We start from the raw sequence: 230,686 nt of genomic DNA, 5'->3' as shown, positions 1-230,686 counted from the left end.
CAGGCTGTGGGCCAGGCCAATGGCACAGGGGCGATCCCCCTTTGCCAGGCATTCGGCCAGGCGTTCGGTGTCTCCTCGATGCTGGACCGCGAAGAAGCGCAGCAGCCTGAGGTATTTCTGTTGATCCCCTTGCAGCGCCGCCAGGCCCTGCACCAGATCCCAGCCGGGCATCTCCTGCAGCCGGGCGAGGGGGGCGCACCAGCGCTCGGCGGGCCGCTGAGGCGAGGTTGCGGGGGTATCCGCTGGCAACCATTGCCGCAGCGCCTCGAACAGCCTGGCCGGGGTGACGGGTTTGGTGATGAAGTCGTTCATGCCGGCGGCCTCGCAGGCCTTCCTGTCCTCCTCGAACGCACTGGCGGTGAGCGCCAGTATGGGCACCTGATCCTGATCGGGCAGGGCCCGGATGGCGCGGGTGGCGCTGTAACCATCCATCAGCGGCATCTGTATGTCCATCAGGATGAGATCGAACGATTGGTGGCGGATCTTGTCCAGCGCATCCAGCCCGTTGACCGCCGTCTCTATGACGAGGCCGCTGCCGGTGAGCAGCTCGGTGATCACCTCCCGGTTGATGGCATTGTCCTCCACCAGCAGCAGGCGAGCCGGGTAGGAGGAGAAGAAGGGTTGCCTCGGCTGGCTCGGCAGTACCGGTGGCAGGGGAATGCTCTTGCCCGGGGCGAGCTGCGCGGTGAACCAGAAGCAGCTGCCCTTGCCGGGCGTGCTTTCGACCCCTACCTCGCCTCCCATCAGCTTGGCCAGACGGCTGGTGATGGCCAGCCCGAGACCGGTGCCGCCGTATTTGCGGGTGGTGGAGACATCGGCCTGCTCGAAGGCCTGGAACAGCCGCTCGCGCTGCACCGCCGTGATGCCGATGCCGCTGTCCTCCACCTCGAAGCGCAGTTGGTAGCCGCTGAGCAGCTTGCGCAGCATCCGCACCCGCAGGGTGATGGTGCCGGTCTCGGTGAACTTGATGGCATTGCCGGCGTAGTTGAGCAGCGCCTGGCGCAGGCGGGTGATGTCGCCGTTGAGCCAGACCGGGGCGCCATCGAGATCGATCTGGATGGCGAGCCCCTTGGCGCTGGCCTGCTCGTCCATCAGGGCGCAGACGTTGTCCAGCATGGCGACGAGAGAGAAGTCGTGGCACTCCAGCAGCATCTTGCCCGCATCGATCTTGGAGAGATCCAGGATGTCGTTGATGAGGGTGAGCAGGTGCTGGGCCGCGTTGTCTATCTTCTCCAGCCGATCGTGCTGGCCGGCTTCCTTGGCATCCCGCTTGAGCAGGTAGGTGAGCCCCAGAATGGCGTTCATGGGGGTGCGGATCTCGTGGCTCATGTTGGCGAGGAAGGCGCTCTTGGCCTGGTTGGCGCTCTCGGCGCGCTGGTGTGCCTGGGCCAGTTGCTGGGTGCGTTCGCTGACCATCTCCTCCAGGTGGAAGCGATACTGATCCAGCTCCTCCCCGAGCTGCTTCTTCTCGGTGATGTCCGCCTGCACCGTCACGAAGTGGGTCACCTGGTCGTTATCCCGGCGAATGGGGGAGATGGAGGCCAGCACCTGATAGTGGCTGCCATCCTTGCGCTGGTTGATGAACTCCCCGTGCCAGCGCTGGCCGCGTTTGAGGGCATCCTGCAGGGCGACATGGGTGGCGGGCGGGGTGAGGCCGGAGTCGAACAGCTGAGGACTTTGCCCCAGCACCTCTTCCTCCGTATAACCGCTGGCGGCCAGGAAGGCGGCATTGGCATATTCGATGCGCGATTCGGTATTGGTGATGAAGATCCCGTCCGGGCTCTGCTCCAGGGCCAGGGACAGCTGTCGCAATTGCTGCTCGGCCAGCTTGCGCTCCGTGATGTCCTGCACAGTGCCGTACAGCTCCACGATGGTACCGCTCTCGTCTCGCAGGGCAGTGCCACGGGCGATGATCCAGGCGGCCTCCCCGCTGGGGGTGATGACCTCGGCATCGCACTCGTAGGGGGCGCCATCCTGCAGGCAGCGATCCACGGCCTGGCTCAGGGTGTGCCAGGCCTGTGGGGTGAAGTAGTTCTGCACCTCGGGGTAGACGGCCGGGGGGAGCGAGGGATCCCGACCGTAGATGCGAAAGATCTCCGGGGACCAGTAGTGGGTGTCCTGAACCAGGTGCCAGCGCCAGTTGCCGATCTTGGCCAGGCGCTGGGATTCGCGCAGGATCACCTCGTTGCGACGCAGGGCGGCTTCGGTCTCCTTGCGCTGCTGGTTGTCCTCGATGATGGAGATGAAGTAATCCGGTTGCCCCTGCAGATCCTTGACCAGAGTCGTGGTCAGGGTGATCCAGAACGCCTCGCCCCCCTTGCGCAGGTAGCGCTTCTCCAAGGCATAGTGCTGGCGCTCGCCGGCCAGGACCTGATCGACATAGCTCTGATCGATGAAGAGATCGTCCGGGTGGGTGATCTGCTGGAAGGTCATCTCCATCAGCTCGTCGGCGCTATAGCCCACCATGTCGCACAGGCGCTGGTTGACCCGCAGCCAGGTGCCGTCGGGGGAGACCAGGGCGATACCGACGGCGGCCTGCTCGAAGGTGGCCTGAAAGCGATCCTCACTCTGTCGCAGCCGGGACTGGGTGTTCAGCAGCTCCTGCCAGCGCTGGCTCTCCCTGACGCGGGAGCGGTGCATGGCCGCGCTCAGCAGGGTGATCAGGACACCGTTGGCGACGAGCAGGCCCCACTGCACCTGGTCCTGGCCGGAGGCGATATAGAGCTCATGGCGCGGTGACAGAATGAAATAGGCGGTCATCAGGGCCACGCAGAGGGTGCTGATGAGGCCGGGCAACAGCCCCCCCAGCAGGGCGCAGACGATGATGGGCAACATGAACAGCACCAGCAGCGGCCGCTCCTCGACGGGAATGGGCAGCTGGAGCCGGATCAGCAGCACGAACAGGGGCATCAGTATGGCCAGCAGGCAGGCGCCTATCCATTGATGCCTGCTCAGGGGGAAAATCCATTTCATGCGGGACGCTCCTCGGGCGACGGTGGGATCCTGGGGCATTCAGCCGGTGTGGCCGGGGCCTTGGCGAGCGGTGGTAGCCTAGTCATGGGGCACCTCGTGATCGTCACGGTAGCGCTCGGCGATGGCGATGAACTGCTCGAACTGGGCATCGAAGACGGCCACCACGTCCGGATCGAAGTGCAGCCCGCTGCCCGCGAGGATAAGACTCCTCGCTTGTTGGTATGGCATGGGGGGCTTGTAGACCCGGACGGTGACGAGGGCATCGAACACATCGGCCAGCGCCATCAGCCGGGCGGAGACAGGGATGTCGTCGCCGTTCAACCCGTCGGGATAACCGCTGCCATCCCACTTCTCGTGGTGCCAGTGCGCTATCTCCTTGGCCAGGGTGAGGAAGGCCAGGGGCTGATCTATGTCCCGCTCCGCCTCCTCGATGGCGTCGCTGCCGAGCTTGGCGTGGGTGCGCATGATGGGCCACTCCTCATCGGTCAGCTTGCCCGGCTTGAGCAGGATCTGATCCGGGATCCCCACCTTGCCGATATCGTGCAGGGGGGCAGAGCGGCTGAGCAGCTCTATGTAGGCGGGGGTCAGGGTGTCGCTGAAACGGGGATGGCTCGCCAGACCGATGGCGAGATGGCGCACATAGAGCTGGGTGCGCAGTATGTGGTTGCCGGTCTCGGGATCCCGGATCTCCGCCAGATGGGCGAGGGCGCGGATGGAAACCTGCTGGATCAGGTCGTTCTCCGCCATGCGCCTCGATACCTCGGCCTCCAGCAGGGCATTCTGGCTCTGCAGCCCTTCTCTCGCCTGTTTGGCCTCCAGTTGGGTGCGTACCCTGGCCTGGACGATGGCGGGGTTGATGGGTTTGGTGATGTAGTCGGTGGCGCCGAGGGCCAGCCCCTGCGCCTCGCTGCGGGGATCAGAAAGAGCTGTGAGCAGCACCACGGGAATGTTGCTGGTGGCTGGATCGGCTTGCAGCCGGCGCAGCACCTCATAACCATCCATGTCCGGCATCATCACATCCAGCAGGATGAGATCCGGCCGGGGTGAGCCGGTGGCGATGCGCAGGCACTTCTCGCCCCCCTGGGCGGCCAGCACGCGATAGACAGGGGTGAGCAGATCCGTCAGCACCATCAGATTCTCGGGAGCATCGTCGACGATCAGGATGGTGGCGGCTTGGGCTGTGAACATGGCGCCTCCATGACGCAAAGGGGTCAGTCGAGTATAGAGTCGATTGTTACTAAAGGATAAATGATGGCTCAGACTCGACGATGCGCCAGTAGGGAGCCCGTAAACACGGGCTCACACAGCAATTCCGATCAGCGGCCCCAGCAGGCGATGGCGCCCTTGACGTCGAACTTGCCCTCCAGCAGGGCGCGGCCGAGGATGATCCCCTTGACCCCGGTGCCCTTGAGCGCCTCTATGTCGGCCAGGTTGCCTATGCCGCCCGAGGCCTGGAAGGCCACGCTTGGGAAGCGGGCGCAGAGATCCCGGTAGAGCTCGACGTTGCTCCCTTGCAATGTCCCGTCCCGGCTGATGTCGGTGCAGAGCACGTGTTTGAGGCCGGCGGGGAGGAAGCGCTCGATCAGCGCCTCTATGGTCACCCCGCTGTTCTCCTGCCAGCCAGCCACCGCGATCTGGCGATTGCCCTGTGCATCGATGTTGACGTCCAGCGCCAGCACGATGCGCTCCGGGCCGTATTTCTCCATCCAGCTCGCCACCAGCTCCGGAGATTTGACCGCGGTGGAGCCGATCACCACCCGACTGGCGCCAGCCGCCAACAGATCTGCCACGTCCTGTTCGCTGCGCACCCCGCCGCCCACCTGCACCGGGGCCCGGGTCGCGCTGAGCAGCTCGGTGATGAGCGCAAGCTGGCGCGCCTTGGCGTCCTTGGCGCCGTCCAGATCCACCAGGTGCAGTTGCTGCGCTCCCTGTGCCACGTAGTCGTCGAAGCGAGCCTGGGGGCTGCTGCTGTAGGCGGTCTTCTGGCCGTAGTCACCCTGATAGAGGCGCACCACCTGACCGTTGATGAGATCGATTGCCGGGATAATCATCCTTGTCATAGCTCCAAAAAGTTTTGCAGTAGGCGGGCGCCGGCCGGGCCGGAACGCTCCGGGTGGAATTGGGCGCCATAAAAGTTGTCGCGCGCGACGATGGCGGTAAAGGGGCTGCCGTAGTCGCAGCTGGCGAGAGTGGCCTCGGTCACTTCCAGAGCATAGGAGTGGACGAAGTAGAAGTAGCTGCCGCTCGGGATGCCGCGCAGCAGCGGGTGCGTCTCGTCATGCTCAATCTGGTTCCAGCCCATGTGGGGCAGGCGCAGATCACCTACCTCCATCAGCCGGATCTTGCCGGGCACTATGCCGAGGCAGTCGATCAGCGCGCCGCTGTTGTCATCCTCACCCGTCATCGTCTCCTCGGAGGCCTGCGCCAGCATCTGCATGCCGAGGCAGAAGCCCAGCAGCGGCTGCTTGGCGGCGCGAATGAGCGGCACCAGGTTGCGCTCATTGAGGTTGCGCATGGCGGCGACGGCGGTGCCGACCCCCGGCAGGATCAGCTTGTCGGCGCCCTCGATATCGGCGGCGTTGCGGGAGACCCGCGGCTGCACGCCGAGGCGCTCGAACGCCATCCGCACCGAGGCCAGGTTCGCGCAGCCGGTGTCGATGATGACCAGGTTTTGTTTACTCAACCCCATCACAACACCCCCTTGCTGGAGGGCAGCTCGCTCCCCTCGACCCGGATGGCCTGGCGCAGAGCTCGTCCGAAGCCCTTGAACAGCGCCTCCACCTGGTGATGGGTGTTGCCGCTGCCGACCTTCATCTGCAAGGTGATGGCCATGGCGTCCGACAGGGAACGGAAGAAGTGCGGCACCATTTCGGTGGCCATCTCCCCCACGCTGTCGCGGCCAAAGCCGCTCGGGCAGTCGAACACGAAGTAGGGGCGGCCGCTCAAGTCCAGCGCGGTGGCCACATCCAGCTCGGTGAGGGGGGCGGCGTCATCGCTGTGGCGAGGACGACCATCGATCACCGCCTGCACCTCATCCATCGCCAGCACGAAGCCGAAGCGACCGATGCCACGCTTGCTGCCGAGGGCCTGACGCAGGGCCTGACCCAGGGCGAGGCCGACGTCTTCCACCGTGTGGTGATCGTCGATGTGCAGATCGCCGCTCACCTTGAGCTTCAGTCTGAAACCCGCGTGGGTGGCTATCTGATCCAGCATGTGATCGAAGAAGCCGATGCCGGTGGCGATCTGGTTGCCGCCGCTCTTGTCGAGATCCACCGCCACCTGGATGCGGGTCTCCTTGGTGTAGCGCTCCACCTCGGCGACGCGTCCCTTGGACAGCAGCTGATCACGGATGGCGAGCCAGCCATGATCTTGTGGCTGATAGCGAATGCCACGGATGCCCATGTTGTCGGCGAGTTGCAGGTCGGTCTGCCGATCGCCAATCACGAAGGAGTTGGCAAAGTCGATGCGACCGGAGGCGAGGTACTCCTTCACCAGCCCGAGGTTGGGTTTGCGGCAACTGCAGCCGTCGGTGGGGAAGTGGGGGCAGATCAGCACCTGCTCCCAGTGCACACCCTGAGATTCGAACAGGTGCATCATCAGGTCGTGGGGGGGCTGGAAGTTCTCAAGGGGCAGGCTGGCAGTGCCGAGCCCGTCCTGATTGGTCACCATCACCAGCACGTAGCCGGCGGCCTGCAGCTCGCGCAGCACCGGGATCACCATGGGCTCGAAGCGCAGCTTGGCGAGGCTGTCCACCTGCTTGTCGGTCACCGGCTCCTCGATCAGGGTGCCGTCGCGGTCGATAAACAAAAATGGGGTCTTCATGGGTTACATCCTTATCAGCGAGTGGCAGACATCTTGTCGGCGGGTACGTTGTTGGCACCGAGGCCGCGCAGCACCTCGAGTACGGCATCCATCTCTCCCTGGTAGCCGATGGTGATGCGCAGGCTGTTGTCGAGCCCCGGCTTGCTGGAGAAGTCCCGCAGGACTATGCCGGCGGCCTTCATGGCGGCAAACACCGCGGCGCTGTCGTCGAAGCGCACCAGCACGAAGTTGCCCTTGTCCTCGAAGATCTCCTTCACGCAGGGGAGGCTCGCCAGCTCGCCCTTGATGATGGCCTTTTGCTTGTTGAGTTCGATAACCCGCTCCTGCATCAACTCCAGCCCCATGGGGGAGAGCGCCTGGGCCGCTATCTGGGCGATGGGCTCGGGAATGGGGTAGGGGGCAATTACCTTGGCCAGCATGGCGATGACCTCGGGATCCCCCAGAGTGAAGCCGCAGCGGATGCCCGCCAGTGCGAAGGCCTTGGAGAGGGTGCGGGTCACCACCAGGTTCGGGAAGCGGGCGAGCAGGTCCACCACCGAGCTTTCCGGGCAGAACTCGATGTAGGCCTCGTCCACCACGACGATGGCGCGATCCTGAGCCTTCTCCAGCAGCTTGATCAGGCCCTTGCGACCCACCAGATCCCCGGTCGGGTTGTTGGGGGAGCAGAGGAACACCAGCTTGACGTCGGAGAGGCGATCCTGGATGGCGGGCCAGTCTGGCTGACGGCTGGGGGTCAGCGGCTGCTCGACGATGCCGACCCCGCAGGTCTCGGCGCTGATGGCGTACATGCCGTAGGTCGGCGGGCAGATGAGGATCTGATCTTCTCCCGCCTCACAGAAGGTGCGGATCAGCAGCTCGATGGCCTCGTCGGCGCCCCGGCTCACCAGCACCTGATCCGGGTTCACCCCTGCATAGGCAGCATAGCCGTTCACCACGGCGGCCGGTTGGCACTGGGGGTAGCGGTTGAGGCGGCTGCCCTCGATGGTGAAGGGGTAGGCCAGCGGCGCCTCGTTGGCGTTGAGCCAGACGTGGCCATTGCCCCCGATGCGGCGGGCGGATTGATAAGGGGTGAGGGCCCGCACCACGCGGCGAGCCAGATTGGCGATGCTCATGACAGATCCTTTTGTTGCTGCTTGGCGGTGAGGGCGTTCAATCTCAGGGTGACGGCGTTGTTTAGGCGGGCATCGCGGCCCGCTGGGGCGGTGATCTTCATGACAGCCCCTTTTGCAGTGCTTTTAGCCTCAGGGTGACGGCGTTTTTATGGGCATCGAGCCCCTCGGCCTCGGCGATGCGCTGGACGATGGGACCCAGCCCCTGGATACCCTCGACGCTCAGCTCCTGCACCGTGTAGCGGCGCTGGTAATCCGCGAGCCCGAGGCTCGAGCAGGTGCGGGCATAGCCGTAGGTGGGCAGGGTGTGGTTGGTGCCGCTGGCGTAATCTCCCACGGATTCCGGCGTCCAGGCTCCCAAGAAGATGGAGCCGGCGTTCTCTAGCCTGTCGAGCAAGTCGCGCGGTGCCTCGGTCTGCACAATCAAGTGCTCGGGGGCATAGGCGTTGGAGATGGCGCAGGCCTCATCCAGGCTGTCGCACAGGATCACCAGGCTTGAGCCGAGCGCCTTGGCGGCGATGTCCCGGCGGCTGAGCCGGGTCAGCTGCGCCTTTATCTCCCCGCTGATGGCATCGGCCAGGCGCGGCGAGGTGGTGACCAGCACCACCTGGCTGTCCGGGCCGTGCTCGGCCTGGGAGAGCAGGTCCGCCGCCACGAAGGCCGCGTTGGCACTCTCGTCGGCTATCACCAGCACCTCGGAGGGGCCGGCCGGCATGTCGATGGCCGCGCCGCGCCAGTCGCGGGAGACCTGACCTTTGGCCTCGGTCACGTAGGCATTGCCCGGGCCAAAGATCTTGTCCACCTTGGGGATGGACTCGGTGCCATAGGCCATGGCAGCGATGGCCTGGGCGCCGCCGATGGCAAACACCTGGCGCACGCCGCAGGCGCGGGCGGCAAACAGGATCTCGTCGCTGGCGGGGGACGGGGTGCAGAGCACCACCTCACGGCAACCGGCGATGGCGGCCGGAATGGACAGCATCATTACGGTTGAAGGGAGCGGGGCGCTGCCCCCCGGCACATAGAGGCCGACCCGGCTGATGGGTTGGGTGCGCAGCTCACAAATGACGCCGGGTTGGGTTTCCACCCGCACAATCGGCTGCACTTGCGCTGCGTGGAAGGTGCGAATGTTGTTGATGGCGGCATTGATGGCATCTTTGATGTCATCCCCGAGGCGCGCGCAGGCGGCGTCCGTCTCGGCTTCGCTCACCCGCAACTGCTCGCGGGGGGCACGTTCGAAGCGCAGGCCGAGCTCGCGCAGGGCCTCATCTCCCCGGCCACGCACGGCGGCGATGATGTCCCGCACCACGGCGCCGATGTCGGCCTCGTCATTCAACGCCGGCCGGGTCAGCACGTCGGCCTGTTGGGCGGGGGAGAGGGTCTTCCAGATCAGGGTCTGCATGATGTCCCGTCCTTATTCCATCATTTTTTCGATGGGCAGTACCAGAATGGAGCTGGCACCCAGGGCCTTGAGCTGCTCCATGGTCTCCCAGAACAGTGTCTCGCTGGATACCACGTGCAGGGCGACCTGATTGGTGTCACCGGCCAGCTGCATGATGGTGGGGCGCTCGGCACCCGGCAGCAGGGAGGTGATGGCATCGAGCTTGTCTTTGGGGGCGTGCAGCATGATGTATTTGCTTTCGCGAGCCTGTTGCATGCCCTGGATGCGGGGCAACAGCTTGTCGATGATGGCCTGTTTGGCGGCGTTCAATGGATTGGGCGCCTGCACCAGCACCGCCTTGGAGCGGTAGATGACTTCCACCTCTTTGAGGCCGTTGGCCTCGAGGGTCGCACCGGTGGAGACCAGATCGCAGATGGCGTCGGCCAGACCTGCGCGCGGCGCCACTTCCACCGAGCCACCCAGCATCACGCTCTTGAAGCTCAGGCCCTGTTCATCGAAGAAGCGCTTGAGCAGACCAGGGTAGGAGGTGGCGATGCGCTTGCCGGCGAGGCTGGCGGGGCCTTGATACTCCACGTCGTCGGGAATGGCGAGGGAGAGACGGCAGCCGCCGAAGTCGAGCTGTTTGAGGGTCTTGACCGCGAAGGGTTGGCCCTGGGAAGCGCGGATGAGCTGCACTTCTTCCAGCACGTTCTCGCCGATGATGCCAAGGTCGACCACCCCTTCCATCACCAGGCCCGGGATATCGTCATCACGCACCCGCAGTATGTCGATGGGCATGTTTTCCACGTGGGCGATGAGACGCTGCTCGCGCAAGTTGATCTTGAGGCCGCAGCTCTTGAACAGAGCCTGGGAGTCCTGGCTCAGGCGACCGGATTTTTGCATGGCGATGCGCAGACGTTGTGTTTCCATTGCTCGATTTCCTTACTAGTCAAAAACGAAAAAACCCTCGGAAGTGTGTGCTTCCGAGGGTTTATGAATCTTGCGGTCCTTTTGGAAGTCACCAGTTAAGTGTCTTCCAGCAGTCAACCTCCTGAAAGACTATTCGGGATGATGATGGTGGTGATGAGTCTTCAGTTGGTTGAACTTCATGTAATGAATCCTTTACGAATAAGATGTCGTAGATGACGCCCGATTTACATTACCGACCTTGACGGAAATTGCAACCCGAGAATGTGACTTGATGGATTAAAATCAAGAAAACGATTGTTCGGTCGATAACTAATCAATCAGCTCAGCCGGAGTCGCATCATGCCCAGTCAGGACCTGTTATTCCCCATCTTGCCACGGGCGCCGGCGTCCCCGAGTCCCGATGACATCAAGCGGGAGGTGACCCAGATAAGCCAAAAGCACAAGCTGCGCAAGACCAGTGCCGACGGCGGTGGCGAGGGGTCGCAGCAGCCACCCCATCCACAGGCTAGGCGCGATCAGCCGGCGACCAAAGACGATGATCACAAGCCGGATCCCGAGCACAAGATCGATATCTTCGTCTGAGGTTTGTCCGCTTGCTCGCCTCCCATGCCGTCAACACCAGCACAGCGCGGATGCCCTGCACCTTGAGCGGCGTCGCGCGCACAAGAAGGTGCATTGCAACGCGATTTAGCGATCCCGCTTTGCCCGCGCTTTTGGCATAATGCCGCTTTTGCGCGGGACTCCCCTTTGACCATACAGACCCTGTTCAAGCCTGATGGCCCCCTGGCCAGCCACATCGATGGCTTTGTCGCCCGTGCGCCGCAACTGGCGATGGCCGAGGCGGTGGCGCACGCCATCAAGAGCGGGGGACGCCTGCTGGTGGAGGCGGGGACGGGCACCGGCAAGACCTATGCCTATCTGGTGCCAGCGCTGGAGTCCGGCAAGCGGGTGGTGATCAGCACCGGCTCCAAGAACCTGCAGGAGCAGCTGTTCTACCGGGATCTGCCGACCATCACGGGGGCGCTCTCCTACACCCCGCCGGTGGCCCTGCTCAAGGGGCGCAGCAACTATCTGTGCATCGAGCGCATGAATCGCCTGCTCGGCGAGTCCCATCTGCAAAAGCCCGAGGTGCTGACCGATCTGGTCAAGGTGAAGTCCTGGTCCACCGCCACCCTGACCGGCGATGTGGGAGACATTCCGGGGTTGCAGGAGAATGCCGAGATCCTGCCCCATATCACCAGCACCAACGAGAATTGCCTCGGCCGCGACTGTCCCTATTACGACGACTGCCACCTGGTGGTGGCGCGCCGCCGGGCCATGGATGCCCAGGTGGTGGTGATCAATCATCACCTCTTCTTCGCCGATATGGCGGTCAAAGACACGGGATTTGGCGAGCTGGTGCCAGAGGCCCAGGTCTATGTGTTCGACGAGGCGCACCAGCTGCCGGAGATCGCTACCAACTACTTCGGCAAGTCGGTGGGCAGCCGCACCATCCAGGATCTCGCCCAGGATATCCAGCTCGCCTATCGCGCCGAGGCCCACGACATGGGGCAGCTTGGCAAGGCGGCGGACAGGCTTGCCATCGCGAGTCAGGACCTGCGTCTGGCCTTCGGGGTGGACGGGGGCCGTGGCAATACCCGCGACATGTTGCGCCATCCCCTCTGGGCCCAGGCGCTGGCACGGCTGGGCGATGCGCTTGGCTTGTGCTACGAGGTGCTCAAACTCGCGCTCGGGCGCGGCGAGCAGCTCGATCACGCCTTCGAGCGGATCTGCGAGCTGCGTACCCGGCTCGGTGAGGTGCTCGCCATCAACCAGACCGGCTTCTCTTACTGGTACGACTGCTCACGGCTGCACTTTACCCTCAGCCTCACCCCGCTGTCGGTGGCCGATCGCTTCGGCGCCGAGGTGCTGCGCCCCGAGGTGGCCTGGGTATTCACCTCCGCCACCCTGACGGTGGACAATCGCTTCGATCACTTCAAGACCGAGCTCGGGCTCGCCGGCAGTGCCGAGCTTACCCTCGACAGCCCGTTCGACTACGCCGAGCAGGCCCGCTTGTGCGTGCCGCGCTTCCTGCCCGAGCCCAACGCCTTTGGCCGGGGGGAGCAGCTCGCGACCTTGATGATCCCGCTCATCAACAAGACGCCGGGAGGCTGCTTCTTCCTCTGTACCAGCCATCAGGTGATGCGCCAGGTGGCCGAGGTGCTGCGCCGGGAGATTGGCCGCACCGTCTTGCTGCAGGGGGAAGACAACAAGCAGCGGTTGCTCAAGACCTTCGTGGACAACGGCCGTGCCGTGCTGGTGGCCACCAGCAGTTTCTGGGAGGGGATAGACGTACGGGGGGCCGCATTGTCCTGTGTTATCATCGACAAGCTGCCGTTTGCCAGCCCCGACGACCCCCTGCTCAAGGCGCGGGTCGACGACTGCAAGCTCAAGGGCGGGGATCCCTTCGCCGACATCCAGCTGCCCAAGGCGGTGATCGCGCTCAAGCAGGGCGTAGGGCGGCTTATCCGTGATCGCAGAGATCACGGCGTGCTGGTGATATGTGATCCGCGCATGGTCAACAAACCCTACGGCGCCACCTTTATCAAGAGCCTGCCCGCTATCCCCAGAACCCGCGATCTGGACAGATTGGGGGATTTCTGGGGACGTAACGATTGAGCCTCCCAAAGGCATCCCCCAGAGCTCGCGCCCTGGGCAGATTGGAAGATTTCTGGGGACGTAACGAATAAGCCTTCCCAAGGTATCCCCAGCACCCGGGAGCTTGCCGCATTGGGCAATTTTTTCGAGCGTGGCGCGTCATCTGGGAATGGCTCGCCTCGTGCCTGAGCGTCGCCATAGGGCGATCTCATGAGGGGCCGAGAACCCCTTGAAACCTGATTTGCATAACCGGCGGGAACTGCACTGCCGATGATTTAACTGACTGATGTGAAGAGAATAAAGAGCATGAACGAGTTGAAGATCCTGGCCGTTGATACCGCCACCGAAGCCTGCTCCGCCGCCTTGCTGGTGGGGGACAAGGTGTTCTCCCGTTGGGAGGAAGCGCCGCGGGATCACACCCGTAAAATCCTGCCCATGGTTCAGGCTGTGTTAGAGGACGCCGGCATATCGTTGGACCAGCTCGACGCCATCGCCTTCGGCCGCGGCCCTGGCTCCTTCACCGGCGTGCGGATCGGCATCAGCGTGGCCCAGGGGCTGGCGTTCGGGGCTGGGGTGCCGCTCATCGGCATCTCCACCCTGGCAGCCATGGCGCAAGGGGTTCATCGCCTGGAAGGGGCTACCCGCGTGCTCAGCGCCATCGATGCGCGCATGAACGAGGTCTACTTCGGCCGCTATGAGTTGCAGGCAGAGTGCATGCAGCTGGTGGGGGAGGAAGTGGTGAGCGAGCCGTCTTTGCTGGTGGCGGAGTTGACCGCAGATGCGACCCTGACGGGATCCTGGTCGGCGGTGGGCACCGGCTTTGAAACCTATGGTGAAACCTTGGCCAATTTGGCCGAAGATCTGGTGAGGAGCCAGGCCGTGCGTTTCCCGGCGGCGCTCGACATGCTGCCCCTGGCCCGCGCCGCCTGGTTGGCGGGAGAGGCGGTCGCGGTGGAGCAGGCGACCCCTGTTTATTTGCGTGACAAGGTGACCTGGAAGAAACTGCCGGGTCGCGAATAACTGTGAACCGCGGGCTGTTGCCCGGCGAAGGAGTCAGAACGATGAAACGCATGATCATGCTGGGCCTGATGGGGCTGCTGCTCGGTGGCTGCAGTTCGGTGCCCAAGGAGCTGGCCTATGAGCCACAGAGTGCGCTGGTGGCCTATCAGCCAGCGCTGCAAGGCATGAACGGCAAGCCGGCGCGCTGGAGCGGGGTCATCGCGGCTGTGCACAACGAGCAGGATCAGAGCATCATCGAGGTGGTCTACCTGCCGCTGAAAAGCAACGGTGTACCGGAGCAGACCGAGCAGAGCCCGGGGCGCTTTCTCGCCATCATGAAGGGCTTCGCGGATCCCGGTCTCTATGCGAAGGGGCGCAGCCTGACGGTGCTCGGCACCCTGGAGGCGCCGGAAGAGAGCGCGATAGGCAAGCACAAGTACCGCTTCTCGGTGCTCAAGGTGACCGCCAGCAAGCTGTGGCCGCCGGTCAAAGAGGTGGAGATCCGCTACGCGGACCCTTACTTCTACGATCCCTTCTATGATCCCTACTGGCCGAGACGGTCGCTGCACCGCTACTGGTGATGACGGAGGGGCTGATGCAGGAACAGAGTCTGCAACTGGCGGACGGTCGCCGGATTGCCCTGCTTGACAACGGGCAGCGAGGCAAGCCCTTGCTCATCGCCCTGCACGGCTGGCTCGACAACGGCGCCAGCTTCCTGCCGCTCGCCCCTCATCTCGATGATTTCCACCTCATCTGCGTCGACTTGCCCGGCCACGGCCACTCGGATCACAAGGCGACGCCCTATGTCTTCGTCGACTGGCTGGACGATCTCCACCAGATAAGCCGGGCTGCCGGCTGGCAGCGCTTCATGCTGCTCGGCCACTCACTCGGTGCCTTGATTGCCAGCGCCTATGCCGGTGTCTTTCCCGAACAGGTCGAGCGCCTCATCATGCTGGAGGGGCTGGGGCCGCTGAGCCAACCCGACGAGGCGGTGGCGGAGCAACTGCGCCGCGCCATCTTGAATCGCAGCCGTACCCGGGAGCGGGCATCGGTGGGCTTTGGTTCCCTCGAGGAGGCGGTGGCGGCCCGTTGCAAGGTGGCGGACATCTCGCCCGCTGCGGCGCGCCTCATCTGCGAGCGACAGCTGAGGGTATTGGACGGGCGCTGGCACTGGCGCAGCGACCCGCGGCTGCGGGACCTGTCGCCGATGCGCATGAGCGAGGGGCAGGCCCAGGCGCTGATCCGGGCCATCGAATGCCCCGTGTTGTTTATCCGCGGGGAGCAGGGATTCCCGGCCCTGATCCAGCAGTGGCAGCAGCGGGCCGAGGCCTTTGGGCAGATAGAAATGGCAGTGGTGGAGGGAAATCATCATTTTCATATGGATAATTCATCGAAAACCGCCGTTTGTATCGAAAACTTCTGCCAGATCCGTTAGGATCGGCGGCTTTATATCATTTCAGGTTTGCTTTCTCCCTCACACTTTCTCGTTGTTAATTTGCTGTTAATCGATGTTGCCTTATGTAAATATGGCGGCATTAGAGCTTGAGCTTAAAACAACTGATTGAAATAGATGTGGACAGGGACGGAGGCAACACAGTGAGCGCACAGGTGCTAGTTATGCAGGAGAAGTTCGTGGAAAAAGTCTGGCTTAAGCGTTATCCGGAAGGAGTCCCCGCCGAGATCAATCCAGACCAATACGGCTCTCTGGTAGAGATGTTTGAGGAGTCGGTGACCCAGTTTGCCGATCAGCCCGCCTTCGTCAACATGGGGCAGACCATCACCTATCGCCGGCTGGAGGAGCAGTCCCGCGCCTTCGCCGCCTACCTGCAAAACGAGCTCAAGCTCGTCAAGGGTGACAGGGTGGCGGTGATGATGCCGAACCTGCTGCAATACCCCATCGCCGTGTTTGGCATCCTGCGCGCCGGCATGACGGTGGTGAACGTCAACCCACTCTATACCCCGCGCGAGCTGGAGCATCAGCTCAAGGACTCCGGCGCCAAGGCCATCGTCATCGTCTCCAACTTCGCCCATACCCTGGAAAAAGTGGTCTACGACACCCCGGTCAAGCACGTGATTTTGACCCGGATGGGGGACAACCTGGGGCTGGCCAAGGGCACCCTCGTCAACTTCGTGGTGAAATACGTCAAGAAGCTGGTGCCCAAATACAACCTGCCCCACGCCAGCACCATGCGCCAGGCCCTGGCCAAGGGCCGCTACCTGCAATACATCAAACCCGAGATCAGCAACCAGGATATCGCCTTCCTCCAATACACCGGCGGCACCACGGGCCTCTCCAAGGGCGCCATGCTGACCCACCGCAACATGATTGCCAACGTCGAGCAGTGCCTCGGCGTCTATGGCCCCGTGCTGGAGCGCGGCAAGGAGTTCGTGGTCACGGCGCTGCCGCTCTACCACGTGTTCGCCCTGACCGTGAACTGCCTGTTGTTCATGCGCCTGGGTGGCTACAACCTGCTCATCAGCAACCCCCGCGACATCCCGGGTTTCGTCAAAGAGATCAAGAAGTACCCCTTCACCTGCATCACCGGGGTCAACACCCTGTTCAATGCCCTGGTCAACAACGGCGAGTTCCAGAGCATGGACTTCACCGGTTTGAAACTGACCATAGGCGGCGGCATGGCGGTGCAGCGGGCGGTGGCCGAGCAATGGAAGGCGCTGACCGATACCCCGCTGCTGGAAGGCTATGGCCTGACTGAATGCTCGCCCCTGGTGAGCGTCTGTCCTTACGATCTGGTGGACTATAACGGCTCCATCGGTCTGCCGGTCTGCTCCACCGATATTCGTCTGGTGGACGACAAGGGCGCGGTGATCACCGAGCTCGGCGCCCCCGGCGAGATGCAGGTGCGCGGCCCACAGGTGATGACCGGCTACTGGCAGCGCCCGGAAGCCACCGCCGAGGTGATGCAGGATGGCTGGCTCTGCACCGGCGACATCGCGGTGTGCGATGAGCAGGGTTTCTTCAAGATCGTCGATCGCAAGAAGGACATGATCCTGGTCTCCGGCTTCAACGTCTATCCGAACGAGATCGAAGACGTGGTGGCGCTGCACCCCAAGGTGCTGGAAGTGGCCGCCGTGGGGGTGCCTCACAAGGTGTCCGGCGAGCTGGTGAAGATCTTCGTGGTCAAGAAAGATGCAACCTTGCAGGAGGGCGAGATTATTGCGCACTGCCGTAAACATCTGACTGCCTATAAGGTACCGAAACTGGTAGAATTTCGTGACGAACTTCCCAAGACCAATGTGGGCAAGATCCTGCGCCGCGTGCTGCGCGACGAGGAGATTGCGAAGCAATAGCGGGCAGACAGCTTGATGTCATGCAAAACCGTGGGTCAACCCACGGTTTTTTCTTTCCGGGTCCCGACTTCCGACCAAGGTGCAGGTAACGATGCAATATCAACTCATTTCTCAGCAAGCCGAACTGGAACAGTATCTCGCTTCCCTGGCCGACGTTCCCCTGGCCATCGATACCGAATTCGTTCGCACCCGTACCTACTATCCCCAGCTCGGTCTGTTTCAAATCTATGACGGCCACCAGCTGGCCCTGCTGGATCCCCTGACCCTGGACCTGTCCGGGCTCTGGCAGCGACTCGGCCGGGCAGGACAGATCGCCATACTGCACGCCTCCGGCGAGGATCTGGAGCTGATCCAGCACCAGGCGGGCCATCTGCCGAATTTGATGCACGATACCCAGCTGGCGACGGCCTTCCTGGGCCATGGCGTCTCGGTGGGCTTCGGTGCCCTGGTCAAGGAGTTCCTCGGCGTGGAGCTGGAGAAGGATCAGGCCCGCACCGACTGGCTGGCCCGCCCGCTCACCGATCGCCAGCTGGAATACGCGGCGGCCGATGTGTTCTATCTGATGCCGCTCTACGACAAGGTGATGGCGGCCCTGCGCGACAGCGGCAAAGAGGCCTGGTTCGAGCAGGAGTGCCAGAACCACTGCGCCCGCAAGACCCAGGGCAGCGATCCCCGTCAGGCCTACCTCGAGATCATCAACGCCTGGCAGCTGGGGCGCCGTGAACTCGCCATCCTGCGCGAGCTGGCCGCCTGGCGTCAGCAGGAGGCGGTGCGCCGGGATCTGGCCCTGAACTTCGTGGTCAAGGAGCTGCACCTGTTCAAGGTGGCGGAGCGCAAGCCGACCTCCCTGCGCGACCTCAACGAGTTGGGACTGGCGCCGATCGAAATAAAGATCCACGGCAAGCGGATGCTGGACATCGTCGCCTCTGCCCAGCAGAGCGCACCGGAGAGCTGGCCCGAGCCCATTCGCCGACTGGTGGACTACCCCCAGTACAAGGCCGAGCTCAAGCGCATCAAGGGCATGGTGGAAGAGAAGGCCAAGGCCCACAACATCCCGCCCGAGCTGGTAGCGAGCAAGAAGATCATTCACCAGTATTTCACCTGGAGCTGGCGGATGAGCGACGAGGAGCGCGCCCGCGCCGACAAGCCCATGCTGCTGCAAGGCTGGCGCAATGAACTGGTCGGTCACCTGCTGGCCCAGTAGTCGCTCCTCTGCAAGACTCGACCGCGCCGGTGCAACACTTTGCATCGAGAGATAGCACCGAGATTGGGCGAGTAACATAAATCATCGAAAGGGAAGCCAGTGGCTTCCCTTTTCTATTGCAAGAAGAGTCAGTGGCAGGTGAGTTAACTATAAAAGGAAAGTATATCCAGACAGAGTGCTGCTGCGGATGTGGCAACGGACGCTGGGGGAGGGAAGTCGGAGGGAAGGGGGCTGGTCATGAGGGGCACAGAAGGTGCCCCATCAGAGTTCGTGGGCGTGGAATCCCTTGCGATAGCGGGCGTCACAGCGTGGGCAGCGTTGCAGGGTCGGATCCTGCTCGAGCTGGGCGACGGCCAGCGGCTCTTCGCAATCGGAGCAGAGGCCATAGAGGCCCAGATCCATCTGGCAGAGGGCGGCATCGATCCGCTTGAGGCGCGCCACGCTCTGCTCCACCTTCGGCAGATCGAGGCGACTGGTCAGCTCCACCAGCTGATCACGCTCGCAATGATCCACCTTCTCGGCCCAGTCGTCTCGCCGACTGGCCTTGAGCTGATCGATCAGCTCTTCTCTTACTTGCGCCCAGTCAGTCAGCAGGCGCTCGCGCCATTCGGCCAACTGGGCTTGCGTCATCTCACACACAGGAGCCTCCATAGACGAATTATAAAACTCGGCCAGTATAGGGAAGCGATTGAATTATCAAGATGACATGAGTCAAGTAAAGGGCGGTTAGCTCACAGTTTTCGCGGCGTGCAGCAGTGCTTCCCGTATAGGTCCCGTCTCCTTGTGCAGACGAATATCCTGAAATAACTCGGCTGCCTGGGGATATTCTCGCTTGAGGTAGCTGAACCACTGCTTGATCCGGCTGGGATAGTAGTCGGCCTTCTCGCTCGCCAAGTCCTGCTCCGTGTAGCTTACCATCAGCTGCAGCACCTCGGCCCAACTCATGTGGTCGCAGCCGGTCTTCATCACGTTGGCCAGATTGGGCAGGGAGATGGCACCACGGCCCACCATGAGGGCGTCGCAGCCGGAGACCCGGGCGCAACTGAGCGCGTCGGCATGGTTCCAGATCTCGCCATTGGCGGTGATTGGAATGGGCAGGGCGCGGCGAATCGCGTCCACGTATTCCCAGTGGGCCGGTGCCTTGTAGCCTTCCCGCTTGGTGCGGGCGTGCACCGCCAGCTCGCAGGCCCCGGCCTGATAGACCGCCTGGGCGTTGTCGAGATAGAGCTCTTTGTCGTCGTAACCGAGGCGGATCTTGGCGCTGACCGGCAAGTGGGCGGGCACAGCCTCACGCACCGCCTTGACGATGCGATAGACGGTCTCGGGCTCCTTGAGCAGCACGGCGCCGCCCTTGCTCTTGTTGACCGTGGGGGCGGGGCAGCCAAAGTTGAGATCGACCCCGGGGGAGCCGAGCTCGATGGCGCGCACCGCGTTTTCGGCCAGCCATTCGGGGTGCTGACCCAGCAGTTGCACCCGCACCGGGGTGCCGGCGCGGGTCTTGCCATCCTGGCGCAGCTCGGGGCAGAGGCGATGGAACACCTTGGCGGGCAGCAACTGATCGACGACCCGGATAAATTCGCTGACGCAGAGGTCGTAATCGTTGACGGAGGTGAGTACCTCCCGCATCAGGTGATCCAGCACCCCCTGCATGGGGGCCAAAATAACGCGCATAACCTATTCCAACAGAAGTGGAGGGGAAAAAAGAGCGCCGATTGTAGTGGGAATAGACCTTGCTGTCAGCCTTGCCCTGCCTGATGAGCTCATCAGAGCCGGATGATATGAGGGGCGGGAAAGCGCAGAGTCGGGTTGTCGATACAAGGAACGGCCATATTTTTCCTGACAAAGGTTTGCGGCCACGGTGGCGCTGTCGGCGGTCGGGACAACTCTGTTAGGCTAGGGGTGGGTGCATTTTAGAGGAGTACAGATGAAGCGTTGGTGTTTGATGGCCCTTGGCTGGTTGGCCTTTGCCACGGGGATCGTCGGGATAGTGTTGCCACTGCTGCCGACCACGCCCTTCATGCTGCTGGCGGCGGCGCTGTTTGCCCGCTCGTCCCCCCGTTTTCATCGCTGGTTGCTGGCGCACCCCTGGTTCGGCCCCCCCATCGCCGACTGGCAGCAGTATCGCGGTATCCGTCGCCATGCCCGGCGCCGGGCCATCATCTTCATTCTGCTCTCCTTCTCGGTGTCGCTCTGGGTGGTGCCAATGCTCTGGGTGCGGTTGCTGCTCCTTGCCATAATGGTGATCCTGCTCACCTGGTTAATGCGTTTGCCGGTGCTGGAGCCAGTTGCAATGGAGAAGTGAAATCCCTAAGCTATTGCAGCAATAATGCTATGGAGTCGGCCCGTCATTTTTGCGTGACGGGCCTTTTTATTGCCCCCTGGCGGACATCACACAGACGCCACTGCAGGGCTCATAAAATAAGCGGTCAAACAATGAATCCGGATACCCTGAAGTTTATCGAAGCGAGCATCAAGACCATCCCCGACTATCCGAAGCCGGGCATCCTGTTTCGCGACATCACCAGCCTGATCGAGAATGCCGAGGCCTTCAAGGCCACCATCGATCTGCTGGCTGCGCATTACCGTGATCAAGGGATCACCAAGATCGTCGGCACCGAGGCCCGCGGTTTCATCTTTGGCGCCCCGGTTGCGTTCGCCATGGGCCTCGGCTTCGTGCCGGTGCGCAAGCCGGGCAAACTGCCCCGTGCCGTCATCGAGGAGTCCTATGCCCTCGAATACGGTACCGACACCCTGCAACTGCACACCGACGCCATAGTCCCGGGTGACAAGGTGCTGGTCGTTGACGATCTGCTGGCCACCGGCGGCACCGTCGATGCCACCGTCAAGCTCATCCGTCGCGCCGGCGGTGAAGTGGCCGATGCGGCCTTCATCATCTCCCTGCCGTCCCTCGGCGGTGATGCTCGCCTGACCGCCGCTGGCGTCAAGGTGGTCTCGCTGGTTGAACTCGCTGGCGAGTAAACCACAGGCGTGAGTGACAGGCAGGCCTCGTCAGCCTGCCTGTGTTGCCTTGTAGCCGATGCCTTGTTGGGCATCGGTTTGAAAATCCAGCGATCCCTCCCAAGACGACCCTTCGCCCATACAGCCCTCCCTGCATTTGTGTTAGCATCCGGCTCAATGCCTCGTTTTCCAGCATCGAGATCTATGAGCTATCAGGTTCTGGCGCGTAAATGGCGCCCCCATACATTTGAACAAGTGGTTGGCCAGCAACATGTGCTGACCGCCTTGACCAATGCCCTGGATCAGGGACGGCTGCATCACGCCTATCTGCTGAGCGGCACCCGCGGGGTGGGCAAGACCACCATAGCCCGCATCCTGGCCAAGAGTCTCAACTGCGAGCAGGGGATCAGCAGCCACCCGTGCGGCGTCTGCGACACCTGCCGCGAGATCGATCAGGGCAACTTCGTCGATCTGCTGGAGATCGATGCGGCGTCGCGCACCAAGGTGGAAGACACCCGCGAGCTCCTGGACAACGTGCAGTACCGTCCGGCCCGCGGCCGCTTCAAGGTGTACCTCATCGATGAGGTGCACATGTTGTCGCGTCACAGCTTCAACGCGCTGCTCAAAACCCTGGAAGAGCCGCCTCCCTATGTGAAGTTCCTGCTGGCCACCACGGATCCGCAGAAGCTGCCGATCACCATCCTCTCCCGCTGCCTGCAGTTCCACCTGAAGAGTTTGGATCAGAGCCAGATCGCCAAGCAGCTGGAATGGGTGCTGGATCAGGAAGGTCAGCCGTTCGAGCCCCGCGCCCTGCTGGCCCTGGCCAAGGCGGCGGATGGCAGCATGCGCGATGCCCTGAGCCTGACCGATCAGGCGCTGGCCCACGGCAATGGCAGCGTGCGGCTCGACAGTGTGCTGACCATGCTGGGGACCCTGGATCACCACCATCTGCACCAGCTGCTGGAGGCCATCTTGCGCCAGGACGCCCCGGCGACCATGGCCAAGATCACCGAAATCGCCACCCTGGGGCCGGATTTCGATCAGCTGCACGCCGAGCTCGAAGCCCTGCTCCATCGCGTCGCCATGGCGCAGCTGCTGCCCGCCAGCGTGCAGGAGCAGGGGGCCGATGCGGACGCCCTGTTGCAACTCGCCCAGGCCATGAGCCCGGAAGAAGTGCAGCTCTGCTACCAAATCGTGCTGGGGGGACGCAAAGACCTGCCCTGGGCACCGGATGGCCGTACCGCCCTTGAGATGACCTGCCTGCGGATGCTGGCGTTCTCGCCGCGCCGCGAGGTGCTGCACCCTGCCAGCCTCACCGCCTTGCCACCGTCCATGTCGGCACCTCTTGTGACAGGGGCGAGGGCCGCACTGGCATCGCCGGGAAAGCCCCTCGGGGCTGAGCCAGCCCCCGCCGCCGCGATAACTCCTGCGCCTGCCAAGCCGGTAGAACCGGTAATCCCATCTGCGGTGCCGGATACCGATGTGCTGGCCCATGTCAGCGCCGGGTTGGCGATGGGCGAGGACGGAGAGGATGCCGGTGATGGGCCGGTCAATCCGCTGTTTGCCGAGCAGGAGGAGTTGCTGCGCGAGGCGCAGCAGATGGGATACGAGGCGCCGCCTGTTGAGCCGGGCAGCGCTCTAGATGCTGCCCCCATGGTCCAGGCAGTGATTGCTCCTGCCGATGAGGCTGTGACGACCGCTTACGACGAGATAACGCAGGCTGAGGCAGCAGCCGAGCCGGTTGCAGCACCGACGTCGGCCTCGAACCTGCAGAGCCTGCTCGGCAAGCGCAACTTGCTGCGCAGCCGGCTGCGAAGCGATGCCGTTGCGACGACAACGCCCCCTCGGGTGGCACCCGTCAAGCCAGCCGTGGCGCCCGAGCCGAGATCCGCGGCCCCGCAGGCATCGCCACTGAGCGCACCGCCGGCGAGCACGCCTTGGCAGCCAGCCGCGCCATCGCCGGGTCAGCAGGAAGTCGCGCTGGGTTATGACGAGCTGCCGCCGTTCGATGCCTATGACGACAGCGGCAGCGACTACGAGGAGTACCTGAGCCAGGGCTTTGGAGACGGGCTCGTCAGTGTTCCTCCTATGGCGGCGCAGGCTGTGGCGTCAGCCCCGCGTCAGGCGGCTCCCCTCAAGGGGCACCCCGATCCCGATGATCTGCCGCCCTGGGATCTGGAAGGGGCGCCCGCCAAGGTCGCGGTCGCCCAACCTGCATCCACCGCAGTGCAGATGCCTGCATCCGTTGCCGCGCCCAGTGAAGCGCCTTCCGCCACGGCTCCGATGATGGAAACCATCGACTGGGATGAGCTGGAAGCCGAGGCCGAGCCGGAAGAAGGGGAGGAGGTCGCCCGCTTGATCCCATCCTCCCTGCTGATGAACTGCGGCGATCCCTGGGCCGAGCTGATTGCCCACACCGGGGTCGGAGGCAGGTTGCGGCAGCTCGCGATCAACTCGGTGATGACCCGGAACGGGGATCTGGTGTCCCTCGTCCTCAAACCCGAACAGCGCCATCTGGTCAGTGACAAGGCCTGCGCCGATCTGGCCGGGATCATAGGCCCTGAGCTCGGCCAGGCGGTGCGCGTGGAGGTGACCCTGGGCACGGATCCGGCGCGGGAGACGCCGCTCGAGATCGAGCATCGCCTCTACCTCGGGGTGCGTGAGCAGGTGGCCCGGGATCTGGCCGAAGATCCCCATGTACAATTTTTACAACAGCGGTTCGGCGCCGTGCTCCACCCCGAGAGCATAGAGCCCCTGAGTCGTTGACCTAGTTTCGTTAAAACCCATGCGGGGGGCTGGCTCCCCGCTTGAAAAACACGATGGCTGCCCCCATTTAGGGCAGAACAAGCCCACAGCCCGGCGCTGTATGCCGGATTTCAAGACGAGAGACGACCTATGTTTGGTAAAGGTGGAATGGGTAACCTGATGAAACAGGCCCAACAGATGCAAGAGCGCATGCAGAAGATGCAAGAGCAACTTGCCCAGATGGAAGTAGTCGGCGAAGCCGGTGCCGGCCTGGTCAAGGTCACCATGGCTGGCAGCCACAGCGTGCGCCGTATCGAGATCGACCAGAGTCTGATGGAAGATGACAAGGAGATGATCGAGGATCTGGTCGCCGCCGCCGTGAACGACGCCGTTCGCCGGGTGGAAGAGCAGAACAAGAGCAAGATGGGCGAGCTGACCGGCGGCATGCAACTGCCCCCGGGCATGAAGCTGCCATTCTAAGCTAGGGAAACCTCGGTGCCCGGCAGCCTGTTTGGCATGTCAGAGGTGGGGGGAAATCTTGCTAAAAAGGCCAGAGCAATGCTCTGGCCTTTTTGTTGCGCGCCTCACCATGTGCTGCGGAGCCATGGCGACGACAGCGGTCCCGGTACTACCGTTACGGCTGCCGGATCAGGTAATTGCGCTATGGACGGGGTGGCTCTTCCGCCAGGGGCGCGAAGCAGTGCACCAGATGATCGATCAGGGCGCGTACCGAAGGCAGCAACCCGCGGCGGGAGGGGAAGACCGCATGGATCACCTCCCGCCGCGGTGCCCAGTCAGGCAGCAGCCGCACCAGGCTGCCATCGGCCAGCGCCTCTTGCACCATCATGGCGGGCAGCTGGACCACCCCCATACCCGCTATGGCCGCCCGGCGCAGGGTCTGCATGTCGGTGGTGGCGAACCTGGGGCTGTGGTGTTGCTTCACGTGGGCGCCGTCCTTGGCCTGCAGGATCCAGTGATGCCCCTCGAGGGAGGGGCCGTGTCCCAGGCTGGGCCATGACAGCAGATCCAGCGGTGCCCCTGGCATGCCCTGTTGCGCGACCAAGCCTGGGCTGGCCACCAGGTACTGGCTCGCATAGCCCAGCACCCGCATGGCCAGATCGCTGTCTTCCAGCGGCAAGGGCCGCACCCTGATCGCCATGTCCAACCCTTCGGCGACCACGTCTACCGCCCGATTCACCCCGACAAGCTGAATGCTGACGCTTGGATACTGCAGGGCAAAACTCACCAGCATGTTGCCGACGTGGGCATGCTGCAAGTCGATGGGGCAGGCGAGCCGCAGCACGCCACAAGGCTCGCTCTGGGTCGATTCAATCACGGCCTGAGCGGCCTCGGCCTCCACCAGCATGGCCCGACAGCGGGCATAGTAGGCCTGTCCCAGCTCGGTGACCTGAAAGCTGCGGGTCGAGCGCTGGATAAGCCGCACCCCGAGCCGCTCCTCCAGCAGGGCGATGCGACGGCTGAGCTTGGACTTGGGCATGCCGAGCGCCCTGCCGGCCTGGGCAAAGCCGCCGTTATCCACCACCTGGACGTAGTAATAGAGATCGTTGAGGTCTTGATGCATCGCTTCATCGTTCACAAAATAGGACGCTGAGGTCAAATACTACGCCTACCGATGATGTCGTTCCATATGCACAATGTATCCAAGGCCACACAGGCTAATGACAACCTTGGAGATCATCATGAAAAAAGTCATCGGTATCTACAGTGCGCCACGCCAACACTGGGTGGGTGACGGCTTTCCGGTTCGTTCCCTGTTCTCGTATGACAGCCACGGCAAGGCGCTGAGCCCCTTCCTGCTGCTGGACAGGGCCGGACCCGCGGATTTTTCCCCCGGTGAGCAGCCTCGCGGCGTGGGTCAGCACCCGCATCGGGGATTCGAGACGGTCACCATCGTCTATCAGGGGGAGGTGGCCCATCGCGACTCCACCGGGCAGGGCGGCACCATAGGCCCGGGGGATGTGCAGTGGATGACGGCGGCAGCCGGCATCATGCACGAAGAGTTTCACTCCGAGGCGTTCACCCGCTCAGGGGGCACTCTCGACATGGTGCAGCTTTGGGTCAACTTGCCGGCCAAAGACAAGATGTCGCCCCCGGGCTATCAGGCCATCCGCAGCGACAGCATCCCGGTGCACAAGCTGGCCGACGAGGCGGGGCTGGTACGCATCATCGCGGGTGACTATGCGGGGCAGACAGGGCCGGCCCGCACCTTCTCGCCGATGAACGTGTGGGATCTGCGGCTACATGGCGGGGCCAGTGTCCAGCTGCCTGCCGTCGATGGCTGGAACACGGCCATAGTGGTGCTCAAGGGGAGGGCGCGAGTCAACGGCCAGGAGGAGGTGGGCGAGGCGCAGATGGTGTTGCTGGATCCCCGTGGTACTGGCATCGAGATCGAGACCCGTGAGGATGCCGTCTTGCTGCTGCTCAGTGGGGAGCCCATCGATGAACCCATCGTCGGCTATGGCCCCTTCGTCATGAACTCGCAGGTGGAAATAGCCCAGGCCATCGACGACTTCAATAACGGGCGCTTTGCACGGGTAGCCCATTAACCCCCAGCCTGATGCCAGCACGGCATCAGGCTTTTTTATTTGGGGCGCGGCGGCCGTCCGCTTTGCATCACCGCTGCCGGGGGATCGGCTCCCAGCTGCAGTTTATTGCACTCCTTCTGAACGATGCCTCACGCCTGCATGGCATCGATGCAGCGGCAAGGGATTTGATTGCCCAGCCTGCCGAGGCTCCCTATGTGGTGATTTTCCCATCCCATCATGCCTGCCAATACCGCTTCGGCGACACAGACGCTGGCCGTCAAAATAGATTGTCTGCCCTATTGTCACTGCGATTATTTTTTAGGCAACAAGCCTATCCCTTTGGTGTTATTTCCGAGGCATTTGGATAATTCTTCATGCTGAATTGGCGTTTATTTCCTGCTGGCTGGATGCGAGAAAGCCAGCCCGTACACGGCGTTGGTCAACGACATCGAGTGGGTATCCATATGAGAGGGAAATAATAATGGCGCCCTTAACTGTCTCTTAAGAATGCCTCTCTAGTCTCAGTATTGACGAAGAGTTCGTCTTACCATTGGAAGGTATCTCATGCTAACACCACGCGCAGACTCATTGAGTAAAGTACCCGAGATTACTCTGGTATTCTGGGTGACAAAAATTCTGGCGACGACTTTGGGGGAAACCGGCGGCGATGCGGTCACCATGTCGATGGATTTGGGTTATCTGGTCGGTACTGTTATTTTTTCAGTCATTTTCTTGTTAGCCGTTTATTTTCAGATTTCTGCCAAGAGTTACAATCCGACACTGTATTGGGGAACCATTATCGCGACGACGACAGTGGGCACCACTATGGCTGACTTTGCCGACAGATCGTTGGGGATGGGTTATGCCGGCGGTTCAACCTTGCTGTTTATTCTATTATTGGGTTCATTTGTTGTGTGGTATCGCGCCCAGGGGGAAATATCTACCAGCACTATTACTTCCCCCAGAACGGAGATGTTTTACTGGATCACCATCATGTTCTCGCAAACATTGGGGACAGCGTTGGGTGACTGGATGGCGGATGATGCCGGTTTTGGCTATGCAGGCAGCGCTGTTCTGTTCGGGGGCATGCTGCTGGCCATAGTCGCAGCCTATTTCTGGAGCCAGGTCTCCCGCACCTTGCTGTTCTGGGCTGCCTTCATCATTACTCGTCCCCTCGGGGCAGTAGTGGGGGATTTTCTGGACAAACCCATCAGCAAAGGAGGGCTGGAGTTGAGCCGCTATTCTGCCTCGGCGGCGTTATTGGTGGCCATCGCCACCCTAGTCTACCTGTCTACCCTCAATAATAAGCGCGTTGGCACAGTGGTGTTGGACTCTGATAGTTAAATAGGGGCAGGGCAAGCCATTAATGGCTTGCCCTGAATATGAATGCCGTGACCTTTTAGTGACGTATTTCACTCTCTGGAATTGTTCGGAGCATATGGCCCTAATCTCAGATAATTCATTGTCAGGTTATGATCGAGTCGTCACTATATTGTTATTAACTGAATGTATTAGCTTGCCTGTTCACAATAGGAGTGAGCTGAGGTTTTACATCGACCTGCTACATTGTTTTTAGTTAATGGGTTTAGTAAAAATTCTTGATATTAACGCATTTTATCTTGTTGCTATTTACAAGCTTTAAATAAAACGCGTATCCGTGTCTATTTTTAAATCGGCTCTTGGCTGGCTTCATTAAGTTAACGCGAAGAGATTAATCATTATTTTATATTTTCTCATCACCAATACATCTGTCGAACGACAAGGTGGCCATGACTGCCATTTCCACGTCATCGGTAGAGCATTAAATGGGGTTTATATGAGAAAGGAATTTCTCGGTCTTATAATATGCGGCCTCAGCGGTGCCGCAAATGCCACCAGTGCATTTGAAACCTACGGTGATATCGGTCAGTTTGCCATTCCCGCCGTTGCTGCTGGCATCTCCTGGTATCAAGGGGATTATGACGGACTGGAACAATTCGGATATTCCCTGTTGGCGACCACGGCAACCGTCGAAATTTTGAAAAACACGGTGGATGCAACCCGTCCGAATGGGGGGGACAAGAGTTTCCCATCCGGGCACACCGCCTGGGCATTCAGTGGTGCCAGCTACCTGCAGATGCGCTATGGCTGGAGTTATGGTCTGCCTGCCTATGTCGCCGCGGGCGCCGTCGGTTGGTCTCGGGTCGAGTCGGATAACCACTATTGGCGCGATGTGATCGCCGGTGCGGCCATTGCCACCGGTTTCAGTTACTTGTTTACCACCCCCAAGGGCCCACAACTGGCATTCTACCCCTTGCTGATGGATGGGGATGCCAGGGGGATTGGTGTCAGCCTGACCTATTGACTATCTGGGGCCGCTTTTTTGCCGCGAGATATGCCCTGTGGTGATTGGGGCCGGGAGCGGACATGGACAGGTTGTCGCACCGATTTATCTGGATGCAGAGTTATGCCGTGAAAGCCACCGACTTCTTGCAGGCTTCTTCCATATTGCGGGCAACCGGCTGTGGTCGAGCTGGGGGACCAGGCCGAGCGGTAGTGATGCCAGCATTACGCCAACGTTGCTCCGCCGGGACAGTCCATAAAGGCGCCCTGAGAGGTGGCTTGCTGATGGGAAGATAAAGGGGGAGACACCGGCGCTGCTGCGTACGAGGGAAGGAAACTCGGGCAAACCAGCTGTATAACGACAAAAGCAATATGAAACATTAACTTGGATTTAAACATTTCCCCTGCCTTCATCCATATGTACTTTTCTCATTACTATTTATGGATTGCTCATAAAACCTTTGTTCATTTGACTACTTCTCGAGGTTCCCATTGCAGAGTAAGATGCCTCTTCAATAAAAATAAGAATGTGGAGTTCGGGTGTGAAGGCATTAGAAAAAGAAAGGATATCGCCCTATATCAGCCAGTTATACGAGTGCGGTATTAATGATTCTGACATTAAGTTGGTCGTAGACCAATTTCGTTCCGACCTGTCCGGCAGTTCGTCCCTGTTTTTATTGCGGGACGATGACAAGAGCGACGGAATAAGGCTCTTCTCCAGCGGCCTCAGCGAGGCCCAGCAGCAGTTCTATGTCCAACACCATCGCCAGGATGTGTGGTTCAACCACTATTTGGACAAGGGCTGCCAGGGGATAGTCAACGCCAATGCCATCTCCAATTCGGCGGGGCTGCTGGCGAGTTTTGGCGCCCAGTTTGCCGCCGGCGGTGTCTGCCGGGTCAAGGGGCGTGGGCTTAGCAGCCTGTGCAGTTATCGCGGCGCGGCGCAGGATGATTTCAGCGCCGGGGATCTTGTGTCCCTGACCGAGATCTATTCCGGCCTGGCGGCCTGGAGCCAGCATTATTGGAATCTGCTGGCCCTGGAAACCCAGAACTATCAGCTGCAACAGCTGGTCAAAAACCATAATAAGCCCAGTGCCATCATCGATGACAAGGGGCATATTCATTATTCCAACGTGGCGTTCAACCGTATCTCAGATGAAAATGTGGAGCTGCGGGCCATCAATGGTATTTTCTCTCTGCAAAATAAGGAGCAACAACGCCAGCTCAAGGAAATATTGAATGGCTTTGCCTATTTGTTGCCGGGGGCGAGTGCCTATATGTCCATTCCCCGTCAGGCCAATTTAAGGCCGCTGCTGATCCAGTGCACCCTGATGAGTGGCCTCAACCGCTTCGAGCGTTATGTAGAGGTGGTGCTGCGCGACCCCGAGCACTCCTTCAATCCGGACATCGAAGCCCTGGCCAGCCTCTATCCCCTCACCATAGGGGAGAAGGAGCTGCTGGTGCTGATGAGCAAGGGCTACAGCAGCAACGACATCGCTGAGTTGCGAGGGGTCAAAGTGGAAACCGTGCGTTCCACCTTGAAGGGGGTGTTCAAGAAGACCGATTGCCACAGCCAGAACGAGTTGTTGCTGCTGTTGCAGTCCATTTCCTGATCCCCGGCAGGCTATGCTTGCAGTGAGCCGGACATCCTGTCCGGCTTTCGCCTCCCGCCCGGGAGGCAAGTTGGGGGGAAGCGTCATGGAATCACTCAAGGCGAAGGATTATATGCAGACCAAACCCATCACGTTCGGCGCGGACATGATGGTGCAAAGCGCGGTCACCAAGTTTCTCAACAGTCACCAGCTCGGTGGCCCCGTGGTGGATGCCAGGGGCCACCTGATCGGCTGGGTGTCGGAGCAGGATTGCATCGCCGTCATGTTGAAAGAGGCTTACCACTGCGAGCAGGTGGCCCAGATCAAGGATGTGATGCGCAAGGAGGTGCTGGCGGTGGGCCCCGACACCAGCATCCTGGACCTGGCGGAGATGATGATGGGTCAAAAACCCAAGATCTATCCGGTGGTGGAGGAGGGGAGACTGCTCGGGGTGATCAGTCGCCACAATGTGATGCAGGCGATCCACGCCCAGCTGGGCACCTGCTTCGTGCGCCAGGCGCGGGTCTGACCGCGGTTATTGCCGCTGTCATCAGGAGCAGGCCCGGTGCCTGCTCTTTTCATTTGGCGTAACCCCCTTATCCGGCGACGGTTTGCTTTAAGGCTTGCACCGCTCCCCCCCGCTCTTTAGGATCGGCTCCAGCTATCGAATGGCCCGCGCGGGCTTCATATTTAAGGAATCTCTACCTTGTCTCTCTCTCTCGAGGCGTTGCGCCGTCGCTTATCTGCCTGCATGAATCTCGACGCCCGTCGCCTTTCCAGTCGCCTGCACGGGGTCAAGAAGCTGCCCGAGGCCAAACAGACCGCCGTGCTGGAAACCATCGCCGCCGATCTGGATGTCGCCGAGGCGCGCTATCAGAGCCGCCTGGCCGGTGTGCCCAAGGTCACCTACCCGGACAACCTGCCGGTCAGCCAGAAGCAGGCGGAGATCGCTAAAGCCATCAGCGAACATCAGGTGGTGATCATCGCCGGCGAAACCGGCTCGGGCAAGACCACCCAGATCCCCAAGATCTGTCTGGCCCTCGGACGCGGGGTGAAGGGCTACATAGGCCACACCCAGCCGAGGCGTCTCGCGGCCCGCACTGTGGCGGCCCGCATCGCCGAGGAGATGGAGTCCGAGCTTGGCCAATACGTGGGTTACAAGGTGCGCTTCACAGATCAGGTGAGCGAGCAGACCCACATCAAGTTGATGACGGACGGTATCCTGCTGGCGGAGATCCAGCACGACAGGTTGCTGACTCAGTACGACACCATCATCATCGATGAGGCCCACGAGCGCAGCCTCAACATCGACTTCATCCTGGGCTACCTCAAGCAGCTGTTGCCGAGGCGCCCGGATCTCAAGGTGATCATCACCTCGGCCACCATCGACCCCCAACGCTTCTCCCGCCACTTCAACCAGGCGCCGGTCATCGAAGTGTCCGGCCGCACCTATCCGGTGGAGGTGCGCTATCGCCCCTTGTTTGAAGACAAAAAGAGCGATGGCAAGGAGAGCGGGGACGAGCGCGACGAGTTGCAGGGGATCTTCGATGCGGTTGAGGAGCTGGCCCGCGAAGGGCTGGGGGACATCCTTATCTTCATGAATGGCGAGCGGGAGATCCGCGACACCGCCGACGCCCTGCGCAAACTCAACCTGCGCGACACCGAGGTGCTGCCGCTCTACGCCCGCCTCTCCAACGCCGAACAGAACAAGGTGTTCCAGCAACACGCCGGGCGGCGCATCGTGCTGGCCACCAACGTGGCCGAGACTTCCCTGACGGTACCGGGCATTCGTTACGTGATCGATCCCGGTACCGCCCGCATCAGCCGCTACTCCTGGCGTACCAAGGTGCAGCGCCTGCCCATCGAGCCCGTCTCCCAGGCCAGCGCCAACCAGCGCAAGGGCCGTTGCGGCCGGGTGGCAGACGGTATCTGTATTCGCCTCTACAGCGAGGAGGATTTCAACAATAGGCCCGCCTTCACCGATCCCGAGATCCTACGCACCAACCTGGCCTCCGTCATCTTGCAGATGTTGGCACTGGGCCTTGGCAACATGGAGGCCTTCCCCTTCGTCGAGCCGCCGGAATCGCGCCACATCAAGGACGGCCTGACCCTGCTCAAGGAGCTGGAGGCGGTGCGTGAGTTGCCAAACCCCCATGGGAGCCAGGAGCAAGAGGCCCGCCTGCAGTTGACCGACACCGGTCGCCAGTTGTCGCGTATCCCCCTTGATCCCAGGCTGGCCAGGATGGTGATCAGTGCCGCCCAGACCGGCTGCCTCAGCGAGGTGCTGGTGATCACCGCGGGGCTGAGCATCCAGGATCCCCGCGAGCGGCCCATGGAGAAGAAGCAGGCCGCCGACGAGCAGCACAGACGCTTCGAAGACAAGGATTCCGACTTCCTCGCCTTCGTGAACCTCTGGAATTACCTGAAAGAGCAGCAGGATCTGCTGGGTAGCAACCCGTTCCGCCGCATGTGCCAGAAGGAGTTCCTCTCCTATCTGCGGGTGCGGGAATGGCAGGATATCCACTTCCAACTGCGCCAGAGCGTCAAGGAGTTGGGATTCAAGACCAATGCAGAGCCGGCGGACTTCAAGACGGTGCACTGCGCCCTGTTGACCGGTCTCTTGAGCCATATAGGTAACAAGGATCTGGAGAAGCCTGAGTTCCTCGGTGCCCGCAACGGCCGCTTCCACCTGTTCCCGGCCTCGGGCCTCTTCAAGAAGCCGCCCAAGTGGGTGATGGCCGCCGAACTGGTGGAGACCTCCCGCCTCTATGCCCGCATCAACGGCAAGATTGAGCCCGAGTGGGTGGAGCCCCTGGCGGGCCACCTCATCAAGCTGCACCACAGCGACCCCCACTGGTCGAAGAAAAATGGCGCCGTCATGGCCAAGGAGAAGGTGACCCTCTATGGCCTGACCCTGGTGAACGAGCGGCTCATCAACTTCAGCCGCATCGATCCCGCCCAGTGCCGCGAGCTGTTTATCCGCCGTGCCCTGGTAGAGGGGGATTTCGAGACCCGTCACCGTTTCTTCGGCGAGAACCGCAAACTGCTGGCCGAGGTGGAGGCGCTGGAGCACAAGTCCCGTCGCCGCGACATCCTGGTGGACGACGAGGATCTGTTCCGCTTCTACGATGCCCGCTTGCCGGAAGACGTCATCTCGGCCCGGCATTTTGACAAGTGGTGGAAGGAGGCGCAGAAACAGGATCCCGATCTGCTCAACTTCGAGAAAGAGATGCTGATGAAGGGGGATGCGGCCCACATCAGCGATCTCGACTACCCGAACTTCTGGCAACAGGGTCGGCTCAAACTGAAGTTGAGCTACCAGTTCGAGCCGGGGGAGGCGGCGGACGGCGTCACCCTGCATATCCCGCTGCCGCTGCTCAACCAGGTCGAAGTGAAAGGCTTCGAGTGGCTGATCCCGGGCCTGCGCCATGAGCTGCTGGTGGCCCTCATCAAGTCCATGCCAAAGCCCATGCGCAAGAACTTCGTGCCGGCGCCGAACTACGCCGATGCGCTGCTCGCCAGCATCAACCCCGAGCAGGGGCCGCTGCTCGACGAGATGGAGCGTCAGCTGCGTCGCATGACAGGGGTGACAGTGCCCCGTGAGGCCTGGGATTGGGCAGCGGTGCCCGATCACCTGAAACTCACCTTCCGGGTGGTGGACGATAAACACAAACCCATCGCCGAGGGCAAGGATCTGGAGGCGCTCAAAGGGTCCCTGCGCGGGCGCGTGCAGGAAACGCTGTCCCAGGTGGCGGATGACGACATAGAGCAGTCCGGCCTCACCCTGTGGAGCTTTGGCGAGTTGCCCAAGGAATACAGCCAGAAGCGGGCGGGCTTCGAGGTGAAAGCCTATCCGGCCCTGGTGGATCAGAAGGATTCGGTCGCCATCCAGCTGGTGGAGAGCCCGGTCGCCCAGCAGCAATTGATGTGGAGTGGCCAGCGCCGGTTGATCCTGCTCAACGTGCCGTCGCCCATCAAATACCTGCAGGAGAAGCTGCCGAACAAGGCCAAGCTCGGGCTCTATTTCAATCCCTTCGGCAAGGTGGCGGAGTTGATCGATGACTGCATCGCCTGTGGCTGCGACAAGCTCATCGAGCAGCACGGTGGCCTGGCCTGGGACGAGGCGGGTTTCGAGGCGCTCAAGGAGTTTGTGCGCGCCGAGCTCAACGATGCCGTGGTCGAGGTGGCGAGCCAGGTGGAGGCGGTATTGACCCTGTCCCATGAGATCAAGAAGCGGCTCAAGGGCAAGATGCAGCTCGACACCGCCTTTGCCATGTCGGACATCCAGCAGCAGCTTGGCAACCTCATCCACAAGGGCTTCGTCACCGAGACCGGCTGGCAGCGCCTGCCTGACTTGCTGCGCTACCTGCGCGCCATCGAGCGGCGCCTCGAGAAGCTGGCCATCGATCCAAACCGGGACAGGGTCTACATGCTCAAGGTGCAGAGCGTGGAGGCGGACTACAAGGCGCTGCTCGCCAAGATCCCCAAATCCCAGCTGATCCCGACCGAGGTGGCCAATATTCGCTGGATGATCGAGGAGCTGAGGGTGTCGTTCTTCGCCCAGCAACTGGGCACCCCCTATCCGGTTTCCGATAAACGGGTGCTCAATGCGATTGCTCAGTGCTAAGCTGCTATGTGTCTGTTTTCTGAACCATTGTGCGATGCGTCACACAATGGGGTCGGTGAACGAGGGGATCAGGAGGGCATAGGATGCTGGGGATCTGGTTAGGGGTGGCGCTGGTCAACATCAGCGGATATCAACCCATCGCGGAACAAACCTGGGTGCAGCTCAATCCGGAATATTATCCGGTACACAGCGCGGTGCCGCCCATCTTCGTGGCGTGGCGGGGCAATCAGTTTCCGCCGCTGGAGCAGAAGAAAAAGAACGGTCACTGGCTGGTGCTGTTCCCCGCGAGGCTGGTGCCGCCCTTCGACTTGTTCGAAGGGGAGGCGCAGCTCTCCAAGGCGTATCTGGCCAGGCTCAAGCGCATCGACGAGATGGCCTATGGCATGGCGCCCAATCAGCCGGTCAATCCGGCCGTCGGCATGGCGGCCTCCATCCCGTCACAGGAAGGGCTGAGTCAGCCCTTTATCGCCGAGTTCTCCCTGCCCGGTCTCGGTGAGGAAAGCCGTCGGCTGGCGTCGCCTGAGCCACTGTTGGCCCGCTTGGTGCGCCATCGAGCCTTGAATGTCTCCCCCTCTGAGCCTGCCCAGGTGCAGCTTGCCGCCGCCTCCGGACCGACGGAAGCGACGACCCTGACCCTGTCGGCGCCGGCGGCAGGAGAAGGAAACTCGCGGGTCTGTCACCAGGTCGCGGCGGGCGAGACCCTCTGGCGCATCGCGAGCCAGCTGGTGTCCCAGGGGGGCGGGGCCGATACCTACAGCTATCTGCTGGCCCTGGTGGAAGACAACCGCACCAGCATGGGCAAGGGGATCAGGGTCAAGACGGGCCAGAGCCTCTATTGCCCGCGGGCCGAGACCCTGGCCCAGTTCGATGCCATGAGCCCGGCCCAGCGCCAGCAGCAATTTGCCCGGCTGGATCAGGGGCGCTGAGGATATGTTCCCGGGCGCTTCGGTCAGTTGGTCTGAGGGGAAAAGTGGGGTGGCAGACAACCTCTGGTTGAGATCCGGCGTGGTCTCGACTGCAAAAATAGTCTGATTGGGCACAGGGGCCGATGAGCGCGGGGCGCCGGCTTGTATCCGCCTTGGGCCCATGCTAGTATTCGCGCTCGTTTTGCGAGGTGCTGACCGGTCGCAGTCAACACCATACATTCATCTTAAAAGAGATAAACACTATGTCTTTCGTATTCCAAGCTGAAGTCCGTTCTGACCTGGGGAAAGGTGCGAGCCGCCGCCTGCGTCACGCTGACCAAGTTCCTGCCATCGTTTACGGTGCTGGTAAAGAAGCCGTTTCCATCACTGTGGATCACAAGAAACTGATCCTGGCCCAAGAGAAGCCGGAGTTCTACTCCTCCGAGCTGACCCTGGTCATCAACGGTGAAGAAGTGAAAGTAAACGTCAAGGCGATCCAACGTCACCCTGTACGTTACAAGCTGGTTCACCTGGACTTCGTACGCATCTAATTGCGTCGGTTCGGTTGAATGAAGAGCCACTCCCCGGAGTGGCTTTTTGCATTCTGATGCTCTGGCATCGGCGATGACAAAGGGCGACCCATGGGGTCGCCCTTTGTCGTTTGCCGTGCTACCAGACCGGCTGGGTGAGGTAGGGGTTGCTGACCCGCTCGCGGCCGAAGGTGGAGCTGGGCCCGTGGCCCGGCACGAAGACGATGTCATCCCCGAGCGGCAACAGGGTCTCGGTGATCGAACGAATGAGGGTGGCGTGATCCCCGCGGGGGAAGTCGGTGCGACCTATGCCGCCGGCAAACAGCACGTCGCCGACCCAGGCGAGCTGCTCGGCCCGGCTCAGCAAGATCACATGCCCCGGGGTGTGACCCGGACAGAAATAGACCTCCAGCTCGCAGTTGCCGAGCGCCACCTTGTCTCCCTCTGCCAGCCAGGCATCTGGACTGAAGGCGGGGGTGTGGGGGAAACCGAACATCTGGCTCTGCTGAGGCAGCATGTCGAGCCAGAAGGCGTCTTCCTTGTGGGGGCCCGTGATGCGCACGCCGGTACGGGTGCGCAGCTCGGCGGCGGCACCCACGTGATCCAGGTGGCCGTGGGTCAGCAGGATCTTCGACAACACGAGGTCGTGTTTGGCGATGGCGGCCAACAGCTTGTCTGCCTCGCCACCGGGATCGATGAGCGCCGCCTGGCGGGTCTCGTCACACCAGATGAGGGAGCAGTTCTGGGCAAAGGGAGTGACCGGAATAATCTCAAATTTCAGCATATCGAACTCTTCTGATTAGCCTGGTTGGCGTGTTGTTCTGCAAAAAAGGCGAGACAGGCCTGCTTGTCGCCCCTGAAATGCACTCGCTCACGCTTGTTGTCCAGCTGATAGAGATACATGGGGTCGTAGTAGCGGGTCAGCAGGAGACGGATCCAGGCCAGATGCAGCTCGGTATTGCCGCTCCGGGCCTGCTCGGCGAGGGCCGCCTGCATCAGCGCATCCAGCTCTCTATGATCCTTGTCCCCCAGGCGACGTTTGAGGCGGGCCAGGGCATCGGTCAGGTAGGCGGCAAACAGCGGCCAGCCATCTTCTGCGCCATACATCTCCAGGTAACGCTGCCAGAGATCCTGTACGTAATCGATGCGGATCTGCTCGGCACGCTCTTCTTGCGGCACGTCCACCACCACCAGCGGGGCCTGGCACATGGCCTCATAGAGGTTCAGCGGCAGGGCGCAGCGACCGATGAGGCGGCTCTCGTCTTCCACCACGAAGGCATGTTCCCCAAGGTGGCGGCGCTTGAGCAGCTCGATGGCGAGCTTGTTCTCGAAGTTGATGTTGCTGGGCTGGCCCCCGGGGAGCTGGCCGAAGGAGGAGCCCCTGTGGTGGGCATGCCCCTCCAGATCCACCGCCTGGGCGACCTTTGCCAGCATGTGGGTCTTGCCGGAGCCGGTCATGCCGGTCAGCACTGTCCAGTGGCACTCGGCCGAAGCCTTGTCCTGAGTATCCATGAGGAAGCGGCGCAGCTCCTTGTAGCCGCCAGCCACCCGCGGACGGGTGACGCCGGCCTCATGGAGCCACTGTTGCACCGTCTGGGAGCGCAGGCCGCCGCGAAAGCAGTAGAGCAAGGCATCGGGCTGCTGGCGCAGCTGCGCCAGCCAGCTTTCCATGCGCTCAGCCCGCACGGCGCCGCCCACCAGTTGATGACCCAGCGCGATGGCGGCGGCCTGACCCTGCTGCTTGAAGCAGGTGCCGACCTGGGCGCGCTCCTCGTCCGTCATCAGCGGCAAGTTGATGGCGCTGGGGAAGGCGCCGTCCTTGAACTCGATGGGGGCGCGCAGGTCGATAAGCGGCACGTCTTCGAGGAAGATGCGGGCCAGATCCGTCGCCTGTGGCAACGCACTCATTGGATGACCTCGATGAAGCGCTCGCCATCCAGAGGCTTCATCAGCCCGACGGGGGAGAGGGAGAGTCCGGCCTCGCGGGCAATGGCCAGCAGCTCGGCCTCGCTCTCTTTGCCGACCGCCACCAACAGGCCACCGCTGGTCTGCGGATCGCAGAGGATGTTGCGGGTGCGATCGTCCATGGCATCGAGCTTGTGGCCGTAGGAGTCGTGGTTGCGTAGGGTGCCGCCCGGCACGCAGCCTTCGGCGAGGTAATGATCCACCTCGGGCAACAGCGGCAGGGCATTGAAATCGAGGCGGGCGCAGAGCCGGGAGCCTTCACACATCTCCAGCAGGTGGCCGGCCAGACCAAAGCCGGTGACGTCCGTCATGGCGTGCACACCCTTGAGCGCAGCGAAGCGCTGGCCAATCTTGTTGAGGGTGCACATGGCCTCGGGGGCCAGTTGCTCGTGCTCGGGTTTGAGCTTGCCCTTCTTCTGGGCGGTAGTCAGGATGCCGATGCCGAGGGGCTTGGTCAGGTAGAGCACGTCGCCGGCCTCGGCGGTGTCGTTCTGCTTGATGGCATCGAGCGGCACTATGCCGGTCACGGCGAGGCCGAAGATGGGCTCGGGGGCGTCGATGCTGTGACCACCGGCCAAGGAAATGCCCGCCTCGTGGCACACCTGGCGGCCGCCGTCTATCACCTGCTGTGCCACTTCCGGCGCCAGGGTATTGATGGGCCAGCCGAGGATGGCGATGGCGACGATGGGTTTGCCGCCCATGGCGTAGATGTCGCTGATGGCGTTGGTAGCGGCGATGCGGCCGAAGGTGAAGGGATCGTCGACGATGGGCATGAAGAAGTCGGTGGTGGAGACGATGCCCTGACCGTTGCCGATGTCCACTACGGCGGCGTCATCCTTGCTGCTGTTGCCAACGATCAGAGTCGGATCGTCAAAACCCGGGATCTGGCTCTTGAGAATGGTGTCGAGCACCTTGGGGGAGATTTTGCAGCCGCAGCCAGCGCCGTGGCTGTATTGGGTCAGACGAATGGAAGACATAGTTAGCCCTCTTGGTTCAAGCTCGCGTTGGCGCGCACGACGGGATAACGGCACGGCCTTCACGATGCGGATAGATCGCAGAAGATGGGTGGTCTTGGCAGGCATCGCGGGCAGAGCGGTGGATAGACCGCTGAGTCGGACGGGGTATCGGGGCCAGGGCCCATACCAGAGCCACCAAGGGCCACGGGACGCGGCATTATGCCACAAAGTGGGTGGGGGATCCGAACCGCAATTCACGGCAATGGCGCGAGAAGCTGTGTCTGCGCTGCCCAGACAGACTTCCCCACCGGCCGGCAGGGGCTCTGCTACAACTAAGGGCACTTCTCTTTGGCAAGGACTGCACACCATGACCTCTTCCCTCGGCTGGTTCTCCTGGGCCCTGTTGTCGGCCTTCTTCGCCGCCCTGACCGCCATCCTGGCCAAGTTGGGGGTTCAGCAGATCAATGCGGATCTGGCGACCCTGATCCGCACCGCCATCATCTTCATGCTGCTCTGCCTCTATGTCGCCCTCACCCGGCAGTGGAGCAACCCCTTGCAGATCTCCGGCCACAGCTGGCTGTTTCTCGGCCTCTCCGGGCTTGCCACCGGGGCGTCCTGGCTCTGCTATTTCCGGGCGCTGCAACTGGGGGACGTCTCCCAGGTGGCCCCCATCGACAAGCTCAGCCTGGTGCTGGTGGTGATATTCGCCTGCTTGTTTCTCGGAGAGCGACCCTCCTTGCGGGAGTGGTTCGGCATCGGCCTCATCGCCAGCGGCGTCATGGTGCTCGCCCTCAAGGAGCAGGGATAAGGGCTTAGCTTGCTACCTGCAAAATTTACATCTGCTTTGATGATATTTGGTGAAGTAAAAACGACCTGAATTTGGTCAATGCAACGGAATATAAGGAATCGGTGATATGAAACTCTATGCCCATCCCTTCTCGTCCTACAGCCAGAAGGTGTTGATCGCGCTCTACGAAAACGCCCTGGCGTTCGAGTACCACAATCTGGAATCCCCCACGGTCAAGGCCGAGCTAGCCGCCCTCTGGCCGCTCCAGCGCTTCCCCGTGCTGGTGGACAACGGCCATACCCTGCTCGAGAGCAGCACCATCATCGAGCATCTCCAGCAGTTGCATCCGGGCCCCAGCACGCTAGTGCCGACGGGGGAGGCGGGCATAGAGGTGCATATGCTGGATCGCCTGTTCGACAACTATGTGATGACCCCCATGCAGAAGGTGGTGCTGGACAGGCTGCGCCCGGCGGCCGAGCGCGACAGCTACGGGGTGGCCCAGGCCCGGGAGATCCTGGACAAGATTTATCCCTGGCTCGATGAGCGCCTGCGTGGACGCATCTGGGCGGCGGGGGAGACCTTCACCCTGGCCGATTGCGCCGCCGCGCCTTCTCTCTTCTACGCGGACTGGGCCCACGAGATCCCGCCTGCTTGCGCCCAGCTTAGGGCCTATCGCGCCCGCCTGCTGGCTCATCCCTCGGTCGTGCGGGTGGTGGACGAGGCGAGACCCTATCGCCACTACTTCCCCCTGGGGGCACCCCAGCGCGACTGATATCGGCGGAGCTCCAATAAAAAACAGGCCCGCATTGCGGGCCTGTTTTATGGTGGTGGAAAGCACCACGGCGCAGGTCTATTCCTCCTGCTTCGCTGGTCGCGGCCATAGTCCCTTGATGCCCTGCCAACGGCGCAGCCTGCGCTGTATCGGCCGCTCAAACCCGATGTAGCTCAGCCAGGAAATGCCGAGCAGCAGTGTCAGCATCAACAGGGTGGCGAGCCCTCCCAGCCATGGGTTGGTCTGGGCATACCACCAGTCGGTAAGACCGGGAGCCAGATGATGGATGAGCTCTACGCCTGTGAGCAGCACCAGGACGTGCCAGAGGTAGATGGAGTAGGAGAGATCCCCCAGCCAGTTGGTGAAGCGATTGTCGAGCAGGCGCAGCAGCGGGCTCTGGCGCGCGCCTTGCGCCGCGGCAATCCAGATCAGCAGCACATAGGCGCCAATCAGCAGCAGGGTCAGTGGCGCCGTCATGGGAAATTGCAGCAGCACCCAGGGTAGGGCAAAGGCCAGCAACAGCGGCAGATCCCGCCCCATCATGGGCAGCTGCCGACTCGCCTTGACCCTGGGCAGCAGCCAGAGGCCGAACACAAATTCACTTACCCCGCGTCCCACTGCCAGCACCCCGCTGGTGACATCCAGGGTGCCCTGGCAGTGAACGATGAACGCCAGCACCATAAATGCCAGCAGCGGGGCGAGGTGGCTCCAGCGACTGCGGGTGACCGCAAGCGGAATGAGCAGCGGGAACAGCAGGTAGCTTATCCACTCCACGCTCAGGGACCAGGCGGCGAAGTTCCAGGTCAAGCCATGATCCGTCACCACCTGCAGCAACAAGAGGGCACTCGGCAGCGCCTCCACCGGGGTGAAGGGGGAGCCGAAGGGCTGCATGCCCTCCCACTCCCACATCTTGAACAGGGGGCCGGCGAAGAAGCCTATCTGATGCTGGGCCTTGTAGAGCTCCCAGCCTACCAGCAGCAACAGGGTGACGAAATAGAGGGGGTAGACTCGGGTCAGCCGCAGCCAGAGAAAACGGCCATAGCCGATGGTGCGACGAGGGCCACAGCAGGCTTCCCCATAGACGTGGGCCAGCACCAGTCCGCTCAGGATGAAGAAGAGATCGACCCAGAGGTAGCCGTTCTCGATGAGTTGGGTCACCTCGGCGATCGGCTCCTTCCACTGGGGAAACAGCAGCAAGCGGGCGTGGAACAGCACCACCATCAGGGCAGCAATGCCCCGCAGCGGCGTCAACAGCGGCAATGATTGATTCATGACGGGATCCTTGTGATGTTCAGCTTGGCCTGACATCGTTTTTGTTGTTATGCAGGCACCTTGGACCCGCAGCCTCGACTCATGGCGGTCATAGGCGGGATCACAGTATGCGAACAAGAGTCATATGAGTGTGATTGTTGTCATGAATATGCACTTGCGAAGAAAAAACAGGCAGACGTATAGGGCGTGGTGCACGCCTGGGGGTGGGTTAGGGGTTGCGCATCAGGGGGTGAGCGCATAAAAAAACAGGCCCGCATTGCGGGCCTGTTTGATCAAGGTGTCTGTGTGTTGCAGATCAGCGGGCGCGAACCACCAGGCCCTTGAGGTAGAAGCCTTCAGGGTAGGCGGTGCCGATGGGGTGATCGGAAGCTTGGGACAGGAGCTCCAGGATCTGGGCATCACGACCGGCGTCGAGCGCGGCATCCGCCACGATCTTCTGGAACAGGCTCTGCTCCATCAGGCCGGAGCAGGAGTAGGTCAAGAGCACGCCGCCCGGCGCCAGCAGCTGGAAGGCCAGCATGTTGATGTCCTTGTAGCCGCGGCAGGCACCCAGCAGTTGGGCCTTGCTCTCGGCAAACTTCGGCGGATCCAGCACTATGACGTCGAACTTCTCGCCCTTCTCGCGGTATTCCCGCAGCAGTTTGAATACATCATGACGAATGAACTGGGTGTTGCTGATATCCAGACCGTTCAGCTCGGCGTTCTGGCGAGCGGTATCCAGCGCAGTCTGGGAGAGATCCACGTTGACCACTTCGCTGGCGCCGCCCTTGAGGGCATAGATGCCAAAACCACCGGTGTAGCTGAAGCAGTTGAGCACCCGCTTGCCTTCGGTGTACTTGGAGACCGCCTGACGGTTGTCACGCTGATCCAGATAGAAACCGGTCTTGTGACCGTTGCGGATGTCCACCAGGATCTTGACGCCGTTCTCTTCGATGACCACGGGCTCGGTCGGGGTCTCTCCATGGATGACGCCGGTGCGCTCTTTCAGGCCTTCCTTCTTGCGTACCGCCACGTCGGAGCGCTCATAGATGCTGCACTCGGGGTAGAGGGTACGCAGGGCTTGGGTGATCAGCTCGCGCTGGAACTCGACCCCGGCGGAGAGGATTTGGCACACCAGGAAGTCGGCATAACGGTCGATGGTCAGGCCCGGTAGACCGTCAGACTCGGCGGCGCACAGACGATAGCCAGTGAGACCCTGGCGCTTGATCAGCGGATCCCGGGACTCCTGGGCATATTTGAGGCGACGGAGGAAGAAGTCCAGATCGACGGTCTCGTCTTTGTCGAAGGTCCAGACCCGGGCGCGGATCTGGGAGCTGCCCGACCAGGCCCCACGGGCGAGCCACTTGCCGTCGTTGGCGTAAATCTCGACGGTATCGCCGTCGATGGGGTTGCCTTCAACCCGCTCAATCCCCTTGGAGAAGATCCAGGGGTGACGGCGCAGCAGGGATTTTTCGCGGCCTTTGACGAGGTAGATGTAAGCGCTCATGGGTGTTTACCGATGCCAGAAAGAAGAGGGGGCGTATTTTAGTGGCAACGCCGGGTTTAAGCCAGCTTTCATCCCGCTCGTCAGGCCGAGGAACGAGTGTTTCTCGGGGTAAAGAAGGGACCAAAAGCAGGGCTCCCCGTGGGGAGCCCTTTTATTGTTGCGAGACTGTGCCGACTAGATCCGCAGGCCGGTCATGGCCTGGCTGAGTTCGGTAGCGGTCGCCTTGAGGCCGGAGGTGCCGGCCACAGAGGCGCTGGCCGACTCTTCCACCCGGCTCGCCTCGTGGCGAACCTGATCCAGGTTGCGGGTGATCTCCTCGGCCACCGAGCTTTGCTCCTCGCTGGAGGTGGCGATCTGGGTGCTCATCTCCAGCACCGCATCGCTGTGGCTGCTCAGCTTGTCGATGTCCAGCCCCACCTCGGTGATGAGCTGCTGGCTGCTGGCGGCGCGCCCGACCGTCTTCTCCATGATGTCGTTGAGCGCCCCAGTGCCGCTTTGCAGCTCTTCGATCATCTGCTGGATCTCCACCGTGGCCTGCTGGGTGCGGCTGGCGAGGGTGCGTACCTCGTCGGCCACCACGGCGAAGCCACGGCCCTGCTCGCCGGCGCGGGCAGCTTCGATGGCGGCATTGAGTGCCAGCAGGTTGGTCTGCTGGGAGATAGCGTTGATGACGTTGACCACTTCGTTGATGCGGTTGGCATTGTGGGTCAGCCGCTCGACTGCGCCGGAGGCGTTGCCAATCTCGTCGGCCAGGGTGCTGATGGCGCTGATGGTGCGGGCCACCCGCTCGGCGCCGTTGGCGGCCTCTTCGCTGGACTGGCGAGTCTGCAACAGGGTGTCGTTGGCGTTGCGAGCCACTTCCCGGATGGCGGCAGACATCTGCTCCATGGCGGCGGCCAGGGAGTCCATGTGTTGGCGCTGAGAACGAGCCATGGTCTCGCCGTCGCTGGCATGTTCGCGAAACTCGTCGGCGGCCATGGTGAGCGCCTCGGCGGACTCTTCCACCAGCTTCACTATCTTGTGCTGACGATCGGTGAAGCTGTCGATGCTGCCCGCCAGGATGGAGAACTCGTCCCGCACCGGGAAGAAGTTGAGGCGGAAGGTGAGATCGCCGTTCGCCACCGTCTGCAGCGCCTTGTTGGTGGAGTAGAGCGCGCCGGAGACGAAGGTCATCAGGTAGTGGGTGATGAGGGCCAACAGGGCGGCCAGCACGGCGATGATGGTGAGGGTGGTTCCCTGTCCATCCCACATGGAGTAACGGCTGGTATCCAGGGTGCCGGTGACAAACCCGGCCTGACCTGCGCTCGCACTGACGCTGTAGTGATCCCCTTGCTGACTCAGACCTGTGCTGCCCGTCTGGGCGAGGGTGAGCTCGGCGGGCAGGCTGAGGCCGGGCTGCTGGCTCACCAGCTGGGCGACGGTCTCGACCCTTTGCTTGAGTTGATCCAGCCGAACCTGCATCTGCTGATCATGGCTGTCGGCCAGCAGATACCAGGTGAGGAAGGCGATGAACAGGAGCGGGCACCAGAAGGTGATGAGAAATTTTTCGCTGATCGTGAGGTGAATGAGATAGCGGTCAACCCAACGGAATTTTACTTCTTTCATAATGATATTGCGTCCTGCAAGGGGAGATGTGTCGCAGTCATTATCGCCTTGGAGGGAAATTTCTTAAGGAAAAGGTGCTGAAAATGGGAGAGCAATCGTTTGTCGTTCGGGTCTGGGGTCAGGTGCAGGGGGTCGGGTTTCGTTACTTCACCCGGGAGCGTGCGCTGCAGCTGGGGCTAAGAGGCCATGCCTACAACCTGGAGGATGGCTCGGTCGAGGTGCTGATCGCCGGCCCGGAACAGCAGGTACAGATGATGCTGGGCTGGCTGGAGCATGGGCCCCGCACGGCGACGGTGACCCGCATGGAGTGCACCAAGGCCGCGCCGCCCACGGGTGCGGGCTTTCATACCAACTAACAGGAGGCAGGGGCATGGAGATGATGGTACAGACGACATGGCAGGAGCAGGCACGCCGGCTCATCGATCAATATGGCGCCGCCACCCTGGCCCTGCGTCAACAGGCCGCGCCGGCCGAAGTGCATGCCTACCGGATCGCGGCCCGTCGCCTGTTGGCTTTGCTCGCTCTGTGGCGACCCCTCATCCATCAGCCGGGGTTGGAGCGACGGCTGATGCGGGCGGCGGGCAAGCTCTCGGCCCTGCGCGATGCCCAGGTGTATGAGGCGCGTTTTGGTGGCAAGCCCCACGGGATCTCGGCCCCTCGCGTCCCCATGCTGACGGTGCGACTTGAGCGCTGGCTGGATCGGCTGGCGCAGGTGCCCGCCGACTTCAATCCCTTGCCGCTGTTTCAGATGCAGCTGGCGCTCTCCCTTGCCGATGGACTGGCCGAGCCGGGGCTGGACGGTGTCTCTGCCAGTCATAAACGCCAGCTGCGCCATTGGCACAAGCTGCGGTTGATCCTCAAGCAAACCCGCTACGGGGTGGAGCTGCTGGTGGGGCAGGGGGAAGGGGATCCGGCCTGGCTGGTCATGCTGACCGCCTGGCAAGACAGGCTCGGTCAGTTGCAAGATGCCCGTCAATGGCTCAAACGGCTGAGCCGCAAGGGGGGCGGTGGCAAGAGACAACGCCAGCAGGCGCGTCTGAAGGCGGCGATGGGCTGTCAGCTGCAGCAGCTGGACTGCCAGCAGGCGGAACTGGTGGGGCTCAGGATGGCGATGCAGCCTGTGGTGTGAGAGTTATCCCCCAGGCTTGTCAAAACGGTGAAATGAAAAGAGAGGCCCTCGGGCCTCTCTTTTTGATCACTGCATCCTGGGCTGCGCTTACTTGACGCGCATGCCGGGCTGGGCGCCTTCTTGCGGCTCCAGGATCCAGAGATCCTTGCCGCCCGGGCCTGCGGCCAGCACCATGCCTTCTGACATGCCAAAGCGCATCTTGCGCGGTGCCAGGTTGGCCACCATCACGGTCAGCTTGCCTTCCAGATCTTCGGGGTTGTAGGCGGACTTGATGCCGGCGAACACCTGGCGGGTCTCACCACCGAGATCCAGCTGCAGTTTCAGCAGTTTTTCCGCTTCCGGCACGGCTTCGGCCTTCTTGATGAGCGCGACGCGCAAGTCCAGCTTGGCAAAATCCTCATAAGAGATGGTTTCGCTGATGGGGTCATCCGCGAGTGGGCCAACGGGCTTCTTGTTCTGCTCCTTGGCCAGATCGTCCTTGGAGGCTTCCACCATGGCTTCAATCTTGGCGGGCTCGATGCGGGCGAACAGCGCCTTGAACGGGGCCAGCTGGTGGTTGGTGAGCGGCAGGGCCACGGCATCCCAGCTGAGGGTCTCGCCGAGGAAGGCTTCGGCGCGCTCGGCCAAGAGCGGCATGACAGGCTTGAGGTAGGCCATCAGCACCCGGAACAGGTTGATGCCGACGGAGCAGACCGCTTGCAGCTCGGCGTCCGCGCCTTCCTGCTTGGCCAGCACCCAGGGCGCCTTGTCGTCGACGTAGCGGTTCGCCTTGTCGGCCAGGGCCATGATTTCGCGAATGGCACGGCTGAACTCGCGGGTTTCATAGGCTTCGCTGATGGAGGCGCTGGCGTTGGCAAATTCGGCGTAGAGCTCGGGTTCGGCGCAGGTCTCGGCCAGCTTGCCGTCGAAACGCTTGGCGATAAAGCCGGCATTACGGGAGGCCAGGTTGACCAGCTTGTTGACCACGTCGGCGTTGACCCGCTGCACGAAGTCTTCAAGGTTCAGATCCAGATCGTCGATGCGGCTGTTGAGCTTGGCGGCGTAGTAGTAACGCAGGCACTCGGGATCCAGGTGCTTGAGGTAGGTGCTCGCCTTGATGAAGGTGCCCTTGGACTTGGACATCTTGGCGCCGTTGACGGTCACATAGCCGTGTACGTTGACCTTGGTCGGCTGGCGGAAACCCGCGCCTTCCAGCATGGCTGGCCAGAACAGGCAGTGGAAGTATGCGATGTCCTTGCCGATGAAGTGATAGAGCTCGGCGGTGGAGTCCTTCTTCCAGTAGCTGTCGAAGTCGATGTCGCCGCGCTTGTTGCACAGGTTCTTGAACGACGCCATGTAGCCGATGGGGGCATCCAGCCAGACGTAGAAGTACTTGCCCGGCGCCCCGGGAATTTCGAAACCGAAGTAGGGGGCATCGCGGGTGATGTCCCACTGCTGCAGGCCGCTCTCGAACCACTCCTGCATCTTGTTGGCCATCTCTTCCTGGATGGCGCCGGAGCCGCGCACCCAGCCGGCGAGCCAGGTTTCAAACTGGGGCAGGTCGAAGAAGAAGTGCTCGGAGTCCTTCATCACCGGGGTCGCACCCGAGACGGCGGATTTCGGATCGATGAGCTCGGTCGGGCTGTAGGTGGCACCGCAAGCGTCGCAGTTGTCACCGTATTGCTCGGGGGACTTGCACTTGGGACAGGTGCCCTTGACGAAGCGGTCCGGCAGGAACATGGACTTTTCCGGATCGAACAGCTGGGTGATGGTACGGCCCTTGATGAAGTCGCCCTCTTTCAGGCGCCCGTAGATCAGCCCCGCCAGCTCGCGGTTCTCGTCGCTGTGGGTGGAGTGATAGTTGTCAAAGCTGATGTTGAAGCCGGCGAAATCCGTCTGATGTTCTTCGGACACGGCCGCGATCATCGCTTCCGGGGTGATCCCGAGCTGCTGCGCCTTGAGCATGATGGGGGTGCCGTGCGCATCGTCGGCACAGACGAAATGCACCTGATGGCCACGCATTCGCTGATAACGAACCCAGATATCGGCCTGGATGTGTTCCAGCATGTGACCGAGATGGATGGAGCCATTGGCATAGGGGAGGGCGCAGGTTACCAGCATTGTACGAGGATCAGTTGCCATAATACGTTCTTTATGTGCCTGTTGGGATGATACAGTGCCGTGCATGTTACCCGAATTGGGGGCGGCCTGCCTAGGGTTGTGGCCTTGCCTGGCGCGGCAGAGGGCATCCCGGATCCGCAGTCAAGCCACTGATTTGTGTGCGGTAACCGTTCACCTCAGCATAACGACAACATAATGGGGAGTTAATGGTGATTGATTCAGTAAAACAGATCCTTGCCGAATTTAAGCCGGCAGGGTGGGGCAAAGATCTGGTGGCGGCCGGTTTCGTGCGTGCCATCGAGCATCATGAGCAGCGCCTGACCATCAAGCTGGTGCTGCCGTTTGCCGGGCGCTCCCTGTTTGAGCAGATTAAGCAAGACTTCGATTCCCGCCTGCGTATCGCAACGGGAACCGCCGCCATCGACTGGCAATGCGACATCGAGGTGGCGAGCATGCCCCGTGCCCAGCAGCTGGCGGCGGTGCAGGGTATTCGCAACATCCTGGTGGTGGCCTCCGGCAAGGGCGGGGTGGGCAAGTCCACCACCGCCGTCAACCTGGCGCTGGCGCTGAGCAGGGAGGGGGCGCGGGTCGCCATCCTGGATGCGGACATCTATGGCCCCTCCATTCCGACCATGATGGGCACCCTCAAGGAGCGTCCCGGCAGCCGCGACGGCAAGACCATGGAGCCGGTGATGGCCTGTGGCCTCAAGAGCAACAGCATCGGTTACCTGGTGGCCGAGCAGGATGCCACCATCTGGCGCGGTCCCATGGCGAGCAAGGCGCTGGCGCAGATCCTGCACGAGACCCGCTGGGGCGAGGTAGATTACCTGGTGGTGGACATGCCGCCGGGCACAGGGGACATCCAGCTCACCCTGGCCCAGCAGGTACCCACCACGGCGGCGCTGATCATCACCACCCCGCAGGACGTGGCGCTGGCGGACGCACGCAAGGGCATCGCCATGTTCAACAAGGTGCATGTGCCGGTGCTCGGCATCATAGAGAACATGAGTTATCACGTCTGCAGCGCCTGCGGTCATCACGAGGCGCTGTTCGGGACCGGTGGCGGCCAGAAGATGGCAGAGCAGTATCAAGTGGCACTGCTTGGCCAGCTGCCGCTGCACATCGACATCCGTCAGCACATGGACAATGGGACTCCCACCATGTTCGGTGCGCCGGAAGGGGAGTTGGCTGAGGCTTACCTCAAGCTGGCCCGCCGGGTCAGTGCGGAGCTCTATTTCAGCGGTAAACCGATTGCGACCCCGCTCTACACGGTGGCGCTGGACGAATAATCGGCTGTTGGCCGATTGCAATGGATTTGGGGTGGGCATGGCCCACCCTTTTTTATATAATGGATCGGTTTAAACAATCCCCAGTGCTCTTCTCCTTAGGTATTTTCAATGTCTGATACTCAACATTCGTGTGTGATCATCGGTATTGCTGGTGCATCCGCATCCGGCAAGAGTCTTATCGCTCAAACCATTTATGAAGAGCTGGTGGCCGAACTGGGCGCAGGTCAGATTGGTGTGATCACCGAGGATTGCTACTACCGTGATCAGACCCACCTGACCATGGAAGAGCGGGTCAAGACCAACTATGACCATCCCAATGCCCTGGATCACGATCTGCTGGTGCAGCATCTGACTCAGCTGGTGAAAGGCGACGCGGTCAACATTCCCCAGTACTCCTATACCGAACACACCCGCATGAGCGAGGTCACTGCCTTCGCCCCGCGCCGGGTCATCATCCTGGAAGGGATCCTGCTGCTGACCGATAGCCGTCTGCGGGAGCTGATGGATGCCTCCATCTTCATGGATACGCCCCTCGACATCTGCCTGTTGCGCCGTCTGGTGCGCGACGTGCAGGAGCGCGGCCGTACCATGGATTCCGTGCTCAAGCAGTACCAGAAGACGGTACGCCCCATGTTCATGCAGTTCATCGATCCGTCCAAGCAGTACGCGGATGTGATCGTGCCTCGCGGAGGCAAGAATCGCATCGCCATCGACATGCTCAAGGCGCGTATCCGCCACATGTTGATCGGATAAGATGCTACAAGCCGGGCGATGCCCGGCTTTTTTAAATGAATCATTTATCAGGAGAGTCGCCCAATGCGTCTTTGTGATACCGATATCGAACGCCATCTGGATGAAGGCAAGATAGTGATTGAGCCGAGACCCGGCATTGAGCGGATCAGTGGCGTCAGCGTCGATGTGCTGCTTGGCAACGAGTTTAGGGTGTTTCGCGATCACACCGCCCCCTACATCGATCTCAGCGGCCCGAGCAGTGAGATGGCCGATGCCATCGATCGGGTGATGAGCGACGAGATCCATATCCCGGACGGGGAAGCCTTCTATCTGCACCCGGGTCAGCTGGCGTTGGCGGTGACCTATGAATCCGTGACCCTGCCGGCGGATATCGTTGGCTGGCTGGATGGTCGCTCCTCCCTGGCACGCCTGGGCTTGATGGTGCACGTCACCGCCCACCGCATCGATCCGGGCTGGTCCGGTCGCATCGTGCTGGAGTTCTACAATGGCGGCAAGCTGCCGCTGGCGCTGCGCCCCAAGATGAAGATAGGGGCGCTCAACTTCGAGATGCTCTCAGGGGTCGCTGCCCGCCCGTACAACAAGCGGGAAAACGCCAAGTACAAGAGTCAGCAAGGGGCCGTGGCCAGTCGGATGAGCCAGGACTGACGGTGTCTCTTTTGCTGTTCGTGTTGATGAAGGGTGCCAAGGCACCCTTGTTGTTTTTCCTGGTTACAGAGGGACGCGACACTGCTGGTTGTGGCGTATTCTTGCTCGATTGTGCTCCGGCGCATTGAGGGAAGTGCAGCGAAAAACAGTCGTTTATTGATTGAATAGGTCTGATTGAAGCCTTTCCATAATTGTCGAATGGGCTTTAATTAATCTTCGACAAGGCGCATTCCTACAGGCCCTAAGACATTTTCTGACGGAATGCCCTTTTTTTTTCTTACTGAAATATTTCAACAACGGGTATGGCGCACCGAGCCTTCTGGCATAATCCGCCGCAACTCATAAACAGGTTCGTTTTTATGTTTGAAATGTTTAGTGGTTTGGGTTTGTGGTGGTCAATCGGTTTGGTATTGGCCGTTTTTTTTGTGCTTGCCTATGAATTCATCAATGGCTTTCACGATACCGCCAACGCGGTAGCAACGGTTATCTATACCAAGGCTATGCCTGCACACACTGCGGTAGTGGCTTCCGGTCTGTTCAACTTCGCCGGGGTCATGATGGGTGGATTGGGGGTGGCATACGCCATCGTTCATCTGCTGCCCATCGATCTGTTATTGGGCATGGACTCTACTCAGGGTCTGATCATGGTGTTCTCCCTGCTGTTCTCCGCCATTGTCTGGAACCTGGGTACCTGGTTCTTCGGCATTCCGGCGTCCAGCTCTCACACCCTGATCGGTTCCATCCTGGGGGTAGGCGGTGCCTATGCCTGGATGAGCAATCAGCCTCTGACAGAGGGCATCAACGTCGGTAAAGCCATCGACATCATGCTCTCCCTCATTATTTCTCCTACCGTGGGCTTCATCATCGCCGCCTTGCTGCTGTTCGCCATGAAGCGCGTCTGGCTGGGCAGCAAGATCCACAAGACCCCGGAAGAGCGTCTGCTGGTGGACGGCAAGAAGCATCCGCCGTTTTGGGCCCGTGTCACGCTTATCTGTTCCGCCATGGGGGTCAGCTTCGTGCACGGCTCCAACGACGGTCAGAAGGGCATAGGCCTGGTGATGCTGGTGCTGATTTGTGTGGCTCCCGCCTACTTCGCGCTGGACATGAATAGCCGCTCCTACGATCTGGACAGAACCCAGGATGCCAGCCAGCGCATCATGGAAATCTATCAGCGTAACCATGAAGTGGTCTCCCAGGTGGTCAACTTCAGCGTTCCGGCACATGCCCAGGAAGAGCTGATGACTCACTGTGAGGCCGGTGATGCCCTGGAAGCCATGGCCACGCTGAACAGCCGTCTGGGCAAGGTGCGTACCTATGAGCAGATGGATCTGACCGATCGCCGTGAAGTGCGTCGTCTGCTGCTCTGTATCGACGATACCGCTCGCAAGGTCTCCAAGCTGCCGCTGCCGGCCAAGGAGCTGACCGACCTGGCCAAATGGCGCAAAGACCTGACCGCAACGGCCGAATACGCGCCGACCTGGGTCATCGTCTCCATCGCTCTGGCGCTGGGTTGTGGCACCATGGTGGGCTGGCGTCGTATCGTCTACACGGTAGGCGAGAAGATCGGTTCTTCCGGTATGACCTATAGCCAAGGGATTGCCGCCCAGATCACCGCTGCAGCCTCCATCGGCGTGGCGAGTCTGACCGGGATGCCGGTTTCGACTACGCATATTCTCTCCTCTGCGGTAGCAGGGACCATGGTAGCGAACAAGTCGGGCCTGCAGAGCCAGACCATCAAGACCATTTTGATGGCCTGGGTGCTGACCCTGCCGTTGACCATGGCGCTTTCCGGTGGCCTGTTCCTCCTCAGCAACCATCTGTTTGGTGGTTGATAGGGCAAACAATGCGATTGAATGACGAAGGGCCTGCGGGCCCTTTTTTCATTTCTGTAGATCAACAGATCAGCCACTGTGGTTCGGCGACAGGTAGTTTGTTGGTCATGGCAAATGTTCGTATGCCATCAAACTAGAGTTTTTATCCCTTTATACATACTCCCTCACCTTTGCTTATTCCCCTATACACCGCCTGCCATCAGCTAAAGGAAGCAATCCACTCCCTCACTGGAGACGCAACAGACATCCGGCAGGAGAGGGGGTTATCCAGGTTCGATGTCACAACTCACCGGGAGGATACTATGGCTGAACCGGCTCAGGTCTGGCTTCTTCCATTGGTGTCGTGGTGCTGATGGCAAGAGGAAACATCTGGCGATGCTCGTTCGGTTCAACGAGCCATCGTTAATCTTGGGGGACGCGTAGTTTTATCGTAAGCACATCGATGGCTGAGCTGTATGACAGCGAGGGCAGGGGATGAGGCTGGTTGTATTGGTGTGCGTATGGGGGAGGAAAAGAGAGGAGCATAGGAAGGAGCGTTCGGACACCGCAATGACGGTGTGAAGCTGAAGATTGGCAAGGTGGTGGGAAACGGAAGCTAGGCAAAAAAAAGAGCCACACATTGTGTGGCTCTTTTATCAGGCTAGCGAGCTAGTGGATCAGGGGCGACCCGCCGGGCTCTTTGCCACGTTGACGGCAGCTGTGCTGCCACCGTGACGGCCTGAGCTGGCGACCTCGTTGCGAACCAGCGGTGCCTGGACCACTGGCTCACGAGCAGCCTGAGCAGGCACAGCGGCCGGCGTTGCCATGGGCGCGGAGGCCTTGCGAGCGCGGGCCAGTACACCGGCACCCTTGTTGACCGCTTTGGTCACAGGGGCGCTAACAGCAGGCTCAGCTGCTGCAACCACCACGGTTTCAGGGGTAATGGCGGGAGCCACAACCTCTTCGACCTGCGGCGCAGGAGCGGGCTCAGCGATGACAACGGGCGCGGTTTCAACCGCAGCAGGAGCCGGTGCCACTTCGGCGGCGACGGTTTCAACAACCGGCGCTTCCTCGGCGATCACCGCCACTTCCACTTCAGCAGCAACAGGTTCGGCTACAGAGACAGGCGCTTCGTCTGCGACGATGGCCACAGGCTCAGCGACAACAGCTTCAGCAACCTCGGTCTGGGCCGGGGCAGAGACGGCTGCTTCGGCTTGCTCGTGAGCGTCTTCAGCGACAGCCTCGGCGATCACGTGCTCGGTCAGCGCGGCAGAGGCTTGCAGTGCAGCAGCAACGGCTTCGGCGCTCGGGATGGTGATGACAGGAACCGCGGGTTCTTCCACCTTCACCTGAGCCGCATCCGATTGGGCAGCAGCGGTCAGCTGGATTTCAGCCTGCGGCTCATCATCACGCTGGCCACGGGCATCCTCGTTGATACGCTTGCGACGCTGGCCTTCGATGCGCTGGCTACGCGGGGTACGACGAGAGCGGCGCTGACCTTCGGTCTGCTCCTCTTGCTCACCGGCCACGGCTTGCGCGTCGACGACTTCGTTCACTTGCTCGTCCACCGGCAGGGCAGGGGTATCGGCAGCAACGACATCGACGCGAACCTGCTTGCGCAGTTGACGACGTTCGCGGCGCTCGGCCACTTTCTGCTCTTTCTCTTGCTGAGGTTCGGTATTGCCAGCCTCAACCTGGGTATTGATGGCGTCTATCGCCTCAACGACCACTTCTGCGCGGGGTTCGCGCGGAGCACGGGGTTCACGAGCCGGGCGCGGTGCGCGGGGTTCACGTTCCTGACGCGGCTCACGAGGTTCGCGATCCAGACGCTGTTCGTTGCGCTCACCACGGGGCTCGCGCTCCTGGCGGGGTTCACGATCCATGCGCTGTTCACCACGGACTTCACGTTCCTGGCGCGGCTCACGCTCTTTGCGCGGACGACGATTGCGGTTCTCACTGCCCTCGCGGTTGGCTGCGCCTTCACGCTTCTCACCGGCTTCCGAAGGAGTGCGGTTGCCACGGTTGTCATCACGACGACCACGTTGACCACGGCTGCGGGTTTCGTCACGTTGATGACGGTGACCCTCTTCTTTGCTCGCCTCACGCACGGCCGGTTTCTCGGCGGGCGCTTTCACGTCGCCAGCTGCCGCATCGGATGCGAACAGGCCGGAGATGGCCTTGAACAACTTGCCAAACAGACCAGCTTCTGCGGCAACCGGAGTGGTCGCGGCAACGGGGGCCGGTGCAGCCGCCGGTGCGGCAGGCTGGGGCGCCTGGACGAAGCCTTGCAGCAGCGGTTGCTCGCGCTCGATCACCTGAGCCTGCTTCGGTTGGTAGACCGGCTTGGCAATCTCGGTTTTCAGCTCGTAGCTGGCCGCTTCCGCGATCTCACCCTTGCGAATGCGGGTGACCTCGTAGTGCGGGGTCTCCAGATGCTGGTTCGGAATGATGTAGACACGGATCTCGTTGCGTTGCTCCAGGCCGGCAATGGAAGCACGCTTCTCATTGAGCAGATAGGCGGCAACATCGACCGGCACTTGAGCATGTACCTGCTCGGTGTTGTCCTTCATGGCCTCTTCTTCGATGAGACGCAGGATGGACAAGGCCAGTGATTCGTTGTCACGGATCACACCCTGACCCTGGCAACGAGGGCAGATATGGCTGCTGGACTCGTTGAGGGAGGGGCGCAGGCGCTGACGGGACATCTCCAGCAGACCGAAACGGGAGATCCGTCCCAGCTGGATGCGGGCGCGGTCCTGATGCACGGCTTCACGCAGACGGTTCTCCACGTCGCGCTGATGGCGCACCGGGGTCATGTCGATGAAGTCGATGACGATCAGGCCACCAAGGTCACGCAGACGCAATTGACGGGCAATCTCGTCGGCCGCTTCCAGGTTGGTCTGCAGCGCCGTCTCTTCGATATCGCCGCCCTTGGTGGCGCGGGAGGAGTTGATATCGATGGAGGTCAGGGCTTCGGTCGGATCGATGACGATGCTGCCACCGGAGGGCAGGCGCACTTCACGCTGGAAGGCTGACTCGATCTGGCTCTCGATCTGGAAGTGGTTGAACAGGGCGACGTCACCCTTGTACAGCTTCACGCGATTGAGGAAATCGGGGCGCACCAGCTCGATGTGCGACTTGGCACGCTCGAAGATGACCGGGTTGTCGATCAGGATCTCGCCCACATCGCGACGCAGGTAGTCACGAATGGCGCGCACGATCACGTTGCTTTCCTGGTGGATAAGCACCGGCGCCGAGCGATTCTGCGAGGCCTTGTGGATGGAATCCCAGTGGTTGAGCAGAACGTTCAGATCCCATTCCAGCTCTTCCGGGGACTTGCCCACACCGGCGGTACGCACGATGAGGCCCATGCCGTCCGGCACGGTCAGACCGTTCAGGGCTTCCTTCAACTCGGTCCGCTCGTCACCCTCGATGCGACGGGAGATACCGCCGGCACGGGGGTTGTTCGGCATCAGCACCAGATAGCTGCCGGCCAGACTGATAAAGGTGGTGAGGGCTGCACCCTTGGTGCCACGCTCTTCCTTGTCGATCTGGACGATCACTTCCTGGCCTTCGCGGACCACTTCTTTGATGTTGGGACGACCCTGATAGGAATAACCGGAGGGGAAGTAATTGCGGGCGATTTCCTTCAATGGCAGGAAACCGTGGCGCTCGGCGCCATAGTCAACAAAAGCAGCTTCAAGACTGGGTTCTACGCGGGTGATTTTGCCCTTGTAAATGTTCGCTTTTTTCTGCTCGTGTCCCGGACTTTCAATATCCAAATCGTAGAGCTGTTGTCCGTCAACCAGCGCTACGCGCAACTCCTCTTCCTGAGTCGCGTTGATTAGCATTCTTTTCATTGAGTTCTCATTATTTTGTCATTTTGATTCCTCCACAGGATCCTGCCGGCGCCGGCCTCGGGTCTTCAGCATGTTTGGGCAACCTCCCGGTTGGGGCATGCATGAGGCGCAAACTAAGGGCACTCTGGTTCTGCCTTCTCGAGAAGGCATGAATTAAGGATACCGATGTGGAGACAATTAAACTGGTTCTGTTTGCGTTCTCCATGCGTTGTACCTCGCACCCGGGAACCGTCATGTTCTTGTATACACGGTGTTTCGGGATTGGGTGGCATAAATTTTGGCCACTTAGTACAAGGCTTGCACACAATGACAAAACCTTGTTTATTATCCCATTTAAACCACTTTTATAGCAAGACGCCATTTTTTAACAAAGCATGCAGCCAAGGGCTGCCGGCAGTGTTAAAATCCGCGCCATGACACAGATACATCAACAAGTGCAGCTGCTCACCATCGAAGCTGAGCATGAAGGGCAGCGCATCGACAATTTTCTCAAGACTCAGCTAAAGGGCGTCCCCAAGAGCCTGATCTATCGCATCCTTCGTAAAGGCGAGGTGCGCGTCAACAAGAAGCGCATCAAACCCGAATACAAACTCTGTGTCGGCGACGAGGTGCGGGTGCCCCCCGTGCGCGTGGCCGAGAAGAACGAACTGCCCTCCGCCAACCTCGGCAGCATCCAGCGTCTGGAGAGCCAGATCCTGTTTGAAGACGAGGCCATGATAGTGCTCAACAAGCCGTCCGGCATGGCGGTGCACGGTGGCAGTGGCCTGAGCTTCGGGGTCATCGAGGGGCTGCGTGCCCTGCGCCCGGAGGCTCGCTTCCTGGAGCTGGTGCACCGGCTCGATCGCGACACCTCCGGCGTGCTGCTGGTCGCCAAGAAACGCAGTGCCCTGCGCAGTCTGCATGAGCAACTGCGCGTCAAGACCATGCGCAAGCAGTATCTGGCGCTGGTGCGCGGCCAATGGCAGCCCCACGTCAAGGTGGTCAACGCGCCGCTGCGCAAGAACGATCTGCAGTCCGGCGAGCGAGTGGTGCGGGTCAGCGGCGATGGCAAGCCATCCGAGACCCGCTTCCGCATCGCCCGTCAATTTGCCGAGGCGACTCTGGTGGAGTGCAGCCCCATCACCGGCCGTACTCACCAGATCCGGGTTCATACCCAGCATGCGGGTCATCCCATCGCCTGTGATGACAAATACGGTGAGGCCGCCTTCGACGAGAAGATGCGTGCCCAGGGCTTGAAACGGTTATTCCTGCACGCCTGGAAGCTGAGCTTCACCCATCCGGTCGACGATCGTGAGATGCAGGTGGAAGCACCGCTTGCACCCGAGCTCGACAGTTTCCTGAACAAGCTGGCCCGCTGATGCAAGATATCCGCCTCGCCATCTTCGACTGGGACGGTACCCTGATGGATTCGGTGGGGCGGATCGTCGCCTGCGTGCAGAATGCCGCTCGCGATTGCGACGAACCCGTTCCCAGCGCCCAGGAGACACACCAGATCATCGGGCTCAGCCTCGAAGTGGGCATCCCACGGCTGTTCAAGCTGGAACAGGGAAGCGAGCGAGCCCATGCCCTGATCGCCCGCTATCGCCATCACTATCTGCATGACGACACGCCAAGTCCGCTGTTTGCCGGGGCGAGCGAGTTATTGCACCAGTGGCACGCACAGGGTATCGCCCTGGCGGTCGCCACCGGCAAGTCCCGTCGCGGGCTGGACAGGGTATTGGACGAGACCGGGCTGCGACCCCTGTTTGCGGCCACTCGCGGCGCGGACGAGGCGAACTCCAAACCCGATCCGCTGATGCTGACCCAGATCCTGGCTGAGCTTGGCCTGGTGCCCGGGCAGGCGGTGATGATCGGCGATTCCATCCACGACATGGCGATGGCAGAAGCGCTCGCCATGCCACGTGTTGGGGTTACTTGGGGCGTACATGATAGGGATCGCCTGCAGGCCCATGATCCGGTTGCCGTCGTCGACACCATGGATGAGCTGAGACTGCTGTTGGGTTGACTCTTCACGACACAAAAGCAAAACGGGAGCCTTGGCTCCCGTTTTTTATATCGTCAGTTTCTATTTTTATAGCAAATTATGGCAAGGCCATACCATGGTGGGCCAGCAGCTCGATCAGACCGATCAGGGGGAGGCCGATCAGCGCATTGGGATCGCGCCCCTCCAGCGCCCTGAACAACACTATACCCATGCCTTCACACTTGAAGCTGCCCGCGCAGTCGAGGGGTAACTCTGCTTCCACATAGCGACGAATGGCGGCTTCATCGAGGCGGCGAAAATGCACGGTAAAAGGTTCAACCAGCTGCTCTGCCTTGCCACTGGTCGCATCCAGCACGCAGAGGCCGGTATAGAAGGTGACACTTTTGCCTTGCGCCGCCATCAGCTGCGCCACCGCCTTCTCGACAGTACCTGGCTTGCCGAGGATCTGGCCGTCACAGACGCACAGCTGATCAGAGCCAATGATCAAGCCCCGATCATGGTACCGGGCGACGGCCTCCGCCTTGGCAAAGGCCAGCCGCGCAACCAGGGCTTGGGCTGATTCCCCCGGCAGCGGCGACTCGTCAACCTCGGGAGAGACGCATTGAAACGGCAAGCCGAGTTTTTCCAGCAACGCCTTGCGATAGCGGGAAGTTGAGGCAAGGATCAGGGGAGCGCTCATGGTCTGATGATATCCATTTATAAATCAATTGGTTGATTCTATCCGGCTGTGCGCTGCGGCGCAAACGGACGGGCCGGTCAGGATCTTGTTATTGAGGCTTGGCAGGTAAACCTCGAGAGCATGAGCACGCATTGATTGGCCCCAGGACGTAGATGGGGCGGCTGCGCGAAAAACGGCTATAAGCATAGGAGTGAGCATGGGGAGGCAAGGATGAAAAAAGTTGGCGTGCTGGCTTTGATGCTGATCACCCTCTCGAGCTGGGGGCAGGGGTGGCAACCTCAGCAGGGGGAGGGGGGAGTCAGCCTCTGGACCCAACCTCGCCCCCCCGGCCCCTATCTGGCGCTGCGCCTGGAGATGCGCGTCATGGCCGAACCTGCTGCACTCCTGACCGTGCTGCGCGACACCAGCCGGCACCGGGAGTGGTTGCCCAAGAGCCGCGAGGTGCGGGTTCTGGCAAGGTCCGGTGCCGATGATGAACTGGTTTACACCCGACTGGAATCCCCCTGGCCGGTGCAGGACAGGGAGCTCATCACCCGCTCTCATGTGTCAAGAAGAGCCGATTGCGGATTAGCGCTCAAGGTCTGGGCCGAGCCCGATGCGCTGCGTGAGCGACCGGGTCTGGTGCGGATCCGGGCCAGCGATGGGCGCTGGGAGGCCTTGCCACAACCGGACGGAACTACCCTGATCCGGCTAGAAACTTACACCAATCCGGGCAACAACCTGCCGGGCTGGGTAGTCAATCCGGTCGCCATCAAGGCGGCTCTGGAGAGCTTCCAGGCCATTCGCCGCCTGATGGAGGCTATGCCCCGGCATCAGCCATCCTTGCTGAGCGCCAAGGCCGCTTGTACGGCGACTCCCTGAGCCCTTGAGCGAAGGAAAAATATTGATTCAATCATCCATCACCAGCACAGGACAGCTCGGCGGGCTGTCGGGGCGGCTGGTGAGGACGGACTCGATGCGATAGAGGCCATCGTAATCGGCCGCGATCCCGTCGCTGTTGGCGTTATCCTCGAAATGACCGGTGACCTCGACATAAAGTGGGAGAGGGGCATCCTGCTGATGCTCGTTCAGCTTGCGCAGTTGATCGCGCAAGGGTTGCAGCACGTTCTGCTCGCCCATCAGCCAGAAGGCGTTGTCCGAGCCACAGGGGATGAAAGACTCGACCTCCTGCTCACGGTAGTAGTGTCCGGCGGTCTTCTCTTCGGCGGCCATGGATGACCGCGGACAGAGAATCAATAACACCAGCGTCAACGAGCAGGGGATCACACCTTTCATAAACAAGCTCCAATAATGTCCTTCAATGAGATCCGTCATCCTGTGGAATACAAGATCTGGCGCAGGCTGAACCACCACCAGATCCGGCCAATAAAGCCGGCCTGGCATGGAATGGAACAGGCTGGTAAGCCCACCGGGTTTGTCCGCGCAGCCAATGAGCGGCGGGTTGATCGTGCAGGATCCTGTATTGGATCCTGCGGTTTGTGGCATAATCAGCTACCGATGAACGCAAGTTCCTGTCTTCAGGGCCCTGCGTGGTTAAAATCATCGGCGGTAAGGACTTTTTCCTTTGACTATCCCTTGTTGGACCTATAATATTCGCGCCCTATGCAAAAGGTGAAGTTGCCCGTTAAGGTTGATCCAGTCCGTAATGCCTTGAAGCTACTCGATTATGTCGGGATAGTGGAAAAGTCGCAGATGCCCAGGCTGGAGGCATCAACCGAAGGCTTGCAAAGTGATGTTAATGTCACCCTGCAGTTTGGTAAAGACATCCAGAAGTTGACCGTTATGAAAGGCACTGCCCATGCCAAGGTCGACCTGGTTTGCCAACGTTGCGGTGAGACGTTCGAACACCTTTGCGAAGCTGATTTTATCTACACTCCGCTGTTCGAAAGAACAAACGAGGAAGAGCTGCCGGAAGCTTATGAGCCCATTGAATTGGACGAAAACGGCGAGATAGATCTTCATCAAATCCTGGAGGATGAACTCATCCTCTCGTTGCCTCAGGTGGCCATGCATCCAATGGATGCCTGCCCGCGAGGAAACATGGAGATGACCTGGGGTGACATCGAGCCTGCTGATGAGCGGCCGAATCCCTTTGCAGCTCTTGAAGCGCTCAAACGTAAGTGAATTTTTAGGAGTTAGCCTACCATGGCCGTACAACAGAACCGTAAAACCCGCGCCAAGCGTGGCATGCGTCGTTCCCACGATGCACTGACCGCTGCAGCACTGACTGTTGATCAGACCAGTGGTGAAATTCATCGTCGTCACCACGTGACTGCCGATGGTTTCTACCGCGGTAAAAAGGTAATCGCTTAAGGATTGCCTTTGTCTACGCAAACTGTCGCGCTAGACATAATGGGGGGAGATATTGGCCCCTCGGAAACAGTGCCTGCCGCCGTGCAGGCACTGTCTCTTCTGCCTCAGCTAAAACTTATTCTGGTCGGTGACCAACACCAGACCGCCTCCTTGTTACAGCAACATGGCTTGCTGACTCATCCCCGCGTTCGTTTTGTTCATGCCTCCCAGGTCGTTGCCATGGGTGACAAACCGATCGTCGCGTTGCGTACCCTCAAAGACTCCTCCATGCGAGTGGTGCTGAACCTGGTCAAGGCCGGTGAGGCCGATGCCTGCGTCAGCGCCGGCAATACTGGTGCCCTGATGGCCATGGCCAAGTGCGTGCTCAAATCCTTGCCCGGCGTCGACAGACCCGCGCTCATCAAGGCGCTGCCCACCCTGGGTGGCAAACGCACCGTGATGCTGGATCTGGGGGCGAACGTGAGCTGTGATGCCGATACCTTGCTGCAATTTGCTGTGATGGGATCCGTGGTCGCCGAGAAGGTGGAGGGGATAGCGTCTCCCCGGGTCGCCTTGCTCAACGTGGGGGAGGAGGAGATCAAGGGGAACGATCTGGTGCGCCACAGCGCCGAGCTGCTACGCCAGTGTAATGCCCTCAACTTCGTCGGCTTCATCGAAGGAGACAGGATCTTCAGCGGTGAAACGGATGTGATCGTCTGTGATGGCTTCGTGGGCAACGTGGCGCTCAAAACAGCCGAGGGTGTGGTGCGGATGATGGCCGAACTGGCCGGTTATCCCCGTAAAAAACGCAGCTTTCTTGGCCGAGTCGCCGGATTTATGTTCAAACGGCGTTTTTCTTACCTGAACCCCGACCAGTATAATGGCGCAAGTCTGTTAGGATTGCGCGGCATTGTGGTAAAAAGCCATGGGCGGGCCGAACGGCACGCTCTGTGTCATGCGATCCTGCTGGCCGCACAGGAGGCCAAGCATCAACTTCCACTGCAAATAGCGGATCGCCTTGAATCTGTCTTTTCCGACAGGGACTTATAAGAACTCTATGCATAGCAAAATTCTGGGTACTGGCAGTTACCTGCCGAGTGCGGTGCGTACCAATGCCGATCTCGAGCAGATGGTCGAAACCAGTAACGAATGGATCGTGGAACGTACCGGGATCCGTGAACGCCGCATCGCAGGGGCCGACGAGACCGTCGCCACCCTGTCTCATCAGGCTGCCTTGCGGGCGCTGGAGGCGGCGGGTCTGACCGCGGCCGATCTGGACATGATAGTGCTGGCCACCACCAGTGCCGAAAACGCCTTCCCGGCGGCCGCCTGTGAATTGCAGGGGATGCTCGGGGTGCCGGGGATCCCGGCCTTCGACGTGGCCGCCGCCTGCGCCGGTTTCACCTACGCGCTGGCCATCGCCGATCAGTTCGTCAAATCCGGCGCCGCTCGTCACGTGCTGGTCGTGGGTGCGGACGTCTTGTCGCGCATGTGCGATCCCAAGGATCGTGGCACCATCATCATCTTCGGTGACGGGGCAGGGGCCGTAGTGATCGGGGCAAGCGAAACCCCGGGCATCATCTCCACCCATCTGCATGCCGATGGCCGCTATGGGGATCTGCTCAAGCTGCCGCAGCCGCACCGCGGCATGCCGGGTGCCGAGCTCGAAGCCTACATGTATATGAAGGGCAACGATGTGTTCAAGGTCGCGGTGACGCGCCTGAGCGAGATCGTGACCGAAACTCTTGCCGCCGCCAACATCGAGCCAAGCGAGCTCGACTGGCTGGTACCGCACCAGGCCAACTTCCGCATCATCAACGCCACCGCCAAGAAACTCGGCATGGAGTTGGACAAGGTGATCCTGACCCTGGATCGTCATGGCAACACCTCTGCTGCCTCCGTGCCCATCGCCTTCGATGAAGGGGTGCGTGATGGCCGTATCAAGCCGGGCCAGCTAGTGTTGCTGGAGGCCTTCGGTGGCGGTTTCGCCTGGGGTTCGGCGCTGGTGCGTCTCTGATATCAAGCGCGCCCTTGATACCCATCTCGGGCGCCCGCTTGTCGATTTCGTCTTACCTTAAAGGAATCAATGATGACCCGATTTGCCATTGCCTTCCCGGGACAAGGCTCCCAGAGTGTCGGCATGCTGGCCGAACTGGCCGAGCAACACGCCGTGATTAAAGAGACCTTCGCCGAGGCGAGTCAGGTGCTGGGTTACGATCTGCTGGCCCTGGTCATGCAAGGCCCGGCCGAGGATCTGAACAAGACCTGGCGCACCCAACCTGCGCTGCTGACTGCCTCCGTCGCCCTGTGGCGCCTGTGGCAACAGCAGGGTGGGGCAACTCCCGCCGTCATGGCAGGCCACAGCCTGGGTGAATATTCCGCCCTGGTGTGCAGCGGCGCCCTCAACTTTGCCGATGCAGTCAAACTGGTCGAGCTGCGTGGCCTCGCCATGCAAGAAGCCGTGCCGGAAGGCACCGGTGCCATGGCCGCCATCATCGGCCTGGACAACGACTCCATCGCCGCCAACTGCGAGAAGGCAGCGCAGGGTCAGGTGGTCTCTCCGGTCAACTTCAACTCCCCGGGGCAGGTGGTCATTGCCGGTCACAAGGAAGCGGTCGAGCGCGCCAACGTGCTGATGAAGGAGTCCGGCGCCAAGCGTGCACTGCCGTTGCCAGTCTCTGTGCCGTCACACTGCGCCCTGATGAAACCGGCCGCCGAAAAATTGGCCGCCGCGCTGGATGGGATCGAGATCAAGGTTCCAAGCATCGCAGTCATCAATAATGTGGACGTATCCTGTGAACAGGATCCGGCCGCCATCAAGCAAGCCCTGGTGCGTCAGTTGTTCAGCCCGGTTCGTTGGACCGAAACGGTCGAGCGGATGGCAAACGACGGCATCACCCTCGAGATCGAGATGGGACCGGGCAAGGTATTGACTGGGTTGGCCAAGCGCATCGATGCGCGCGTGGAAGGTGTTCACGCCAACGATGCCGCCTCTTTCGAGCAGGCGCTGGCCCAGTCCAAGTAACAGGAGCGAGTCATGAGTTTTACCGATAAGGTTGTGTTGGTCACCGGTGCCAGTCGTGGCATCGGTCGTGCGATTGCCGAAACCTTTGCGGCCCGTGGCGCCAAGGTAGTGGGTACCGCGACCAGCGAAAGCGGCGCCGAGGCTATCAGCGCCTATCTGGGCGAGCAGGGCTGCGGCATGGCACTGAACGTGACCAGCCAGGAATCCATCGAAACCGTCTTTGCCGCCATCAAGGTGCGCTTCGGCGAGATCGACATCCTCATCAACAACGCCGGCATCACCCGCGACAATCTGTTGATGCGCATGAAAGATGATGAGTGGAACGAGATCATCGACACCAATCTCACCTCACTGTACCGTCTGAGCAAACCGGTATTGCGTGCCATGATGAAGAAGCGCAATGGTCGCATCATCAGCATCGGCTCGGTGGTGGGTACCATGGGTAACGCGGGTCAGGTCAACTACGCGGCCGCCAAGGCCGGTCTGGTTGGCTTCACCAAGTCGCTGGCCCGTGAAGTGGCGTCCCGTGGTATCACGGTAAATGCCGTGGCCCCCGGTTTTATCGAGACCGATATGACCAAGGCGCTCAACGAAGAGCAGCGCTCCGGCATCATGAATCAGGTGCCTGCCGGCCGTTTGGGCGATCCGAAAGAAATTGCCGCCGCTGTGGTATTCTTGGCGTCTGATGACGCTGCTTATATCACCGGTGAAACCCTCCATGTTAATGGCGGGATGTACATGGTGTAATCAATTTGTCGTGAGATCTGTTCAAATTTGCGATAGTACGCCGAAGTTTGGCACTTTTCGTGGTTTGACCAGCGGCAAGCTACTTGCAAACTCCAGTCAATTGAATAAACTACCCCAACCAGACGCAATAGCGTATTTTTAAAGGAAAATTCAGGTCATGAGCAACATCGAAGAACGCGTAAAGAAAATCATCATCGAACAACTGGGTGTTAAAGAGGAAGACGTTAAGAACGCTGCCTCCTTCGTCGACGACCTGGGCGCTGACTCTTTGGATACCGTTGAACTGGTAATGGCGCTGGAAGAAGAATTCGATACCGAAATTCCTGATGAAGAAGCCGAGAAGATCACCACTGTTCAAGCGGCTATCGACTACATCACCGCTAATCAGGAATAAGTTCCTGTTCTGAAAGAAGCGGCCCAAGGGCCGCTTCTTTTATGTTTACTCCCTCTCAAAACACCTCTCGGAGACTACCTCAGTGTCAAAACGCAGAGTCGTGGTGACCGGCCTGGGGATGCTTTCCCCGGTGGGTAACACTGCCGAATCCAGCTGGCAAGCCTTGCTCAACGGGCAGAGCGGCATTTCCCTCATCGACCATTTTGATGCCAGTGAGTATGCGACCCGTTTCGCAGGCCTGGTCAAAGGGTTCGATCCCGAACAATACGGCATCAACCGCAAAGAAGCCCGCAAGATGGATCTCTTCATCCAGTACGGCGTGGCGGCGGGTGTGCTGGCGCTGGATGATTCCGGTCTGGTCATCACCGAAGAGAATGCAGAGCGGGTTGGCGTGGCCATCGGCTCCGGCATCGGCGGCCTGGGACTCATCGAGCAGAACCACAGCAGCCTCATCAATGGCGGCCCGCGCAAGCTGAGCCCCTTCTTCGTGCCATCCACCATCATCAATATGGTGTCCGGGCATCTCTCCATCATGAAGGGAATGCAGGGTCCGAACATCGCGGTGACCACCGCCTGCACCACAGGTACTCACGCCATCGGCATGGCGGGTCGGATGATTGCCTACGGTGATGCGGATGTGATGGTTGCCGGCGGTACCGAGAAGGCTTCCACCCCTATGGGGATGGGCGGCTTCGCGGCGGCCAAGGCACTCTCTACCCGCAACGACGAGCCCCAGAAGGCGAGTCGTCCCTGGGACAAGGATCGCGATGGCTTCGTGTTGGGTGATGGCGCCGGGGTGCTGGTGCTCGAAGAGTTCGAACACGCCAAGGCGCGCGGCGCCAAGATTTATGCGGAGCTGGTCGGCTTTGGCATGAGCGGCGATGCCTATCACATGACGGCGCCTCCCTCTGACGGGAATGGTGGCGCTCGCGCCATGAAGAACGCCATCAAGGATGCCGGCATCGCTCCCGAGCAGATCGGCTACATCAATGCCCATGGCACCTCCACCCCGCTGGGTGATGTGGCCGAGTTGCGCGGCATGAAGCAGGTGTTTGGCGAGCATGCCAAGTCACTGATGATCAGCTCCACCAAGTCGATGACCGGCCACCTGCTGGGTGCCGCTGGCGCCATCGAGGCGATCATCACTGTGCTGGCGCTGCGCGACCAGATGGTCCCACCGACCATCAATCTGGACAATCCGGATGAAGAGTGCGATCTGGATCTGGTGCCTCATGTGGCCAAGGCCGGTCAGTTTGACTATGCCCTGTCCAATTCGTTTGGTTTCGGCGGCACCAATGGCTCCCTGATCTTCAAACGCGTATAATTCTCGCTGGGCAGTTGCCAAGCGCAGAGTCAGGCCCGATACCCTGGTATCGGGCCTTTTTTATCAAAGGGACACGCATGTTGATCAATGGAGTGCCAACAGAAGCCTTATCCGCCAGGGATCGCGGCCTGGCATACGGCGACGGCCATTTCACCACCATGCTGGTGAAACAGGGGCAGGTCGTCTGGTGGCCGGCCCATCTGGCGCGTCTGCAACATGCCAGCGCCAGACTCGGTTTCGCGGAGCTGCCCTGGGACCAGTTGGCTACCGAGGTGGCGCAACTTGCGGCAGGGCAGACGCAGGCTGTCGTGAAGGTCGTGTTGACCCGTGGCAGCGGTGGCCGGGGCTATGATGGCGCCGATTGCCACTCGCCGACCCGCATCGTCTCCCAGGGGGATTACCCTGGGCAATACCAGGGCTGGCAGCAGGATGGCATCGCGGCGCTGGTTTGCCAGCAACAACTCGGGGATGCCCCCATGCTGGCCGGGCTCAAGACGCTGGGGCGATTGGAGCAAGTTTTATTGAAGAGCGAACTTGCCGCACGGGGTGGAGTCGAAGGTATAGTATTGAACAGCCGTGGATTTCTGGTAGAAGGAGTCAGCGCAAATCTGTTTTGGCGTCGTGGTAAAACGGTGTTCACACCGGATCTCTCCCGCGGGGGGGTCGACGGCATCATGCGCAGGCGCGTGATGATGATGCTTAAACACATGGGCATTGAACTGCGTGTCGTGGAGGCTCCGCTGGAGTCACTGTGGCAGGCCGAAGAAGTGTGGCTGACCAATACCCTGATGGGCATAGTGCCGCTGATCCGCATCGGCGATCAGGCCTATCCCAATCCGGTATTGATCCGTCGTTTACAGGAGCGTTTGGTCATTGAAGTTTAATCGGCTTTACACCCTGCTCGCGGGGGCGGCCCTGTCGGTTGCCGTCGCCGGGGGCTATGTATATTACAAATGGCAAGAGGTGGAGACCCTCACCAACAAGGGGCCGACGCGCCTCTTCACCGTCGAGAAAGGCGCCCACGCGGCGCGCCTGATCGCCGAGCTGGGGGAGGGTGACACCAGTCCCTGGGCGGTGCGTCTCTGGTTGCGTGGTCATCCCGAACTGGTGGCCATCAAGTCCGGCACCTATGAGATCAAGGAAGGGGCCCCCCTCAAGGAGACCCTCTCCCTGTTCGCCTCCGGCAAGGAGTTTCACTTCAGCCTCACCTTCGTCGAGGGCTCCCGTTTCGAGGACTGGCGCAAGCAGATCGAAGGCGCTCCTTATCTGGAGCGGCTGACGGTGGAGCAGAGCGAAGCCGATCTAGCCCAGGAGCTGGGCATAGAGAACGGCAAGCTGGAAGGCTGGTTCCTGCCAGAGACTTATGCTTATACCACTCATGCCAGCGATATTTCCATCTTGCGTCGCGCCTATCAGGACATGAAAGCCTTCCTGCAGGAGAGCTGGGACAAGCGTCAGGCCAACTTGCCTTACAAGAGCCCTTACGAGGCGCTGATCATGGCCTCCATCATCGAAAAAGAGACAGGTCAGCCGGAGGAGCGGGCACAGATCGCCTCGGTGTTCGTCAATCGCCTGCGCCTTGGCATGAAGCTGCAGACCGATCCCACCGTCATCTACGGGGTCAAGGACAGGTACGATGGCAACATTCGCCGCAGCGACCTGACCGACGTGAATCCGTACAACACCTATGTGATCGATGGCCTGCCACCGACCCCCATCGCCATGCCGGGCAAGGCGTCCATCGAGGCGGCGCTCAATCCCCTGTCGACCGATTATCTCTATTTCGTCGCCAAGGGGGGCGGGGCCCACTATTTCTCCAAGACCCTCGATGAACACAATAAAGCGGTTCGCGAATACATATTGAAGAAACCCTAATGTCGAAATTTATCGTAATTGAAGGATTGGAAGGGGCAGGGAAGAGCTCCGCGGTGCGCTACGTCACCGATTATCTGCATGCCCACGGCATCGAGCGGATCGAGTGCACCCGTGAACCGGGTGGCACTCCCCTGGCCGAGCGGATGCGTGCCATCGTCAAAGAAGTCCACGACGAACGCCTCACCATCGAAGCCGAGTTGTTGCTGATGTACGCCTCCCGGGTGCAACTGGTCGAGACCCGGATCAAACCGGCCCTGGCCGAGGGCATCTGGGTGGTGGGGGACAGGCACGATCTCTCCTCCCAGGCCTATCAGGGCGGTGGTCGCGGCATCGATGCCAAGCTCATCGGCGCCATCAAGCAGGCGGTGCTCGGCGACTTCAAACCGGACTTGACCCTCTATCTCGACATCGATCCCGCCATCGGCTTGCAGCGAGCACGCCATCGCGGTGAGCTGGACCGCATAGAGCTGGAGCAGCTCGGTTTCTTCGTGCGCACCCGCGCCCGTTATCTGGAGATCGCAGCCTTGGACGATTCCATCAAGGTGATCGATGCCGGGCAGATGCCCGAGCAAGTCAAGACCGCCATCGAGGCGGCCCTCGGCCACTACCTGGCGAACGAGCCCTCATGTATCCCTGGCTGATCCCGGACTGGCAGGCCTTGAGCCAAAGTGCCCAGCGTGGTCGCCTCGGCCATGCCTGGCTGCTGCTCGGCGATCCTGGTCTTGGCAAGGAGCAACTGGCCGAACGGTTGGCCAGGTTGCATCTTTGTCAGCAACCGGTGGCGGGCGAACCCTGCGGCCAGTGTCACTCCTGTCAGCTGCTGGACAAGGGACACCACCCGGATCTCGGCACCCTGGGTGCCGACAGCAAGACCATCGGGGTCGAGGCCATTCGCGAAATCTGCACCCGGCTGCAGAGCACGGCCCAGCTAGGACGCGGCAAGGTGGTGATCATCCCGGACGCGGAGCGCATGACCGAATCTGCCGCCAACGCCCTGCTGAAAACCCTGGAGGAGCCGGCCGGCGACAGTCTGCTGCTGCTGATCGCCTCCAATGTGTCGCGCCTGTTGCCGACCATTTTGAGTCGCTGTCACAAGCACGTCTGTCACTTGCCGGCGGAAGGGGAGACCCTGAACTGGTTGGCACAGCAAGGCCATCAGGCGACGCAGGCCCAGGTGCGGATCTGCCAGGGGGCGCCGCTGCGGGTGCTCCGTTATCTGGAAGATCAGCAAGATGGCGCACGCCGGACCCTGCTGGAGAGCTTCGTCTCTTTGTCACAGACTCCGACTCGCGCGGCCAGCGTCTGTGCTCAACTGGTGGAAGACAGCCAGGTACGGCTGCACTGGTTGCAACTCTTCCTGTGCGATGCCCTCAAGACCCAGGCCGGTTGCGGTCATCACCAGTTGGCGATGCCGGATCTGACGGCCCTCAGTCAGCAACTGGCCGAGCGTCACTCCAGCGAGAAACTGCTGGAGGCGGAGCAACAGCTGGTCGCCCTGAAGGCAGCCTGCCAGCCGGGACAGCTCTCCAACCCCACCATTCATCTGATGAACTGGCTCAATCGCTGGCTATGACGGCCGATTAAGCAAACAAGCAAGGTTATGTATGTTACTCGTTGATTCCCATTGTCACCTCGATCGCCTGAGCTATGGCAGCAAGCAGACCGACATGGCCGATGTGCTGGCGAAAGCCGCGGCGCTGGAGGTGGGATACTTTTTGTGTGTGAGCGTGACTCAGGCACAGTTCCCGACCATGCTGGCGGCGATCGTCCCCTATCCCCAGGTGTTTGCCTCCTGCGGGGTGCACCCGCTCAACCAGGATCCCGGAGTGGACGCCGCGCTGCTGTTGACCCAGGCGGCAGACCCTCGCGTCGTCGCCATCGGCGAGACGGGTCTGGATTACTTCTACTCGCCGGAAAACAAGGAGGTGCAGCAAGCTTCCTTCCGCGAGCACATTCGGGTGGCGCGAGCGCTGAACAAGCCGCTCATTATCCACACCCGGGATGCCCAGCAGGATACCCTGCAGATCATGCGCGAAGAGGGGGCCGATCAGGTGGGCGGTGTGCTGCACTGCTTCACCGAATCCCTCGAGATGGCGGAAGCGGCCATGGCAATGGGTTTCTATATTTCCATCTCCGGCATCGTCACCTTCAAGAATGCCGCCGCCTTGCAAGCCGTGGTCAAGGCGTTGCCCCTCGAGCGACTGCTGGTCGAAACCGACTCTCCCTATCTTGCTCCGATCCCGCACCGGGGGAGGGAGAACGAACCCGCCTTCGTGCGAGACGTCGCCCAGTTCATCGCCGATCTGCGGCAGATGCCGTTGGCAGAATTGGCCGAGGCCACCAGCCACAACTTCTTCGAGCTGTTCAAGCTGGCAAAAAAATAACCGACAACAAGGCCCCAAAGAATGGGGCCTTTTTATTTCTCATCGTCAGCATAATCCACCTGATGAGGCAGATAAATCAATCCTGTTATCTCTCACTTATCGTTGCTTCATAGCAGCTCTGATCCTGGTGACCGGTGTAATGAAATTGATCATGCTGATGAAGTGCCATTGAAGCCAAGGGGGTTAAAATCAACACCCTATAAGTATCGATAATATTCATTATCGATACTTGATGGATCTGAAAGATCCTGTAAGATCTTCCGAAACTTCGCATAGAATCATCGACTTAAGTGGCTTATCCAACCATTCAAAATCCCGCTAATCAGTCATTGCAGGCTGTGTTCGATCCTCAGCTCAACAGCCGAGCCAGGCGCTTCTTGCGCAGTGCCAAGGCGGACTCGACCCTCAATGCCTATGAGGCAGATACCCGTATCTTCGTCTACTGGTGCCAGCTGCAGCAGCTGGATCCGCTGCAAACCTCCCATCACGACATCATGAACTTTCTGGCGGATCAGGCCGATGGCATCCTGGCCGACTGGGTATGGCTGGACAAGCAAGAGGGGAAGGGGGAGCTACGCAATGGCGAGCCGCGCAAACCCGCGACCCTGGTGCGGCGACTCGCCGGCATTCGTTATGCCTTCAAGCAGAAGGGGATCCATCCCATGCCGACCGAACATGCGGAGATCAAGGAGATGATGCGCGGCATAGTGCGGCTCGGCGATAATCGAAAACGCAAGACGGGGGCCCTGACCCTGCAGCCGCTCATTCGGGTGCTCGATGACATCGATACCTCGAATCTGGCGGGACTACGGGATCATACCCTGTTGCTGCTGATGTTCAGCGGAGCCTTGCGCCGTTCGGAAGCCGCCCGTATCGAGGTCAGCGATCTCGACTTCGTGGGGCAGGGGATAAGGCTTCGCCTCAAGCCGAGCAAACATCAGCTGCACGAGACTGAAATCGCACTCATCCCGGGCAAGCAATATTGTCCGGTGTCGGCGCTAGCCAACTGGCTCAAGAAGAGCCGGATCGGTGAGGGGCCGTTGTTTCGCCGCATGAACCGCTGGGGCCAACTCATGCCTGAGCCGCTCGGGCCTCAGGGCATCAACCTGATGATAAAACGACGCACCGGCCAGGTCATCGATGATCTCTATGTCAGTGGCCATAGCCTGCGCCGAGGTTTCATCACCTCGGCAGTGACCGCCGGCAAACCCATGAACAAGATCATCGAGGTGACACGGCACAAAGACATGCGTACCCTGCAGGAGTACTTCGACGACGCGCACAAATTCTCCGATCATGCGCTGGATGGACTGCTTTAAGACAACCGCGTCACCACATTTTTTATGTTAAATACCATCTCATTGTTTTGTTGTTCTTTTTCCCTTGCCCGATCCGGTGAGGGAGTAGGGTACTTCCTCGAAGAAGAATTCACTGTGAGAGATAACAACTGCATTAATCGAGAACAGCACGGTCATATGAGCCAGGAAAACCAGGAAATAACCAAGCACTCGGAGGCACAGGACAACGCCGAGCGACAACGTCAACACGTGAAACGCAAGCAGGAAACCCACAACCGATTGCAGTGCTGGATCAGCAATCGTCACGCCGAGCGCTTGCATGAACTCGGCCTGCATCTGGAAGACAGTCAGGCCTCCCTCATCGAGCAGGCGATCGACTTGCTCTATCAACACGAGCTGGTGCCGCAGTATGTTGAAGAGCGCCGTGAAGAACAGGCTCCCCCTGAAGAGACATCACGGGCAGATACCATCGACAGAGCTGACTGAGCAAAACGCGGGAATAAAAAAAGCCAGGTACGAATTCCTTGTACCTGGCATAGGGGAATTGGCTCCTTGCAGAGCCGTGCGCTAACCGGTGTGCAGATAACCCTAAGCTTAGACAAGGCGCGAGGCATTTCAAGATCTGACTAAAAGTTCAACCAGAGTGGAGGTTTTTCAGACTCGAACAGGTGTTGGGCAGAGGATGATCGGGCACTCGGTCCCATGCAGCGGCGCCCTCGATGTGGACACCGCCTCACGGGTCAGCTCAACTGTTGAACAGGTTGTTGTCACGCACCAGTTCACGGGGCAGGGCATTCTTGATGCGACTACCGACCCATTTCCCCATCCCCAGCGGATGGCCCTGGTAGCGGACTATCACCTCGCCCGATCCAGACTCCAGCTCGGGCCAGACGTCCCGTCCCATCATGAATTCCCGCGCGTTGGCGGCATCCAGCTCGACGATCCCCAGGGTGGCGAGGCCACCATAGGCCAGCGCCCACTCGTGGGTCAGCCGATAACCCTTCTTGAAGGTTTCCGCCAGCTTGATGCCGATGCGATCGAAACGCAGTTTGCCCTGTACCTGCTCAAACAACCTGGGGAAGAGCCAGATCTCGTCGTTGCGGCCAAATAACTGTCCCTGAGGGCTCACGCCGAAGGCCGCTTCAATCTCGGCCAGCATGGGCTCGGCCTCTTTGGCCGGCAACGGGGAGAAGGGGAACTTGCCGAGTTTGCCCGGCTTGAACATGGTATTGGCCACCGAGTAGTGCTTGCGCAGCCGCGCGACAAAGAAGCCTTCGCTGTCGAAGATCTGGGGCCAGACGTGCAAATAGCCTTCCTCGGTGCAGGCCTGCCCGGCGCCGGGGAACAAATCCGCCAGCGAGTCGAAACTCAAGGCATCGCCGAATTTGTCCAGCAGTGACTGGCAGACATCCTGATTCTCCTGGGCGCTCAGGGTGCAGGTGGAATAGACCAGCACGCCCCCCGGTTTCAAGGCATGAAAGGCGCTCTCCAGCAGCCCCTGCTGCACGGCGGCAATCTCATCGATGCTCTCTATGCTCCAGTTGCGCAAGGCATCTTCATCCTTGCGCACCGTGCCTTCCCCCGAGCAGGGGGCATCGAGCAGGATGGCATCAAAGGTTTCCGGCAACCACTGGCCGAACACCTTGGCATCGAAGTGGGTCATGCCGACGTTGGTGACGCCGCAGCGCTGGAGGTTGGCACTGAGCACCTTGAGCCGGCTGCTGGAGTATTCGTTGGCAACCAGCATGCCCTGGTTATCCATCAGCGCGGCGATCTGGGTGGTCTTGGAGCCAGGCGCCGCCGCCGCATCCAGCAGCATGCCGTCCCGCTTGACCTTGTCGCTCGCAAACAGTGCCGTAACCGGCAGCATGGAGCTGGCCTCCTGGATGTAGAAGAGGCCGCAGAGGTGCTCGGCGGTGTTGCCAAGGGGCACGCTCTCATCCTCACGAGTCAGCCAGAACCCGGTTTCGCACCAGGGCACGGGCTCCAGCTGCCAGCCCAGTGGCTGCATCTTCGCCACAAAGTCAGGCACCGCAATCTTGAGGGTATTGACCCGGATGCTGCGCCTAAGCGGTCGCCGACAACTCGCCACAAACTCATCCATGGAGAGGTTGGCCGGCATGATGGCCGCAATATGGCGCAAGAAGTGATCGGGAAGGTAGGTGTTGTCGTGCACTGTGCAATCTCGCAGACCCAAAATAGGGGCGATATCCTACCACACACCGGCCGTTTTCTTCAGGGTGCTTTCACGATGCGGTGCGCGCCAGCCCATAAAAAAACCGGCCACAAGGCCGGTTTCTCTCGGTGAGCCGAGGGCTCAGGGCTGGATGCGGGGACTCCACTCCAGCCACTCCTTCTCCGCCTTGCCATGGAGCTGATAGCTATGACCCGCCTTGACGGTCGGCCCCATCTCCCGCTCCGGGGTGTTGAAGGCGATGCCGCCGGTCAGCAGACTCTGCACGGTTTCCACCTCTATGGTGCCGCCGGTCAGGCCGATGTCCGCCTTGACGCCGGACACATTCCAGAAGCGGCTGTTGGCCCGCACCAGGTGGGCATACTCTGCGTCGATGCTCACATCTATCAATACCTCGCTGCCATCCCGGGCCAGCGCCACCTTGGTGACGCTGCCGACCATCAACTTGCGAAACAGCAGGGGGCTGCCGACACTGACGCCGCTGACCGAGGGGCTCTTGAGGGTGAGCGCCAGCCCGATGGGGCCACTCTGACTCAGAGGGAAGCGCTCCCGACCAGCGCCTTGACCCGGGCTGGCCTCGACGAAGGCGCCCTTGATCAGGGTATCGAGGTGGGCGACGCCGCCGAGGCCCAATTTAGCCTGCACCAGGGTAAAGCGGGCGCCGGTCTGCAGGAAACGATCCGCGTACTGCTCATCCAGCTCGGCTCTGAAACTCACCTGACCGAGGGAAGGATCCAGCACGACCTGCTCTACCTTGCCGATGTCGACTCCCCGATAGCGGATGGGGCTGCCGACCCCGAGCCCGGGGTTGCGATCGGCGGTCAGCGTCAGGCTGCGCACCCGGGTCTTGGCCTGCTCCTTGCTGTCAAACAGCTGATGACTGCTGCGGTTCGTGCCGAGCCGGTCAAATTCGATGGCCCCGCGCAGCAAGGTGGCGAGGTTGCCCATCTTCACCTGCACCCCATCGAGCCGGATCTTGCCGTCGATGGCCGCCTTCTTCCAGAACTGGGGCTGTTGCTTGAGCAGCGGCGCATAGATGGCGTTAATCTCCAGCGTGATCTCGACGCCCTTGGCGTCCGCCTTGAGCGCCTTGACCTTGCCGGCCTCCAGCCCCAGATAGAGCACGGGGGAGCCGATGCCAATGCCATCGGCCTGTTCGGCGCGCAAGATCCAAGGTTGCGGTTTGGCATTGCGACTGCCAAGCAAGGCCAGCTCCTGACTGGGGTAGAGGCGGTCAATCCGCTCGCCGCTCGGCACCTGGACCAGCTTGATCCCGCCCGCCAACCAGGCACTCGCCGGGCTGGATTCCACCTTGATACCGCTCAGATCGGCGGCGATCTGCAGCGGCGCCGCCCGATAGAAGCGGGCCCGCGTCAGCAGGGGGCGATACGCCTCGTTCACCTGCAGCTTGATGCTCGCATTGCCGCCGGCGTCGAGCGTCAGCTGCCCTACCTGCCCGATCTGCAACCCCTTGAACAGCAGCGGGGCCCCTTCGCTCACCCCGGCGAGATCATCCGCCTGCAGAGTCAGCGTGATGCCACCCGGCTGTGCCTGATTCTCCAACGTCATGGCATTGACCCGCTCGCCCACCACATAATCGAGCCGGATGGCGGGCCCGGCCAGCAGGCGATCCGCATGTTTGAGCCCGGTCGGGGAGAGCGACACCGTCTCCCAGATGAGCCGGCTCTTGCCGGTCACCCGAAACGCCTGCTCAGGGTTGATCAATGCCGTGACGACCCGGCCCTGCTCGGTCAGGCGGATAGGGTCTACCCGACCAATCTCGATCCCTTCATAGAGGATCGGCATCCCCTCCTTGATGGGCAGGGCGCCGGCCTGAATGTCGATGCGCTCACCGCGGGCCGCCTCCGCCAGCCCCTTGTAGAGGGTGAAGGTCTGTCCCTTCTCCGGCAACGGGGAGTCCTTGGGAGAGTCAAAGGCGATGCCGCCACTCAGAATGGAGGCGAGACTGCCCGCCTCGACACTGACGCCAGCCAGGCTGAAGGAGCCCTTGATGCCGCTGATGTTCCAGAAACGGGTGTCGGCCTTGATGAGGTGCTCGAAGCGCGGCTCTATCACCAGATCCAGGATCACATTCTGGTTATCCTCGCCCAGGCGCGTGTTGATGACGCTGCCCACCTCGATGCCACGGAAATAGATCTTGGCGCCGATCCCCACCGAGCCAAGCGAGTCGGCGGTCAGGTGCAGGGTGCGGCCCTGGGCCTGATAACCGGGGGGAGGGCCATCGACCGCATCAAACTCCTCCTCCAGTGGCTTGTTCTCCCGGCCCGGTTGCAGGTTGATGTAGTTGCCGGAGACCAGGGTATCGAGGCCGGAGATCTCGGTCAGAGACGCCTTGGGGCTCACCAGCCAGAAGTCGGATCCCTTGCGCAGCAGCGGGCGGGCACGGCTGTCGACCTTCACCAGCACGGCTATCTTGCGACCGTCCGCCGCCAGCGCCAGCTCCTGCACCACCCCGATGGCCACCCCCTGGTAGCGCAGCTGGGTCTTGCCCGGCAAGATACCGTTGCCCTGGGCAAAGTTGATGCGAATGAGCTGGCCACGGGTTGCCACCTGCTGATAGATAAAACCGCCCGCCAGCAAGAGGGCGATGACAGGTAACAACCAGACCGGCGACAGCCAGCGGCGCTTCTCAATGACGGGTTCAGCCCCGATCATATCGACTCCTTAGACAATGAATGTGCAAATGAAAACCAACAGAGCGAGACGCCATCAGCGCGCCTCCTTGTCCCACAGTAGCCGGGTGTCCAGCATGCGGGCCGACATCATGGTGAGCAGCACCACACAACCGAAGGCGGTGGCGCCCGGCCCCGCCAGCACGTTGAGCAGCACGCCGCGATCCACCAGGGCCATCATCAGCGAGATGACGAACAGATCCAGCATGGACCAGCGGCCGATAAAATCGATGATGCGATACATGATGAGCTGGCGTCTGCGCCGCACCGGCTTGGCCCGTTGCAACTGCCAACAGATCCAGCCAAGCCCCAGAATCTTGCCAACCGGCACCACGATACTCGCCAGCAACACTATGGTGGCGATACCGGACATGTGGCTGTTATAGAGCGAGAGGATGCCGCTGAAAATGGTGTCTGATTGCAGCAGCCCCTTGGTGTAAAAATGGGTGATGGGCAGCAGGTTCGCCGGCAGCAGCATGAAGGTCGCCAGTGCCAGCAGGCCCCAGGAGCGGGCGAGGGAGCGGGGGATCCGCACCTGCAACTTGCTGTGGCAACGGGGGCAGAGGGTGCCGGCTTGATAGCGCACCAGCAGGCCGCAGGTGTGGCACCCGCACAGGCCCTGTTCACGGGCGCTGGTCATGATCGGGCTCCTCCATAGGGACCTGCTCCCAGTAGGGGGCGGGATCGAACAGGATCAACAGGGCGAGATTGAGCAACATCAAACAGCTCAGGCTCAGAAAGCCTCCCCCAAAGCGCACATCCGCGATATCCACCAGCTTGAACAGGGACACCAGCAGGCTGGCGATATAGACCTCCAGCATGGCCCAATGACGAAACACGGCCACCGACTTCAGGGCCAGGGGCAAGATGTGCCAGCGTTTGGCAAGGCCGGAGGCGAGGGCAAAGATGCCGAGCAGCAGCCCCATCGGTGCCAGCGCGCCGCACCAGAATACCAGCGCCGCAACCAGCAGCTCGTTCTCCCGCGCCAGCATAAGGATGCCCTTCATCATGTTGGCGTCGGTGTTGACGCCCGCCAGGCGCACATAGAGCAGGGGTTCGAAGAAGGCAGAGGGCAGCAACAGGAAGCCGGTGATGGTGAGCGCCATCAACTGGGAGGGACGAAAGGCATAGCGCCCATACAGATGCTGATGGCAGCGGGGACAATGGGCATGACGACGCAGCGGCAACAACTTGCGTTCGATCAGCAAGTCGCAGGCCGGGCAGACGATCACGGAGCGGGGATCCGACATACGATTCAACCTGTTGAAGGAATTGATAAAATTTACCCTAAAACCGGTTCTCTGTCTTGCCCGGCGCGGCCTGGCGCCAAGAAAACCCCGAGAGCAGCTCCATGTGGGTGGAGAAATCGGCGCCTCATTTCGCTTGCGAGGATGACGTTGCCGCGCACAAGACACTGATGCCACTGCGGACTCGGATGCTGCGATCTGGCTGTTATTTGCAATGCTGTATATACGTACATATAATTATGGTCACTATCATGAGGAGGACGCCGTATGGCCGTTGAGATCAAGTATGTTGTGGTCCGTGGGGGAGTGGAGAAGATGACCTTTGCCAGCAAGAAAGAGGCGGACGCCTATGACAAGTTGCTGGACACCGCCGATGAGTTGATGACGCTGCTGGCCGGGGCGCCGGTTGAACTGACAGCCGAGCAGCAGGAGAGCCTGGCCTTCTACCTGGCCGAACAGCGGGATCTGCTGCAAAACCTGCTGCGTGGCGGTAAAGGGCAGGGCCCAAGCCCCAAGGAGGAGAAGGTTGACGCTGACAATAGCGATAAACCCAAGGGAAAATCCCTGAAGAGCGTGGCCTGAAAAGAAGAGGGGGAGACTGCCTGAACCGCAGTCACCCTGCTTTTCACGTATATATTCACACTTCAGCATTTTTAACCATTTTACTTTGTATTTACCCCGAGAATTTTCCAACCAAGGTGCATATCCATTGAATATATTCATCCTGGATCGCACTGTACCCGAGAGCCGGACCGTCAGTACGTCCTGACAGATTTCCGTGCATTGATGTCTTGGCCCCATTGCGCGCTATCAACATCAGGCAGAACTCGCCTCATTTCAGACAGCCATCACCACAAGCACCCATATGACTCATCTGCCACTTCCACCCGCCATGCCGTTGTTCGATAGCCTGCTCCATCTGGAGGGAGGCAACCCTCAAGTCAACCAATACCTGGCCAACCGCAGCATGGGGGACGTGCCCGATGCGGGCCTCGTCTATGAGCTGGCCGTCGACTGGTTGCTGGAGCAGCGCCACAGTGAGAACAACTACAAGACCTATCGCAGCGAGCTGACCACCTTCCTGCATTGGAGCTTTGGCGAGATGGCCATCAGCCCAAAGGATCTCACCCGGCGGATCATGATGCGCTACCTCGACTACTGTCAGGCACCGCCGCCGACGCTGATCGCCTATCGGAACGTGGCCCAGTTCGTGTTCGACAAGGAGTGGGGAGAGCGGCTGCCCAACCCCCAGTGGCGGCCCTTTCTGGGCAAACGGGAGTTGGGCCTTGAGCTGCCATACCGCTTGAGCGATCAGGCCATGAAGACCAAACTCGCCATCCTGTCGGCCTTCTTCCAGTTTCTCGTCCAGGAAGAGTACATGGATCGCAACCCGGCGCTCCTGTTGCAAAGAGTGAAAAAGCCGCTCCATCAGGAGACCGATGAGCAGACCCAGGCCTTCACCGAGCTGCAGTGGTCCTATGTGATGCAGGCCGCCGAGCAGCTGGCAGCCGACTCGCCGGCTCAGCACGAGCGCAGCCGTTTTCTCATCTGCCTGATGTACGCCTGTTATCTGCGGATCTCGGAGGTGGCGGCCAGGCCCGGTTTCAGTCCCGTCATGGATCAGTTCCGCCGCGACAGCAAGACCGGTGTCTGGGGCTATTACATCCCTCGCAGCAAGGGCGGCAAGCGGCGCACCGTGGCCGTTTCCCAAGCCTTGCTCGATGCTCTGAAACGCTATCGCGGCTTTCTGGGGCTGTCGCCACTGCCGACGCCAAATGAACAGACGCCCCTCTTCGTGCGCCACAAGGCGGCGGCCCATGGACGACAGCAGGGAGAGCTCAATGCCAACCTCGGGATCCGCCAGTTACGCGAGCTGGTCATGGCGGTGCTGGAGCAAGCGGCCGCGTTGGCCGAGCAGGATGGCTTTGCCCAGGACGCGGCCGAAATGCGCAACCTGACGCCACACTCCATCCGCCACACCGGCATCACCCACGACATCAACCTCAATGGTCGGCCACTGTCCCACGTGCAGGCCGATGCGGGACACGACAGCATCGACACCACCTCCAAATATCTGCACACCGGCAACAGCGAACGCCACGAGAGTGCGAGCCACAAGCCCCTCGATCACCTCTCTGGCCATGAATGAAATCGCTGCCAACCAAACAGCTCATAAAAAGCAGCATTATGTAGCTGTCGGATCCGCGGTGAAAACTACCTGGTTTGATCCTCCGCTCATCAGCGCACAAATAGGGGCTGTTCACTCCAGGCCGCAGGTCAGATAAGCAGAGAGAGGCCTTCTATTGGGGAAAGACGCTCGGCATCCACTAAACAGAGTCGGGGGCGAAAGCTCCCTTTTCATTATTTACAGAACGATATGCCACAGATATATCACCAGGCAGAACGCGCCTAAGCATCTATCACTGCACATGTATTGAATGACAGTTCATTGATATACACCTAAGCATATTGACTGATTTATCCACCACCAATAGCTTGTTTTGCAGTCATTAGTTATGCTACTCGCACGGAGCCTTTTAGGGTGTAATTGCGATGCGAGATCTGTTCGTACAAGCCCTGGTGACACGAACAGAAGCAACATCAATCAGGGTCTGTATAACGCGCTGTCGGCAAAGGAGTGGCTAGTGCCAAATGATATTTGTTTTCACCCTGGCGAGTTAGTGAGGTTGCGAAGCGGGGAGCCAGATATGACGGTCAATTATGTACGCGCAGGCAATCAGCATGTTGATTGTTCGTGGTTCGACTCCACGTTAAGTCCAGAACCGTTCTATGCAACATTCCAATCAAATACTCTTACCCTGCGTAAGGCTCTGCCCCTACCAGGCCCCTTGGATGAGCAGTTGCACGCCGGACAGGTTGTGAGGCTTCGCAGTGGTGGACCAGCGATGACGATGGAGTACTACTCGCGAGACAATGGTAGTGAACAAGAAGTGTCATGCATATGGTTTGATGAGAACAGCCATAAGCTCTCGTCATCCCTGTTCCATCTACATGGCCTTGTCATCGAAGAGGAACCGCAGCGCATCGAGAAGCGAGCCCTCGCAGAAACGATGGAGCAAACAGAGTGAATACACTCGGTTTCAACTAAACAGGGGAGGGGATATAGGCACCCCAATCTGGTGATTCAGCTCCTCAAGCCAAAGATCGATCTCGGCGCAGCAGAGGGCATCCAGGAACTGGACACCGTAGCTGTCGATGATGTCGTTATAGGCGTGCCAGTATTTGGCATCGGGCACCACCTCGAATTCGGAGAAGTCGAGGAGGGCAGAGCAAACGGCCTTGAGCTCTTTGCGCATGTCGGCGCGGGATTTGTAATCGGAGTGCAGGGCGGCTTCCATCATCTGGGTCATGGAAGGGGTGAGCACAGGCGCCACAGGGCGAGCCTCTGGCTTGGGATAGACCTTATCCCGTAACCGCTGGGTTTCTTGCTCAAAGCGGGAGAGGGGAGCGAAGGAGGCGGGGCGCTTCCACAGATAACGCAGATCCGCGACAGCCGGCGCAGCAAAGGCTGCCTTGATGCCGAGTACCTGGGTATCAAAGCGCGGGATGGCCTTGAGCAAGGCACCTTGCTTGGCCAAGTCGGTCATCCGGCGCAATTCGTCCGGTGCCCAGGTAAAGGACAGATAGTCGATCAGGGTTTTATCGCCGATAACCCCATTTATCGGCATTACGGAGCTATGACCAGTCATCGAAAAATACTCCCTGGTCATAGGTCTCCTCAGTTACCTCGACCAGCTCAAAGGCGGTGTCGGGGTACGTCATAGACAGGTAGATCCGCAGCTCATGCAGATCGCGGAACATCTCAACCTGACCCGCCACACACGCGGACATGTCGCCCGTGGGCTCATCCTGCCAATAGACCTTGCGCTCCAGGAGCGCAGGCAAATCAGTGTTCTGTGGGCTAGAGTAGGTCATGGTTTATGTACTTAACTAGTTACTTAAGTGCATTGAATCATGTAACTACTTAAATAGAAACGAGGCTATTTTGGACAAAATCGGTATGATGGGCCCGATTGTCGAACTACTCAGGAGACAGAAACATGGACTCTAAAACGCTGCTTCTGGCCTACATGAGGGCCAAAAAGTACAGCCAGTTTCAGGAAGTCGCCGCCGACCTAGGATTTACCAGCTCTTACATATCCTCGATTAATCATGGTAAGTCGCAACTCACTGATGCCACTGCAAAAAAGATGGCCGAGGAAGCAGGACTGGATGTCAGCGAAGTGCTGTTAAGCATGGCAGCCGTTCGTGAGACCGATCCTGAGATAAAACAGGCTTGGTACGACATCCTGGCAAAGTACACCAAGGGCACCAGTGCGGCGCTAGCCCTTGGTATGGCTGTACTCCTGGCGCCAAACCCTGGGCCTGACCTAACCGCGCATAATGTATATTATGTTAAATGATGTTTGCTTGTTTCCTGTTCCCGCTAATCGAACTGTGTATAATGGAAACAATTGATCCTATCCCCGACCGGATGTCTTAAGTGGCTGAATTAACATCAGAACAATTAAAACCCGCATTTACGATTGAGCAGTTTCCCATGCTCAGCGAGCTCGAACCCATCCCTTTCGCAGCCCTGCAACCCCGAGCTATTTCTGGCATCAAGCGACTGGCCAGTTTTGATGGCGACTGCCCGGTCATGCTGCTCAACGGTTTCCCCGGCGCAGATTATGAGAGTGTTTGCCAGACGCTGATCGCCGCCTCCAATGGCAAGGATGGTGACCTGTTTGACCTTTGCTACACCGAGAACCTCAACAACCCGTTCAAACCCATCTGGTTGCGCCTGCAGCCCGGCACCGGGTTCGAGTTTTGCGAGATGGTTGGCGAGCTGCTCAAGCTGATGAGTCATCACCTGGATGCCGAGCGTCTGGTCACCAGGATCATCCGCAAACAGGACAATGACCCCAAGATCGTGGACTTTCTCTCCGATCTGGCGGCCCACGTGGCTCAGGGGCTCGAATTCCAGCATCCCGTGCTCATCAACCTGCTGATCCATCACGAGGAGCAGCAAGCCCCCGTCATCTATGGTCGGGATCTGAACTGGGACACCCTGTTCGGCTCCATCAACTACCAGACCGAACAAGGCTCTGTCTACGCCAACCAGCACCTGCTTGAACCCGGCCTGCTGCGCGAGGCCAACGGTGGTTATCTCATCTTGCAACTCGACGAGTTGCTGGATCAGCCCCACCTCTGGTTCAAGCTCAAGAACGCCATGCAAAAAGGTGAGCTGGACTGGAATGCCTATCAGGAAGGCAAGACTCTGACCCCCTTCTTCACCCCGGAGGCCACCCCCATCCGGTTGAAGCTGATCCTGGTCGGTGATCGTCTCGAGGTGGCCGAATTCCAGATGCTGGACAGAGACATGTCCGAGCGAATCTTCCTGCGGGCCGATCTGGTGTCCGAAGTGGAGATTGACGAGGATCTGCCGGCCTTCCTGCAATACCTGGCCTGGCTGCGTCAACGCTGGAACCTGCTGGACTTCACGCCAGCCGCCCTCCTCGCCCTCTGTCGTCATGCCAGCCGCCTGTGTGACCATCAGGAGTGGCTCGCGCTCTCCGAGGTGCAGCTCAGCGCCATCATGCGCATGGCCGACAGCCTGGCACGGGAACTGGAAGCATCTGAGGTGACCGATGAGCACATCCTGCTCGCCCTCGAGGAGCAGGATTACCGTCTCAACTACCTGGTGGAACAATCCGATCAGGGCGTCATCGACGGCCAGATCTTGCTGCAGACCGACGGTGAAGAAATAGGCCAGATCAACGGTCTGTCGGTCATCCAGGTGGCCGGTCATCCCTACGATTTTGGTGAACCCGTGCGCCTGACCGCGACCGTGCATCTGGGAGATGGCGACGTGGCGGACATCGAGCGCAAGGCCGAGCTCGCCGGCCACATTCATGCCAAGGCGATGATGATCATCCACGGTTATCTCTCCAACAAATTTGGCGCCGAGACCCCCTCGCCGCTCTCGGCCAACCTGGTATTCGAGCAGTCCTACCACGAGATCGATGGGGACAGCGCCTCCCTGACTGGTCTCTGCGCCCTGCTCTCTGCCCTCGCCCGCCAACCCATCTACCAGCACTTCGCCGTGACCGGCGCAGTCGATCAGTTTGGCAACGTACAGGCGGTGGGCGGTGTGAATGAGAAGATTGAAGGCTTCTTCCGGGTGTGCAAAATCCACGGCATCACCGGCAAGCAAGGCATATTGCTGCCCGGTACTAACGCCCAGCAACTCAACCTGTCCGACGAGGTGATTGCCGCCGTCGAGGCCGGTCTGTTCCATATCCATCCTGTGGATCACGTGGAAGAAGCCATCGAGTTGCTGACCGGCTGCGTGGCAGGTGAACCGGACATGCCGGATACCCTGTTTGGCCGGATCCAGGAAAGACTGGATGAACTCAATGGCTCAGGCCCCAAGAATGGCCTGCTGCGCAGCCTGTTCGGCCGCCTGTTCGGCTTGTAAATGAAGAGATCGGAGTTGTTTAGCGAACAACTGTAAGCTAAATTGGCCCGGCTTTGACCCATATGAAGGATAAACAGCGTGACCCTAGATAACGACACCATTAATCCCCGCCTCTCCCTGTGTGAACAAGGCAAAGATTCGTTTACCCGCGAAGAGCTGCTTGCCTGCAGCCGTGGCGAATTATTTGGTGAGGGGAACAGCCAGCTGCCCGCCCCCAACATGTTGATGATGGATCGCATCGTCAGGATCAATGACAACGGTGGTGAGCATGGCAAGGGCGAGATCCTGGCCGAGCTCGACATCACCCCGGATCTCTGGTTCTTCGGCTGCCATTTCCCGGGGGATCCCGTCATGCCAGGCTGCCTGGGGCTCGATGCCATGTGGCAACTGGTCGGCTTCTTCCTGGGCTGGAAAGGCGGTCCGGGCAAGGGACGGGCGCTGGGTGTGGGTGAAGTGAAATTCACCGGCCAGATCCTGCCGACCGCCAAGAAAGTTACCTACAAGATCACCTTCAAGCGCGTCATCAATCGTAAGCTGGTGATGGGTATCGCCGATGGTGTGGTCGAGGTGGATGGTCGTCCCATCTACAGCGCAAGCGACCTGAAAGTGGGCCTGTTCAAGGACACCACCGCATTCTAAGACTGGGTGTGTACACAGAACCCATGAGAAAGGGGCAACGATATTGCCCCTTTTCTATTGATAGTGTTTGTAGCCCTGAGCTAGAACGTTTGACGGCGGCTTGAAGACAACGTAAAGGGGCCATCGTGGCCCCCTTCCTTTTGTAATGAGTGATGAAGTATCGGTTACTTCATGAAGAGGCCTGAGCCTCGCCCCTCCATGGCGTCGCGCCAACCACCAAGCCAGTGCCCTCTGGCATCCAGGCATTGGTACGGACACGCTTCTTTCTGTTTGCCGACTACGCCAGCCTGATAACCACGAGCACGAGCTCTTTCCAGACGGTCCCGTTTCTGTCTCTTCATCATCTACGACCCTCTTCGTGGAACAAAAAAAGCGACCAAGTTTTCACCGGTCGCTTTCATCTTTACCCCAGAGAGGGGGCAGGGTCAAACAAAAAATGCCATGGTATCTAGGCCTTGTGACACAAGATACTGAACTGCATTAATTTTTAATGACACCTCATTTTATCGCGGGTGACGACGCAGCCAGGCAAAAGGCAAGGCCAGCAGAGTCAACCAGAACAGGCTGCCACCGCCGCCACCTTCGCCATCCTGACCTGTCTGGTTATTGACCGGTGCGTTGCTGACGACATAGTTGGCCGGATCATTTCCCTCATAATCCTTTTTGATCGCCGGCGCTAGCTTAACCGCCACCACTGTGGCGTTGGCGCGGTTGTTCAGATCGCTCTCACTGGCGTAACGGTAGGCCGTCGCCGAGATGGTACCATCGGTACTGATGCCACTGGCGTAGGCAATGTGGTAGTAATAGCCATTTTTTTGGACGCACTGTTTGGCACCGGTGTCATCCAGCCCGCAGATCAGATCGTTGAGGTACCAGCTGTTGTTCGGGGCCGCCGCGTTGAGCAGGAAAGCCTCCTGCATACGGTTGGTGCCATTGGCCACCGGCTGAGTCTGGTGACGGGAGTCACGCCAGCCAACCACCATGTTGTGGTCGTTGATGGCTGCCGCCTCTGAGCCTGAGCCACTGAGCGGGCTGTCTTGCAAGGGAATGACTGCCGCAGTGGTTGGCGCCGCCAGATTGAACAAGAACATCTCGGTCGGCCGGTTTTGGCCCTTATTGAGGTTCCAGCGCTGATTACCGATCACATAACCATTCTTGTTGAGGCCCACTGCCCAGCTGTGCTGCAACTTCTCATCGTCTTTTCCTGGCTCCCCCTCCGGCAATGGGATGCGCTGAGTGGCGCTCACTGTGCCGGCGTTCAGATCCAGGGTCCAGAAGCTGGCCAGGTTACGGCCATCCAGGTTACCGGATCCCACTTCACCGGTGGAGCTATAACCCACCCCGTACAGGGTGCCCTTGTATTCGTCCGCACCCAGTGCAGAGGCGGTCTGCAGCACCTCATCACGGCGATGGGCATAGTCGGGAGCTTGTATCAGCTTGTTGACAGTGCCATTGCCATTGAGCAGCCAGAAACTGGCCTGGGTATCGACCCCCGGGCAATATCGGTACTCACCACCTTCATCGTCATTGCCGGCGAAACACCAGTTATAGAAATCACCGCCGACGTTATGGCGATACTGGCCACTGGCAGCGGTTCCTGTCACCAGATACTGGCCGTTCAGCTTCTTGATGGCAGTCGGCACGCTCAGGCTATGATTCAGACTAGATACGCTAGCGTTGTCCTTGAGTTCGACAGGATTGCCATCGGCGACGATGGCGAAGGCGGTACGCAACTTGCCGGCCATCTTGTAACCCACGCGATCGGCGGGTGTGTCACCCAAACCTGTCACCAGACCATCGGTCTCGGTGCTCACCACATAACCGACGTTGCTGCGCTGATCGAGGCCATCGAGGAAGTCACGACGCCACTGATAAGCATAAGTCGGCGTCGGGGCCTCGTCCCAGAAGGTGTTGCACACATCACCAGACAGTATGCAGCCCTGTTCGAAGCGGAAGCGATCGACCAGGAAGTCGGCAGATCTCACGGTCGAGAAATACTCGGCCATGTTGTTTGTGGTATTGATCCCGACAAGACCACTGGCATCACCGCTGATCCCGCTGGCATATCCTTTGACTTCATTGTCAACAATGGTGAAAAAGGAGCTCTGTGCCGCCTGTGCATTGAGGCTGGCGCCGACCAGAATGGCCAGCATGGATAATTGCTTTTTCATCTACTTCCTTAGTCCTGATGTTTCAACGCTTCCAACTCCTCCCAACGGGAGAAGGCGTGTTCCAGTGCAGCCTCTGCTGCATTCAATGCATCCAGCTTGAGCTGGGTCTGCTCGCTCGGCAGGGAGAAGAAACCGGGGTCATTCACCTCTGCCTGCAAAGCATCGAGTTCGGTCTCCAACTGTTCCAGTCGGGCCGGCAGATTATCCAGCTCCAACTGCAACTTGTAAGAGAGTTTACGTGTTTTTTTGGCCGGCTCCACCGCCGCCGCGACAGGCTCTGCCACTTTGGGGGCCGCGGCCTTGACCGCCAGCTGTGCCTCTTGTAGGGCACGGGTCTCCATCATGTCGGCATAGCCGCCCACATAATCGCTGATCCGGCCATCCCCTTCAAACAGCCAGCAACCGGTGACAGTGTTGTCGATGAAGCGGCGATCATGGCTGACCAGCAGCAGAGTGCCGGGGTAGTCCGACAGCAGCTCCTCCAGCAATTCCAGCGTTTCGACATCCAGATCGTTGGTTGGTTCATCCAAAATCAACAAGTTACTGGGTTTTAGGAACAGCTTGGCCAACAGTAGACGGTTTTTCTCGCCCCCTGACAAGGCCTTGACCGGGGTCCGTGCCCGCTTGGGTTCGAACAGGAAGTCCTGCAGGTAGCCCAGGATGTGGCGAGAGCGGCCACGCACCATGACTTCCTGCTTGCCCTCCCCCACGTTTTCCATCACCGTCTGCTCGGGATCGAGCTGATCGCGGTACTGGTCAAAATAGGCGACTTCCAACTTGGTGCCGCCCTTGACCACACCACGGCTGGGCTCGAGTTGCCCCAGCAGCAACTTGATCAGCGTGGACTTGCCGCAACCGTTCGGGCCCACCAGCGCAATCTTGTCGCCGCGCAGCACCTGCAGATCCAGCCCCTGGAACAGGGTACGATCGCCGAAGTCCAGGCCAAGTCCCTCGGTCTCGAACACCAGCTTGCCGGAGCGATTGACGTCGTCCATCTGCAGCTTGGCCTTGCCTTGCAGCTCGCGGCGCTGACTACGCTCCATGCGCATCGCCTCGAGGGCGCGCACCCGGCCTTCGTTACGAGTGCGACGGGCCTTGATGCCCTGGCGAACCCAGACCTCTTCCTGGGCCAGCTTGCGATCGAATTCGGCGTTTTTCAGCTCTTCGACCCGCAGCCACTCTTCCTTGCCTTGCAGGTACTGATCGTAATTGCCGGGCCAGGAGGTGATCTCGCCGCGATCGAGATCGATGATCCGGGTCGCCAGCTTGTGGATGAACTCCCGATCGTGGGAGATGAACACGATGGCGCCACGGAAATCTTTCAGGAACTCTTCCAGCCAGTGAATGGCCTCGATGTCCAGGTGGTTGGTCGGCTCATCGAGCAGCAGCAGATCCGGATCGCAGGCCAGGGCACGGGCCAGCGCCACCTTGCGCAACCAGCCGCCGGAGAGGCTGTCGAGGGTCGCATCGGGATCGAGGTTGAGCAGGGTCAGCACCTGGCTGATGCGGGTCTCCAGCTGCCAGCCATTCTGATAATCGAGCTGCTCTTGCAGCTCGCTCATCTTGCGAATGTTGGCGTCGGAGGGATCGTGGCCCAGCTCAAGGGCGATATGGTGATACTGCTTGAGCAGCTCCCCTACCCCGGCCAAGCCTTCGGCGGTGTAGTCAAACACCGTCAGATCGCTCGAGGCGGGCGGATCCTGCTCGAGGCGAGTCACCTTCAGATCCTGCTGCAACACCAGACGACCGTCATCGAGGGGCAGTTCGCCGGCGATGACCTTCATCAGGGTGGACTTGCCCGCCCCGTTGCGTCCCACCAGACAGAGACGCTCACCGCGCTCGATCGCCAGTTCCGCATTGTCGAGCAACGGGAAATCACTGAACGACAGATGAGCGCCGTGCAACGTTAATAAAGCCATGTCTTTTCCTTATCCTTCATGAAAAAGCGGGCCAAACTGCGCCGGCCCTCTTCTTCGTTATGCTGTTTGGCCCGATGCTGGCTGGCCTATGTTGTCTGATCCGGATTGGCTGCTACCCAGGCATTGAGCTCCGCCAGGGTGAAGGGCCAGCCCAACTCGCGGCCGGCTTCATCCCGCAGCACCGGAATGCGTACCCGATAAGCCGCCAGCCATTCGTCATCGTCCAGGATGTCGCAGCGGCGGCTGTGGGCGGCCAATCCCGCCTGCTCCACCAGCGTCCACGCCTGCTCGCACAGGTGGCAGCCGTCGGTATGAAACAGGGTCAGCATCAGCCGGCATCTGCCGTGTTGTCGGCGTGGGTGATGATCCAGCAGTTATGGATGTGCTGGTTGCGCTCAAAATCCTTGGGCCGGGTCTGCTGGGTGATGTTCTTGGCCTTGAGGCCCGTGGCCTCGAGACCGGCCAGGTCCATCTTGAAGTGACGCTTGTTGTTGGAGAACACCAGGGTGCCGTCCGCTGCCAGCAGGCGCTTGAGGTGTTGCATCAGCAGCAGGTGATCCCGCTGCACGTCGAAGCTCTCGTCCATCCGCTTGGAGTTGGAGAAGGTGGGCGGATCGATGAAGATGAGATCGTACTGACCGTCCGCCTCGGAGAGCCACTTCAGGCAGTCGGCCTGCACAAACTTGTGCTGGCGGCCCACCTGCAGGTTCAGGCGCATGTTGTCCTGCGCCCAATCCAGGTAGGTGTAAGACATGTCCACAGTAGTGGTCTCGCTGGCGCCACCCAGAGCCGCGTGCACGGTGGCGCTGCCGGTGTAGGCAAACAGGTTCAGGAAGCGCTTGCCCTTGGCCATCTGGCCCAGCATGCGGCGGGTCTGACGGTGATCCAGGAACAGGCCGGTATCCAGGTAGTCGTAGAGGTTGACCCAGAGGCGCACCCCGTACTCCTGCACCTCCATCCGGTGTTGCTCGGTGGAGAGCTTCTGATACTGCTGCTTGCCTTCCTGGCGCTCGCGCACCTTGAGGATCACCTTCTCGCCGTCCATGCCGGTCACCTTGATGGCGGCCTGCACCATGTCGAGCAGACGCTGACGGGTCTTCTGGGCGGGGATGTCCTTGGGCGCGGCGTACTCCTGCACCACCAGGTAATCCTGATAGCGGTCGATGGCGGCGTTGTATTCCGGCAAGTCGGCATCGTAGATGCGGTAGCAGTCGATGTTCTCTTTCTGCGCCCACTTCTCGAGGGTCTTCAGATTCTTGCGCAGGCGGTTCGCGAAGTCCTGAGCCACCTCTTTCTGGGAGGCCACGGAGTCCAGCGCGATCTGGTAGTTGCGCAACTGGCATTCGAGGGCGCCGTTGAACAGCCGATATTGCTTGTCGGCCCGCAGACGCAGACAGCTCAAGAGCTCGGGGGACGCTGAGAGAATGGAGACGCGCCAGCCCTGGAAGCTGCGACGCAGGGCATCGCCGAGGGCCTGGTGTACTTCCAGCAGGGCCGGGAACTCCCCCAGACGCTCGCCATAGGGCGGGTTGGAGATCAGCATGCCGACTTCACGGGCCTCCCCTTCCACAACCGGCATCGGCAGCGGGTTTTCCAACGCGGTCACGTCGGCCTGCTTGAAGGTGATGAGGTGCGCCACGCCGGCGGCCTTGGCGTTGTCACGGGCCTTCATCAGCACGCGGGGATCGGCGTCGCAGCCAAACAGCTTGGCCTCGCAGCGCTGCATGCCGCGCTTGGCACGCACCTGAGCTTCCATCATCAGGCTCTGCCACAGCTCGGGATCGTGTTGCAGCCAGCGATCGAAACCGAAGCGCTCGCGGCGCAGGGCCGGCGCCATGTCAGCGGCGATGAAGGCCGCTTCGATAAGCAGGGTGCCGGAGCCACACATGGGATCCATCATCGGCTCACCGGCCCAACCGCTGCGGGCTATCATGGCGCAGGCCAGGTTCTCTTTGAGCGGTGCCTCACCTGTGCCCTGGCGATAGAAGCGCTGGTGCAGGGCCGGACCGGACAGGTCCAGGGTGATGTTGGCCTTGCCCTTGCCAAGGTGTGCCATGATGCGGATATCCGGCGACTTCTTGTCGATGTCCGGGCGCACATGGCCACGCTTGGTGAAGCGATCGACTATGGCATCCTTGATCTTCAAGGCGCCGTACTGGGTATTGCGAATGGCCGGGTTGGTACCGGTGAAGTCCACCGCTATGGTGGAGGTCCCAGGGAAATGCTCTTCCCAGGGGATGGTGTGGGCGCCGAGATAAAGATCCAGATCGTCGTTCATCTGGAATTCGGACAGCACCAGCACGATGCGGGAGGCAAAACGGCTCCACAGGCAGGCCTTGTAGCCCATCGCCAGTTCGCCTTTGAAATGCACGCCAGCCACGGTCTCACGGACCTGCTCTGCGCCCAGGGTGGTCAGCTCATCGGCCAACAGGTTTTCCAGCCCCTTGGGGCAGGTTGCAAAGAATTCTTTCATCACGCTCACGGGGATGCCATAAAAATAGTGCCGCATTATACCTTATCGGCCTGCACTCGGCATCCGAACCTTGGGCCTCGCGGGAATATAAAGGGCTAGCGGCCTGGAGAACGGCCAAGGAAAGAGCGGGATATCGTCGACATCCGCCCTGTGGTCGTGGGTTATGTGCCTATGGCGCCATCTGGCAGCGGCTTTGACCTGTTTTATCGACGCGAGGCAGTGCAGCATGCTGCCGCAGCATCCTCGATACACCGGTATTTTATGGGGTCGCCGCGCGGTAATAGGCGGGTACCGGAGATGGATATGAAAAAGGAGAAGGGATAGAAAATAAACACCAATACAGGATCTGTCTGACGATCGCTTTATCCGTCAGCTGACTTGTCGATATTGCGCCGCAGGCGCGGCCCTGACCTGCATGCGATTATTCATCACCTTGATCACCCCGAAACGGGGCAGGATCTTGCTGGTGGTCAATATCAGATCCTCGGTCAGGTTCAGGCAGACGCTCGCCTGCTCTCCCGCCTCGATCACCATAAATTCACCCTTGCCATGAGCTGTCTGCATACAGACCAAGGTGCCTGTTTCCAGCGCACATTGGGCATGTTGTTCATTAAAGAACCAGCTTTGTGGCATCAAGGGTTTATAAAAGCGGCTGACGGCGATGGCATTCAGTACCAGTTGAACCTGATGGGGTGTACTCCAATTGAGCTCGGCAATCTTGTCCATCAACTGATAATAGAGGGCGGCGTCGTCCACACAGAATGGCTGAGTGGTGAAGGAGCAGGGCACCAGCTGTCGCCCTTTATATTCGGTGGCAAATATCATGCGATCTGATAAATCCAGCATCAGACGATCATCCTGGGCATCATAATGCCACTGCCAATTGTCATTCGGTTGGATACACATGAAGTTGCCCTTACTTAAGCCGTTACTCGACTTTATTCCATGTCGAGAATTTGAGCAACTTTAAATAAGGGCAACGGATTATTTTTTAAATATGGGTGACGATCTCTTTGACCAGACTCGGGCCTTTATAAATAAAGCCGCTGTAAATTTGGACCAGTGTGGCACCGGCGGCCAATTTCTCCCGGGCAGCCATGGCACTGTCGATACCCCCTACCCCGATAATCGGCAGGGCGCCGTCGAGGGCCTTGGCCAGCTGGCGGATCACCTCTGTGCTCTTGTGCTGCAGCGGGCGACCGCTCAGGCCACCCGCCTCACCGGCGTGAGGAAGATCGTAAATCATCTCGCGATCCAGGGTGGTATTAGTGGCGATGACCCCGTCGATCCCGTTTTTGATCAAAGAGGCCGCCACCTGGTTAATTTCATCCAGGCTCAGATCCGGCGCAATCTTGACGGCGAGCGGCACGTATTTTTTATATTTCGCCGCCAGCTCCTGTTGTCTTACCTTCAGCGCCGCCAGCAACTCATCCAGCGCCTCGCCGTATTGCAATTGACGCAGGCCCGGGGTGTTGGGAGAAGAAATATTGACCGCTATATAACCGGCATGATCATAAACCTTGTCCATGCAGATCAGGTAATCGTCCTTGCCCTGCTCGATGGGAGTGTCCTTGTTCTTGCCGATATTGATGCCGATGACACCCTGATATTTCGCTTCCCGAACCCGGGCCACCAGATGATCGACGCCCTTGTTGTTGAATCCCATGCGGTTGATGATCCCTTCCGCCGGAATAACCCGGAACAAACGGGGCTTGTCATTTCCGCTCTGGGGTTTGGGGGTCACGGTGCCGACTTCGATAAAGCCGAATCCCATGGCGCCAAATGCATCGATACACTCCCCGTCTTTATCCAGACCAGCGGCCAGACCCACCGGATTGGCAAAATTAAGCCCCATACAGGTGACGGGGCGTTTGGGCAGTGAATGGCGGAAGAAACAATCGAGTGGTGTACCGAGGAGGCGGGGCAAATATTTGATGGAGAGATCGTGCGCCTGTTCCGGATTGAGCTTGAACAGGAAATGCCTGGCAAGGGGGTACAGCATGTTTGCTCCTTAAAAAAGCCCCGGCGACTGGCCGGGGCTTTTGGTGTGATGATGCCAATAGACGTTATATCGAGGTTCGGCAATTCAACTGGAGCAGGTTCAACTCTCGCAAGGCCACCGAGAACTTGGCGAACTCGTGAGTGCTGGTGGTCTTGAAGTCGGCCAACATATGGGTCCAACGGGACAAGAGTTGCTCATGCTCCGAAATCCAGTCGGCCAGTATGGTAGCGCATTCCCCCTGCTCTTTGCACCCTTCCAGTACCACAGAGGTGAGGCTGCGTTGCTGCCAGTCCAGGTCCTCGCGGAAGGAGGCCCGCGCCATCGCCTGCCAGTGGTTGCCCACCGGCTGATGGTTGATCTGCTCGAGGAACCAGTGCAGATCCAGCTTGGCACCGAGGCGGTAGTAGACGTTGGCGGCGCGCAGGATGTCGGTCTTGTGCTCCGCGGTGATCTGCGCCAAGTCTAGGCTGGAGAACAGGCTGCTCATGTGCGCCACCTGACGGGCGATGTGCTCGGGCACTTGCTTGGCCACCAGATCGGCGACCTTCTGCTGGTGCTCGGCCACTTCGCTTTCGTCCATCACCTCGTACAGGTGCTCCCCTAAGGTCTCGAAGGCCGGGCGGAAGAAGGCGATGTTTTCGCTGATGCTCCAACTGCGGTTGCGGGCGCGCAGGAACCAGCGAGTGGCACGGCGCACGATGCGGCGGCTGTAGAACATCAGCTCGAGCTGGGTATTGGCATCCACCAGGTTGTCGCACCCTTCGATGTCACGCCACAGCTGGTTCAGGCCGAATACCTCCCGGGCCATGGCGAAGCAGCAGGCCACTTCCGCCACTGAGGCACCGGTCTCGTCCTTCATCCGGCTGGCGAAGTTCAGCCCCATGTCGTTGACCAGCATGTTGGCGACGCGAGTCGCGATGATCTCGCCGCGCAGCGGATGCTGGGCAAGCTCTGCGCCGAAACGCTGTTGCAGCTGGGCCGGGAAGCTGGTCACCAGCATGTTGGCGAGGAAGGGCTCGTCGGTGACTTCCGGGCAGTTGAGCTGCTCTTTCAGTACCATCTTGCCATAGGCCACCAGCACGGCGAGCTCGGGGCGGGTCAAGCCCTGCCCTGCCGCCATCCGCTCGGACAGCTCCTCGTCGGAGGGCAGGAACTCCAGCGCGCGGTCCAGCTTGCCTTCACGCTCCAGCCCCTGGATGAAGCGCTGCTGCTCTTTGAGCTGCTCGGCGCCGCGGAAGGCGGTGACCGAGATGGACTGGGACTGGCGATAGGCGTTGGTGATGACCACTTGCGCCACCGCGTCCGTCATCTCGTACAGCATCTGGTTGCGCTGCTTGAGGGTCATGTCCCCCGCGGCCACCAGCTGGTTGAGCAGGATCTTGATGTTGACCTCGTTGTCGGAGCAATCCACCCCGCCCACGTTGTCGGTAAAGTCGGTGTTGATGCGACCGCCCTGGCTCGCATATTCCACCCGACCGAGCTGGGTGAAGCCGAGGTTGCCGCCCTCCCCCACGATCCTGGCGCGCAGATCGCGGCCGTTGACCCGCAACACGTCGTTGCTGCGATCGCCGACGTCCGCATCGCTCTCGCGGGCGCTCTTCACATAGGTACCGATGCCGCCGTTCCAGAGCAGATCCACGTTCAGGCACAGCAGCGCCTTGATCAGCTCGTTCGGGGCCATGCTGGCCTTGTCGGTGCCGAGCAGGGTCTGCATCTGCGGGCTCAGCTTGATGGACTTGGCCGAGCGCAGGAAGATGCCGCCACCCTCGGAGATCAGCTCGCGGTTGTAGTCGTCCCAGCTCGAGCCCGGCAGATCGAACAGGCGCTGGCGCTCTACGACACTCTTGGCCGCATCCGGCGTCGGGTCGATGAAGATGTGCATGTGGTTGAAGGCGCCCACCAGCCGGGTGTGCGCGGAGAGCAGCATGCCGTTACCGAAGACATCGCCCGCCATGTCGCCTATGCCCACACAGGTGAAGTCCATGGTCTGGCAGTTGAGGCCGACTTCCCGGAAGTGGCGCTTGACCGACTCCCAGGCGCCGCGCGCCGTGATGGCCATCTTCTTGTGGTCGTAGCCGACCGAGCCGCCGGAGGCGAACGCATCGCCGAGCCAGTGGCCGTATTCGTGGCTCAACTCGTTGGCGATGTCGGAGAAGGTGGCGGTGCCCTTGTCGGCGGCCACTACCAGGTAGTAGTCATCCTCGTCGTGGCGAACCACATCACGGGGCGGGATCACCTCACCGGCGATGATGTTGTCGGTCACGTCCAGCAGGCCGCGGATGAAGAGGCGATAACAGGCCTTGCCCTCCTCCTGAATGACGGCGCGAGGGGCGCCCACCGGCATCTGCTTGCAATAGAAGCAACCCTTGGCGCCAACCGGCACTATGACGGTGTTCTTGACCTGCTGCGCCTTGACCAGACCCAGCACCTCGGTGCGGAAGTCTTCCTTGCGATCGGACCAGCGCAGGCCGCCACGGGCCACCTTGCCCCAGCGCAGGTGCACCCCTTCCACTCGCGGCGAGTAGACGAAGATCTCGAACTTCGGCAGCGGCAGCGGCATGTCGGTAATGCTGGAGGGGGCCAGCTTGAAGGAGATGTAGGGCTTGATGTTGCCCTCGTTGTCCAGCTGATAGAAGTTGGTGCGCAGGGTGGCGTCGATCATCTCCATGTAGCGGCGGATGATGCGATCGTCGTCCAGGTTTGCGACCTGATCCAGCTTGGCGGCCAGCTGCTCGTGCAGCTTGGTCTGGGCCTTGGCGTCCTGTTTCACGGCCGGGTTCAGGCGCAGATCGAACAGGGTGAACAGCAGCTGGGCGATGTCGGGATAACGGGTCAGCGTCTCCTCGATGTAGGACTGGCTGAAGGAGACACCGGTCTGGCGCATGTATTTGGCATAGGCGCGCAGCACCGAGACCTGACGACCACAGAGACCGGCTCCCAGCACCAGGCGGTTGAAACCGTCGTCTTCCAGGGTCTTGTTCCAGATGGCGGCGAAGGCCTGCTGGAAGCGCTGCTGGCTCTGGGCCAGGCTGAACGGCTGCTCACCGCGCAACAGCATGGAGAAGTCGAGGATCCAGAACACCTCGCCGGTGGGAGTCCGTACCTGGTACGGGGTCTCGCCGATGACTCTCAGCCCCATGTTTTCCAGCATGGGCAGGACGTCGGAGAGGTGGATGGGCTCGGTGCGGTGGAACAGCTTGAGACGCACCCGGCGATCATTCTCCTCCTCCTGGGCACGGTAGAACAACATGCCGAGCGGCTCGGCTTCACTCAGACCATCGAGCGCCATGATGTCCGCCACGGCGGAACCCGGCAGCACGTCTTCTTTGTAGGCACGGGGGAAGGCGGTGCTGAAACGGCGGCGCAGGGCGTTGCCACGGGCTTCCCCATAGTGGGAGAGCAGCACGGAATCCAGGCGATCATCCCAGCTGCGGGCGGCTTCAATGAGGTTGTTCTGTACTTCGTTCACATCGACATCCACGTTGTTATTGTTGACCCGCACTATGTAGTGGGTCCGCGCCAGCACGCCTTCGGAGAAGTAGACGTTGAACTCCACCTCGTCGTTGCTGCCGAAATATTGCTGCAGGATCTGCTGGGTCTTGACCCGCAGCGCCGTGTTGTAGCGCTCCTTGGTGACATAGACCATGCAGGAGAAGAAGCGGCCATAGACATCCCGGCGCACGAACAGGCGCAGCATGTCGCGCTCCTGCATCTCCAGCACCCCGAGACCGGTGGCCAGCAGCTCTTCTTCCCGGGCCTGGATCAGCTCATCGCGCGGGTAGGTCTCCAGCACGTTGAGCAGCGCCTTGTAGGCGTGGGAGCCTTTCTCGTGACCGGAGGCGGCCATGATGCGCTCGAGGCGGTGGCTGATGAGCGGGATCTGGGTGGCGCTGGTGTTGTAGATGGAGGAGGCGTAGAGACCGATGAAGCGATCCTCCCCCACCACCTTGCCGTGCTCGTCGAAGCGCTTGATGCCGATGTAATCCACGTAGGCCGGGCGGTGAACGCGTGCCTTGCTGTTGGACTTGGTCAGGATCAGCAGATCGGAGCTCAGGGCCGCGTGACGGGCGCTGGCGGGCATGTTGCCAAGGCGCTGGCCCTCGTCCTTGATGGAGTTCTTCATCAGGCCGAGGCTCGACTCCGCCAGAGGCAGGATCTCGTGATCCCCTTCCACCGCTTTCACGTCATAACGGCGATAACCCATCAGGGTGAAGTTGTTGGCCGCCACCCATTTGAGGAAGGCGACGCTGGAGTCCACCTCGGCCTGGCTGACCGGGTTCTTGCGTTTGGGCAACTCGTCGATGATCTCGTTGAGGCGGGCCAGCATCGGCTGCCAGTCCCCCACCGCCAACGCCACTTCACCGGCCACGGAATTCAATTCGGCGGTCAGCGCCTCCATCTCTTCCTCGCTGGTGAGATGATCGATCTCGATGAGGAAGGCGGTCTCCACCGAGGTCTGCCCGTCGGTGTTGTCGAGGTCCAGAATGGCGCTGATCTTGCCCTCGCTGCCGCGAATGAGGTGCAGCGGCTGGTGCAGCATCATGTGAGCGGTGATGCCACGACGTTTGAGGGCCATGCGAATGGAGTCCACCAGGAAGGGGGAGTCCTGCAGGATGATTTCGACGATGGTGTGGGGAGATTGCCATCCGTGGCGGGTCAGCTCGGGGTTGTAGACCCGGATATAGGGCTCCGTGCCGGTGCGCAGGTTGAGCGCATTCCACAGGCTCAGCGCTGCCCCGTAGAGATCGCTGTCATTGCGATCGTGCAGATCGGTGCTGGCCATGTTGCCGTAGAACTTGGCAACGAAGCACTCGACCAGAGAAGCACTCTTCTTGGGCAACTTTTGGTGGATCAGGCTGAGAACGTTTTCGAGCAGAACTGAGGTAGGGGCGTCTTTCAATGCCATTGCTAGTTTCCTTATCGGACGACATCACCGACACGGCGGCACCCACCCTGGATGCCCGCCGGTACAGAGTTGCTGCGAAGTGTAATGGCTTGGATCCAGGAAGGCGAGCAAAGGTGCTAACGAGATGTTAAAAACAAGGGGCAGATCACGGCTTGGGTTGTGGTAAATTTTGCCAAGTTGGCAAAATTCAGAAAATCCAACTGGCTTCACGCCGATTAACCGGATAGATAATGACTTTAAGCGGATATTTACGCGGAAATATGTTCCGTTTTTGTTAATTTATGCGTTTAAGGCTAATGAATCGATGATCGTCCTGCGTTTGAAGTGAAAAGTAGCCGTATACACCACTCAATGCGACGAAAGGTCGAATTTTATCCAACCCCAGCTCCAGGGTCAGCCCCTGCTCGGTGCGCACCACCAGCCGTCTGGCATGGCCCCGATACATCAGCATGATCTCCTCGTGGCTCAGGGCCAGTCGAAAGGTATATTGCCTCATGGTGGATGTCTCCTCGTGCCATGGGGTTGTCACAATGAAACGGGCAGGAGAGCCTGGCTCCCCTGCCCGCGTTTAAGGCAAGGCCGCGATTACTGCGCCAGCGCCTTGCTCACCTTCTCGAACAGGTCGCGCGCCAGTCCGTCCAGCTTGGCCAGTCGGGTCAGCTCGGCGCGGATCAGCCCCTTGCGCTGCTCGTCCAGCCGTTTGAACTGAATGAGCGGCGTGATGAGGCGCGACGCCACCTGGGGATTGACCTCGTTGAGCTCGATCAACAGATCGGTCAGGAAGCGGTAGCCGCTACCGTCCTTGGCGTGGAACTGCACCTGGTTGTTCATGGCAAAGCTGCCCACCAGGGCCCGCAGCCGGTTCGGGTTGCGGATGCTGAAGGTGGGGTGCGCCATGGCCTGTTTCACCTCGACCAGCACATCGGCGGCTGGCTTGCTGCCCACCAGGCGCAGCCAGTTGTCCAGCACCAGGCCGTCGTGGGCCCACTTACCCTCGAAGTCGGCCAGGAGCTCGGCGCGGCACGGCAGCAGATAGCCATTGGCCACCTGTAGCGCCGCCAGGGTGTCGGTCATGTTGTCCGCTGCGGCGTATTGCTCGCGCACCAGGGCATCGGCCTGGGCCGGGCTCAGGGCCGCCAGATAACCGAGCACCACCCCCTTGAGGGCACGCTTGGCCACATCTTCGTGGATCACCCGATAACCGGTCAGGCGCAGGCTCTGGTAGGTCGCCGCCAGCCGCGCGCCGAACGCCTCGGCCAGTGCGCCCTGGATGGCGCTACGAACCTGATGAATGGCGTCGATGTCGGCGCAGTCAAACAGCTCGGCCAGGGTCGCCTCCCCCGGCAACGCCAGGATCTCGGCCTTGAGGGCCGGGTCCAGCGCGACGTCGTCGAAGATGGCGACGAAGGCGGCCAGCAGGGACTCGGAAACCTGGATGGCCTGCCCTTGCCCAACCTTCCCTACGCCGGCGATCACCGCCTTGTTGACCAGCATCTGGGCCGCGTCCCAACGGGCGAACTCGTTGCGGGCATGGCGCATCAGGAAGGCCAACGCCTCGTCGCTGTAGTCATAGTGCAGCTTGACCGGGGCACTGAAGTCCCGCAGCAGGGAGGGTACGGGCTTCACTGCAACCTGGTCGAATACGAAGGTCTGCTCTTCTTCCAGCACGTTCAGCACCTGGCCGATCTTCTCGCCCTGATACTGGAGCGGGATGGCGGCGCCGCGCTCGTCATACAGCTCGATGTCGAGCGGGATGTGCAGCGGCAGCTTCTGAGGCTGATCCTGGGTCGGCGGGGTGTGCTGGCGCACGTGCAGGCGATAGATACCGGTGGCGGTGTCGTATTCGTCGGTCACGGTGAGCTCGGGGGTGCCGGACTGGCTGTACCAGCGGCGGAAACGGCCGAGATCGACACCGGAGGCATCTTCCATCGCCTGCACGAAGTCGTCACAGGTGGCGGCGGATCCGTCGTGACGCTCGAAGTAGAGCTTCATGCCGGCCTGGAAGTTGGCTTCACCCAGCAGGGTATGCAGCATGCGGATGACTTCCGAGCCCTTCTCGTAGACGGTCAGGGTGTAGAAGTTGTTCATCTCGATCACCACATCCGGGCGGATGGGGTGCGCCATGGGGCCGGCATCTTCGGCAAACTGCGGGCCGCGTACGGTACGCACGTTGTTGATGCGGTTGACCCCGCGGGAGCCCAGATCGGAGGAGAACTCCTGATCCCGGAACACGGTCAGCCCCTCTTTGAGGCTGAGCTGGAACCAGTCGCGGCAGGTGACGCGGTTGCCGGTCCAGTTGTGGAAGTATTCGTGGGCTATGACCCGTTCGATGCCGTGGTAGTCGCCGTCGGTGGCGGTGGCGGGGTTGGCCAGCACAAACTTGGAGTTGAAGATGTTCAGCCCCTTGTTCTCCATGGCGCCCATGTTGAAGAAGTCCACCGCGACGATCATATAGATGTCGAGATCGTACTCGAGGCCGAAGCGTTGCTCGTCCCAGCGCATGGACTTGATGAGGCTCTCCATGGCGAAGCCGGCGCGATCCAGGTTGCCTCTATCCACGAAGATCTCGAGGGCCACCTCGCGGCCGCTCTTGGTGCGGTAGCTGCTGCGCTCCACGTCGAAGTCGCCGGCCACCAGGGCGAACAGATAGCTCGGCTTGGGGAAGGGATCTTGCCACTGCACGAAGTGGCGGCCACCGTCCAGCTCGCCGCTCGCCACCTTGTTGCCGTTGGAGAGCAGGAAGGGATACTTGGCCTTGTCGGCGCTGATGCGGGTGCTGTAACGGGCCAGGATGTCGGGCCTGTCCATGTAATAGGTGATGCGACGGAATCCTTCGGCCTCGCACTGGGTGCAGTAGGCGTCGCCGGACTTGTAGAGCCCCTCGAGAGCCGTGTTGGCGGCGGGATCCAGCAGGGTGACGACGGTCAGCACGCACTCGGCCGGCAGGTTGAACAGGGTCAGGCTGTTCTCCCCCTGCTCGTACTGGGTGAAGGGCACCCCATCCACGCTGATGCTGTGCAGGGAGAGTCCCTCGCCATCGAGCACCAGCGGCTCCTTGTGCTCGCCGTTGCGACGCAGACGGGAGATGGCGGTGACCTGGGTCAGCGGCTCCTGCAGCTGGAAGTCGAGATCGATGCTGTCGATCCAGTAGAGCGGCGCCCGGTAATCCTGGCGATATTTGGCCGTCATGGCCTGAGAGTGATCGGTCATTATTATCTGCTTCCACGCGTTGTTATAGACGTGTCAGAGGCTGTCACAACGCTTGGACAGGGTCAAATAGTTTGCATTCAGTGCCAGGCGCAGACAAAAAGAAAGGGCGACCGAAGTCGCCCTTTTCAACACAGATGTCTGTGATATGTCAGCTTTTCTTGCTCAGGCTGGCGAGATCCGCCGTGATGTTGGCGGCCTCAACCTGATACTCGTCCGGTGCCTCAAAATCGGTCGGCAAGGCATCCAGGCTCTTCACCGTCGGTTTGCCAAGACGGGTCAGTCGCTCATTGGCTCGCGCCAGCGCCTTCTCGTCCTGCTTGGCCTGTTCGGCCAACCGCTCGGCTTCGTTCAGGGAGACGGACTTCTTGTCCTTGTCCGCCTGATACTCCTTGATGTCCTGCATCACGTAGGCAAATTCCGGATCCTTGTTGATCCGCGCCTCGTGATCGGCCTTCAGCTTGGGCAACAGGCTGCTGAAGTCCCCGAGTTTGCCGTAGCTGGCCGAGGCGATCTGATCCCAGGGCAGCGCGTTGAACTCCTGGCTCTCCCCGGTCTCTTCCGACGAGGCGGCCGTGGGGAAACCGATGTCCGGTGCCACGCCCTTGTTCTGGGTGCTGCCACCGTTGATCCGGTAGAACTTGGCGATGGTGTACTGCACGCTACCCAGCGGCTGCTCGTAGAAGTCGTACACCTTGGCGAGGCTGCGATGCTGCTGCACCGTGCCCTTGCCGAACGAGTTCTCACCGAGGATCAGGGCGCGGCCGTAGTCTTGCATGGCGGCGGCGAAGATCTCGGAGGCCGAGGCGCTGTATCTGTCGATCATCACCGACATGGGGCCGCCGTAGTAGACGTTGCCATCGTCGTCGCCATTGACCGTGATACGGCCCATGTGATCACGGATTTGCACCACGGGACCGCTGGCGAAGAACAGACCGCTCAGGGCCGAGGCTTCGGTCAAAGCACCGCCGCCGTTGCCGCGCAGATCGACGATGAGGCCATCGATCTTCTGCTTGTTGAGGCTGGAGAGCTCCTTGATGGCATCGTCGTGCAGGTTGACGTAGAAGCTCGGGATCTCGAGTACCCCTATCTTCTTGCCTTCCGCGTTAATCACCTTGGACTTGGCGGCCCTGTCTTCCAGACGCACCTTGTCACGGGTCAGCTCGATGAGTTCGGTCTTGGCGCTGGCGCCCTTGCCGCGCTGGATCTCCAGCTTCACCTTGCTGCCCTTGGGACCCTTGATGAGTTCGACCACGTCATCCAGACGCCAGCCGATGACATCGACAATCTTGCCGTCGTCCTGCCCTACCCCGGTGATCTTGTCATCGGGTTTGAGGTGATTGGACTTGGCGGCCGGGCCACCGGGCACCAGGGAGCGAATGACGGTGAAGTCATCCTCCGCCTGCAACACGGCGCCTATCCCTTCCAGCGAGAGGTTCATCTCGGTGTTGAAGCGATCGGCACTGCGCGGCGACAGATAGCTGGTGTGCGGTTCGATGGCACGGGCGAAGGAGTTCATGAAGAGCTGGAACACATCCTCGCTCTCGGTCTGGGACATCCGCTTGATGGCGTTGTTGTAACGCTTGCCAAGCAGCTCCTTGATCTCGGGCCACTCCTTGCCGCTGAGCTTGAGGCTCAGGGCATCGAACTTGACCCGCTGGCGCCACAGCTCGTTGAGCTCGCCCTCGTCCTTGGGCCAGGCAGCCCCTTCCCGATCGAAGATGTAGTTATCTTTCTGGGTGAAATCGAAGGGAGTGTCGAGCAGTTTAAGGGCGTATTCGAACCGCTCGTAACGCCGCTGCTGACTCAGGTTGAACATCTCGTAGGCCGGCGCCAGCCGCCCTCTTTCGAGGTCGGTGTCAAAACCGGTACGGTATTTTTCAAAACGGCTGATGTCAGAGGCCAAAAACAGGTTGCGGCTGTAGTCCAGATTCTCCAGATACTTGTCGAAGATCACGGAGGAAAAGGCATCATCCAGCTTGAACTGTTTGTAATGAGAGCGGGTAAACAGATTGGCAATTCGCTTGCTGGCCGTAGCATGTTGGCTCTCTTGAGCCAACACAGGCAAATCACTTTCCTTGAGCACCGGCTCGATGGCCTGTGCAAGCCCGGCGAGCGCCAGGCTACAGGCAACGAGGGAAAAACGAATTACGCCATGCTTCAACATTTGTCTCCTTAGAGAACCAGATGCTCGAACTTGACCCGCAACATCATGCCGGTCTGCAATTGAACCTGTACGTCATCCTTGGTCACTTCCTTGATGGTCGCAGGCACAGGAGACTTGCCGAGCACCACGCGCACACCCTGATCCACTTTCAGCGTAGCGGCATCGACTTTCACCAGCGGGGCTTCGGCAACGGGGGCAGCCTTGGGAGCGGCTTTAGGCTTGTCGGAGCGGGCGGCATCGGCCTTGCGCGGCGCGGGACGGCGCGGCTGCTTTGGCTTGTCTTCCTTTTCCTTGGTATTGGTGCGGCGGCTGGCAAAGACACGTTCTTTGCTCTCTTTGAGCGCCTGCTTGGCATGTTCGATGTGCTCTTCGGTCAGCACTTCACCCGGATTGCCGTCCAGGTCGACACGGGCCTGGCCAGCCTTGAGGCCATGCAGGTAACGCCAGCTGGAGGTGTATTGACGCAGAGCAGAGCGCAGCATGGTCTTGGAGACTCTCTCGTCGTCAGCAAGACGCGCGGCCAGATCCTGGAAGATGCCAATCTTGAGTGGCTTGGCCTCTCCTTCAGCGATGAAGCAGGCCGGGAATTTCTCGACCAGGTAGGCAACGATCTCTTTACTGTTCTTCAGCTTTTCAGTGTTTTCCATGTATAACCTTGGCTTTCATATAGACGTACGGGGCAACCCCGAACACAACAAAGGCCCTATTATAGAGAGCTTGGGGCCTTTTGCGAACCATCTAGCAATGACTTAGAGCATGCTTTCCAAAATTTGCACCGTTTCTTCCAGACCAACGCGGTCCTCGGCGTCGAAACGGTTAAAAATCGGACTATCAATATCCAGCACCCCGATGATCTCGCCACCCCGGCGCACCGGGATCACGATTTCCGAGTTGCTGGCACCGTCACAGGCGATGTGACCCACGAACTGATGCACGTCGTCCACCAGTTGGGTCTTGCCCTCGGCCACCGCCGTGCCACAGACCCCGCGGCCCACCGGAATGCGCACGCAGGCCGGCTTGCCCTGGAAAGGGCCCAGCACCAGGGTGTCCCCTTGCAGCAGGTAAAAGCCGACCCAGTTGATGTCGGTCAGCTCCTGATTGAGCAAGGCAGAGAGGTTCGCCAGGGTGGCGATAAGGTCCGGCTCCCCTTCCAGCAGCGCCTGGGCCTGCTGGTTGAGAGTGCGATAAAATGCTTGTTTTTCAATCATGATTAAATGAACTTCACTCCTTGATAATCACAGCAAGGTACCGTCCTGCCTGAAAAATTCAAATCAAATTTCACTTACTCCCCCCGCCTGGCGCCAAATAATGTGCAGATTTAACGGGAGACGGAGAGCGCCAACTGCTGGCGCTGGCCATTGCTCCACTCGATGTTGAGCAGCCAGGTCATGGTCGCCGAGGTGCAGGAGCCGACCTGCGCCGTCCCCTGCCAGCCGCCGTCGCGGGCCTCAAATTGCACCGGGATCCGCCCCATGAACATCTCCTTGCCTTCCAGCCAGGCGTTGACCGGGGTGATGGCGGCATCTCCGCCCTGAAGACGCAAAACAAAGTCATGTTCAGCCTTGACCGGTAGCGTCTCGACGCCGGCCGTCAGCGGCTTGTCGCCGACTTGCAGGGGGCACGGGCTGTGGGACAGATCACAGATCTGATCATTTGTTCCCGCGGCGACCGTCGTTTGCGGGCCCGAAAACCAGGTCCGATAGGCCACCAGGGAGAGCAAAATTGCCAAAACTATCGCCAAGTGTCCGATTTTGCGTGAAGTGAGTCTCTCTTTCATGAAAAAACAGCCCTGTAAGGTACTTAAAAAATGCCATTTTCGTGATCTCGCGCAAGGTAAAAACTGACAAGCACGGGACCCGCCGGAGCCAAATATATCACTGTTTGTACTGTTATTTTACCGGTCAGTTCAGTATCATTCTCAATGAATTTTCATTTAACCACCTTTTGCTTTTCCTTTTATTAACAGATGTTAACGAGAGAATTTCGCAAATATGGGGTGAAAATGGTCCAGGTCACCGGACAAAAAACAAACAACAGCATCGGAAGCGGAAAACAACGATGAGCCATACAACAAACCATCCTGAGTACAACTACACCGTTGTGCGCCAGTTCACCGTTATGACGATCGTCTGGGGAATTGTCGGCATGTCGGTAGGTGTACTGATTGCAGCCCAGTTGATCTGGCCTGCCCTTAACTTCGACACCCCCTGGCTGACTTACAGCCGCCTACGTCCCCTGCACACCAACGCGGTCATCTTCGCCTTTGGTTGCAGCGCCCTGATGGCGACCTCCTTCTACGTGGTGCAACGCACCTGCCAGACTCGACTGTTTGGCGGCAAACTCGCCTCCTTCGTGTTCTGGGGCTGGCAAGCCATCATCCTCTCTGCCGCCATCTCGCTGCCGATGGGATTCACCTCCGCCAAGGAGTACGCCGAGCTGGAGTGGCCCATCGACATCGCCATCACAGTGGTCTGGGTCGCTTACGCCGTGGTCTTCTTCGGTACCCTGGTCAAGCGCACCACCTCCCACATCTATGTGGCGAACTGGTTCTTTGGCGCCTTCATCATCACGGTCGCCGTGCTGCACATCGTCAATAACATGGAAGTGCCGCTGTCGGGCATGAAGTCCTACTCCATGTATTCCGGTGCCATGGATGCCATGGTGCAGTGGTGGTATGGCCACAACGCGGTAGGCTTCCTGCTGACCGCCGGCTTCCTTGGCATGATGTACTACTTCGTGCCCAAGCAGGCGGGACGTCCGGTTTACTCCTACCGTCTCTCCATCGTCCACTTCTGGGCGCTGATCTCCCTCTACATCTGGGCCGGTCCGCACCACCTGCACTACACCGCCTTGCCAGACTGGGCCCAGTCCCTGGGTATGGTGATGTCCCTCATCCTGTTCGTTCCCTCCTGGGGCGGCATGATCAACGGCATCATGACCCTGTCCGGCGCCTGGCACAAACTGCGCTATGACCCCATCCTGCGCTTCCTGATCGTGTCCCTGTCGTTCTACGGCATGTCCACCTTCGAAGGTCCCATGATGGCGATCAAGACGGTCAACGCCCTCTCCCACTACACCGACTGGACCGTAGGTCACGTCCACTCCGGTGCCCTGGGCTGGGTTGCCATGGTATCCATCGGCGCCGTGTATCACCTGATCCCGAACCTGTTCGAGCAGGGCCGCATGTACAGCATCCGTCTCATCAACATTCACTTCTGGCTGGCGACCGTGGGCACCGTGCTCTACATCGTCTCCATGTGGATTTCCGGTGTGATGCAGGGTCTGATGTGGCGCGCGGTCAACGACGACGGCACCCTGACCTACAGCTTCGTGGAAGCGCTGCAGGCTTCTTATCCCTTCTACTTCGTGCGCTTCCTGGGTGGCTGTTTCTTCGTCACCGGTATGTTGCTGATGGCCTATAACGCCTATCGCACCATCACTGCGCCCAAGGGTTCCCTGGAACCCGTCGCCCAGCCCGCATGATTGAAGAGGTCCAAGCATGAGCAACAATAACCGTCACGAGATCTTCGAAAAAAGCGTCCCCATGCTGGTGGTCGGCATCATCTTTGCCATCAGCCTGGGGGGCCTGGTCGAGATCACCCCGCTGTTCTTCCAGAAACAGACCACTGAGCCGGTGGAGGGCCTCAAACCCTACACCGCACTGCAGATGGAAGGCCGCGATATCTTCATCCGCGAAGGCTGCACCAACTGCCACAGCCAGATGATCCGTCCGTTCCGCGCCGAGACCGAGCGTTACGGCCACTACTCGGTCGCCGGCGAAAGCGTGTGGGAGCACCCCTTCCTGTGGGGCTCCAAGCGTACCGGTCCGGATCTGGCCCGGGTCGGCGGTCGTTACTCCGACGACTGGCACCGCGCTCACCTGATCAACCCGCGCGACGTGGTCCCCGAGTCCAACATGCCGGGCTACCCCTGGCTTGAGCGCAACGTCCTGACCGGCGAGCTGACCGGCAAGAAGCTGGCGCTGTTCCGCGACAACTTCGGCGTGCCTTATACCGATGCCGACGTCGCAGGTGCGAGCGAAGCCGTCAAGGGCAAGACCGAGCTGGATGCCCTGGTGGCCTATCTGCAATCACTGGGTCATGCCCTGAAATAAGGAGTCGGGATATGGATTACGGCACATTTCGCGGCCTGTATACCCTGCTGTTGATGATCATCATGATCGCCATCATCGTCTGGGCTTACAGCAAGCGCCGCAAGGCCTCTTTCGACGAGGCTGCCAACCTGGTTTTTGCCGACGACGAGCAACCCAGTGCTGATAACAAGAACGCAGGAGCGAAGCAATAATGAGCACTTTGTTTAGCATTTTTGTGACCGTCATAAGTCTGGGCACCATCATCGGCTGCTTCTTGCTGCTGATGTGGTGCATGAAGGACAAGATGGGCACCGAAGAAGGTCAACCCATGGGGCACACCTTCGACGGCATCGAGGAGATCAACAACCCGTTGCCGAAGTGGTGGTCCTACATGTTCCTCTTCTTCATCGTGACCGGGCTCATCTACCTGCTGGCCTTCCCGGGTCTTGGCAACTTCAAGGGACTGCTGGGCTGGCAGAGCTCCAACCAGGACATTCGCTCCCTGGAAGAGTCCAAGGCTGCGGCGGCCTCCGCCAAGGCGGAAGGGCGCGCGGTCGAGTATGATCGCGAGCTCGCCAAGGCCGATGCCGTCTACGGCGCCAAGTTCCGCGAGCTGGCCTATCAGGCTGATGGCAAGACCTATCGCGCCATCGAGGAGATCGCCGCCGATCCGGAAGCCCGCAAGGTGGGTCAGCGTCTGTTCCTGCAGAACTGCTCCCAGTGCCACGGCTCAGATGCCCGTGGCGGGCGCGGCTTCCCGAACCTGACCGACAGCGAATGGCAATGGGGCGGTCAGCCAGACCAGATCAAGACCACCATCATGGGCGGTCGGCAAGGGGTCATGGCGGCCTGGGGCGAGATCCTGGGTCAGGACGGCGTGAAGGAAGTGGCCTCCTATGTGCTGAGCCTGTCCGGTCGCAAGGTCGATCTGGTGGAAGCCAAGAAGGGTGAGGCGCGTTTCGCCATGTGCGCCGCCTGTCACGGCCCGGATGCCAAGGGCGGCACCGCCTTCGGCGCCCCTGACTTAACCAACAACACCTGGTTGTACGGTGGCTCCCGTCAGGTGGTCGAGCAGACCATCACCCACGGTCGTCACGGGGTCATGCCCGCCTGGAAGGATATTCTGGGTGAAGACAAGGTCCAGCTGCTGGCATCCTACGTCTACAGCTTGTCCCACAACAGCGAGCAAAATAAGCAGTAACATGTGATAAGCACGTGATTACGCAGCAAAAAGCCTCGACTCTTCGAGGCTTTTTGTTATCTTGTGTTGGCTAAAACCCCTCCATTTTGTTAATCATAGGTTTCGGTAGCACTATGACCCAACCCTGGTATCGCCAATTCTGGCCCTGGTTCATCATCGCCCTCCCCTGCGCCGCCGTGGTCGCGAGCATCGCCACCGCCATCATCGCCAGCAAGGACGGTGTCAACCTGGTGGCCGAGGACTATTACAAACAGGGCAAGGAGATCAATCAGGATCTCAGCAAGTTCGATCGCGCCGAGGCCTTAGGCGTCCGCATCGCCCTCGCGGTCAAAGACGGCGAGCTGACCCTCAAGCCGCTGGCCGGCGAGATCCCCCCCGGTCAGGCTCTGCGCCTCTCTCTGTTCCACCCGACCCTGGCAGGCCATGACAGCGAGCACCTGATGACGGCCGACGGCAACGGCGTCTATCGTCTCATGCTGGACAAGCCCCTCACCGGCAAGTGGCACATTAGGGTCGATGCCTTCGACCACGACTGGCGCCTGCAAGAGACGGTCCAGCTGCCGACCAAGGCCCCCATCGAGCTGGATCCCAAGGGGCGATAAACCCCCCATGGACGGCAGTGTTCACCGCGGTTAATTCATCCCACGCACGACAACCCCTTGCTCCGCTTCGGATCGCCATCTCAAGGAGGCATCAATACCATGACCGGCTGTTTTCACTGTGGTGAGTCGGTGCCCGATGGCAGTGCCGACTATGCCCTCGAGATCAAGGGCATAGTGCAACCCATGTGCTGCCCCGGCTGCCGGGCCGTGGCCCAGACCATTCTCGAATGCGGCCTCGCCAGTTATTACGAACATCGCACCGCCCCCGGCATCAAGGGGGAGCTGGTACCCAGCGAGCTCGCCGCCCTCACCCACTACGATCTCGCCGAGGTGCAGCAGGATTTCGTGGTGGAAACCGGTTCTGGCAGTCAAACACTTCGCGAAATACAGCTCAGCGTGGAAGGTCTCACCTGCGCCGCCTGCGCCTGGCTGATCGAGCGCCACCTGACCAAGCTGCCCGGCCTGCACTATGTCAACGTCAACACCACCACCCACAGGGCCCGCATCAAGTGGGATCCGGCGACGCTGACGTTGAGCGACATCCTCAAGGGCTTCGCCAAGATTGGCTATCGCGCCTATCCGTTCCAGGCTCACAGCCAGGAGGCACTCTACGCCCGCGAGGTGCGCAGCTACATGTTCCGCATGGCGTTGGCGGGTCTGGGCTCCATGCAGGTGATGATGTGCGCCGTGGCCCTCTACATGGATCTCTTCATCAGCGTCGAAGAGGAGTTCATGATCTACTTCAAGTGGATAAGCCTGCTGCTCTCGACCCCCATCATGATCTACTCCGCCCAGCCGTTTTACGTGGGCGCCTGGCGCAGCCTGAAACAGGGCCACCTCTCCATGGACGTGTCGGTGTCGCTGGCGCTGATCGGTGCCTTCGCCGCCTCCATCTGGGCCACGGTGTTCAACACTGGTGAGGTCTATTACGACTCCATCACCATGTTTGTCTTCTTCCTGTTGCTGGGCCGGTTGCTCGAGCTGCGGGCCAGGCGCAAGGCGTCCGAATCCAGCTCCAACCTGGCGCGGCTGGTGCCCATCATGGCGACCCGCATCGACGAAGATGGCGAGTGCGAAGTGGCCGCCAAGACCCTGCGCGTCGGCGACAGGGTGCGGGTACTGGCCGGTGCCACCCTGCCCGCCGATGGCATCATAGTGGCGGGGACCGCCAGCCTCGACGAATCCATGCTGACTGGCGAACAGCTGCCCTTGCTCAAGCAAGGGGGAGATCCCGTCTATGCCGGCACAATCAATACCGATGCGCCGCTGGAGATCCGGGTCAGCCACGCCATCGAGGAGTCGCGCCTCGCCCAGATAATGCGGCTGCAAGACAGCGCCCTCGATGACAAGCCCGCCATCGCCCAGCTGGCGGATGTGCTCTCCCGCCACTTCATCCTGGTGCTGCTCCTCATCGCGGCCGCGGTCTGGACCTTCTGGCACTTCCACGAGCCGGAGCGCGCCTTCTGGGTCACCCTGGCGGTGCTGGTGGCGACCTGCCCCTGTGCCCTGTCGCTCGCCACCCCGACCGCGCTCACCTCGGCCACCGCCAATCTCACTCGCAACGGCATCTTGCTGCGCCGTGGCCATGTGCTGGACGTGCTGACCCGCGCCAACCGGGTGGTGATGGACAAGACCGGCACCCTGACCACGGGCAATATCAGCCTGGTGAGCACCCAACTGCTGGCCGAACTGAGTGAGGCCGACTGTCTCGCCATCGCCCGCAGCCTGGAGAGCCATTCCGAGCACCCCATCGCCCGCGCCTTCAAACACCTGGATTCCACCGATGCCCTGCTGACGGCCAGCGAGGTCACCCCCGTGATTGGATACGGCATTCAGGGCCTGGTGGCAGGCACCCAATACCGGATCGGCAGCGCCCGCTGGCTGGGGTTGGCAGGCGATCAGGGGCAGGATAACCAGGAGAGCGGCCTCGCCATCTACCTGGCCGACGAGTCCCGGCTGCTGGCCCGTTTCACCCTGGCCGACACAGTGAGAGCGGATGCCAAGGCACTGATTGCGGCCTTCCAGGCCGCCGGCCTCAAGACCACCATACTCACCGGCGATGGCTCTACCGAAGCCGATGCGGTTGCCCGCGAGCTCGGGGTGGATGAACTGGTGAAGGGCATGACCCCCGATGGCAAGCTCGCCTATCTCAAGGCGCGGGAGGCCGCGGGGGACATCAGCATCATGGTGGGGGATGGCATCAATGACGCCCCCGTGCTGGCGGGCGCCCACGCCTCCTTTGCCATGGCGGGGGGCACGGATCTGGCCAAGAACAGTGCCGATGCCATCTTGCTGGCGGACGATCTCTCCCGCCTGCTGACGGCCCGTACCCTGGCGCTGCGCACCCGCAAGATCATCAAGGAGAACTTCGCCTGGTCCATCGGCTACAATCTGCTGGTCCTACCGCTGGCGGCCAGCGGCTGGCTGCCCCCCTATCTGGCGGCGGCGGGTATGTCCCTGAGTTCCCTCATCGTCGTCACCAACTCCATGCGCCTGAACCGCTGACTTCCATCGCTGCATTCATGGTCTGCCCCGCCGCAGACCACATTTCTGACCGATGGCGGCTGGCCCCGGGCCCGAACAGGGTTACCATGGGGCTTAGCCGCCAGAGGCACCACCGCCAAGGTAGAGACCATGAACATCATCTTCGTCCTTATCCCCATCGCCATCCTGTTCGTCATCATCGCCGGGGTGGTCTTCTTCTGGGCCATTCGCTCCGAGCAATTCGAGGATCTCGACCGCCAGGGTTCTAACATTCTGTTCGACGAGGAAGAGCGCATGACCAAGCCGCAGGACAAGCAGCGCGATGATCAGCAGCCTTGATCTGATGGGGGCCCTGCTGGTGGGGCTGGCAGGCTCGGGCCACTGCATCGCCATGTGCGGCGGGGTCTCGGCGGCCCTCTCCATGGCCATTCCTCCCGAGAAACAGCACTTCTGGGGCAGGCTGGGTTACCTGCTCAACTACAACCTTGGCCGGATCCTGAGTTATGTGATCGCGGGCGCCCTGGTGGGGGGCTTGTTGGCCACCACCGCCGAGCTGGGGGCCGGCAAACATGCCATCGCCGGCCTACGACTGGTGGCGGCGCTGCTGATGATAGCCCTTGGCCTCTATCTGGCGGGCTGGTGGCAGGGCGTTCTGCTACTGGAGCGCATTGGCGCGAAATTTTGGCCCTATATCAAGCCGCTGGCCGGTAGATTCATCCCATTCCGCTCGGCTCTGCAGGCCCTGCCCTTCGGCATGGTGTGGGGCTGGCTGCCCTGCGGTCTGGTCTACTCCATGCTGACCTGGAGTGCGGCGGCGGGCTCCGCCAGCGGTGGAGCCCTCATCATGCTGAGCTTTGGCCTGGGGACCCTGCCGACTCTGTTTGCCTTAGGGGGCTTGGCAGACCGCTTGCGCTACTGGCTGACCCTGCGCAGTCTGCGGCTCGGCGGCGCCCTGCTGCTCATCCTTTATGGCCTGCATACCCTCTGGATTGGAATTGCATCCTTTTGAAACCCTATCCAAAACGGGTGGGTTGATGGTAAACTTGTTTGATATAAATCAATTATTCATATGAGCCTATGATCCCGGACAAGAAACCTGGCAGACGTATTCAGAGCGGTGGCTGTGCAATTCATTGCCAGGATTGCAGCATCAGCCAGCTCTGCATTCCCTTCACGCTGAACGACAGCGAGCTCGATCAGCTGGACAGCATCATCGAGCGCAAGAAGCCGATCCAGAAGGGTGAGGAACTGTTCAAGGCCGGCGATGAGCTGAAGTCGCTCTATGCCATTCGCTCCGGGACCATCAAGTCATACACCATCACCGAACAGGGTGACGAGCAGATCACCGCCTTCCACCTCGCGGGCGATCTGGTCGGCTTCGACGCCATCCACAAGCAGGCACATCCCTCCTTCGCCCAGGCGCTGGAAACCGCCATGGTGTGCGAGATCCCGTTCGATGTGCTCGACGATCTCTCCGGCAAGATGCCCAAGCTGCGTCAACAGATCATGCGGTTGATGAGCAGCGAGATCATGGGGGATCAGGAGATGATCCTGCTGCTCTCCAAGAAGAATGCCGAAGAGCGTCTCGCCGCCTTCCTGCACAATCTGTCGGTGCGCTTTTCCGAGCGCGGCTTCTCCGCCAAGGAGTTCCGTCTCTCCATGACCCGCGGTGACATCGGCAACTACCTCGGCCTCACCGTCGAGACCATCAGCCGTCTGCTCGGCCGCTTCCAAAAATCCGGCCTCATCAGCGTCAAGGGCAAGTACATCACAGTACTCGACCACGTGGCCCTCGGCGTCATGGCCGGTGCGACCCGCCCCCCCTGCGGCTGATCTTCTCTACCACCCATGTTCCAGCCGGATCTGTTCGTCCCGAAATTTGATCCGGCACACCTTCTTGCTCCCCCCCTTGGACTAAGCTGTAAAAGCTAAAGAGTTGCCATCATTGGCTTTTTGCCAAGGAGGAGAACATGGTCAAGTACCGAAACATTCTGGTGGTGATCAACCCGGAAGAGGAGCGCCAGATCGCGCTCGAGCGCGCGGTCAAGGTCGCCGAGCTGGACGAGGGCGCCCAGCTGACCCTGCTGCTGACCATCTACGACTTCTCGTACGAGATGACCGCCATGCTGTCGGTGGATGAGCGCGAAGAGATGCGTCACGGCGTCATATCCCAGCGCCGGGAATGGCTCGACGAGATCCTGCGGCCCTATCGTGCCAGGGGGCTGGAGTGCGAGATCAAGGTGCTCTGGCACAATAGACCCTTCGAGTGCGTGATCCAGGAAGTGTTGACCCAGCGCCACGATCTGGTGGTCAAGGCGACCCACAAGCACTCCTTCCTGCAGACCTTCATCTTCACCCCGACCGACTGGCACCTGCTGCGCAAGTGCCCCTGCCCCGTCCTGCTGGTCAAGGAGGGTCACTGGCAGCGCGGCGGCAACATCATCGCCGCCATCAATTGCTCCAGCGACGATCTGGAGCAGAAGGTGCTCAACGAGCGCATCACCCGCGAGGGCACCGCCATCGCCGACTTGCTCGGCTCCAACCTCTATCTGGTCAACACCTACCCGGGTACCCCGGTCAATGTGGCCATCGAGCTGCCCGAGTTCGATCCCAACGCCTATAACGACGCCATTCGCAAACACCACGAGGATCTGCTGCGCGAGCACGCCGATCAGTTCGGCATCGGCCATATGTGGACCCGGGTCGCCGAAGGGCTGCCGGAAGAGGTGCTGCCCGACATGGCGGACGATCTCAAGGCTACCCTGATGATCATGGGGTGCGTCGGCCGCACCGGCCTCTCCGCCGCCCTGCTCGGCAACACGGCCGAACACGTGGTGGATCGGCTCAACTGCGACATCCTGATCCTCAAACCGGACGATTACAGCTGCCCGGTGGATGACAGGCGCCATCCGGCATAAGCGTTTCTTGCCCTCCCCCGGGACATGGCTATAATAAGCCGCTTATTTTTGTCCCGGGTTTGAGGCCATGCACGAAGAGCTTAACGCCAAAGAGAAATACAGTTTCAACAAGCTGCAGAAACGCCTGCGGCGCAACGTGGGTCAGGCCATCGCCGACTTCAACATGATTGAAGAGGGTGACAAGATCATGGTGTGCCTGTCTGGCGGTAAAGACAGCTTCGCCATGCTCGACATCCTGATGAGCCTCAAGGCGAGCGCCCCCATCCATTTCGATCTGGTGGCCGTCAACCTGGATCAGAAACAACCCGGCTTCCCCGAGCACGTGCTGCCAGAGTACCTGGCCACCCTCGGCATCGACTTCAAGATCGTCGAGGAAGACACCTACTCCATCGTCAAAGACAAGGTACCGGAAGGCAAGACCACCTGCGCCCTCTGCTCCCGCCTGCGCCGTGGCATCCTGTATCGCACCGCCCAGGAGCTGGGCTGCACCAAGATTGCCCTCGGCCATCACCGCGACGACATCCTGGAGACCCTGTTCCTCAACATGTTCTACGGTGGCAAGCTGAAATCCATGCCCCCCAAGCTGGTGAGCGACGATGGCAAGAACGTGGTGATCCGCCCGCTGGCCTACTGCAAGGAAAAAGACCTGGTGCGTTACGCCGAGGTCAAGGCCTTCCCCATCATCCCCTGCAACCTGTGCGGCTCCCAGGAGAACCTGCAGCGCCAGGCCATCAAGCAGATGATGCAGGATTGGGATCGCCGCTTCCCCGGCCGCATCGAGACCATGTTCACCGCCATTCAGGACGTGATCCCGAGTCACCTGCTCGATCACAAGCTGTTTGACTTCAAGAGTATCAATCGTGACTCCGGCATCATAGATGGCGGCGACAAGGCGTTCGATCCACCCGAATTGCCCACCGCGCCCCTGCTCAACATCGACGAGATGGACATGCTGGACGTGATCGAGGTGCGCTAAGCCCGCACTAGCCCGATCAAACAGTCATAAAAAAGGAGCGCCCGGCGCTCCTTTTTCATTGCTCTACTTAACGCCGCTTCACTCCTTGTGAAGCCAGGGTGTGAGGCGCAGGATCTCCCCCTGCAGTTGCAGCTTGCCCGCCCCATAATCGGCCAGCTGTTCGTTGCCGAGCAGCAGTTGACCCTCTTGCCAGGGCAAGACCTGCTGGCGATCGCCGTCGATGAGATAGGCGGTACCGCTCGGCTGCGCCAGACTGACTCTCACCCCGGCCATTCCCGGCAGGAAGTATTTGCCGACCATGCCCGCCAACTTGTCCAGCAGCTTCTGCATATCCTGCTGACCTGCTTGCAGTGCGCTCACGTCGAGCTCACCCTCGGGCATATCCGCCATCACCTGCACCGACAAATCGCAACTCTCGTGGGGCTCCCCCAGTTCGACCAGCACGCTGGCCTTGTCGAGGTTGAGATCGTCGTCATAGGGCAGGCGCAGCTCGCTGTCAGGCGTGACCTCGGCGGCCACCTCTCGATCATCCGTCGTCACCCGCGCCGAGGTCAGGGTGCAGCGCTGACCGTTTTGCGGATCGGTCAGGTAAAACCCCAGCCGGGCCTGACCAAACTCGCCCTTGGCAAAGGTCTTCATCTGGCTGTAGAAGGTGCCGTATTGCAGCTCAAGGGAGGGCTGCGCCAGCACCATAGCCGGCAGCATCAGCAAACTTGCCGCCACGCCGTATCGAAACCGCTTCATGTGCCATCCTTTTGCGTCACGCATGATTCATGCATTGAAATGATCGGGACCAGCCTCGGGCTTGTCGTCGCCTACCTCGGTCACCTCGACGGCGATCCCGCACAGGTCCCGGTAGAGGATCCCCTTGCAGTTGAAATAGAGGGGGGCCACCCAGATAAGTCCCAACCCCATGGGGATCAAGGCCAGGAAGAACAGCGCCATCATGACACCGTGCAGCAGCACTATGCTGGGCCAGCCACGAGCGAATAACTTGAGGGAAACCAGAATGGCCTGGGCGGGCGACAGGCCGCGCTCCAGCACCAGCGGCACTGTGAACACCAGCCCCATGCCCACCAGGGCCGAGGGGATGAAGGCCAGCACCACCGGCAGGCCCACCAGTTCGAACAGGGGGCCAAACAGGCTGGTGATGAGGCTGCCGAGCAGGCTCAGGCTACCCAGACGCAAGAAGTGGCGGAAGAAGTCGAACACCTGGTTCGGACGGGCCCGTACCCCCACGGATTGCTGCAATCCCAGCATGTCGAGGGAGGAGGTCATGGGGGACATAATGACAGTGATGAGCAGGCTGATCACCAGCGCCATGTCCATGTCACCCTCCTGGCTGACATAGGGCGCCAACAGCTGGTTGCTCAGCAGGATCCAGATCGCCATGACACCGCCGATGGCCAGCGCCAGGCCGAAACCGGTGCGGCGGGTCTGTTGCCAGCCCTCTTTTAACACCCCTTGCAGGTCCAGACGGTATCCCTGGCTGAGGGACTGTTCGAGGGTTCCACCGATCCGCATTTTATTACTCAATTGACTATCCAACATCGAAAGCGACTGATCCAAGGTGGCACATTATAGCGATTTGACCGGGCATGCGTAGCCGTTTTTCCTGTTATCTTCTGTTCAGAAAGCCATTGATTTCACTGAGAGGTGTTCAGTTTTTCCATACAACTTTGAAGCTCTGACCTGGTCTTGGCAGCGACTCGAACAAGCCTCCCTTGGCCCGGACGGCACTTGGGAGTAGGATGCCGAAGGCCCGCCCGGTGACTCGCCAGGCGCAACCCGACTCGCTGCATAACCCGCACACAAGGAGAACTGCCATGTCTGACCTGACGCTCTATCTCGCCCCCGGCACCTGCGCCATGGCGGTCCGCATCGCCCTGGTGGAGGCCGACGCCCCGCACCAGCTGAAACTTGTCGACTTCGCCGCCGGTGAGCAGCGCTCCCCCGCCTATCTCGCCATCAACCCCAAGGGCCGGGTGCCGGCTCTCGTCACCGAGCGCGGCGTGCTGACCGAAACCCCGGCCCTGCTGCTCTATGTGGCCCAGCGCTTCCCGGCCGCACAGCTTGCACCGATGGACGATCCCTTCCTGCTGGCCCGCATGCAAGAGGTCAACAGCTTCCTCGCCTCCACGGTGCACGTCTCTCATGCCCACGGCCGGCGCGCCAGTCGCTGGGCCGACGACGAACAGGCCATCGCTGCCATGCAGGCCAAGATGCCGCAAAACATGCGCGATGGCTTTGCCGAGATAGAGCACCACTACCTCGCCGGCCCCTGGGTGCTGGGTGAGCAGTTCAGCCTGGCCGACATCTATCTGTTCGTGGTCGCCAGCTGGCTGGCGAGCGACGGCGTCGCCATCGACGAATTCCCCAAGGTGGCGGCGCACAGCCGCCGGATGCTGGCCCGCCCCGCCGTGCAGCAAGCCCTCTCCCTCTGATGTTTCCCATATCGGGTGCCAGTGCTCTTCTGGCACCCGTTCTGCCCTAGTGCCTCACCCGCATTGAGATCGTTTTCACACTTTCATCATCTGTTGCTAGACCCCTTAACAGTTAGCGCCTATCTTTCGCCTCAAGACGCAACCGGTTGCGTAACCGGTTGCCTGTAGAACAACCATGTGCGGGAACCAACCCGCTGAGGTGCTGTATGAAACGAGGCGTACTGCTCAATGCCCCCCTGAGTGCCGTGCTGGCACAGATGGGCCACACCGACGAGATCACGGTCTGCGATGCCGGCTTGCCCATCCCGGCCGGCCCCGAGCGCATCGACTTGGCACTGATGGCAGGTACCCCCGGCCTGTCAACCGTGCTGACCGCCCTGCTCACCGATCTGGTGGTGGAGAAGGTCATCATGGCGAGCGAGCTCAAGACCGTCAGCCCGCTGGCCCATCAGGCCCTGCTTGATCAAATCGCCGAGCACGCCCGTGATCAGGGCAAGCCCATCAGCATCGAATACTGCTCCCACGAGGCGTTCAAGAGCCGCACCCACCAGAGCAAGGCTGTCGTTCGCAGCGGCGAGGTCACCCCTTACGCCAACCTCATTCTCTGCGCCGGCGTGGCGTTCTAAGTCCCTCTAAAGGAAGCTGCCATGAGCACAACCTCCTCGGCCCCCTCGCCCATTTTAGAGCTCAGCGGGATCGTCAAGACCTTCCCCGGCGTGCGCGCCCTCGATGAGGCTGGCCTGCGGGTCTACCCGGGTCAGGTGATGGCCCTGCTCGGTGAAAACGGCGCCGGCAAGTCCACCCTGATGAAGGTGCTGACCGGCATCTATCAGGCCGATGCGGGCAATGTCAGCTATCGCGGCCAGCCGGTTCACTTCAAGGGCCCGCGCGATTCCCAGGATCAGGGCATCAGCATCATCCACCAGGAGCTGAACCTGCTGCCGGAATTGTCCATTGCCGCCAACATCTTCCTCGGCCGTGAGCCCCGTACCCGCTTTGGCAACATCGATCACCGCCAACTGCGTGAGCGGGCCAGCGGCCTGCTGTCCCGGCTCGGGGTCAAGCACGGGCCTGACACCCGGCTCGGGGATCTCTCCATCGGCGAGCAGCAGATGGTAGAGATCGCCAAGGCCCTCTCCTTCGAGGCCAGCGTCATCATCATGGATGAACCCACCGATGCCCTCACCGACACCGAGACGGAGCAGCTGTTCAAGGTCATCCGCGAGCTGCGTGAGCAGGGTTGCGGCATCGTCTACATCTCCCATCGCCTGAAAGAAATCTTCCAGATCTGCGATAGGGTCACGGTGCTGCGGGACGGCAAGTGGATAGGCGAGAAGGCCGTGAGCGAGCTCGATGAGGACAAGATCATAGAGATGATGGTGGGTCGCCGGCTGGAGGAACAGTACCCGCGCCTTAGCCGTGAACTCGGCCCCGTCAGCCTGCAGGTGAAAGATCTGGCCGGCCCCGGCGTGCGCGGGGTGAGCTTCTCCCTGCGTCAGGGGGAGATCCTGGGTTTCAGCGGCCTGATGGGCTCGGGGCGCACCGAGCTGATGAAGCTTATCTACGGCGCCAACCTTATCAGCGCCGGCACGGTCGACGTCGATGGCAAGGCCATGGTGCCACGCAGCCCCGCCGATGGGCTGGCCGCCGGCATCGCCTACATCTCCGAGGATCGCAAGGGGGATGGTCTGGTACTGGAGCTCTCGGTGCGCGAGAACATGAGCCTGTGCGCCCTCAATGAATTCAACAAGGGGGGCAAGATCGACGGCAAGGCGGAGCGTCAGGCAGTCGGCGACTACGTGCGGCTGTTCAACATCAAGACCCCGAGTCAGGATCAGCTCATCAAGCTGCTCTCCGGCGGCAACCAGCAGAAGGTCGCCATCGCCAAAGGGCTGCTGACCAGACCCAAAGTGTTGATCCTCGACGAGCCGACCCGCGGCGTCGATGTCGGAGCAAAGAAGGAAATTTATCAGCTGATCAACCAGTTCAAGAAGGAGGGGATGAGCATCATCCTGGTCTCCTCCGAGATGCCGGAAGTGCTCGGCATGAGCGATCGCATCATGGTGATGCACGAAGGGCGCATCAGCGCAGAATTCATGGCCCAGGACGCCAATCAGGAGAAGCTGATGGCGGCGGCAGTGGGTAAACAGTGGCAAGCAGAGCAAGAGGCACAGCAATGACAACCCAAACCCTTCCCAGCCGCGGCATCATGAGCAAGAGCTGGTGGATAGAGAACAAGTCCCTGGTCGCCTTGCTGGTGCTCATCGGCGTGGTCTCCTTCCTGAGCCCGAATTTCTTCACCGCCGACAACCTGCTCAACATACTGCGCCAGACCTCGGTCAACGCCATCATCGCCGTCGGCATGACCCTGGTCATCTTGACCGGTGGCATCGATCTCTCGGTAGGCTCGGTGCTGGCCCTGTGCGGCGCCCTGGCCGCCACCATGGTGGCCATGGAGCTGCCCATCGCACTGGTGGTGCCGCTGACCCTGGGCGCCGGCGCCCTGCTCGGCAGCATCAGCGGGCTCATCATCGCCAAGGGCAAGGTGCAGGCCTTCATCGCTACCCTGGTGACCATGACGGCCCTGCGCGGCATCACCATGGTCTACACCGAGGGGCGCCCCATCTCCACCGGCTTTAGCGATGGCGCCGATCACTTCGCCTGGCTCGGTACCGGCTACCTGTTCGGCCTGCCGGCCCCCGTCTGGCTGATGGCCATCGTCTTCCTGCTGGCCTGGTTCATGCTCAACCACACTCGCCTCGGCCGTTACATCTACGCCCTCGGCGGCAACGAGTCGGCCACCCGCCTCTCCGGCATCAACGTGGCGCGGGTCAAGCTCGCCGTCTACGGCCTGTGCGGCGCCCTGTCGGCGCTGGCTGGCCTCATCGTCACCTCCCGCCTGTCGTCGGCCCAGCCGACCGCCGGCATGGGTTATGAGCTCGATGCCATCGCCGCCGTGGTACTGGGTGGCACCAGCCTGATGGGGGGCAAGGGCCGCATCATGGGGACTCTGATCGGGGCACTCATCATCGGCTTCCTCAACAATGCCCTGAACCTGCTCGACGTATCCTCCTATTACCAGATGATTGCCAAGGCCAGCGTGATCTTGCTCGCCGTGATGATCGATAACAAAAGCAATAAATAACAACCCAAACCAGCCACACACAAGGAATGAAACGATGAAAAAGCTCAATACCCTGCTCGCCGCCGCCATCATGTCCGTGCTGGGCACCGCCCAGGCCGCCGATCAGACTCTGGCCATGGTGGTCTCTACCCTCAACAACCCCTTCTTCGTCACCATGAAGGAAGGGGCCGAAGCCAAGGCCAAGGAGCTCGGCTACGAGCTGGTGGTGCTGGACTCCCAGAATGATCCGGCCAAGGAGCTCTCCAACGTCGAAGATCTGACCGTGCGCAAGGTCAACGCCATCCTGATCAACCCGACCGACTCCGAGGCCGTGGGCAACGCCATTCGTCTGGCCAACAAGGCCAACATCCCGGTGCTGACCCTGGACCGCGGCGCGGCGCAAGGGGAAGTGAAGGCCCATATCGCCTCCGACAACGTGGCGGGTGGCAAGCTGGCCGGTGACTTCATCACCGAGAAGCTCGGCAGCGGCGCCAAGGTGATCCAGCTCGAGGGGATCGCCGGCACCTCCGCCGCCCGTGACCGTGGCGAAGGCTTCGCCCTGGCCGTGGCTGCCAACAAGCTGCAGGTGCTGGCCTCCCAGCCCGCCGACTTTGACCGCACCAAGGGTCTGAACGTCATGGAGAACCTGATGGCGGCTCACCCGACCGTACAGGCGGTGTTCGCCCAGAATGACGAGATGGCGCTCGGTGCCATCCGCGCCGTGCAGGCGGCCGGCAAGGACGTGATGATCGTCGGCTTCGATGGCACAGACGATGGCAAGGCCGCCGTGGCCAAGGGTAAACTGGCCGCCACCGTGGCCCAGCAGCCGGCTCTGATCGGTGCCATCGGTGTGGAAACCGCCGACAAGGTGCTCAAGGGTCAACCGGTGGAGCAGTCCATCCCGGTACCGCTGCAGATCGTCAGCAAGTAAGTCTGATGAGGGGGAGGCTCGCCTCCCCCTTTGCCGCCAGCCAGTGCCTCCCGGCTTGAGCCCACTCAAGCCAAGATGTACTCAATCAAGGGTGATAAGAATGAATCGTCTCGTAGTCCTCGGCAGTGTCAATGCGGATCATGTGCTGCGCGTCCCCCACTTTCCCCGTCCCGGTGAAACCCTGACCGGCCACAGCTACCAGGTCGTTCCCGGTGGCAAGGGCGCCAATCAGGCGGTGGCCGCCGCCCGGTTGGGTGCAGAAGTCTCCTTTATCGCCCGCATCGGCGATGACGCCATCGGCCATCAGATGAAGGCAGGTTTCGCCCAGGACGGCATCGACGTCAGCGCGGTGGAGCAGGATGAGCGGCTGCCCACCGGCATCGCCATCATCTACGTGAGCGATGAGGGAGAGAACAGCATCGGCATCTCCGCCGAAGCCAACGGCGCCCTCAGCCCCGCCATGGTCAAACGTCACGAGACCTTGATTGCCGACGCCCATACCCTGCTGCTGCAGCTGGAAGTGCCGCTGGAGAGCGTGTTCGAAGCCGCCAGACTGGCTAGATCCCACGGCACCCGGGTGGTACTGAACCCGGCGCCGGCCCAACCGCTGTCAGGCGAGCTGTTGGCGCTGGTGGATCTCATCACCCCGAACCAGACCGAGGCCGAGCTGCTGACCGGGGTCAGGGTGACAGACGAGACGAGCGCAGCCGAGGCTGCCGCCCGCTTCCACCAGATGGGCATCGCGGAGGTGATGATCACCCTGGGCTCCCAGGGGGTCTATTGCAGCAACGCCGCCCGCCAGATGCTTGTCCCTGGATTTAAAGTCGCAGCAGTGGATACCACTGCCGCCGGCGACACTTTCAACGGTGCCCTGCTGGCAGCCGAGCTTGCGGGAGACGATTTTAACGCCGCGGTGCGCTTTGCCCACGGTGCGGCGGCGCTGTCGGTCACCCGGCTCGGAGCCCAGAGCTCCATCCCGGCCAAGGCCGAGGTGGACGCCTTCCTGCAGAGCCAGCCCGTGCAGGGGCGCTGATGGCCAACATCAAGGAGGTCGCGGCGCGGGCGGGGGTCTCCACCACCACGGTTTCCCACGTCATCAACGAGACCCGAGTTGTGGCACAGGAGACCCGGGAGCGGGTCTTCGCCGCCATGCAGGCGCTCAACTACGCCCCCAGTCTGGTGGCCCGCAGCCTCAAGGTGAAGGAGACCAACAGCATCGGCATGCTGGTCACCACCTCCAGCAACCCCTTCTTCGCCGAGGTGGTGCGCGGGGTGGAACGCTACTGCTTCGAGCAGGGCTACAACCTGATGCTCGGCAACACCGAGGGTCAGGCCGAGACGGCGCTCTCCTACCTCAAGATGATGCTCCGAAAACGGGTGGATGGCCTGCTCATCATGTGCAGCGAGGGGCAACAGGAGGTGTTCAACCAGCTCGATTGGCTCAAGAGCCTGCCGGTGGTGGTGATGGACTGGGGCATGGAGAGCCGCGAGGTGGATCTCATCGCCGACAACTCCCATCAGGGGGGCTATCTGGCCACCCGCCACCTGATCGAACTCGGACACCGCGACATCGGCTGCATCACGGGTCCCCGAAGCCGGGCCCCTGCGGATCAACGTCTTTCCGGCTTCGTCCAGGGGATGCAGGAGGCGGGTCTTGCCATCAATCCGGCCTGGATCCAGGAGGGGGATTTCGACTGCGCCAGCGGTCACGACGCCATGCTCAGGCTGCTGAGCCAGCCAAGTCGCCCCAGCGCGCTCTTCGTGTGCAACGACATGATGGCCATGGGGGTCATCAGCGCCGCGCACCGCGCCGGCCTCAGCATCCCGGAAGATCTCTCCCTGGTCGGCTATGACAACGTGGCCCTGGCCCAATACATGTCGCCGCCGCTCACCACGGTCAATCAGCCGAAAGAGGAGCTGGGTCGCCTCGCCGTCACCCGCCTGCTGGCCAGGATCAACGGGGAGACCATCGACAATCACATGATCACCGTCGACCCAGATCTGGTGATCAGAGACTCCTGCGCCCCCTTTCCTCCCCGCCCCCAGCTCGACTGAGCCGGAGAGGAACAGACGAACAGACGAGCAAGAGAAGCTTGCGCAAGACTTGCACAAGATAAGAAGGGCGGCCCATTGGCCGCCCTTCTCATTTCTCCATTCACTGCCGGACCGAAATCAGGCCACACCAACCTCATTTTGCACCGACTCGGCCCTGCCCAGGCGCCGCAATGCCAGCCGGGTCGCCAGGGGTTGCAGCAAGGCCTCGAACTCGGAGGGCGCTGGCAGCCAGTAACGAATGGGCCAACCGGCCTGCAGCAGCTCGGGCGCCTGGCTGCCGAGCTCACGCAGCGCCAGCAAGCAGCCGCTCTGGTGCACCTGCGCCAACAAGACGTCATCCTTTGTCAGGGTCGGCAACGCCAGGATCAGCGCCCCCTCGGGCAATGTAGGCAAATAGGCCAGTACATGGGCCAGTTGCGCCTGTTGTTGCAGCCTGAAGAGTTGTGGCAACGAATTCGTTGCGTCAGCCAACAGCCGTGCCACCACCGGGCCCAGGATGCCATGTTCCTGCAGCCAGCTCATCTCGCACTCCTCACCTGCTCGCCAGCGCAGGCTGGTGGCCACGACCCGCTCACCCTGCTCGTCCTCCAGCTCATCGCGCACCGCCTCCAGCGGGGATGGCGCCACCCCTTCCAGCCAGCCCCGCAGTTGATGCAGCTGGCGCTGGTGCGCGTTCAGGGTGGCTTGCATCCCGGGTTGGAACCAGACCAGGGCGGCATTGTCCCGCTTGGCCTGATTGAGCGCCAATATGGCCTGCTCCAGCAACAGATTTCCATCCGTCCCCCGCTCGGCCCTGGCCACCCCGAAGCGGCAAGCAAGATCGAAGCTGCTCTCCCGGGTCACAAACTCGAACTGCAACAGGCTCTGCAAGGCGGCCATCTGCTCTTCTGTCTGCGCCTGCTCGCCGGCCAGGAACACCGCAAATTCATCGCCCCCCAGGCGATAGGCCCGCCCGGGATGGGCCTGCCGCAGCTTGGCGGCGACCGTCTGCAGCAGGCGATCGCCGACCTGATAGCCGAGCAGATCATTGACCTGCTTGAAACGCTTCAGATCCAGCACCACCAGGCTCGAGGCCGGGCTCTTCAGCAAGGCCTGTTTCAGTTGCGCCTGCAGGGCACGGCGATTGCCCAGCCGCGTCATGGGGTCGAGCAGGGAGAGGCGACGGTTTTGCAGGTTCGCCTTAATCAGGGCAAGCACCAGAATGCCCCCCGTCAGCAGCAGGATCAGCTGCCAGATCTGGAGCCAGAACAGGCTCTGGCGCATCTGGTTGACCGATGCCTCCCGCTCCTGGCCGGAGAGGATATGTTCCCCGATCTGCTCCACCTGGCGGGTCAGCTCGGCAAGATTGGCCTGGATCCGGTCCAGCGCCGCCCCCTCCCGCAGTGCGCCTGCCTGCATCTGGGGCTCCAGCAGCTTGATCTGGTAAAACATCTTGGTCAACACCTCCCCCAGTCCGTGACGGGCGCGCGCATCGGCGGTCTCGCTGCTGACCAAAAAGACGTCCAGCCGGTTCCACAACAGATCGTAATCCAGGCTCAGGGTGGCCATGTCCAGCTGGCCCGTCCGATAGAGTCGCAGATCGTAGAGGAAGCGCTGGGACTCCAGCATGGCCTGGCTGATGTTCCAGTGGGTGTTGCGGTAGAAGATGTCGACCAGCTGTTCGTGCCGGCTCTGCAGATAGAGGCCCCACACGGAGGAGAACAGGAAGGAGAACGAGATGAGGGCGAGCAGCAGATTATGGCGTTGGCGACGGGTCACTTGATGACCTCGATGCGGGTCAGCTGCCACACCATGCCGCTGTGGATGGCGGGCACATCCAGCTCGGGGTGCGCCGAGAAGGGCATCAACAGCCAGAGCGGTCCCTTGTTGCGGCGCGTCAGCGGCTTGTCATCCTGATAACGCACCAGCGCCAGCGGCACCTGCTCGAACAGGGAGAGATCCAACTGCTGCTGATAGCCATTGAGGCCGGACGCCTCGATAAGGTTCGCATGCTCGACCCCTTGCGCCGCCAGCACGGATGCCAGGGTCGGGCCACGGTAGCTGTGGCTGCCCGTGGTCCAGGGGGTCTGGGTCTGGAATTCGGTCTGGGGCAAGGCGGCCAGCGCCGCCTCATCCAGATTGACGATCCGCTTGTCCGCCAGCACCAGCTGCAGCAAGGGGGAAGAGGCCTCGGCGCCGAAGGTGATCAGCGCCAACAGGAAACAAGAAAACCAGCATTTCGGGATACGCATCTTGGGTCGCGCCAGCTGCATTCGGGATTTTACGAGTTAGTGTGGCGACTTCATTAACCCATTGCAACTGTGTTGTTACGCAATAGTTATTGGCCGCGCATCTCCATCCAGTTGTGTCCCGGCACGACCTTGGGCTGATGCACCCCCAGTTGCTGCAGCAGCTCATCCACGAAGGCCGGCACCAGCACGGAGGCCGGGCCGTAGCGCTTCTCGTCAAACTGGCTGCCCACCTCGCTCGGCTCCAGATTGAGCTCTATGGTGTGGGCCCCGTTGAGACCAGCCTCGTGCACGAAGCCCGCCGCCGGATAGACGGCCCCGGAGGTACCGATGGAGATGAAGAGATCGCATTGCGCCAGGGCGCTGTAGATCCGGTCCAGCCCAAGCGGCATCTCGCCAAACCAGACCACGTGGGGTCGCAGCGGCTGGGGCAGCTGGCAACAGGAGCAGAGCTCATCCTGATGCAGATCGCCACGCCACTCGATCACCTGACCCGACACGGGGCAGCGCGCCTTGAGCAGCTCCCCGTGCATGTGGATGAGGTTCTTGCTGCCCGCCTCGGCGTGCAGGTTGTCGATGTTCTGGGTGACCAGAGTCACCCGCCCCGGCAACAGACGCTCCAGCCGAGCCAGGGCGTAATGGGCAGGGTTGGGGTGGATCTCGGTTCTTTGCAGTTGCTCACGGCGCGCGTTGTAGAAGCGCTGCACCAGCACGGGATCCCGCGCATAGCCTTCCGGCGTCGCCACATCCTCAACCCTGTGCTCTTCCCACAGACCGTCGCTGGCCCTAAATGTCTTGATGCCGGACTCTGCCGAGATGCCGGCGCCGGTGAGGATCACGATATGTTTGGCTGACTGCACCATGGTGGATTTCCTCCGACGAATGACAGCCTGACCTTAGCACAGGGGGCGAAGCAGGCACATTCGCCCTTGGTATTAGGTCAGCCGAACGTTCAACTTGTCCAGCACGCTCAAATCCAGCCGGACGAACACCATCTCTCGCCCCGTCACCAGGGTCAGTGGCAGGCCCAACCCCTTGAGCAGGGCCAGCATGGGCCTATTCTGACCGAGCACCTCGGCGGTCCATTCCCGAATGCCCTCCCCGTGGGCCAACAGGGCCAGCGCCAGCAAGAGGCGCCGCCCGGCCCCGCGGTGCTGGAAGTGGTCTGCGACTATGCAGGAGAACTCGGCCCGATCCGGGTGCAGCCGGCGCCGGATGGACTGGGCCATGGCCAGGGGCACGCCGTCCCCATCGGTCAACAGCAGGCCAATCTGGGGCGCACGAGGATAATCGACGAAGAAGGCGACCTGCTCGGCACTGGGAGGCAACTTGGGGCGCATGAAGCGCAGATAAATGCTCTGCTCGCTCTGGGCGGCGTAGGCCGCCTCAAGCAGGGCGCTGTCGTAGCCCGCCAGCTCCCGCAACCAACAATCACGCCCCCCCACCACCATCATGATGGGCAGATAGCTCCGGTCGGCGGGATGGAGCCAGCCCGCCAGCCCCGCGCGCAGACGCGCCTCGTCGGCCGGCCAGCACAGATAGCGGGTCACCAGCGCCCCGAGATGCCGCGATCCTGCCAGAGGGCGACATCCTGCACGTTGAAGGGATCGTCGAGATAGAGGGCGATGCCTAACTCTCTGGCACGGCCGATGAAGCGGCCAAGCAGGGAGTCCACCGCCATCGACTCCAGCTCCTGGGACAGCTGCTGTCCCAGCAACAGGTACTGGAACGGCAACCGCTCCAGCTCATCGAATGGCAGATGCTGGCCGCTGTCGAGCAGCAGCGCCAGGCGTCCCCCCGCCATGCTCGCCTGCAACGCCAGGGCGAAGCGATCCGCCTGGCTCAACACCTGATCCCGCTTGTGCACCACCAGGGTCAACTCGACCGCCTGCCGGCCGTGCTGCTCCAGCCACGCCTTGAGCCTGTCCCAGTGGGGAGGCAGCCCGCTCACGGCCAGCCAGATGGGCAACTTCGATGAGGCGGCATCCGCCAGCAGGCCGAACTGGCCGAGGGGCTCCCCCTGCCAGTTGCGAATGGTCCGCTTCAGGCCGCCGAGCCTCAACGGGTGTTGCGGCCCCAGATACAGCGCCTTGAGCAGACGCAGCAGATCGTTGTTCTTGAGCGGTTTGGCCAGCGCCGCCAGCACATTGAAACCGGCATCGTGCAGCAGGCGACGGGCGCCGTCGATCAGGGTCTGATCATGGGCGGAGAGCAAGATGATGGGCAGGCCGTTGCGGCAGGACTGGGGGTGACCCATCAGCAGGCTGATGGCATCTTGTTCCGCCAGGCTGAGATCGCAGATCAGCAGCCCCACCTCGCCCCCTTCCAGGGCCTGGAGGCAGGCGTCACCATCCTGTACCCAGTGGCAAGGCAGCCCCAGCCCCTGAACCTCCTGCTCAATACTGGCGCCCTGGAAGGGGTGATCCTCCAGCAACAGCACCCGCAGTCCCGCCAGCCAGGTACGCCAGCGCAGCTCTCGCTCCTGCAGTCCCGCAAGCCAGGGATCCGTCATCCGGAAGATCCCCCGCCCCGGGGTCAACTGCCCGGCATAGGCCTTTCCCACATGGGCAGCCGGATCGAACAGAGCGATGTCACTGGCGGTGAATCCCCCTTCCCAGCGCCAGTCGGCGTCGGGTTGAGTGCGATGCAAGCTGGCATAGGCAGGCACTCCCGCCGCTTTGACCGCCTGATAGGAGACCGCATCCAGGGCATAGATGCTGACAGGGTGGAACAGGGACTCCAGGCTCACGTCCTCCTCCAGCAGCGCTAACAACTCTTCCTCTGTGATGATCATCTCATGTTCTCTTGTTCAGTTGCCGACAGACCTCATCCACGGCCTCTGTCAGCGGCTCGATCAAGGGGTGTTCAGGATCCTGCTGCCAGGTCTCGATGACCTGTACCAACTGGCTGGCCCCCACCATTTTGGCGGCCCCCTTCATCTTGTGTAAAGCCGTCTTGAGGGCTGCCCCATCCCCTTGTGTGACACAGCGCTCAATGTCGGCCAAATCCTGTCTGGTCGAGGCAAGATAGAGGCTGACCAGCTTGGGACTGAGCGGGATCAGCCTGTTCTCGGATCCGCTGGCGGCGTCTTCCTCCTGCGCGATCGTCATCTCGCCCCCCTGGCCGGAGACGCTGCGCAGCAGGATGGCCAGATCGTTCAACAGCACCGGCTTGTCCAGATGACCGTGACAGCCGCAGTCGGCCAGCCGCTCTGCCGCCTGCTCGCTGAGATCGGCAGTGATCACGTAGACCGGCAGATGCTGCCAGGCTGCGGAGCCTCGTAGCAGTTTGCACAGCTCGGCGCCGTCCATCACCGGCATCTGCAGGTCGGTCAGCACCAGATCGACCGGCTCGTGCTGCAGGATCTCGAGCGCCAGACGACCGTTGGCGGCGCTCAGCACCCGGGCCCCCAACTGGCTGAGCTGCATGCTGATCAGCACTCTATTTACCTCGTGATCTTCCACCAACAGGACGCGCATGCCAGCACCCGGCAGGCTGGTCATCTCCTCCGGCCCCTGGCTGAGCCTGGGTTGCAGCAGGGTGACTACTGAGCCCGGGATCCAGGGCTCCTCCTGCCAGTACCAGTGGCGCAGACCCCGCTCATCCACCATGGCGCTCAGGCAGGGCCCGGTCGATGTCTCCGTCACCCCCACCTCGCGCAGCCAGCTGCGCATGTAGTCAAGCTCCTCACCCGCCAGTTGCAGGCAGATCTCGCGCACTCTCGGTTGCCAGGGAGCGCCCTCCTGCAGGGGACGCAGGGGCAAGGCGCAGCGGAAACGGCTGCCGCCCTGGGCCAGGGACTCGACCCCTATGGTGCCTCCCATCTGCTCCATCAGCTGACGGCAGATGGCAAGCCCGAGCCCGGTGCCCTGCGCCCGGATCTGGCCCGGCGCCTCCCCCTGCTCGAAGGGCAGGAACAGCCGGGGCAGCAACTCGGCACTGATGCCGGGCCCCTCGTCATCCACTCCACACTGGATCCACTCCCCCTCACGCCGCGCCCAGATCACCACCTCGCCAACCGAGCTGAACTTGATGGCATTGGAGATCAGGTTGTGCAGCACCTGCTGCACTCGATGAGGATCGAGCTCCATCAGCGCCGGCAGCGCGGGATCGAGCGCGAGGCGCAGTTGCAGCCCCTTGGATCGCGCCTTGGACCAGTGTACCGCCGCCACGTGCTCACACAGCTCCACCAGATCGGTCGGCTGGGGCGAGAGCCGCAGCTGGCGTGTCTCGTTGCGACTAAAATCGAGCACGTCGTTGAGCAGCCCCAGCAGCTCGTTGCCCGCCTGCCTGACGTGGGTCAGCGCCGAGGCCTGCTCCGGCGAGAGCTCGGTCTGATCGAGCCACTCCAGCAACCCCAGAATGGCGTTCATGGGGGTGCGGATCTCGTGGCTCACGGCGGCGAGGAAGCGCCCCTTGGCGAGCACAGCCTGCTGGGCCTGTTCATGGGAGATCTGCAGCGCCTTCTCCTGCTCGACCCGTATGGTCACATCCTGCACCACCCCATAGATCCGCCACCCCTCTCCCTGACGACGACCCCGGCCGGAGAACTGCAGCCAGCAGGTCCCCTTGGTCGGATGGCGATAGCGCAGCAGATGGGCAAAGGGACGCCCCATCTGCAACATGGTCAGCATGGGGGCCCGCATCTCCCGCCTGTCCTGATGCGCCAACCGGGTGAGGGTCTCGTTGGGATTGAGCCGGATCTGCTGGCTGGCCAGCCCCAGCAGCTCATAGCTGCCGCGACTGACAAACTCCACCCGGGAGATGGCCCCCCTCTGCAGGGTGAACTGGAGCACCACCCCGGGCACCGTATTGGTGAGGGCGCGCAGACGGCGCTCCGCCTGGCGCAGCAAGCGGGTGCGTTCGCGCAGGGCGCTGATGTCGGACAGGGCGATGAGATCGCCGGCCGGTGCCTGCTCCCCCAACCGCAGCGGGATCTGGGCGTAGGAGAAGATCTGCTCGCGCAGGGCAAACTCCCCTTCCGCCCCTTGCAACTGGGGCGCGGGCAGAACGAGGGCGGCGGAGTAGCGCGCCTCCAGCCGCTTGGCCCGCTTGTTGCGCTTGATGATCTCCCCCTGCGCATTGCGCAGGAACACCGGCACGGGCAGCGCCTGGAACAGGGACTCTCGGAACTTGCTCTCCAGCGCCAGCGCCTGTTCGGCCTTGCGCCGCTCCCGCGCCTCCTGGGCCAGTTGCTGACGGGAGCGCCAGACCGACCAGATCACGGCCGCGCTGACCAGCAGCGCCAGCAACACGGAGCCGAGCCAGAAGCCGTAACTGACCCCCTCCTGCTGGGTGAGGATCAGCCGGCGCCAGCGCTGGACCAGTTCGTCCACCTGCCGATCGTTGATGGTCATCAGGCTCTGCTCGATCACCCCCGCCAACCTGGGTTGATCAGATCGGATGGCAAACCCCAACCCGAAGGTCTGTGGCAGCTCCTTGATGGTCAGCTCGCTCAGCTGGTTGTTGCGCAGCGGATACTGCAACTGATAGAGCTCCGCCAGCATGGCCTCCGCCTCACCGTCTTGCACCGCTGCCAGCCCCTGCACCAGATCCTCGGCCTCCACCCATTCATGTTGCCCGAAGAGGGCGAGCAGGCTGGGGTCATACAACATCTTGGGCACCACCACCTTGCCCTTGACCTCGGCAAGGGACTGATGAGCGATGCGCTTGCGGCTGATCAGGGCGTAGCGGCTCATGACCACGGTACGGGTGAAGTCGAACTCAGCCTCCAGCGCCGGAGACTCCAGCAGGCCGGCCATCATGACGGCCTCCCCGCTGCGCAGCTTGGCCAGCGCCTCCTCCTTGCTGGCCACCGGAATGATCTCGAAATTCAGCCCGGTCTGCCGGCTCACCCGCCGCAGCACGTCGCCGCTCCAGCCGACGAGATCCCCTTGCTGATTGACACCGCTGTAGGGCATGAACCCGGGATCCGCGACCAGCTTGATGGTGCGGGCGTTGCCGATTAGCCAGGCTTGCTCCTTGTCGGTGAAGTGCAAGGGGTTGATGTCCTGCTCGCTCTGAGGCAGATAGCGCCCCAGATCCCGATAGAGACTGCCCGGCGGCAGGAAGCGGATCGCCGTGTCCAGCAGTTGCTGCAACTCGGGGCGATCCCGCATCATCAGCCGGTAACTGACCACCAGATCGTCGCTGCGCAGACGCCGCAGACGCAGCCCCTCATCGGGATATTCCCGCATTAAATAGCGCAATTGCAGGTAATCACCGAGATAAGCACTGCCTTTTTCCGCAAACAGCGCCAGATACCAGTTGTCGGCATCGGTCAGTTGCAGCTGGGTCGACTTGGGATAGAGACGCTTGAGCACCTCTCCCGCCTGCCAGATGGGCGACACCAGGAAGGAAGCGTGTTCGATATCCCCCCGGTAGAGGATGGCGGACTCGGCCTCCAGCATGGCCCGGCTCAGCGCCATGCCCGGCGGCGTCTGCAAGGAGGGGCCGATATGGGGGATGAGGTCGCAACGCCCATCGAGCAGCCCCTGCTCCACCGCGGACCAGTTGGGCAGTTTCTCGAAGCGCAGAGGGACCGGCAGTTGCTGTGCCAGCCGCTTCATCTGATCGACGAGCAGACCGCCCTGCTCTTCCAGGTAGGGCGGGCGCTGCAGGTTGGGATAGCAGAAGGTCAGTTCGCTGAGTGAATCGACATACGCCTGGGTCTCAGGCGACAGGGGAAGCACGGTGGCGCGCAGTGGCAAGGCCAGCAGCGCACCCAACAGGAGGAGTGTTTTTCTCATCGAAACGCAAAAGCCAGGCGGTTGCCTGGCTTTTTATTACTCGTTGGGTTCAACATTTTCTACCCTGGCCTTGAGCTTCTGGCCAGGCCGGAAGGTCACCACCCGCCGGGCGCTGATGGGAATATCCTCGCCCGTCTTGGGGTTACGTCCGGGACGCTGGTTCTTCTCGCGAAGATCAAAGTTACCGAAGCCTGAAATCTTGACTTGTTCACCGCGCTCAAGCGCCTGTCTGATTTCCTCAAAGAAGGCTTCCACCATATCTTTGGCTTCACGCTTGCTCATCCCGAGTTGGGTGAACAGGTGCTCTGCAATGTCGGCTTTGGTAAGCGCCATAGATCAATCCCTCAAGGATGCATTCAACTCTTCACCGAGGGCCCGCACGACATTGTCTACGGTCTCGGCAATCTCTTTCTCCTCCAGGGTGCGCTGGGTGTCTTGCAGAACAAGACTGATGGCCAGGCTCTTCTTGTCCTCTGCCATACCAGCACCCTGGTATACGTCGAACAAGTTTATTCCAACTAACTGATTTCCGCCAACTTTTTTAATTACTGCGAGGACATCACCGGCCAGAACCTCCTTGTCAACCACCACGGCGATGTCGCGACGGTTGGCCGGGAAACGGGATACCTCGGCTGCAACCGGCACCTTGGCAGGGGTCAGCTTGTCCAGCTCCAGCTCGAACATGATGGCCCGGGTCTTGAGGCCCAGCTTCTTCTCGAGGCTCGGGTGGATCACGCCGATGTGGCCGATCACCGCGCCGTTGCGCAGTATGGCCGCGCTCTGGCCCGGGTGCAGGGCACTGTGCTCGGTGCGCTCGAAGCTGAAGGTGGCGCCTTCGGCGGTGAGATCCAGCACGGCTTCCAGATCCCCTTTCAAATCAAAGAAGTCGCTGCCGCGGCTCTTGATGTCCCAGTGCTCGTCGCTCTGGTTGCCGGTGATGATGCCGGCCAGCATGGGCTCCTGACGGATGCAATTCTCGGCGGCTGCGTCCTTGATGAAGCGCAGGCCCTGCTCGAACAGACGCACACGACCCTGCTGGCGGTTCTGGTTATAGACCACCGCCTGCACCAGACCCGGGAACAGGGAGACCCGCATGGCGGACATCTCGACCGAGATGGGGTTGGGCAGCACTATGGCGTCGCTCTGCGGGAACAGGGTCTGCTGAGCCTTGGGATCCACGAAGCTGTAGGTAATGGCTTCCTGGAAGCCGCGGTCCACCAGCAAGTCGCGCACCCGCTTGAGGGTCACCTGACCTTCCGCCTGCTCGACCATGGCCAGGGAGGCCGCCGGTTTCAGGTTCGGGATGTTGTTGTAGCCGTAGATGCGGGCCACTTCCTCGATGAGGTCTTCCTCGATGGCGATGTCAAAACGCCAGGACGGCGCCAGTGCGGTCCAGCCATCAGATTCAACGGTCACCTGCATGCCGAGGCGAGTCAGGATCTCCAGTACTTGGGCATCGCCCACGCTGATGCCGATCACCTTGTCGAGCTTGGTGCGGCGCAGCTTGATAGGGGCAGCCTTCGGCAGATGGGCGTCGGATTTGACCTCGATGACCGGGCCCGCTTCGCCGCCGCAGATGTCCAGCAGCAGACGAGTAGCACGGTCCATGACCTTGGCTTGCAGCTCGGGATCCACCCCACGCTCGAAGCGGTGGGAAGAATCCGTGTGCAGACCATAGGCACGGGCACGGCCGGTGATGGAGAGCGGCGCGAAGAAGGCGCACTCCAGCAGCACGTCGGTGGTCTCGGTGGAGACGCCGGTACGCTCGCCGCCGAAGATGCCGGCCATGCAGGCCGGGCCTTTGCTATCTGCGATAACCAGCGTGGTCTCTTTGAGCTTGACCTCGTTGCCGTCCAGCAGGGTCATGGGCTCATCGGCCTTGGCGCGGCGCACCACCAGTTCCCCTTCCAGCGTCGCCAGATCGAAGGCGTGCATCGGCTGACCGTATTCCAGCAGCAGGAAGTTGGTGATGTCGACGATGGCATCGATGGAGCGAATGCCGCCGCGGCGCAGCTTCTCCTGCATCCAGAGCGGGCTCTGGGCGTGCAGGTTCAGCCCCTTGATGACGCGGCCGAGGTAGCGCGGGCAATCCGCTGGCGCCTCGACCCGGATCGGGAAGGTCGCATCAATGGTGGCAACGGCAGGTGCCCAGACAGGCTCGACCACGTCGGCGCTGTTGAGCACGCCGATCTCGCGGGCCAGACCCGCGATGCCGAGGCAATCGGCACGGTTCGGGGTCAGGTCCACGTCGATGGCGACGTCATTGAGGTTCAGGTAGTCACGGATATCGGTGCCGACCGGAGCATCGCCTGGCAGCTCTATGATGCCATCAGCTTCCACTTCGATGCCGAGCTCGCTGAAGGAGCAGAGCATGCCGTGGGACGGCTGGCCGCGCAGCTTGGCCTTCTTGATGGTGAAGTCGCCCGGCAGGGTCGCGCCCACCTTGGCCACACAGACTTTCAGGCCGGTGCGGCAGTTTGGCGCGCCGCAGACGATGTCCAGCAGCTCGGCTTCGCCCACGTTGACCTTGGTCACCCGCAGCTTGTCGGCGTCCGGGTGCTGGGCGCATTCGACCACTTCCCCGACGACTACGTTGTTGAACTGACCGGCAACCGCCTCGATGGCGTCGACTTCGAGGCCGGCCATGGTGATCTGCTCGGCCAGTGCGTTATCACTCAACTCGGTGCGGACCCACTCCATCACCCAGGATTTACTGAATTTCATGTTCTCTCGCCCTTACTTGAACTGCTTGAGGAAGCGCAGGTCGTTTTCGAAGAAGGCACGCAGGTCGTTGACCCCGTAACGCAGCATGGTCAGGCGCTCAACGCCCATGCCGAAGGCAAAGCCGGAGTATTTTTCCGGATCGATGCCGACCGAACGCAGCACGTTAGGGTGCACCATGCCGCAGCCCAGCACTTCCAGCCACTTGCCGTTCTTGCCCATCACGTCCACTTCGGCGCTCGGCTCGGTGAACGGGAAATAGGAGGGACGGAAACGGATGGTGAGATCTTCCTCGAAGTAATTGCGCAGGAAGTCGTGCAGGATCCCCTTCAGCTCGGTAAAGCTGGCATGTTCGTCTACCAGCAGGCCTTCGACCTGGTGGAACATGGGGGTGTGGGTCATGTCGTAGTCGTTACGATAGACGCGGCCCGGCGCTATGATGCGGATCGGCGGCTGTTGCTGCTGCATGGTACGGATCTGCACACCTGAGGTGTGAGTACGCAGCATCAGGTCCGGGTTGAAGTAGAAGGTGTCGTGATCGGTCCGGGCCGGGTGATGGGCCGGGATGTTCAGGGCATCGAAGTTGTGGAAACCGTCTTCAATCTCGGGACCGCGCTCCACTTTGAAGCCCATCTCGCCAAACAGGCGCTCGATGCGCTCGACGGTGCGGGTCACCGGGTGCAGACCCCCGTTCTCGATACGACGGCCCGGCAGGCTGATGTCGATGGTCTCGGCGGCCAGCTTCTGGTTCAGCTCCTGGGCGACCAGCGCATCGCGGCGCGCGTTCAGGGCATCCTGAACCTGCTGCTTTGCCTGGTTGATCACGGCACCCGCGGCGGGACGCTCTTCGGCGGACAGGGCCCCGAGGGTCTTCATCTGTTCGGTAAAAAAGCCTTTTTTACCCAGATATTTGACCCGGATCTCGTCGAGGGTCGCAACGTCGTTGACGCCCTCAATTTCGGCCTTGGCCTGGCCGACTACTTCTTCAAGCTGTTGCATGTCTTCCTCGTCACCACTCCCGGAACAGGAGCCTGTTAGGCTAAATAAGGTCAAGAGGGGGATAATACAAAAAAAGCCCCTCGGCTGACCATAGTTAAGGTGGGCTTTTCTCCCGAGAAATCATTTTGTTATGACAAGCGGAGTCAGTGGCGACCAGGCCTCTGTGCCCGATGGCTATTTTTGCAACGGCCATGCCCTGCCCGATCACGCTCTAGAATATAGTGCCAAATCAATATGATGGATTTTTTCTCCCCAGATTCCTGCTGCCATCTTGCCGCCTCCCCCGCCAAGTCCCGCGTCTGACGGGCATTTCGCCTGCTCAAGAGCCACATCTGTAGCGGCGGTAAGAGGGCGCATCCCCACAGGAAAGAGGCCTCCTCGTGAAGGCGACAGTGAAAGACTGGTTATTTGCCCGATGCGATCCGGGTGGAGGTTCGCCGATTGATGAGCCCGGTCGATAGGGTCTAGTGGATACCGCTATCTAATCCGATGAAAGGGGCCGCGTTATGCTACCGGCACCCCACAGAGAGGATAACGTCATGCAAACAGTCACATTGAACAACGAAAACACCCTGCCCCTGCTGGGGTTCGGGGTCTTTCAGATGACGGAGGCGGCCGAGTGCGAAGGGGCCGTCGTCGATGCCATCGAGAGCGGCTATCGCCTCATCGACACCGCCGCCTCCTATCAGAATGAAACCCAGGTGGGCAACGGCATCAGGCGTAGCGGGATCGCACGGGGCGAGCTGTTCGTCACCACCAAGCTGTGGCTGCAGGACGCCAGTTACGAGGGGGCCAAGGCCCAGTTCGAGCGCTCCCTGAACCGGCTGCAACTGGACTATGTGGATCTCTACCTCATCCATCAACCCTATGGGGATGTGCACGGGGCCTGGCGCGCCATGGAGGAGCTCCATCGGGCCGGCAAGTGCCGCGCCATCGGGGTGAGCAACTTCCACCCGGATCGGCTGGCAGATCTCGTCGCCTTCAACCAGGTCTCCCCCGCGGTCAACCAGATAGAGATAAACCCCTTCCATCAGCAACTGCATTCAGTGCCCTGGATGCAGAGCCGCGCCATAGTGCCGCAAGCCTGGGCCCCCTTTGCCGAGGGTCGCAACGGCCTGTTCCAGCACCCGCTGCTTGCGGCCATTGGCGAGCGCCATGGCAAGAGCGTGGGCCAGGTGGTGCTGCGCTGGCTGCTGCAGCGCGGCATCCCCTCCCTCGCCAAGACGGTGCGCAAGGCGCGCATGGTGGAGAACCTCGACTTGTTTGACTTTGCATTGAGCGACGAAGAGATGTTGCAGGTCACCGCCCTGGATACGGGCACCAGCGCCTTCTTCTCTCACCGGGATCCGGCCAGGGTGGAGTGGCTGACCGGTCGCCGGCTCGACGTTTAACCCCGCGAACCCCACTCGAACACCAATAACCAGTGAGGAATTTGATGATGCAGACCCGTCTTCTAGGTCAATCCGGCCTGAGTGTCAGCGCGCTCGGCCTTGGCTGCATGGGGCTGAGCCAGGGCTATGGCCCGGCCACCGATCGCGGCCAGGCCGTGGCCCTTATTCGCGCCGCCGTGGAGCGTGGCGTGACCCTGTTCGACACCGCCGAGGTGTATGGCCCCTATCTCAATGAAGAGGTGGTGGGTGAAGCCTTGAAACCGCTGCGGGATCGGGTGGTGATCGCCACCAAATTTGGCTTCAACCTTGGGAATGACCGCCAACAACGGCCCCTCAACAGTCACCCCGAGCAGATACGGGCGGCCGTCGAAGGCTCCTTGCGCCGCCTGCAGACGGATGTCATCGATCTGCTCTATCAGCACCGCGTCGATCCCGAGGTGCCCATTGAAGAGGTCGCCGGCACGGTGAAAGATCTGATTGCCGAGGGCAAGGTCAAGCACTTCGGCCTGTCGGAGGCTGGTGCCCAGACCATCAGGCGGGCCCACGCGGTGCAACCTGTGACGGCGCTGCAGAGCGAGTATTCTCTCTGGTGGCGAGAGCCCGAGCGAGAAATCTTGCCACTGCTGGCAGAGCTGGGGATTGGTTTCGTGCCGTTCAGCCCGCTGGGCAGAGGCTTCCTGACCGGCGCCATCAAGGCGGGCACCACCTTTGCCGCGGATGATTTTCGAAGCCAAGTGCCCCGCTTCGCCGCCGAGGCGCTGGCGGCCAATGAGCGGCTGGTGGCACTGCTCAGTGCATTGGCCGCGCAAAGAGGGGTCACTCCGGCCCAGATCGCCCTCGCCTGGCTGCTGGCACAGCAACCCTGGATAGTGCCCATTCCCGGCACCACCAAGTTGCCGCGCCTCGACGAGAATCTGGGGGCAGCGCAGCTGAGGCTGACGCCGGCGGAGCTTGCCCAGATAGCTGGCCTGCTCGAGCAGGTGCAGATCGTCGGGGATCGCTATCCGGCCGCGTTGCAGGCCCACGTCGGGCGTTGATGGCAAGATGGGCCTTGTCGGGGCTGGCGGTTATCGCCAACCCTTGCTGGCAAGGCCTTCATTGTCCGTAGCGCAGCGCCTCAATCAAAAGTGCAAAGGCGGGGGTGTGCTGCTTGCGACTCGGGTAATAGAGGTGATACCCCGCGAAGGTCGGGCACCAGTCGGCCAGCACCTGCACCAGAGTCCCCGCCTCCAGGGCATTGTGCACCATGTCTTCCGGCACGCAGGCGAGCCCCAGCCCCTCCTCGGCGGCCTCGATCCGCTCACCGAGCAGATTAAGGGTCAGCTGGCCCTCCACCCTCACCCGCAAGGGCTTGCCGTCCTGTTCAAACTCCCAGTGATAGAGGCCGCCGGCGGTGGGCAGGCGCATGTTGATGCAGCAGTGCTGCTGCAGCTCATGGGGTGTCTGCGGCGTGCCCCAGTTCGCCAGATAGGCGGGGGAGCCGACCACCACCATGCGCATGTCAGGCCCTATCCGCACAGCTACCATGTCCTTGTCGACGCTCTCCCCCAGCCGCACGCCCCCATCGAAGCGATCGGCGACGATATCGACGAGGCCGTTGTCCACTACCAACTCCACCTTGATCTGCGGATAAGCCTTGAGAAACGGTTTGAGCTTGGGCCACAGCAGGCTGCGCGCCGCGTGCTCACCGGCGGAGAGGCGCAGATTGCCGGCGGCGCTGCCGTGGCTCTGGACTATGGCCCCCAACGCCAGTTCGAGATCCGCCAGACGGGGCTCCAGGCAGGCGATGATCCTTTCTCCCGTTTCAGTAGGCGCCACACTGCGGGTAGTACGGGTCAATAACCGGATATTCAACCGCTCTTCCAGCGCCTTGATGGCGTGGCTCAGGGCGGATTGAGAGACCCCCAGCTTGCCCGCCGCCCGGGTAAAGCTTCGCTCTCGCGCCACCGCCAGGAAGAGCTGGAGCTCATTGAAGTTTTCTTTCAGCACGCGCTTTTCCTTGAGTGATCACCGAGTGAGCCCGCGATAGACAACCTGGCCGTCGATGCCAGCCTGGGGGCAGGGAGGCTGGCATGTTAGCAAGCTTCTCGCCGGATCAAAAACCGCGGGCAGGCTCGCAGCACCTCACTGGATTGGCCGTCACTATACTGGTGTACTGTCAGCGGCCCGCAAGTGACCGCCTGGTTACCACGAGGAGAACGGCACCATGAACGAACAACCCACCATCATCCTGGTTCACGGCTTTTGGGGCGGCGCCATGCACTGGCGTAGAGTCATCACCCGATTGTTTCGACACGGTTTTACCCAGTTGCAGGCGGTTGAGCTGCCCCTGACCTCGCTGGCCGACGACGCCGAGCGGACCCGCAAGATGGTGGCGCAGCAGGCCGGTCCCGTGCTGCTGGTCGGTCACTCCTATGGCGGCGCCGTGATCACCGAGATGGGCGACATGCCCAACGTCATCGGCCTGGTCTATATCGCCGCCTTCGCTCCCGATGCGGGCGAGAGCCCGGGCGCCATTACCCATGCCAGCCCACCGGCGGCCATGGCCAACATAGTCCCCGACAGTGACGGTTATCTCTGGCTCAAGCAAAGCGAGTTTCACGCCAGTTTCTGCCAGGATCTCACCCCGGAAGAGGCGCAGGTGATGGCCGTCACCCAGAAGGCACCGCTGGGTTCCACCTTCGGCAACAACATCACAGCGCCGGCCTGGCAGCAGAAGCCAAGCTGGTACCAGATCTCCAGCGAAGACCGCATGATAAGCCCGGACAACCAGCAGCGGATGGCGGCGCGGATCAAGCCACGCAAGTGCATCACGCTCGCGGCCAGCCATGCGTCTCTGGTCTCCAGGGCCGATGAGGTGACGGCCCTCATCATCGAAGCCGCCACCCAGACGAAATAAGCCCTCTTCGCGGTGCTTCCCCCGATGGCGGGCGGTCGCGCCGCTGTTCATTCAGGCATAAAAAAGGGCGTGGCCAATGGCCACGCCCTTAACATTGGGTTGTGACGACTCAGGGCGTCACGATATTGAACCAGAACTCGAAGTTGTCCATGTAACCCAGCACTTCCTTGAGCTTGTCGCCGTTGCCCGTCACCTTCACCTCCCCCGCCGCGATGGCCTTGTCCAGGGTGGTCTGCTTCAGGATCAGGTTGTTCAGGGTATCCCGCGACAACGCGATTGTGGTGTCGGCATTGCTGGCCTCAGCATTCGCCGTGTGATTCAGCACCCCGTTCTCCAGCTCCACCTTGTACTTGCCACCGGTATCGCCGAAGTCAAAGTTCATCACCGCCTTGGCGTTGCCGGACTTGGGCCCGTTCAGACGCACCGCCAGATAGTCGAAGAACATGTCCAGCGACATGGCGCGCACCGTATCCGGGCTCGCGGTGTTCGGGGTCGGCAACTGGGTCACGCCGCTGCGCAGCTCCTTGGCCCCGGTCAGGTAGAAGTTGCGCCAGGGGCCGGATTCGGCCTGATAGCCCATCTGCTCGAGGGCATCGGCTTCCAGCTCACGGGCGGCCTTGTTGTTCGGATCGGCAAACACCACGTGTTTGACCACCTGAGCGACCCAGCGATACTCACCCTTGTCATAGGAGGCCTTGGCTTTTTTCAGCACCTCGTCGTCACCGCCCATGAACTCCACATACTTCTTGGCCGATTCGCTCGGCGTCAGCTCGTTCAGGGTGGCCGGGTTGCCGTCAAACCAGCCCAGGTAGAGCACGTAGGTCGCCTTCACGTTGTGGCTGATGGAGCCATAGTAGCCGCGGTTGGCCCAGGTGTTGGCCAGGGAATCCGGCAACTTGAACTGCTCGGCGATCTCGTCACGGGTGTAGCCCATGTTGGCCAGACGCAGAGTCTCATCGTTGATGTAGCGATAGAGGTCGCGCTGGGATTTGAGCAAGGTGGTGACTTCCTTGTTGCCCCAGGTTGGCCAGTGGTGTTGGGCAAACATGATCTCGGCCTTGTCCCCCCACATGGAGAGCGCCTGGTTCAGATACTTGGACCAGGGCAGCGGCTCGCGGATCTTGGCGCCGCGCAGGGAATAGGTGTTGTGCAGGGTGTGGGTCGCATCTTCGGCGGCGGAGATGGCTTTCTTCTCCTCGATGTACCACAGCATCTCGGACGGAGCCTCCGAACCCGGCGCCATCATGAACTCATAGGTCAGCCCGTCGATGACCTCTTTCTGACCGGTCTTGGTGATGATATCGGTGGGGGCGATCAGGGTCACTGTCCCCGCCGAGGTGGTAGTACCCAGGCCGGCACCGACCTGGCCTTTCTCGTCGGCTGGCAGCAGGTTGCCATACATGTAGCTGGCGCGGCGGCTCATGACGTTGCCCGCCATGATGTTCTCAGCGACGGCGGCTTCCATGAAGCCTTCCGGTGCGTAGATCTTCACCTTGCCGGCCTTCACGTCGGCCTCGTCAACCACACCGCGCACGCCACCATAGTGGTCAACGTGGCTGTGGGTATAGATGACAGCCTTGACCGGCTTGTTGCCCTGATGCTTGTAGTAGAGATCCAGGCCAATCTTGGCGGTTTCTGCCGATACCAGCGGATCGACGAGGGTGATTCCCTCCTTGCCCTCGATGATGGTCATGTTGGACAGATCCAGGTTACGGATCTGATAGATGCCGTCCGTTACCTTGAACAGGCCGCTGATGTTGATCAGCTGAGCCTGACGCCACAGGCTGGGGTTGACGGTCGCGGGCGCCTTCTCCCCTTCCTTGATGAAGCCGTACTTCTGCGGATCCCAGATAAGATTGCCCGCCTCCCCCTTGATGGGGGCTGGTGGCAGGGCCGCAATAAAGCCCTTGTTGGCGTTCTCGAAATCGGTCTTGTCTGCGAAGGGCAGTTGCTTGAGCAGTTGGTCATTGGCGCTCTGGGTCGCGGCGGCGGCATCCTTGCGCAGATCCTCTGCGGCAAAGCTCGGAACAGACAAGCTGGTCACCAGACCGGCCAGCATCAGCTTGACGAAGACGGATTTTAACTTCCTGTGCATCGGTTTCATGTTTTCTCCCTGTTGTAAACGGACTTTCTCTTCTTATTACAAACACACAACCCATACAGACTCTCTTGAGATCCACCCTTAATCAAGTTTTTACATAACAAAAACAATGGGTTGTTATATGTACAGCGTAAAGCGTCGCTGACGATGCCAAGCAAGTGAGGGAAGCGTCGAGGTCAAAGGGATGGCAGGGTCAATGGGCCCGAGGCCAGTGCTGGCGGGAAGGGAGGACGAACTGGTAGCCCAATGTGGCAAGAGGAGGATGAGGACGCAACGATGGCGCCATGGACGAATTGGTTAATCGTTACACAACAGCGAGATAGAGGAGGAGTTTCGTTTGCCCACTGCCCGCGACAATAGCTGTCATGCCACGAGATAGTTTCAAAAGCGAGGCGGGACAAAAACAAAAAAGGAGGCCTAAGCCTCCTTTTATCTTTCATAACAGAACCGGATTAAACCAGAGCTGCTTTAGCTTTTTCAACCAGGGCGGTGAAAGCCAGCTTGTCGTGAACGGCGATATCGGACAGGATCTTGCGATCGATCTCGATAGAAGCCTTCTTCAGACCGTTGATCAGACGGCTGTAGGACAGACCGTTCTGACGGGCAGCAGCGTTGATACGCGCGATCCACAGTTGACGGAACTGACGTTTCTTCTGACGACGGTCACGGTAGGCATACTGACCGGCTTTAGTTACCGCTTGTACCGCTACGCGGTAGACACGGGAACGGGCGCCGTAGTAACCCTTGGCGGCTTTCATTACTTTCTTGTGACGAGCGCGAGCGGTCACACCACGTTTAACTCTTGGCATTTTTCACATCCCCCTTATGCGTACGGCAGACAAGCGACAACACGTTTGTGGTCGGCAGCAGAAACCATGAACTTCGGCCCCAGCTTACGCTTACGCTTACTGCTCTTCTTGGTCAGGATGTGACGCAGGTGGTTGTGCTTGCACTTGAAGCGACCTGAGCCAGTCTTCTTGAAGCGCTTTGCGGCGCCCCGGTTGGTTTTCATCTTCGGCATTTCATACTCCGCATTGTGAGTGACAACAAAATCGCAAGGCGAACCGACTCATAGGACATGCCCATGAGTCAATTTCTTGTGGGCCTTAAGATTTCTTCTTAGGTGCGAGAACCATCACTGCTTGACGGCCTTCGACTTTCGGGAACGATTCTACTACGGCCAACTCTTCCAGATCGTTTTTGACTCGCTCCAGAACCTTGATACCAAGATCCTGGTGGGCCATTTCACGACCACGGAAGCGCAGGGTGACCTTAGCCTTGTCCCCGTCTTCCAGAAAGCGAACCAGGTTGCGTAGTTTTACCTGATAGTCGCCTTCGTCAGTGCCAGGACGGAATTTGATTTCCTTGACCTGGACGACTTTCTGCTTTTTCTTCTGTTCTTTGGTGGTCTTGCTCTTTTCGTAGAGGAATTTGCCGTAATCCATGATCCGGCAAACGGGCGGCTCAGCGTTAGGACTGATCTCGACCAGATCCACTCCAGCCTCAAGGGCCAAGTTCAGAGCATCTTGGATGGAGACGATGCCAATGGCTTCACCATCCAAACCGGTCAGACGAACTTCTTTCAGACGGATCTCTTCATTGATCCGGTGAGCGCGGGCTTGCGGTTGCTTGCCCAGTTTTTTTCCGCCTTTTATAGCTTATTCCTCCACTTTCTTTTGTCCGCGGGTCTGAACTTCCTGGGTCAACAGAGCGATTAACTCTTCAACAGGATAAGTGCCCAGGTCAGCCCCTTTACGAGTCCGTACTGCAATCTTGCCGGCTTCAACTTCTTTATCGCCGCAGACCAACATGAAAGGAACTCGTTTCAAAGTATGCTCGCGGATTTTAAAGCCAATCTTCTCATTTCTCAAGTCCGCTTTTGCGCGAAGGCCCGCATCATTCAATGCTTTGGCAACTTTCACCGCATATTCGGCCTGATTGTCCGTGATATTCATGACCACGGCCTGAGTCGGTGCCAACCAGGTCGGGAACAGTCCGGCGTACTCTTCAGTCAGGATCCCGATGAAACGCTCGAGGGACCCCAGAATGGCGCGGTGGATCATGACGGGCACATGGCGCTCGTTATCTTCACCCACGTAGGTGGCACCCAGACGACCCGGCAAGGCAAAATCGAGCTGCACGGTACCACACTGCCACGCACGATCAAGACAATCGTGCAGGGTGAATTCAATCTTGGGACCGTAGAAGGCGCCCTCACCCGGCTGCAGATCGTACTTCAGACCGTTCAGCACCAAGGCTTCCGCCAGGGCGGCCTCGGCGCGATCCCAGGCCTCATCCGAGCCGATACGCTGTTCGGGACGGGTGGACAGCTTGACCACGATGTTCTCGAAACCGAAGGTGCCGTAGACGTCGTAGACCATGCGGATACAGGCCGAGACCTCTTCCATGATCTGCGCTTCGGTACAGAAGATGTGAGCATCATCCTGGGTGAAGCCACGTACCCGCATCAGGCCGTGCAGGGAGCCTGACGGCTCGTTGCGGTGACAGGAGCCGAACTCGGCCATGCGCAGGGGCAGATCGCGATAGGACTTCAGACCCTGGTTGAAGATCTGCACGTGACCCGGGCAGTTCATCGGCTTGATGGCGTACTCACGGTTCTCGGACTGGGTGGTGAACATGGCCTGGGCGTATTTCTCCCAGTGACCTGAACGCTCCCACAGCACGCGATCCATCATGAAGGGGCCTTTCACCTCCTGATAGTCGTACTCCTTGAGCTTGCCGCGGATGAAGGTTTCCAGCTCGCGGAAGATGGTCCAGCCGTCGTTGTGCCAGAACACCATGCCGGGCGCTTCTTCCTGCATGTGGTAGAGATCGAGCTGCTTGCCAATTTTGCGGTGGTCGCGCTTGGCGGCCTCTTCCAGACGCTGCAGGTAAGCCTTCAGCTGCTTCTTGTCGGCCCAGGCGGTGCCGTAGATACGCTGTAGCATCTTGTTGTTGGAGTCGCCACGCCAGTAGGCGCCGGACATCTTCTGCAACTTGAAATGGTGGCAGTGACGCATGTTCGGCACGTGGGGGCCGCGACACATGTCGACGTACTCTTCATGATGATACAGACCAGGCTGGTCATCACGGGCAATGTTCTGATCCAGGATCTCGACCTTGTAGGTCTCGCCACGGGCTTCGAACACGTCGCGTGCTTCCTGCCAGGAGACCTTCTTCTTGACGACGTCGTAATCCTTGGCGGCCAGCGCCAGCATGCGCTCTTCCAGGGCAGCCAGATCCTCGTCGGTCAGGGTGCGATCGAGATCGATGTCGTAGTAGAAACCGTTGTCGATGACCGGACCTATGGCCATCTTGGTCTGGGGCCAGAGCTGCTTGATGGCATGACCCAGCAGGTGCGCACAGGAGTGGCGCAGGATGTCCAGACCCTCTTCGTCTTTGGCGGTGATGATGGCCAGGGAGGCGTCGGCTTCGATCAGCTCGCAGGCATCCACCAGTTCACCGTTCACCCGACCGGCAATGCACGCCTTGGCGAGGCCCGGACCTATGTCCGCGGCGACGTCCATGACGGAAACGGCGTGGGCAAATTGACGTTGGCTGCCGTCAGGCAGAGTAATGATTGGCATTATGAGTTTCCTTGTACAGTGGTGACCCCTACCAAAGGCCACATGCAGATTGAAGAAGTCCTTTAAAATCAAGCCATTCACTTTGATGTTTCACCGTTCACAATACGGTTGGTACACGCCGTGATACGCACTTTGATGTCCGTGCGAGGCTATTCATTGACAGGAACAGTGAGGATTGTATCAGACGTCACGACTCAGACAAGTTGCCAGGGCGATTTTACATACAGCAATGGCAGGGTCTTTGCCGCTGTTGAGAGCGGCGGTAATGGCGACCGGGTGCTAGGTTTCGAGATAGACGTTCGTCTGAGAGGAAGAGAAAGATGTACAGCTATGAGATTTCGTTTCCGGAGCACGCGGAGAAGATCATCCATCCGGATCACATACTGACGACCCACTGCCCCGTCCATCTTGGCGAGCTGGTGATCCTGAGCGACGGCAGCAAGCGCGAGGTGTGCAGCATAGTGCACAGCAGCGAGCGCAGCACCCTCTATGTCATCGACGTCACCCCGGGCAAGGTAACCGCCAGTGCTTGAGAAAACTGATATTCAATGAGGAGAGGGGGCCGGCCACCCACGGCTAGCCCTCTCCCAGCAGCGACTGCCCGTTGAAATCGAAGGTACTGTTCCCCTCTTCGGCCAAGGCCAGCTCCTGCAAGACCCGCAGGGCCAGCTTGTTGCCCTTCTGCGAAGCCTGATAGAGCCACTGTTTCGCCTGCCCCATGTCGACCCGACCGTTAGCCCCCATCAGGTGCAGCACCCCCACTTTCAGCATGGCGGGCACATCGCCGTTGCGGGCCGCCAGCTCCATCCAGTGGAAGGCCGCGCGCAGATCCCGTGGCACCCCGACCCCACGCAGATAAAGATCCGCCAGCCGATATTGGCCGAAGGCATCCCCCGCCTCGGCGGAGCGACGATAGAGCGCGATGGCACGGACCAGATCCTGCTCGCTCCCCTGCCCCAGCTCGTGGCTCCAGCCCATCAGTGCCTGGGCCCTGGGCTGCCCCTGCTCCGCCAGCGGCAGCCAGATGTGGGTCGCCTGCTCGAAGTGGCCGACGCGCCAGGCCCGGTTGGCAGACGCCAGCTCCTGCTCGGTGGAGAGCGGGATCAGGCGCCAGATGACCAGACTGATCACTCCGATAAACAGCCAGCGTGAGGTAGTGGGCTTCATGATGATTTCCGTGATCCAGTTCTCATTTCGTCTATGTAAACGAAATGTAGCAACAGATCAAGCGGCAGATTCATTTGCGATGCAGTTTTACCTAAGGCGAACGGCCGGACTTGCAGTTTGCCGAGACCCTCGCCACAATAACTGTATATATAAACAGTATTGGTATGGTGAGATGGCAGGACGAGGCAGCAGTCACAATGTCGAGCACCGCTTCAGTGGCCCCCAGATCGAGGCCATCGACGATGGCTGGCAGGCACAGGAGTGGGAAACCGCGTTTCAACCGCAGGCGCCTCAAACAGAGGTGCGCGAGATAGAGGCGAAGAGCATCATCAGCCACAACCTGTCGCCGGATGTGCCCTTCGGCCGCTCCATCAACCCCTATCAGGGCTGCGAGCACGGCTGCATCTATTGCTATGCCAGGCCCAGCCACGCCTATCTGGAGCTCTCGCCGGGGCTGGATTTCGAGACCAAGCTGTTTGCCAAACTCAATGCCGCCGCGCTGCTGCGGCGGGAATTCGCCAAACCGAGCTACCAGCCCCAGACCATAGTGCTCGGCGCCAATACCGATCCCTATCAGCCCATCGAGCATCAATACCGGCTCACCCGTGAGCTGCTGGAGGTGATGCTGGCCCACCGCCATCCGGTTGGGATCATCACCAAGAGCGCCATGATATTGCGCGACCTCGACCTGCTGAGCGAATTGGCCCGAGAGGGGCTCTGTCAGGTGATGGTGTCGGTCACCACCCTCAACGAGACGCTGAGGCGGCAACTGGAGCCTCGCGCCAGCACGGGCGCCGGGCGCTTGAAGGTGATCGAGAAGCTGGCCGGGGCCGGGGTGCCGGTCGGGGTATTGGCCGCCCCCATGATCCCGCGCCTGAACGAACCCGAGCTGGAGCAGATCATCAAGTCGGCGGTCGAGGCCGGTGCCGGCTGCGCCGACTACATACTGCTGCGCCTGCCCCACGAGCTGACAACACTCTTCAGCGACTGGCTGGACGAGCACTACCCCGGCCAGAAGGAAGCCATCCTGAACCAGTTGAGGGCCAGCCGGGGCGGCAACCTCAACAGCCCCGCCTTCGGTACTCGCATGCGGGGCGAGGGGCAGTTTGCGGACTTGCTGGCCCAGCGCTTTCGGCTGATCAGCAAGCGGCTGCAGCTTGGCAAGCGCCACGTTCAGCTGAACCTGACCCGCTTCATTCGCCCAAACGAGCAGTTACGGCTGTTCTGAAGGTCGGCGCTGCCTTTATCCGCTCAGCCCCTGACTGCTCAGCCCCTGGGCCGCAAAGGCCGGGCTGGCTTGGGCCGGGCAATCAACTCCACCGGCAGGCGCGATGGTTCATGGGCCACCTCCTCTTCCTCCGCCAAGACGCCCTTGGCCTCTGCCCCCCACATCCGGCTCCACCAGATCTCCCACATTATCCAGCTGGTCATGGCATGCTCCTCTTGGATGGTATCGATGGAATTGCCGAGTTCACCTTTGGCGCTCGGACAGTGGCAGCTTGCCTCGCCCCTGTGACAGCGGGATGACGACCTGATGATCCCTTGATGACGCGGGATCCCGTTGTCGGCGCTGTCAGCACCGACCCTGCCCACTGGCCGTGTCCGGAGCGGTTACGGCAGTACAAACGGCTATTAAATGGATATCTTTCGATATCAATGAACTGCTTAATGGGGAGCGATAGCGAATAACAGAGATAGGATCGCCAGGCTGGCGATAAAAATAGCGCAATAAAAAGAGCGACCCTGGGGTCGCTCTTTTTTATCGGAGTAAACGGGCGATTATTCGTCGCTCGCCGTCCCCTCTTCGCTGGCGCCGTCGGTAGCACCGGCATCTGACGCGTTGTCTGCGCCTTCTACCTGCTCACCGTCGATGGCCACGACGTCGGTCTCTTCCTCGTCGCTCTCGGCGATGCGCTGCAGGCCGACCACGGTCTCGTCTTCACCGGTCCGGATCAGACGGACACCGCCGGTGTTACGACCTATGATGCTCACCTCGCTGACGCGAGTACGCACCAGGGTGCCACCGTTGGTGATCAGCATGATCTGGTCGGTATCTTCGACCTGGATAGCATCGATCACCTTGCCGTTACGCTCATCCACCTTGATGGAGATGACGCCCTGGGTACCACGGCTCTTGGTCGGGTACTCGTCCAGCGCGGTGCGCTTGCCGTAACCGTTCTCGGTGGCGGTAAGGATGGCGCCCTCGCCACGGGGGACGATGAGGGAGACCACCTTGTTGCCACTCGGCAGACGGATACCGCGGACACCGGCGGCGGTACGACCCATGGGACGCACGCCCTTGAAGGCACCCTTGGTTTCGCTGCCTTCGGCACCGTCGCTAGTGTCGCTGCCTTCATCGTCGTTGCCGGCGTCGTCATCTGTTTCGACGTCGTCGCTGGCATCCGCGTCAGCGCGGCCGCTGCCTTCTGCGAAGCGAACCACCTTGCCCGCGTCGGAGAACAGCATGATCTCGTTGCTGCCATCGGTGATGTCTACCCCGATCAGCTCATCGCCCTCTTTGAGGTTGATGGCACGAATACCGGAGGAGAGCGGACGGCTGAACGCAGACAGGCTGGTCTTCTTCACGGTACCGTCGGCGGTGGCGAAGAAGACGTACTTGTCGTCGCTGTACTCGTTGACCGGCAGGATGGCGGTGATGCGCTCACCCTCTTCCAGCGGCAACAGGTTGATGATCGGACGGCCGCGGGCGCCACGGGACGCCTCCGGCAGCTGATACACCTCGAGCCAGTAGACCTTGCCACGGGTGGAGAAGCACAGGATGGTGTCGTGGGTGTTGGCCACCAACAGACGCTCCACGAAGTCCTCTTCCTTGATCCGGGTAGCCGACTTGCCCTTGCCACCACGACGCTGCGCCTCGTAGTCGGTCAGCGGCTGATACTTCACATAGCCCTGGTGAGACAAGGTGACGACAACGTCTTCCGGGGTGATCAGATCCTTGGTATTGAGCTCGATGCTGGAGAAGTTGATCTCGGTGCGGCGCGCGTCGCCATACTGCTCGCGCACGGCCACCAGCTCATCGCGGATCACTTCCATCAGCCGTTCCGGGCTTGCCAGGATGAACAGCAGCTCGGCGATCAGGTCCAGCAGAGATTGGTACTCTTCCAGGATCTTCTCGTGCTCGAGGCCGGTCAGCTTGTGCAGACGCAAGTCAAGGATGGCCTGGGCTTGCTGCTCGGTCAGGAAGTACTGGCCTTCACGGATACCGAACTGGGGCTCCAGCCACTCGGGACGGGCCGCGTCGTCGCCTGCTTTTTCCAGCATGGCGGCCACGTTGCCGAGCTCCCAGCCGTTCGCCACAAGCTTGGCCTTGGCGTCCGCCGGGGTGTCGGAGTGACGGATCAGCGCGATGATGGGGTCGATGTTGGCCAGCGCAACCGCCAGGCCTTCCAGGATGTGGGCCCGATCCCGCGCCTTGCGCAGTTCGAACACGGTCCGGCGGGTCACTACCTCACGGCGGTGCAGCAGGAAGGCATCCAGGATCTCTTTAAGGTTCATCACCTTGGGCTGGTTGTTATCGAGCGCCACCATGTTGATGCCGAACGTGGTCTGCATCTGGGTGTGCTTGTAGAGATTGTTCAGCACAATCTCGCCGGACTCGCCGCGCTTGATCTCGATAACGATGCGCATGCCGTCTTTATCAGACTCATCGCGCAGGGCACTGATGCCCTCAACCTTTTTCTCTTTGACCAGCTCGGCGATCTTCTCGATCAACCGCGCCTTGTTCACCTGATAAGGCAGCTCGTGAACGATGATGGTCTCGCGACTCGTCTTGTCGTCCACTTCCACTTCGGCCTTGGCACGCACATAGATGGAGCCACGACCGGTGCGGTACGCCTGCACTATGCCGGAGCGACCGTTGATGATGGCGCCGGTGGGGAAGTCAGGGCCGCTGATATAGGTCATCAGCTCATCGATGGTGAGATTGCCATTCTCGATCAACGCCAGACAGCCGTTGACGATCTCGGTGAGGTTGTGGGGCGGAATGTTGGTCGCCATGCCCACCGCGATACCGGAGGAGCCGTTGACCAGCAGGTTGGGCACTTTGGTGGGCATGACAGCCGGGATCATCTCGGTGCCGTCGTAGTTCGGCACCCAGTCCACGGTCTCTTTGTCCAGATCGGCCAGCAACTCGTGGGAGATGCGCGCCATCCGCACTTCGGTGTAACGCATGGCGGCGGCGCTGTCGCCGTCGACCGAACCGAAGTTGCCCTGACCGTCGACCAGCATGTAACGCATGGAGAAATCCTGCGCCAAGCGGACGATGGTGTCATACACGGCGCTATCGCCATGCGGGTGATATTTACCTATTACGTCACCGACCACACGGGCCGATTTCTTGTAGGGCTTGTTCCAGTCGTTCCCCAACTCGTTCATAGCAAACAGAACGCGGCGGTGAACCGGTTTCAAGCCATCACGCACATCCGGCAGAGCTCGTCCTACGATCACGCTCATGGCGTAATCCAGATAGGAACTCTTGAGCTCTTCTTCGATGTTGATCGGCGTGATCTCTCTGGCCAGATCGCTCATAGAAAGCCTTAATCCCTAATTAGTTGTTCTTTGGCTTAAACAGCGCGCAATGGTAACACAGGACGCGACATACCTTAAGCCACAAATCGGGCTGGTTTGCATAAGTCCGTTCGTTATAATGCCCGCCAGGACAATAGATTGCGCGCCTGTCACCAGGCTTGTGCGCCCTGCCACAGGATCCACGAAAATGAATACTGATGCCAATGTCGATCTGACAGAAATCGCCAAATTCGAAGCCATCGCCTCCCGCTGGTGGGACATGGAAGGCGAGTTCAAGCCGTTGCATCAAATCAACCCGGTGCGCCTTGACTGGATCACCGACAAGAGCGGCGGCCTGTTTGGCAAACGCGTGCTCGACATCGGCTGCGGCGGCGGCATCCTCTCCGAGAGCATGGCGCGCCGTGGCGCCAGGGTGACCGGCATCGACATGGGCAAGGAGCCGCTCGGCGTCGCCCGTCTCCATGCGCTGGAGGCCGGCGTGGAGCTCGACTATCAGCAGATGACCGCCGAGCAGCATGCCAGCGAGGCGCCGGGCCAATATGACGTGGTGACCTGCATGGAGATGCTGGAGCACGTGCCGGATCCGGCCTCGGTGCTGCGCGCCATCGCCACCCTGGTACGCCCGGGCGGCAAGGTGTTCGTCTCCACCATCAACCGCAACCCGAAAGCCTATCTGATGATGATCCTGGGGGCCGAGCACCTGCTGAAGATGGTCCCCAAGGGCACTCACGACCACAACAAGTTCATCACCCCGGCCGAGCTGTGCCGCATGGGGGAAGCCGCGGGCCTGCTGGTGAAAGACATGAGCGGGGTGCACTATGCGCCGCTCTCCAACCGCTTCAAGCTCGGCGCCAACGTCGACGTCAACTACATGGTGGCCTTCGTGCGCCCGGAGCAAGGCTGATGAGCACCATCGACAAGGCGCCCCTGCGCTGCGTGCTGTTCGATCTGGACGGTACCCTGCTCGACACGGCCCCGGATCTTGGCGCCGCCGTCAACCACGTGCTGGTGAGCGAAGGCTTCGCGCCGCTCTCTGACGACGTCATCCGCCAGACCACCTCCCACGGGGCGCTCGGGCTGCTGAGGGCCGGCCTTGGAGACGAGCTGCTGGAAGAGCTGGGGGCTGGGCGCCTGCGCGCTGCCCTGCTCGACCATTACGCGGCGAACCTCTGTGTCGGCACCCGCCCCTATGAGGGCATGCTCGATCTTATCGAGTGGCTGGACGAGCGCGCCCTGCCCTGGGGCATCGTCACCAACAAACCGGGCTTTCTGACCGAGCCGTTGCTGGCCGCCCTGCCGGCGCTCGCCAACTGCGGCGTCACCGTGAGTGCCGACACCCTGCCGGTGCGCAAACCCGATCCCGCCCCCATGTATTACGCCTGCGAGCGGCTTGGGGTGGAGGCGGCGCACTGCCTCTATGTCGGCGATCACGTGCGCGACATCGAGGCGGGCCGCAACGCCGGCATGCGCACCGCGGTGGCGGGCTGGGGCTATCTGCACGACGACGAGGATCCCGCCGATTGGGGCGCGGACCTGCAGTTCGATACTGTGCAGGCCCTGCACCACTGGTTGCGCTACGAGCTGAGTTGAGCCTGCCGCGACCGGGGCCATGCCGTCATTGATGTATTTTGCAGGCGGCTTTATCCCCCCAAACAGGGAACAAAAGGATATTTGGGGGACGAAGATCGTGATCTGCCCCCGCCGGAGGGAGCCAGCACCTGCTCCCTTTTCCTTTTCATGAAGGCAGCGCCGCCGCCCCGTTCGGACAGCTTTTGACCCTTGCTGCACAAGGGATAACCAGCCTGAATTTGCTAGTAAAAACGCCCCGTTTTCGCAAGCAAAAAAAGTTATTTAAATTTTCCATGTTCGATCATCGGACTTGCATTTAGCGGAGCGGACGCATGAAAACCCACTCACTGTGAGCGTGCACTAACATCCGTCATGACACCCACAATTTATCCACAGCAATCGGGTTATCCACACGTTGCAATGCGGGGACGACCTCACTATCTTGTAGTTCGAAATCAAAATAACACTATATCTTGTGATTCATCGCGCAGTACGCCCCTAGCAGTTGCCAAGATTGGCCCGCCGGGAGCGTGGCGCGATGGTTTTTCGGGAATCAACTAAAGGTCATCAGCCAATGAACTTGTTTGTGACGAAGCGTAACGGCCACAAAGAACCCATCGATCTGGATAAAATTCACCGCGTGCTCGACTGGGCCGCCGAGAAGCTCGACAACGTGTCGGTCTCCCAGGTGGAGCTCAAGTCCCACATCCAGTTCTATGACGGTATCCGTACCGCCGACATCCACGAAACCGTCATCAAGGCTGCCGCCGATCTGATTTCCGAACAGAGCCCGGACTACCAGTACATGGCCGCCCGTCTGGCCATCTTCCACCTGCGCAAGAAGGCCTACGGTCAGTTCGAGCCGCCCCACCTCTACCAGCACGTCGCCCGTCTGGTGGACATGGGCAAGTACGACAAACACCTGCTGACCGACTACACCCAGGCCGAATTCGAGGAGCTTAACGGCTACCTGGATCACTGGCGTGACATGGACTTTTCCTACGCGGCGGTCAAGCAGCTGGAAGGCAAGTACCTGGTGCAGAACCGCGTCACCGGCGAGATCTACGAGAGCCCGCAGTTCCTCTACATCCTGGTGGCCGCCTGCCTGTTCTCCAAGTATCCGAAAGATACCCGTCTGGACTACATCAAGCGCTTCTACGATGCAGTCTCGACCTTCAAGATCTCCCTGCCCACCCCGATCATGAGCGGCGTGCGCACCCCGACTCGTCAGTTCAGCTCCTGCGTGCTGATTGAGTGCGATGACAGCCTGGATTCCATCAATGCCACCGCCAGCGCCATCGTGCGCTACGTTTCCCAGCGCGCCGGCATCGGCATCAACGCCGGTCGCATCCGTGGTCTGGGCAGCCCCATCCGTGGCGGCGAGGCCTTCCACACCGGCTGCATCCCCTTCTACAAATACTTCCAGACCGCGGTCAAATGCTGCTCTCAGGGCGGCGTGCGCGGCGGTGCCGCCACCCTGTTCTACCCGCTGTGGCACACAGAAGTGGAGAGCCTGCTGGTGCTGAAAAACAACCGCGGCGTGGAAGAGAACCGGGTTCGTCACATGGACTACGGCGTACAGATCAACAAGCTGATGTACCAGCGCCTGATCAAGGGCGGCGACATCACATTGTTCTCCCCCTCAGATGCACCGGGTCTGTACGACGCCTTCTTCGCGGATCAGGACAAGTTCGAGCAGCTCTACGTCAAGTACGAGCAGGATCCGTCCATTCGCAAGAAGACTCTCAAGGCCGTGGATCTCTTCTCCCTGATGATGCAGGAGCGCGCCGGTACCGGTCGCATCTACATCCAGAACGTGGATCACTGCAACACCCACAGCCCCTTCGATCCGAGCGTGGCGCCGGTTCGCCAGTCCAACCTCTGCCTCGAGATTGCGCTGCCGACCAAGCCGCTGAACAACGTGGATGACGAGGAAGGCGAGATCGCCCTGTGCACCCTGTCCGCCTTCAACCTCGGCGCCATCGAGAAGCTGGAAGACCTGGAAGAGATGGCCGACTTGGCCGTACGCGCCCTGGATGCCCTGCTCGACTATCAGGATTATCCGCTGAAAGCCGCGATGAAGGGCAGCATGAACCGCCGCACCCTGGGGATTGGGGTCATCAACTATGCCTATTATCTGGCAAAAAATGGTGCCCGCTACTCCGACGGCACCGGTCTGGCACTGACCCACCGCACCTTCGAGGCGATCCAGTACTACCTGCTGAAGGCCTCGGTGCAGCTGGCCCGCGAGTTCGGCCCCTGCCCGGCCTTCAACGAGACCACCTATGCCCAGGGGATCCTGCCCATCGATACCTACAAGAAGGATCTCGATGTGCTGTGCAACGAACCCCTGCACCTGGACTGGGAATCCTTGCGTGAAGAGATCAAGACAGTGGGTCTGCGCAACTCCACCCTGACCGCCCTGATGCCGAGCGAGACCTCCAGCCAGATCTCCAACGCCACCAACGGCATCGAGCCGCCCCGCGGCCTGGTCTCGGTCAAGGCCTCCAAGGACGGCATCCTCAAGCAAGTGGTGCCCGAGTACCACCGCCTGAAGGATCAGTACGAACTGCTGTGGAAGCAGCCGAGCGTCGATGGTTACCTGCAGCTGGTCGGGGTGATGCAGAAGTTTGTGGATCAGGCGATCTCCGCCAACACCAACTACGATCCTGCCCGTTTCGAAGGCAACAAGGTACCGATGAAGCAGCTGCTCAAGGATCTGCTGACCGCCTACAAATACGGCCTCAAGACCCTGTACTATCACAACACCCGTGATGGTGCGGACGATGCCCAGACCGATCTGCAAGATGACGGTTGCGCCGGCGGCGCCTGCAAGATCTGATGAACCGGGCGGGAGCGACAAGCTCCCGCCCTCCTGTTTCCTCTCATTCAAGACATCGAAATCACCATGGCCTATTCAACTTTCTGTCAGACCCAAAATGACCAGCTCAAGGAGCCGATGTTCTTCGGCCAGCCGGTCAACGTGGCCCGTTACGATCAACAAAAACACGATATCTTCGAGCGGTTGATCGAGAAGCAGCTCTCCTTCTTCTGGCGCCCGGAAGAGGTGGATGTCTCCCACGATCGCATCGACTATCAGGCTCTGCCCCCTCACGAGCAGCACATCTTCATCTCCAACCTGAAGTACCAGACCCTGCTGGATTCCATCCAGGGTCGCAGCCCGAACGTCGCGCTGCTGCCGCTGGTCTCCATTCCGGAGCTGGAGACCTGGATTGAGACCTGGGCCTTCTCCGAGACCATTCATTCTCGCTCCTACACCCACATCATCCGCAACATCGTCAACAACCCGGGTCAGGTGTTCGACGACATCATCACCAACGAGCAGATCTTGAAGCGTGCCGGCTCCATCAGCCACTACTACGACGATCTGATCGAGGCGACCGCCCTCTACCATCTGCACGGTGAAGGTACCCACAGAGTGGGTGAGCGCGAGTTGACCATCACCCTGCGGGGGCTGAAGAAGAAGCTCTACCTGTGCCTGATGAGCGTCAACGCCCTGGAGGCAATCCGCTTCTACGTCAGCTTCGCCTGCTCCTTCGCCTTCGCCGAGCGCGAGCTGATGGAAGGCAACGCCAAGATCATCAAGATGATCGCCCGCGACGAGGCCCTGCACCTGACCGGCACCCAGCACATGCTGAACCTGATGCGCAACGGCCTGGACGATCCCGAGATGGCGGAGATCGCCGCCGAGTGCGAGCAAGCCTGCTTCGAGATCTTCAAGGAGGCGGCCATTCAGGAGAAAGAGTGGGCCGAGTACCTGTTCCAGGACGGCTCCATGATCGGCCTGAACAAGGACATCCTCTGCCAGTACGTGGAGTACATCACCAACCTGCGCATGAACGCGGTCGGCCTGCAGCCAGCCTTCGCCGGCGCCAAGCAAAACCCCATCCCCTGGATCAACACCTGGCTGTCCTCCGACAACGTGCAGGTGGCCCCCCAGGAAGTGGAAGTGAGCTCCTATCTGGTCGGCCAGATCGACAGTGAAGTGCACGCCGACGATCTCGGTGACTTCGAGCTGTGATCAAGCAATGCGGGGCCGGTGTGATCGGCGGCACCATCGCCATCTTGGGTGAGATTGCGCCGTGAGTGACGCCGCCAGCTTCCCATCCCCTGCCCCGCTGCTGGCGACGAGGCAAGAGTCACAAACTCCGCTCGTCCATACCCGCGACGGCGCCCTGCGGGCCCAGCCCGGCGAGAGCCTGCTGGAGACCCTGGAGCGCCACGGCCATCGGCTGGAGTTCCAGTGCCGCAGCGGCTATTGCGGCGCCTGCCGCACCCCGCTGCTCTCGGGCAAGGTGCACTACCCCCATGTGCCGCTGGCGTTTGTCTCCCAGGGTGAGTGCCTGCCCTGCTGTTGCAAGCCGGTGGGCGCCATCCATCTGGATCTGAAGAAGGACTGAGACTCCTACCTCCGCACGATGCTCATCGCGCTTGCGTGATGAGCGCCCACAAAAAAGCCGCCGGATTGCTCCGGCGGCTTTTTTATTGTCCATTCGCTGCCCGGTTCGGCCAGCTGATGGCGTCAGATCCAGGGAGCGGCGGTCGGCCCGTGGTGCAGACCCAGCTTCCAGACCCGGCCGAAGTGCTTGTAGTGACCGGCGGCTATGCCGGCCTTCTCGCCCATGCCGTGGTAGAGATCGAGATGCCCCTTCTTGACCGCCCCGCCCACATCCAGGGCGATCAACAGGCGCAGCTGGTGCTTGCCCGTCCAGTTACCGGCTTTGTCGAGCAGCGGTACTTCCGCCAAGATGGGGGTGCCCATGGGCAGCAGCGTCTTGTCGGCCGCCACCGCCGCCATGGGCAGCAGCGGAATGCCGGCGGCGCCGATCACGTCGTTGGTGGGGCGGCGCTCGAAGAACACATAGGAGGGGTTCTGCTCCACCAGCTCCATGACGTTCTCTTCCGGCTGACGGTTGGCCCAATCCTTGATGGCCTGCATGGACATCTGCGCCTTGGGCACCTCCCCTCTGTCGATCAGCACCCGACCAATGCTCACATAGCCGTGACCGTTCTTGCCGCTGTAGCCGAGGTATTGCAGCCTGTCGTCATCACCGTAGTGGACGAAGCCAGAGCCCTGCACGTCCATCAGGAAGTTGTCGATGAGGGACTTGCTGTAGCCAAGCTCCAGCCCCCGGTTGGCCAGCGCCCCCTGGTGGATCTGGGCCCGGCTCGGGCAACGGCCCGCGCAGTTGGGCATGGCGTAGAGGGGGTACTTGTACTTGGCATCCGGTTGGCGACGCACCTCCAGCACCGGCGAGTAGTAACCGGTGAACAGCACGTTGCCCATGCGATCGGCGCCGCCGAGCTGGGCCAGGCTGATGCCGTACTGGGTGATCCGGTCCGGATTGCCGCCCCCCGCCACCCAGCGGGAGAGCTGGCGATAGAGCTCGCCGTAGCGGCGGGTCATCTTGCCGGAACGCTCAAGCACCAGCCGGCTCTGGGGGCCAAACTTGCTGAAATCCGACCCCTGGCGGCTGTTGACACGCTCTACCCGCACCAGATCCTCTGGCAGGGTACCGTCCAGATACTGCTTGCCCAGATTGACTGGCACCTCGCAGTTCAGAAAGCATCCGGATCCTGTCTTCTTCGGGGGCACCTTGGCGGGTTCAGGGTTGCCCGCACAACCGGCCAGCCCGACCACGGCGGCGGCCAACCAGTACGCGTGTTTATTCATAATTCCTCATCTAACCGTAAATGCTAACATCATGAAAATGATGATAAATCTAATCAGAGACAGTAACAGACGCCCAACAAGCGCCGTTTGTTCACCCACACCGGCGGGACGGCCATTCCCGCAGCGCCTCGGCAGGCGGCGCTATCATACAAAAACAAAGGCCCTCTTGGCCCCATAAATTGCATCATCTGATCGGTTTGCGGAGCATTTCGCTCCTGCCTCAGTCCCACGGCGTGGCGGCTGCTGGCCTTTGGCGGGTAAACGGAACGGATCTAACGGATGCCGGACGTGTGCCCACGTCCGGCCATGAAGGGCTCAGTGACTGTATGGGAGGGAGGAGTGGTGCAGGACGATGCGCACCTTGCCATCGTCCCCCTTACGAAATCCCCAGGTCTTGTCGACATCGACCTCCTTGTTGTCGCGATCGACCAGGTGCACCGTGCCCATGGTCAGCCCCATGTTGCCGTTGATGTAGACGGCCGCGTTGTCGTAGCGATAGCTTTTCCAGTTCTTGAGGGCAAAGCCGGTATCGATCGGATAGGCCGGATCGTGGCCGACGAAGTAGGCGAGCGCCCCCGCCTTGGTCAGGCGAAAGGTCTGCTCCCCGCTCGCCAGGGTGGGCTTGAACAGCACGGGCCCGTCGGCGTAGCCATAGGCACTGTCGAGCACCTGGGTGGCGGTGGCCTTCGCCTTCTCGATCCCCCCCGCTCGATAGTCATCGCTGATCTGGATGAGGGCCTTGCCCCAGCCATCTTGCGCCGCCTTGATCTCGGCCTCGGTGATGTTGTGATTGACGATCTCGGTGGCACCGAGCACGCCGCTGGCCGCGAGCAGTATCAGGACGAGGCCGGCCTTCTTGCTAAACCGTTTCATAGGATAGTGACTCCAGAGGGGGGTGGACTGCATCTCGAAGCTTAGATGACCGCCATCAGGAATCGAGTGCCGCCTCGGGGCGGGCCGTCCGGAACCTCTGCTCCCTACAGCGGCCACCATGCTGACCAAGCCGATCGCCCCCATCCCTCCACGGCTTTTTCCAAAAGCGGGCAACTGGGTTATAACAGGGTGACAGGATGTGAGAGGTCGTGGATGGAACAGCTCGAGATCTTCCCGCTGCAGAGCCCCTGTATCGGGGTATGCGAAGTGAACAACAAGGGTTACTGCAAGGGCTGCCTGCGCAGTCGGGAGGAGCGTTTCAACTGGCAGACCATGAGCCCGATCCAACAGCAGGAGGTGATGCGGCTGTGTCGCGGCCGCAAGGCCAGGGTGGAAGCGGCGCGGCGCAAGGCACGAGAAGCCGCCGAGGCCAATTCACAGCCGCAACCCGGCTGGGATTTCTGACTACTCCCCATTAAACTGGTGATAGTTTCATCTAAAAAAAGCAGATTTAAAGGACAAAAAAGGCGGCCCGCGGGCCGCCTTTTACATTATTTAACCGCTGACATTCAGGCCGTCGCGAGCTTGGCTTGCACCTCGCCGCGCTTGAGCATGGCGTAGGCGACACCGGTCACCAGCGAGCCTGCGGCTATGGCCAGGATGTACATGAACACATGGCTGATGGCGTTCGGGATGAAGAGCACGAACAGGCCGCCGTGGGGCGCCACCAGTTCGCAACCGAACAGCATGGAGAGTGCACCGGTCAGGGCGCCGCCCACCATGCAGGCCGGGATGACGCGCATCGGATCCTTGGCGGCAAACGGAATGGCGCCTTCGGAGATGAAGCACAGACCCAGCACGAAGGAGGCCTTGCCCGCTTCCTGCTCCGCCTTGATGAACTTCTTGCTGGCCAGGAAGGTGGCAATCCCCATCCCCAGCGCCGGCACCATGCCGGCGGCCATCACGGCTGCCATGGGGGCGTAGGTCTTGGAGGCGAGCAGGCCGACCCCGAAGGCGTAGGCCGCCTTGTTGACAGGACCACCCATGTCGAAGCACATCATGGCACCGATGATGACCCCCAGCAGCACGGCGTTGGCGGAGCCCATGTTGTTGAGGAACTCGGTCATGGCATTCATGATGCCGGCCACCGGGCCGCCCACCACGTAGATCATGACGAGGCCCGTGAACAGGCTGGCAACCAGCGGAATGATGAGGATGGGCTTGAGCGCTTCCAGGGTCACCGGCAGGCGCACCTTGTCACTCAGGTACTTGGCGCTGTAACCGGCCAGGAAGCCGGCGACGATGCCACCGAGGAAACCGGCACCCAGCGAGCTGGCCAGCATACCGCCGATCATGCCTGGCGCCAGACCAGGACGGTCCGCGATGGAGTAGGCGATATAGCCCGCCAGCACCGGGATCATCAGGGCGAAGGCCGAGCCACCGCCGATCTTCATCAGGGCGGCCGCCAGGGTCCCCTCTTCCTTGAACGCCTCGATGCCGAAGATGAAGGAGAGCGCGATGATGAGGCCACCGGCCACCACCATGGGCAGCATGAAAGAGACACCGGTCAGCAGGTGCTTGTAGGGGCCCGCCTTCTCCTCTTTCTTGGTGACGGCACCACCGCTGTGACGATAGAGCTTGGCCTCGGTCCAGGCCTTGTCCAGCTCGGCGCGGGTCTTCTTGAGGGCAGCGCCTGTGCTGGTGTGATAGACACTCTTGCCATCGAAGCGGGCCATGTCCACCTCGATGTCGGTGGCGAGGAACACCAGATCGGCGGCGGCAATCTCCTCTGCCGTCAGGGCATTCTGGGCACCGACCGAGCCTTGGGTCTCGACACAGATCTGGTAACCCAGCTGCTTGGCCATAGTCTCGAGAGCTTCCGCCGACATGAAGGTGTGAGCCACCCCGGTCGGGCAGGCGGTCACGGCCACGATGCGCTTGGCCGAAGCCGGCTTGGCAGCGACGGCCGGCGCGGCCTGATGGCGATAGACCTTGGCCTCCCCCTCGGCGGCGCTCAGCAGGTTGGCGGGATCCTGCAAGGCGAGTTCCATGCTGCCTTGATAAACGCGCTTGCCGTCGTAGGCGGCGAGATCCACCGGGCTACTCGCCACCACCAGCACCAGATCGGCGGCGGCGATGTCGGCGGCCGAGGGCTGCTGGCGCGGCTGCACGCTCGACTCGACATCGAGTTGCAACTCCCAACCCGCCAGTTTGGCCTGTTGTTCTATCCGTTTAGCAACGAGAAAGCTGGTGGCAATGCCCGCCGGGCAGGCCGTAACCAGAATTGCTTTCATTGGGCATCTCCTGAGTTTTCCATTGAAGGGGGATTGGTATCGTGCCGAGCGGGGGCAACATCATCCAGACGTTGCAAACGCACCTGCTCGAGCAGAGGGGTCAAGACATTCACATCACTAAAACCGACCGCGACCTGGCTCACCGCCAGCGCCGAGACGGCGGTGGCAAGGCGCAGGGTCTGCTCCGGCGCCCAGCCGAGGCTGAGACCGTGGGCCAGCCCGGCCACCAGGGAGTCACCGGCACCGACGGTGCTGACGACCTGCATGCGTGGCGGTATGGCCTGCCAGGTGGCGTTTGGGCCAAACCAGATGAGCCCCTCGGCACCGTTGGACACCACCACGTGTTCGATGCCGCCTGCCTGCAGCGCGCGGGCGCAGTCGGCCTGCTCCTGCACCTTCTTGATGGGGCGCCCGGCCCACTGGCTGAGCTCCTCGAGATTGGGCTTGACCAGAGTCGGGGCGGCGGTGAGGCCCGCCTTGAGTGCCTCGCCGCTGCAATCGAAGATCACCTTCTTGCCTTTGGCCTTGAGCAGGCGGATGAGGCGGGCGCAATAAGCAGGCTCGACACCCTTGGGCAGGCTGCCCGCCAGCACGAACCAGTCGGCCTCGGCGGCCAGATCGTCGATGGCCGCCTCCAGCTGATCCACATCGGGGGCCTGGATGCAGAGCCCGGGCAGGTTCAAGTCCGTGACCCGGCCGGATTGCTCGGCGATCTTGACGTTGATGCGGGTGTTGCCCGCGACCCGCACGAAGCGATCTGTGAGCTCGCGCTCGGCAAACAGCGCCTCGAAGCTGGCCGCGTTGTCTGCGCCGAGCCAGCCGCTCAGCCCCACCTCATGACCGAGATCCTTCAACACCATGGCGACGTTGATGCCCTTGCCCGCGGCGCGCAGGTTGGCCTCATTCACCAGGTTCACCTCGCCGAGGCGCATGGTCTCGAGCCGGGTGGTGAGATCCAGCGCGGGATTGAGGGTGATGGTGACCAGGGTCATGAGCGAGCTCCCTCGCCCAGACCGGCGGCAATGGCGGCGCCTATGCCCTGCAGGGCGGCCTCGGCATCCGGCCCCTCGGCGCGAAACGCCAGACGGTGACCGCACTTCACGCCCAGGCCGATGACCTTCATCAGGCTCTTGGCGGAGACGGCCTCGCCACTGCCATCGAGGTTGGCGACCCGGATGTCAGACTCATACTCCTTGGCTACCTTGACCAGCATGGCGCCCGGACGGGCATGCAGGCCGTGGGGATTGATGATGGTGAAGGTATCGCTGAGACCCGTCGCGGGGCCCGCCTGCAGCATGGCCAGCCCCTCGCTGCCCGCCAGGGTGGCAAGCTGGGATGCGGCGGCGAGCTTGGCGAGGTTCTCCAACTGCGGCAGGTGACTGGCGTCAGACGCGCACAGCAGCAACAGGGCGCTGACCGGCAGCTCGCCTGCACTCAGCGCCGTGCTCGGGGTGGCCAGTACCCAACCGGTCTGGGCGGCTTGCGTGCGGGCCAGCCAGACGCCCTCCCCCAGATAGGCGGGATCGCTCGCCAACAGGGCACTCACCATGGCGGCATCTCCCCAACCGGCGGACTTGGCGCGGGCGGCAGCCCCCAGCAGCAGCTGATCGCGATCGTCTGCCGGGAAGTCCGCCAGGGTCAGGTATTGCACCTCTTTCGCCTCGGTGGCACCGGTCAGGATGTTGATGATGGTGTCAGCGTCGGTGGCGGTCCTGAGCGTTTGAGCGGCCTGCTCGTCACCCAGCACATGGGTGAGCTGGCGCAAGATCCCCAGATGTTCGTCAGACTTGGCGGCGATGCCGATGGCCACATAGGCCACCTGGCCCTCATCCCATTCGATGCCTTGGGGGAACTGGGCCACCATGACACCGGTGCTTTTCACCAGGTGACGGGTGTCAGTAGTCCCGTGGGGGATGGCGATGCCGCTGCCGAGGTAGGTGGCGTGCTGCGCTTCCCGCGCCAGCATGCCGTCCACATAGCCGGCTTCCACCAGACCGGCCTCGGTCAACTTGTTCGCCAACAGGGTGATGGCCTCCGCCTTGGTCCCTACCGATTGTCCCAGCAGGATCTGCTGTCGCGCCAACTTCAACATAGAGCTTCTCCATCAGGTGCCGGCGTCGCTCAGGGCGAGCCGGCTCAATATAGATTTCGGATATTTCGGATGATTTGCCTGCTGACAATAGACCGGAATGTGTCCATCTGGTGATCCAGACCCCGTTTCCATGCCCGGTCATCAATTGTCTACTGACAAGCTGAATCGTTTCACTTACACTCAGACTGAATCGTTTCAGCCAATTGTTCAAGTACCCACGAAGAGTGCTTTTCAATGATATGATCCCGCGCACACTTTTCGGTGCCCCTACCTCGGGTAGTCGCGGACCTTGTAACTCAAACAGAGCCAAGATGATGAAACTGGATGAAATTGCCGCCCTGGCCGGTGTCTCTCGTACCACCGCCAGCTATGTGATCAACGGCAAGGCCGATCAATACCGCATCAGTCAGGCCACCCGTGACAAGGTGATGGCGGTGGTCAATGCCCACAACTATCAGCCGGACAGCCGGGCCGCCTCCCTGCGCGGCGGCCAGACCAAGACCCTGGGCTTCATCCTGCCGGACCTGGAGAACGCCAGTTACGCCAAGCTCGCCAAGCGCCTCGAGCAAGGGGCAAGGGCGCAGGGTTATCAGTTGCTTATCGTCTGCTCGGAGGACGAGCCGGATACCGAGAAGGAGCTGGCCCGCATGCTGGTCAGTCGCCACGTGGATGCGCTGCTGATCGCGAGCTGCCTGCCGCCAGCCGATCCTTTCTATCTGGAGCAACAGGCCCGCGGCGTGCAGATCTTGGCCATCGATCGGGCCATGGCCGCCGATCATTTCGTCACGGTGGCGAGCGAGAATCAGAAGGCGAGCTTCGATCTCACCGCCTCCCTGCTCGGCCCGACCATCTGCCACCTGGCGTTGATCACCGCCCTGCCGAGTCTCACGATCAGCCAGGAGCGCAAGGCCGGCTTCGAGCAGGCGCTGGCCAGCCATGCCGCCACCCAGCCCCTGTCGCCACACTTGTGCGAGGGAGAGCACTTCTCCCGGGCCGAGGGCTACCGGCTGATCAAGACCCTGCACCAGCGGCTCGGCCAGCTGCCCGAGGCGCTGGTCGCCACCTCCTACATCCTGATGGAAGGGGTGCTCGATTATTTGCTGGAAACAGAGCTGGAGCAGGAGGCCGACATGAGCCGAATCGCCATGGCCACCTTCGGCGACGACAGGCTGCTCGACTTCCTGCCCTTTGGCATCAACTCCCTGCCCCAGCAGCACGATGCCCTCGCGAGCCAGGCGCTGGAGCTCGCCCTCAAGGCCGTCAACGGTGACTATCAGAGTGGCCTGCACTACGTGAGCCGTACTCTCAAGCGCCGCCGTCAGCCCTGACCCATTCACGCCGAGGGCGGCCAGCTCACCCCTGAGCCGCCCACAAGCGCCGCAGTCAGCCTTAATCCATTCACGCCGAGGGCGGCCAGCTTCCCCCTGAGCCACCCACAAGCGCAGCCATCTGCCTCAATCCATTCGCGCCGAGGGCGTTCCCGACCGCCACCCCACAGGCGACGTCGCGACCAGCGGAGACGCCTGTACGGGCGAGGACACCATCACCATCTCAGCACATTTTTCCACCAACAAAATGCCTCGATGTAATGTTTTATTTCCACTCATGGCCATTCATCAGTACAAGATCCGCCTTCGATCGCTTGTTTACGCTATTTTAATCCGCTAACGTGGCAACCCTATTTTACAAACAACGGGTTTTCGTAACGATGCATCCACGCCGATATTGCTAGCCTCCGGCCTCGCCCCCCGGAGGCGCCTCTCGCTCCTGCCCCTGGCACCCTTCTTCTGAATTCGGATGGACATCATGAACACCAAGATACTGGGTTGTACCCTGCTCATCGCCGGCACCACCATAGGCGCCGGCATGCTGGCCCTGCCGCTGGCTTCTTCCTCCCTCGGTGGCCCCGCTACCCTGCTGCTGATGGTCGGACTCTGGGCCCTGATGGCCTTCACCGCCATGCTGCAGGTGGAGGCCAGCCTCAACACCGGCAAGTGGTACCTGCACCAGCTGGCGGATCACCTGCTCGGCCCCTGGGGCAAACGCATCGCCTCCTTCTGCATCCTGATGCTGTTCTATTCCCTGGCCTCCGCCTACATCAGCGGCGGCAGCAGCCTGCTGGCCCAAGCCCTGGCCGATGCGGGCATGAGCGTCAGCCAGGAGCAGGCAGCCTGGGCCTTCACCCTGCTGTTTGGCGGCATGGTGTGCGTCGGCACCAAACAGGTGGATTACCTCAACCGGCTGATGTTCACCGTGAAACTGGTGATCATGGTCGGGGTGCTGGCGCTGCTGCTGCCCCGCGCAGAAGGGCAACATTTGCTCTCCATGCCGCTCGGCCAGGGTCTGCTGCTGGCCGGCCTGCCGGTCATCTTCACCTCGTTCGGCTTCCACGGCTCCATCCCGAGCGTGATGCTCTACCTGGGTGATTGCCCCAAGCGGCTGCGCCGAGTGTTCGTGTGGGGCTCCGCCCTGCCGCTCATTCTCTACGTGCTGTGGCAGGTGGCCATCCTGGGCCTGCTCGGCCAAGAGAGCCTGATCCAGACCGGTGGGGCGCTCGACAGCCTGCTTGCCAACGTCGGCAACCTGGTCAGCTGGCCCGCCTTCAACCAGGCCATGCACCTCTTTGCGGATCTCGCGCTCGCCACCTCCTTCCTCGGGGTGACCCTCGGCCTGTTCGACTTCATGGCCAAGGTGACCCATCGCAAGGACAATGCCGGTGGACGCATCCAGACCGGGCTCATCACCTTCGTGCCGCCCCTGCTGTTTGCGCTCTACTTCCCTCAGGGCTTCATCATGGCGCTCGGTTATGCGGCCATTGCGCTGGCGGTGCTGGCGGTGCTGCTGCCGGTGACCCTGGTTTGGCAGAGCCGCAAACGGGCCGAGGCGCACCACTACCGCGCCCCGGGCGGCGTGCTGGCCCTGGGCCTGGCCGGTGCCATGGGCGTGTTGATCGTCGGGGTACAGGTCAGCGTCAGCCTCGGCTTCCTGCCCGCGCTCTGATAGCCATCGGTTGAAAAGACAAAAGCCCCGCCCCATTGACGGGGCTTTTTGTTGGCCCACTTCTAAGCCCAGCCATGGGCTGGCCAAGAGATCTATCCATAACAACAATGACCATATTTGTGCATATATGTATGCATGTATACATATATGCACAACTCTTCTACACTGATAGCCAAGCGATAAGCCATATCAGTACCCGCTTCGGCGCAGAAGATCAGGAGGCATCATGGTCGCAACAGCACAGGTATCCCGGCGAGATAACGCCATCGATCCCAGCAAGGCGCTGCCGGTGGTGTTTCGCATCCTGGACAAGTGGCAATGCAGCACGGATGAACAGCTGATGCTGCTTGGCATCTCATCTCGTTCAACCTTGAACAAGTACAAGGAGTCGAGCGGCGGGATCCGCCTCGGGGTCGATCTGCAGGAGCGGATGAGCTACATCCTCAACATCCACAAGAGCTTGCGGGTGCTGTTCAGCCTTGATGAGAGCATCTACGGCTGGGTGCGCAAGCCCAACAGCCACCCCTTCTTCGCCGGGCGCAGCGCCATGGACGTTATGCAGGGGGGGCGCGTCGCCGATCTCTATGAGGTGGCCAACCGCCTGCACGCCTGGCGCGGGGGCATGGCCTGATGCAAGAGCCGCCGTCGATTGACCTCGAGGGGGAACAAGCCTATCGGATCATTCCGAGCCGCTATCCCCCGATCTGCCTCTATGAAGATGTGGCCAATGCGGATGAACTGGAGGCGGTCTGGGCCATAGAGGCGCTGACCAACGATCGCCTGCGGGAAGAGGCCGGCGAGCTTACCAGGGTCGCAAAAGAAGACTGGCTGGTGGGGCTGCCCGGGGGCAGCTATGTGATGGCCGCCTTCACCCACCTCAATCCGGAGGGCGCCCGTTTCACCACGGGGGACTTTGGCGGCTACTACTGCTCCCCCCTGCTCGATACCGCGGTGAAAGAGACCGTCTATCACCAGGAGCGCGTCTTCGGTTACACCCGGGAGCCTGCCCAGAAGGTGCAGATGCGGGTGCTCCACACCGAGTTTCGCGCCAGGCTGACCGATATCACCGGGGAGAGCTTTCTCACTACGCCCCTCTATCACGCCACCGATTACGGCCAGTCCCAAGACTTTGCAAGGGAGCAGAAGGCCCGGGACGTGGACGGCATCCGTTACCGCTCGGTGCGCCACAGCGGCCACGACTGCCAGGTTCTCTACCGCCCTCGCCTCATCACCAAAATTCACCAGACCCAGCATCTGGAGTACCACTGGAACGGCAGCGCCATCACCAATGTGCTCGAGATCAGACTCTATGGGGAATAATCACATCTCCGACAAGACATAACCCCACCAGACTGGCGGAGCTCTATATCAAAAAGATGTGTGTTCCAATATGCCTAACTAATACCGCTGATACCAACAGCGGCCATTGGAGCAGTGCAGCCCAGTGCTCGGGCACTTCCCGCTTGCTCCAGCCTTGCGCCTGCTCTGCATCCACTTTCAGGACCAGATGATACTGGTTGATCATCACCGCATAGGTGCAGATAGCAATGGCAAAAATCCGCGACAACTGGCCAAGCCGGTCGACCCCCCACAGACGGCGATGCTCGTAGCTCTGCCCCGAGTAAGCATCTTCCCCACACAGGAAGGCCCGCCGCACACAGCGGCTGACACATGGTAGTAAGACGTATCCTGCAGACTGATTTGACGTGAAAGGGCAATGGGCATCGCAACTTCCTCGGCAGTGATGCCTCAAGCCAAGCAGGCCGCTACGCCCCAGTCAAAATGGTGGGTGTCCCAGAATCTTTTGTTCGTTGCTATCTTCGCGAATGCCCGATCACGCCTCGCTAATCGAACCTACGGGCCGAGTCTTCTTCTCGGACTCTTTTCCTATATGGCAAATAATAGGATAACCATAAAATAACTCCTAATAGGAGGCCTATTCCAGCCACGTTCAATGATATATAAATGTGCTCCTCTTCAAAAAACAATATTTCTTTGAATGTAGGCTGCCATAGAAAGAAAAGACTAAACATAAACATAAGCACCGGAATAGTAATGCATGAGTATATGAACAGCATCACTAACTTCCACCTAGATATATAATCCATTATTCATCTCCCGGTGCATTACTTTTAGGTGGATTAAGAGAGCCTGATGTTAAAGAATCAAAAACATTACCACTCACAGATGGAATCGAACTTTGAGGAACAGGTTTTGATATTGTCCACACCCCACTTGATACCCATTCATATTGCTTGGATACAGGGTTTAAAACTTTGTCAAAAGGTATTTTTAATAGATTTCCTGTTCTATACCCTAACCCCGAGCTAGTAGTACTCAGCAGCGCCGACATAACTGGGTCATCACCACTGATTTCAGCTTGGCAATAACCGCCAGCAGCATTCCAAGATACTGTTGGATTGTAACCTTTACCGGCTGTGATTCCGCCGACGATTACAGAACCAAGTACATCAGATAGTTTTACCTCACCGGTAACACCATATTGAATACCTGCATTCGCCGATCCTGCGACACCCACCGCAATAAGCTGTTCTTTAGTATTTTTAACTGCATTAGTAATAATGCGCCTTCCCTCCCATTAGGGCGACAGGCCAAGAGGTAGGGGTCAATACCACATCCATAACCCGATCACCTGTCGTAATATTATCCTTAAGGAATTTCAGATCCGTCCCGTTTAGATACTTCACTATTGCAACAGCATCCGGATCTTTCAATTTCTCACTCAACCTGATTTGTTGGGGATCTGCATCCATAGCAACATTAGTATTGGCCTGAATAAGTTCTTCCCAAGAGACACAGGTTAAACCACCTCCAGTACAGGAGTTAGCCAGATTTATACTGTTTTCGTTACTTTTATCAATGTATTTCTCAATAACTCTGCTGCAGTCACCTCCGGACTTTTTGCAGTCAGATAACTCTTTATCAAATTGCCGGGACTCGGTTTCGCTTAGCCAGTTATTCTCCACCACCGTCTTGCCGGTCTGAGCGCCTGCCAGCACATCGGAACCATCAGCGCCGGCCAGTCCTGCGGCCAAAGTCGCCAGGGTCGAGACGGTCTCCTTCTCTCCTTCGGTCAGCTGGCTTGCCTCTTTGTGGTAGAGTTCAGTCGCCAACATGCCGACCAACTCGCCGGTAGCGGCGCCGGTAGCACTGACCATGACGTTCTTGTTCTGGGCTGCGGCCAGGGCTCCCTGCACCAGGGCATGGGCCCTCACCCTGGATGGACCCTCCTGGGTTTGCTGTTTAATCAACTGAGCCAGATAAGGGGCTGCTGCGCCGGCAGCGGCCTGAGTGATATCCCCGCCGGCCAGTCCTTGCAGGGCGGCTGTCGCCGCCTGCATGCCTCGCTGGAAGTCACTGCCTACCCCCCATTTTGCTTGGAGCTCCTTGTATTCCTTGCTCTGGGCATACTTGGGATCCTCCTTGGCCTGCTCGTTCGCATCTCCCAGATATTTGGTCACCACCAACTGGGTGGCCTGCTGCCCGACTTCGCCGATCATCTGGGCCTCCTGCATCCTCTCCAGCTCTTTTTGCTTGTCAAAGATGGGTGAGAGGCCGTTGGCCGCCTGGGTCGGATCCCGGTGCAGAGTCACTAGATCCTGCTGCTGCGCCTCTTCGTTACAGATTTAAATCTAATTAGTACTAAAAAAGACGAGCTACATATTTATTCACTCACAAGATCTTGCCTCTAACTATTACCCAGAAGCGAGTGCCATATGTCTACCTATATCTACCAAAACGATTATATAAGCACATGAAAACGGCCACACCAACACCCCAAAACATACTTAGTTTTAAGTCTGACAAACATTCATCCAGAGAGTAATACATTAATATACCACCATGAGAATAAATATACACATCTATTAATGAAAACACCAATCTTATAAGCAGCATCCCTAAAAACATCAAAGATGAGGCGATTGTTGAATATAGAAGATTGTAAAATATATTTTTCATTCAAGAACCTTATTTGAGTGCATAAAGTCTTCTGTTTCGTGAGTAGCCATTTCTGATAAAACAGCACTACCTGAGCCTGAAATGATTGCAGGAGCATTGCTCTTAGGATATGGATAAATTATTGGTGTATTGGATGACTGCATCCACTTCATATTATTTTTAGCAGGGTTAAAAAATTATCTATGGGTTTCTCCGTCTTGCCTGAACCATATCCAATGGTTGATCCCACAACACTGGCCGCCATTGGGCGCCATGGGCTTTTATCATCTATCACACTAGCAATACCGCTCCCAGCAGCATTTACTGTTGTAGTCCCCAAACACCCCATATTTACAGTGGCGCCACCTGTTGCAATTGACGCTCCAAAAGAAGCCCAGCTAAATTCCTCCCCATAATAAAACTGTGCACCTATATTAGCCGTACCACTGACTCCCATACCAACAAGTCGGTTTCCTATAGTTGCACTAACTACCCATTTGCCAACTGTTGGTGAGACCACTTTACTTAATCCAGGAATACCAAGATTGATCATTGCGACAACAGCTCTTGGTATATTATTCTTCCGTTCAAGTTCATCATACCTATCAATGATTGGAGTTAACTGATTTAAGCTATGTAGAGATAAAGTCTTACAGGATGAGTTACAATCTGCGGATTAAATTAACCGCATCAAGTCATCTTGCTGGGCAATCAATGCATCCTTAGATATATCTGTCTGCAATGCCTTTTCAAGCTGAGCTTTATCAACCTTCTGTGCAGCTGAAAGCAGTCTTTCTCGTTCCTCCGGTGTTGCTGCACTACCATACTTGTCTAACCAATCATTTATTTGTTTATGGGTCAGGTAGTTATAGCGGTGTACCGTCTCCGCCCGATCAGCCCCGGTATCAAACTGGTTTTGATCGCCAGTTACAGCCACTGCAGCCAACCCACCCAATACCTTGTTCAAAGCAACCTGGTGCTCGGTATCAGAGAAAACCTGACTGCTCCAACTGCTGGCGAGTTCCGACATGGCCCCCCCCCTGCTGCCCCCACAGCAAACTTGCCACCGGTGGCACTGACCATGGCGTTCTTATTCTAAGAATGGGCCATCACCCAGGATGGGCAACAACTGAGCCAGACAAAGGGTCGCGACACTGATAGATGTATATACAACTATCTTCTCCAATAAATATCCACTACTAATAGCTACTATTTATTCCTCTCAACTCATCACCAACGACTTGAAAAAGAGAACTCTAACGCCGCCATGATAAAAACTTCGACCTAACTATCGAATATATTAAAAGCAGAAGAAAGACACCACTAAGCGATACTCCATACATTGCACCTTTCTCTGCAAATGAAATTAACAATGACCATGACAGATTCAATTTACGTCCATACACGATGAATGTAAAGAAATTTATAGAAATATAAATAACACCGCCAATAATGGAAAATATAATCGGCGGACATAGAAAAAAAAACACTCCAGAAAAATACCTCACCAGTCAGCCTCTTTTAATTCATCTTCAAAAAACTTGGTTGATAGCTCCGATGAAATGGAACCACCTGCGTTTCCAAAAGAACTCGGAATAATACTTTCCGGTTTGTTCTTTTGTATAGTCAAACCTATGTCAATGAACTCATATTTTATACCGTTTTGGTTCACGTTAAATAAATTTTTTGCCAATGGCTCAACGAATTTACCGGCCCAATATCCAGTACCAGCTCCCAAAGAACTCGCGAAACCACCGACAAGTGGATCTTCTCCTTTCAAATGGCTCGTATAAGCTCCACCTGCAGCATTGACAGCTACAGTTGGCCAGAAGCTCCAACCTGCTGTACCTGCACTTAAGTAAGTAGAAAATACAACCTCGCCCACATCAACTTTACTTAAGTCACCTTTATTATCCCACAGCTCAAACCCAAATTTGGCCCCTCCCCCTATTCCACCCGCAGCTAGCAACTCTGATGGAAGCAGGGGCAAGCCCACTAATCCCAAACCAGCAATCATCATTTTTTTACATTCTGCCGATTCACCGCAAGTCTTGTATTGATTTCTTTTAGCCTCCATTAACTTGGTAAATTGTTCAGGATCGCGCGCTTTCAGCGCGGCTAACGTATGTGCCATCGCATTGTACCGATACACCGTCTCAGCCCTGTCTGCGCCGGTATTGAAGTCGTTTTGATCCCCGGTCACTGCCACTGCGGCCAAGCCGCCCAAGATCTGGCTTAACCCGGCCTGTGCATTCGGGTTCGTAAAGGTCTGGCTGACCCAACCGCTGCTCCACTCCGACATGGCGCCACCTGCAGCCCCTGCCGCAAACTTGCCACCGGTGATCTCAGCAATGGCGCCGCTAGTGATCCCATGGGCAGCGATTTTCCCTGCCTCTGCCAACGGGCTGTTGGCAGCATCAAATTTAATGCCTTGATCCCCTATCCAGTTGGCGGTGGACTTACCCACTTCCCCCTGAATATTGGAGAGTAAACTGGCTTTAAACGCATCGGCAAAGTTGGACCCATTGATGGTGGTGTTGATCCCTGCGGTTACTGCCGAATGACTGGTTACCCGGTTGAAGGTATCCCAGGAGAACAGATCGGATGTGGCAGGCTGGCTGGCTGCATTAGCCTTTTGCGCCCACCCCATCGCATTGTCCAATCCTTGCAACGCCCCTGCACTTGCCACCGAAGTCGCCAATTGTTTGATATTGGCACTGCTGCCCATCTCTTTCAGTACCGCACCCAGGTTGCCACCGTTATTGATCGTGGAAACTGTCGCCTGGCTGACCAAGGTACTAAACGCCGCGTTGGCCATCGCAGCCGAAGCCGTTCCTGCAATTGATGCGGTTGTGACTCCTTGGGCCGCGGCCAATGCTGCAGCACCAGCACCCGCAGTTACAACGGCCAAGGCAATGGCAATGATGGAAGAAACAATAGGACTCAGACTCTGCTGGCTATAGTCCCACTGTTCGTAGGCTTCCTGAACAGCCTCCATCTGTACGCCCGGCATGGTACGTACTTGTTCCACCCAAGCCATACCGGGTTGCGTAGCCAATGTATCCAGCCGCGCCTGCAGGCTCTCCCCTTCACGTTGGCCCACTTGCAACAACACCCCCTGACCCGCGGTGATGTTGATCTCGGCACCGTCCAACTGGTTCTGGCGTTCTGTGGTGCTGTTGCTGCCATTGCCGGACATCTTCACCATCACACCGCTCTTTTTTTCATCCTTGCGGTAGAAATGTTCATCGGTGGCAGTCAACAGTTTGAGCATGCCATCGGTATCCACATTCAAGGCCTCTCCAGCCTTGATGTTGCTGCCTTTGAGGATCATGTCCCCCTGGCTGACGAGACTCACATTACCACCGGCTGTGATGACGGAACCCTGCGCCGTCACCTCTTTCTCTTCTATCTCGATGGATTGGGACTTGAGGAAGCCTTTACTCTTACTCTTTTCAAAGTGATAGACCTCGTTGTCTGCAGTGAGCAGTTGCAACTCGCCACCCGCTTGCAAGGCCGCATTCCCTTGCGCCTCCAGGTTGCTCGCCTGGGCAATCAGATGATTACCGGCGCCGAGCGACAGGTTATTGCCAATGAGTTCAACCTCCTGCTGGGTAGTTGAGCGGTCAATAGTGTGCTTGTTGCCTAGGCGAATATCATCACTGCTCTGATTGGCTTCGCTTGTCAGAAGCAGATCGTTGCCCGCCAGCAGACTGATATCACCTTTCCCCTCAAGGCGGGATGCGCTGATCGCAAGATCCTGACCCGCTTTGACAGAGATAGATCCGCCCGCATTGAGGTTGCTCATCAACTGCTCGACCCGGGCGAAGCGGTTCTGGCCCTCTTCCCACTTGCTTCGATCTTCCAGGCTGCCGATGGTGATATCCCTCCCTGCCGAGAGGGACATGTCGAGGCCCGCGAGGAGATTGCTGGCCGACAGGGAGATATCCTGCCCGGCTTGCAGCAAGAGGTTGCCTGTTGACTCGATACGGGCTATGTCCCCCACGTCGGTGCGGCTGAAGCGGGTCTGATCGGTGAGTTCGCTCGACAGCACGCCGTTGACATCCACATGACGCTGAGCGGTCTGGGTTTCGTTGCGAATCGAACCGTCCAGCGAGGCAATGGCAACATCTCCCCCCTTGATGAGGTTCTGGTTGAGGATGTCTCCCTTGGCTATCAACTCGAGACGCCCACCGGCCTGGATCTGACCCTGGTTGACTAGGGTGCTGCCGCTCTTGAGGGATAGGGTGCCATCGGCCAGCAGGGTACCGCTGTTGTTGATGCCCCCCGCAGTCAGATCGATATTGGCGGCAGTGATGACACTACCGGAGAGGTGGCGTTTGTCGGCTTCGGTCAGGTAGAGCTTGGGTGCGAGCACTATCTTGCCCTGATACCAGACTGGCTCCCACCACACCATGCTGCGGCCGAGTTGGGCCACCTGCTCGGCGCTCAAGGCAACCCCTGGAGAGAGCCCAAGCTCACGCTGGTTCTTGGCCGCGTTGTCGATCAGAGCCTTCATCTGAGCCAGATCAGACCCCATCTCGTTGTTGATGAAGCGCCGACCGGTCTGGGCTAATACTGCATCACGGATAACGCGGGTATCGAAAGCCGCATCCCCGAGCAGCTTGATGTCTTTCTCCGGGGTGAAGTTCACCTGATCGAAGAAGTAATTGGAACCAAGGAACTGGTCGACCTGGGTCAGAACCGGACTGGTTTCAACCACTGGAGCCGTGACCACGGCTGGCACGGGCTGGTTGTGTATCTGCACGGCACCTAGCGTCGTCACCGTCACGCCGCTGACGGGTTGACCCTGCCAGCCATTTTGCAGACTTTGTTGCCATTGGCCGGCGACTTGTCCCCCTCCTCCGCTGACTTGTGGCCCACTACCGGCATGGGTGAATCCATCCTGCAGACTTTGCTCCCATTGACCGGCTGACCCCGAATGTCCACCCGAAATGTGCGGTCCCTGTCCACTGGGATTGAAGCCCTGTTGCAAGCTCTGTTGCCATTGTCCTGAGACACCGGTCGCGCCAGACCCGACCTGAGGATCCTGTATATTGGAGTCAAAGCCTGGTTGCAAACTCTGCTGCCATTGCTGAGAGACGGTGGCATGGCCATTGTTGACTGGCTTGACGCCATTCAAACCTTGGAAGTCGGGGGATGTAGCTTCGCCAATCACACGCCCAGGCAACGACCAGTTCGCGTTCTGACCATTAGCCTGGGTGATACCGCCATTGCCAGAAATGCTATCGAAGGAGAGTTGCCCCGTACCCTGCAACTGCTGCTGGAGAGCGGCATCGATACGATCCATCATGCCGTTGTCGGCTTGCCCCAGGTTGGCCAGCAGAGTATTGACCTCGATGAGATAAGGACTGTCACCGCTGTCATTGATGGTAAAGAGACCCTTGTCTCCCGAGGGCAACTGGAAGTCCGGCATCGGTACCCCGTTATCGGGGCCGACCGGCTTGAGCACCTGTGAAAGATATTGGGCATCACCCTGCACTCCAGGGGCCGCACCTGCGCCCTGAGCTTGAGGCAATGACATACCGGGACGTTGGGTGGTACTGCTGACCGGACCAGCATTGGCTTTGATAGTGACGTTATCTACCATACCTGCAATGGCGCCGGTTAAATTTCCTCCGGCGGAGATGAGCGCATTAAACGTCCGGCCACTGTTTACAGCTGTTTTTTCATTGGAATACATCGAGTATTCCATTGTAACAGGCCCACTTACCTGCCCCCCGACAATATTATAATACTGAAAATCAGTTGCTGGCTTATATACTATTGTCTCTGTTATCTCCCCTTCGACTACAGAGTTATTGATAACACTACCGGCCTCAACATGTAAACTACCACCAGATGAAATCATAGAACTATGATTATTTATTCGTGCTGCTGATAAATAAACATTTCCACTTGAAGTCAAAATACCTTGCCCAGAGTATTCACCGACAGATACTTTTGCTCCTGTGTAAGTTTTTGTTATTGGCTGAGGGAATCTGATTGTTGTATACAGTACGTTGGAGTGATTGGCATCATACTGATAACTGACATCTGCTTTCACTAGTATGGAATTTGGTATAGCGCCCGTACCACCGACTTCGCTAAATGCAAACACTGCCCTTTTATTGATTATATCGGCAGCAGAGATGTTTAAATTACCCATGCCTGCATCAATGACCCCAGATGCATTGAATAAGGATCCATTATTTACTCGTAAAATCGCTCCCCGTTCAGCTAGAATAGTGCCATATTCATTAGTCAGATTACTGTTTGCCGTTAGATTCTGAGTTCCGCCGCTATAGAGAGTCCCTCGGTTATAAAGGGAGTCACCTTGCCACCCAATATCCCCATTGCTGGCCATCAGTCCGGTATTGCGTAGCTCACCCTGGGTATTCAGGGTCAAACCCTGGCCGGACTGGACGCTGCCATTGTTCTCCAATCGCTGGGCGCTAAGCTGCATCACGCCGTTGCTTACCAGAGCCCCACTATTGGTTAGCTGACCGGTGACGCCTGCATTGAAACGTTGACCAGCTCCCCACTGTCCCTGATGTTGCCAGTTGCCTTGTACCTGCAAGTCCAGTATGCCCTTGGCGCTCAGAGAACCCTGACTACTCAAGGATGAACCAGCCTTGAGGGAGAGATCTCCACCGGACAGCCATTCACCTATGCCGGTCACCTGGCCTGCTTCCAGCGTGGCCTTCTGCCCCGCCAGGATCTTGCCGGGGGCATAGATCTCACCACTTTTCAGGGTCAGCTGCTGTCCGAACAGGGTGCCGGTATTGACCAGACGTGCCAATGGCAATGCCTCCAGCCAGTTGGCGCTGACGAGACCCGAATTGCTTAACTGATTTCCCTTGAGGAGCAAACTCTTGCCGGATGAAAGCTCGCCGGCATTATTCAGCGTGGTAGCAGAGATATCGCCCTGGTTCTGTGCTCGCAGCACGGCGCCCTGCTGATTGTCGAGGGACTGCGTCTCAAGGCGCACAGAGCCCCCCTGCACACGCCCACGGTTCTGAACCCCGGCATTGATGATGGCCAGATTATTGGCGAGTAACGCTCCCCGGTTATCGAGTTGAGCGTTTGTGATGGTGAATCCATCCCCTTGCAAGGTTCCCCGGTTATCCAGTCGGGCGCCACTCAGGCTCCCTTGACCGGCAACCAGCATGATGCCGTCGTTTTGCAGCTCACCGCGGCTCTGCAGACTGCCAGCCTCAATGCGGCCTTGCTGATCGATGCGGGCTGCCCCCAGAGTCAGTTCGCCGCCGCTGAGCAGGTTACCCAACTGAGTTAACTGGGAGGCGGTGGCGAGATTGACATTGCCCTTAGAGGCCAGCGTTCCCTTGAGAGTCAGTGAAGGCGCAGAGAGAAGGATGCCTCCATCTGCCTGTACCGTACCCGTAAGTACCGAGTTTTCGGTGAGTGTGGCATTCAAGGTGCCCTTGACGTGGGTCTTGCCACTTTGCTGCCAGCTGCCGCTGCGCAGTCCGAGATCGGTCCCTGCCAGCAGATCACCTTGCTGCTCAAAGCGGCTGCCCTTGATCTGCATCGCTCGCTCAGACTGCCAGAGCCCCTGCTGAGTCAGCAGCTTGCCTTCGACCGACAAGTTACCGCCCGATACCAGCTGACTGCCACTCTTGCTGCCCAGATCGCCGCGGCTCAGCAGTGTCAGATCGCCGCCGCTTATCAATGAACCGTTTAACGTGACTGTATCCGCCTGGATATCGGTCACGCCGAGGATACGCCATGGCCCCTGCTGTTGCAGTTGGCCGGTGCGCAGCGTCAGAGTGCCGCTGCTACCTAGAGTACCCGCCCCTTGCCAGCTCGCACTGTTCAGAACGAGATTGCCGCCTTGCAACTGCCCGCCATGCTGAACCGCCCCCCTGGCATTAACCACCAGGTTACCTTGGCTTTTGAGGCTGCCTCCTGTCGTCAGGTTATTCGTATCCAGAGCGACAGCCCCCCCCTGCAAGGCGCCATCCAGCGTCAAGGTCTCGCCTTCTAGCCGCAGTACTCCATCCGTGACAGTCGTGCCACTGTGGTTGAAGCGTTGTCCCTGCCAGCTCAGATCATCAGCGGCGGAGAGTATGCCAGCGCTGCTGACATCCACACTATTGAGTGCCAACCGGCCGTTACTGGCCGTGGTACTGCCGCTCTCAAGAATTATCTCGTCGGCAGTCAGGGACATATCCTGATTGGCCAACAACTTGCCGCGGCTATTGAGGTGCTCCACCGTCAGGGTCATGGCGCTGCCAGATTGCAGCGAACCGCTGTTGTCCAACGCCCCCAGCGTCAGGCTCTGCGCCAGGCCACTAATCCAGTGCCCGCTATTGAGCAAACGAGTTGCCGTCAGCGTGATGCCTTGATCGGATTGCCAATGACCACGGTTGATCATTTCGCCAGTTTTAAAGGCCTGCGCTCCCTTGCTGACCAGTGCTCCGCCGTTGTTGATATGACCGGCCTCCAGCGCAAGAGTCTCGCTCGAGATCTTGCCTTCATTACGCAGGGTATTTGCCACCTGTAATGCCAGGCTCCCCCCGCTGGCCAGCACACCCTGCTGGGTCAAGGCTTTAGCCAGGATTTTCTGCTGTAGGCCAGCCACTATGCTGCCCTGCAACGTCATCTGGTCGGCTTTTAGTTGCTGCTTTTCCCTGGCCAGCAGGCTGCTTGTCTTGCCTGTAGTTAGAGTACTGGCTTCCAGTATCTGGCTATCCCCCTTGAGGGTCCCCTCCAGGGAGATCTGAGTGCCACTGAGTGCAGCCTCACGGGCGACGGTTGTCCCTCCCATGGTCAGATGCTGACCACCCCATTGCAGGCGATCGGCCACGACATTGCCTGCCAGCGTTGCCTGGCCCGCAGTCAGTGTGAGTTGGTTTTTGGCCTGGGTGAGACCACCCAGGGTCAAGGAGTCGGCTCCCAGCGTCAGCTCACCATTGCTTAGCATATCCCCTTGGGAGTCCAGGGTTGCGGCGTTCAAATTGATGAGATCCTTGCCAACCAGCACCCCATTGTTCTCGAGGCGATCCGTGGCCACCATGGTCAACCGATGAACCCCCACATCACCGCTGTTGATGAGGTGTTGCCCCGACAGGGTCGCCCCTTTGGCGATCAAGGCACCCAGGTTATGCCATTGTTTCCCCTCCCAACCAAATTCCTCCTGGCTCTCCATCCGCCCGCGGTTTGTCAATTGGTCGAATGCCAGCCCCATGCTGGCCGCACGCAAGGCGCCGCTGTTGTTGAATTGAGAGCCCTCCATCTGCAGCGCACCATCACCGACCCACTGGCCGTGCTGATGCACATCATCAACCTTGATGGACTGATCGCCAGCCCCGAGCCAGGAGCCTTCTTGCAACAAGCTCTTGCCGACCAGGGTGAGTGGCCCACCGGCCACCAAAGTCGCCCCCTGCTGGTTATGTACTTCTCCGACGGTAAAGTTCGCTGCTTGTTCGCTCGCCAAACGCCCCTTGTTGACCAGGGAGTCGGCCAACAGCTGCCATTGGCTAGCTTGCCAGTCCCCATCGAGCGTCAGTTGCTTGCCCGTGCTGTGCAGCAGGCCACCAACACGCCAATTACCAGACAACTGCTGCTCATCCCCCTTCAAGGTCAAAGAGCCACCGATATCTGCATTCCCTCCCAGAGTCAGCAGGCTAGCGCCAAGCTGGACAGTCCCCTGACTGGTGAGACGCCCGGTCAGCATGGCGCTCTCCGCCGAAATATCGATCCCCTGTTTTCCTTGCAGCAATCCACTGTTTTGCAGCTCTTTGCTGATCAGAGAGAGTTGGTTACCCGCGAGGCTCCCCTGATTGGTCAAGCGTTCTTGGGCCTCGATACTGTGTTTGCCACCGGCAATGAGGGTTCCATCGTTATCGAGGGTGCGAGTGGTCAGCGTCAGATCCTTGCCCGCCTGTAACCACCCTTTATTGGTCAACTCATCGCTCTGCCAGGTAAATCCATCTGCGATGAGGTGCTGGCCACTGCTCAGCCCCTCACGACTTTGCAACGCCGCCGTCCTGGCTTGTGTCGAGCCGCCCAGTTGCAGCTTGTCGGCATCAATACTGAGGCCCTGGGCAGTGTTGAGCGTGCCGAGCTGGACATAGTTGCCAACGGCGATGCCCACATTCCCTTTAGCCGCCAAGGTACCCGCCAACGTCACGGCATCTCCGGCCAATGACAGCTTGCCACCGGCCTGCAACACGCCTTTGTCTTGCTGGGTCAGCCGTGTTCCACGCCAGACCAGCGCACCGTCAGTTGCCAGCGAACCCTGTTGATCCCACTGCTCCGCTGTGATGTCCGCCTGCTTGGCCAGCACTTTGCCGGTGCTGCGCAGAGTTTCCACCTTCACGTTAAGATCTGCGCCAACCTCCAGTTCACCGCCGAGGTTAGCCTCTTTCGCCCCCAGCTGCAGCGTGCCACCGACTTGCTGTGTGCCAGACAGGCTTAACAGGATGACACCCAGGGTCAGATCCGTGCCGATGCGGGACTCCCCGCCGAGTTGCAGGACATCCCCCTGCAAGTGAGCGCCCTGAGTGGTCTCCAGGGCCCCATTCAGGGTTAACCGAGAGCCTGTCAAGGCCATATCACGGGCAAACAGGGCCCCTTGGCTGCTTAGCTCAGAAAAATCAAGCGCCATACGCCCCTGCGCCAGCGCAGCGCCTTTGTGGTTCAGGGTATCTCCTGACAGGGTCAGATCGGCACCCGCCTGCATCCAGCCATTACCTTCCAGCCGTGTGCTTTGCCATACCAGATTGTCCGATGCCAGCAGTCGACCATGCTGATGACCACGCTCGCTGGTCAGTTGAACAGATAGCCCCTGAACCTGCCCCGTCAATGACAAATCATCAGCCTTGATGGTCATGGCCTGGCCGCTGACCAAGGCGCCATTCTGACTGACCTCTTTACCCTTAATATTCAGTCCATTGCCAGCACCTATGGTGCCACCCAGCGTCAGCAGCTCACCTGCGAGCGTTACCCCTTGGTTGGCAATCAGCTCACTATTTTGACCCGTGGTCAGATACTGGCCCAGCCACTGCAGCCCTTCCCGGCTGTACAGCTTGCCGTCACTCTTGGCCTGAGTGACCGCCAATACCAGCGACTGGGCCTTGAGCACCCCATCAAACTGCCCTTCCTCGGCCGTGACCTGAGCTTTGCCCCCCACCAGGGTCTGACCACTCAGTTGCAACAGCCGGCTGCCTAGTTGCAGCTCACCGTCAGTCAACTGCTGGCCCGTCAGCACCAACTCATCCCCGTCAAGGGCAAGCCGTGATACCCCCAGCAGCGTACCGGTACTACTGAGTTGATGGGCATCCACGGCCACATCCTGGCTGGCGATACGCCCCCGGTTGGTCAGTTTGTTGGCAGTTATCGCCAGGGTCTCACCGCCAGCCAGGGAGCCCTGATTGCTCAGGGAATCGCCCTTGAGTACCAGCTGTTTATCACCCTGTAGGCTGCCGCTGTTGTCCAGCTCACTGCCTTGCCAGCTCAGGGTCTCACCGGCCTGCACTTCTCCCTGGTTGTGGAGCTTGCCTGCCATCAGCCGGACTTCTTCTCCCCGCACCTTGCCGCCGACGGTCAAGACCTTGGCATTCACCGCAAGCTGCTGCGCAGCCACCTCCCCCCCTAAGGCTGTTCGCCCAGCCTGCAGAGTGTTCTTGGTACCCGATTCACTTTTGCCCTGTGAGCCTTGCTCCCACTGATCGCCAGCCCGGACTTCCAGCGAGCCCGCCGAACTCAGCGAGCCATCGTTACGACCGCTGTCACTCAGCGCCACCACCAACGTCTGCCCACTCTTGAGGAGACCTTTATTCTCAAGGCGCTGGCCCTGAACATTCAGTGCCTGTCCTGCCTGGGTCTTCCCATGGTGGCGCACGTTTTTGCCAACGAGGCTGACGGTGTCCCCCTGCAGATCCCCCGCCTGAACGAGCTCTTCTGCCTGCAGTGCAACCCGCTTGGCTGCCATTGTGGTGCGCGCGTTGATATCCCGGGCGTTGGCGTCGATAGCATCGGCTTGCACCTTGCCACCCACGAGGCTCAACCCCTCATCGGCTTTGAGTGCCAGGGCACCACCGCTGGTGAGGCTACTCTGACCAAGCTGCAGCGACTTGCCCGCAAGACGAGTGTCTTGAGCGACCTGAATATCGGCATTATGTGCGCTCAGCGTCCCCGCAGCACCTATATGTGCCTGGCCACCAACCTGCACCTTGCCGGTCAGGGCCACATCATCACGTCCATCAACCCGCAATGCGCCTGTGGAAGATAAGTCTCGCAACCGGATCTTGCCGCTGGCATCCAGGGTCAGATCCCCTTGATTTGCCACCGCATTGGCCAGATTGACCCCGACCCCCTGCTCGGTTGAGACAAGACGGATCTTTCCTGCATACATTCCACCAAGAGCTGCGGTATCGATGGCGACTTCCGGTGCCGGACCTTCCCCAGCCTGGGCCCGGATCTCCCCGGTCTGGCGGTTGACCTGATTGGCCCCGGCTATCACGTTGACCTCTTTACCATGCAAGGCGCCATTGAGCCGTACCGCTCGCGCGACCAGATCAACGGAAGCCTGACGGCTGGCATCCAGCCCCTTGCCTCCCACGGTCAGGGTGCCCCGCTTGACATCCAGCATCTGCAGTTGTCCGCTGGCGTCCAGCACGGGTTTACCAGTAGACAGCGTCACTGTCGGAGTATTGATGAAGCCGCAGCCATCGCAGGTCAGGCCATTAGGGTTGGCCACCACCACGCCGGCCTGCTGGCCAGCCACTTCCAGGTAGCCTTGCAGTTGGGAAGGATTGACCCCGACGACCTCGTTGATGATGGCGCTTGCAGCCTGCCCGCCCAGATGCGGGTTGTTCTGGATGAGCCCCCCTAGCTGGGTCTGGGTCAGCTGCCCGGTGGCGTTGTTGAGGATGGTCCCTGTCTGGCCGACGTTAAAATCGGTGTAGAGGTTGTGGGAAATTCCAGCGCCATTAGGGGTTGCTATATCCACTATGGGCACCCCGTTCCCCGCCTGATTGAGGGTGGTATTGCCCGTCGCCACGGCGATACCTTCGGCAAAGGCCGGGTGAGCAGGCTGCAGGGCCATCATCAGGCATATTTGGTACACCACAGCGCGGCACACCAGGGAAAGTTGGGGTTGACAGGCAGTCTTGGAGGTCATCGGATCATTCCTTAAAACGTGACGCTGGCGCGGTAATACAGTACCCAGGGGTCGGGATTGAGCCAGTCGGGCGCACTGACAGGCAGCCCGATGCTGATATTGGCGGTGGCATGGCGGTAGCGCTGCTCCCAGCCAACGGCAGCCCCCACCAAATTGCGCCAAGTATCTTGCTGGTTACCCAGATCGACCCGACCCATGTCGAGAGCCAGCCAGGTACGCCACTGACCAAGCCAGGCCGGGGATTGCCCCTGCCAGCTCACTTCGTTACGCAGATAACCCCCGCTGTCACCGCTGATGCTCTGCTCCTTGAAGCCGCGCACCGACGCCTCTCCCCCCAGGGAGAGGCGCTCGACGCTGTAGAGCACATCCGGTGACCACTGCAACGCGCCCGTCGACAACCAGCCCAACTGCTCGCCCGCCGTGCTGTAGCTGCCAAACAGCCCCCATTTCTCAAACTGTGCCTGTGGCAACAAGGAAGAGTTGCCATGGTCACTGTCGGCACCGAACCAGTCGGTGCCGAGTGTCAGGGCAGGATTCAGAGTGAAGAAGTGGCGATCGAATCGCGTCGCCAGATTGAGTCCAAGACGTAAGGATGAAAGCTCATAACTGCTGCTCTCGAGCAACTGCTCCATGATGAGGTTGCGGCTCTGGCGGTGAGTGACGCCAGCCACTGCCGACACCTTGCTTTCCCCATCCCGAAAGAGAGTTCGTGTGAGGTTGCCGGTGGCCGTGCGCGTGTCGCCGCGGCTCTCGAACAGGAAACCGCGCGATTGCACGTCGCTGCGGTACTCACTGTATTGGTAGCCCGCATCCAATAACCAATAGCCGTAAGGGAGGCTGAGGCCCGCCTGCCAACTGGCCGCATTGTGGGCGACACGACCATCGGTGCTGCTCGATGCTCCCAACGTCCATTGCTCGGCTAGTGACAACAAATTATCGGCACTCAGCGACAGTCGTCCCTGCTCTTCTCCGGTGCTCTGCTGGCCGCTATTGTCAAACTCGAGACTACCCTGCAGGGACAATGCTCGTGCCCCCTTGAGATTGACGATGGAGAGTCCCGCCTGATGGCCAGGCTGGATATCGAGTTGATAAGAGAGCGAACGCAACCGAGATAGTTGATCCACCCCCTGCTCCAGATCGCGCAGATTGAGGATCTCCCCCACCAGACCGGGGAACAGGGTTTGGGTCATGGGATCGGCCTTACCCTCAACCACTATGGCCTCGACACGTCCCTCTAACACCCCCAACGTCAGGATGCCGCCAGCCAGATCCTGCTCCGGCAGGAAAGCCCGACTGGTGATATAGCCCTTTGCCAGATACCACTGGCTGACAGCACGGATCAGGTCATTGATCTGGGATAACCCCATGCAGGTATTCAAGTAGGCGGTGGTGAGATTGGCCTGAGCCCTGGCGTCCAGCACAGAGCTCCCCTCCAGGCGGATCTCGGTCACCGTAAAGCAGGGACCACTCGCCTCGCCCTCACTCAGTGTTGTTGGGACAGATAAAGGAAGCTGGCGCGCCACCTCATCACGTTGCCGGGCTGCGTCCTCGAGCAAAGCGCGCTGGCGTTGCTCGACATCATTTTGATCCAGCGGAGACGACAAAGGCCCAGCGGCGTTGACGCCCTGAGCGAATAGCAAGAACAACGCAACTGCGCCCGTGCAAATGCGTGAGATACAACAACCCATCGTGATGAATCTTTTATTGTTTTGTAGTGCCACCTTGGCGCGTACCAGAAACTCGATTTGGTTTCTTTATGAACACGCAAAGACCTGAACGGGGCAGATTATACAGAAGACTTCATTGGGTACGACACCTCTTGTCACATCAATGTGATATCGATCTCGTCAAACAGTAAGGAATACGTTTGTCCTACTCAAAACAGTAATGAACAGTCCCTGCTTCGCTCGCTCAACCTCTAATCGGAAGCACTATTCATCGATAGTAAACGCCAGAGGATCACGACAGGTACCTCGCTAATGCCATCAGCCACACCCTGAGGGATGAGGCTCATTTCATCATGATGTGAAGCCGATCCCCATCGTTTTGCCCGAACGCGCCGCGTTCTCAACTTATTCATCTTGAATAGTTATCAATTAGATCCGTTTCATTGATTTCTCTCAATTTTATGGTACCTCTTGCAGGGTAAGGTGTGAGGTCTGGTGGTCAGAGGAGCCCCTCCAGGTTGAGGTGACCGAGACACCAACGAGCCCAGTGGAAGCTGGCATAAACATGATCGTAAAGGGAATACTTTCAAATGGTTGAGACATTGCTGAACAACATCAATCGCCTGCTGCACCACGAAGACATGGGCAAGCTGTTGCTACGATTGGCCGTCGGGGGATTGATGCTGTTTCACGGCCTGCACAAGCTGATCGACGGGGTGGACGGCATCAGCGCCATGCTGATGGCCAAGGGCCTGCCCGGCTTCATCGCCTATGGGGTGCTGATCGGCGAGGTCGTGGCGCCGCTGTTGATCATCCTGGGCGTCTTGACCCGACCGGCGGCGCTGGTGCTGGCGTTCACCATGGTGGTGGCCTGGTTGATGGTGGGCACGGCCAAGACCTGGCAGCTGGATGCCGTCGGGGCCTGGGCCATCGAGAGCCTGGCCTACTTCTTTATCGGGGCCTTGGCGGTGGCGCTGCTCGGGGCCGGACGCTTCTCCCTTGCCGGCAACTCAAGCTGGCGATAGGCGCATTGAGCGGGATATATATCTACTTAACCTGAAATAAACACGTACTTTGAACTGAAAGTCATAGCGTAGATAGACATATCGCCACCTTGTCGCTTGCTATACCAGTGCACCATAAGGGTGTGGCTATGCCCCTCCCCGCTATACCCGATATGAAAAAGCCCTGCCAGATTGGCAGGGCTTTTTGTATCAATCGCATCGGCGTGGAGGGTTACCTCACCCGCTTAAGGCTTATTGATTGTGGCTGGCGCGGCGGGGACGACGGGCCTGGGCCGGTTTGCCGGCGCCATCGGCCGGACGCTGACCGCCCTGGGGCTTGCCACCGTTACCGCTGCGGGAGGCGCCATTGCCGCCCCCGTTGTTGCCGGAGCGACCTGCGCCCTGACGCTGACCTTGCGGGCGCGGCGGAGTGCGGCGCTGCTCGCTCGGATCGCGCGGCTCTTTGCGCAGCGGCGCGCCGATGCCACGGGCGATGTTGTCCAGGGTCTCGCGGGAGGCTTCGAAGCCGGCCACCTGCTCGCAGGGGATGTTCTGCTTGGTCAGACGCTCGATGGCCTTGATCAGCTTGCCTTCATCGGCGGCGACCAGGGAGATGGCGTGACCGGCGGCGCCGGCACGACCGGTACGGCCGATGCGGTGCACATAGTCTTCCGCCACGTTGGGCAGCTCGAAGTTGACCACTTGCGGCAACTTGTCGATGTCCAGACCGCGGGCGGCGATGTCGGTCGCAACCAGCACCTTGACGCTACCTTCCTTGAAACCGGCAAGGGCGCGGGTACGGGCACCCTGGCTCTTGTTGCCGTGGATGGCGGCGGCGCTGACGCCGTTCTTGTCGAGGGTCTCGGCAACACGGTTGGCCATGTGCTTGGTGCGGGTGAACACCAGTACCTGCTGCCAGTCGTTGCTGGTGACCAGATGGCTCAGCAGGGCAATCTTGTTGGCCTTGTCGCAAGGGTGCACCAGCTGCTCGATACGCTCGGCGGTGCTGTTGCGCGGGGCCACTTCGATCACCGCCGGGTTGTTGAGCAGGCCGGTGGCCAGCTCGCGAATTTCATCGGCAAAGGTGGCGGAGAACAGCAGGTTCTGACGCTGTTTCGGCATCAGGGCCAGGATCTTGCGGATGTCACGGATGAAGCCCATGTCGAGCATGCGGTCCGCTTCGTCCAGCACCAAGATTTCCACTTCATCAAAACGCACGGCGTTCTGGTTGTAGAGATCCATCAGGCGACCGGGACAAGCCACCAGCACGTCCAGACCACGGCGGGTCGCCATCATCTGCGGGTTGATGCTGACGCCACCGAAGACCACGTGGCTGCGCATCGGCAGATGTTTGCCGTAGTTGCGCACGCTCTCGCCCACCTGGGCGGCCAGCTCACGCGTCGGGGTCAGCACCAGGGCGCGAATGCGGTTCGGAGAAACCTTGCGCTTGCTCTCCATCAGACGTTGCAGCATCGGCAGGGTAAAGCCTGCGGTCTTGCCGGTCCCGGTTTGGGCCGCCGCCATCAGGTCGCGGCCAGCCAGTACGGCGGGGATCGCTTGCAGCTGAATGGGAGACGGGGTGTCGTAGCCTTGCTCGGCAACGGCACGCAACAAGGGTTCGGCCAGACCGAGGGAAGAAAAACTCATAGTTACCTGCTAGGGATAGTGGCGCCGGGGATTTGTGGTGGGGCTCCTCTGCTGAGCCGATGCCATCTCACAGGATCCGGGCCTATTGAGAAAACAACGATTTCCCCGGGGAGCAGAGCAAAGGGGAAAGAATAGAGGCGCAGTCTATCGGAGTTGGCCCTGTTACACGAGAAAAATGTGACCCTCCTCCCAGCACGGCGGGAAAAAATCCTGGCGGCCTCGGCGACGCGTAGAAATGGCCCCCGTTCAGGCGGCCGCTGATGCCAAACCGGTGCTAGATGGGTATATTCTCCTGTCATCAGGGCGCAAGGAGGCTCACAGGCATGACAAGACGCGAACCGGGTTCCATCAGGCGCAGGCTGCAAGGCGGCTGCCTGCTGCTGATGCTGGGCCTGAGCCAGCCATCACAGGCCGCCCCGGCGGATCTCTCGGTGGCCTGGAACCCTTGGCCCCCCTTCAGCCAGCTCGATGAGCAAAACCAGCTGACCGGCCTGGATGTCACCCTGACGCGCCAGATCCTGAAGGAGGCGGGGCTGGGCTTTCATTTTCGCAGCCTGCCCTGGGCCCGGGCCCTGCACCTCATCGAGCGGCAGCAGCTGGATGTCGCCATGGGGGCGCTCGATACCCCGGAGCGGCGCCAGTTCGCCCGCTTCTCAGCCCCCTACCGGCGCGCCAGCTTCGTGCTGCTGAGCCAGCAACCGGTGGCGGGGGCACCCGATCGCTGGCAAGGGATCGAGAGCCTCGCCGACATCTGCCAGCGAAGCGAGCTGCGCCTTGGCAAGCTGCGCGGCACCCGCCCGACCCCGCTCACCGAGGCCTGCCCCGCCCTCAAGCAGGCCACCGAATACAATTCGGATGACAAGCTGATCTCGCTATTGCTGGCGCGCCGTCTCGATGGCGTCATCATGGAGTGGCAACATGCCCAGTATCGGCTGGCGCAGCTGGGGGCGGACAAGCAGACCCGGTGCCAGCTGCTGATGCACCAGCAACCGGTCAGCCTGATGTTTGCCAGCAAGACCCTGAGCGATGCCGAGCTCCAGCGGGTCAACGAGGCCATCGCGGCCCTGCCCGCCCCAGAGCCGGCGTTCGCGCCGCCGCGCTGTCGGTTCGACAACACCCGCTTCCCCCATGCCAAGGCGCCTGCGGGCGCCTGAGCGCCGGCCAGACATTTCCCATGACAAAAAAGGCGGCCAAATGGCCGCCTTTTGATTGCATCGATGATCAGCCGGTTGCCCGGCGCGCCGATCAGCGCAGCTGAGGCGTATGGGTCAACACGCCCATGTTCTGGGCGCGGTGGCGCAGCAGGTGATCCATCAGCACCAGGGCCAGCATGGCCTCGGCGATGGGCACGGCGCGGATGCCGACACAGGGATCGTGGCGACCCTTGGTGATCATCTCGGTGGCCTCACCGCTGGTATTGATGGTCTTGCCCGGCACAGTGATGCTGGAGGTCGGCTTGAGCGCCATGCTCACCACTATGTCCTGCCCGGAGGAGATGCCGCCGAGGATGCCACCCGCATGGTTGCTGGCAAAGCCGGTCGGGGTCATCTCGTCGCGATGCTCGGAACCCTTTTGCTCCACCACCCCAAAACCGTCGCCGATCTCGACGCCCTTGACCGCATTGATGCCCATCATAGCGTGGGCGATGTCGGCGTCGAGGCGGTCGAACACAGGCTCACCCAGACCCACAGGCACGTTGCGCGCGATGACCTGCACCTTGGCGCCTATGCTGTTGCCCTCTTTCTTGAGCGCCCGCATGTATTCGTCGAGAGCCTCCAGCTTGCCCGCATCCGGGAAGAAGAAAGGGTTTTGCTCGATCTGCGCGGCGTCAAACGCCTCGGCCTTGATGGGACCGAGCTGGGAGAGGAAACCGACGATCTCGATGCCGTGCATCTGCTTGAGATACTTCTTGGCGATGGCCCCCGCCGCGACCCGCATGGCGGTTTCCCGCGCCGAGGAGCGGCCGCCGCCACGGTAGTCACGCTGACCGTATTTCTGGTGGTAGGTGTAATCGGCGTGGCCCGGGCGGAACAGGTCCTTGATGTCGGAGTAATCCTTGGAGCGCTGATCCTGGTTTTCGATCATCAGGCCGATGGAGGTGCCGGTGGTGCGGCCCTCGAACACCCCGGCCAAGATCTTCACCTCGTCCGCCTCGCGGCGCTGGGTGGTGTAGCGGGAGGTGCCGGGCTTGCGACGGTCCAGATCGATTTGCAGATCCGCCTCGCTTATCTCCAGCCCGGGCGGGCAGCCGTCGACCACGGCGCCGAGGGCCAAGCCGTGGCTCTCGCCGAAGGTGGTGACCCGAAAGAGTTGGCCAAAACTGTTCCCTGCCATGGGTGCTCCTTGCTCTTAGCTCTTGTAGATCGCGAAATGGGGCTGGTACTGCTCGAGTTCGGCCTTGGTCATCACGAACACGCCGTGGCCACCGTTCTCGAACTCGACCCAGGTAAAGGGCACTTCGGGGAACTGGGCTTCCAGGTGGATCATGCTGTTGCCTACCTCGACCACCAGCACGCCGTCCTCTTTCAGGAAATCGGCGGCGTTGGCCAGCAGGCGCTTGGTGAGCTTGAGGCCATCGGAGCCGGAAGCCAGCGCGAGCTCGGGCTCGTGACGGAACTCGTCCGGCAGATCCGACATGTCCTCGGAGTCCACGTAAGGCGGGTTGGAGACGATGAGATCGTACTGGTCACCGGCCGGCAGGTCGCGCATCAGGTCGGAGCGGATGGGGATCACCTGCTGCTCGAGGCCGTGATCGCTGATGTTGCGCTCGGCCACGTTCAGGGCATCGACGCTGATGTCGATGGCATCCACTTCCGCGTGGGGGAATTCATGGGCCATGATGATGGCGATGCAACCGGAGCCGGTGCACAAGTCCATGATCCGGGTCGGCTCGTGCTTCAAGAACGGCTCGAAGCGGTTGGCCACCATCTCGGCGATGGGAGAGCGCGGAATGAGCACCCGCTCGTCCACGTAGAACTCCCAACCGGCGTACCAGGCCTTGTTGGTCAGGTAGGCGGCAGGCACCCGCTCCTGCACCCGGCGGATGATGAGCTCGGCGATGCGGTGACGCTCACTGGTGGTCAGACGGGAGTGGCGCATGCCCGGATCCACGTCAGGGGGCAGATGTAACGCGGGCAGCACCAGTTGCACGGCCTCATCCCAGGCGTTGTCGGTGCCATGTCCGTAGAAGATCCCGGCGTCGTTGAAACGACTCATGGCCCAGCGCAACATGTCCTGGATGGTGTGCATCTCGGCAACCACCTCATCGATAAATATCTTGTCCAAATCCACCTCCAAGTCGAGTAATATCCGGCCCGAGCATTCTTATATAGCGAGCAAGACGAGTACCTGATGAAAAAAACGCCCTCACCCACAGACGAGGAAAGCCTGCTGTTTCGCGATGCGGCCAAAGGTACCCGGAAAATAAAGCAAGATACCATAAGGGCCGAGTTGCGCCCGGTCAAGCAGAAACGCGAACTGCGCGAGAGCCGCGAAAAGCTTGGGGTAGACCACTTTTTCAGCGATGAGTATCAGCCTCATCTGGAGGAGGATGGCCCGACCCGTTACGTGCGCGAAGACGTGTCAAAATTCGAGCTTAAAAAGCTCAAGCGCGGCATCTATCCGCCGGAGATCTATCTGGACTTGCACGGCATGACCCAGCAGCAGGCCAAACAAGAATTGGCCGCCTTGCTCAGCCTGTGCCAGAAAGAGAACATCCACATTGCCTCTGTGATGCACGGCATCGGCAAACACATCCTCAAGCAGCGGATCCCGAGCTGGCTGGCCCAGCACCCCAATGTCCGCGCCTTCCACCAGGCCCCCCGCGAGTGGGGCGGCGACAGCGCCATCCTGGTGCTGCTGGATATCGAAGAGTAAGCCGACGGCAGAATACGACAGCCTCAGATCAAAAAAGCGCGCCCTTGGGCGCGCTTTTCATCTATTCCCTTGGACTTTGCCGAGGTGTGGCTCTGCATAGCTCTGTTGCCAGCTGATCCGGCAAGAAGAGCCTGCCAACTCGACCAACACATCGTATTGGGCCTTTATGGGGCTCCTTCTCGGGCGTCGATGTGTTAGTCAAACAGGGCTAATCCTGTCCATCGGGACGACTGAATCGTATCGGAGACGGAACAGAAGCAAGATTGACCACCAGCCTGCCGCCGTTATGCAGTTGCCACTCGAAGAAATCGGCAAACCCCGCGCAGGTGAGGGCCCGGATCACCTTGGCCACCACCCCGTGAGCCACCAGCAATACCCGCTCCCCCTCATGCTCATGCTCATGCACCAAGTCGGTCAATCCTTGGGACACCCTGGCTACCACGGCGTCCAGGGATTCTCCACCGGGGGGCGCCTCGGCCCAGCGCCGGGTGATGTTGCGTGCCCACAGCTCGGGGTAGCGCTCCCGCGCCTCTCCTTGTGTCAGCCCCTCAAACAGCCCCACCTGCCGTTCACGAAAGGCCGGGATGAGCTGAATAGGCAGCGCCAAGGTGCAGGAAATTTGCTCGGCACTCTGCCTCGCCCGCAACAAGTGAGAGGACAGCAGCCGCGTAAACGGTGCCTCCCTCGCGAGCCCCTGCGCCAGCTCAGATACCTGTTCCCGTCCCTTGTCGTTAAGGCCAATGTCCAGCGCGCCGAGATAGCGGTTCTCGGCATTGGCCTGGGTCTCCCCATGGCGGATCACCACCAGTTCCATCCGTTCTCCTCGTTTATCGACGGTGCAGGCCGCGCTAACCCTGCGCCAAGAAGTGGGCTACCAGGGCGTTGGCATGGCCGTGGCCCATGCCGTGCTCCTCTTTTAGCCAGGCCACCAGCGCCATATGTTTCTTCTCTTCTTGGTTTGCCAAGAGACTCAGCCAGTGGGCGATGGGCTCGCCGTATTTCTGCTCGATGGAGGGGAAATAAGAGGCGGGCCCCTTCACCTTGGGTTGTTCATCCATGACGCTCTCCTTGGGTCGCTGCGCCCGCGCTTTGCGATGCGGGCATAATTCGATGCTTTTAGGGCTTGGGGGCGAACTGCTCGAACACCTGCTGGCCGGTCAGGGTCGGGGTATCGTTTTTGAGCTCATAAAAATCGGGCTTCTCGTCGATAAAGATCTGGCTGGCAAGCTCGAATGCCTGATCCTGGAACAGGCCGGCGGGCAGTATGTACTCATCGCTCGGCAGCAGGTGATAGAAGAGGTGGGTGCCGCAGGTCGGGCAGAAGCCGCGCTCCGCCCAGTCGGACGAGCGATAGGCCGCCGGTGTGATCCCGGTGAAGCGCACATCCTTGCCACCGTGCACCGCAAACATGGGACCGCCGGACCAGCGCCGGCACATGGCGCAGTGGCACAGGTTGACCTCTTTATGCTCGCCGGTTAAAACGCTGATACCGCCACACAGACAATGACCTTCCATGATGCCTCCTTGAACCTTGGGGAACTGTGCGAGCTGAGCCACCCTCTACTCGCGGTCGCCACAGAGGATTAGCACGCAAAGCACAGGCCGACAACTGACCATCTTGTGGTCAATTCCTCCTGCAGCGCCTTGTAACAGGCCGTATTGCTCGAGATTGAGCCATCTCTATCAATCCGGTGAATGAGATTTCATCTGGCATGCACAGTACGAATAATGCTCAGCGCATCTCCTGCAAGGCGATGCGATTGCCCTCGGAGTCCTGAAACTCGGCCACCCGGATCTGCTCGCTCACTTGGGTCACCGGGTAGAGCTCCCCTGCCCCCGCCTCGAGCGCCCGGGCCATCACCCGCTCGATCTCGGCCACCCGCAGATAGATGCGAGTGCCGTCCAGGCTCGGCACATAGCTCTCTCCCATGGCCAGGGCCCCGGAGCAGCCGGGCGCCTCTTCATCGAGGGGAAACAGCGCCATCTCGTTGCCGTCGATGCTGACCCGCTCCAGAGTCAACTCGAACACCCGCTCGTAGAAGGCGGTGGCCCGCCCGAGATCCCGCACCGGAATTTCAAAATGGATGGCGATATTCATGACAACTTCCTTTTGTGTATTGCCGCCAGGCACACCGCCAAGAGGCCCACGCGGGTGATGGACGATTATGCGGCCCACCGATCTGCCTTTTACAGCCCCTGCTTGGGTGCCTCCAGCGGTACTCTCAGGGCACTGGTTTTTAACCGGACATAGCTCATCAGCAGCAAGATGGGGGTCGCCTTGATGCCAAACGCCAGGCTCAACAGGTTATCGTGTTCTCGTGACACCACCATAAAGAAGCCGACCATCAGCACTCCATTAATGATCGGATGATGGCGCACCTCATACATCTCCAGCCGGGAGTCACACCCTTTACAGTGAAATTTAAGCCTGGGGCTGATAAGGAACGCCTTGAGCGGAAATAGTCGTTGTTGGCAAACGGGGCAGATACGCAGGGGAGAGAAGAACATATTGAGCACGGGCTGGATAAGATAGCGGTCATCAATAAAGCAACCCTGGTAATAAATCAACTCCCCATATTGTCTTTACCCCCGTCAATAAAGGGAGGCGGCTCGCCTCCCCCATTATCGGCTGCTCTTCTTATGCCAGGCTGACCTATCATGCCGCCCGGCATCCATATTATTTATCAGGAGGCCGGAGCCCAGGGACCACCCTTGACGGGATCGTCCCCTTGCGTCCACCACTTGGCCTGATAAATAACGCCCTTGTGGCTGACTTTATTGCCGGCCGTATAAACCTTGCTGCTTACCCAAGCGGAAATATCCCCAACCGGTGGATTGGTGGGATCAACCGGTGCCGGATCCAGTTTCGCGACAATTCGGACCTTGGGCCAGCTGGCATGAGAGCCATAGGTGTTGGTCACGCACTTCTCATAATCCCCCGGCACCAGCGCCGAATAGGCGGTCTGAAAACCCACCAGCTCGCATTCGAAGGAATAACCACCGGGTCTGTCGGCGTAATATTTCCAGTTGCCATCCCAGTTGGTATAAAGCACGTCGGTGGCGCCGTTCAAATTCAGGCTGCCATAGGGGGTCTGTTGCCAGCAGGTATTTTTCTCATCCGCCTGGATGGGGATCTGGTAATGGGCCGCCAACCCTTCCCAATAACGGATGCGGTTGACCGGCTGGCCCTTGTCCTTATTCTGCTCGCCGCACTCGATACCGCCGTTGATGACGTTGATGGTGGTGCCAAAGCCGTAGCCGATACCGGCGGCAATCTCGCGCTGGGAGGGTACCCAGGTGCGGTCAATCACGTGCAACATGGCGGGCTTGGGGGCCTGTGGGGTCAGGAAGAACCAGATGGCCGAGGCCAGATTCAGCCAGGAGTCGGCGACCCGACCGGGATCGTTCAGCAATACCGAGGCATCCCCCGCGAACATGGCCTCGGAGAAGGCGCCGTAGTTGAAGTGATAGGAGAGCTGTTTCGCCCCGCGGCCAAAATAACCCTGGCCGGTGGCGCAAGGCCATTTCTTGTTTTGCCAGTCATTCTGGCCACAGCCAGTGGTATATCCGGTCTGCCCTTCCGACCAGCCCATCTCGCGCACGTGCACCAGCGCCTGCTGCCACTCTTCCAGTCCCAGGGGATTATCCGAGCTGTTATTTTTACTGATATGGCCGCCGGTTTCCTGGGCAAAGTGCGCAAAGGCCGTCACGATGGATTTCTTGCAGATGGCGTCTGAGTCACGGCCATCGGTATATTCACCACAAAATGCCGGGAATTTCCCTACCGCCCGCAAGAAACGCTCGTAGGTATATTCTGGCGCCGCCATCTGGGTGAGAAAGTCCCAATCCGACTCGGTAAATACCCGCTCGACCCGTTTGACGTTATCCGGATTGCTGGCCAGCCTCGGCACTATGGCATCCACTATGGTATTGGGGCGAGTGGCCAATGCCTTTGACCAGACCGCATACATGGGATTGGCGGTCTTGGCTTTTTCAACGGCGCTGATATCGGAGGCGGCAATCACATAACCACCGCTATTTTGTGGGTCTGGCTGGATATTCATGGCGGCATAAGCTGGAGATGCGCAAAGTGCCGCAACCAGCCAGGCACAGGGCTTGGGTTGGAACATGGGTAGCAATCCTTGTCTCGTTATAATGTTCAGGCCGAGCATAGGCGCTTTAATTACTAAATTCACGACGAGAATTAAGAATATGGCGAAGTTGTGAGCCATTTCACTCTGCGGTGTCGTGGAATAGAGGGCGGCGAACATCCCTATTTTTATCGTTGCAAGACTAATAAGGTGGTGAGCGAGCCGAAACAACAGGGGCGCTCTCGTTGAAACGTCGTGAAAATAACGCGGCAGAAGGGATGCCTCCCCCTGCAGCATCTTTGCTCGTGTAGTACAGGGGCGGATCAGCCACCGGCGGCGCTGTTAGGCGCCCATCTGGTGAAGATCAGGCGCGCACCGCCCGGATCAGGATGTTACGCGGCGTCATGGGTTTGTCGCAAAACTCCCCCACTTCCACCGAATAGCCCCGCTCTTGCAGGAAGAGTGCGCGATCCAGCGCCAGCCAGATCTCCAGCGGACGGCGAAACAGGTGGCGTACCAGCTCCATGCGGGCGACGTCGCCGTAGCGCTGCTCACCTCGCGCCAGGAAGCTCGCATAATCGAGCCCTGCGGGCAGAGGGATGCCCTTGCGCTCGGCCGCCCAGCCACAGAATGCCTCGAAGCCGCCGGTCAGCAGGCTCTTTTGCATATTGGGCACCGGCAGGTATTCATCCACCCCGCGCACCTGGCGCTGCAGGCAGTCAAAGGCGAGGCGCCACACCACCTCTTGCTCCCGCAGGCGGGCGATGCGGGCGCCGCCGGTCACCGTCTCCTGCAGCGGCAGCTTGAGATCGCTCTTGCCAAGGCGCAGGGTGCTGGCAGCGGCGGCCTCTGACAGGGGCCGATACTGATCGCCGCGAATGAGGTGATAACAGCAGGGGGAGATGGTCACGCCGCTCGCCCCCTGCTCAGCCACCCGCTCCAGCAAATGGGTATGCAGCTCGCCGCAGGCATGCAGCGCCATGGCGTGGTGATCCCGGGCGATGAGCTGGCCCGACGCGGGGGCGAAGGCATCGGCCTCGATAAACTGCATGGGAGCGCCGTCCCGCGCCGCCAGCAGGCGCCCTTCTTCGCACAGCGCGCCTTGCAACTCCAGGCTGATGACCTCGGCGCCGCGCTGCAAGGAGACCAGCCGCCCCAGGTGCCCCTTGCCGGCGCACCACTCCAGATAGGGCCCGTCATGGGGTGGCAAGCAGCCGGTGAAGGCCTCTATCTGCGCCTGCTTGCGCCCCGGCATGTACATCGCCATCCCCTTGGTGCAGGCAATGGGTTCGGGCTGGAAGACATCCAGCTCGCTCAGGGCGTGCAGCGCTTGGCCTGCCGGGATCCAGGGGGCAAGCAGGGTGCAGAGCGCCCCCATGTCGGCATCGAGCGCCATGACTTCCCCGAGGCTCAGGCCGTTGAGGCGGGCCGCCAGTTCGGGAGCCTCATCGGCAAAGGCGAGGCCGAGGTGATGATAAGGCTGGTACTGCCACCAGCGCCGGGTGTCGGTCAGCAAGCGGTCCAGTTGTTGAAATCGATGGGCCAGCACGGCGGTCTTGTCCTGCATATCCAAAAGGAGGCTCATTCTAGCGATCCCTCATCAAAAAGCACCCATGGCGCCGCGTTCATGAAAACGGGCAAGCAACCCAGGGGGCAGGGGGTAGCCTGACAAAGCACATGGATTTGTGCTATATTCCGCCCCCTTGCTAGCACGGTGCGCCCCGGCGGGCCGTTTTCCCCTTATAAACGGAATCAAAACATGACCATCAATGCCATCCTGCAAGCGCGCGCGGGCGCCAAGTGTGAACTCTGTGGAGCAGAACACGTCCTGACTGCCTTCCCGGTGCCCCACTCCCCCGCCAGCGACGACGATCACAGCGTGGCGCTCTGTGCCACCTGTCGTGGTCAGCTGGAGCAGCCTGATACCCTGGTCGCCAACCACTGGCGCTGCCTGGGTGACAGCATGTGGAGCCAGGTCCCTGCGGTGCAGGTGATGGCGTGGCGCCAGCTTAAAAACCTGTCCGCCCGTGGCGAGCTCTGGGCCCAGGACATGCTGGACATGATGTACATGGAAGAAGAGACCAAGGCCTGGGCCGAGGCTGGCGCGGCCCGCGACGATGATGACAGCGTGCCGACCGTCGACTCCAACGGCGCCGTGCTGCAGGAAGGGGATTCGGTGACCCTGATCAAGGATCTGGACGTCAAGGGCGGCGGCTTCACCGCCAAGCGCGGCACCCTGGTCAAGGGCATCCGCCTGACCAACAACCCGCTGCACATCGAGGGCAAGGTCAACGGCGTGCAGATAGTGCTGGTCGCGGCCTACCTGAAAAAGGCCTGATCACCGTCGATTGATGCCAGAAGCGCCCCCAGGGGCGCTTCTTTTATATTGCTGGCCCTGGATCACAGGGCCGCCCTTCACCACCCGGCTCAGGCCTCGTTGACGCAAACCCGGTTGCGACCGCTCTGCTTTGCCCGATAGAGCGCCCGATCGGCCCGCTCCAGCAGCTCGGCGCAGGAAGGCCAGGGATCGCTTTCCCCTGCCCTTTCCCCCGTTTTCTCACCTCTCCTCTCGCCAAACGCGGCGCAGCTCAACCCGACGCTGATGGTGACCGGGATGGACCGTCCCCCCTGCTCAATTCGCATGGCGGCGACCCTGGCCCTCAGCCGCTCGGCTATCTTGACTCCCTCCGCCAGCCTGGTCTGCTCCAGCAGCAAGATGAACTCTTCCCCACCATAGCGCCCCAGCCTGTCGCTCTCCCTGAGCTCACTCGCCAGGGTCCGCACCAACTGTTGCAGCACATGATCCCCGGCGGGATGACCGTGATGGTCATTGACCTGCTTGAAGTGATCGAGATCCAGCATGATGAGGCAGAGCGGCTCGCCCTGGCGCTCTGCCGACTGCATCTGCTGGGTGAAGCGCTCCATGAGCGCCCCGCGAGTGAGGGCCCCGGTCAAGGCATCCCGGCAGGATTGCTCCTTGAGCCGGGCCAGCGCCTCTTCCAGCTGGACATTGAGTTCATGCACCTGCCGATAGAGCTGCGCCTTCTCGACGATGGAGGAGACCAGGTGCGCCAGGTAGACAAACACCTCCTGATGCAGCTTCTGATAGGTGTGTTTGCTGGCGCTGGAGAAGAACAGAAAACCTATGCCCTTGCCATCCACCTGCAACGGGCAGGTCAGGCTGGAGCGTACCCCCTCCCGCAGTACCAGCTGGGTGGATACGGACTGGGGATACTCCACAAGATAAGCTTCCAGATCGTTGATGATCCTGGGCTTTCCCGTCTCCAGCACCCGGGCAAGACTGCTCCCCGCCAGGTTGGCACGATAGCCATCCTTGAGGTGCGCTATCCGGTTGATGCGGCTCCGGGACCAGAGGGAACGCACCCTGGTGCCATCGTCGCAGAGCAGGGCGTAGCCGATGCGATCGTAGGGGATGAACTCGGCAAAGGTGTCGTAGATGAGGCTGAGGGTATCTTCGATGAAGACCCCCTTGTTCACCTCGGCCGATATCTCCTGCAATCGATGCAGCTCGCGAAAACGCCGATCCAGGCTATCCGCCAACTCGTTGAGATCCAGGATGAGAGGGGCGAGTCCCACACTCTCATCGAGCGGGGGATGCCTGACCTCGAAGCGACCCGCTTTCAGATCGCGGATCATCGCTTGCAGTTGGGGTAATGCGACAGACACAGACATGAGTACGGCGTTGACTCTTGAAAAATACCGCGTCAGTATATCCACAGTATTGATATGGGCGTCAATATTGATCGACGGGTAACCGCCTGCACTCCTCCCGTTGAACGCTGCCATCCGGCAGGATGTGCACAACATAGAGACGCCCCATTGCTCAGCTTTTGCTTGCTTTGTGGATAAATAACACTAGCTTGTAGAGACGCTGGCGGCAGGTTAGCCGGCCTGCAGATGGGGGATCATCAGCCTTGTATCCAAGGGAACGCCCTACTGCATTGGCCCACGAGCGCGGCAGAACGCGCCCGCCAGCACAGATTGCCGTTGTGTATTCAGCCACAGCAAGACGACAAGTCACCCTTGCCATCAGTCTGCAGTCGATGGAAAGACACACCAGGTGCAGCCCGCTGCCCTCTATTTAAGGAAGAACTCATATGGCCAAAGCATCCAAGAAAGACGTCAAGAAGAAGATCGAGTCCAGCAAGGCGAAGATTGCCAAGCATGAGAGCAAGATCAAGAAGCTGAAGAAAGCCCTGAAATAAGGGCCGGCATGATGACAAAAACCGCCTGAGGGCGGTTTTTTTATGCATCAGTTAATCGAATGCTCCCTCCCTTGGCTGCAGGCGCTTCGCCATGATCCGGCTTCGCAAGGGCATTGAGCCAGATACCAACGCCCCGCTGGACTCGCCCCCCGGCGCGCTGGCATCATGGTTTTTTCGCATGAAAACCCTCATCGCCAACCGGCTTTCCCATTGGAGTGTAAACATCATGGATCTGAACACATGGATGCTGTTCTTTCTGGCCTATCTGCTGGCCACCCTGACCCCGGGCCCCAATGTGCTGCTGGTCGTTAAAAATGGTCTGCAACACGGTTGGCGCGCCACCCTGCTCAGCATCGCGAGCAACCTGGCCTGTCAGGCGATCCTCATCTGTCTGGTTGCCATGGGGGTGGGCGCCTTGCTGCAGACACTGCCGCCCCTGTTTATCGCCCTCAAGCTGGCGGGGGGCGGTTACCTCATCTATCTCGGCTACAAGGCGCTGCGCGCCGCCAAGGGGGGCAATCAGGAGACGACTCCGGCGGGATCACGCGTCAGCACCAGGAGCAACCGCTCCTTCTTGCAAGAGGCCTTCCTGGTCTCGGCCAGCAATCCCAAGACCATCATCTTCCTCTGTGCCCTCCTGCCCCAGTTTCTCGATCACCAGAGTGCGCTGTCGCTCCAGTTCGTCACCATGTACCTCACCATCTGCGTCATCGTCAGCCTGGTGCACCTGAGCTATGTGGCCCTGGCCAGACGTGCCGGCAGCTACTTCCGGCCGGCGCGCAGCCAGCGCCTGTTTAGCCGCATCACCGGCGGGCTCTTCATCACACTCGGTGGCGCCATCCTGTTAAGTGGTCGGCCCTGAGCGAGGGCGCCCTACCGAGACGCTGACAAGATCGGCACAAAAAAGAACCGCCTGCAGGCGGTTCTTTTTTGGGTCATCACTCGGGCAGGTCACCCAGCGGCCACGACCGCCAGCGTCTGGCGGTCACCATCACCTCCTGCTCCAGCCAGGTCTTGCTCGCGACCAGCTGTGCCAAGGCCCTGGTCAGCATATCGTTTTCCTGGGCTGTCCCGAGGTGGCCTCGCCAGGGGATTTTCCCACGGCGGCTCTGTTGCCCATCCGACAGGCGCCGCAAGCCGCGAGCATAGTGGTGAACATACTCCATGAGATGCTCCGGCAACCAGAGTGCCAACGGGCGGGCCATGGCGTTGGCGAGCTCGGCGGCGATATCCAGCCCGCGTTGATCCAGATCGCCAAAATGAGCCCAGGGGGTAGCCGCCGGCAATAGCGGGATCACCTGCTTGGCGAGGGTGGTATTGCGGCCCGGCACATAGAGCAGCAACTCGTCAGGCTGCAACGGGTAATCCACGAAGGCGCCCTTGTTCTCCACCGTCACTATCTGCCGCCCTTGCCACTCGATGCCTCGCAGCCTGTCAAGGGCCCGCTCCGGCAAAGCCAGCTCCCCCAACATCTGAAACCCCTCATCGGCACAATAGCAGCGGCCATCCTGCCACAGCAGGGAGAGGGATGAACCACAGCGGATCCGCAGCACCTCATCCCCATACACCCGGATCCCCAGCTCGTCGGCCCGCGCTAGCTGGGCAGGGGATAGTTTGGCCTTGCAGTCCCGCGACCAGAGGCCGCTCAAGGTCGCCCCATTGATGTGATGGGGAAGATGCCCCGCCAGCGCCGCCAATACCCTCTCCCCCGACCAGGCTGGCTCATCACTGGCCTCCTTGAGTCTGGAGGTCAGAAACAGGCGGCCCCGCTCGGTCAACAGACGCGCGGCGCCACGCCCCACGGGCCGGATGCCATCGACCGCACTCAGCATGGCATGCAACTCCTGCCCGGCCCGGCTGGTGAGCGGGATCCCCTGCCCCTCCTCCAGTGCCAGCAAGCGCTCGCTCAATGCACGAATATCGGCACGTTCAAAAAATGCCATCGGCATCCCTCCTGGACGGCGTTATTAAGACATGGTGCTCCTTGCTGTTCACATCAGCCGTGCCTGACCTGAGACCCGGATCCCGCTGCCGGGCTCGTCCGGGATCTCGGCATGCAGGCGCGAGGGCATGCCCATGTCTTCCCCCTGCTGGATGTCGATGGCACCGCCATGGGGCCAGTGGATATCCCGCAGATAGCCCGCGAAAGCCGCGGTGGCGGCGCCGGTGGCCGGATCTTCATAGACGCCGCCATAGGCAAAGGGGTTGCGGCTATGAAAATGCCGCTCCCCCGCCGCATGCACCAGCAAGACGGTGACCCAGCCTTGCGCCTGCATCAGGGCGCGCCCCTGGGCCAGCTCGTAGTGCATGGCAGCGAGGGCCGCGCGGCTGTGCAAGGCCAGCACCAGGTGATCGGCGCCCCCATGAATAAGCGCGGGGGGAATGCGGGGATCCAGATCCGCCTGGGTGTAGCCAAACAGCGCGAGCGCGGCCGCTACCTGCTCGGGTGAAGCTGACTGGCTGCGGGTCGGCGGAGAGTGCAACGCTGCCTGCCATTGGCCAGCCCCATCCTGCCAACCGGAGACCCGGATCCTGGCCTGATTGAGCTGCAGTTCATACTCCCCCTCCCCGCTGTGCCGCGCCAAGGCGACACCGAGAGCTATGGTGGCGTGGCCACAGAAAGGTACCTCCGCCTCGGGGGAGAAGTAACGCACCCGCCACTCACGCCCTTCGGCTGAGTGCTGCGGGGCGGCGAACGCCGTCTCCGAGAATCCCACCTCGGCGGCGATGCGCTGCATCTCGTCCGCCTCAGGCAGGCTGGCCCCCAGCCAAACCCCGGCGGGGTTGCCCCCTTGCAGGCCGTCGGCAAAGGCGGCGATCCGCACCAATTCAGCTACCCGTTCCGTCATCACGACTCCTTGTCATTCGCTGTCGAAAAATCCGTTCATGCCCGTCCACCTTTGTCGGGGATGGCACTCTGTACTTATCCTGCTCCCCCCTTTATGCCAGCGGGGAGGCTCGCCCGGCTCATAGCCTAAATTAAGTGGCCCCCCAGTGTCGAACGAGCGCCGCAGATCCAGCCGCCGGCGGCTAGAGTTGGGGAAATGTGTCTGTATATGAGCCTGTTGTGGAGTGCCATATGTATTCATACACGCTGGATTTCAAGGATCAGGCCGATCAGCTGGCCGCCCCCGAACACGAGATCGTGCTCAACTGCCCCGCCAATGCCGGCGACATCATCATCTTGTCCGATCAGAGCCGCCATCAGGTGATGTTCGTGAGTCACAGCACGCACCACAGCAGCCTCTACCTCAATACCGGGATGAGGCGGACCCAGAGCTAGGTCCCGTTACCGCCTGCGAAGCTGGCCAGACGAGGGCTAATTGCGGGTCGCTCCTATCCCACGATCATGGGAGCTGGCAGAATAGCCATGTAGAAGCAGTGATATTCGCTAAAAAGAAGCGACCGCACAAGCTAACAACACCGATAAAAACACTAAATGCAGCGCAAGATATCGCCAATTTACCTATAGCCAGAAAATACCGCTGATTTACCACCGAGTTTCCAGCGACAAGCTGACCAGCAGGTCGTTATCCCAGCCCACCACGGGTGGCAGATTGGGCTCGTTATAGGGCGCGAGATTGTAGTGGTAGACATCGGCGCCAAGCACCAGTTGGGTATGCTTGGCCGGATCCCATCCCAACCAATGATCGATGTTCCCTCTCAGCTCCGCCCTGTATTGGCTCTCCAGGGTCTGATGACCATCCCACCAGCGCCGGGCCAGGCCGGAGAGGGCCCAGTCATTCCCCAGCTTGAGTGCGGCCTTGTTGGTGAGCGCATAAGCCAGAGTGGTATTGCGCAAACCCTCCCGATCGTAACCGCGCTCCCTGGGGGCATCATCATCTATCTCCAGGAAGAACCAACCTGGCCCCGCCTCCAGTGAGTATTGAAATATGTCGCCGTCGTAGCCCGCGGTCATGGCCGCCAGGGCGGTCATCTGCCGCTCCACCGAGCTGACCGTGTTCATTCGGGTGTTGAGATCCGTCGTCCAACCGAGGCGCAGCCGATCATCGCGCCAGACGTCGCCATCCGCACCGGCATGAAGCTGCCACCAGATGGGCACGTGATCCGGGTCCAGGTGGTCCTTGTCATTGTCCACGAAGAGATCGACCGAGCCGAACAGGTGCAGATCGCTCTGGGTTCGCTCATCCACCGACAGGCTAGCGTTGAGCCCATAGGTGTGAGAGTCCACATCCGGCACATTGAAATCATGCACACCGACCGCGTAGCGCCAGTCGGCCGCCTCGCCGATAACCGGGATCACGGCGATCACCACCCCTGTGATCAGCGCTTTGAGTCTCATCAGATATCCGTCCTTACCGCCAGTTCGAGAGAAGATCTTGCGACGGCGGGCCAATGCCGCCGTCAGGCGGGGTACCCTACCTGAAGCAGGATGCGCTTCGCTACTTCTTCTTCGGATAATCGAGCGAGGTGCTCACCGGCTTGACCCCGGCGATGGCCGACCAGGGCGCGCCATCGAAGGTGAATTGTGCCACGGCGCAGGTCGGCATTCGGGTTATCTCGCGAGAAAATCGATGCGCCAGCTCGGTGAACTCGGGGTTGTGGCCGACGATCATCACGCGCTTCAAATCGCCACCGAGTTCGGCGATCACCCCCAGCAGGGTCTTGGTATCGCAGGCATAGAGCCTGTCGTCGACGAGGATATCCCCGGCCTGATAGTCGAGGGCCGCGGCGATGAGCCTCGCCGTCGACAGGGCCCGGCGCGCGGGGCTCGACAGGATCAGATCCGGCTTCACCCCATCCCGCGCCAGACGCTCGCCCATCATTGGGGCATCACGCTTGCCACGTTCGGCCAGGGGGCGCTCCCTGTCCGGCAGGGCCACCTCATCCCAACTGGACTTGGCATGACGAACCAGCAATAGCGTTCTCTTCATGGGCCCTCCCGCGGCAACCATCTATCGGCATCTGGCCCTCCATCTGCCGATGATATGGCTCATCCCCTATCCTGTTATGCCAGAGAATAGCGGACAGCCGGCTGCGAGCCTCAAGCAAAAGCTGCTGGCGGAAGAGCATCCAGCTTGCCCCTATCAATGGCTGTGGCGTGGGTGCACGGCGCCGGGATCCGATGGCAGCACCTGCGGCGCTCGGCAATAAAAAGCGGGAGGCCCAGCCTCCCGTTTTCTCCATCCTGATCTGGCCGAGCCCATCCGGAGACAGCTCGCCACCGGCAAGGCCACTCAGAGCCGCCGCCATCCGGGCTATTGGCTCACCTCCTCCATCATGATCAGCCGCAGGGGCTCTGCGAGCAGCTCATCGGCCTGCCGGGCGAAGGCCTGAAAATAGTCGGTGGCACAGTGAGCATCCAGGGCGGCCTGATTGACGAAGGCCTCCCGCATATAAAAAGTCCCGGGGTCGTCGCGCAGCTCGAACAGCACGTAATCGAGATTGCCCGGCTCAAGGCGCGTGGGCGCGATCAGCTTGAGCAGCTCGCGCCGCAGCGCCTCCCGCATGCCCGCCTTGGCCTTGAGTACCGCTATCGACACCAGCTTGTCCGCTTCCATTTTCATCATCACACTCCGCTATCAAGGGTTCAGGGGCACGGATGCCCTTCTCGGGTCGGCTTGCGCCGGCTAAGGGCACCTTTCCACACGAGAGGCAGTGTAAGAGCGGACTATTGGTGCGTATAGACGGACAATATGGACAGACTGTTCACTCTATTGAACAGAACCCGGAGATAACACGAAGATAGGTCTCAAGACAGTGAGCGCAGCCAGATCTCCCGAAAGGAAGCTTGCGACCGAGCCATCGACGCTGCCGCACCAGAGCCAGCCGTTGATCACGCGTGTGCTGCTCCACTGATCAACGACTCGCAGATTCAACGCCCTGGTCTGCCACCTTCACGGGCACAAGCCGCGCTATTGATCATCTGGGCTCGCCCCCAGCCACGGCGGCCACCTGATGTCGCCATGTCATCCCTAATAGGGCGAGCCGTCTTTATGCAGGGCTGACCAGGCGCCATCGGCACCTTGTACCAGCGCCAGATCATCGTCGGGGTATTCGACCGTATCGCCGGGCAGTCTGTCGCCGACCTCAAGGTAGGTGACGTCTGCGGAGGATCGGTTCAGCAACTGGTGAGCCAGGCCACTGCTGGCCTTGAAGCCGATGCAATCCCCCGGCGACATGAGGAACTCCTCATCACCATGGACCAGCGTCGGGGTCCCCGAGAGGACGTAGATGAACTCATCCTGCCTGGAGTGATGATGCTTGAGAGCCGAGATGGCTCCAGGCGCCAGGGTCGTGAAGTTGACGCCAAAATTGGTGAGACTGAAGTGCTCCCCCAATCTGCGTCTGGTGCGGTGCCTGACGAGGGAGGCGAAAGGTTCTGGATAGAGGGACTTGGCCCCCTGTACCGGGATCCAGGTTAGGTGAACGGGCCTGTGATCAGCCATCTCGATTTCTCCGTCTCTGTGCGCTGGCAAGGGTCGACAAGCCGAGTCACAGACTCGGCCATCGCTCACCCCACAGTTAGAGTCCGGCATCGGCTCCTGTCAATGCGAAGTGTCCTGACATGAGACCTGGCGCCGGCGTTTCTGCCAGCGCCGCAACAGGCAGCACAAGTTGCCACTGCAGTCCTACATGACCTCGAGCTTGACCTTGATAAGGCCGGATCTGAGGTTGCCTATGCTGCTGAACGCCGCCTTGGAGAGATCGATGACCCGTCCCCTGGCGAAGTTGCCCCTGTCGTTGACTCGCACCAGCACGCTCTTGCCATTGGTCACGTTGGTCACCCTCACCATGGAGCCGAAGGGCAGCGTCATGTGGGCCGCCGTGTTGGCGTTGTTCTTGTAGGGCTCGCCGCTCGCGGTCTTCTTGTTGTGATAGCGATCGGCATAATAAGAGGCCAGCCCGGTCTGGGTATAACCCCGCCAACTGCCGCTCTTGCTGGCGTCCGGCTGGCTGCTGCAGGCCGCCAGCAGCAGGCTGAGGGGTAACAGCAGCCCCTTTTGCACCATGGTCTTCATCATTTGATCACCTTGTTTTATCATCTTGACATCACCTAAGCCCACGGCCCGACCATTCCGGCCCACTATGAGTCACAACGTGGCATCCCTGTACCGGCCTCTAACAATGGGGAGGTTAAAGGAGTCGGGTGCAATAAGCACAGCGCATTGCACCTCACCTAACGGCCTTAATTCCGGCACCGCGTTCGATGACGCTTCATTAATGGAACCGACCGAGCGGATCTTGCCCTTACACATAGCGCGATAGCCCATTATATCGGCCACCCAGCCGGGCGGAAGACAAGAGCTCCACGGCCCCATGAGCACCCTGTTCAATGGTTGAGAAATATGATTATTTTTCAACCTTATCGTTGACGTTTTTTCAATCACCAGGGGTGATAGCTTTCATATCAATAGCCCTTTTGAGACCATTCTCACACTTTCCCCTTCTTTTACTGACTCACCCTGTCAGTCAATTCCATTATAATAAGAACAGTATTATTAAGGGCAGGAATTGCCTACTTAATTGCAACATTTAAAACAAATATCAAACAAACGTTAAATGGTATTCCCCTGCAATCTTGGAGTGTTGCTGGTGCTATGGCCACGGTCATATTTCATCGCATTCCATAAAGGATGATGATGGAACAACAAGGTAAAAAACATGACCTGTTGGTCGAGCGTCTCAATGAGATTTTTTCTGCGATCTATCAGGGCAGTGAAATCAGTAAAAGCTGGCTATGTGATCATTTTCGGATCACCGAACGGACGGCATACCGGGATCTGGCACGGCTGACCCATATTCTGGATGAAGTCTCTCCCGGAAAATATCGGCTCTCCAAAGCACTGACGCCGCAGCTCAATGTCCATGATTTGGCTAACTTTGCATCGTTTACCGATGTCGCTCATTTATTCCCCAATTCAAACGGGCATAAACTGCGTGACTTTATGGAGAATGGACACCATATCGCTATTCGAGGGCACAGCAGTCGCGATAACAGTATTCTATCGACCAATTTGCAGCAACTGCGCGAAGCCATCACCCAGCAGGCCCAAATCAGTTACATCTATAAAGGGAAACCACGCAAGGCGGCTCCCTATAAACTGACCAATCAAAGCGGTCTCTGGTACATGGCCGCCGTCGAGCAAGATCAATTAAAGTCCTTTGAAGTCGGCCAGATTGAATCGCTTAACGTAAGCGATATGCCATTTTATCCCGAACCCTCTGTATTAGAGCAATTAGCAAGCAACAGCGGGATCTCCTTTGGTAAAAAGACACTGGTAACATTGCATGTCTCACCAACGGTTGCACCTTATATTTCTCGCAGAGATACCTTTCCAGAGCAAAAAATACTCAGTGAAGCAGCCGATGGCAGCCTGATCATCACCACGGCCATGATAGAAAAAGATCAGCTCTTTCGTTGGCTGCTATATTGGCTGCCAGAAATACATATTATTTCCCCCGCATCAGTATCGAATGCTTTTGAACAGCAGCTACATGATGCTTGTAAAGATTATAAAAACTTCGCTTCAATCAATCCAATGAAAACCAAAAACACAGGGAGCTAGTATTATGCCATTACCATTTATCTTAGGTGCAGCCGCAATCGCAGCGGCAGGATTTGGTGCTAAGAAAGGTTATGACGGTTATCAGGATAAATCATTAGCGAATGATATCCTTGAAGGGGCTCGTTCAAAATACGAAAAAGCAAAAGATTCATTCGACACAGTAAATGAACAAACAACAACGGATCTTGAGCTGCTTGGTTCCCTGCAATTAAAAATAGGTTCTGACTTTAAAGAATTTCGCAAACTATCAAATGATATTCTTGCCAAAATAAATGCCGCTAATAATAAAGATATCGCGTTTACACTACCCAAGCATAAATTGGTGAAAATAGATGAGCTAGCCCTGTCAACAACCGCCTATCTTGGCAAAATTGCAGGTGCTGGCGTTGGCGGTGCCGCTGCCGCATATGCCGTATATGGTGGGGTCATGGCATTGGCAGCCGCCTCTACCGGCACCCCTATTGCAGCTCTCTCAGGTGTCGCTGCTTATAATGCTGCCATGGCAGCAATTGGTGGCGGCTCACTGGCGGCTGGTGGTTTTGGCATGGCTGGTGGAGCTATGGTATTAGGCTCTGTGGTCGCCGCCCCCATCATCGCCATTGCTGGTTGGGCTTATGCCTCTCATGCAGAAGAGGCGTTAAAGGATGCGCGATCTACTCGCGATGAAGCAAATTCTGCTGTTGATAAACTTGAACGAGCTAAAGTTCAGCTTGAAAAAACATCTCTTTATGTCAATAAAATTCATCACCATACCAATCATCTTTATCAATTATTTGTTCCCTATTTCGACATGCTTAAATACATTAATAACCAAATTATAACTAGAGGCAGCATCGCCGCTGATGAGCTAAAAGAAGATGCTATCCGAACCATTGAAAATGGTATGCAATTGGCTTCTATCTTAACCGACATTATTACCACTCCGCTGTTCAAACCGAAAATGGATAGCCAAGGTAAGGTTATCATAAACGATGATAATATCCCTCAGTTTGATACTAATGAAAATGGTATGCAAGTATTGAATGAAGCTGAAATAAATTCAGTATTGGACTCTGCAAAATAATAATCAATCGTAGTGGTGCGATTTCAGTGCCACTACGATTATTCCATAGGTAATGCTATGAATCACGTACAAAGTATCGATTTCGATTTCACTTCTGAATTGCACAATCAAGTTATAAAAAATTTAGTCACCTCGTTTGGCTTGGATTTTTTACTGCTGGAAGATAAGAAAGGTGGTGATGTAGATACGATCCATAATGTCAGGAAATGGCAGAGTGGAGATACTGAAACTCATATCTCTGATGAGTTTAAATATTCATATGAGAACAGAGATGAATACCGACCAATAAAAAAAGATGAACATGGCAATACCATTTTTGATATAAATGGAAAGGCCAAAAGAGAGGACATTTATCGCTCAGATAATAATTATAAATCCCGTGGCGCACGGGATAAACACTTGCATAAAGATGGCCAGCTCTATGATAAATATAGAGATGACACTATGCGGCAACATGAAAATCGCCAACTGGATCATGTCATTTCTGCCCATGAGGTGCATCATGACGCAGGGCGACATCTGGCAGGAGCCGATGGCATCGTCCTAGCCAATCAAGACTCCAATCTGATTTCAACGTATTACTACATCAATAATATCAAACGGGAACACTCGGTCGAAAAATTTGTCAATGATATTGTCCCGCAAAAAATAACATCAACCAAAGACCACATTGATAACATAAAAACACGGTTAGATAGAACGCCTGCTGACAGCCCAGAGAATCGTCATAAGAGACGAGAATTAGAGGTGGAGATTAACAGTGCCCAGCAAAAAATTGCCACACTGGAGAGCATAGACAAAGAAAAAATGCTGGCTGCCGATAAGGTAACCCGGCAAAATTACGACCACCAAATAAACGTGAAATATTATACGAGCAGTAAATTCCTTACGAATACCGCACTTGCATCGCTAAACAGTGGCGTACGCATGGGGATGCGAGAGGCACTTGGTATTGTTTTGGCCGAAGTATGGTTCGAGCTAAAAGAACAATTTCCTGTCATTTTCCATAAGAACAAGCAAAATTTCACGTTAAGAGAATTTACGGCTGATATTAACCATGTACTGAAAAATATCTGGCAGCGAGTAACCGAGAGATTTAAAGATTTGCTGATTTCCTTTAAAGGTAGTGCCGTGGGCGGCATCCTTTCCAGCATCACCAACACACTGTTGAATATTTTTACCACCACAGGGAAAACCCTCGGTAAATTTATTCGTGAAATGTGGGGCACCATGGTAAGCGTCGCCAAACTGGTGTTTTTTAATCCACAAAAACTTGAGCTTGGCGATCTAACCAGAGAAGTACTTCGCTTAATTTCCATGGGTGTCTCACTGTCGCTTGGGGTCGTATTAAATCAATATCTGACCACAGTGATGACATTCCCATTTGGTACAGAAATTGCTGCGTTCCTCAGCGCGCTGGCCACGGGGATAATGACTGTCGGCATGACCTATTTCCTCGACCATAGTGAAATAATGCAAAAAATCTGGCATTTTTTGAATCAATTCAAGAGCCACTACAAACAAACCCTGGAGCAATTTCAGGCAATCAATGCCAAATTGGACACGTACCTCGCCGAGTTGGCAAAAGTAGAGTTCAATATGAATGTGGACGAGTTGCAGGCGTTCACCGATAGACTCTCTGTTACCAATGGCGAATATGAGCGAGGTCTCGTGCTTCATGCAGAGATGATAAAACGAAACATTGATTTGCCATTTGAGCCTGGAAATTCAGAAAGTACCCGTAGTTGGTTAAAAACCTTATGCTAAAACCGCTGACACCCTTCCCGTGTGATCAATGTGGTCTGTGTTGTCGCAACGTTGGAATGAGTGAAATAACCGCCTATCTGGATAAAGGGGATGGGGTATGTCGTCATTTTGACGATACTACCAATCTTTGCTCCATTTATGATGACAGGCCATTGATATGTAGAGTGGAGGATTATTACAACGTAAATCTATCTCATGAAATAACGTGGGAAAAATTTTCCAAAATTAATGAAAACATCTGCAAACAGTTACAGAAAAACGACATTGAAGATTTAACATTCACCATTAATTTAAATTTTTCATAAAAATGGGAGGCCCAAGCCTCCCGTTTGTGTGTTCACCCGTCAACCTGTGTCAGGCGATCAACTTGTCATCGGCAAAACCAAAGCCCCGCAGGCCCACCACGTGCACGTGTTCGTGCTTGCCCTGCACCTTGCGGATGAGCTTGTAGGTGGTGCCCTTCTCCGGGCTGATATTCTCGGGCGCCGCGATAAGCAGTTGCATGTCCTGCCGCTCGCACAGCTCGAACAGGGTGGCGATGGACTTGCCATCCAGCCGCGCCGCCTCGTCCAGGAACAACAGACGGCAGGGGGCTATGTCCTTGCCGCGCAGGCGGCGGGACTCCTCCTCCCAGCTGATCAGCACCATCAACAGGATGGCCTGACCGGTACCGATCGCCTCGCCGGTGGAGAGCGCGCCGCTCTCCGCCCGCAGCCAGCCGTCGGCGCCGCGTTGCACCTCGATCTCCAGCTCCAGGTAGTTGCGATAATCGAGCAACACATCGCCCATCACCTGATAGCTGCGTTCCCCCTGCTCCACCTGCGGGTTGAGGCGCTGGAACAGCTTGGCCATGGCCTCGGAGAAGCTGAGCTCCTTGTCGGCGAACAGATCGTTGTGCATGGCACTCTGATCGGCGAGCGCGGTCAGCAGGCGAGTGTGCGCCTCGCGGATGTTGACGTTGAGGCGCACCCCGCGCACCAGACCGAAGGCGATGTTCTGCAGGCCCTGGTTCAGCACCCGGATGCGGTTCTGCTCGCGGCGGATGATGTTGGTTATCTTGGCCGCCACCTCGTGGGAGGAGAGCGACAGGTGGGTCTCCCGCTGCTTGAGCTCATCGGCAAGCCGCGCCAGCTCGATCTCCATCTCCTCGATGGCCTCCACCGGATCGTCAGAGCGGATGATGTCGTTGCGAATGCGATCCTTCAGATAGCGATAGACCTGCACGTAGAAGGCGACCTTCTGCTCGGTATTGCGGCTGCCTTCAGACAGGCGCAGCGCATCGCGCAGGGCCTCGTCGTGGGCCACGGCGACCCGCAGGGCGCCGAGGGCCTTGTCCGACATGGAGCGCAGCTCATCGCTGTCTAAGTAAGCCAGCTCGCGCTTGTTGAGGCGCTTCTCGACGTCGGTCTCCCGCGCCAGACGCACCACCCGCGACCAGCTCGCCTTGTGGCCCACCAGGGATTTGCGGGCACCGAAGTAGTCTTTGCCTTCCAGCTTGAGACGACCACCAAGGGATTCAATCTCGCGCTTGGTCACCTGCAACTGGGCCTCGGCGCTGGTGCGACGGGAGCGGGTGCGGATGAGCAGCTCTTCGATCTCTTTCTTGTGGGCGCGGGATTTCTCTTCCATGTCGGCGGACAAGGTCAGCCCCATGGCCGCGAGCTCCTGCTCGAACTCATTCAGGGTCTGGCGCTTGGCTTCCACGCTGGAGTTGAGTGCGGTGCGCAGTTGCAGCGCCTCGGTGTGGCGCAGGGCGATCTTCTTGTGCTGCTCGGTGGCGGTGCGGGCGGCCAGCTCGGCAGCTTTGAGCTTCTCTTTCAGGCGCTCGCTCATCTCGGAGGCCTTGCCGAGCAAGTCTTGCGCATCCTGATAGGCAAAGTGCGGCAGACGAGCCACCAGCTGATCCAACGCGTAGGCGCGGCGCTTCTGCTCCGCCAGCGCTTCACTCGCCTCGTCATACGCGGCCTGCAGGGCGGCGAGATCCTGAGGGTCTTGGCGCAGCACCTGCACCTTGGCCTCCAGTTGCTCCAGCGCCTTGCCATGCTGCGCGATAAAAGCTTCGGCGGCCTTGAGGCGCTCCACATCGGCGTGAGCGGCTTCGAGGCGCGCGGCCAGATCGGCCTCGGCAAACAGGTGGGCGAAGGGCAACATGGCCTGCACCAGCTGGATGTGACGCACCAGCTGGGCGTTGGCGGCCTTGGCCTCGACCAGTTGCTTGTCGCATTCACCGATGGCCCCTTGCAACGCGCGCAGCTCGCTCTGCTTGGCCTGCACCTCGGCCTCCGGATCCGGGCGGAAGGCGATGTCCAGGTGGGCACCGATAAAGTCGCGGAAGTGGCCGTAGAGGCGATGGTACTTCTGCTGCTCGAAGGCGGCCTTGGCGTAACCCTCGATGAGGTTTTCGCGCTCAAGGTCGAGCTGTTCGATGCGTTTCTCACGTGCGGCGCGGCCAAAGATCGGCAATTCGGGATAGCGGGAGAAGCGCACCTGGCGCTTGCTGCTACGCACCAGCACGGCGTCGCCGAGCTCGTCCGCCTCCACCAGATCCTCATCAAACGAATCCGGGTTGCCCTGAATGAGGTAGATATCCTCCGGGCAATCTTCCAGTTTCTTCAGCCGCTCGATGGCGCCTTCCAGATCCAGCACCACCAGGGCGCTGCGAGCCGGGCCATAGAGCGCGGAGTAGTAAGGGGCATCGTCGATGGAGATGTCGTCATAGACATCGGAGAGCAGCACGCCCCCCACCTGCTCGGCGATGCGGGCCAGACGTGGATCCGCCTCGCCGGCCCCCAGTTGCAGGTTGCGAATTTGCAGCTCGAGGGCCTGTTTCTGGGCCTGAATGCGATTGCTCTGCTGCTCGAACTCGCGCTCCTTGTCGAGCACCGTCTGCATGCCAGCCGACAGCGCCTCGGCACTGGTGAGCGGCAATCCGCTCTGCTCGCGCAGTTGCTCGAGTTTCTCGAAAGATTTGAGCCAACGCGGGGCCAATTTGGTGAGATCGCCGATGTCGCGGCCAAGCTGGGCCCCCTGATGCTCCAGGCTGGCGCGGCGCTGATTCACCTCGCCTTGCAACTCGACCAGCTCTTCCTGGCGGCTGCGCTGCGCCTCAAGGAAAAGTTCCAGCTCATCGCTGCTGGCGATCTGCTGACCAGAGGCTTCGCTCAGCTCATCGCGCAGGCGCAGCAGGTTCTTCTGGCTCTCGCTCTCTTTTTCCAGCCGAGCCAGGGCGGCGCGCAGCCCCTGCCCTTGGGCGATTCGGGCCTTGTCTTCGATGTGGCGCTTGAGCAGGGCCTGGGCAGTGGGCCAGGCGGCCTCGCGGGCGGTCTCGGGCGCGATGCCCAGCAGCAGCGTCAGTGCGGCCTGGTGTTCGGCTACCGCGGCTTTGGCCAGGGCGAGCTGCTGCTCGGCCCCCAGCACCCGGCTGGTGAGGCTCTGCTCGGCAGCGCGGAACTGATGCAGGCTGTCGTTTGCTCTCTCGATGGTCAGATCGGGTAGCTCACACTGCTCGCGGGCATTGTCCAGCGCCTGCACCGCCTGACGGTACTGGATGGCTCGGGTCTGCTGGATGTCGAGCGCCTGCTGATAGTCGGCGAGCTGGGTCTTGAGGCTATCGACCTCCCCCTGTGCCAGCTCCTTGCGCTCTTCCACCTCCAGCAGCTGGCTGTGGATCTCTTCTGCCACCGCCTGTTGCTGCTCGAGCTTGTCACTGAGATCCGCCAGATCGGCGCGATACATGGCGATCTTCTTCTGCAGGGCAACGGCGGCCATCACCTTGGCCAGGTGCTCGGCGGCACTCTCCAGCTCGTCGGTCAACAGCTTCTCGCGGTTGGTGAGCTGATCCACCTCGTCCGCGAGATAGATGGCGCGCTGCTTCTCTTCGGCGAGCAGGCGGCGTTTGCCCACCAGCTCCTGACGGGCCTTGAGGGCCAGCTCGGAGAGGCGGTTCTTCTCGGCGGCATTGCGCACATAGTCCGCCGCCACGTAATGAGTGGTCTCGGTGATCAGGTTCTTGAACAGATCCCGCTGACCCTGGGTCTCCTTGATGGCCTCCAGGGTGCGGCGGTTCTCGTAGATGGCCGCCTCCATGTCCTGGAACGCCTTGCGCACGCCGGAGTTCTCCGGCAGCAGGTATTCACGCAGGGAGCGGCTGATGGAGGACGAAATGCCGCCGTAGAGGGAGGCTTCGATCAGCCGGTAGAACTTGCCGCGATCCTTCTGATCACGCAACTTCTTGGGCGTGATGCCGAACTCGAACATGAAGTTGTGGTAATCGGTCACCGTATTGAACTTGGCGACCTTCATGGCGCCAAGCTCGGCGGCCGCGCCCTTCAGGTCGGCGAAGGCGCGTACCCGCCCCTTGCCGCCCTCGAGCTTCTCCAGCAAGAGATCGGTCGGTGCCAGATTGGCCGGCACATCCACCAGGGCGAAGGGAGTGATGTTGACCTTGTTGTCGCGGTTCGCGACCTGCTCCAGGTGCACGCCGACCCAGATCCGCTGCTCGCGGCTGTTCATCACTTCGAGCACCGAGTAGCAGTGGCCGCGCTGCAGCTTGCCGTAGAGCCCCTTGTCACGGGACGCGCTGGAGGAGCCAGCTTCCGTGGTGTTACGGAAATGCAGCAGGGACTGATCCGGAATCAGGGCCGCGATAAAGGCCGCCATGGTGGTGGACTTGCCCGCCCCGTTGCCGCCGGAGAGCGTGGTGACCAGCTGGTCGAGATCGAAGGTGCGGGCGAAGAAGCCGTTCCAGTTGACCATGGTCAGGGATTTGAATTTGCCTCTCACGCCGCTCTCTCCTTCACATCAACGGGCTCCATCACAACTGTCGTCCCCATCGGGGCCAAAAATTTAACCTTGCTGCTCATCTTCCACCTCCAGCTCAAGCTGCTCTTCGTCCAGATCCGCCTCGATGTCGTCGAACAGGGAATCGCTGCTCGGCATCTCGTCGTCGTGGAAGATGGCTTCCCCTTCCTGGATCATCCGCAGTTGCACGGCGCGGGGATCCTCGTCGGAGCGCACGTCGGCGGCGAAGCGGAACACGGATTCGTTGACCCGGAACTTGTCGCCATTGCCGAGCGCCGTGATCATGCCCAGACGCCGCAAGCGGCGCATGGAGGTGCGGATCTTCTCCAAGAGCTTCTTCTTGTCCAGATCCGTGCCGCCGGAGCGGCTGTTGACCATGCGCAGCAGCTGCTTCTCATCGGCGAGGCTCAGCACCTCCTCCTGCAGCTCGCCCATGGCGAACACCCCTTCCGAGGCGAGCCTGTCCGGGCTCAAATAGAGGTAACAGAGCACCTTGCCCACCAGCATGTCGAGCTCGGACAGCACTGTGGTGCCGATGTCGGCGCTGGGGCGCGGGCGCAGGTAGAAGAAGCCTTCCGGCGCCTTGATGAGCTCCACCTGATAGCGGCCGTAGAAGATCTCCAGCTCGCCGTGAAACTCCACCAGGGCCGAATGTTGTTCGAAATCGTCGGCACTGATGTGGCGGCCCGAGCGCAAGGCGGTGTCGATGCGCGGAAACAAGGGATTGGCGATGGCCTCGGCCAGTCGCAGCGGCAAAGGAAATTCAGTATTGATCAATGACATAGGCCTGAACCTTGGATCCAGCTTGGTTAATGGGTTTCCATGCGGGTTGGTGGTGAAGCTCACGTTCACCACTGGCATGGCCGAGGCGCACGGCCTGATCTATCAAGAGACGCGCCACATCGAAATGGGCGTGAGCCGGGTAGTCCAGCAGGTATTCCCGCAACACGTCGGCGAGATCCAGCTGGGAGCGCTGCTCGGGGTAGCGGGCGAGGTAGCGCTCGATGCGCTCCGCCAGCTCCTGGTTGATGTCCACCATCTCCAGGTACTCCATCTCGAGGGGCACCTCGCCGGTCACCTCCTCGTCGTGGATGGCGATGGTCTCGTCCCGCAGCTCCAGCAGCCGTGGCTCTTCGGCGATGCGCAGCTGCCAGCTGTGTTGCTCGAAGTTGCGGATGGATTCCCGCAGTCGCTGGCTGAAGGCACGGTTCTTGTCCATGTCGATGGCGTTGCGGATAAATTTGTGGACGTGTCTGTCATAGCGGGACCAGAGCTCGATACACTGCTGGCCCCAGGAGGTGATGACGTCGAGCCGTCCTTGCAGGGCATGGGTCAGCTCCTCGACGTGGAACAGATCGTCCCGCCCCTGGGCGGCTTCCTGAATATTGAGCAGCCCCGCCTGCAGGCGGTGACCGGCGGCGTCCAGGGTGTCTTGCAGCTCGCGCAGGGTCTGACCGGTCTCGTGCAGCAGCTTCTCGCAGCTGTGAATGGCATCGATCCAGTTCTGGGTCAGCAGGGCCGCTATTTCGCGTTTGACCTGATTCTGCTGCTCGTCCATGGCGCGTTGGGTGAGATCGATGCGCCCGAGCGTCTCTTCGAGGGAGAAGCTGAGCCGGGGCAGCACCTCGGCGTCCCACTGCTCGCGGGTATCCAGGGTCAGCGCCGCCTTGCGGGCGGTATCGAGCTCGGCGGCCAGGTGTTCCAGCAGGATGGAGAGCTTGATGGAGTCGACCTGGCGCTGGTCCATAAAGAAGTCGACGATGCCCATGCCGAGGCGCGACAGGCGGTAGAGGCTTTCGCCGACCACCATGTCGGTATTGAACCGCGACAGCAGTTGCTGGCGAATGAGATCGTTGATGGCGTTGTTGGCGCGACCGCTCTGGGTCTCGTCCATCTGGCCGAAGGCGCTGCTCACATAGCCGAAGGCGTCGTGCAGCGCGGCTTCCGAGAGATCAGACTCATCCTCGGACAAGGTCTTGATCGCAATCAGAAAGGCCAGCCGATCGGTGGGCAGGCTCAAGGCCAGACCCTCCTGTCTGACCCATCCCACCATCTCGGGTAGGGTACGGGATGTACTCATCATGACGTTATCATCTCGTTGTTATAACCGAGGGGCCGGCACGCACCTCATGTGCGCATCGCTCCCGCTCGTTGTGTATAGGCCAGAGCCGATGGGTGCTCTGGCGGCTAAATCCCGCAAAAATGGCATCGACTGCGACGGCCAGGGTCTCAAGCGACCGGTTTTTGCGCCATCACATGGATATAGCGGCCAAGGGAGACGAAGGGCTCCTGACGGCAGTACTGCTGCTCCATGGCCAGCAGATCGTCGAACTTCTCGTGCTGATCCTGCTTGTGGCGCATGTAGTCGTGGATGACGCGCACCCCGGTCTTGCCGATGATCTTGAGGCCCCCTCGCCCGATCCAGTCGTACACCTGTTCCGGCAACTGCGGATTGGTGGGGGTCAGGGCGGTCTGGCGTTTCTTGTTCAGCCCCTGGCGCACATAGTCGAAATTGCCCACCACCAGGCTCTGGAACAACAGGCCGTGACGGTTGTAGAAAAGCAGCGACAGTATGCCCCCTGCATTGACGAAAGGGAACAGACCGAGCAGGGTCTGGCGGGGCTCGGCGAGCCACTCCAGCACGGCGTGGCAGAGCACCAGATCAAAGGTTCCGCTCAGGTGCTGTTTCAGATCCTGAATGGGGCAATGGATGAGACGAATTCTGTCTTCGAGCCCCTGTTCGGCGATCTGGGTCCGGGCCAGCGCCAGCATCTCTGCCGACAGATCGCACAGCTCCACCTGATGGCCCATGGCCGCGAGCTTCTGGGCGAAGTAGCCAAAACCGCCCCCCGCATCCAGGATCCGCAGCGGCCGGTTGCCGAGCCGGGCCAGACAGGCTTCGATGTCGCTCCACACCACGGTAGTGCGAATGCGCCCCTTGGTGGAGTCGTAAATGTTGCGGGCGAACTTGTCGGCGCGTCCGTCAAAACTCTGATCTTGCTTCAAGACAACACTCATCTTCGGCCGCCCCTGTTCGCCGCTCGCAGACTGAGCGCACACAGGGTTGGGCCACAGGAAAAAAGAGGGGTATTCTGTCACATCCCGGATCCGCTGAAAACTCAAGGACGACGACGCTGTGTTTGAGCTTAAAAAATGGCTAGGCCAGCTGCTAATGCCGCTGCCCTTCTCCCTCTCCTTATTGCTGCTGGCGCTGCTGCTGCTCTGGTTCACCCGCTTCCAGAGAACCGGCAAGCTCTTGGCCACCCTTTCTCTGGCGATCGTCGCCCTGATGGGAATGCGGCCGATAAGCTATGAGTTGGCCCGCTCCCTGGAGCAGACCTATCCGCCCTTCGAGATAAACCAGCACCCGGACATCGAGGCCATCGTCGTGCTCGGCAACGGTCATGTCAGCGATCCGGCAGTGCCCGAGCGTTCCTGGCAGAACAACATAGCGTTGGCGCGCACCCTGGAAGGAGTTCGTCTGGCCCAGGCTTACCCTGATGCCCAACTCGTCTTCTCCGGCGCCGTGGCGGGAGATCCCCTGTCCAACGCCGAGGTCAACGCCCGCATGGCGGCGAGTCTGGGCATAGACAGATCCCGGATGACGTTGTTTGAAAACAACAAAGACACCCACGACGAGGCGGTCAGCATAGCCCGCTTGCTCAAGGGCAAGCGAGTGGCGCTGGTGAGCTCGGCCACCCACTTGCCGAGGGCCATGGCGCTCTATCAGGGACAAGGACTCGATGCGGTGCCGGCCCCCACGGATTACACCGCCAAGCAGAGCCAGCAGCCACAACCTCTCTACACTTACCTGCCCAAGGGTCGTTATCTGATGTATTCCGAGGCTGCCATTCACGAATGGATTGGGGTATGGTGGGCCCGTCTGCGGGGTCAGGTTAACGAATGAGCGATCGACGATTGCATTCCTGATTTGGATCAGGAAAGCGAAAAAAAATTACGTCATTTGCCGCCGGGTCAGCTATCTTGGGCTCGGTTCAATTCATATAATGTCGCGCAATCAAATGCCTAGGAGATATACAAGATGAGACAGCACCTGGTAATGGGTAACTGGAAACTGAACGGCACCAAGGCTTCTGTAGAAGCTCTGATCAAAGGACTGACCCCGGCTGCTGCCGCGCATCCTTCGGTACAAGTCGCCGTCTGCCCGCCGGTTATCTTTTTGGGTCTGGTTGAGCAACTGACCGCAGGCACCAAGATCGCCTACGGCGCCCAGAATGCCGACCTTCACGAGTCCGGCGCCTTCACCGGTGAAAACGCCCCCTCCATGCTCAAAGCCTTCGGTTGCACCTACTCCCTGGTCGGCCACAGCGAGCGTCGTACCCTGCACGCAGAGACCGACGACGTGGTTGCCGCCAAGTACGAAGTCATCCAGAAAGCAGGCCTCGTCCCGGTACTGTGCATCGGTGAAACCCTGGCGCAGTTCGAAGCCGGCACCACCAACACCGTGGTTGAAACCCAGCTGAAAGCCGTGATCGACCGTTGTGGCATCGCCTCCTTCGAGAACGCCGTCGTTGCCTATGAGCCGGTATGGGCCATCGGTACCGGCAAGACCGCTACCCCGGAAATCGCTCAGGCCGTTCACGCCCACATCCGTCAGTACCTGGCCAGCTTCGATGGCTCAGTGGCTGCCAAGGTACAGATCCTGTACGGTGGCTCCGTGACTGGCGCGACCTCCGCCGACCTGTTCGGTCAGCCGGACATCGACGGTGGCCTGGTGGGTGGTGCGTCCCTGAAAGTGGACGACTTCTCCCAGATCATCGCTGGCGCCGCCAAGTAAGGCGCGCAAAGAGAGGGGCCTGGCCCCTCTCTTGTATATGGCGTTTCGTATATTCCTTTCCTATGGGTCCCTCTCGCTTCATAGGAAAGCCGATATAGTAAAAGTGGCTGACCCTATTTTCAGATATTGATTTTCGACAACTCAGATCCAGAGGCACTCATGACCAAGCAAATCAAACGTATTGGTGTTTTGACCAGTGGTGGTGACGCACCGGGTATGAACGCAGCCATCCGCGCCGTGGTGCGCGCCGGTCTGCATCATGGCCTGGAAGTCTACGGCATCTATGATGGCTACCTCGGTCTGCATCAGGACAGGATCGTCAAGCTCGAGCGCCACAGCGTCTCCGACGTGGTCAATCGTGGTGGCACCTTCTTGGGCTCCGCCCGTTTCCCCGCCTTCAAGGACCCGAAAGTCCGTGCCGAGGCCATCGAGAACCTGAAGAAGCACGGCATCGACGCCCTGGTGGTGATCGGCGGTGACGGCTCCTACATGGGCGCCAAGAAGCTGACCGAAGAGGGCTTCCCCTGCATCGGCCTGCCGGGCACCATCGATAACGACATCGCCGGTACCGACTTCACCATCGGTTTTGACACCGCCCTGAACGTGGTGGTTGACGCCATCGACCGTCTGCGCGACACCTGCAGCTCCCACCACCGCATCTCCGTGGTCGAGATCATGGGTCGCCACTGCGGCGATCTCGCCATGTCTGCCGCGGTGGCCGGTGGCGCCGAGTACGTGATCGTGCCGGAAGTGGCTTTTGACAAAGAGAAGCTGCTGCAACAGATCCGCGAAGGGGAAGCCAAGGGCAAGAAGCACGCCATCATCACCATCTGTGAGCACGTCACCGATGTGAACGCCCTGGCCAAAGACATCGAAGCCATGACCGGCCGTGAGACCCGCGCCACCATCCTGGGCCACATCCAGCGTGGCGGTTCACCGACCGCGCGCGATCGCATCATGTCCAGCCGCATGGGCGCCTTCGCCGTCGAGCAACTGCTGGCCGGCCAGGGTGGCCGCTGCGTCGGTATCCAGGGCAACGAGATGGTGCACCACGACATCATCGACTGTATCGAGAACCTCAAGCGCCCGTTCGATCAGGAGCTGTACGATCTCTCCACCACCCTGTTCTAAGCCCAAGCGCGCTTTACAGGATGTTGTGACAAAAACCCTCCGTTGGAGGGTTTTTTTTCCCCCTCCCAGTGACCTGCGCCTGCCTTGGGACGGATGATGGTCTCGGCGGCGACTATGTAGCAACCCAGAGTGATCACCTCCCCCCGCGACTGCAATGCAGCTGGTTTCCCTTATCCACAGATATTGTCTCTGCGGCCACCAGGCGTCGTGCAGCTAGGTGTCAGGACCTCATCAGCCCCATCGCTGCCGTTATCTCGCTCTTATTCGTTCGCCCGCTACCTTGCCTTGGCAGACACAGGCTCTGCATCGGTGTCGCCGACCGGCATATATCGCGTTATTCAGCACCGCCACCAGATAGAGGCCATGACATCTACCAGCCGAATCTGCCCAGACGCTAATCCGGACATCAAGTGTTGTCAGCCTGCTAACTGGCATTTCTGTCGTTCGACCATGCCGATAAGTGGCTGTCCAGACGAAGATTGGCTGGGAGGCCTAGATGAAAAATGGTTATGGGGATGGAATCCTTGATCAGAGCACGCCAACGCTACCCAGGCGACAGATTGCGACGTAAAAATGGCCTTTATGGGCCAGATAAGTTTCAAAAAACCAAAAAAGCCTCATATAAAGCCCATTAAATTATCAGCGCATAAAATTGTAATGCATTGATTTTAAATAAATTAAATCAAAATATCACTCTCAAAACCGCACCAAACAGGGTGACAGGCTATAAAAAACCCATAAACATTAAAAAACAAAGCTTGGAGTGGCAACATCAAACAAACCCCCATAAAAATACATTTATCATTGTTTTAACGGGCCATTGTGGTATCTTGGTCTCATCAACAGTCAGCCAAGGGAGACACAATAATGAAAGAGTTCGTTGTTACCGCCGTTTTTACCGTATTTTTCACTCTGGTGGCCGTCTCTCTGCCCTCGCTGTCCCAGCTTTGAGTCGGTTAATTCGCCAGAGCATGGCTCAGTTTGACTCTCGCCGCTCCTTTAGCGTTGGTTAATCAGGCACACAGCCTTGTTTTTGACGCACTCGAACAACATCTAATGCCAAGCTGGCATTTATAGCGAGTGTTGACGGTTTTACCGCCAACCCATCACCATGATCGTCAAGGGGAGCCTATCGCTCCCCTTGTTGCATTTCTGCTGCGGGATTTACTCTTGCTTCCCTGCCCGTCACAATGTCCGCTGGTTTCGCCATGCAGGAATTACCATGACTCAGGATGCTCTGCGCCACTGGCGCCGTGACCTTCATCGTCTGCCCGAAGCGGCCTGGTGTGAATTTCGTACCAGCTCCCTCATCGCTCACCATCTGTCTGAACTCGGTTTCTCCGTCATGCTGGGCGACAAGCTGCTGGCCAGCAATCTCATCATGGGCCGAGAGATAGATGTGCAAGCCCAGAAGGAGCGCGCCCTTCGTCAGGGGGCTCATCCCGACTGGCTGGCCCGCATCGAAGAGATAACGGGGGTGATGGGCTTGTGGGAGACGGGCCGTCCGGGCCCGACCCTGGCGCTGCGCTTCGACATCGATGCGGTGGAAGTGAATGAGAGCGAGCAGGAGCAGCATGTTCCCAGCCAGGAGGGATGGCGATCCAGCAATCCGGGCTGGATGCACGCCTGTGCCCACGACGGTCACACCGCCATCGGGCTGGTGCTGGCCGAGCGCATTGCCGCCCTGTCCGAGCGGCTCAACGGTCGCATCAAGCTGTTCTTCCAGCCCGCCGAAGAGGGCTGCCGCGGCGGCAAGGCGTTGGCGGCCGGTGGCCAGCTCGACGACGTGGATGCCCTGCTGGCGCTGCACATCGGCATTCATGCGGACAGTGGCGAGCTGGTGGTCAATCCCACCGAGTTTCTCTGCTCCACCAAATTCGATGTGGAGTTTATGGGGCGCGCCGCCCATGCGGGCCTCGAGCCCAACGCCGGCAGCAATGCGCTGGCGGCGGCCTGCATGGCCACCACCGCCATGCTCGGCATCGCGCGCCATCGCGACGGCATGACCCGCATCAACGTGGGTCAGCTCAGCGGCGGCAGCGGGCGCAACGTGATCCCGGGGCACGCCCGCCTGCAGGGTGAGACCCGCGGCGCCACCCCTGAGCTCAACGACTACATGTTTGGTCAGGTACAGCAGATAGTGGAAGGGGCCGCCCTGATGCAGGGAGCCACCTACCTCATCCGCAAGCAGGGGGAAGCCATCGGCATCGAGAACAGCCCGGCCTTGCTCGAGGAAATAGTACCGCTGGCGCAGGCGCTCAAGCTGGCGACGGTTCATACCCGCCGTTTCGGCGCCAGCGAAGACGCAGGTTTTCTCATCGAGCGGGTGCAGCGCAGCGGCGGCGAGGCAGCCTATCTGATCCTGGGCGCCAAGCTGACGGCCCCTCACCACCATCCGGAGTTCGACTTCGACGAATCCGTGCTGGCCTCCGGGGTCGCCCTGCTCGAATCCTGGCTGCTCAGTCGTCTCGCCCGCTGAGGCTAGGTAAAATACAAAAAGGCAGCCTTGAGGCTGCCTTTTTCATTGCTGCGCCAGATTGGCGCCTTCGCTTATTGCCCCAGCACGATGGCGTTGAGGTGCGCGAAGTGGTGGATCTCGTGGGTCGACTCGCACGGCGTGTCGTGGCGCTCCGGGTTGTACCAGCAGGTGGCCAACCCCTGGGCCGCGGCGCCGGCGATGTCGGTCTTGGGATTATCCCCCACCATCAGCACCCGGGCCGGGCTCGGTTGCCCCATCAGATCGAGGGCATGCAGGAAGATGGCGGCGGCCGGCTTGGTGACATGCACCTCGTCGGAGATCACCAGCGGCTCGAACCACTCGCTCCAGCCCAGCTTGTCCAGACGGCCCCGCTGGGGCAGGCTGAAGCCGTTGGTGATGATCCCCATCCGCACGCCCCTTTGCTGGAACGCCTGCAGCGTCTCGACCACCCCGTCCAGCGGCATGCTCAGGGCGATGATCTGCTGCAAGAAGGTGTCGTTCATCGCCATGGGCGCCACATCGACCTGCTCGGCAAACAACGAGAAGCGGGTCTGCTGCAGGTGGGCGGCATCGATCTCGCCGGAGTTGTATTGCTGCCACAATTTCTGGTTCAGCGCGTGGTACTCCGCCATCTTGGGCGGGGTGGGCATGACGCCGTAGATCTGCAGCGTCTGCTCCAGCGCCTTGGCGACCGGGAAATCGAGGAGCGTTTCGTCCAGATCGAACAACACCCAGTCATAACTTGGTACTTTCACGGGATCCCTTATTTATCTTGTTCATCGAGTGCATCAAGGCCGAGGGGGCTGTCAAGCAGGTCCAGCGTCAGCCTGACCCCGAAACCCGTCACCTCGCTGCTGACCACGCCGTTGCCACCCTTGTTGCGAAAACCGCTCAGATCGAGGTGCAGCCAGGGGGTCTCCTGGGGAACGAAGCGGCTGAGGAAGCGGGCGGCATCGATGTGATCCGGCGAGGCTCCCGGCGCGCACTGTAACAGGTCGGCCCACTCGCTATCGAGGTTGTCGTCGTAGTCCTCATCCAGCGGGAAGGGCCAGACCCGCTCACCGCTACGCTGACCCAGGCTTATCAGACCAAGGAGCCATTCGGGACGATTGGTGAAGGCGCCGCTGTAGCGGCTGCCAAGCGCCCGCTTGCAGGCACCGGTCAGGGTGGCGTAGTCGATCAGCAAGTCCGGCTTGTCCTGCGCCGCCATGGCGAGGGCATCCGCCAGCACCATGCGCCCCTCGGCATCGGTGTCCACCACCTCTATGGTGGTGCCGTTGACCGCGGTCACCACCTCGCCGGGTCGATAGGCCCTTGGACCAATGTGGTTCTCGGCGATGGCGAGCCAGCAGTGCACCTCAATGGGCAACTTGGCTCTGCTTATCGCAAGGAGGGTGCCCAGCGCCACGGCGCTGCCCCCCATGTCCAGGTGCATGCCATACATGCTGCCGCCGACTTTGAGGTTATAACCGCCGGAATCGTGGCAGATCCCCTTGCCCACCAGGGCGATGCGGCGTGCAGGCTTGGCCGGGCAATAGCTGAGTTTGACGATGGCGGCCTGGTTATCCTCAGATCCACTGGCCACCGCCAGGAAGGCGCCGGCGCCGAGCTTGGCGAGCGCGGCCTCGTCATGCTCCTGCCACTGCCAACCCTCCTCTTGGGCAAGCTGCCGTGCACAGGCGCGATAGCTGCGAGCCGTCAGATCGGACGCCGGCAGCACGGCGAGGTGGCGCGCCAAGCCATTGCCCTCCGCCTCGGCCAGGATCCGGGTCAGGTCCAGCCGACAGGACGGGGAGATTGTCAGTCGCTGGTAGCAAACCGGCGTCTCGGCTTGCTGCTTGTGATGGGGCAACGGCACATTGGCCGCGAGCAGGGTGGCGAGTACCAGCTCTGCCAGACGTGCTCGGGTGTCGTCGTCGAACCCGGCCAGATGCAGCGCCAGGGTCTCTACCTTGAGGCCAGCCAAGGGGGCGACCCAGGTGCGAACCTGCTTGTAGAGCCGATGATCCTGGCTCGCCGCGGGATCCACGAAGATCACCAGTTGCAGGCCCTGGGCGTCGGCCAACCGGTACGGCGCCTTCTGACCCAGGGCTAGCTGGGCCGCAACGCCGGCAAAGGCGGGCTCTGCCAGGCGCTGGCTACGCTCGGTGTCGGCTATCAGCAGCAGCCTGACGGGCACCTGGCTTGCCATGACCTCAGTCAGGCTGGCGTCTTCAATCTCTATCTTGGGAGGGTGATAACGAAAGGGTTGCAGCATAAGGAGAGGCCTCATCCATGAACAGAAGCCAAGATGATACCGAACAAATGCCAGGAACGCCCAGTGTCTTGAAATTAATGTGCAAGATCAGGGAGATAAACAGGATTGGCTCAATACGAGGGAAAACTGGGGGGATCGAGAAAAAAGTTGGTTGCGGGGGCCAGATTTGAACTGACGACCTTCGGGTTATGAGCCCGACGAGCTACCGAGCTGCTCCACCCCGCGTCCGAATTGTTGCCTGTTGCCAGGACTTTTCACCACAAGCCTGCCGAGCAGTAGCAGCTTGTGTCTTCGCAGCATCGCAGCGGCAGATGCCGTGCCATGCACACAAATAGTTGGTTGCGGGGGCCAGATTTGAACTGACGACCTTCGGGTTATGAG

At 60.2% G+C, this 230,686-nt stretch carries 194 protein-coding genes, 1 tRNA gene, 1 pseudogene and 1 other annotated feature (1 of these 197 running past the window's edge); of the genes and pseudogenes, 98 read left to right on the top strand and 98 right to left on the bottom strand.

Features of this window, described 5'->3' with window-relative positions; translation table 11 throughout:
- The 8 genes from BN1124_RS01465 to hisG form a co-directional block, all read right to left on the bottom strand.
- On the bottom strand, positions 1-2,973 hold the 5' portion of the coding sequence (locus tag BN1124_RS01465) for a PAS domain S-box protein (RefSeq protein ID WP_042638422.1). 447 nt of this gene lie to the left of the window's left edge; the window shows 2,973 of its 3,420 coding nt (coding positions 1-2,973); its start codon is at positions 2,971-2,973; its stop codon lies beyond the left edge, outside the window.
- 78 nt (positions 2,974-3,051) lie between these two features.
- The gene (locus BN1124_RS01460) at positions 3,052-4,161 is read right to left on the bottom strand and encodes a response regulator (protein ID WP_042638420.1); all 1,110 of its coding nucleotides are present in this window, start codon (positions 4,159-4,161) and stop codon (positions 3,052-3,054) included.
- Positions 4,162-4,289: 128 nt separating this feature from the next.
- Entirely contained in the window at positions 4,290-5,024 is a 735-nt protein-coding gene (hisA, locus tag BN1124_RS01455) for a 1-(5-phosphoribosyl)-5-[(5-phosphoribosylamino)methylideneamino]imidazole-4-carboxamide isomerase (protein WP_042638418.1), read from the bottom strand.
- 5 nt (positions 5,025-5,029) lie between these two features.
- Complete coding sequence (hisH, locus tag BN1124_RS01450) at positions 5,030-5,662, bottom strand: imidazole glycerol phosphate synthase subunit HisH (RefSeq protein ID WP_042638416.1); 633 nt, start codon at positions 5,660-5,662, stop codon at positions 5,030-5,032.
- A complete protein-coding gene (gene hisB, locus BN1124_RS01445) occupies positions 5,662-6,795 on the bottom strand; it encodes a bifunctional histidinol-phosphatase/imidazoleglycerol-phosphate dehydratase HisB (RefSeq protein WP_042638414.1) in 1,134 nt (377 codons plus the stop codon). Before hisB ends, hisH begins: the two co-directional genes overlap by 1 nt.
- Positions 6,796-6,809: 14 nt before the next feature.
- A complete protein-coding gene (hisC, locus tag BN1124_RS01440) occupies positions 6,810-7,907 on the bottom strand; it encodes a histidinol-phosphate transaminase (protein WP_042638412.1) in 1,098 nt (365 codons plus the stop codon).
- A gap of 97 nt (positions 7,908-8,004) precedes the next feature.
- The gene (hisD, locus tag BN1124_RS01435; RefSeq protein ID WP_042638410.1) at positions 8,005-9,303 is read right to left on the bottom strand and encodes a histidinol dehydrogenase; all 1,299 of its coding nucleotides are present in this window, start codon (positions 9,301-9,303) and stop codon (positions 8,005-8,007) included.
- Between the two features lie 12 nt (positions 9,304-9,315).
- Entirely contained in the window at positions 9,316-10,212 is an 897-nt protein-coding gene (gene hisG, locus BN1124_RS01430) for an ATP phosphoribosyltransferase (protein ID WP_042638408.1), read from the bottom strand.
- A gap of 25 nt (positions 10,213-10,237) precedes the next feature.
- Positions 10,238-10,366, bottom strand: a sequence feature (His leader region).
- Positions 10,367-10,551: 185 nt separating this feature from the next.
- Between hisG and BN1124_RS01425 the strand changes: the two genes are divergently transcribed.
- The 7 genes from BN1124_RS01425 to rnd all read left to right on the top strand — a co-directional run bounded on the left by BN1124_RS01425 (position 10,552) and on the right by rnd (position 18,361).
- Entirely contained in the window at positions 10,552-10,794 is a 243-nt protein-coding gene (locus BN1124_RS01425) for a hypothetical protein (protein ID WP_042638406.1), read from the top strand.
- Between the two features lie 165 nt (positions 10,795-10,959).
- Positions 10,960-12,870, top strand: a complete 1,911-nt coding sequence (locus tag BN1124_RS01420; RefSeq protein ID WP_042638404.1) for a DNA repair helicase YoaA — start codon at positions 10,960-10,962, stop codon at positions 12,868-12,870.
- A gap of 285 nt (positions 12,871-13,155) precedes the next feature.
- Positions 13,156-13,869, top strand: coding sequence for a tRNA (adenosine(37)-N6)-threonylcarbamoyltransferase complex dimerization subunit type 1 TsaB (gene tsaB, locus BN1124_RS01415; RefSeq protein ID WP_042638402.1), 714 nt, complete (start codon positions 13,156-13,158; stop codon positions 13,867-13,869).
- A 41-nt stretch (positions 13,870-13,910) separates the two neighbouring features.
- Entirely contained in the window at positions 13,911-14,429 is a 519-nt protein-coding gene (locus BN1124_RS01410; RefSeq protein WP_042638400.1) for a Slp family lipoprotein, read from the top strand.
- Between the two features lie 14 nt (positions 14,430-14,443).
- Positions 14,444-15,283, top strand: a complete 840-nt coding sequence (locus BN1124_RS01405; RefSeq protein ID WP_378052560.1) for an alpha/beta fold hydrolase — start codon at positions 14,444-14,446, stop codon at positions 15,281-15,283.
- 197 nt (positions 15,284-15,480) lie between these two features.
- Complete coding sequence (fadD, locus tag BN1124_RS01400) at positions 15,481-17,157, top strand: long-chain-fatty-acid--CoA ligase FadD (RefSeq protein WP_156128008.1); 1,677 nt, start codon at positions 15,481-15,483, stop codon at positions 17,155-17,157.
- 91 nt (positions 17,158-17,248) lie between these two features.
- Positions 17,249-18,361: a ribonuclease D gene (rnd, locus tag BN1124_RS01395; protein ID WP_042638395.1), complete on the top strand. Its 1,113-nt coding sequence runs from the start codon at positions 17,249-17,251 to the stop codon at positions 18,359-18,361.
- Positions 18,362-18,622: 261 nt separating this feature from the next.
- Here the strand turns inward: rnd and BN1124_RS01390 are convergent, their stop codons facing one another.
- A complete protein-coding gene (locus BN1124_RS01390; RefSeq protein ID WP_042638393.1) occupies positions 18,623-18,991 on the bottom strand; it encodes a TraR/DksA family transcriptional regulator in 369 nt (122 codons plus the stop codon).
- Positions 18,992-19,087: 96 nt separating this feature from the next.
- Complete coding sequence (gene dusC / locus BN1124_RS01385) at positions 19,088-20,032, bottom strand: tRNA dihydrouridine(16) synthase DusC (RefSeq protein ID WP_042638392.1); 945 nt, start codon at positions 20,030-20,032, stop codon at positions 19,088-19,090.
- Between the two features lie 253 nt (positions 20,033-20,285).
- Between dusC and BN1124_RS01380 the strand changes: the two genes are divergently transcribed.
- The 4 genes from BN1124_RS01380 to BN1124_RS01365 all read left to right on the top strand — a co-directional run bounded on the left by BN1124_RS01380 (position 20,286) and on the right by BN1124_RS01365 (position 24,544).
- Complete coding sequence (locus tag BN1124_RS01380) at positions 20,286-20,663, top strand: YbaN family protein (RefSeq protein WP_042638390.1); 378 nt, start codon at positions 20,286-20,288, stop codon at positions 20,661-20,663.
- A 131-nt stretch (positions 20,664-20,794) separates the two neighbouring features.
- Entirely contained in the window at positions 20,795-21,340 is a 546-nt protein-coding gene (apt, locus tag BN1124_RS01375; RefSeq protein ID WP_033130784.1) for an adenine phosphoribosyltransferase, read from the top strand.
- Positions 21,341-21,523: 183 nt separating this feature from the next.
- On the top strand, positions 21,524-24,085 hold the full coding sequence (dnaX, locus tag BN1124_RS01370; RefSeq protein WP_042638388.1) for a DNA polymerase III subunit gamma/tau: 2,562 nt from the start codon (positions 21,524-21,526) through the stop codon (positions 24,083-24,085).
- 129 nt (positions 24,086-24,214) lie between these two features.
- Positions 24,215-24,544: a YbaB/EbfC family nucleoid-associated protein gene (locus tag BN1124_RS01365; RefSeq protein WP_042638386.1), complete on the top strand. Its 330-nt coding sequence runs from the start codon at positions 24,215-24,217 to the stop codon at positions 24,542-24,544.
- Positions 24,545-24,725: 181 nt separating this feature from the next.
- Here the strand turns inward: BN1124_RS01365 and BN1124_RS01360 are convergent, their stop codons facing one another.
- Positions 24,726-25,646: a LysR family transcriptional regulator gene (locus BN1124_RS01360; RefSeq protein WP_042638384.1), complete on the bottom strand. Its 921-nt coding sequence runs from the start codon at positions 25,644-25,646 to the stop codon at positions 24,726-24,728.
- A 118-nt stretch (positions 25,647-25,764) separates the two neighbouring features.
- On the opposite strand from BN1124_RS01360, the gene BN1124_RS01355 reads away from it, so the two are divergent.
- From BN1124_RS01355 to rplY, 8 genes are all read left to right on the top strand, one after another.
- Positions 25,765-26,631, top strand: a complete 867-nt coding sequence (locus BN1124_RS01355; protein WP_042638957.1) for a pirin family protein — start codon at positions 25,765-25,767, stop codon at positions 26,629-26,631.
- Positions 26,632-27,174: 543 nt separating this feature from the next.
- Positions 27,175-27,954 carry a COG4705 family protein gene (locus BN1124_RS01350; RefSeq protein ID WP_042638381.1) on the top strand — a complete coding sequence of 260 codons (780 nt, stop codon included), beginning with the start codon at positions 27,175-27,177 and terminating at the stop codon, positions 27,952-27,954.
- A gap of 472 nt (positions 27,955-28,426) precedes the next feature.
- Positions 28,427-28,954: a phosphatase PAP2 family protein gene (locus BN1124_RS01345; RefSeq protein ID WP_048822920.1), complete on the top strand. Its 528-nt coding sequence runs from the start codon at positions 28,427-28,429 to the stop codon at positions 28,952-28,954.
- A 520-nt stretch (positions 28,955-29,474) separates the two neighbouring features.
- The gene (locus BN1124_RS01340) at positions 29,475-30,545 is read left to right on the top strand and encodes a helix-turn-helix transcriptional regulator (protein ID WP_042638379.1); all 1,071 of its coding nucleotides are present in this window, start codon (positions 29,475-29,477) and stop codon (positions 30,543-30,545) included.
- A gap of 85 nt (positions 30,546-30,630) precedes the next feature.
- Complete coding sequence (locus tag BN1124_RS01335) at positions 30,631-31,053, top strand: CBS domain-containing protein (protein WP_042638377.1); 423 nt, start codon at positions 30,631-30,633, stop codon at positions 31,051-31,053.
- Between the two features lie 177 nt (positions 31,054-31,230).
- Complete coding sequence (gene hrpA, locus BN1124_RS01330) at positions 31,231-35,151, top strand: ATP-dependent RNA helicase HrpA (RefSeq protein ID WP_042638375.1); 3,921 nt, start codon at positions 31,231-31,233, stop codon at positions 35,149-35,151.
- A gap of 83 nt (positions 35,152-35,234) precedes the next feature.
- Entirely contained in the window at positions 35,235-36,077 is an 843-nt protein-coding gene (locus BN1124_RS01325; protein ID WP_042638373.1) for a type IV pilus assembly protein FimV, read from the top strand.
- Positions 36,078-36,319: 242 nt separating this feature from the next.
- A complete protein-coding gene (rplY, locus tag BN1124_RS01320) occupies positions 36,320-36,607 on the top strand; it encodes a 50S ribosomal protein L25 (RefSeq protein WP_033130792.1) in 288 nt (95 codons plus the stop codon).
- A gap of 118 nt (positions 36,608-36,725) precedes the next feature.
- Here rplY and BN1124_RS01315 read toward each other — a convergent pair whose 3' ends face one another.
- From BN1124_RS01315 to selD, 3 genes are read right to left on the bottom strand one after another with little or no spacing between them, the layout of a single operon-like run.
- The gene (locus BN1124_RS01315; protein WP_042638370.1) at positions 36,726-37,370 is read right to left on the bottom strand and encodes an MBL fold metallo-hydrolase; all 645 of its coding nucleotides are present in this window, start codon (positions 37,368-37,370) and stop codon (positions 36,726-36,728) included.
- Positions 37,364-38,494, bottom strand: a complete 1,131-nt coding sequence (gene mnmH, locus BN1124_RS01310) for a tRNA 2-selenouridine(34) synthase MnmH (RefSeq protein ID WP_042638368.1) — start codon at positions 38,492-38,494, stop codon at positions 37,364-37,366. Before mnmH ends, BN1124_RS01315 begins: the two co-directional genes overlap by 7 nt.
- Positions 38,491-39,528 carry a selenide, water dikinase SelD gene (selD, locus tag BN1124_RS01305; protein ID WP_042638366.1) on the bottom strand — a complete coding sequence of 346 codons (1,038 nt, stop codon included), beginning with the start codon at positions 39,526-39,528 and terminating at the stop codon, positions 38,491-38,493. Before selD ends, mnmH begins: the two co-directional genes overlap by 4 nt.
- Positions 39,529-39,874: 346 nt before the next feature.
- Here selD and BN1124_RS01300 point away from each other — a divergent pair, with 346 nt between their 5' ends.
- A complete protein-coding gene (locus BN1124_RS01300; RefSeq protein WP_042638364.1) occupies positions 39,875-40,315 on the top strand; it encodes an EamA family transporter in 441 nt (146 codons plus the stop codon).
- Between the two features lie 106 nt (positions 40,316-40,421).
- Positions 40,422-41,066, top strand: coding sequence for a glutathione S-transferase family protein (locus BN1124_RS01295; protein ID WP_042638362.1), 645 nt, complete (start codon positions 40,422-40,424; stop codon positions 41,064-41,066).
- A 78-nt stretch (positions 41,067-41,144) separates the two neighbouring features.
- Here the strand turns inward: BN1124_RS01295 and BN1124_RS01290 are convergent, their stop codons facing one another.
- The 3 genes from BN1124_RS01290 to BN1124_RS01280 form a co-directional block, all read right to left on the bottom strand.
- Positions 41,145-42,338: an acyltransferase family protein gene (locus BN1124_RS01290; RefSeq protein WP_042638361.1), complete on the bottom strand. Its 1,194-nt coding sequence runs from the start codon at positions 42,336-42,338 to the stop codon at positions 41,145-41,147.
- A gap of 295 nt (positions 42,339-42,633) precedes the next feature.
- Positions 42,634-43,824, bottom strand: a complete 1,191-nt coding sequence (locus BN1124_RS01285) for a class I SAM-dependent methyltransferase (protein ID WP_042638359.1) — start codon at positions 43,822-43,824, stop codon at positions 42,634-42,636.
- 174 nt (positions 43,825-43,998) lie between these two features.
- Positions 43,999-45,429, bottom strand: coding sequence for a methyl-accepting chemotaxis protein (locus tag BN1124_RS01280; protein ID WP_042638357.1), 1,431 nt, complete (start codon positions 45,427-45,429; stop codon positions 43,999-44,001).
- 83 nt (positions 45,430-45,512) lie between these two features.
- On the opposite strand from BN1124_RS01280, the gene BN1124_RS01275 reads away from it, so the two are divergent.
- Together BN1124_RS01275 and BN1124_RS01270 are read left to right on the top strand one after the other, a co-directional pair.
- Entirely contained in the window at positions 45,513-45,785 is a 273-nt protein-coding gene (locus BN1124_RS01275; RefSeq protein WP_042638355.1) for an acylphosphatase, read from the top strand.
- A gap of 14 nt (positions 45,786-45,799) precedes the next feature.
- Positions 45,800-46,558, top strand: a complete 759-nt coding sequence (locus BN1124_RS01270) for a CHAD domain-containing protein (protein ID WP_052445572.1) — start codon at positions 45,800-45,802, stop codon at positions 46,556-46,558.
- An 87-nt stretch (positions 46,559-46,645) separates the two neighbouring features.
- Here BN1124_RS01270 and metG read toward each other — a convergent pair whose 3' ends face one another.
- Complete coding sequence (metG, locus tag BN1124_RS01265) at positions 46,646-48,679, bottom strand: methionine--tRNA ligase (RefSeq protein ID WP_042638353.1); 2,034 nt, start codon at positions 48,677-48,679, stop codon at positions 46,646-46,648.
- A gap of 185 nt (positions 48,680-48,864) precedes the next feature.
- On the opposite strand from metG, the gene apbC reads away from it, so the two are divergent.
- The 4 genes from apbC (at position 48,865) to BN1124_RS01245 (ending at position 53,177) form a co-directional block, all read left to right on the top strand.
- Entirely contained in the window at positions 48,865-49,947 is a 1,083-nt protein-coding gene (gene apbC, locus BN1124_RS01260) for an iron-sulfur cluster carrier protein ApbC (RefSeq protein ID WP_042638351.1), read from the top strand.
- 108 nt (positions 49,948-50,055) lie between these two features.
- Entirely contained in the window at positions 50,056-50,700 is a 645-nt protein-coding gene (gene udk / locus BN1124_RS01255) for a uridine kinase (RefSeq protein WP_042638349.1), read from the top strand.
- 63 nt (positions 50,701-50,763) lie between these two features.
- Positions 50,764-51,345, top strand: a complete 582-nt coding sequence (dcd, locus tag BN1124_RS01250) for a dCTP deaminase (protein ID WP_033130805.1) — start codon at positions 50,764-50,766, stop codon at positions 51,343-51,345.
- A 359-nt stretch (positions 51,346-51,704) separates the two neighbouring features.
- Positions 51,705-53,177, top strand: a complete 1,473-nt coding sequence (locus BN1124_RS01245) for an inorganic phosphate transporter (RefSeq protein ID WP_042638345.1) — start codon at positions 51,705-51,707, stop codon at positions 53,175-53,177.
- Positions 53,178-53,833: 656 nt separating this feature from the next.
- Here the strand turns inward: BN1124_RS01245 and rne are convergent.
- Positions 53,834-57,016 (bottom strand): ribonuclease E, encoded by a 3,183-nt coding sequence (rne, locus tag BN1124_RS01240; RefSeq protein ID WP_042638343.1) that lies wholly within the window; start codon positions 57,014-57,016, stop codon positions 53,834-53,836.
- Positions 57,017-57,429: 413 nt separating this feature from the next.
- Here rne and rluC point away from each other — a divergent pair, with 413 nt between their 5' ends.
- The gene (gene rluC, locus BN1124_RS01235) at positions 57,430-58,374 is read left to right on the top strand and encodes a 23S rRNA pseudouridine(955/2504/2580) synthase RluC (RefSeq protein ID WP_202963165.1); all 945 of its coding nucleotides are present in this window, start codon (positions 57,430-57,432) and stop codon (positions 58,372-58,374) included.
- A complete protein-coding gene (locus BN1124_RS01230; RefSeq protein WP_042638339.1) occupies positions 58,374-59,021 on the top strand; it encodes an HAD-IA family hydrolase in 648 nt (215 codons plus the stop codon). Before rluC ends, BN1124_RS01230 begins: the two co-directional genes overlap by 1 nt.
- A gap of 76 nt (positions 59,022-59,097) precedes the next feature.
- Here the strand turns inward: BN1124_RS01230 and BN1124_RS01225 are convergent, their stop codons facing one another.
- Positions 59,098-59,679 (bottom strand): Maf family protein, encoded by a 582-nt coding sequence (locus BN1124_RS01225; RefSeq protein ID WP_042638337.1) that lies wholly within the window; start codon positions 59,677-59,679, stop codon positions 59,098-59,100.
- A 210-nt stretch (positions 59,680-59,889) separates the two neighbouring features.
- Between BN1124_RS01225 and BN1124_RS01220 the strand changes: the two genes are divergently transcribed.
- Positions 59,890-60,540, top strand: coding sequence for an START domain-containing protein (locus BN1124_RS01220; RefSeq protein ID WP_042638335.1), 651 nt, complete (start codon positions 59,890-59,892; stop codon positions 60,538-60,540).
- Between the two features lie 27 nt (positions 60,541-60,567).
- Here BN1124_RS01220 and BN1124_RS01215 read toward each other — a convergent pair whose 3' ends face one another.
- Complete coding sequence (locus BN1124_RS01215; protein ID WP_156127969.1) at positions 60,568-60,954, bottom strand: hypothetical protein; 387 nt, start codon at positions 60,952-60,954, stop codon at positions 60,568-60,570.
- 327 nt (positions 60,955-61,281) lie between these two features.
- On the opposite strand from BN1124_RS01215, the gene yceD reads away from it, so the two are divergent.
- From yceD to BN1124_RS01145, 15 genes are all read left to right on the top strand, one after another.
- A complete protein-coding gene (yceD, locus tag BN1124_RS01210) occupies positions 61,282-61,803 on the top strand; it encodes a 23S rRNA accumulation protein YceD (RefSeq protein WP_042638331.1) in 522 nt (173 codons plus the stop codon).
- A 21-nt stretch (positions 61,804-61,824) separates the two neighbouring features.
- Entirely contained in the window at positions 61,825-61,992 is a 168-nt protein-coding gene (gene rpmF, locus BN1124_RS20575) for a 50S ribosomal protein L32 (protein WP_081966227.1), read from the top strand.
- Between the two features lie 9 nt (positions 61,993-62,001).
- A complete protein-coding gene (plsX, locus tag BN1124_RS01205; protein WP_042638329.1) occupies positions 62,002-63,021 on the top strand; it encodes a phosphate acyltransferase PlsX in 1,020 nt (339 codons plus the stop codon).
- Between the two features lie 7 nt (positions 63,022-63,028).
- A complete protein-coding gene (locus BN1124_RS01200; protein ID WP_042638327.1) occupies positions 63,029-63,988 on the top strand; it encodes a beta-ketoacyl-ACP synthase III in 960 nt (319 codons plus the stop codon).
- Positions 63,989-64,060: 72 nt separating this feature from the next.
- Positions 64,061-64,996 carry an ACP S-malonyltransferase gene (gene fabD, locus BN1124_RS01195; protein WP_033132168.1) on the top strand — a complete coding sequence of 312 codons (936 nt, stop codon included), beginning with the start codon at positions 64,061-64,063 and terminating at the stop codon, positions 64,994-64,996.
- Between the two features lie 12 nt (positions 64,997-65,008).
- Complete coding sequence (gene fabG, locus BN1124_RS01190; protein ID WP_042638324.1) at positions 65,009-65,743, top strand: 3-oxoacyl-ACP reductase FabG; 735 nt, start codon at positions 65,009-65,011, stop codon at positions 65,741-65,743.
- Positions 65,744-65,900: 157 nt separating this feature from the next.
- Entirely contained in the window at positions 65,901-66,137 is a 237-nt protein-coding gene (acpP, locus tag BN1124_RS01185; protein ID WP_005300909.1) for an acyl carrier protein, read from the top strand.
- A gap of 82 nt (positions 66,138-66,219) precedes the next feature.
- The gene (gene fabF, locus BN1124_RS01180) at positions 66,220-67,461 is read left to right on the top strand and encodes a beta-ketoacyl-ACP synthase II (RefSeq protein WP_042638320.1); all 1,242 of its coding nucleotides are present in this window, start codon (positions 66,220-66,222) and stop codon (positions 67,459-67,461) included.
- A 77-nt stretch (positions 67,462-67,538) separates the two neighbouring features.
- The gene (gene pabC, locus BN1124_RS01175; protein WP_042638317.1) at positions 67,539-68,345 is read left to right on the top strand and encodes an aminodeoxychorismate lyase; all 807 of its coding nucleotides are present in this window, start codon (positions 67,539-67,541) and stop codon (positions 68,343-68,345) included.
- On the top strand, positions 68,335-69,336 hold the full coding sequence (gene mltG, locus BN1124_RS01170) for an endolytic transglycosylase MltG (RefSeq protein ID WP_042638316.1): 1,002 nt from the start codon (positions 68,335-68,337) through the stop codon (positions 69,334-69,336). Before pabC ends, mltG begins: the two co-directional genes overlap by 11 nt.
- On the top strand, positions 69,336-69,977 hold the full coding sequence (gene tmk, locus BN1124_RS01165; protein WP_042638314.1) for a dTMP kinase: 642 nt from the start codon (positions 69,336-69,338) through the stop codon (positions 69,975-69,977). Before mltG ends, tmk begins: the two co-directional genes overlap by 1 nt.
- Positions 69,962-70,909: a DNA polymerase III subunit delta' gene (gene holB / locus BN1124_RS01160; protein WP_042638312.1), complete on the top strand. Its 948-nt coding sequence runs from the start codon at positions 69,962-69,964 to the stop codon at positions 70,907-70,909. Before tmk ends, holB begins: the two co-directional genes overlap by 16 nt.
- A gap of 31 nt (positions 70,910-70,940) precedes the next feature.
- A complete protein-coding gene (locus BN1124_RS01155; RefSeq protein ID WP_042638310.1) occupies positions 70,941-71,720 on the top strand; it encodes a TatD family hydrolase in 780 nt (259 codons plus the stop codon).
- Positions 71,721-72,010: 290 nt separating this feature from the next.
- Positions 72,011-73,039, top strand: a complete 1,029-nt coding sequence (locus tag BN1124_RS01150; RefSeq protein WP_156127968.1) for a tyrosine-type recombinase/integrase — start codon at positions 72,011-72,013, stop codon at positions 73,037-73,039.
- A 156-nt stretch (positions 73,040-73,195) separates the two neighbouring features.
- The gene (locus BN1124_RS01145) at positions 73,196-73,504 is read left to right on the top strand and encodes a RepB family protein (protein WP_042638307.1); all 309 of its coding nucleotides are present in this window, start codon (positions 73,196-73,198) and stop codon (positions 73,502-73,504) included.
- A gap of 259 nt (positions 73,505-73,763) precedes the next feature.
- On the opposite strand, the gene rsmF is transcribed toward BN1124_RS01145, so the two are convergent.
- The 4 genes from rsmF to BN1124_RS01125 all read right to left on the bottom strand — a co-directional run bounded on the left by rsmF (position 73,764) and on the right by BN1124_RS01125 (position 79,155).
- The gene (rsmF, locus tag BN1124_RS01140) at positions 73,764-75,194 is read right to left on the bottom strand and encodes a 16S rRNA (cytosine(1407)-C(5))-methyltransferase RsmF (RefSeq protein ID WP_042638305.1); all 1,431 of its coding nucleotides are present in this window, start codon (positions 75,192-75,194) and stop codon (positions 73,764-73,766) included.
- A gap of 141 nt (positions 75,195-75,335) precedes the next feature.
- The gene (locus BN1124_RS01135) at positions 75,336-77,888 is read right to left on the bottom strand and encodes an MlaD family protein (RefSeq protein WP_042638303.1); all 2,553 of its coding nucleotides are present in this window, start codon (positions 77,886-77,888) and stop codon (positions 75,336-75,338) included.
- Between the two features lie 54 nt (positions 77,889-77,942).
- On the bottom strand, positions 77,943-78,545 hold the full coding sequence (locus BN1124_RS01130; protein WP_042638302.1) for a paraquat-inducible protein A: 603 nt from the start codon (positions 78,543-78,545) through the stop codon (positions 77,943-77,945).
- A complete protein-coding gene (locus BN1124_RS01125; protein WP_042638301.1) occupies positions 78,529-79,155 on the bottom strand; it encodes a paraquat-inducible protein A in 627 nt (208 codons plus the stop codon). The genes BN1124_RS01130 and BN1124_RS01125 overlap by 17 nt, the downstream gene beginning before the upstream one ends.
- Before the next feature lie 264 nt (positions 79,156-79,419).
- Between BN1124_RS01125 and BN1124_RS01120 the strand changes: the two genes are divergently transcribed.
- From BN1124_RS01120 to BN1124_RS20570, 3 genes are all read left to right on the top strand, one after another.
- Positions 79,420-79,734 carry a YebG family protein gene (locus BN1124_RS01120; RefSeq protein ID WP_042638299.1) on the top strand — a complete coding sequence of 105 codons (315 nt, stop codon included), beginning with the start codon at positions 79,420-79,422 and terminating at the stop codon, positions 79,732-79,734.
- A 283-nt stretch (positions 79,735-80,017) separates the two neighbouring features.
- Positions 80,018-81,301, top strand: a complete 1,284-nt coding sequence (locus BN1124_RS01115) for a tyrosine-type recombinase/integrase (protein WP_042638297.1) — start codon at positions 80,018-80,020, stop codon at positions 81,299-81,301.
- A 367-nt stretch (positions 81,302-81,668) separates the two neighbouring features.
- Entirely contained in the window at positions 81,669-82,241 is a 573-nt protein-coding gene (locus tag BN1124_RS20570; protein ID WP_082041389.1) for a DUF2158 domain-containing protein, read from the top strand.
- Between the two features lie 12 nt (positions 82,242-82,253).
- Here the strand turns inward: BN1124_RS20570 and BN1124_RS01105 are convergent, their stop codons facing one another.
- Together BN1124_RS01105 and BN1124_RS01100 are read right to left on the bottom strand one after the other, a co-directional pair.
- Positions 82,254-82,862, bottom strand: coding sequence for a hypothetical protein (locus tag BN1124_RS01105; protein ID WP_042638951.1), 609 nt, complete (start codon positions 82,860-82,862; stop codon positions 82,254-82,256).
- A complete protein-coding gene (locus tag BN1124_RS01100) occupies positions 82,849-83,088 on the bottom strand; it encodes a hypothetical protein (RefSeq protein WP_042638293.1) in 240 nt (79 codons plus the stop codon). Before BN1124_RS01100 ends, BN1124_RS01105 begins: the two co-directional genes overlap by 14 nt.
- A 125-nt stretch (positions 83,089-83,213) precedes the next feature.
- Between BN1124_RS01100 and BN1124_RS01095 the strand changes: the two genes are divergently transcribed.
- The 3 genes from BN1124_RS01095 to fabA all read left to right on the top strand — a co-directional run bounded on the left by BN1124_RS01095 (position 83,214) and on the right by fabA (position 86,272).
- Positions 83,214-83,576, top strand: coding sequence for a helix-turn-helix domain-containing protein (locus BN1124_RS01095; RefSeq protein WP_042638291.1), 363 nt, complete (start codon positions 83,214-83,216; stop codon positions 83,574-83,576).
- 80 nt (positions 83,577-83,656) lie between these two features.
- Positions 83,657-85,633, top strand: coding sequence for a Lon protease family protein (locus tag BN1124_RS01090; protein ID WP_042638289.1), 1,977 nt, complete (start codon positions 83,657-83,659; stop codon positions 85,631-85,633).
- 78 nt (positions 85,634-85,711) lie between these two features.
- Positions 85,712-86,272 carry a 3-hydroxyacyl-[acyl-carrier-protein] dehydratase FabA gene (gene fabA, locus BN1124_RS01085; RefSeq protein ID WP_042638287.1) on the top strand — a complete coding sequence of 187 codons (561 nt, stop codon included), beginning with the start codon at positions 85,712-85,714 and terminating at the stop codon, positions 86,270-86,272.
- 164 nt (positions 86,273-86,436) lie between these two features.
- Here the strand turns inward: fabA and rmf are convergent, their stop codons facing one another.
- The 14 genes from rmf to BN1124_RS01020 all read right to left on the bottom strand — a co-directional run bounded on the left by rmf (position 86,437) and on the right by BN1124_RS01020 (position 106,894).
- On the bottom strand, positions 86,437-86,616 hold the full coding sequence (gene rmf, locus BN1124_RS20565; RefSeq protein WP_005315693.1) for a ribosome modulation factor: 180 nt from the start codon (positions 86,614-86,616) through the stop codon (positions 86,437-86,439).
- Between the two features lie 159 nt (positions 86,617-86,775).
- On the bottom strand, positions 86,776-88,443 hold the full coding sequence (locus BN1124_RS01080) for a DUF3466 family protein (RefSeq protein ID WP_042638285.1): 1,668 nt from the start codon (positions 88,441-88,443) through the stop codon (positions 86,776-86,778).
- 8 nt (positions 88,444-88,451) lie between these two features.
- Positions 88,452-90,362 (bottom strand): ATP-binding cassette ATPase Uup, encoded by a 1,911-nt coding sequence (gene uup, locus BN1124_RS01075; protein ID WP_042638283.1) that lies wholly within the window; start codon positions 90,360-90,362, stop codon positions 88,452-88,454.
- Positions 90,363-90,448: 86 nt separating this feature from the next.
- Complete coding sequence (locus tag BN1124_RS01070; protein ID WP_042638281.1) at positions 90,449-90,691, bottom strand: glutaredoxin family protein; 243 nt, start codon at positions 90,689-90,691, stop codon at positions 90,449-90,451.
- Positions 90,691-92,871 (bottom strand): bifunctional 23S rRNA (guanine(2069)-N(7))-methyltransferase RlmK/23S rRNA (guanine(2445)-N(2))-methyltransferase RlmL, encoded by a 2,181-nt coding sequence (gene rlmKL, locus BN1124_RS01065; RefSeq protein ID WP_042638280.1) that lies wholly within the window; start codon positions 92,869-92,871, stop codon positions 90,691-90,693. The genes BN1124_RS01070 and rlmKL overlap by 1 nt, the downstream gene beginning before the upstream one ends.
- Before the next feature lie 333 nt (positions 92,872-93,204).
- Entirely contained in the window at positions 93,205-93,741 is a 537-nt protein-coding gene (locus BN1124_RS01060; RefSeq protein WP_042638278.1) for a cell division protein ZapC, read from the bottom strand.
- An 85-nt stretch (positions 93,742-93,826) separates the two neighbouring features.
- Positions 93,827-94,837, bottom strand: a complete 1,011-nt coding sequence (gene pyrD / locus BN1124_RS01055) for a quinone-dependent dihydroorotate dehydrogenase (RefSeq protein ID WP_042638276.1) — start codon at positions 94,835-94,837, stop codon at positions 93,827-93,829.
- A 64-nt stretch (positions 94,838-94,901) separates the two neighbouring features.
- Positions 94,902-99,743, bottom strand: coding sequence for an NAD-glutamate dehydrogenase (locus BN1124_RS01050; RefSeq protein ID WP_042638275.1), 4,842 nt, complete (start codon positions 99,741-99,743; stop codon positions 94,902-94,904).
- 274 nt (positions 99,744-100,017) lie between these two features.
- Positions 100,018-100,239 carry a DUF2835 family protein gene (locus tag BN1124_RS01045; protein WP_042638274.1) on the bottom strand — a complete coding sequence of 74 codons (222 nt, stop codon included), beginning with the start codon at positions 100,237-100,239 and terminating at the stop codon, positions 100,018-100,020.
- Positions 100,240-100,328: 89 nt separating this feature from the next.
- Entirely contained in the window at positions 100,329-102,953 is a 2,625-nt protein-coding gene (pepN, locus tag BN1124_RS01040; RefSeq protein WP_042638272.1) for an aminopeptidase N, read from the bottom strand.
- Positions 102,954-103,101: 148 nt separating this feature from the next.
- Positions 103,102-105,117: a carboxy terminal-processing peptidase gene (gene prc, locus BN1124_RS01035; protein WP_042638270.1), complete on the bottom strand. Its 2,016-nt coding sequence runs from the start codon at positions 105,115-105,117 to the stop codon at positions 103,102-103,104.
- Positions 105,118-105,125: 8 nt separating this feature from the next.
- Positions 105,126-105,764 carry an RNA chaperone ProQ gene (gene proQ / locus BN1124_RS01030; protein ID WP_033131817.1) on the bottom strand — a complete coding sequence of 213 codons (639 nt, stop codon included), beginning with the start codon at positions 105,762-105,764 and terminating at the stop codon, positions 105,126-105,128.
- 102 nt (positions 105,765-105,866) lie between these two features.
- The gene (locus tag BN1124_RS01025) at positions 105,867-106,325 is read right to left on the bottom strand and encodes a GAF domain-containing protein (protein WP_042638267.1); all 459 of its coding nucleotides are present in this window, start codon (positions 106,323-106,325) and stop codon (positions 105,867-105,869) included.
- A gap of 110 nt (positions 106,326-106,435) precedes the next feature.
- Positions 106,436-106,894, bottom strand: a complete 459-nt coding sequence (locus tag BN1124_RS01020) for a hypothetical protein (protein WP_042638266.1) — start codon at positions 106,892-106,894, stop codon at positions 106,436-106,438.
- Positions 106,895-107,175: 281 nt separating this feature from the next.
- On the opposite strand from BN1124_RS01020, the gene ccoN reads away from it, so the two are divergent.
- From ccoN to ttcA, 11 genes are all read left to right on the top strand, one after another.
- Positions 107,176-108,600: a cytochrome-c oxidase, cbb3-type subunit I gene (ccoN, locus tag BN1124_RS01015; RefSeq protein ID WP_033131820.1), complete on the top strand. Its 1,425-nt coding sequence runs from the start codon at positions 107,176-107,178 to the stop codon at positions 108,598-108,600.
- A gap of 16 nt (positions 108,601-108,616) precedes the next feature.
- Entirely contained in the window at positions 108,617-109,231 is a 615-nt protein-coding gene (gene ccoO / locus BN1124_RS01010) for a cytochrome-c oxidase, cbb3-type subunit II (protein ID WP_042638264.1), read from the top strand.
- An 11-nt stretch (positions 109,232-109,242) separates the two neighbouring features.
- Entirely contained in the window at positions 109,243-109,422 is a 180-nt protein-coding gene (locus BN1124_RS01005; RefSeq protein ID WP_033131822.1) for a cbb3-type cytochrome oxidase subunit 3, read from the top strand.
- Positions 109,422-110,411, top strand: coding sequence for a cytochrome-c oxidase, cbb3-type subunit III (gene ccoP, locus BN1124_RS01000; RefSeq protein ID WP_042638260.1), 990 nt, complete (start codon positions 109,422-109,424; stop codon positions 110,409-110,411). The genes BN1124_RS01005 and ccoP overlap by 1 nt, the downstream gene beginning before the upstream one ends.
- 113 nt (positions 110,412-110,524) lie before the next feature.
- Positions 110,525-111,013 carry a FixH family protein gene (locus BN1124_RS00995; RefSeq protein ID WP_042638258.1) on the top strand — a complete coding sequence of 163 codons (489 nt, stop codon included), beginning with the start codon at positions 110,525-110,527 and terminating at the stop codon, positions 111,011-111,013.
- Between the two features lie 99 nt (positions 111,014-111,112).
- Positions 111,113-113,518 carry a heavy metal translocating P-type ATPase gene (locus BN1124_RS00990; protein WP_042638256.1) on the top strand — a complete coding sequence of 802 codons (2,406 nt, stop codon included), beginning with the start codon at positions 111,113-111,115 and terminating at the stop codon, positions 113,516-113,518.
- A 129-nt stretch (positions 113,519-113,647) separates the two neighbouring features.
- A complete protein-coding gene (gene ccoS, locus BN1124_RS00985) occupies positions 113,648-113,836 on the top strand; it encodes a cbb3-type cytochrome oxidase assembly protein CcoS (protein WP_042638254.1) in 189 nt (62 codons plus the stop codon).
- On the top strand, positions 113,820-114,506 hold the full coding sequence (locus BN1124_RS00980; RefSeq protein ID WP_042638252.1) for a sulfite exporter TauE/SafE family protein: 687 nt from the start codon (positions 113,820-113,822) through the stop codon (positions 114,504-114,506). The genes ccoS and BN1124_RS00980 overlap by 17 nt, the downstream gene beginning before the upstream one ends.
- A 68-nt stretch (positions 114,507-114,574) precedes the next feature.
- Positions 114,575-115,330, top strand: coding sequence for an FNR family transcription factor (locus BN1124_RS00975; protein ID WP_042638250.1), 756 nt, complete (start codon positions 114,575-114,577; stop codon positions 115,328-115,330).
- A gap of 137 nt (positions 115,331-115,467) precedes the next feature.
- Positions 115,468-116,415, top strand: a complete 948-nt coding sequence (uspE, locus tag BN1124_RS00970; RefSeq protein WP_042638248.1) for a universal stress protein UspE — start codon at positions 115,468-115,470, stop codon at positions 116,413-116,415.
- 67 nt (positions 116,416-116,482) lie between these two features.
- The gene (gene ttcA, locus BN1124_RS00965) at positions 116,483-117,391 is read left to right on the top strand and encodes a tRNA 2-thiocytidine(32) synthetase TtcA (RefSeq protein WP_042638246.1); all 909 of its coding nucleotides are present in this window, start codon (positions 116,483-116,485) and stop codon (positions 117,389-117,391) included.
- Positions 117,392-117,469: 78 nt separating this feature from the next.
- Here the strand turns inward: ttcA and BN1124_RS00960 are convergent, their stop codons facing one another.
- Together BN1124_RS00960 and BN1124_RS00955 are read right to left on the bottom strand one after the other, a co-directional pair.
- On the bottom strand, positions 117,470-118,135 hold the full coding sequence (locus tag BN1124_RS00960) for a DUF2987 domain-containing protein (protein ID WP_042638244.1): 666 nt from the start codon (positions 118,133-118,135) through the stop codon (positions 117,470-117,472).
- A 27-nt stretch (positions 118,136-118,162) separates the two neighbouring features.
- A complete protein-coding gene (locus tag BN1124_RS00955) occupies positions 118,163-118,915 on the bottom strand; it encodes a DUF2189 domain-containing protein (protein WP_042638243.1) in 753 nt (250 codons plus the stop codon).
- Between the two features lie 302 nt (positions 118,916-119,217).
- Here BN1124_RS00955 and BN1124_RS00950 point away from each other — a divergent pair, with 302 nt between their 5' ends.
- The 7 genes from BN1124_RS00950 to BN1124_RS00920 all read left to right on the top strand — a co-directional run bounded on the left by BN1124_RS00950 (position 119,218) and on the right by BN1124_RS00920 (position 125,945).
- The gene (locus tag BN1124_RS00950) at positions 119,218-119,835 is read left to right on the top strand and encodes a glutathione S-transferase family protein (protein ID WP_042638242.1); all 618 of its coding nucleotides are present in this window, start codon (positions 119,218-119,220) and stop codon (positions 119,833-119,835) included.
- 206 nt (positions 119,836-120,041) lie between these two features.
- Entirely contained in the window at positions 120,042-120,461 is a 420-nt protein-coding gene (gene rbsD / locus BN1124_RS00945) for a D-ribose pyranase (RefSeq protein ID WP_042638241.1), read from the top strand.
- Positions 120,462-120,482: 21 nt separating this feature from the next.
- Positions 120,483-122,015 carry a ribose ABC transporter ATP-binding protein RbsA gene (gene rbsA / locus BN1124_RS00940; protein ID WP_042638239.1) on the top strand — a complete coding sequence of 511 codons (1,533 nt, stop codon included), beginning with the start codon at positions 120,483-120,485 and terminating at the stop codon, positions 122,013-122,015.
- On the top strand, positions 122,012-122,980 hold the full coding sequence (rbsC, locus tag BN1124_RS00935) for a ribose ABC transporter permease (RefSeq protein WP_042638238.1): 969 nt from the start codon (positions 122,012-122,014) through the stop codon (positions 122,978-122,980). The genes rbsA and rbsC overlap by 4 nt, the downstream gene beginning before the upstream one ends.
- Positions 122,981-123,014: 34 nt before the next feature.
- Positions 123,015-123,890 carry a ribose ABC transporter substrate-binding protein RbsB gene (gene rbsB, locus BN1124_RS00930; protein ID WP_042638237.1) on the top strand — a complete coding sequence of 292 codons (876 nt, stop codon included), beginning with the start codon at positions 123,015-123,017 and terminating at the stop codon, positions 123,888-123,890.
- Between the two features lie 100 nt (positions 123,891-123,990).
- Complete coding sequence (gene rbsK, locus BN1124_RS00925; RefSeq protein WP_042638236.1) at positions 123,991-124,923, top strand: ribokinase; 933 nt, start codon at positions 123,991-123,993, stop codon at positions 124,921-124,923.
- On the top strand, positions 124,923-125,945 hold the full coding sequence (locus tag BN1124_RS00920) for a substrate-binding domain-containing protein (RefSeq protein WP_042638234.1): 1,023 nt from the start codon (positions 124,923-124,925) through the stop codon (positions 125,943-125,945). Before rbsK ends, BN1124_RS00920 begins: the two co-directional genes overlap by 1 nt.
- Positions 125,946-126,062: 117 nt before the next feature.
- Here BN1124_RS00920 and BN1124_RS00915 read toward each other — a convergent pair whose 3' ends face one another.
- From BN1124_RS00915 to pheS, 9 genes are all read right to left on the bottom strand, one after another.
- Positions 126,063-127,703, bottom strand: coding sequence for a GGDEF domain-containing protein (locus tag BN1124_RS00915; RefSeq protein ID WP_042638232.1), 1,641 nt, complete (start codon positions 127,701-127,703; stop codon positions 126,063-126,065).
- The gene (locus tag BN1124_RS00910; RefSeq protein ID WP_042638949.1) at positions 127,700-128,176 is read right to left on the bottom strand and encodes a putative pterin-binding protein; all 477 of its coding nucleotides are present in this window, start codon (positions 128,174-128,176) and stop codon (positions 127,700-127,702) included. Before BN1124_RS00910 ends, BN1124_RS00915 begins: the two co-directional genes overlap by 4 nt.
- 86 nt (positions 128,177-128,262) lie before the next feature.
- The gene (gene cobB / locus BN1124_RS00905) at positions 128,263-129,036 is read right to left on the bottom strand and encodes a Sir2 family NAD+-dependent deacetylase (RefSeq protein WP_042638230.1); all 774 of its coding nucleotides are present in this window, start codon (positions 129,034-129,036) and stop codon (positions 128,263-128,265) included.
- 72 nt (positions 129,037-129,108) lie between these two features.
- Positions 129,109-129,723, bottom strand: a complete 615-nt coding sequence (locus BN1124_RS00900) for a GNAT family N-acetyltransferase (RefSeq protein ID WP_042638228.1) — start codon at positions 129,721-129,723, stop codon at positions 129,109-129,111.
- Positions 129,720-130,967, bottom strand: coding sequence for a response regulator (locus tag BN1124_RS00895; RefSeq protein WP_042638226.1), 1,248 nt, complete (start codon positions 130,965-130,967; stop codon positions 129,720-129,722). The genes BN1124_RS00900 and BN1124_RS00895 overlap by 4 nt, the downstream gene beginning before the upstream one ends.
- 1 nt (position 130,968) lies before the next feature.
- Positions 130,969-134,904: an ATP-binding protein gene (locus tag BN1124_RS00890; protein ID WP_042638947.1), complete on the bottom strand. Its 3,936-nt coding sequence runs from the start codon at positions 134,902-134,904 to the stop codon at positions 130,969-130,971.
- A gap of 54 nt (positions 134,905-134,958) precedes the next feature.
- The gene (ihfA, locus tag BN1124_RS00885; protein ID WP_005300715.1) at positions 134,959-135,255 is read right to left on the bottom strand and encodes an integration host factor subunit alpha; all 297 of its coding nucleotides are present in this window, start codon (positions 135,253-135,255) and stop codon (positions 134,959-134,961) included.
- A 3-nt stretch (positions 135,256-135,258) separates the two neighbouring features.
- Positions 135,259-137,646, bottom strand: a complete 2,388-nt coding sequence (pheT, locus tag BN1124_RS00880; protein WP_042638219.1) for a phenylalanine--tRNA ligase subunit beta — start codon at positions 137,644-137,646, stop codon at positions 135,259-135,261.
- Between the two features lie 12 nt (positions 137,647-137,658).
- Positions 137,659-138,642 carry a phenylalanine--tRNA ligase subunit alpha gene (gene pheS, locus BN1124_RS00875; protein ID WP_042638217.1) on the bottom strand — a complete coding sequence of 328 codons (984 nt, stop codon included), beginning with the start codon at positions 138,640-138,642 and terminating at the stop codon, positions 137,659-137,661.
- Between the two features lie 539 nt (positions 138,643-139,181).
- Between pheS and BN1124_RS00870 the strand changes: the two genes are divergently transcribed.
- Both BN1124_RS00870 and BN1124_RS00865 read left to right on the top strand, forming a co-directional pair.
- On the top strand, positions 139,182-140,033 hold the full coding sequence (locus BN1124_RS00870) for an aldo/keto reductase (protein ID WP_042638215.1): 852 nt from the start codon (positions 139,182-139,184) through the stop codon (positions 140,031-140,033).
- A 47-nt stretch (positions 140,034-140,080) separates the two neighbouring features.
- A complete protein-coding gene (locus BN1124_RS00865) occupies positions 140,081-141,070 on the top strand; it encodes an aldo/keto reductase (protein WP_042638213.1) in 990 nt (329 codons plus the stop codon).
- 58 nt (positions 141,071-141,128) lie between these two features.
- Here the strand turns inward: BN1124_RS00865 and BN1124_RS00860 are convergent, their stop codons facing one another.
- The gene (locus tag BN1124_RS00860) at positions 141,129-142,022 is read right to left on the bottom strand and encodes a LysR family transcriptional regulator (protein WP_042638211.1); all 894 of its coding nucleotides are present in this window, start codon (positions 142,020-142,022) and stop codon (positions 141,129-141,131) included.
- Between the two features lie 217 nt (positions 142,023-142,239).
- Here BN1124_RS00860 and BN1124_RS00855 point away from each other — a divergent pair, with 217 nt between their 5' ends.
- A complete protein-coding gene (locus tag BN1124_RS00855) occupies positions 142,240-142,932 on the top strand; it encodes an alpha/beta hydrolase (protein WP_042638209.1) in 693 nt (230 codons plus the stop codon).
- A gap of 109 nt (positions 142,933-143,041) precedes the next feature.
- Here the strand turns inward: BN1124_RS00855 and BN1124_RS00850 are convergent, their stop codons facing one another.
- From BN1124_RS00850 to thrS, 5 genes are all read right to left on the bottom strand, one after another.
- Positions 143,042-145,036, bottom strand: a complete 1,995-nt coding sequence (locus tag BN1124_RS00850; RefSeq protein WP_231553578.1) for an alkyl/aryl-sulfatase — start codon at positions 145,034-145,036, stop codon at positions 143,042-143,044.
- Between the two features lie 449 nt (positions 145,037-145,485).
- Positions 145,486-145,842, bottom strand: coding sequence for a 50S ribosomal protein L20 (gene rplT, locus BN1124_RS00845; RefSeq protein WP_005300683.1), 357 nt, complete (start codon positions 145,840-145,842; stop codon positions 145,486-145,488).
- A gap of 14 nt (positions 145,843-145,856) precedes the next feature.
- Positions 145,857-146,054, bottom strand: coding sequence for a 50S ribosomal protein L35 (gene rpmI / locus BN1124_RS00840; RefSeq protein ID WP_005315535.1), 198 nt, complete (start codon positions 146,052-146,054; stop codon positions 145,857-145,859).
- 85 nt (positions 146,055-146,139) lie between these two features.
- On the bottom strand, positions 146,140-146,670 hold the full coding sequence (infC, locus tag BN1124_RS00835; protein WP_236661587.1) for a translation initiation factor IF-3: 531 nt from the start codon (positions 146,668-146,670) through the stop codon (positions 146,140-146,142).
- 21 nt (positions 146,671-146,691) lie between these two features.
- The gene (gene thrS, locus BN1124_RS00830) at positions 146,692-148,620 is read right to left on the bottom strand and encodes a threonine--tRNA ligase (RefSeq protein ID WP_042638198.1); all 1,929 of its coding nucleotides are present in this window, start codon (positions 148,618-148,620) and stop codon (positions 146,692-146,694) included.
- Between the two features lie 320 nt (positions 148,621-148,940).
- Between thrS and BN1124_RS00825 the strand changes: the two genes are divergently transcribed.
- On the top strand, positions 148,941-149,153 hold the full coding sequence (locus BN1124_RS00825; protein ID WP_042638195.1) for a hypothetical protein: 213 nt from the start codon (positions 148,941-148,943) through the stop codon (positions 149,151-149,153).
- Between the two features lie 43 nt (positions 149,154-149,196).
- On the opposite strand, the gene BN1124_RS00820 is transcribed toward BN1124_RS00825, so the two are convergent.
- Positions 149,197-149,787, bottom strand: a complete 591-nt coding sequence (locus BN1124_RS00820; protein ID WP_042638193.1) for a tetratricopeptide repeat protein — start codon at positions 149,785-149,787, stop codon at positions 149,197-149,199.
- A 172-nt stretch (positions 149,788-149,959) separates the two neighbouring features.
- Between BN1124_RS00820 and BN1124_RS00815 the strand changes: the two genes are divergently transcribed.
- Positions 149,960-151,015, top strand: a complete 1,056-nt coding sequence (locus BN1124_RS00815) for a PA0069 family radical SAM protein (protein WP_042638192.1) — start codon at positions 149,960-149,962, stop codon at positions 151,013-151,015.
- A gap of 38 nt (positions 151,016-151,053) precedes the next feature.
- Here BN1124_RS00815 and BN1124_RS21480 read toward each other — a convergent pair whose 3' ends face one another.
- Together BN1124_RS21480 and gyrA are read right to left on the bottom strand one after the other, a co-directional pair.
- Positions 151,054-151,218: a hypothetical protein gene (locus BN1124_RS21480; protein WP_197066151.1), complete on the bottom strand. Its 165-nt coding sequence runs from the start codon at positions 151,216-151,218 to the stop codon at positions 151,054-151,056.
- Between the two features lie 348 nt (positions 151,219-151,566).
- A complete protein-coding gene (gyrA, locus tag BN1124_RS00810; RefSeq protein WP_042638190.1) occupies positions 151,567-154,335 on the bottom strand; it encodes a DNA topoisomerase (ATP-hydrolyzing) subunit A in 2,769 nt (922 codons plus the stop codon).
- 187 nt (positions 154,336-154,522) lie between these two features.
- Between gyrA and ubiG the strand changes: the two genes are divergently transcribed.
- From ubiG to yfaE, 5 genes are all read left to right on the top strand, one after another.
- Complete coding sequence (gene ubiG, locus BN1124_RS00805) at positions 154,523-155,239, top strand: bifunctional 2-polyprenyl-6-hydroxyphenol methylase/3-demethylubiquinol 3-O-methyltransferase UbiG (protein WP_042638188.1); 717 nt, start codon at positions 154,523-154,525, stop codon at positions 155,237-155,239.
- Positions 155,239-155,925, top strand: coding sequence for an HAD family hydrolase (locus BN1124_RS00800; protein ID WP_042638186.1), 687 nt, complete (start codon positions 155,239-155,241; stop codon positions 155,923-155,925). The genes ubiG and BN1124_RS00800 overlap by 1 nt, the downstream gene beginning before the upstream one ends.
- A gap of 553 nt (positions 155,926-156,478) precedes the next feature.
- Positions 156,479-158,746 carry a class 1a ribonucleoside-diphosphate reductase subunit alpha gene (gene nrdA / locus BN1124_RS00795; protein WP_042638184.1) on the top strand — a complete coding sequence of 756 codons (2,268 nt, stop codon included), beginning with the start codon at positions 156,479-156,481 and terminating at the stop codon, positions 158,744-158,746.
- Positions 158,747-158,812: 66 nt separating this feature from the next.
- On the top strand, positions 158,813-159,946 hold the full coding sequence (gene nrdB, locus BN1124_RS00790) for a class Ia ribonucleoside-diphosphate reductase subunit beta (protein WP_042638183.1): 1,134 nt from the start codon (positions 158,813-158,815) through the stop codon (positions 159,944-159,946).
- Positions 159,947-160,007: 61 nt separating this feature from the next.
- On the top strand, positions 160,008-160,325 hold the full coding sequence (gene yfaE, locus BN1124_RS00785) for a class I ribonucleotide reductase maintenance protein YfaE (protein ID WP_042638181.1): 318 nt from the start codon (positions 160,008-160,010) through the stop codon (positions 160,323-160,325).
- A 122-nt stretch (positions 160,326-160,447) separates the two neighbouring features.
- Here the strand turns inward: yfaE and mltA are convergent, their stop codons facing one another.
- Both mltA and BN1124_RS00775 read right to left on the bottom strand, forming a co-directional pair.
- Entirely contained in the window at positions 160,448-161,599 is a 1,152-nt protein-coding gene (gene mltA / locus BN1124_RS00780) for a murein transglycosylase A (RefSeq protein ID WP_042638179.1), read from the bottom strand.
- A gap of 315 nt (positions 161,600-161,914) precedes the next feature.
- Positions 161,915-162,472, bottom strand: coding sequence for a hypothetical protein (locus BN1124_RS00775; protein ID WP_042638177.1), 558 nt, complete (start codon positions 162,470-162,472; stop codon positions 161,915-161,917).
- 213 nt (positions 162,473-162,685) lie between these two features.
- On the opposite strand from BN1124_RS00775, the gene BN1124_RS00770 reads away from it, so the two are divergent.
- Positions 162,686-162,937, top strand: a complete 252-nt coding sequence (locus tag BN1124_RS00770; protein WP_042638176.1) for a DUF1289 domain-containing protein — start codon at positions 162,686-162,688, stop codon at positions 162,935-162,937.
- A gap of 104 nt (positions 162,938-163,041) precedes the next feature.
- Here BN1124_RS00770 and fruA read toward each other — a convergent pair whose 3' ends face one another.
- Genes fruA through fruB form a run of 3 tightly spaced genes read right to left on the bottom strand, consistent with a single transcriptional unit; the run spans position 163,042 to position 166,858 of the window.
- Positions 163,042-164,766, bottom strand: coding sequence for a PTS fructose transporter subunit IIBC (gene fruA, locus BN1124_RS00765; RefSeq protein ID WP_042638174.1), 1,725 nt, complete (start codon positions 164,764-164,766; stop codon positions 163,042-163,044).
- Entirely contained in the window at positions 164,763-165,758 is a 996-nt protein-coding gene (gene pfkB, locus BN1124_RS00760) for a 1-phosphofructokinase (RefSeq protein WP_042638172.1), read from the bottom strand. Before pfkB ends, fruA begins: the two co-directional genes overlap by 4 nt.
- On the bottom strand, positions 165,755-166,858 hold the full coding sequence (fruB, locus tag BN1124_RS00755) for a fused PTS fructose transporter subunit IIA/HPr protein (RefSeq protein WP_042638171.1): 1,104 nt from the start codon (positions 166,856-166,858) through the stop codon (positions 165,755-165,757). The genes pfkB and fruB overlap by 4 nt, the downstream gene beginning before the upstream one ends.
- A 311-nt stretch (positions 166,859-167,169) precedes the next feature.
- Between fruB and cra the strand changes: the two genes are divergently transcribed.
- The 4 genes from cra (at position 167,170) to BN1124_RS00735 (ending at position 171,178) form a co-directional block, all read left to right on the top strand.
- Entirely contained in the window at positions 167,170-168,186 is a 1,017-nt protein-coding gene (cra, locus tag BN1124_RS00750; RefSeq protein ID WP_082041388.1) for a catabolite repressor/activator, read from the top strand.
- A 478-nt stretch (positions 168,187-168,664) separates the two neighbouring features.
- Entirely contained in the window at positions 168,665-169,858 is a 1,194-nt protein-coding gene (locus BN1124_RS00745) for an aromatic amino acid transport family protein (RefSeq protein ID WP_042638941.1), read from the top strand.
- A gap of 226 nt (positions 169,859-170,084) precedes the next feature.
- Positions 170,085-170,489, top strand: a complete 405-nt coding sequence (locus tag BN1124_RS00740) for an MbcA/ParS/Xre antitoxin family protein (protein WP_042638170.1) — start codon at positions 170,085-170,087, stop codon at positions 170,487-170,489.
- Positions 170,489-171,178 carry an RES family NAD+ phosphorylase gene (locus BN1124_RS00735; RefSeq protein WP_042638169.1) on the top strand — a complete coding sequence of 230 codons (690 nt, stop codon included), beginning with the start codon at positions 170,489-170,491 and terminating at the stop codon, positions 171,176-171,178. The genes BN1124_RS00740 and BN1124_RS00735 overlap by 1 nt, the downstream gene beginning before the upstream one ends.
- A 91-nt stretch (positions 171,179-171,269) precedes the next feature.
- Here BN1124_RS00735 and BN1124_RS21815 read toward each other — a convergent pair.
- The 7 genes and pseudogenes from BN1124_RS21815 to BN1124_RS00705 all read right to left on the bottom strand — a co-directional run.
- Positions 171,270-171,583: pseudogene (locus tag BN1124_RS21815) on the bottom strand (alpha-amylase family glycosyl hydrolase); the annotation flags it as partial.
- A 382-nt stretch (positions 171,584-171,965) separates the two neighbouring features.
- Positions 171,966-172,397, bottom strand: a complete 432-nt coding sequence (locus BN1124_RS21475) for a hypothetical protein (protein WP_197066150.1) — start codon at positions 172,395-172,397, stop codon at positions 171,966-171,968.
- A gap of 34 nt (positions 172,398-172,431) precedes the next feature.
- A complete protein-coding gene (locus BN1124_RS00720; RefSeq protein ID WP_197066149.1) occupies positions 172,432-173,379 on the bottom strand; it encodes a VENN motif pre-toxin domain-containing protein in 948 nt (315 codons plus the stop codon).
- Between the two features lie 608 nt (positions 173,380-173,987).
- Positions 173,988-174,371: a hypothetical protein gene (locus BN1124_RS21080; RefSeq protein WP_156127963.1), complete on the bottom strand. Its 384-nt coding sequence runs from the start codon at positions 174,369-174,371 to the stop codon at positions 173,988-173,990.
- A gap of 123 nt (positions 174,372-174,494) precedes the next feature.
- A complete protein-coding gene (locus tag BN1124_RS00715) occupies positions 174,495-174,848 on the bottom strand; it encodes a hypothetical protein (RefSeq protein ID WP_042638166.1) in 354 nt (117 codons plus the stop codon).
- A gap of 474 nt (positions 174,849-175,322) precedes the next feature.
- The gene (locus tag BN1124_RS00710) at positions 175,323-186,968 is read right to left on the bottom strand and encodes a two-partner secretion domain-containing protein (protein WP_042638165.1); all 11,646 of its coding nucleotides are present in this window, start codon (positions 186,966-186,968) and stop codon (positions 175,323-175,325) included.
- 11 nt (positions 186,969-186,979) lie between these two features.
- Positions 186,980-188,419, bottom strand: coding sequence for a ShlB/FhaC/HecB family hemolysin secretion/activation protein (locus tag BN1124_RS00705; RefSeq protein WP_197066148.1), 1,440 nt, complete (start codon positions 188,417-188,419; stop codon positions 186,980-186,982).
- Positions 188,420-189,225: 806 nt separating this feature from the next.
- Between BN1124_RS00705 and BN1124_RS00700 the strand changes: the two genes are divergently transcribed.
- Complete coding sequence (locus BN1124_RS00700) at positions 189,226-189,660, top strand: DoxX family protein (protein ID WP_042638164.1); 435 nt, start codon at positions 189,226-189,228, stop codon at positions 189,658-189,660.
- Between the two features lie 231 nt (positions 189,661-189,891).
- On the opposite strand, the gene BN1124_RS00695 is transcribed toward BN1124_RS00700, so the two are convergent.
- Positions 189,892-191,286, bottom strand: a complete 1,395-nt coding sequence (locus BN1124_RS00695) for a DEAD/DEAH box helicase (RefSeq protein ID WP_042638163.1) — start codon at positions 191,284-191,286, stop codon at positions 189,892-189,894.
- A gap of 323 nt (positions 191,287-191,609) precedes the next feature.
- Here BN1124_RS00695 and BN1124_RS00690 point away from each other — a divergent pair, with 323 nt between their 5' ends.
- A complete protein-coding gene (locus BN1124_RS00690) occupies positions 191,610-192,440 on the top strand; it encodes a substrate-binding periplasmic protein (RefSeq protein WP_042638162.1) in 831 nt (276 codons plus the stop codon).
- Positions 192,441-192,531: 91 nt separating this feature from the next.
- Here BN1124_RS00690 and aroC read toward each other — a convergent pair whose 3' ends face one another.
- Both aroC and prmB read right to left on the bottom strand, forming a co-directional pair.
- The gene (aroC, locus tag BN1124_RS00685) at positions 192,532-193,620 is read right to left on the bottom strand and encodes a chorismate synthase (protein WP_042638161.1); all 1,089 of its coding nucleotides are present in this window, start codon (positions 193,618-193,620) and stop codon (positions 192,532-192,534) included.
- 15 nt (positions 193,621-193,635) lie between these two features.
- On the bottom strand, positions 193,636-194,571 hold the full coding sequence (gene prmB, locus BN1124_RS00680) for a 50S ribosomal protein L3 N(5)-glutamine methyltransferase (protein ID WP_042638935.1): 936 nt from the start codon (positions 194,569-194,571) through the stop codon (positions 193,636-193,638).
- Between the two features lie 66 nt (positions 194,572-194,637).
- Between prmB and smrB the strand changes: the two genes are divergently transcribed.
- A complete protein-coding gene (smrB, locus tag BN1124_RS00675) occupies positions 194,638-195,162 on the top strand; it encodes an endonuclease SmrB (protein ID WP_042638160.1) in 525 nt (174 codons plus the stop codon).
- A 208-nt stretch (positions 195,163-195,370) separates the two neighbouring features.
- Here the strand turns inward: smrB and BN1124_RS00670 are convergent, their stop codons facing one another.
- From BN1124_RS00670 to BN1124_RS00640, 7 genes are all read right to left on the bottom strand, one after another.
- Positions 195,371-195,976 (bottom strand): histidine phosphatase family protein, encoded by a 606-nt coding sequence (locus BN1124_RS00670; protein WP_042638159.1) that lies wholly within the window; start codon positions 195,974-195,976, stop codon positions 195,371-195,373.
- Positions 195,977-196,010: 34 nt separating this feature from the next.
- On the bottom strand, positions 196,011-196,220 hold the full coding sequence (locus BN1124_RS00665; RefSeq protein WP_042638158.1) for a DUF4287 domain-containing protein: 210 nt from the start codon (positions 196,218-196,220) through the stop codon (positions 196,011-196,013).
- A 58-nt stretch (positions 196,221-196,278) separates the two neighbouring features.
- Positions 196,279-196,677 (bottom strand): GFA family protein, encoded by a 399-nt coding sequence (locus tag BN1124_RS00660; protein ID WP_042638157.1) that lies wholly within the window; start codon positions 196,675-196,677, stop codon positions 196,279-196,281.
- A gap of 217 nt (positions 196,678-196,894) precedes the next feature.
- Positions 196,895-197,260, bottom strand: coding sequence for a VOC family protein (locus BN1124_RS00655; protein ID WP_042638156.1), 366 nt, complete (start codon positions 197,258-197,260; stop codon positions 196,895-196,897).
- An 89-nt stretch (positions 197,261-197,349) separates the two neighbouring features.
- On the bottom strand, positions 197,350-197,508 hold the full coding sequence (locus tag BN1124_RS00650) for a hypothetical protein (protein ID WP_156127962.1): 159 nt from the start codon (positions 197,506-197,508) through the stop codon (positions 197,350-197,352).
- Between the two features lie 338 nt (positions 197,509-197,846).
- Positions 197,847-199,292: a chitinase gene (locus tag BN1124_RS00645; protein WP_082041386.1), complete on the bottom strand. Its 1,446-nt coding sequence runs from the start codon at positions 199,290-199,292 to the stop codon at positions 197,847-197,849.
- A gap of 325 nt (positions 199,293-199,617) precedes the next feature.
- Entirely contained in the window at positions 199,618-200,838 is a 1,221-nt protein-coding gene (locus BN1124_RS00640; RefSeq protein WP_042638154.1) for a methyltransferase, read from the bottom strand.
- A 174-nt stretch (positions 200,839-201,012) separates the two neighbouring features.
- Between BN1124_RS00640 and BN1124_RS00635 the strand changes: the two genes are divergently transcribed.
- A complete protein-coding gene (locus BN1124_RS00635; protein WP_042638152.1) occupies positions 201,013-201,591 on the top strand; it encodes a PhnA domain-containing protein in 579 nt (192 codons plus the stop codon).
- Positions 201,592-201,680: 89 nt separating this feature from the next.
- Here the strand turns inward: BN1124_RS00635 and BN1124_RS20440 are convergent, their stop codons facing one another.
- On the bottom strand, positions 201,681-202,946 hold the full coding sequence (locus BN1124_RS20440) for a sensor domain-containing diguanylate cyclase (protein WP_197066147.1): 1,266 nt from the start codon (positions 202,944-202,946) through the stop codon (positions 201,681-201,683).
- Positions 202,947-203,705: 759 nt separating this feature from the next.
- Between BN1124_RS20440 and BN1124_RS00625 the strand changes: the two genes are divergently transcribed.
- Positions 203,706-204,341, top strand: a complete 636-nt coding sequence (locus BN1124_RS00625) for a LysE family translocator (protein WP_042638150.1) — start codon at positions 203,706-203,708, stop codon at positions 204,339-204,341.
- A 76-nt stretch (positions 204,342-204,417) separates the two neighbouring features.
- Here BN1124_RS00625 and BN1124_RS00620 read toward each other — a convergent pair whose 3' ends face one another.
- Both BN1124_RS00620 and BN1124_RS00615 read right to left on the bottom strand, forming a co-directional pair.
- Positions 204,418-205,422, bottom strand: a complete 1,005-nt coding sequence (locus BN1124_RS00620; RefSeq protein ID WP_042638148.1) for a Wadjet anti-phage system protein JetD domain-containing protein — start codon at positions 205,420-205,422, stop codon at positions 204,418-204,420.
- A gap of 48 nt (positions 205,423-205,470) precedes the next feature.
- Positions 205,471-206,328, bottom strand: a complete 858-nt coding sequence (locus BN1124_RS00615) for a PhzF family phenazine biosynthesis protein (protein WP_042638146.1) — start codon at positions 206,326-206,328, stop codon at positions 205,471-205,473.
- A 230-nt stretch (positions 206,329-206,558) separates the two neighbouring features.
- On the opposite strand from BN1124_RS00615, the gene BN1124_RS00610 reads away from it, so the two are divergent.
- A complete protein-coding gene (locus tag BN1124_RS00610) occupies positions 206,559-206,762 on the top strand; it encodes a hypothetical protein (RefSeq protein ID WP_042638144.1) in 204 nt (67 codons plus the stop codon).
- A 207-nt stretch (positions 206,763-206,969) separates the two neighbouring features.
- Here the strand turns inward: BN1124_RS00610 and BN1124_RS00605 are convergent, their stop codons facing one another.
- From BN1124_RS00605 to BN1124_RS00585, 5 genes are all read right to left on the bottom strand, one after another.
- Positions 206,970-207,782, bottom strand: coding sequence for a hypothetical protein (locus BN1124_RS00605; protein WP_048822915.1), 813 nt, complete (start codon positions 207,780-207,782; stop codon positions 206,970-206,972).
- A gap of 100 nt (positions 207,783-207,882) precedes the next feature.
- Positions 207,883-208,374 carry a SixA phosphatase family protein gene (locus tag BN1124_RS00600; RefSeq protein WP_042638141.1) on the bottom strand — a complete coding sequence of 164 codons (492 nt, stop codon included), beginning with the start codon at positions 208,372-208,374 and terminating at the stop codon, positions 207,883-207,885.
- A 324-nt stretch (positions 208,375-208,698) separates the two neighbouring features.
- Complete coding sequence (locus BN1124_RS00595; protein WP_042638927.1) at positions 208,699-209,007, bottom strand: putative quinol monooxygenase; 309 nt, start codon at positions 209,005-209,007, stop codon at positions 208,699-208,701.
- A 408-nt stretch (positions 209,008-209,415) separates the two neighbouring features.
- Complete coding sequence (locus BN1124_RS00590) at positions 209,416-209,889, bottom strand: cupin domain-containing protein (RefSeq protein WP_042638139.1); 474 nt, start codon at positions 209,887-209,889, stop codon at positions 209,416-209,418.
- A 183-nt stretch (positions 209,890-210,072) separates the two neighbouring features.
- Complete coding sequence (locus BN1124_RS00585) at positions 210,073-210,462, bottom strand: septal ring lytic transglycosylase RlpA family protein (RefSeq protein WP_378052199.1); 390 nt, start codon at positions 210,460-210,462, stop codon at positions 210,073-210,075.
- Between the two features lie 621 nt (positions 210,463-211,083).
- Between BN1124_RS00585 and BN1124_RS00580 the strand changes: the two genes are divergently transcribed.
- The 4 genes from BN1124_RS00580 to BN1124_RS21810 are packed head-to-tail and all read left to right on the top strand — an operon-like array spanning position 211,084 to position 215,145.
- Complete coding sequence (locus BN1124_RS00580) at positions 211,084-212,010, top strand: helix-turn-helix transcriptional regulator (RefSeq protein WP_197066146.1); 927 nt, start codon at positions 211,084-211,086, stop codon at positions 212,008-212,010.
- Between the two features lie 4 nt (positions 212,011-212,014).
- Entirely contained in the window at positions 212,015-213,073 is a 1,059-nt protein-coding gene (locus BN1124_RS00575; protein ID WP_042638135.1) for a hypothetical protein, read from the top strand.
- Positions 213,074-213,130: 57 nt separating this feature from the next.
- A complete protein-coding gene (locus BN1124_RS00570) occupies positions 213,131-214,840 on the top strand; it encodes a hypothetical protein (protein WP_042638133.1) in 1,710 nt (569 codons plus the stop codon).
- Complete coding sequence (locus tag BN1124_RS21810) at positions 214,834-215,145, top strand: YkgJ family cysteine cluster protein (RefSeq protein ID WP_082041383.1); 312 nt, start codon at positions 214,834-214,836, stop codon at positions 215,143-215,145. Before BN1124_RS00570 ends, BN1124_RS21810 begins: the two co-directional genes overlap by 7 nt.
- A gap of 49 nt (positions 215,146-215,194) precedes the next feature.
- Here BN1124_RS21810 and mukB read toward each other — a convergent pair whose 3' ends face one another.
- From mukB to cmoM, 4 genes are all read right to left on the bottom strand, one after another.
- Positions 215,195-219,622: a chromosome partition protein MukB gene (gene mukB, locus BN1124_RS00565; RefSeq protein WP_082041382.1), complete on the bottom strand. Its 4,428-nt coding sequence runs from the start codon at positions 219,620-219,622 to the stop codon at positions 215,195-215,197.
- A 63-nt stretch (positions 219,623-219,685) separates the two neighbouring features.
- Entirely contained in the window at positions 219,686-220,423 is a 738-nt protein-coding gene (gene mukE, locus BN1124_RS00560; protein ID WP_042638131.1) for a chromosome partition protein MukE, read from the bottom strand.
- Complete coding sequence (gene mukF / locus BN1124_RS00555) at positions 220,404-221,723, bottom strand: chromosome partition protein MukF (protein WP_042638129.1); 1,320 nt, start codon at positions 221,721-221,723, stop codon at positions 220,404-220,406. Before mukF ends, mukE begins: the two co-directional genes overlap by 20 nt.
- 146 nt (positions 221,724-221,869) lie before the next feature.
- Positions 221,870-222,646: a tRNA uridine 5-oxyacetic acid(34) methyltransferase CmoM gene (cmoM, locus tag BN1124_RS00550; protein WP_042638127.1), complete on the bottom strand. Its 777-nt coding sequence runs from the start codon at positions 222,644-222,646 to the stop codon at positions 221,870-221,872.
- Between the two features lie 130 nt (positions 222,647-222,776).
- Between cmoM and elyC the strand changes: the two genes are divergently transcribed.
- The 4 genes from elyC (at position 222,777) to BN1124_RS00530 (ending at position 228,048) form a co-directional block, all read left to right on the top strand.
- Entirely contained in the window at positions 222,777-223,547 is a 771-nt protein-coding gene (elyC, locus tag BN1124_RS00545) for an envelope biogenesis factor ElyC (protein WP_042638125.1), read from the top strand.
- Between the two features lie 135 nt (positions 223,548-223,682).
- A complete protein-coding gene (tpiA, locus tag BN1124_RS00540; protein WP_042638123.1) occupies positions 223,683-224,438 on the top strand; it encodes a triose-phosphate isomerase in 756 nt (251 codons plus the stop codon).
- Between the two features lie 159 nt (positions 224,439-224,597).
- Positions 224,598-225,569, top strand: coding sequence for a 6-phosphofructokinase (gene pfkA, locus BN1124_RS00535; RefSeq protein ID WP_042638119.1), 972 nt, complete (start codon positions 224,598-224,600; stop codon positions 225,567-225,569).
- A gap of 1,222 nt (positions 225,570-226,791) precedes the next feature.
- Positions 226,792-228,048: an amidohydrolase gene (locus BN1124_RS00530; protein ID WP_042638117.1), complete on the top strand. Its 1,257-nt coding sequence runs from the start codon at positions 226,792-226,794 to the stop codon at positions 228,046-228,048.
- Between the two features lie 71 nt (positions 228,049-228,119).
- Here the strand turns inward: BN1124_RS00530 and yjjG are convergent, their stop codons facing one another.
- The 3 genes from yjjG to BN1124_RS00515 form a co-directional block, all read right to left on the bottom strand.
- Positions 228,120-228,803 (bottom strand): pyrimidine 5'-nucleotidase, encoded by a 684-nt coding sequence (yjjG, locus tag BN1124_RS00525; protein ID WP_042638115.1) that lies wholly within the window; start codon positions 228,801-228,803, stop codon positions 228,120-228,122.
- Positions 228,804-228,811: 8 nt separating this feature from the next.
- Positions 228,812-230,305: a M17 family metallopeptidase gene (locus BN1124_RS00520; protein ID WP_042638113.1), complete on the bottom strand. Its 1,494-nt coding sequence runs from the start codon at positions 230,303-230,305 to the stop codon at positions 228,812-228,814.
- A 148-nt stretch (positions 230,306-230,453) separates the two neighbouring features.
- Positions 230,454-230,530, bottom strand: a tRNA-Met gene (locus BN1124_RS00515).
- Between the last annotated feature and the right edge of the window lie 156 nt (positions 230,531-230,686).

Origin of the sequence: Aeromonas eucrenophila (assembly GCF_000819865.1) — a bacterium.
In the GTDB taxonomy this organism is placed as follows: domain Bacteria; phylum Pseudomonadota; class Gammaproteobacteria; order Enterobacterales; family Aeromonadaceae; genus Aeromonas; species Aeromonas eucrenophila.
This window is presented reverse-complemented; position numbering and strand designations above follow the sequence as displayed.

Excerpts from the sequence above, each read along its gene's own strand:
- BN1124_RS01460 (WP_042638420.1), bottom strand. The coding sequence starts at position 4,161 with ATGTTCACAGCCCAAGCCGCCACCATCCTGATCGTCGACGATGCTCCC.
- hisA (WP_042638418.1), bottom strand. The coding sequence starts at position 5,024 with ATGATTATCCCGGCAATCGATCTCATCAACGGTCAGGTGGTGCGCCTC.
- hisH (WP_042638416.1), bottom strand. The coding sequence starts at position 5,662 with ATGGGGTTGAGTAAACAAAACCTGGTCATCATCGACACCGGCTGCGCG.
- hisB (WP_042638414.1), bottom strand. The coding sequence starts at position 6,795 with ATGAAGACCCCATTTTTGTTTATCGACCGCGACGGCACCCTGATCGAG.
- hisC (WP_042638412.1), bottom strand. The coding sequence starts at position 7,907 with ATGAGCATCGCCAATCTGGCTCGCCGCGTGGTGCGGGCCCTCACCCCT.
- hisD (WP_042638410.1), bottom strand. The coding sequence starts at position 9,303 with ATGCAGACCCTGATCTGGAAGACCCTCTCCCCCGCCCAACAGGCCGAC.
- hisG (WP_042638408.1), bottom strand. The coding sequence starts at position 10,212 with ATGGAAACACAACGTCTGCGCATCGCCATGCAAAAATCCGGTCGCCTG.
- BN1124_RS01425 (WP_042638406.1), top strand. The coding sequence starts at position 10,552 with ATGCCCAGTCAGGACCTGTTATTCCCCATCTTGCCACGGGCGCCGGCG.
- tsaB (WP_042638402.1), top strand. The coding sequence starts at position 13,156 with ATGAACGAGTTGAAGATCCTGGCCGTTGATACCGCCACCGAAGCCTGC.
- BN1124_RS01410 (WP_042638400.1), top strand. The coding sequence starts at position 13,911 with ATGAAACGCATGATCATGCTGGGCCTGATGGGGCTGCTGCTCGGTGGC.
- BN1124_RS01405 (WP_378052560.1), top strand. The coding sequence starts at position 14,444 with ATGCAGGAACAGAGTCTGCAACTGGCGGACGGTCGCCGGATTGCCCTG.
- rnd (WP_042638395.1), top strand. The coding sequence starts at position 17,249 with ATGCAATATCAACTCATTTCTCAGCAAGCCGAACTGGAACAGTATCTC.
- BN1124_RS01390 (WP_042638393.1), bottom strand. The coding sequence starts at position 18,991 with ATGACGCAAGCCCAGTTGGCCGAATGGCGCGAGCGCCTGCTGACTGAC.
- dusC (WP_042638392.1), bottom strand. The coding sequence starts at position 20,032 with ATGCGCGTTATTTTGGCCCCCATGCAGGGGGTGCTGGATCACCTGATG.
- BN1124_RS01380 (WP_042638390.1), top strand. The coding sequence starts at position 20,286 with ATGAAGCGTTGGTGTTTGATGGCCCTTGGCTGGTTGGCCTTTGCCACG.
- apt (WP_033130784.1), top strand. The coding sequence starts at position 20,795 with ATGAATCCGGATACCCTGAAGTTTATCGAAGCGAGCATCAAGACCATC.
- dnaX (WP_042638388.1), top strand. The coding sequence starts at position 21,524 with ATGAGCTATCAGGTTCTGGCGCGTAAATGGCGCCCCCATACATTTGAA.
- BN1124_RS01365 (WP_042638386.1), top strand. The coding sequence starts at position 24,215 with ATGTTTGGTAAAGGTGGAATGGGTAACCTGATGAAACAGGCCCAACAG.
- BN1124_RS01360 (WP_042638384.1), bottom strand. The coding sequence starts at position 25,646 with ATGCATCAAGACCTCAACGATCTCTATTACTACGTCCAGGTGGTGGAT.
- BN1124_RS01355 (WP_042638957.1), top strand. The coding sequence starts at position 25,765 with ATGAAAAAAGTCATCGGTATCTACAGTGCGCCACGCCAACACTGGGTG.
- BN1124_RS01350 (WP_042638381.1), top strand. The coding sequence starts at position 27,175 with ATGCTAACACCACGCGCAGACTCATTGAGTAAAGTACCCGAGATTACT.
- BN1124_RS01345 (WP_048822920.1), top strand. The coding sequence starts at position 28,427 with ATGAGAAAGGAATTTCTCGGTCTTATAATATGCGGCCTCAGCGGTGCC.
- BN1124_RS01335 (WP_042638377.1), top strand. The coding sequence starts at position 30,631 with ATGGAATCACTCAAGGCGAAGGATTATATGCAGACCAAACCCATCACG.
- BN1124_RS01325 (WP_042638373.1), top strand. The coding sequence starts at position 35,235 with ATGCTGGGGATCTGGTTAGGGGTGGCGCTGGTCAACATCAGCGGATAT.
- rplY (WP_033130792.1), top strand. The coding sequence starts at position 36,320 with ATGTCTTTCGTATTCCAAGCTGAAGTCCGTTCTGACCTGGGGAAAGGT.
- BN1124_RS01315 (WP_042638370.1), bottom strand. The coding sequence starts at position 37,370 with ATGCTGAAATTTGAGATTATTCCGGTCACTCCCTTTGCCCAGAACTGC.
- mnmH (WP_042638368.1), bottom strand. The coding sequence starts at position 38,494 with ATGAGTGCGTTGCCACAGGCGACGGATCTGGCCCGCATCTTCCTCGAA.
- selD (WP_042638366.1), bottom strand. The coding sequence starts at position 39,528 with ATGTCTTCCATTCGTCTGACCCAATACAGCCACGGCGCTGGCTGCGGC.
- BN1124_RS01300 (WP_042638364.1), top strand. The coding sequence starts at position 39,875 with ATGACCTCTTCCCTCGGCTGGTTCTCCTGGGCCCTGTTGTCGGCCTTC.
- BN1124_RS01295 (WP_042638362.1), top strand. The coding sequence starts at position 40,422 with ATGAAACTCTATGCCCATCCCTTCTCGTCCTACAGCCAGAAGGTGTTG.
- BN1124_RS01290 (WP_042638361.1), bottom strand. The coding sequence starts at position 42,338 with ATGAATCAATCATTGCCGCTGTTGACGCCGCTGCGGGGCATTGCTGCC.
- BN1124_RS01285 (WP_042638359.1), bottom strand. The coding sequence starts at position 43,824 with ATGAGCGCTTACATCTACCTCGTCAAAGGCCGCGAAAAATCCCTGCTG.
- BN1124_RS01280 (WP_042638357.1), bottom strand. The coding sequence starts at position 45,429 with ATGAAAGAAGTAAAATTCCGTTGGGTTGACCGCTATCTCATTCACCTC.
- BN1124_RS01275 (WP_042638355.1), top strand. The coding sequence starts at position 45,513 with ATGGGAGAGCAATCGTTTGTCGTTCGGGTCTGGGGTCAGGTGCAGGGG.
- BN1124_RS01270 (WP_052445572.1), top strand. The coding sequence starts at position 45,800 with ATGGAGATGATGGTACAGACGACATGGCAGGAGCAGGCACGCCGGCTC.
- metG (WP_042638353.1), bottom strand. The coding sequence starts at position 48,679 with ATGGCAACTGATCCTCGTACAATGCTGGTAACCTGCGCCCTCCCCTAT.
- apbC (WP_042638351.1), top strand. The coding sequence starts at position 48,865 with ATGGTGATTGATTCAGTAAAACAGATCCTTGCCGAATTTAAGCCGGCA.
- udk (WP_042638349.1), top strand. The coding sequence starts at position 50,056 with ATGTCTGATACTCAACATTCGTGTGTGATCATCGGTATTGCTGGTGCA.
- dcd (WP_033130805.1), top strand. The coding sequence starts at position 50,764 with ATGCGTCTTTGTGATACCGATATCGAACGCCATCTGGATGAAGGCAAG.
- BN1124_RS01245 (WP_042638345.1), top strand. The coding sequence starts at position 51,705 with ATGTTTGAAATGTTTAGTGGTTTGGGTTTGTGGTGGTCAATCGGTTTG.
- rne (WP_042638343.1), bottom strand. The coding sequence starts at position 57,016 with ATGAAAAGAATGCTAATCAACGCGACTCAGGAAGAGGAGTTGCGCGTA.
- rluC (WP_202963165.1), top strand. The coding sequence starts at position 57,430 with ATGACACAGATACATCAACAAGTGCAGCTGCTCACCATCGAAGCTGAG.
- BN1124_RS01230 (WP_042638339.1), top strand. The coding sequence starts at position 58,374 with ATGCAAGATATCCGCCTCGCCATCTTCGACTGGGACGGTACCCTGATG.
- BN1124_RS01225 (WP_042638337.1), bottom strand. The coding sequence starts at position 59,679 with ATGAGCGCTCCCCTGATCCTTGCCTCAACTTCCCGCTATCGCAAGGCG.
- BN1124_RS01220 (WP_042638335.1), top strand. The coding sequence starts at position 59,890 with ATGAAAAAAGTTGGCGTGCTGGCTTTGATGCTGATCACCCTCTCGAGC.
- BN1124_RS01215 (WP_156127969.1), bottom strand. The coding sequence starts at position 60,954 with ATGAAAGGTGTGATCCCCTGCTCGTTGACGCTGGTGTTATTGATTCTC.
- yceD (WP_042638331.1), top strand. The coding sequence starts at position 61,282 with ATGCAAAAGGTGAAGTTGCCCGTTAAGGTTGATCCAGTCCGTAATGCC.
- rpmF (WP_081966227.1), top strand. The coding sequence starts at position 61,825 with ATGGCCGTACAACAGAACCGTAAAACCCGCGCCAAGCGTGGCATGCGT.
- BN1124_RS01200 (WP_042638327.1), top strand. The coding sequence starts at position 63,029 with ATGCATAGCAAAATTCTGGGTACTGGCAGTTACCTGCCGAGTGCGGTG.
- fabD (WP_033132168.1), top strand. The coding sequence starts at position 64,061 with ATGACCCGATTTGCCATTGCCTTCCCGGGACAAGGCTCCCAGAGTGTC.
- fabG (WP_042638324.1), top strand. The coding sequence starts at position 65,009 with ATGAGTTTTACCGATAAGGTTGTGTTGGTCACCGGTGCCAGTCGTGGC.
- acpP (WP_005300909.1), top strand. The coding sequence starts at position 65,901 with ATGAGCAACATCGAAGAACGCGTAAAGAAAATCATCATCGAACAACTG.
- pabC (WP_042638317.1), top strand. The coding sequence starts at position 67,539 with ATGTTGATCAATGGAGTGCCAACAGAAGCCTTATCCGCCAGGGATCGC.
- tmk (WP_042638314.1), top strand. The coding sequence starts at position 69,336 with ATGTCGAAATTTATCGTAATTGAAGGATTGGAAGGGGCAGGGAAGAGC.
- holB (WP_042638312.1), top strand. The coding sequence starts at position 69,962 with ATGTATCCCTGGCTGATCCCGGACTGGCAGGCCTTGAGCCAAAGTGCC.
- BN1124_RS01155 (WP_042638310.1), top strand. The coding sequence starts at position 70,941 with ATGTTACTCGTTGATTCCCATTGTCACCTCGATCGCCTGAGCTATGGC.
- BN1124_RS01145 (WP_042638307.1), top strand. The coding sequence starts at position 73,196 with ATGAGCCAGGAAAACCAGGAAATAACCAAGCACTCGGAGGCACAGGAC.
- BN1124_RS01135 (WP_042638303.1), bottom strand. The coding sequence starts at position 77,888 with ATGATCGGGGCTGAACCCGTCATTGAGAAGCGCCGCTGGCTGTCGCCG.
- BN1124_RS01130 (WP_042638302.1), bottom strand. The coding sequence starts at position 78,545 with ATGACCAGCGCCCGTGAACAGGGCCTGTGCGGGTGCCACACCTGCGGC.
- BN1124_RS01125 (WP_042638301.1), bottom strand. The coding sequence starts at position 79,155 with ATGTCGGATCCCCGCTCCGTGATCGTCTGCCCGGCCTGCGACTTGCTG.
- BN1124_RS01120 (WP_042638299.1), top strand. The coding sequence starts at position 79,420 with ATGGCCGTTGAGATCAAGTATGTTGTGGTCCGTGGGGGAGTGGAGAAG.
- BN1124_RS01115 (WP_042638297.1), top strand. The coding sequence starts at position 80,018 with ATGACTCATCTGCCACTTCCACCCGCCATGCCGTTGTTCGATAGCCTG.
- BN1124_RS20570 (WP_082041389.1), top strand. The coding sequence starts at position 81,669 with ATGCTACTCGCACGGAGCCTTTTAGGGTGTAATTGCGATGCGAGATCT.
- BN1124_RS01105 (WP_042638951.1), bottom strand. The coding sequence starts at position 82,862 with ATGACTGGTCATAGCTCCGTAATGCCGATAAATGGGGTTATCGGCGAT.
- BN1124_RS01100 (WP_042638293.1), bottom strand. The coding sequence starts at position 83,088 with ATGACCTACTCTAGCCCACAGAACACTGATTTGCCTGCGCTCCTGGAG.
- BN1124_RS01095 (WP_042638291.1), top strand. The coding sequence starts at position 83,214 with ATGGACTCTAAAACGCTGCTTCTGGCCTACATGAGGGCCAAAAAGTAC.
- rmf (WP_005315693.1), bottom strand. The coding sequence starts at position 86,616 with ATGATGAAGAGACAGAAACGGGACCGTCTGGAAAGAGCTCGTGCTCGT.
- BN1124_RS01080 (WP_042638285.1), bottom strand. The coding sequence starts at position 88,443 with ATGAAAAAGCAATTATCCATGCTGGCCATTCTGGTCGGCGCCAGCCTC.
- uup (WP_042638283.1), bottom strand. The coding sequence starts at position 90,362 with ATGGCTTTATTAACGTTGCACGGCGCTCATCTGTCGTTCAGTGATTTC.
- BN1124_RS01070 (WP_042638281.1), bottom strand. The coding sequence starts at position 90,691 with ATGCTGACCCTGTTTCATACCGACGGCTGCCACCTGTGCGAGCAGGCG.
- rlmKL (WP_042638280.1), bottom strand. The coding sequence starts at position 92,871 with ATGCGGCACTATTTTTATGGCATCCCCGTGAGCGTGATGAAAGAATTC.
- BN1124_RS01060 (WP_042638278.1), bottom strand. The coding sequence starts at position 93,741 with ATGTGTATCCAACCGAATGACAATTGGCAGTGGCATTATGATGCCCAG.
- pyrD (WP_042638276.1), bottom strand. The coding sequence starts at position 94,837 with ATGCTGTACCCCCTTGCCAGGCATTTCCTGTTCAAGCTCAATCCGGAA.
- BN1124_RS01050 (WP_042638275.1), bottom strand. The coding sequence starts at position 99,743 with ATGGCATTGAAAGACGCCCCTACCTCAGTTCTGCTCGAAAACGTTCTC.
- BN1124_RS01045 (WP_042638274.1), bottom strand. The coding sequence starts at position 100,239 with ATGAGGCAATATACCTTTCGACTGGCCCTGAGCCACGAGGAGATCATG.
- pepN (WP_042638272.1), bottom strand. The coding sequence starts at position 102,953 with ATGACCGATCACTCTCAGGCCATGACGGCCAAATATCGCCAGGATTAC.
- prc (WP_042638270.1), bottom strand. The coding sequence starts at position 105,117 with ATGTTGAAGCATGGCGTAATTCGTTTTTCCCTCGTTGCCTGTAGCCTG.
- proQ (WP_033131817.1), bottom strand. The coding sequence starts at position 105,764 with ATGGAAAACACTGAAAAGCTGAAGAACAGTAAAGAGATCGTTGCCTAC.
- BN1124_RS01025 (WP_042638267.1), bottom strand. The coding sequence starts at position 106,325 with ATGATTGAAAAACAAGCATTTTATCGCACTCTCAACCAGCAGGCCCAG.
- BN1124_RS01020 (WP_042638266.1), bottom strand. The coding sequence starts at position 106,894 with ATGAAAGAGAGACTCACTTCACGCAAAATCGGACACTTGGCGATAGTT.
- ccoN (WP_033131820.1), top strand. The coding sequence starts at position 107,176 with ATGAGCCATACAACAAACCATCCTGAGTACAACTACACCGTTGTGCGC.
- ccoO (WP_042638264.1), top strand. The coding sequence starts at position 108,617 with ATGAGCAACAATAACCGTCACGAGATCTTCGAAAAAAGCGTCCCCATG.
- BN1124_RS01005 (WP_033131822.1), top strand. The coding sequence starts at position 109,243 with ATGGATTACGGCACATTTCGCGGCCTGTATACCCTGCTGTTGATGATC.
- ccoP (WP_042638260.1), top strand. The coding sequence starts at position 109,422 with ATGAGCACTTTGTTTAGCATTTTTGTGACCGTCATAAGTCTGGGCACC.
- BN1124_RS00995 (WP_042638258.1), top strand. The coding sequence starts at position 110,525 with ATGACCCAACCCTGGTATCGCCAATTCTGGCCCTGGTTCATCATCGCC.
- BN1124_RS00990 (WP_042638256.1), top strand. The coding sequence starts at position 111,113 with ATGACCGGCTGTTTTCACTGTGGTGAGTCGGTGCCCGATGGCAGTGCC.
- ccoS (WP_042638254.1), top strand. The coding sequence starts at position 113,648 with ATGAACATCATCTTCGTCCTTATCCCCATCGCCATCCTGTTCGTCATC.
- BN1124_RS00980 (WP_042638252.1), top strand. The coding sequence starts at position 113,820 with ATGATCAGCAGCCTTGATCTGATGGGGGCCCTGCTGGTGGGGCTGGCA.
- BN1124_RS00975 (WP_042638250.1), top strand. The coding sequence starts at position 114,575 with ATGATCCCGGACAAGAAACCTGGCAGACGTATTCAGAGCGGTGGCTGT.
- uspE (WP_042638248.1), top strand. The coding sequence starts at position 115,468 with ATGGTCAAGTACCGAAACATTCTGGTGGTGATCAACCCGGAAGAGGAG.
- ttcA (WP_042638246.1), top strand. The coding sequence starts at position 116,483 with ATGCACGAAGAGCTTAACGCCAAAGAGAAATACAGTTTCAACAAGCTG.
- BN1124_RS00960 (WP_042638244.1), bottom strand. The coding sequence starts at position 118,135 with ATGAAGCGGTTTCGATACGGCGTGGCGGCAAGTTTGCTGATGCTGCCG.
- BN1124_RS00955 (WP_042638243.1), bottom strand. The coding sequence starts at position 118,915 with ATGCGGATCGGTGGAACCCTCGAACAGTCCCTCAGCCAGGGATACCGT.
- BN1124_RS00950 (WP_042638242.1), top strand. The coding sequence starts at position 119,218 with ATGTCTGACCTGACGCTCTATCTCGCCCCCGGCACCTGCGCCATGGCG.
- rbsD (WP_042638241.1), top strand. The coding sequence starts at position 120,042 with ATGAAACGAGGCGTACTGCTCAATGCCCCCCTGAGTGCCGTGCTGGCA.
- rbsA (WP_042638239.1), top strand. The coding sequence starts at position 120,483 with ATGAGCACAACCTCCTCGGCCCCCTCGCCCATTTTAGAGCTCAGCGGG.
- rbsC (WP_042638238.1), top strand. The coding sequence starts at position 122,012 with ATGACAACCCAAACCCTTCCCAGCCGCGGCATCATGAGCAAGAGCTGG.
- rbsB (WP_042638237.1), top strand. The coding sequence starts at position 123,015 with ATGAAAAAGCTCAATACCCTGCTCGCCGCCGCCATCATGTCCGTGCTG.
- rbsK (WP_042638236.1), top strand. The coding sequence starts at position 123,991 with ATGAATCGTCTCGTAGTCCTCGGCAGTGTCAATGCGGATCATGTGCTG.
- BN1124_RS00920 (WP_042638234.1), top strand. The coding sequence starts at position 124,923 with ATGGCCAACATCAAGGAGGTCGCGGCGCGGGCGGGGGTCTCCACCACC.
- BN1124_RS00910 (WP_042638949.1), bottom strand. The coding sequence starts at position 128,176 with ATGCGTATCCCGAAATGCTGGTTTTCTTGTTTCCTGTTGGCGCTGATC.
- cobB (WP_042638230.1), bottom strand. The coding sequence starts at position 129,036 with ATGGTGCAGTCAGCCAAACATATCGTGATCCTCACCGGCGCCGGCATC.
- BN1124_RS00895 (WP_042638226.1), bottom strand. The coding sequence starts at position 130,967 with ATGATCATCACAGAGGAAGAGTTGTTAGCGCTGCTGGAGGAGGACGTG.
- ihfA (WP_005300715.1), bottom strand. The coding sequence starts at position 135,255 with ATGGCGCTTACCAAAGCCGACATTGCAGAGCACCTGTTCACCCAACTC.
- pheT (WP_042638219.1), bottom strand. The coding sequence starts at position 137,646 with ATGAAATTCAGTAAATCCTGGGTGATGGAGTGGGTCCGCACCGAGTTG.
- pheS (WP_042638217.1), bottom strand. The coding sequence starts at position 138,642 with ATGCAACAGCTTGAAGAAGTAGTCGGCCAGGCCAAGGCCGAAATTGAG.
- BN1124_RS00870 (WP_042638215.1), top strand. The coding sequence starts at position 139,182 with ATGCAAACAGTCACATTGAACAACGAAAACACCCTGCCCCTGCTGGGG.
- BN1124_RS00865 (WP_042638213.1), top strand. The coding sequence starts at position 140,081 with ATGCAGACCCGTCTTCTAGGTCAATCCGGCCTGAGTGTCAGCGCGCTC.
- BN1124_RS00855 (WP_042638209.1), top strand. The coding sequence starts at position 142,240 with ATGAACGAACAACCCACCATCATCCTGGTTCACGGCTTTTGGGGCGGC.
- BN1124_RS00850 (WP_231553578.1), bottom strand. The coding sequence starts at position 145,036 with ATGAAACCGATGCACAGGAAGTTAAAATCCGTCTTCGTCAAGCTGATG.
- rplT (WP_005300683.1), bottom strand. The coding sequence starts at position 145,842 with ATGCCAAGAGTTAAACGTGGTGTGACCGCTCGCGCTCGTCACAAGAAA.
- rpmI (WP_005315535.1), bottom strand. The coding sequence starts at position 146,054 with ATGCCGAAGATGAAAACCAACCGGGGCGCCGCAAAGCGCTTCAAGAAG.
- thrS (WP_042638198.1), bottom strand. The coding sequence starts at position 148,620 with ATGCCAATCATTACTCTGCCTGACGGCAGCCAACGTCAATTTGCCCAC.
- BN1124_RS00825 (WP_042638195.1), top strand. The coding sequence starts at position 148,941 with ATGTACAGCTATGAGATTTCGTTTCCGGAGCACGCGGAGAAGATCATC.
- BN1124_RS00820 (WP_042638193.1), bottom strand. The coding sequence starts at position 149,787 with ATGAAGCCCACTACCTCACGCTGGCTGTTTATCGGAGTGATCAGTCTG.
- BN1124_RS00815 (WP_042638192.1), top strand. The coding sequence starts at position 149,960 with ATGGCAGGACGAGGCAGCAGTCACAATGTCGAGCACCGCTTCAGTGGC.
- BN1124_RS21480 (WP_197066151.1), bottom strand. The coding sequence starts at position 151,218 with ATGACCAGCTGGATAATGTGGGAGATCTGGTGGAGCCGGATGTGGGGG.
- gyrA (WP_042638190.1), bottom strand. The coding sequence starts at position 154,335 with ATGAGCGATCTGGCCAGAGAGATCACGCCGATCAACATCGAAGAAGAG.
- ubiG (WP_042638188.1), top strand. The coding sequence starts at position 154,523 with ATGAATACTGATGCCAATGTCGATCTGACAGAAATCGCCAAATTCGAA.
- BN1124_RS00800 (WP_042638186.1), top strand. The coding sequence starts at position 155,239 with ATGAGCACCATCGACAAGGCGCCCCTGCGCTGCGTGCTGTTCGATCTG.
- nrdA (WP_042638184.1), top strand. The coding sequence starts at position 156,479 with ATGAACTTGTTTGTGACGAAGCGTAACGGCCACAAAGAACCCATCGAT.
- nrdB (WP_042638183.1), top strand. The coding sequence starts at position 158,813 with ATGGCCTATTCAACTTTCTGTCAGACCCAAAATGACCAGCTCAAGGAG.
- mltA (WP_042638179.1), bottom strand. The coding sequence starts at position 161,599 with ATGAATAAACACGCGTACTGGTTGGCCGCCGCCGTGGTCGGGCTGGCC.
- BN1124_RS00775 (WP_042638177.1), bottom strand. The coding sequence starts at position 162,472 with ATGAAACGGTTTAGCAAGAAGGCCGGCCTCGTCCTGATACTGCTCGCG.
- BN1124_RS00770 (WP_042638176.1), top strand. The coding sequence starts at position 162,686 with ATGGAACAGCTCGAGATCTTCCCGCTGCAGAGCCCCTGTATCGGGGTA.
- fruA (WP_042638174.1), bottom strand. The coding sequence starts at position 164,766 with ATGAAAGCAATTCTGGTTACGGCCTGCCCGGCGGGCATTGCCACCAGC.
- pfkB (WP_042638172.1), bottom strand. The coding sequence starts at position 165,758 with ATGACCCTGGTCACCATCACCCTCAATCCCGCGCTGGATCTCACCACC.
- fruB (WP_042638171.1), bottom strand. The coding sequence starts at position 166,858 with ATGTTGAAGTTGGCGCGACAGCAGATCCTGCTGGGACAATCGGTAGGG.
- cra (WP_082041388.1), top strand. The coding sequence starts at position 167,170 with ATGATGAAACTGGATGAAATTGCCGCCCTGGCCGGTGTCTCTCGTACC.
- BN1124_RS00745 (WP_042638941.1), top strand. The coding sequence starts at position 168,665 with ATGAACACCAAGATACTGGGTTGTACCCTGCTCATCGCCGGCACCACC.
- BN1124_RS00740 (WP_042638170.1), top strand. The coding sequence starts at position 170,085 with ATGGTCGCAACAGCACAGGTATCCCGGCGAGATAACGCCATCGATCCC.
- BN1124_RS00735 (WP_042638169.1), top strand. The coding sequence starts at position 170,489 with ATGCAAGAGCCGCCGTCGATTGACCTCGAGGGGGAACAAGCCTATCGG.
- BN1124_RS00720 (WP_197066149.1), bottom strand. The coding sequence starts at position 173,379 with ATGATCGGCGAAGTCGGGCAGCAGGCCACCCAGTTGGTGGTGACCAAA.
- BN1124_RS21080 (WP_156127963.1), bottom strand. The coding sequence starts at position 174,371 with ATGATCAATCTTGGTATTCCTGGATTAAGTAAAGTGGTCTCACCAACA.
- BN1124_RS00715 (WP_042638166.1), bottom strand. The coding sequence starts at position 174,848 with ATGTCGGAACTCGCCAGCAGTTGGAGCAGTCAGGTTTTCTCTGATACC.
- BN1124_RS00710 (WP_042638165.1), bottom strand. The coding sequence starts at position 186,968 with ATGACCTCCAAGACTGCCTGTCAACCCCAACTTTCCCTGGTGTGCCGC.
- BN1124_RS00700 (WP_042638164.1), top strand. The coding sequence starts at position 189,226 with ATGGTTGAGACATTGCTGAACAACATCAATCGCCTGCTGCACCACGAA.
- BN1124_RS00695 (WP_042638163.1), bottom strand. The coding sequence starts at position 191,286 with ATGAGTTTTTCTTCCCTCGGTCTGGCCGAACCCTTGTTGCGTGCCGTT.
- BN1124_RS00690 (WP_042638162.1), top strand. The coding sequence starts at position 191,610 with ATGACAAGACGCGAACCGGGTTCCATCAGGCGCAGGCTGCAAGGCGGC.
- aroC (WP_042638161.1), bottom strand. The coding sequence starts at position 193,620 with ATGGCAGGGAACAGTTTTGGCCAACTCTTTCGGGTCACCACCTTCGGC.
- smrB (WP_042638160.1), top strand. The coding sequence starts at position 194,638 with ATGAAAAAAACGCCCTCACCCACAGACGAGGAAAGCCTGCTGTTTCGC.
- BN1124_RS00670 (WP_042638159.1), bottom strand. The coding sequence starts at position 195,976 with ATGGAACTGGTGGTGATCCGCCATGGGGAGACCCAGGCCAATGCCGAG.
- BN1124_RS00665 (WP_042638158.1), bottom strand. The coding sequence starts at position 196,220 with ATGGATGAACAACCCAAGGTGAAGGGGCCCGCCTCTTATTTCCCCTCC.
- BN1124_RS00660 (WP_042638157.1), bottom strand. The coding sequence starts at position 196,677 with ATGGAAGGTCATTGTCTGTGTGGCGGTATCAGCGTTTTAACCGGCGAG.
- BN1124_RS00655 (WP_042638156.1), bottom strand. The coding sequence starts at position 197,260 with ATGAATATCGCCATCCATTTTGAAATTCCGGTGCGGGATCTCGGGCGG.
- BN1124_RS00650 (WP_156127962.1), bottom strand. The coding sequence starts at position 197,508 with ATGGTCGGCTTCTTTATGGTGGTGTCACGAGAACACGATAACCTGTTG.
- BN1124_RS00645 (WP_082041386.1), bottom strand. The coding sequence starts at position 199,292 with ATGTTCCAACCCAAGCCCTGTGCCTGGCTGGTTGCGGCACTTTGCGCA.
- BN1124_RS00640 (WP_042638154.1), bottom strand. The coding sequence starts at position 200,838 with ATGAGCCTCCTTTTGGATATGCAGGACAAGACCGCCGTGCTGGCCCAT.
- BN1124_RS00635 (WP_042638152.1), top strand. The coding sequence starts at position 201,013 with ATGACCATCAATGCCATCCTGCAAGCGCGCGCGGGCGCCAAGTGTGAA.
- BN1124_RS20440 (WP_197066147.1), bottom strand. The coding sequence starts at position 202,946 with ATGTCTGTGTCTGTCGCATTACCCCAACTGCAAGCGATGATCCGCGAT.
- BN1124_RS00625 (WP_042638150.1), top strand. The coding sequence starts at position 203,706 with ATGGATCTGAACACATGGATGCTGTTCTTTCTGGCCTATCTGCTGGCC.
- BN1124_RS00620 (WP_042638148.1), bottom strand. The coding sequence starts at position 205,422 with ATGGCATTTTTTGAACGTGCCGATATTCGTGCATTGAGCGAGCGCTTG.
- BN1124_RS00615 (WP_042638146.1), bottom strand. The coding sequence starts at position 206,328 with ATGACGGAACGGGTAGCTGAATTGGTGCGGATCGCCGCCTTTGCCGAC.
- BN1124_RS00610 (WP_042638144.1), top strand. The coding sequence starts at position 206,559 with ATGTATTCATACACGCTGGATTTCAAGGATCAGGCCGATCAGCTGGCC.
- BN1124_RS00605 (WP_048822915.1), bottom strand. The coding sequence starts at position 207,782 with ATGAGACTCAAAGCGCTGATCACAGGGGTGGTGATCGCCGTGATCCCG.
- BN1124_RS00600 (WP_042638141.1), bottom strand. The coding sequence starts at position 208,374 with ATGAAGAGAACGCTATTGCTGGTTCGTCATGCCAAGTCCAGTTGGGAT.
- BN1124_RS00595 (WP_042638927.1), bottom strand. The coding sequence starts at position 209,007 with ATGAAAATGGAAGCGGACAAGCTGGTGTCGATAGCGGTACTCAAGGCC.
- BN1124_RS00590 (WP_042638139.1), bottom strand. The coding sequence starts at position 209,889 with ATGGCTGATCACAGGCCCGTTCACCTAACCTGGATCCCGGTACAGGGG.
- BN1124_RS00585 (WP_378052199.1), bottom strand. The coding sequence starts at position 210,462 with ATGAAGACCATGGTGCAAAAGGGGCTGCTGTTACCCCTCAGCCTGCTG.
- BN1124_RS00580 (WP_197066146.1), top strand. The coding sequence starts at position 211,084 with ATGGAACAACAAGGTAAAAAACATGACCTGTTGGTCGAGCGTCTCAAT.
- BN1124_RS00575 (WP_042638135.1), top strand. The coding sequence starts at position 212,015 with ATGCCATTACCATTTATCTTAGGTGCAGCCGCAATCGCAGCGGCAGGA.
- BN1124_RS00570 (WP_042638133.1), top strand. The coding sequence starts at position 213,131 with ATGAATCACGTACAAAGTATCGATTTCGATTTCACTTCTGAATTGCAC.
- BN1124_RS21810 (WP_082041383.1), top strand. The coding sequence starts at position 214,834 with ATGCTAAAACCGCTGACACCCTTCCCGTGTGATCAATGTGGTCTGTGT.
- mukE (WP_042638131.1), bottom strand. The coding sequence starts at position 220,423 with ATGTCATTGATCAATACTGAATTTCCTTTGCCGCTGCGACTGGCCGAG.
- mukF (WP_042638129.1), bottom strand. The coding sequence starts at position 221,723 with ATGATGAGTACATCCCGTACCCTACCCGAGATGGTGGGATGGGTCAGA.
- tpiA (WP_042638123.1), top strand. The coding sequence starts at position 223,683 with ATGAGACAGCACCTGGTAATGGGTAACTGGAAACTGAACGGCACCAAG.
- pfkA (WP_042638119.1), top strand. The coding sequence starts at position 224,598 with ATGACCAAGCAAATCAAACGTATTGGTGTTTTGACCAGTGGTGGTGAC.
- BN1124_RS00530 (WP_042638117.1), top strand. The coding sequence starts at position 226,792 with ATGACTCAGGATGCTCTGCGCCACTGGCGCCGTGACCTTCATCGTCTG.
- BN1124_RS00520 (WP_042638113.1), bottom strand. The coding sequence starts at position 230,305 with ATGCTGCAACCCTTTCGTTATCACCCTCCCAAGATAGAGATTGAAGAC.